Source organism: Fervidibacillus halotolerans (assembly GCF_026547205.1).
Taxonomy (GTDB): domain Bacteria; phylum Bacillota; class Bacilli; order Bacillales; family Caldibacillaceae; genus Fervidibacillus; species Fervidibacillus halotolerans.
In genome coordinates, this window is sequence record NZ_CP106877.1 from 1,142,056 (window position 1) to 1,372,741 (window position 230,686).

The 230,686-nt window shown below is 38.4% G+C and carries 225 protein-coding genes, 2 pseudogenes and 1 other annotated feature (2 of these 228 running past the window's edge); of the genes and pseudogenes, 13 read left to right on the forward strand and 214 right to left on the reverse strand.

Annotation, left to right across the window (positions count from 1 at the left end; all coding sequences use genetic code 11):
* The 4 genes and pseudogenes from OE105_RS05355 to OE105_RS05370 form a co-directional block, all read left to right on the forward strand.
* A pseudogene (locus tag OE105_RS05355) lies at positions 1-301 on the forward strand (thiamine pyrophosphate-dependent enzyme); its annotated part reaches 194 nt to the left of the window's first position; the annotation flags it as partial.
* A 359-nt stretch (positions 302-660) separates the two neighbouring features.
* The gene (locus OE105_RS05360) at positions 661-1,353 is read left to right on the forward strand and encodes a DUF1538 domain-containing protein (RefSeq protein ID WP_275421709.1); all 693 of its coding nucleotides are present in this window, start codon (positions 661-663) and stop codon (positions 1,351-1,353) included.
* Positions 1,350-2,117 (forward strand): DUF1538 domain-containing protein, encoded by a 768-nt coding sequence (locus tag OE105_RS05365; protein WP_275421710.1) that lies wholly within the window; start codon positions 1,350-1,352, stop codon positions 2,115-2,117. Before OE105_RS05360 ends, OE105_RS05365 begins: the two co-directional genes overlap by 4 nt.
* Positions 2,074-2,799: a P-II family nitrogen regulator gene (locus tag OE105_RS05370; protein WP_275421711.1), complete on the forward strand. Its 726-nt coding sequence runs from the start codon at positions 2,074-2,076 to the stop codon at positions 2,797-2,799. The genes OE105_RS05365 and OE105_RS05370 overlap by 44 nt, the downstream gene beginning before the upstream one ends.
* An 874-nt stretch (positions 2,800-3,673) precedes the next feature.
* Here OE105_RS05370 and OE105_RS05375 read toward each other — a convergent pair.
* The 121 genes from OE105_RS05375 to OE105_RS05975 all read right to left on the reverse strand — a co-directional run bounded on the left by OE105_RS05375 (position 3,674) and on the right by OE105_RS05975 (position 130,237).
* Positions 3,674-4,915, reverse strand: a complete 1,242-nt coding sequence (locus OE105_RS05375; RefSeq protein WP_275422102.1) for a competence/damage-inducible protein A — start codon at positions 4,913-4,915, stop codon at positions 3,674-3,676.
* Between the two features lie 39 nt (positions 4,916-4,954).
* The gene (gene pgsA, locus OE105_RS05380; protein WP_275421712.1) at positions 4,955-5,533 is read right to left on the reverse strand and encodes a CDP-diacylglycerol--glycerol-3-phosphate 3-phosphatidyltransferase; all 579 of its coding nucleotides are present in this window, start codon (positions 5,531-5,533) and stop codon (positions 4,955-4,957) included.
* Between the two features lie 113 nt (positions 5,534-5,646).
* Positions 5,647-6,576, reverse strand: a complete 930-nt coding sequence (locus OE105_RS05385) for a helix-turn-helix domain-containing protein (RefSeq protein WP_420842574.1) — start codon at positions 6,574-6,576, stop codon at positions 5,647-5,649.
* 11 nt (positions 6,577-6,587) lie between these two features.
* Positions 6,588-7,373: a DUF3388 domain-containing protein gene (locus OE105_RS05390; RefSeq protein ID WP_275421714.1), complete on the reverse strand. Its 786-nt coding sequence runs from the start codon at positions 7,371-7,373 to the stop codon at positions 6,588-6,590.
* A 240-nt stretch (positions 7,374-7,613) separates the two neighbouring features.
* Positions 7,614-7,871, reverse strand: coding sequence for a DUF3243 domain-containing protein (locus OE105_RS05395; RefSeq protein ID WP_275421716.1), 258 nt, complete (start codon positions 7,869-7,871; stop codon positions 7,614-7,616).
* Positions 7,872-7,955: 84 nt separating this feature from the next.
* Positions 7,956-8,684 carry an elongation factor P 5-aminopentanone reductase gene (gene ymfI, locus OE105_RS05400; RefSeq protein WP_275421717.1) on the reverse strand — a complete coding sequence of 243 codons (729 nt, stop codon included), beginning with the start codon at positions 8,682-8,684 and terminating at the stop codon, positions 7,956-7,958.
* A gap of 28 nt (positions 8,685-8,712) precedes the next feature.
* The gene (gene yfmH, locus OE105_RS05405) at positions 8,713-9,999 is read right to left on the reverse strand and encodes an EF-P 5-aminopentanol modification-associated protein YfmH (RefSeq protein WP_275421718.1); all 1,287 of its coding nucleotides are present in this window, start codon (positions 9,997-9,999) and stop codon (positions 8,713-8,715) included.
* 2 nt (positions 10,000-10,001) lie between these two features.
* A complete protein-coding gene (yfmF, locus tag OE105_RS05410; protein WP_275421719.1) occupies positions 10,002-11,264 on the reverse strand; it encodes an EF-P 5-aminopentanol modification-associated protein YfmF in 1,263 nt (420 codons plus the stop codon).
* Between the two features lie 180 nt (positions 11,265-11,444).
* Positions 11,445-12,407, reverse strand: a complete 963-nt coding sequence (locus OE105_RS05415) for an ABC transporter permease (protein ID WP_275421721.1) — start codon at positions 12,405-12,407, stop codon at positions 11,445-11,447.
* Position 12,408: 1 nt separating this feature from the next.
* The gene (locus tag OE105_RS05420; RefSeq protein WP_275421723.1) at positions 12,409-13,455 is read right to left on the reverse strand and encodes an ABC transporter permease; all 1,047 of its coding nucleotides are present in this window, start codon (positions 13,453-13,455) and stop codon (positions 12,409-12,411) included.
* 2 nt (positions 13,456-13,457) lie between these two features.
* Positions 13,458-15,017, reverse strand: coding sequence for an ABC transporter ATP-binding protein (locus OE105_RS05425; RefSeq protein ID WP_275421724.1), 1,560 nt, complete (start codon positions 15,015-15,017; stop codon positions 13,458-13,460).
* A 178-nt stretch (positions 15,018-15,195) separates the two neighbouring features.
* On the reverse strand, positions 15,196-16,299 hold the full coding sequence (locus tag OE105_RS05430; protein WP_275421725.1) for a BMP family lipoprotein: 1,104 nt from the start codon (positions 16,297-16,299) through the stop codon (positions 15,196-15,198).
* Between the two features lie 397 nt (positions 16,300-16,696).
* A complete protein-coding gene (locus tag OE105_RS05435) occupies positions 16,697-19,000 on the reverse strand; it encodes an FtsK/SpoIIIE family DNA translocase (protein ID WP_275421726.1) in 2,304 nt (767 codons plus the stop codon).
* Between the two features lie 159 nt (positions 19,001-19,159).
* A complete protein-coding gene (locus OE105_RS05440; protein WP_275421727.1) occupies positions 19,160-19,387 on the reverse strand; it encodes a YlzJ-like family protein in 228 nt (75 codons plus the stop codon).
* Positions 19,384-20,124, reverse strand: coding sequence for a ClpP family protease (locus OE105_RS05445; protein ID WP_275421728.1), 741 nt, complete (start codon positions 20,122-20,124; stop codon positions 19,384-19,386). The genes OE105_RS05440 and OE105_RS05445 overlap by 4 nt, the downstream gene beginning before the upstream one ends.
* A 215-nt stretch (positions 20,125-20,339) precedes the next feature.
* Complete coding sequence (locus tag OE105_RS05450) at positions 20,340-22,016, reverse strand: ribonuclease J (protein WP_275421729.1); 1,677 nt, start codon at positions 22,014-22,016, stop codon at positions 20,340-20,342.
* A 354-nt stretch (positions 22,017-22,370) separates the two neighbouring features.
* On the reverse strand, positions 22,371-23,252 hold the full coding sequence (dapA, locus tag OE105_RS05455) for a 4-hydroxy-tetrahydrodipicolinate synthase (RefSeq protein WP_275421730.1): 882 nt from the start codon (positions 23,250-23,252) through the stop codon (positions 22,371-22,373).
* 5 nt (positions 23,253-23,257) lie between these two features.
* Complete coding sequence (dapG, locus tag OE105_RS05460) at positions 23,258-24,532, reverse strand: aspartate kinase (protein ID WP_275422103.1); 1,275 nt, start codon at positions 24,530-24,532, stop codon at positions 23,258-23,260.
* 34 nt (positions 24,533-24,566) lie between these two features.
* Positions 24,567-25,613 carry an aspartate-semialdehyde dehydrogenase gene (gene asd, locus OE105_RS05465; RefSeq protein WP_275421732.1) on the reverse strand — a complete coding sequence of 349 codons (1,047 nt, stop codon included), beginning with the start codon at positions 25,611-25,613 and terminating at the stop codon, positions 24,567-24,569.
* 235 nt (positions 25,614-25,848) lie between these two features.
* A complete protein-coding gene (gene dpaB, locus OE105_RS05470; RefSeq protein ID WP_275421733.1) occupies positions 25,849-26,442 on the reverse strand; it encodes a dipicolinate synthase subunit B in 594 nt (197 codons plus the stop codon).
* Positions 26,442-27,341, reverse strand: coding sequence for a dipicolinic acid synthetase subunit A (dpaA, locus tag OE105_RS05475; RefSeq protein WP_275422104.1), 900 nt, complete (start codon positions 27,339-27,341; stop codon positions 26,442-26,444). The genes dpaB and dpaA overlap by 1 nt, the downstream gene beginning before the upstream one ends.
* Positions 27,342-27,844: 503 nt before the next feature.
* Complete coding sequence (locus OE105_RS05480; RefSeq protein WP_275422105.1) at positions 27,845-28,099, reverse strand: YlmC/YmxH family sporulation protein; 255 nt, start codon at positions 28,097-28,099, stop codon at positions 27,845-27,847.
* Positions 28,100-28,197: 98 nt separating this feature from the next.
* Positions 28,198-29,430 carry a M16 family metallopeptidase gene (locus OE105_RS05485; protein WP_275421734.1) on the reverse strand — a complete coding sequence of 411 codons (1,233 nt, stop codon included), beginning with the start codon at positions 29,428-29,430 and terminating at the stop codon, positions 28,198-28,200.
* A gap of 138 nt (positions 29,431-29,568) precedes the next feature.
* A complete protein-coding gene (locus OE105_RS05490) occupies positions 29,569-30,528 on the reverse strand; it encodes a polysaccharide deacetylase family protein (RefSeq protein ID WP_275421735.1) in 960 nt (319 codons plus the stop codon).
* 173 nt (positions 30,529-30,701) lie between these two features.
* Positions 30,702-32,813, reverse strand: coding sequence for a polyribonucleotide nucleotidyltransferase (pnp, locus tag OE105_RS05495; protein WP_275421736.1), 2,112 nt, complete (start codon positions 32,811-32,813; stop codon positions 30,702-30,704).
* A gap of 150 nt (positions 32,814-32,963) precedes the next feature.
* Positions 32,964-33,233 carry a 30S ribosomal protein S15 gene (gene rpsO, locus OE105_RS05500; protein ID WP_275421737.1) on the reverse strand — a complete coding sequence of 90 codons (270 nt, stop codon included), beginning with the start codon at positions 33,231-33,233 and terminating at the stop codon, positions 32,964-32,966.
* A 142-nt stretch (positions 33,234-33,375) separates the two neighbouring features.
* Positions 33,376-34,332, reverse strand: a complete 957-nt coding sequence (ribF, locus tag OE105_RS05505; RefSeq protein WP_275421738.1) for a riboflavin biosynthesis protein RibF — start codon at positions 34,330-34,332, stop codon at positions 33,376-33,378.
* A 17-nt stretch (positions 34,333-34,349) separates the two neighbouring features.
* Entirely contained in the window at positions 34,350-35,279 is a 930-nt protein-coding gene (gene truB, locus OE105_RS05510; protein WP_275421740.1) for a tRNA pseudouridine(55) synthase TruB, read from the reverse strand.
* Positions 35,280-35,331: 52 nt separating this feature from the next.
* Positions 35,332-35,655, reverse strand: a complete 324-nt coding sequence (gene rbfA / locus OE105_RS05515; protein WP_420842588.1) for a 30S ribosome-binding factor RbfA — start codon at positions 35,653-35,655, stop codon at positions 35,332-35,334.
* A 49-nt stretch (positions 35,656-35,704) separates the two neighbouring features.
* The gene (locus OE105_RS05520) at positions 35,705-35,983 is read right to left on the reverse strand and encodes a DUF503 domain-containing protein (protein ID WP_275421742.1); all 279 of its coding nucleotides are present in this window, start codon (positions 35,981-35,983) and stop codon (positions 35,705-35,707) included.
* Positions 35,980-38,271 (reverse strand): translation initiation factor IF-2, encoded by a 2,292-nt coding sequence (gene infB / locus OE105_RS05525; RefSeq protein ID WP_275421743.1) that lies wholly within the window; start codon positions 38,269-38,271, stop codon positions 35,980-35,982. The genes OE105_RS05520 and infB overlap by 4 nt, the downstream gene beginning before the upstream one ends.
* 18 nt (positions 38,272-38,289) lie before the next feature.
* Positions 38,290-38,592, reverse strand: coding sequence for a YlxQ family RNA-binding protein (locus tag OE105_RS05530; protein WP_275421745.1), 303 nt, complete (start codon positions 38,590-38,592; stop codon positions 38,290-38,292).
* Positions 38,593-38,595: 3 nt separating this feature from the next.
* Positions 38,596-38,874 carry an RNase P modulator RnpM gene (gene rnpM, locus OE105_RS05535; RefSeq protein WP_275421746.1) on the reverse strand — a complete coding sequence of 93 codons (279 nt, stop codon included), beginning with the start codon at positions 38,872-38,874 and terminating at the stop codon, positions 38,596-38,598.
* A gap of 14 nt (positions 38,875-38,888) precedes the next feature.
* Complete coding sequence (gene nusA / locus OE105_RS05540) at positions 38,889-40,046, reverse strand: transcription termination factor NusA (RefSeq protein ID WP_275421747.1); 1,158 nt, start codon at positions 40,044-40,046, stop codon at positions 38,889-38,891.
* A 49-nt stretch (positions 40,047-40,095) separates the two neighbouring features.
* Entirely contained in the window at positions 40,096-40,563 is a 468-nt protein-coding gene (gene rimP, locus OE105_RS05545) for a ribosome maturation factor RimP (protein ID WP_275421748.1), read from the reverse strand.
* A gap of 179 nt (positions 40,564-40,742) precedes the next feature.
* Positions 40,743-45,050, reverse strand: coding sequence for a PolC-type DNA polymerase III (locus OE105_RS05550; protein WP_275421749.1), 4,308 nt, complete (start codon positions 45,048-45,050; stop codon positions 40,743-40,745).
* Positions 45,051-45,195: 145 nt separating this feature from the next.
* Entirely contained in the window at positions 45,196-46,896 is a 1,701-nt protein-coding gene (locus tag OE105_RS05555; protein WP_275421750.1) for a proline--tRNA ligase, read from the reverse strand.
* Positions 46,897-46,970: 74 nt separating this feature from the next.
* Positions 46,971-48,224, reverse strand: coding sequence for an RIP metalloprotease RseP (gene rseP, locus OE105_RS05560; RefSeq protein WP_275421751.1), 1,254 nt, complete (start codon positions 48,222-48,224; stop codon positions 46,971-46,973).
* Positions 48,225-48,261: 37 nt separating this feature from the next.
* The gene (gene dxr, locus OE105_RS05565; RefSeq protein ID WP_420842575.1) at positions 48,262-49,431 is read right to left on the reverse strand and encodes a 1-deoxy-D-xylulose-5-phosphate reductoisomerase; all 1,170 of its coding nucleotides are present in this window, start codon (positions 49,429-49,431) and stop codon (positions 48,262-48,264) included.
* Positions 49,432-49,490: 59 nt separating this feature from the next.
* Entirely contained in the window at positions 49,491-50,288 is a 798-nt protein-coding gene (locus OE105_RS05570) for a phosphatidate cytidylyltransferase (protein WP_275421753.1), read from the reverse strand.
* A gap of 15 nt (positions 50,289-50,303) precedes the next feature.
* A complete protein-coding gene (locus tag OE105_RS05575) occupies positions 50,304-51,071 on the reverse strand; it encodes an undecaprenyl pyrophosphate synthase (RefSeq protein ID WP_275421754.1) in 768 nt (255 codons plus the stop codon).
* 214 nt (positions 51,072-51,285) lie between these two features.
* Positions 51,286-51,843 (reverse strand): ribosome recycling factor, encoded by a 558-nt coding sequence (gene frr / locus OE105_RS05580; protein ID WP_275421756.1) that lies wholly within the window; start codon positions 51,841-51,843, stop codon positions 51,286-51,288.
* Entirely contained in the window at positions 51,821-52,567 is a 747-nt protein-coding gene (pyrH, locus tag OE105_RS05585) for a UMP kinase (RefSeq protein WP_275421757.1), read from the reverse strand. The genes frr and pyrH overlap by 23 nt, the downstream gene beginning before the upstream one ends.
* A 141-nt stretch (positions 52,568-52,708) precedes the next feature.
* Positions 52,709-53,590 carry a translation elongation factor Ts gene (gene tsf / locus OE105_RS05590; RefSeq protein ID WP_275421758.1) on the reverse strand — a complete coding sequence of 294 codons (882 nt, stop codon included), beginning with the start codon at positions 53,588-53,590 and terminating at the stop codon, positions 52,709-52,711.
* A gap of 99 nt (positions 53,591-53,689) precedes the next feature.
* Positions 53,690-54,415, reverse strand: a complete 726-nt coding sequence (gene rpsB, locus OE105_RS05595) for a 30S ribosomal protein S2 (protein WP_275421759.1) — start codon at positions 54,413-54,415, stop codon at positions 53,690-53,692.
* 186 nt (positions 54,416-54,601) lie between these two features.
* On the reverse strand, positions 54,602-55,150 hold the full coding sequence (locus OE105_RS05600; RefSeq protein ID WP_275421760.1) for a hypothetical protein: 549 nt from the start codon (positions 55,148-55,150) through the stop codon (positions 54,602-54,604).
* 10 nt (positions 55,151-55,160) lie between these two features.
* Positions 55,161-55,469, reverse strand: a complete 309-nt coding sequence (locus tag OE105_RS05605) for a hypothetical protein (RefSeq protein WP_275421761.1) — start codon at positions 55,467-55,469, stop codon at positions 55,161-55,163.
* Between the two features lie 26 nt (positions 55,470-55,495).
* Complete coding sequence (locus OE105_RS05610; RefSeq protein ID WP_420842589.1) at positions 55,496-56,230, reverse strand: FliA/WhiG family RNA polymerase sigma factor; 735 nt, start codon at positions 56,228-56,230, stop codon at positions 55,496-55,498.
* 123 nt (positions 56,231-56,353) lie between these two features.
* Positions 56,354-56,851, reverse strand: coding sequence for a chemotaxis protein CheD (locus tag OE105_RS05615; protein ID WP_275421762.1), 498 nt, complete (start codon positions 56,849-56,851; stop codon positions 56,354-56,356).
* Positions 56,851-57,474 (reverse strand): chemotaxis protein CheC, encoded by a 624-nt coding sequence (locus OE105_RS05620; RefSeq protein ID WP_275422107.1) that lies wholly within the window; start codon positions 57,472-57,474, stop codon positions 56,851-56,853. The genes OE105_RS05615 and OE105_RS05620 overlap by 1 nt, the downstream gene beginning before the upstream one ends.
* A 34-nt stretch (positions 57,475-57,508) precedes the next feature.
* Positions 57,509-57,949 carry a chemotaxis protein CheW gene (locus tag OE105_RS05625; protein ID WP_275421764.1) on the reverse strand — a complete coding sequence of 147 codons (441 nt, stop codon included), beginning with the start codon at positions 57,947-57,949 and terminating at the stop codon, positions 57,509-57,511.
* 23 nt (positions 57,950-57,972) lie between these two features.
* Complete coding sequence (locus OE105_RS05630) at positions 57,973-60,009, reverse strand: chemotaxis protein CheA (protein WP_275421765.1); 2,037 nt, start codon at positions 60,007-60,009, stop codon at positions 57,973-57,975.
* 5 nt (positions 60,010-60,014) lie between these two features.
* Complete coding sequence (locus OE105_RS05635; RefSeq protein WP_275421766.1) at positions 60,015-61,079, reverse strand: protein-glutamate methylesterase/protein-glutamine glutaminase; 1,065 nt, start codon at positions 61,077-61,079, stop codon at positions 60,015-60,017.
* 7 nt (positions 61,080-61,086) lie between these two features.
* On the reverse strand, positions 61,087-61,947 hold the full coding sequence (locus OE105_RS05640) for a MinD/ParA family protein (RefSeq protein ID WP_275421767.1): 861 nt from the start codon (positions 61,945-61,947) through the stop codon (positions 61,087-61,089).
* A complete protein-coding gene (gene flhF / locus OE105_RS05645; RefSeq protein WP_275421768.1) occupies positions 61,944-63,068 on the reverse strand; it encodes a flagellar biosynthesis GTPase FlhF in 1,125 nt (374 codons plus the stop codon). Before flhF ends, OE105_RS05640 begins: the two co-directional genes overlap by 4 nt.
* Complete coding sequence (gene flhA / locus OE105_RS05650) at positions 63,065-65,101, reverse strand: flagellar biosynthesis protein FlhA (RefSeq protein ID WP_275421770.1); 2,037 nt, start codon at positions 65,099-65,101, stop codon at positions 63,065-63,067. Before flhA ends, flhF begins: the two co-directional genes overlap by 4 nt.
* Positions 65,102-65,152: 51 nt before the next feature.
* On the reverse strand, positions 65,153-66,229 hold the full coding sequence (flhB, locus tag OE105_RS05655) for a flagellar biosynthesis protein FlhB (protein WP_275421771.1): 1,077 nt from the start codon (positions 66,227-66,229) through the stop codon (positions 65,153-65,155).
* 12 nt (positions 66,230-66,241) lie between these two features.
* The gene (gene fliR / locus OE105_RS05660; protein WP_275421772.1) at positions 66,242-67,018 is read right to left on the reverse strand and encodes a flagellar biosynthetic protein FliR; all 777 of its coding nucleotides are present in this window, start codon (positions 67,016-67,018) and stop codon (positions 66,242-66,244) included.
* Positions 67,019-67,025: 7 nt separating this feature from the next.
* Positions 67,026-67,295, reverse strand: coding sequence for a flagellar biosynthesis protein FliQ (gene fliQ, locus OE105_RS05665; protein ID WP_275421773.1), 270 nt, complete (start codon positions 67,293-67,295; stop codon positions 67,026-67,028).
* A 13-nt stretch (positions 67,296-67,308) separates the two neighbouring features.
* The gene (gene fliP, locus OE105_RS05670) at positions 67,309-67,974 is read right to left on the reverse strand and encodes a flagellar type III secretion system pore protein FliP (RefSeq protein ID WP_275421774.1); all 666 of its coding nucleotides are present in this window, start codon (positions 67,972-67,974) and stop codon (positions 67,309-67,311) included.
* Positions 67,967-68,635, reverse strand: coding sequence for a flagellar biosynthetic protein FliO (locus OE105_RS05675; RefSeq protein ID WP_275421775.1), 669 nt, complete (start codon positions 68,633-68,635; stop codon positions 67,967-67,969). The genes fliP and OE105_RS05675 overlap by 8 nt, the downstream gene beginning before the upstream one ends.
* Before the next feature lie 90 nt (positions 68,636-68,725).
* Entirely contained in the window at positions 68,726-69,091 is a 366-nt protein-coding gene (locus tag OE105_RS05680; RefSeq protein WP_275421778.1) for a response regulator, read from the reverse strand.
* A gap of 16 nt (positions 69,092-69,107) precedes the next feature.
* Positions 69,108-70,256 carry a flagellar motor switch phosphatase FliY gene (gene fliY, locus OE105_RS05685; RefSeq protein WP_275421779.1) on the reverse strand — a complete coding sequence of 383 codons (1,149 nt, stop codon included), beginning with the start codon at positions 70,254-70,256 and terminating at the stop codon, positions 69,108-69,110.
* Positions 70,246-71,247: a flagellar motor switch protein FliM gene (gene fliM, locus OE105_RS05690; RefSeq protein WP_275421780.1), complete on the reverse strand. Its 1,002-nt coding sequence runs from the start codon at positions 71,245-71,247 to the stop codon at positions 70,246-70,248. Before fliM ends, fliY begins: the two co-directional genes overlap by 11 nt.
* 57 nt (positions 71,248-71,304) lie before the next feature.
* Positions 71,305-71,724, reverse strand: coding sequence for a flagellar basal body-associated protein FliL (fliL, locus tag OE105_RS05695; RefSeq protein ID WP_275421781.1), 420 nt, complete (start codon positions 71,722-71,724; stop codon positions 71,305-71,307).
* Entirely contained in the window at positions 71,717-71,935 is a 219-nt protein-coding gene (locus tag OE105_RS05700) for a flagellar FlbD family protein (RefSeq protein WP_275421782.1), read from the reverse strand. Before OE105_RS05700 ends, fliL begins: the two co-directional genes overlap by 8 nt.
* A 111-nt stretch (positions 71,936-72,046) precedes the next feature.
* The gene (locus tag OE105_RS05705) at positions 72,047-73,303 is read right to left on the reverse strand and encodes a flagellar hook protein FlgE (protein ID WP_275421783.1); all 1,257 of its coding nucleotides are present in this window, start codon (positions 73,301-73,303) and stop codon (positions 72,047-72,049) included.
* Between the two features lie 74 nt (positions 73,304-73,377).
* Positions 73,378-73,764: a TIGR02530 family flagellar biosynthesis protein gene (locus OE105_RS05710; protein WP_275421784.1), complete on the reverse strand. Its 387-nt coding sequence runs from the start codon at positions 73,762-73,764 to the stop codon at positions 73,378-73,380.
* A gap of 31 nt (positions 73,765-73,795) precedes the next feature.
* Positions 73,796-74,440: a flagellar hook assembly protein FlgD gene (gene flgD, locus OE105_RS05715; RefSeq protein ID WP_275421785.1), complete on the reverse strand. Its 645-nt coding sequence runs from the start codon at positions 74,438-74,440 to the stop codon at positions 73,796-73,798.
* A gap of 3 nt (positions 74,441-74,443) precedes the next feature.
* Positions 74,444-75,952 carry a flagellar hook-length control protein FliK gene (locus tag OE105_RS05720; RefSeq protein ID WP_275421786.1) on the reverse strand — a complete coding sequence of 503 codons (1,509 nt, stop codon included), beginning with the start codon at positions 75,950-75,952 and terminating at the stop codon, positions 74,444-74,446.
* A gap of 41 nt (positions 75,953-75,993) precedes the next feature.
* The gene (locus OE105_RS05725; RefSeq protein WP_275421787.1) at positions 75,994-76,584 is read right to left on the reverse strand and encodes a MotE family protein; all 591 of its coding nucleotides are present in this window, start codon (positions 76,582-76,584) and stop codon (positions 75,994-75,996) included.
* A gap of 2 nt (positions 76,585-76,586) precedes the next feature.
* Complete coding sequence (fliJ, locus tag OE105_RS05730; protein WP_275421788.1) at positions 76,587-77,033, reverse strand: flagellar export protein FliJ; 447 nt, start codon at positions 77,031-77,033, stop codon at positions 76,587-76,589.
* Between the two features lie 6 nt (positions 77,034-77,039).
* A complete protein-coding gene (fliI, locus tag OE105_RS05735; protein ID WP_275421789.1) occupies positions 77,040-78,356 on the reverse strand; it encodes a flagellar protein export ATPase FliI in 1,317 nt (438 codons plus the stop codon).
* The gene (gene fliH / locus OE105_RS05740) at positions 78,353-79,108 is read right to left on the reverse strand and encodes a flagellar assembly protein FliH (protein ID WP_275421790.1); all 756 of its coding nucleotides are present in this window, start codon (positions 79,106-79,108) and stop codon (positions 78,353-78,355) included. The genes fliI and fliH overlap by 4 nt, the downstream gene beginning before the upstream one ends.
* Entirely contained in the window at positions 79,101-80,111 is a 1,011-nt protein-coding gene (gene fliG, locus OE105_RS05745) for a flagellar motor switch protein FliG (protein ID WP_420842576.1), read from the reverse strand. The genes fliH and fliG overlap by 8 nt, the downstream gene beginning before the upstream one ends.
* Before the next feature lie 13 nt (positions 80,112-80,124).
* On the reverse strand, positions 80,125-81,723 hold the full coding sequence (gene fliF, locus OE105_RS05750) for a flagellar basal-body MS-ring/collar protein FliF (protein WP_275421791.1): 1,599 nt from the start codon (positions 81,721-81,723) through the stop codon (positions 80,125-80,127).
* Between the two features lie 42 nt (positions 81,724-81,765).
* Entirely contained in the window at positions 81,766-82,071 is a 306-nt protein-coding gene (gene fliE, locus OE105_RS05755; RefSeq protein WP_275421792.1) for a flagellar hook-basal body complex protein FliE, read from the reverse strand.
* A gap of 78 nt (positions 82,072-82,149) precedes the next feature.
* Positions 82,150-82,593: a flagellar basal body rod protein FlgC gene (gene flgC / locus OE105_RS05760; protein ID WP_275421793.1), complete on the reverse strand. Its 444-nt coding sequence runs from the start codon at positions 82,591-82,593 to the stop codon at positions 82,150-82,152.
* A complete protein-coding gene (gene flgB, locus OE105_RS05765) occupies positions 82,593-82,988 on the reverse strand; it encodes a flagellar basal body rod protein FlgB (RefSeq protein WP_275421794.1) in 396 nt (131 codons plus the stop codon). Before flgB ends, flgC begins: the two co-directional genes overlap by 1 nt.
* Before the next feature lie 1,051 nt (positions 82,989-84,039).
* The gene (gene codY, locus OE105_RS05770) at positions 84,040-84,816 is read right to left on the reverse strand and encodes a GTP-sensing pleiotropic transcriptional regulator CodY (RefSeq protein WP_275421795.1); all 777 of its coding nucleotides are present in this window, start codon (positions 84,814-84,816) and stop codon (positions 84,040-84,042) included.
* A 65-nt stretch (positions 84,817-84,881) separates the two neighbouring features.
* Positions 84,882-86,294: an ATP-dependent protease ATPase subunit HslU gene (gene hslU / locus OE105_RS05775; RefSeq protein ID WP_275421796.1), complete on the reverse strand. Its 1,413-nt coding sequence runs from the start codon at positions 86,292-86,294 to the stop codon at positions 84,882-84,884.
* 29 nt (positions 86,295-86,323) lie between these two features.
* Complete coding sequence (gene hslV, locus OE105_RS05780) at positions 86,324-86,863, reverse strand: ATP-dependent protease subunit HslV (protein ID WP_275421797.1); 540 nt, start codon at positions 86,861-86,863, stop codon at positions 86,324-86,326.
* A 13-nt stretch (positions 86,864-86,876) separates the two neighbouring features.
* Entirely contained in the window at positions 86,877-87,773 is an 897-nt protein-coding gene (gene xerC / locus OE105_RS05785) for a tyrosine recombinase XerC (protein ID WP_420842577.1), read from the reverse strand.
* A gap of 245 nt (positions 87,774-88,018) precedes the next feature.
* Positions 88,019-90,091 (reverse strand): type I DNA topoisomerase, encoded by a 2,073-nt coding sequence (topA, locus tag OE105_RS05790; protein WP_275421798.1) that lies wholly within the window; start codon positions 90,089-90,091, stop codon positions 88,019-88,021.
* A 168-nt stretch (positions 90,092-90,259) separates the two neighbouring features.
* Complete coding sequence (gene dprA / locus OE105_RS05795) at positions 90,260-91,144, reverse strand: DNA-processing protein DprA (RefSeq protein WP_275421799.1); 885 nt, start codon at positions 91,142-91,144, stop codon at positions 90,260-90,262.
* Between the two features lie 91 nt (positions 91,145-91,235).
* Positions 91,236-92,138: a succinate--CoA ligase subunit alpha gene (gene sucD, locus OE105_RS05800; protein ID WP_275421800.1), complete on the reverse strand. Its 903-nt coding sequence runs from the start codon at positions 92,136-92,138 to the stop codon at positions 91,236-91,238.
* Between the two features lie 89 nt (positions 92,139-92,227).
* A complete protein-coding gene (sucC, locus tag OE105_RS05805; protein WP_275421801.1) occupies positions 92,228-93,388 on the reverse strand; it encodes an ADP-forming succinate--CoA ligase subunit beta in 1,161 nt (386 codons plus the stop codon).
* 291 nt (positions 93,389-93,679) lie between these two features.
* Positions 93,680-93,955 carry an EscU/YscU/HrcU family type III secretion system export apparatus switch protein gene (locus OE105_RS05810; RefSeq protein WP_275421802.1) on the reverse strand — a complete coding sequence of 92 codons (276 nt, stop codon included), beginning with the start codon at positions 93,953-93,955 and terminating at the stop codon, positions 93,680-93,682.
* Positions 93,952-95,184, reverse strand: coding sequence for a hypothetical protein (locus tag OE105_RS05815; protein ID WP_275421803.1), 1,233 nt, complete (start codon positions 95,182-95,184; stop codon positions 93,952-93,954). The genes OE105_RS05810 and OE105_RS05815 overlap by 4 nt, the downstream gene beginning before the upstream one ends.
* 296 nt (positions 95,185-95,480) lie before the next feature.
* Positions 95,481-96,287, reverse strand: a complete 807-nt coding sequence (locus tag OE105_RS05820; protein WP_275421804.1) for a ribonuclease HII — start codon at positions 96,285-96,287, stop codon at positions 95,481-95,483.
* Entirely contained in the window at positions 96,277-97,140 is an 864-nt protein-coding gene (gene ylqF / locus OE105_RS05825) for a ribosome biogenesis GTPase YlqF (protein ID WP_275421805.1), read from the reverse strand. The genes OE105_RS05820 and ylqF overlap by 11 nt, the downstream gene beginning before the upstream one ends.
* A 37-nt stretch (positions 97,141-97,177) precedes the next feature.
* Entirely contained in the window at positions 97,178-97,708 is a 531-nt protein-coding gene (lepB, locus tag OE105_RS05830) for a signal peptidase I (RefSeq protein ID WP_275421806.1), read from the reverse strand.
* Between the two features lie 172 nt (positions 97,709-97,880).
* A complete protein-coding gene (rplS, locus tag OE105_RS05835; protein WP_275421807.1) occupies positions 97,881-98,225 on the reverse strand; it encodes a 50S ribosomal protein L19 in 345 nt (114 codons plus the stop codon).
* A 158-nt stretch (positions 98,226-98,383) separates the two neighbouring features.
* Entirely contained in the window at positions 98,384-99,124 is a 741-nt protein-coding gene (gene trmD, locus OE105_RS05840; RefSeq protein WP_275421808.1) for a tRNA (guanosine(37)-N1)-methyltransferase TrmD, read from the reverse strand.
* Entirely contained in the window at positions 99,124-99,642 is a 519-nt protein-coding gene (rimM, locus tag OE105_RS05845) for a ribosome maturation factor RimM (protein WP_275421809.1), read from the reverse strand. The genes trmD and rimM overlap by 1 nt, the downstream gene beginning before the upstream one ends.
* A gap of 13 nt (positions 99,643-99,655) precedes the next feature.
* Positions 99,656-100,042, reverse strand: a complete 387-nt coding sequence (locus OE105_RS05850) for a YlqD family protein (protein WP_275421810.1) — start codon at positions 100,040-100,042, stop codon at positions 99,656-99,658.
* 201 nt (positions 100,043-100,243) lie between these two features.
* Positions 100,244-100,477: a KH domain-containing protein gene (locus tag OE105_RS05855; RefSeq protein WP_275421811.1), complete on the reverse strand. Its 234-nt coding sequence runs from the start codon at positions 100,475-100,477 to the stop codon at positions 100,244-100,246.
* A gap of 5 nt (positions 100,478-100,482) precedes the next feature.
* Complete coding sequence (gene rpsP / locus OE105_RS05860) at positions 100,483-100,755, reverse strand: 30S ribosomal protein S16 (RefSeq protein ID WP_275421812.1); 273 nt, start codon at positions 100,753-100,755, stop codon at positions 100,483-100,485.
* A gap of 116 nt (positions 100,756-100,871) precedes the next feature.
* On the reverse strand, positions 100,872-102,218 hold the full coding sequence (gene ffh / locus OE105_RS05865) for a signal recognition particle protein (RefSeq protein WP_275421813.1): 1,347 nt from the start codon (positions 102,216-102,218) through the stop codon (positions 100,872-100,874).
* Positions 102,219-102,229: 11 nt separating this feature from the next.
* The gene (locus OE105_RS05870) at positions 102,230-102,571 is read right to left on the reverse strand and encodes a putative DNA-binding protein (RefSeq protein WP_275422110.1); all 342 of its coding nucleotides are present in this window, start codon (positions 102,569-102,571) and stop codon (positions 102,230-102,232) included.
* A 125-nt stretch (positions 102,572-102,696) separates the two neighbouring features.
* The gene (locus OE105_RS05875; RefSeq protein ID WP_275421814.1) at positions 102,697-105,477 is read right to left on the reverse strand and encodes a VWA domain-containing protein; all 2,781 of its coding nucleotides are present in this window, start codon (positions 105,475-105,477) and stop codon (positions 102,697-102,699) included.
* Entirely contained in the window at positions 105,470-107,239 is a 1,770-nt protein-coding gene (locus OE105_RS05880) for a vWA domain-containing protein (RefSeq protein ID WP_275421815.1), read from the reverse strand. The genes OE105_RS05875 and OE105_RS05880 overlap by 8 nt, the downstream gene beginning before the upstream one ends.
* Positions 107,240-107,248: 9 nt before the next feature.
* The gene (locus OE105_RS05885; protein ID WP_275421816.1) at positions 107,249-108,115 is read right to left on the reverse strand and encodes a DUF58 domain-containing protein; all 867 of its coding nucleotides are present in this window, start codon (positions 108,113-108,115) and stop codon (positions 107,249-107,251) included.
* Positions 108,116-108,119: 4 nt separating this feature from the next.
* Positions 108,120-109,118 carry an AAA family ATPase gene (locus OE105_RS05890; protein ID WP_275421817.1) on the reverse strand — a complete coding sequence of 333 codons (999 nt, stop codon included), beginning with the start codon at positions 109,116-109,118 and terminating at the stop codon, positions 108,120-108,122.
* A 13-nt stretch (positions 109,119-109,131) separates the two neighbouring features.
* Entirely contained in the window at positions 109,132-110,634 is a 1,503-nt protein-coding gene (locus OE105_RS05895) for a hypothetical protein (RefSeq protein ID WP_275421818.1), read from the reverse strand.
* 105 nt (positions 110,635-110,739) lie between these two features.
* A complete protein-coding gene (locus tag OE105_RS05900) occupies positions 110,740-111,576 on the reverse strand; it encodes an ABC transporter permease (RefSeq protein ID WP_275421819.1) in 837 nt (278 codons plus the stop codon).
* Complete coding sequence (locus OE105_RS05905) at positions 111,560-112,507, reverse strand: ABC transporter ATP-binding protein (protein ID WP_275421820.1); 948 nt, start codon at positions 112,505-112,507, stop codon at positions 111,560-111,562. Before OE105_RS05905 ends, OE105_RS05900 begins: the two co-directional genes overlap by 17 nt.
* Positions 112,500-114,866 carry a hypothetical protein gene (locus tag OE105_RS05910; RefSeq protein WP_275421821.1) on the reverse strand — a complete coding sequence of 789 codons (2,367 nt, stop codon included), beginning with the start codon at positions 114,864-114,866 and terminating at the stop codon, positions 112,500-112,502. The genes OE105_RS05905 and OE105_RS05910 overlap by 8 nt, the downstream gene beginning before the upstream one ends.
* A gap of 157 nt (positions 114,867-115,023) precedes the next feature.
* Positions 115,024-115,992 (reverse strand): signal recognition particle-docking protein FtsY, encoded by a 969-nt coding sequence (gene ftsY / locus OE105_RS05915; protein ID WP_275421822.1) that lies wholly within the window; start codon positions 115,990-115,992, stop codon positions 115,024-115,026.
* Between the two features lie 35 nt (positions 115,993-116,027).
* Entirely contained in the window at positions 116,028-119,585 is a 3,558-nt protein-coding gene (gene smc, locus OE105_RS05920; RefSeq protein WP_275421823.1) for a chromosome segregation protein SMC, read from the reverse strand.
* A 44-nt stretch (positions 119,586-119,629) separates the two neighbouring features.
* The gene (gene rnc / locus OE105_RS05925; protein ID WP_275421824.1) at positions 119,630-120,388 is read right to left on the reverse strand and encodes a ribonuclease III; all 759 of its coding nucleotides are present in this window, start codon (positions 120,386-120,388) and stop codon (positions 119,630-119,632) included.
* Positions 120,389-120,543: 155 nt separating this feature from the next.
* Positions 120,544-120,777, reverse strand: a complete 234-nt coding sequence (locus tag OE105_RS05930) for an acyl carrier protein (RefSeq protein ID WP_275421825.1) — start codon at positions 120,775-120,777, stop codon at positions 120,544-120,546.
* A gap of 92 nt (positions 120,778-120,869) precedes the next feature.
* Positions 120,870-121,613 carry a 3-oxoacyl-[acyl-carrier-protein] reductase gene (fabG, locus tag OE105_RS05935; RefSeq protein WP_275421826.1) on the reverse strand — a complete coding sequence of 248 codons (744 nt, stop codon included), beginning with the start codon at positions 121,611-121,613 and terminating at the stop codon, positions 120,870-120,872.
* Complete coding sequence (fabD, locus tag OE105_RS05940) at positions 121,613-122,557, reverse strand: ACP S-malonyltransferase (RefSeq protein ID WP_275421827.1); 945 nt, start codon at positions 122,555-122,557, stop codon at positions 121,613-121,615. Before fabD ends, fabG begins: the two co-directional genes overlap by 1 nt.
* 36 nt (positions 122,558-122,593) lie before the next feature.
* The gene (gene plsX / locus OE105_RS05945; RefSeq protein ID WP_275422111.1) at positions 122,594-123,577 is read right to left on the reverse strand and encodes a phosphate acyltransferase PlsX; all 984 of its coding nucleotides are present in this window, start codon (positions 123,575-123,577) and stop codon (positions 122,594-122,596) included.
* Positions 123,577-124,161 carry a transcription factor FapR gene (gene fapR / locus OE105_RS05950; protein WP_275421828.1) on the reverse strand — a complete coding sequence of 195 codons (585 nt, stop codon included), beginning with the start codon at positions 124,159-124,161 and terminating at the stop codon, positions 123,577-123,579. The genes plsX and fapR overlap by 1 nt, the downstream gene beginning before the upstream one ends.
* Positions 124,162-124,261: 100 nt before the next feature.
* Positions 124,262-126,316 (reverse strand): ATP-dependent DNA helicase RecG, encoded by a 2,055-nt coding sequence (gene recG, locus OE105_RS05955; protein WP_275421830.1) that lies wholly within the window; start codon positions 126,314-126,316, stop codon positions 124,262-124,264.
* Entirely contained in the window at positions 126,313-127,197 is an 885-nt protein-coding gene (sdaAA, locus tag OE105_RS05960; protein WP_275421831.1) for an L-serine ammonia-lyase, iron-sulfur-dependent, subunit alpha, read from the reverse strand. Before sdaAA ends, recG begins: the two co-directional genes overlap by 4 nt.
* A 36-nt stretch (positions 127,198-127,233) precedes the next feature.
* Positions 127,234-127,896 (reverse strand): L-serine ammonia-lyase, iron-sulfur-dependent subunit beta, encoded by a 663-nt coding sequence (gene sdaAB, locus OE105_RS05965; RefSeq protein ID WP_275421832.1) that lies wholly within the window; start codon positions 127,894-127,896, stop codon positions 127,234-127,236.
* Between the two features lie 286 nt (positions 127,897-128,182).
* Positions 128,183-129,859 carry a DAK2 domain-containing protein gene (locus OE105_RS05970; RefSeq protein WP_275421833.1) on the reverse strand — a complete coding sequence of 559 codons (1,677 nt, stop codon included), beginning with the start codon at positions 129,857-129,859 and terminating at the stop codon, positions 128,183-128,185.
* Positions 129,860-129,874: 15 nt separating this feature from the next.
* A complete protein-coding gene (locus OE105_RS05975) occupies positions 129,875-130,237 on the reverse strand; it encodes an Asp23/Gls24 family envelope stress response protein (RefSeq protein WP_275421834.1) in 363 nt (120 codons plus the stop codon).
* 266 nt (positions 130,238-130,503) lie between these two features.
* On the opposite strand from OE105_RS05975, the gene rpmB reads away from it, so the two are divergent.
* Positions 130,504-130,692, forward strand: a complete 189-nt coding sequence (gene rpmB / locus OE105_RS05980) for a 50S ribosomal protein L28 (RefSeq protein ID WP_275421835.1) — start codon at positions 130,504-130,506, stop codon at positions 130,690-130,692.
* A 114-nt stretch (positions 130,693-130,806) separates the two neighbouring features.
* Here the strand turns inward: rpmB and spoVM are convergent, their stop codons facing one another.
* The 15 genes from spoVM to OE105_RS06055 form a co-directional block, all read right to left on the reverse strand.
* The gene (spoVM, locus tag OE105_RS05985) at positions 130,807-130,887 is read right to left on the reverse strand and encodes a stage V sporulation protein SpoVM (protein WP_275419074.1); all 81 of its coding nucleotides are present in this window, start codon (positions 130,885-130,887) and stop codon (positions 130,807-130,809) included.
* Positions 130,888-130,997: 110 nt separating this feature from the next.
* Positions 130,998-131,657: a thiamine diphosphokinase gene (locus tag OE105_RS05990; protein WP_275422112.1), complete on the reverse strand. Its 660-nt coding sequence runs from the start codon at positions 131,655-131,657 to the stop codon at positions 130,998-131,000.
* 23 nt (positions 131,658-131,680) lie between these two features.
* Positions 131,681-132,325 (reverse strand): ribulose-phosphate 3-epimerase, encoded by a 645-nt coding sequence (gene rpe / locus OE105_RS05995; RefSeq protein WP_275421836.1) that lies wholly within the window; start codon positions 132,323-132,325, stop codon positions 131,681-131,683.
* On the reverse strand, positions 132,322-133,209 hold the full coding sequence (gene rsgA, locus OE105_RS06000) for a ribosome small subunit-dependent GTPase A (RefSeq protein WP_275421838.1): 888 nt from the start codon (positions 133,207-133,209) through the stop codon (positions 132,322-132,324). Before rsgA ends, rpe begins: the two co-directional genes overlap by 4 nt.
* Positions 133,210-133,321: 112 nt before the next feature.
* Complete coding sequence (pknB, locus tag OE105_RS06005; protein WP_275421839.1) at positions 133,322-135,271, reverse strand: Stk1 family PASTA domain-containing Ser/Thr kinase; 1,950 nt, start codon at positions 135,269-135,271, stop codon at positions 133,322-133,324.
* The gene (locus tag OE105_RS06010; protein ID WP_275421840.1) at positions 135,246-136,031 is read right to left on the reverse strand and encodes a Stp1/IreP family PP2C-type Ser/Thr phosphatase; all 786 of its coding nucleotides are present in this window, start codon (positions 136,029-136,031) and stop codon (positions 135,246-135,248) included. The genes pknB and OE105_RS06010 overlap by 26 nt, the downstream gene beginning before the upstream one ends.
* Before the next feature lie 100 nt (positions 136,032-136,131).
* Entirely contained in the window at positions 136,132-137,478 is a 1,347-nt protein-coding gene (gene rsmB, locus OE105_RS06015; protein WP_275421841.1) for a 16S rRNA (cytosine(967)-C(5))-methyltransferase RsmB, read from the reverse strand.
* Positions 137,453-138,424 (reverse strand): methionyl-tRNA formyltransferase, encoded by a 972-nt coding sequence (gene fmt, locus OE105_RS06020; RefSeq protein WP_275421842.1) that lies wholly within the window; start codon positions 138,422-138,424, stop codon positions 137,453-137,455. The genes rsmB and fmt overlap by 26 nt, the downstream gene beginning before the upstream one ends.
* A 35-nt stretch (positions 138,425-138,459) precedes the next feature.
* Positions 138,460-140,871 (reverse strand): primosomal protein N', encoded by a 2,412-nt coding sequence (gene priA, locus OE105_RS06025; RefSeq protein ID WP_275421843.1) that lies wholly within the window; start codon positions 140,869-140,871, stop codon positions 138,460-138,462.
* Complete coding sequence (coaBC, locus tag OE105_RS06030) at positions 140,858-142,081, reverse strand: bifunctional phosphopantothenoylcysteine decarboxylase/phosphopantothenate--cysteine ligase CoaBC (RefSeq protein ID WP_275421844.1); 1,224 nt, start codon at positions 142,079-142,081, stop codon at positions 140,858-140,860. Before coaBC ends, priA begins: the two co-directional genes overlap by 14 nt.
* 146 nt (positions 142,082-142,227) lie before the next feature.
* Positions 142,228-142,449, reverse strand: a complete 222-nt coding sequence (gene rpoZ / locus OE105_RS06035; RefSeq protein ID WP_275421845.1) for a DNA-directed RNA polymerase subunit omega — start codon at positions 142,447-142,449, stop codon at positions 142,228-142,230.
* A 1-nt stretch (position 142,450) separates the two neighbouring features.
* Positions 142,451-143,068, reverse strand: a complete 618-nt coding sequence (gene gmk / locus OE105_RS06040; protein WP_275421846.1) for a guanylate kinase — start codon at positions 143,066-143,068, stop codon at positions 142,451-142,453.
* Positions 143,069-143,076: 8 nt separating this feature from the next.
* Positions 143,077-143,334, reverse strand: a complete 258-nt coding sequence (remA, locus tag OE105_RS06045; protein WP_275421847.1) for an extracellular matrix/biofilm regulator RemA — start codon at positions 143,332-143,334, stop codon at positions 143,077-143,079.
* A 74-nt stretch (positions 143,335-143,408) separates the two neighbouring features.
* Positions 143,409-144,296 carry a YicC/YloC family endoribonuclease gene (locus OE105_RS06050; RefSeq protein ID WP_275421848.1) on the reverse strand — a complete coding sequence of 296 codons (888 nt, stop codon included), beginning with the start codon at positions 144,294-144,296 and terminating at the stop codon, positions 143,409-143,411.
* A gap of 125 nt (positions 144,297-144,421) precedes the next feature.
* Complete coding sequence (locus OE105_RS06055; protein ID WP_275421849.1) at positions 144,422-147,094, reverse strand: calcium-translocating P-type ATPase, SERCA-type; 2,673 nt, start codon at positions 147,092-147,094, stop codon at positions 144,422-144,424.
* A gap of 158 nt (positions 147,095-147,252) precedes the next feature.
* On the opposite strand from OE105_RS06055, the gene OE105_RS06060 reads away from it, so the two are divergent.
* The gene (locus OE105_RS06060; RefSeq protein WP_275421850.1) at positions 147,253-148,971 is read left to right on the forward strand and encodes an Rqc2 family fibronectin-binding protein; all 1,719 of its coding nucleotides are present in this window, start codon (positions 147,253-147,255) and stop codon (positions 148,969-148,971) included.
* Positions 148,972-149,060: 89 nt separating this feature from the next.
* Here OE105_RS06060 and pyrR read toward each other — a convergent pair whose 3' ends face one another.
* The 35 genes from pyrR to OE105_RS06235 all read right to left on the reverse strand — a co-directional run bounded on the left by pyrR (position 149,061) and on the right by OE105_RS06235 (position 185,165).
* Positions 149,061-149,603, reverse strand: coding sequence for a bifunctional pyr operon transcriptional regulator/uracil phosphoribosyltransferase PyrR (gene pyrR, locus OE105_RS06065; protein WP_275421852.1), 543 nt, complete (start codon positions 149,601-149,603; stop codon positions 149,061-149,063).
* A gap of 188 nt (positions 149,604-149,791) precedes the next feature.
* Positions 149,792-150,709: an RluA family pseudouridine synthase gene (locus OE105_RS06070; protein WP_275422113.1), complete on the reverse strand. Its 918-nt coding sequence runs from the start codon at positions 150,707-150,709 to the stop codon at positions 149,792-149,794.
* Positions 150,710-150,714: 5 nt separating this feature from the next.
* Entirely contained in the window at positions 150,715-151,176 is a 462-nt protein-coding gene (gene lspA / locus OE105_RS06075) for a signal peptidase II (RefSeq protein WP_275421853.1), read from the reverse strand.
* A gap of 231 nt (positions 151,177-151,407) precedes the next feature.
* The gene (gene ileS / locus OE105_RS06080) at positions 151,408-154,179 is read right to left on the reverse strand and encodes an isoleucine--tRNA ligase (RefSeq protein ID WP_275421854.1); all 2,772 of its coding nucleotides are present in this window, start codon (positions 154,177-154,179) and stop codon (positions 151,408-151,410) included.
* A gap of 81 nt (positions 154,180-154,260) precedes the next feature.
* Positions 154,261-154,478: a binding site (T-box leader), on the reverse strand.
* 63 nt (positions 154,479-154,541) lie between these two features.
* Positions 154,542-155,060, reverse strand: coding sequence for a DivIVA domain-containing protein (locus OE105_RS06085; RefSeq protein WP_275421855.1), 519 nt, complete (start codon positions 155,058-155,060; stop codon positions 154,542-154,544).
* Positions 155,061-155,153: 93 nt separating this feature from the next.
* The gene (locus tag OE105_RS06090; RefSeq protein ID WP_275421856.1) at positions 155,154-155,888 is read right to left on the reverse strand and encodes a YlmH family RNA-binding protein; all 735 of its coding nucleotides are present in this window, start codon (positions 155,886-155,888) and stop codon (positions 155,154-155,156) included.
* A gap of 64 nt (positions 155,889-155,952) precedes the next feature.
* On the reverse strand, positions 155,953-156,213 hold the full coding sequence (locus OE105_RS06095) for a YggT family protein (RefSeq protein ID WP_275421857.1): 261 nt from the start codon (positions 156,211-156,213) through the stop codon (positions 155,953-155,955).
* A gap of 5 nt (positions 156,214-156,218) precedes the next feature.
* Positions 156,219-156,644 (reverse strand): cell division protein SepF, encoded by a 426-nt coding sequence (locus OE105_RS06100; RefSeq protein WP_275421858.1) that lies wholly within the window; start codon positions 156,642-156,644, stop codon positions 156,219-156,221.
* A gap of 12 nt (positions 156,645-156,656) precedes the next feature.
* Positions 156,657-157,334, reverse strand: a complete 678-nt coding sequence (locus OE105_RS06105; protein ID WP_275421859.1) for a YggS family pyridoxal phosphate-dependent enzyme — start codon at positions 157,332-157,334, stop codon at positions 156,657-156,659.
* A gap of 5 nt (positions 157,335-157,339) precedes the next feature.
* On the reverse strand, positions 157,340-158,152 hold the full coding sequence (gene pgeF, locus OE105_RS06110; RefSeq protein WP_275421860.1) for a peptidoglycan editing factor PgeF: 813 nt from the start codon (positions 158,150-158,152) through the stop codon (positions 157,340-157,342).
* A 233-nt stretch (positions 158,153-158,385) separates the two neighbouring features.
* The gene (sigG, locus tag OE105_RS06115; protein ID WP_275421861.1) at positions 158,386-159,165 is read right to left on the reverse strand and encodes an RNA polymerase sporulation sigma factor SigG; all 780 of its coding nucleotides are present in this window, start codon (positions 159,163-159,165) and stop codon (positions 158,386-158,388) included.
* A gap of 127 nt (positions 159,166-159,292) precedes the next feature.
* Positions 159,293-160,012 (reverse strand): RNA polymerase sporulation sigma factor SigE, encoded by a 720-nt coding sequence (gene sigE, locus OE105_RS06120; protein WP_275421862.1) that lies wholly within the window; start codon positions 160,010-160,012, stop codon positions 159,293-159,295.
* 51 nt (positions 160,013-160,063) lie between these two features.
* Complete coding sequence (spoIIGA, locus tag OE105_RS06125; protein ID WP_275421863.1) at positions 160,064-160,984, reverse strand: sigma-E processing peptidase SpoIIGA; 921 nt, start codon at positions 160,982-160,984, stop codon at positions 160,064-160,066.
* Between the two features lie 350 nt (positions 160,985-161,334).
* Entirely contained in the window at positions 161,335-162,483 is a 1,149-nt protein-coding gene (ftsZ, locus tag OE105_RS06130; protein ID WP_275421864.1) for a cell division protein FtsZ, read from the reverse strand.
* A 39-nt stretch (positions 162,484-162,522) separates the two neighbouring features.
* Positions 162,523-163,803: a cell division protein FtsA gene (ftsA, locus tag OE105_RS06135; protein ID WP_275421865.1), complete on the reverse strand. Its 1,281-nt coding sequence runs from the start codon at positions 163,801-163,803 to the stop codon at positions 162,523-162,525.
* A gap of 171 nt (positions 163,804-163,974) precedes the next feature.
* The gene (locus OE105_RS06140) at positions 163,975-164,325 is read right to left on the reverse strand and encodes a small basic family protein (protein ID WP_275421866.1); all 351 of its coding nucleotides are present in this window, start codon (positions 164,323-164,325) and stop codon (positions 163,975-163,977) included.
* A gap of 1 nt (position 164,326) precedes the next feature.
* Complete coding sequence (locus OE105_RS06145; RefSeq protein WP_275421867.1) at positions 164,327-165,055, reverse strand: DUF881 domain-containing protein; 729 nt, start codon at positions 165,053-165,055, stop codon at positions 164,327-164,329.
* Positions 165,056-165,086: 31 nt separating this feature from the next.
* Positions 165,087-165,782 (reverse strand): DUF881 domain-containing protein, encoded by a 696-nt coding sequence (locus tag OE105_RS06150; RefSeq protein ID WP_275421868.1) that lies wholly within the window; start codon positions 165,780-165,782, stop codon positions 165,087-165,089.
* Positions 165,772-166,560, reverse strand: coding sequence for a cell division protein FtsQ/DivIB (locus OE105_RS06155; protein ID WP_275421869.1), 789 nt, complete (start codon positions 166,558-166,560; stop codon positions 165,772-165,774). Before OE105_RS06155 ends, OE105_RS06150 begins: the two co-directional genes overlap by 11 nt.
* A gap of 233 nt (positions 166,561-166,793) precedes the next feature.
* Positions 166,794-167,900: an undecaprenyldiphospho-muramoylpentapeptide beta-N-acetylglucosaminyltransferase gene (gene murG / locus OE105_RS06160; protein WP_275421871.1), complete on the reverse strand. Its 1,107-nt coding sequence runs from the start codon at positions 167,898-167,900 to the stop codon at positions 166,794-166,796.
* A 252-nt stretch (positions 167,901-168,152) separates the two neighbouring features.
* On the reverse strand, positions 168,153-169,253 hold the full coding sequence (gene spoVE / locus OE105_RS06165; RefSeq protein WP_275421872.1) for a stage V sporulation protein E: 1,101 nt from the start codon (positions 169,251-169,253) through the stop codon (positions 168,153-168,155).
* A gap of 72 nt (positions 169,254-169,325) precedes the next feature.
* The gene (gene murD / locus OE105_RS06170; RefSeq protein ID WP_275421873.1) at positions 169,326-170,681 is read right to left on the reverse strand and encodes a UDP-N-acetylmuramoyl-L-alanine--D-glutamate ligase; all 1,356 of its coding nucleotides are present in this window, start codon (positions 170,679-170,681) and stop codon (positions 169,326-169,328) included.
* Positions 170,682-171,656, reverse strand: coding sequence for a phospho-N-acetylmuramoyl-pentapeptide-transferase (mraY, locus tag OE105_RS06175; RefSeq protein ID WP_275421874.1), 975 nt, complete (start codon positions 171,654-171,656; stop codon positions 170,682-170,684).
* Position 171,657: 1 nt separating this feature from the next.
* Positions 171,658-172,080, reverse strand: coding sequence for a hypothetical protein (locus OE105_RS06180; RefSeq protein WP_275421875.1), 423 nt, complete (start codon positions 172,078-172,080; stop codon positions 171,658-171,660).
* A 33-nt stretch (positions 172,081-172,113) separates the two neighbouring features.
* Positions 172,114-173,577: a UDP-N-acetylmuramoyl-L-alanyl-D-glutamate--2,6-diaminopimelate ligase gene (locus OE105_RS06185; protein ID WP_275421876.1), complete on the reverse strand. Its 1,464-nt coding sequence runs from the start codon at positions 173,575-173,577 to the stop codon at positions 172,114-172,116.
* Positions 173,578-173,813: 236 nt separating this feature from the next.
* Positions 173,814-175,727, reverse strand: a complete 1,914-nt coding sequence (locus OE105_RS06190) for a stage V sporulation protein D (RefSeq protein ID WP_275421877.1) — start codon at positions 175,725-175,727, stop codon at positions 173,814-173,816.
* Between the two features lie 269 nt (positions 175,728-175,996).
* Entirely contained in the window at positions 175,997-178,210 is a 2,214-nt protein-coding gene (locus OE105_RS06195) for a penicillin-binding protein (protein WP_275421878.1), read from the reverse strand.
* On the reverse strand, positions 178,207-178,560 hold the full coding sequence (ftsL, locus tag OE105_RS06200; RefSeq protein ID WP_275421879.1) for a cell division protein FtsL: 354 nt from the start codon (positions 178,558-178,560) through the stop codon (positions 178,207-178,209). The genes OE105_RS06195 and ftsL overlap by 4 nt, the downstream gene beginning before the upstream one ends.
* A gap of 17 nt (positions 178,561-178,577) precedes the next feature.
* A complete protein-coding gene (gene rsmH / locus OE105_RS06205; protein WP_275421880.1) occupies positions 178,578-179,516 on the reverse strand; it encodes a 16S rRNA (cytosine(1402)-N(4))-methyltransferase RsmH in 939 nt (312 codons plus the stop codon).
* A 64-nt stretch (positions 179,517-179,580) separates the two neighbouring features.
* On the reverse strand, positions 179,581-180,012 hold the full coding sequence (gene mraZ / locus OE105_RS06210; RefSeq protein WP_275421881.1) for a division/cell wall cluster transcriptional repressor MraZ: 432 nt from the start codon (positions 180,010-180,012) through the stop codon (positions 179,581-179,583).
* A gap of 210 nt (positions 180,013-180,222) precedes the next feature.
* Complete coding sequence (gene bshC / locus OE105_RS06215) at positions 180,223-181,842, reverse strand: bacillithiol biosynthesis cysteine-adding enzyme BshC (RefSeq protein WP_275421882.1); 1,620 nt, start codon at positions 181,840-181,842, stop codon at positions 180,223-180,225.
* 73 nt (positions 181,843-181,915) lie between these two features.
* Entirely contained in the window at positions 181,916-182,302 is a 387-nt protein-coding gene (locus OE105_RS06220; RefSeq protein WP_275421883.1) for a DUF3397 family protein, read from the reverse strand.
* A 13-nt stretch (positions 182,303-182,315) separates the two neighbouring features.
* Complete coding sequence (locus tag OE105_RS06225) at positions 182,316-183,197, reverse strand: 2-dehydropantoate 2-reductase (RefSeq protein ID WP_275421884.1); 882 nt, start codon at positions 183,195-183,197, stop codon at positions 182,316-182,318.
* A 198-nt stretch (positions 183,198-183,395) separates the two neighbouring features.
* Positions 183,396-184,928, reverse strand: coding sequence for an acyl-CoA carboxylase subunit beta (locus tag OE105_RS06230; protein ID WP_275421885.1), 1,533 nt, complete (start codon positions 184,926-184,928; stop codon positions 183,396-183,398).
* Positions 184,929-184,952: 24 nt separating this feature from the next.
* A complete protein-coding gene (locus OE105_RS06235; protein ID WP_275421886.1) occupies positions 184,953-185,165 on the reverse strand; it encodes an acetyl-CoA carboxylase biotin carboxyl carrier protein subunit in 213 nt (70 codons plus the stop codon).
* Positions 185,166-185,345: 180 nt separating this feature from the next.
* On the opposite strand from OE105_RS06235, the gene OE105_RS06240 reads away from it, so the two are divergent.
* Entirely contained in the window at positions 185,346-185,816 is a 471-nt protein-coding gene (locus OE105_RS06240) for an N-acetyltransferase (RefSeq protein ID WP_275421887.1), read from the forward strand.
* Positions 185,817-185,936: 120 nt separating this feature from the next.
* Here the strand turns inward: OE105_RS06240 and OE105_RS06245 are convergent, their stop codons facing one another.
* The 3 genes from OE105_RS06245 to OE105_RS06255 all read right to left on the reverse strand — a co-directional run bounded on the left by OE105_RS06245 (position 185,937) and on the right by OE105_RS06255 (position 187,474).
* Positions 185,937-186,491 (reverse strand): RsfA family transcriptional regulator, encoded by a 555-nt coding sequence (locus OE105_RS06245; protein WP_275421888.1) that lies wholly within the window; start codon positions 186,489-186,491, stop codon positions 185,937-185,939.
* Between the two features lie 246 nt (positions 186,492-186,737).
* Positions 186,738-186,911: a 50S ribosomal protein L32 gene (gene rpmF / locus OE105_RS06250; protein WP_275421889.1), complete on the reverse strand. Its 174-nt coding sequence runs from the start codon at positions 186,909-186,911 to the stop codon at positions 186,738-186,740.
* 32 nt (positions 186,912-186,943) lie between these two features.
* Positions 186,944-187,474 carry a YceD family protein gene (locus OE105_RS06255; protein WP_420842590.1) on the reverse strand — a complete coding sequence of 177 codons (531 nt, stop codon included), beginning with the start codon at positions 187,472-187,474 and terminating at the stop codon, positions 186,944-186,946.
* Positions 187,475-187,672: 198 nt separating this feature from the next.
* On the opposite strand from OE105_RS06255, the gene OE105_RS06260 reads away from it, so the two are divergent.
* Positions 187,673-188,905: a nucleotidyltransferase gene (locus OE105_RS06260; RefSeq protein ID WP_275421891.1), complete on the forward strand. Its 1,233-nt coding sequence runs from the start codon at positions 187,673-187,675 to the stop codon at positions 188,903-188,905.
* Between the two features lie 243 nt (positions 188,906-189,148).
* Here the strand turns inward: OE105_RS06260 and OE105_RS06265 are convergent, their stop codons facing one another.
* Together OE105_RS06265 and OE105_RS06270 are read right to left on the reverse strand one after the other, a co-directional pair.
* On the reverse strand, positions 189,149-190,174 hold the full coding sequence (locus OE105_RS06265; RefSeq protein WP_275421892.1) for a SepM family pheromone-processing serine protease: 1,026 nt from the start codon (positions 190,172-190,174) through the stop codon (positions 189,149-189,151).
* Positions 190,171-190,959 carry a patatin-like phospholipase family protein gene (locus tag OE105_RS06270; RefSeq protein ID WP_275421893.1) on the reverse strand — a complete coding sequence of 263 codons (789 nt, stop codon included), beginning with the start codon at positions 190,957-190,959 and terminating at the stop codon, positions 190,171-190,173. The genes OE105_RS06265 and OE105_RS06270 overlap by 4 nt, the downstream gene beginning before the upstream one ends.
* A 184-nt stretch (positions 190,960-191,143) precedes the next feature.
* Here OE105_RS06270 and ylbJ point away from each other — a divergent pair, with 184 nt between their 5' ends.
* Positions 191,144-192,346, forward strand: coding sequence for a sporulation integral membrane protein YlbJ (gene ylbJ, locus OE105_RS06275; RefSeq protein ID WP_275421894.1), 1,203 nt, complete (start codon positions 191,144-191,146; stop codon positions 192,344-192,346).
* 38 nt (positions 192,347-192,384) lie between these two features.
* Here ylbJ and coaD read toward each other — a convergent pair whose 3' ends face one another.
* The 9 genes and pseudogenes from coaD to OE105_RS06325 form a co-directional block, all read right to left on the reverse strand.
* Positions 192,385-192,876 carry a pantetheine-phosphate adenylyltransferase gene (coaD, locus tag OE105_RS06280; protein ID WP_275421895.1) on the reverse strand — a complete coding sequence of 164 codons (492 nt, stop codon included), beginning with the start codon at positions 192,874-192,876 and terminating at the stop codon, positions 192,385-192,387.
* Positions 192,877-193,136: 260 nt separating this feature from the next.
* Positions 193,137-193,703 carry a 16S rRNA (guanine(966)-N(2))-methyltransferase RsmD gene (rsmD, locus tag OE105_RS06285; protein ID WP_275421896.1) on the reverse strand — a complete coding sequence of 189 codons (567 nt, stop codon included), beginning with the start codon at positions 193,701-193,703 and terminating at the stop codon, positions 193,137-193,139.
* Positions 193,704-194,040: 337 nt separating this feature from the next.
* On the reverse strand, positions 194,041-195,450 hold the full coding sequence (locus OE105_RS06290) for a hypothetical protein (RefSeq protein ID WP_275421898.1): 1,410 nt from the start codon (positions 195,448-195,450) through the stop codon (positions 194,041-194,043).
* A gap of 126 nt (positions 195,451-195,576) precedes the next feature.
* Complete coding sequence (locus tag OE105_RS06295; RefSeq protein ID WP_275421899.1) at positions 195,577-195,852, reverse strand: YlbG family protein; 276 nt, start codon at positions 195,850-195,852, stop codon at positions 195,577-195,579.
* A 49-nt stretch (positions 195,853-195,901) separates the two neighbouring features.
* Complete coding sequence (locus OE105_RS06300) at positions 195,902-196,345, reverse strand: YlbF/YmcA family competence regulator (RefSeq protein ID WP_275421900.1); 444 nt, start codon at positions 196,343-196,345, stop codon at positions 195,902-195,904.
* A 160-nt stretch (positions 196,346-196,505) separates the two neighbouring features.
* Complete coding sequence (locus tag OE105_RS06305; RefSeq protein ID WP_275421901.1) at positions 196,506-196,748, reverse strand: YlbE-like family protein; 243 nt, start codon at positions 196,746-196,748, stop codon at positions 196,506-196,508.
* A 13-nt stretch (positions 196,749-196,761) separates the two neighbouring features.
* Positions 196,762-197,175 carry a YlbD family protein gene (gene ylbD / locus OE105_RS06310; RefSeq protein WP_275422114.1) on the reverse strand — a complete coding sequence of 138 codons (414 nt, stop codon included), beginning with the start codon at positions 197,173-197,175 and terminating at the stop codon, positions 196,762-196,764.
* Between the two features lie 91 nt (positions 197,176-197,266).
* Positions 197,267-198,410, reverse strand: a pseudogene (locus OE105_RS06320) (CAP domain-containing protein).
* Between the two features lie 196 nt (positions 198,411-198,606).
* Entirely contained in the window at positions 198,607-199,044 is a 438-nt protein-coding gene (locus OE105_RS06325; protein ID WP_275421904.1) for a CBS domain-containing protein, read from the reverse strand.
* A gap of 189 nt (positions 199,045-199,233) precedes the next feature.
* Here OE105_RS06325 and OE105_RS06330 point away from each other — a divergent pair, with 189 nt between their 5' ends.
* The gene (locus OE105_RS06330; protein WP_275421905.1) at positions 199,234-199,614 is read left to right on the forward strand and encodes a YugN family protein; all 381 of its coding nucleotides are present in this window, start codon (positions 199,234-199,236) and stop codon (positions 199,612-199,614) included.
* A gap of 776 nt (positions 199,615-200,390) precedes the next feature.
* On the opposite strand, the gene OE105_RS06335 is transcribed toward OE105_RS06330, so the two are convergent.
* From OE105_RS06335 to cyoE, 7 genes are all read right to left on the reverse strand, one after another.
* Complete coding sequence (locus OE105_RS06335; protein WP_275421906.1) at positions 200,391-200,855, reverse strand: DUF420 domain-containing protein; 465 nt, start codon at positions 200,853-200,855, stop codon at positions 200,391-200,393.
* 75 nt (positions 200,856-200,930) lie between these two features.
* Positions 200,931-201,815, reverse strand: coding sequence for a cytochrome c oxidase assembly factor CtaG (gene ctaG / locus OE105_RS06340; RefSeq protein ID WP_275421907.1), 885 nt, complete (start codon positions 201,813-201,815; stop codon positions 200,931-200,933).
* Between the two features lie 66 nt (positions 201,816-201,881).
* Positions 201,882-202,208 carry a cytochrome c oxidase subunit IVB gene (gene ctaF, locus OE105_RS06345; protein WP_275421908.1) on the reverse strand — a complete coding sequence of 109 codons (327 nt, stop codon included), beginning with the start codon at positions 202,206-202,208 and terminating at the stop codon, positions 201,882-201,884.
* A 6-nt stretch (positions 202,209-202,214) separates the two neighbouring features.
* Positions 202,215-202,835: a cytochrome (ubi)quinol oxidase subunit III gene (locus tag OE105_RS06350; RefSeq protein ID WP_275421909.1), complete on the reverse strand. Its 621-nt coding sequence runs from the start codon at positions 202,833-202,835 to the stop codon at positions 202,215-202,217.
* The gene (locus OE105_RS06355; RefSeq protein WP_275421910.1) at positions 202,832-204,721 is read right to left on the reverse strand and encodes a cytochrome c oxidase subunit I; all 1,890 of its coding nucleotides are present in this window, start codon (positions 204,719-204,721) and stop codon (positions 202,832-202,834) included. Before OE105_RS06355 ends, OE105_RS06350 begins: the two co-directional genes overlap by 4 nt.
* 52 nt (positions 204,722-204,773) lie before the next feature.
* On the reverse strand, positions 204,774-205,850 hold the full coding sequence (gene coxB, locus OE105_RS06360; protein ID WP_275421911.1) for a cytochrome c oxidase subunit II: 1,077 nt from the start codon (positions 205,848-205,850) through the stop codon (positions 204,774-204,776).
* Between the two features lie 109 nt (positions 205,851-205,959).
* Complete coding sequence (cyoE, locus tag OE105_RS06365) at positions 205,960-206,868, reverse strand: heme o synthase (RefSeq protein ID WP_275422115.1); 909 nt, start codon at positions 206,866-206,868, stop codon at positions 205,960-205,962.
* Positions 206,869-207,330: 462 nt separating this feature from the next.
* On the opposite strand from cyoE, the gene OE105_RS06370 reads away from it, so the two are divergent.
* The gene (locus tag OE105_RS06370) at positions 207,331-208,242 is read left to right on the forward strand and encodes a COX15/CtaA family protein (protein WP_275421912.1); all 912 of its coding nucleotides are present in this window, start codon (positions 207,331-207,333) and stop codon (positions 208,240-208,242) included.
* A 201-nt stretch (positions 208,243-208,443) separates the two neighbouring features.
* Here OE105_RS06370 and OE105_RS06375 read toward each other — a convergent pair whose 3' ends face one another.
* The 7 genes from OE105_RS06375 to OE105_RS06405 form a co-directional block, all read right to left on the reverse strand.
* On the reverse strand, positions 208,444-208,674 hold the full coding sequence (locus OE105_RS06375) for a CotD family spore coat protein (protein ID WP_275421913.1): 231 nt from the start codon (positions 208,672-208,674) through the stop codon (positions 208,444-208,446).
* A gap of 151 nt (positions 208,675-208,825) precedes the next feature.
* Entirely contained in the window at positions 208,826-210,094 is a 1,269-nt protein-coding gene (locus OE105_RS06380) for a ribonuclease H-like domain-containing protein (RefSeq protein ID WP_275421914.1), read from the reverse strand.
* 15 nt (positions 210,095-210,109) lie between these two features.
* Complete coding sequence (locus tag OE105_RS06385) at positions 210,110-212,383, reverse strand: DEAD/DEAH box helicase (protein WP_275421915.1); 2,274 nt, start codon at positions 212,381-212,383, stop codon at positions 210,110-210,112.
* A gap of 161 nt (positions 212,384-212,544) precedes the next feature.
* The gene (locus tag OE105_RS06390; protein WP_275421917.1) at positions 212,545-212,925 is read right to left on the reverse strand and encodes a YppG family protein; all 381 of its coding nucleotides are present in this window, start codon (positions 212,923-212,925) and stop codon (positions 212,545-212,547) included.
* Positions 212,926-213,011: 86 nt separating this feature from the next.
* A complete protein-coding gene (locus OE105_RS06395) occupies positions 213,012-213,371 on the reverse strand; it encodes a YppE family protein (protein ID WP_275421918.1) in 360 nt (119 codons plus the stop codon).
* A gap of 95 nt (positions 213,372-213,466) precedes the next feature.
* Positions 213,467-213,676, reverse strand: coding sequence for a hypothetical protein (locus OE105_RS06400; protein WP_275421919.1), 210 nt, complete (start codon positions 213,674-213,676; stop codon positions 213,467-213,469).
* Between the two features lie 207 nt (positions 213,677-213,883).
* A complete protein-coding gene (locus OE105_RS06405; RefSeq protein ID WP_275421920.1) occupies positions 213,884-214,846 on the reverse strand; it encodes a DUF2515 family protein in 963 nt (320 codons plus the stop codon).
* A 45-nt stretch (positions 214,847-214,891) separates the two neighbouring features.
* Between OE105_RS06405 and recU the strand changes: the two genes are divergently transcribed.
* Together recU and OE105_RS06415 are read left to right on the forward strand one after the other, a co-directional pair.
* Positions 214,892-215,491 carry a Holliday junction resolvase RecU gene (gene recU, locus OE105_RS06410; protein WP_275421921.1) on the forward strand — a complete coding sequence of 200 codons (600 nt, stop codon included), beginning with the start codon at positions 214,892-214,894 and terminating at the stop codon, positions 215,489-215,491.
* A gap of 71 nt (positions 215,492-215,562) precedes the next feature.
* Entirely contained in the window at positions 215,563-218,025 is a 2,463-nt protein-coding gene (locus tag OE105_RS06415; protein WP_275421922.1) for a penicillin-binding protein 1A, read from the forward strand.
* Between the two features lie 290 nt (positions 218,026-218,315).
* Here the strand turns inward: OE105_RS06415 and OE105_RS06420 are convergent, their stop codons facing one another.
* The 15 genes from OE105_RS06420 to dapB form a co-directional block, all read right to left on the reverse strand.
* Positions 218,316-218,783 carry a YpoC family protein gene (locus OE105_RS06420; protein WP_275421923.1) on the reverse strand — a complete coding sequence of 156 codons (468 nt, stop codon included), beginning with the start codon at positions 218,781-218,783 and terminating at the stop codon, positions 218,316-218,318.
* Positions 218,780-219,436: an endonuclease III gene (nth, locus tag OE105_RS06425; protein ID WP_275421924.1), complete on the reverse strand. Its 657-nt coding sequence runs from the start codon at positions 219,434-219,436 to the stop codon at positions 218,780-218,782. Before nth ends, OE105_RS06420 begins: the two co-directional genes overlap by 4 nt.
* An 11-nt stretch (positions 219,437-219,447) precedes the next feature.
* Positions 219,448-220,152, reverse strand: a complete 705-nt coding sequence (locus OE105_RS06430) for a DnaD domain-containing protein (protein WP_275421925.1) — start codon at positions 220,150-220,152, stop codon at positions 219,448-219,450.
* A 128-nt stretch (positions 220,153-220,280) separates the two neighbouring features.
* Positions 220,281-221,573, reverse strand: a complete 1,293-nt coding sequence (asnS, locus tag OE105_RS06435; RefSeq protein ID WP_275421926.1) for an asparagine--tRNA ligase — start codon at positions 221,571-221,573, stop codon at positions 220,281-220,283.
* Positions 221,574-221,674: 101 nt separating this feature from the next.
* Positions 221,675-222,859 (reverse strand): pyridoxal phosphate-dependent aminotransferase, encoded by a 1,185-nt coding sequence (locus OE105_RS06440; RefSeq protein WP_275421927.1) that lies wholly within the window; start codon positions 222,857-222,859, stop codon positions 221,675-221,677.
* A gap of 15 nt (positions 222,860-222,874) precedes the next feature.
* Positions 222,875-223,381, reverse strand: a complete 507-nt coding sequence (locus OE105_RS06445) for a cell wall elongation regulator TseB-like domain-containing protein (protein WP_275421928.1) — start codon at positions 223,379-223,381, stop codon at positions 222,875-222,877.
* Positions 223,382-223,397: 16 nt separating this feature from the next.
* Positions 223,398-223,568, reverse strand: coding sequence for a YpmA family protein (locus tag OE105_RS06450; protein ID WP_275421929.1), 171 nt, complete (start codon positions 223,566-223,568; stop codon positions 223,398-223,400).
* A gap of 242 nt (positions 223,569-223,810) precedes the next feature.
* A complete protein-coding gene (panD, locus tag OE105_RS06455; protein ID WP_275421930.1) occupies positions 223,811-224,200 on the reverse strand; it encodes an aspartate 1-decarboxylase in 390 nt (129 codons plus the stop codon).
* A 64-nt stretch (positions 224,201-224,264) separates the two neighbouring features.
* A complete protein-coding gene (panC, locus tag OE105_RS06460) occupies positions 224,265-225,122 on the reverse strand; it encodes a pantoate--beta-alanine ligase (RefSeq protein WP_275421931.1) in 858 nt (285 codons plus the stop codon).
* Positions 225,100-225,954: a 3-methyl-2-oxobutanoate hydroxymethyltransferase gene (gene panB, locus OE105_RS06465; protein WP_275421932.1), complete on the reverse strand. Its 855-nt coding sequence runs from the start codon at positions 225,952-225,954 to the stop codon at positions 225,100-225,102. The genes panC and panB overlap by 23 nt, the downstream gene beginning before the upstream one ends.
* A gap of 261 nt (positions 225,955-226,215) precedes the next feature.
* Positions 226,216-227,169 carry a biotin--[acetyl-CoA-carboxylase] ligase gene (locus tag OE105_RS06470; protein WP_275421933.1) on the reverse strand — a complete coding sequence of 318 codons (954 nt, stop codon included), beginning with the start codon at positions 227,167-227,169 and terminating at the stop codon, positions 226,216-226,218.
* The gene (locus OE105_RS06475) at positions 227,166-228,353 is read right to left on the reverse strand and encodes a CCA tRNA nucleotidyltransferase (protein ID WP_275421934.1); all 1,188 of its coding nucleotides are present in this window, start codon (positions 228,351-228,353) and stop codon (positions 227,166-227,168) included. The genes OE105_RS06470 and OE105_RS06475 overlap by 4 nt, the downstream gene beginning before the upstream one ends.
* Positions 228,346-229,488 carry an N-acetyl-alpha-D-glucosaminyl L-malate synthase BshA gene (gene bshA / locus OE105_RS06480; RefSeq protein WP_275421935.1) on the reverse strand — a complete coding sequence of 381 codons (1,143 nt, stop codon included), beginning with the start codon at positions 229,486-229,488 and terminating at the stop codon, positions 228,346-228,348. Before bshA ends, OE105_RS06475 begins: the two co-directional genes overlap by 8 nt.
* Positions 229,489-229,575: 87 nt before the next feature.
* Positions 229,576-229,995 carry a methylglyoxal synthase gene (mgsA, locus tag OE105_RS06485; protein ID WP_275421937.1) on the reverse strand — a complete coding sequence of 140 codons (420 nt, stop codon included), beginning with the start codon at positions 229,993-229,995 and terminating at the stop codon, positions 229,576-229,578.
* 19 nt (positions 229,996-230,014) lie between these two features.
* On the reverse strand, positions 230,015-230,686 hold the 3' portion of the coding sequence (dapB, locus tag OE105_RS06490) for a 4-hydroxy-tetrahydrodipicolinate reductase (RefSeq protein ID WP_275421938.1). It continues 138 nt past the right edge of the window; only the last 672 of its 810 coding nucleotides appear in the window; its start codon lies beyond the right edge, outside the window — the gene reads right to left on this strand; it ends in the stop codon at positions 230,015-230,017.

Genomic DNA, 230,686 nt, shown 5'->3' on the forward strand with positions numbered 1-230,686 from the left:
ATTACTTATTACTTGCCCACTTAATTGGCGTTCCAATCCGGAAGACGGAACAGAGATTGTAAAGGCGGCTGTTGAAACTTGTTTCTTCCCCCTCTATGAAATCGAACGGGGAAAAACGACAATTACGTACAATCCAGAAGCGAAAAAGAAAAAAGTCCCCGTTTCCGAATGGCTGAAGTATATGGGTAAAGCCAAACATTTATTGAAAGAAGAAAATAAAGATTTACTCGATGAGTTCCAGCAAATTGTCGATTATAGATGGAGTCGACTGAAAGCGATGCATGAGCATCCGCTATTATAAAAAAATAAATAATTAAAGGAACGAACTTGTTCACATAAGGTCTAAAGATGGAATAGACGTTCATTCTTTAGACCTTTTTTCTCACATGCGTATCCCCTCTCTTATCAAATTTAATTTGATTTATAATTTTAACCATTGAATTAACTCCTTATTTGCAAATCATTTTTTGAGCTTAATTGAAATAAACATGATATAATGTTGCAAGAAAGCAAGTTTTTTCCATTTTTAATCAATTCAATCCCTATTCTATTATTCTACTAACCTCTTTTACCTACTCACCGAATATTCGTAAAGAAAAACCCCCTTTTACAGGAAATTTCACGTTTCCAAACTAAATGATTAGGCAAAGGTGTGGTTGAATGGAAAATATTAAGGAAACAATTTTAGAAGTGGTGAAATCAGTCTTGCCAATTACGATGATAATTTTTATTTTACAATTTACAATTATTTGGCTCCCGTTAGAAATGTTCCTACAGTTTCTGATCGGTGTAATGATGGTAAGCATCGGATTAATTTTATTTCTACTCGGTGTGAACATTGGATTAGAGAAAGTAGGAGAATTCATTGGTGCTGCATTACCAAAGACGAAAAAAATCTCCGTCGTCATCTTTTTCGGATTTCTTTTAGGGGTCATAGTAACAGTTGCAGAACCTGATGTTCGAGTATTAGCTACACAAGTCGATATCGTTTCTGGGGGTGACATACCAAAAAGTATTTTAATTTTATCGGTTGGTTTAGGCGTTGGTATTTTTACTGTTTTAGCATTACTTCGCATCGTTTTCAATTGGAATATGGCCCTATTACTAGCAATCGGATATGGATTCGTATTTTTATTAGCACCCTTTACACCAGCTTCCTTCGTCCCCATTTCCTTTGATTCCGGAGGTGTAACGACAGGACCATTAACCGTCCCTTTTATTCTCTCCCTTGGGATTGGAATTGTTAACGTCGTTAAAGGAAAATCTGCTTCCAGTGATGGATTCGGCCTCGTCGGTTTAGCTTCCATTGGTCCAATTTTAGCTGTTTTGCTTCTAGGAGTGATCTATCAATGATTCAGTCGATTTTTGAAAATTTTGATAAAGTTCTTTTCGAAGTTGCTACCGCGTTACTTCCCCTCTTCGTTGTATTTTTATTGTTTCAGATGGTTCTATTAAAACTACCGAAAAAGAAAGTGATCGATATTACAATCGGATTCATTTTATCTTTTTTCGGCTTGGCTTTCTTTTTACAAGGGGTTCATTTTGGATTTTTACCAATTGGTCAAACGATCGGGGAAAAACTTGGCTCTCTCCCCTATAAATGGATTATTATTCCCATCGGTTTTATTATTGGATTTTTTACCGTTTATGCAGAACCTGCCGTCAGCGTGTTAATCCACCAAGTAGAAAAAGTATCTGGAGGTTATATACCACAAAAATTTTTACTATATGCTCTATCGATCGGTGTTGGATTAGCCATTAGTTTATCAGCAATTCGCATACTATTCGGACTCTCCCTATGGTATTTTGTTATTCCAGGGTATATAATAGCATTTATAATGATTAAATATGTTCCGAAAACCTTCATTTCCATTGCGTTCGATTCTGGTGGAGTAGCGACTGGACCTATGACCGCTACCTTTATATTAGCTTTATTTGTCGGACTCGCAAGTGTAACGGATGGGAGAGATCCACTCCTTGATGGATTTGGGATGGTTGCTTTAGTCGCTTTGGCTCCCATTTTATCGGTATTGACGCTAGGTACCCTTTACGGAAGAAAGGAGAAGGAACTATATGGAAAAGATTGTGGGGCAGAAATTAATCGTCACGATCGTTAAAAAAGAAAAGGCGAAAAAAATTATTGAAGCGACAAAAAGGGCTGGAGCGAGAGGTGGAACAACCCTTTATGGGGAAGGATTCCGTCGAGGTGATAAGGATTATTTTTTCGGTATTCCAATTATAAGAGAACGGGAAATTATCTTTACGATTGTAGATGAAAAAATTTACGAACGGGTGCTCGATTGTATTATTCATACTGGATGTTTAAATCGACCGAAACAAGGGATATCTTTTGTCATTGATGTCGATCATGTAATCGGGATGCATCCGACCGAAAATGGTAACAGGGACCATTTTAAAGATAGTAGGGGGAAAGAGAGAATGGTGGACAATCGCTCAATCGAATACGATCTGATTATTACGATTGTTAACAAAGGGGACTCTGAAAAGGTGATTGAATCGTCAAAAAGGGCTGGAGCGGAAGGTGGAACGATTATTTCTGGTCGAGGAACGGGAATTCATGAAAAGGCAAAACTATTCAATATTTTAATCGAGCCTGAAAAGGAAGTCGTGCTAACGCTTATAAATAAAGAAAAAACGACAGAAGTTTTAAAAGCGATTGAAAAAGAAACCCAATTGCATAAACCGGGGAAAGGAATCGCCTTTGTTTTAAATGTGGAAAGGGCTGTCGGAATTAATCATCCGCTAAGGGCGACAATCAACGAACATTCGGAGAAATAAAAAGTTGAAAAGACATTTCTCATATGAATCGATTGAAAGTCCGCTAATCATTAAAAAGGGTCTTTGTCAAATCGTGTTGGAGAATAATTTCGTAATTTTTTTCAGTAAAATGTAATTGGATCAGGTTGTCCATTCATCCAAAATTGGTTTAAAGTTATTCGTTCCATTGGCGGACGCGCATCCAGTGGTACGGCTCAAACCTCCTCGTCACTTCTCTCCTGCGGAGTCTCGAGACCCGTGCTTTCCCCGCAGGAGTCGCCGCAAATGTTTTCTATTTTGGACTTAATGGACACCTTTTTTATGGTTACGAAATGATTGGTAAAAAGAATACGATGTATAAAATAATCAAAGCACTTATAACCAAAGGCAATGGGTTTCATCGTCTTCGTCTTTATTGATTCCTTCCAAAACCCCGTTGTTGTATTTTCATGTAAACGTATTTTCTACATGAGGTATGTATTTCATCATTGTGTTTGATGGCGGTTTTCAAATATTTGGAGACGTGTTTTGTTTCTTTGACAACACCTTCTTTAAGAGCTTAAAGTTCTTCGTTCTTAAACATAAAAGATATTTAACAAAATGCGTATACAATATAGATGAGACATGTGACATTACTCCTATAAATGTGGTTTGGTGATTACATTTTTCCAGGGGAATGTCACTTTTTTTGATTAAAAAAAGGTGCTGGTATTTAGTCACCAACACCAAAAATTATAGAGCCGTTAAAAATAGCGGATTTTTCCATCGGGTGTTTTTTTACTTGTCAATATGTCATCTCCCAAATCCCCTTTTTCAAAAGGGAAAGGAAGGTCGTTTTAGTTTACATAATATAATTATAATCAATAAATCGTTTCATTTTTACAGGTAAATGAATTCATTCGGCTTTTAGTTGCTTCAAGACTTCCCAAGCCCCAACTTTAACCGCTCTCCGACGAATCGTTTGCCGATTTCCAAAAAGATGGTATTCAAAGGCTTCGGGTGTTTTTCCGTCTATGGAAATTCCAATATAGACCGTTCCAGGATTTTTCCCTTCTAACGGCGACGGTCCAGCTACTCCGGTAAAACTGATTCCAATATGTGCTTTCATCTTTTTTCTTACATTTTCAGCCATTTCCATTGCACATTGTTTACTTACTGCTCCAAAGGTATCAATCGTTTCCTTCTGAACGCCAAGAAAGCCGATCTTTACTTCGTTTGTATAGGAAACAATACCACCTTGGAACCAATGACTAGCACCGGGAATGGAAGTCAGTTCCTCTTGAAATAATCCCCCAGTCAAACTTTCTGCCGCAGCGATCCTTTTACTCTTCACTTGGAGAAGCTTTGCCATTTCATCTATAATCGTCGTCTCATCGTAACCATAAAAATAAGGACCGACTCGAGATAAAATTTCCCCTTCCAATTGGTCAATTAACTCCTTGCGTTTCCTTTTATCAGAATGTTTCACCGTCAGTCGCAAGGTTACTTCACCATCCGATGCTAATGGAGCGATTGTCGGGTTGGACTGGCGATCGATTAAATCCTCGATTTCCTTTTCTAATGTGGATTCTCCGATACCGAAAAATCGTAATACCTTCGACTCGATTGTTTCGCATTTTCCTAAACGTTTCAATAATGATCGTTTCCCATATTTTTTAAACATAGGCTCCAATTCTGACGGTGGCCCTGGTAATAACATATACGTAATATCATCTTGTGTAAAAACCATCCCCGGTGCCATTCCCGTATCATTGGGCAAAACTTCACTTCCTGCTAAAACATATGCTTGCTTTTTATTATTTTCGGTCATTGTTCTATTCATTTTTTTAAAAAAGGCTTTAATCGATTGGAAGGATTCTTCATCCATTACTAAATCTCTTTGTACGATTTCTGCCAAAGTTTCCTTTGTTAAATCATCCTTCGTCGGACCGAGACCACCGGTAAATAAAATAAATTGGGATCGCTTTTTAGCGATTTCGACAGCATTTTTTAATCGATTTCGATTATCCCCCACCACGGTATGGAAATAAACATTGACACCGATAGTCGCTAACTCTTTCGACAAAAATTTTGCATTCGTATTTGCAATTTGTCCTAAAAGTAATTCCGAACCTACGGCGATAATTTCCGCATTCATTTTCATCCAACCACCTTTGGAGATGTTCTCTCCTTTACTTTATTTCGAATTGGCAAAAACATGCTTATTTTTCGCGAAATAATCCCAACCGGACCAGATCGTGAAGAATGTTGCAATATACAGGGCGAGATCAGCAAAAGGTATGCCTAAATATGAAAAAGGTATATTATTTAATAAAAGGGCCGTTACGGCGATAATTTGTGTCCACGTTTTTATTTTTCCAAGCATATTGGCTGCAACAACTTCACCTCCTCCAGCTAGTACGAGTCGAAGTCCTGTTACAGCAAATTCCCGACTGATGATAATAATCACAATCCATGACGGAGCCAGTTGCATTTCAACTAAAATGATTAAGGCAGATGATACGAGCAACTTATCTGCTAACGGGTCCAAAAACTTCCCTAAATTTGTAACTAGATTATATTTTCTCGCGTAATACCCATCTATCCAATCCGTTGTTGAGGCAATGATAAATAAAATTGTACCGATCAGTTGTGAAACGGGGAGTTCGGTATCTCCAAATGTCAATACCCCCCAAGACCAATCAATCACCATGATTATAACAAAAACAGGAATTAAAAAAACACGGGAAATCGTTATTTTATTTGGTAAATTCATCAGTAAACCTCCATGTATAGAATTAAGACTTTCAACTATTTTTTAAAGGAAGGGATTGGTTCATGCCTTTCAATCTGTTTCCGAAAAAGAAGGAAAATAGTCTTCTCCTTTGACTATTCTCCTTCTTTTACTACATAGCGAATAATAATATTTTGCGTTACATTTTCATTCGGATCATTCATAAAGGTTAACTTTTCATCATTTATATATATTTCCGTTTCATAGGCTCTTCCAATCCGAATGTTCACTGTGTCCTCTTCTGAAAAATCGCGAATAATTTCTGGGTTGTTATCGTTTAACGTAACACCATCTTGGAGTACATTGTTATTTTCATCGAAGATTTTGATCCAAGTAGCTCCATTTTTTGTCGCTTTAATTTTCAATTCAAAGCGTTCAGCATTTTTTAATTCATAAAGGGTATTTTCTCCATCCGATTCAACGGCTGTCAATTCTTGACTTTTCTCTTCTCCTTCTCCTTCATCCGTTTCCGTTTGGTCGTTTCCTACAGACGGATCGGAATTTTCACTTTCATCACTGTTGTCAACTTCTGTTTCTTTATTCTCAGGTGGTGTACCCGATTCACCGATTTCTACTAAATCGTCAGTGGTAGGATCTGTAGATTGATCACTCAACGTATTCGTTAAGATTTTTTGAGCGAAATACCATACTAAAATAGCTAAACCAATGATAAAAATGGTTAGCAATATTTTCGGGAAAATCTCAAATAACTTAGAATTTGTAGAAATTTCCCTTCTTGAATGGGTGCGGGAAAGCTGTTCAGGCAAATCATCCTCATAAACGGAAGGTATCTCAGTCTTGAATTCTTCAAAAAGACGCTCAGGCTCTAAACCTACAGCCTCCGCATATTGTTTAATAAAGGCTCGTACATAAAATTTTCCTGGAATGATATCGTATTTTCCTTCTTCAATTCCTGCTAAATAACGCTTTTGAATTTTCGTTATATTTTGCAGATCATCTAATGTTAATCCTTTTTCTTCACGTGCTTCTCGTAACCTTTTCCCTAATTCTGTCAATGAAAACACCTTCCATTTATTTATAAATCGATACCGCCTAAATTGTTTCCGGGCATGAAATAATTTAAGGAATCGTAACGGATCTCCTCTTCCGGATCGTTTCTTAATTCGATTATGTAATCAAAATCATCCATCGTATATTCAGAATATCGAATAAATAAATCCGGGTGTTCGACGACCTTTATAGCAGGAATCCTCATCAATTCCCTTATGAGCGACCAATGTTGTTCATTACCCCTTTTAATGGAAACTGCACCATCGATAATATAAATCGTATTTTCATTATATTCTTCTTCCATCAGACGACTACGTATCGTTTGCTTTAATAATGTGGAAGAAATAAATAGCCAACGTTTATTAGCAGAAACACTCGCAGCGACGATCGATTCCGTTTTTCCTACGCGAGGCATTCCACGGATCCCTATTAGTCGGTGCCCCTTTTTATTAAACAATTTGCTCATAAAATCAACGAGAATCCCAATTTCATCCCTCGTAAAACGAAAGGTTTTTTTATCATCTGCACCCTTTTGTATATATCGTCCGTGACGCACGGCTATTCGGTCCCTCAATTTTGGCTTGCGAAGTTTTAAAACTTTGATCGTTTCCATCGTTTGCAAAATAGGTTCCAATCGTTCGATGGCATATGGGTTTTTCGCCAAAATTAACAAACCCCTTCTTCCTTGATCCACTCCGTTAATCGTCACAATATTGATCGAAAGCATCCCTAATAAAGAAGAGATATCTCCTAGTAAGCCAGGACGATTAATTAAAATTTCGTACTCTAAATACCACTCCCTTTTTTCCACTATACAAACCCCACCTTATATCGAAGAGTCCTTATGTAAAGTCATCTTGATTCTATAATATATGATTTTTTCACGTTTAGAAAGATTTATCAGTGATTTTCATGATTTTATTCCGAATTTCTCTTATTTTTTTCCTATCATCATTCGATGAATATGAAAATAATGAAATAAAAAGCCTAAGTCTATTTTACCATATCATTCCATACGTATAAATGGAAAAAGAGGGAGATTAATCCCTCTTTAATTTGTTTCATTATTTTGTACTAATTTTACCATTAAATTCGCAATCGCATGTTGCTCCTGTTCGTTTGCGACTGACCAAAGATCCGCCAGTACCCGTTCTTGTTCATTTTTCGGCTCGACTTGTTTTGCTAAATAGTCCCCAATTTGGTAGGCTAAATCATTGATTACATTTTGACTTAAACCTTGTTCTTGAGCTTGGTTTAAACGATCTCCTAAGAAATCTTTCCACTGCTCCCAATTATCCAAAACGCTCACGAATATTCCTCCTTTTTACACATATTCAGTGATAGTTTGGATTATTGAACAAAAAATATTCATTTACACGAAGCCACTATACTTTTATACATACCACCCACCATTGACATTTAGAACGTGACCAGTTATATAGGAGGCTTGTTCAGATAACAAAAAGGTAACAGCTTGTGCTACATCCTTTGGAGTTCCGATCTTTCCAATCGGAATTTCATCGATTAATTCCTTCTTATCGTCTTCAGTTAAATTCGAAAGCATTTTTGTATCAATTGCCCCGGGAGCGACCACATTGACTCGAATACCGCTACTTGCCAGTTCTTTACTCAACGCCTTTGCAAAGGAAATTTGTCCCCCTTTTACTGCAGAATACACTGTTTCACAGGATGCCCCTGTCTGTCCCCATATGGAAGAAATAAACACGATATTTCCATTTCGATTTCGGATCATTTTCGGCAATAAAATTTTTGTAATTTGGATCGGAGCTGTTAAGTGAAGAGAGATGAGGCGATTGATTTCCTCTTCCTTCATGTCAATTAACATTTTAGAAATGGCAATACCACTATTATGAACAAGGCCATGTAACTGAAAGATTTCACTACATAGTTTTCCTATCCCATCTGTCGTCGTTAGATCAGCTTGAATAGGTATAAATTCTTGATTCGACTCCAACTTTTTAAATTTCACTAATAGATCCGTCATCCCCTGTTCATTTTTATTATAATGGAGGTATAAGGAATATCCCTGTTTTGCCAATTGTTGTGCAATCATTCCTCCGATTTCTCCACTGGCCCCCGTAATTAAAATGAATCGTTTCAAAATTTTTTCGCTCCTTCTTCCACGATGTTTATTTTGGAACAATTTGAAAACTAGTCATTCGGTTTTCATCGATGAATTGTTCACTAACGTTCATCAGGTCCTCAAAGGTAATCGTTTCTAAAACGGGTACGGCTTCGAACAAATTCATACCATTAAATGCATATCGGGTAAATTGATTCGCTATATACTCCGGCGAATTCAATAAACGTAAAAAGGTTCCGATTTTCTTTTTCTTCACCCGGTTTAATTGCTCCTCCGTTAATATTTCACCCTTTTTAACGAAATGAAAAGTTTTTTGGATAAATTCAGCTAGTCGGTCCGGATCTTTCGTATCACCACCAACGAGTGCAAAACCGAAATTTTCCTCCTGGGTATAATCAGCAGAAAAAGTATCGTCAATTAAACCTTCATTATAAAGTTTTTCATACTGACCAGAACTTTTGGAAAATAGCATATCTAACAACAATTGGACGGTCAATTCTGTTTTCATCATTTCTCGTCCCCTTTGGCGGATGAAATTCCCTTTTATTCCCACCATACATTTCGGAATTCTTACATTCATCGATATAAAACGGTTCTTCTTCAGCACATGATCTGGTTCTTCCTTTCGAATCCGTTGAATCTCCATGTCTTTAGAAAATGATTTTTTTCTTTGATTTTCTTGAACAAAATCTAAGATTTCCCTTGGGTCAACAGGTCCTACGATAAATAAAAGCATATTGCTTGGGTGGTAAAAGGTATGGTAACATTCATACAATAATTCTTTTGTAATATGAGAAATCGATTCAATCGTTCCTGCAATATTCGTTTTTACCGGATGATGATGATACATATTTTCAATCGTTCCGAAATAAAGACGCCAATCCGGATGATCTTCATACATTTGAATCTCTTGACCGATAATCCCTTTTTCCTTCTCAACCGTTTGATCTGTAAAATAAGGTTCTTGAACAAAATCGAGTAATGTTCTAAGATTTTCTTTTACATTGGACGTAGCGGAAAACAAATATGCCGTCCTCGTAAAGGAAGTGAAGGCGTTGGCAGAAGCTCCCTGTTTACTAAATGTGTGAAAAACATCCCCATCTTCCTTTTCAAACAATTTGTGCTCGAGAAAATGGGCGATTCCATCCGGAACGATTTTTTCCGTTTGGTTACCAATGGGAACAAAATGATCATCGATGGAGCCGTATTTCGTTGTAAATGTGGCGAACGTTTTATGAAATCCCTTTTTCGGTAAAATGTATACGTCTAAACCGTTTTTCAACTTTTCAAAATACAGTTGTTCATTCAATTGGGGAAAAGGTATTTTTTTCATTTTTATTCCTCCATTCCCGTTAAAAAATAAATGGTATCAAATTGAATTTTTTTCGCAACATCCAATACTTCTTCTTTCGTCACCTTCTCTATTCCCTCAAACCATTTTTCTTTGTCTATATTTTTCTTACTGATCACATTATGATAAAGAACTTCAATCGTCCCTTGAGGGGTATCTAACGTTTCTAACATTTGATTTTTAATGACCGCCTTCGTTTGAACAAGTTCTTCCTCAGAAAAATTTCCACTTTTCATCGCTTCCATTTGCTCTTTTATAATCGATAACGCCTGTTCATAATTTTTCGGTTCAATTCCAGTCATCACCATTAGTAGCCCTTTATGACTTTCCAAACGACTCACCGCATAATAGGCGAGACTTGCCTTCTCCCGAACATTTAAAAATAATTTTGAATGGGGAAAGCCACCAAATAGTCCATTAAACACTTGCAAAGCGAAATAATCGTAGTCACCGTATGATATATTCGTCCGATAACCGATATTTAGTTTCCCTTGTTGGATATCTTGCCGCTCGATAATCATTGGATCGTTCTTTTCCTTTTTCACTTTTCGTTCCATTCTTTTTCGTTCAGTACGAGCTGAAAAGGAAAAGAAACGTTCACATTGTTCCAAGATTTCCTCTTCGTTGAAATCACCTATGATATACAAATCCAATTGATCTTCAGATAGTGCCTTTTGATAATATTCGTATAATTCGTTCGGAGATATCCGATCCACATCTTCTAAAACTCCATACACATTAATTGCATACGGTTCATTTTTACACATTTCCTCAATTAAACGCATATTTGCATATCGAATTTTATCGTCATAGATTGCTTCGATTCGTTGTTTTAAAGTGCGTTTTTCCTTTTGTACAATTCCTTCGTCAAATGCTTCACCATTCGTTTTTGGATTTAAAAGAATTTCCCGAAGAAAATGTAAAGCTTTTTCCAATAAAGGTTCCTTTTCAAATAAAAATTTTTCGTTTGCTACTTCTAATGAAAAGGAAAGGATATGGTTTTCACCTTTCTTTTGAAGATTAACATTGAATGTTGCCCCGTATAATTGTTCCAAGTAGGATCTCAATTCCCGCGTAGTAGGATAAGTATTCGTCCCACTTTGCAAACAATAGGCAAGTAATGCCCGGGATGTAGCTTCTTCTCTTATTAAAGGTGCCAGCATTTTAAAAACAATCGTATTCGTTTTATATTTTTCCGTTCGGATGAAATGAAAGGTAATCCCATTCCGATTTACAATATTCTCCATTTTATTCCTCCTTTAATGATAACCTGATCCTACTTTTGGTTACGATGTTATTATTTCCTGAATTTACTATACATGTTATGAAAAAAGCATATCAAATTTTAGCAAAAAATGAAAAGAATGGATAGAAAAACACCCAACCAAATGGTCGGGTGTCTTGAAGTTCTTTTATATTTATATCACTTATCGATTTCCTTTTACGTAAGGAATATTCAACGCCTTCGGAGCTTCGGACTTGCCAATAAATCCAGCAATGGCCAAAATGGTTAAAACATACGGTAATATGAACAAATAGACAGACGGAATGTCTTCGATAATCGGTAAACTTGAACCGACTGTACTTAAACTTTGGGCAAATCCGAAAAATATGGCTGCACCCATCATACCTAACGGATTCCATTTTCCGAAAATCATTGCGGCAATGGCCATAAACCCTTGTCCACTAATTGTAGCGTGACTGTAATCTAAGGAAATGGATTGGGCATAAATCGCTCCACCAATACCAGCTAAAGCACCACTGATCATTACTCCGATATAGCGCATACGATTTACTTTAATCCCCATCGTATCTGCTGCCATCGGGTGTTCACCAACCGAACGGAGTCGTAATCCAAATGGGGTTTTATATAAAACGATCCAACCGATGATGGCAGCTAAAATAGCTAAATAAGATGTCAGATAAACATTTTCAAAAAAGATCGGTCCAATAATTGGAATTTCACTTAAATACGGAATATCAAAACGCAATATCCGTTCTTGAATCATCGGCGTTTGACCGTGACCATCAAATAATTTTTTAACGAGGAATAAAGTTAATCCAAGGGCTAAAAAGTTGATGGCAACTCCTGTTACGATTTGGTCAGCACGGAACGTAACAGATGCGACAGCCAATAATAGAGAAAATATCATCGAGACGACCATCGCAACTAATATGGCGACCCAAAGTGTCATGGAAGATAAAACATCTGCCATCGCTAAGTTAAATACGATTGCGGTAAAAGCACCGATTTGCATAAGACCTTCCGCACCGATATTTGTTACTCCAGAACGTTCTGTAAACACAGTACCTAAACCAGTGAAGATAAGAGGAGCTGCATAAAACAAAGCGTTAGGAACAATAAACGCAATGATTTCTAGAAAACTCATCTTACTTCACCTCCTTTTTTTTGGAAAACTTTTCAAGAAGCAATTTGAATATATATCCACTGGCTACAAAGAAGATAATAATCGCGATAATAACTGAAACGAGTTCTTCCGGAATTCCTGCTGCACTCGGCATATTTCCGGCACCGTATTTCAGTGAACCGAATAAAGTAGCACCGAATACGACTCCTAGTGGTGAGTTTGCACCTAGTACCGAAACAGCGATTCCATCAAATCCAATGCCTGTAAAGCCACTTTTTACAGCAACGTAACCGAACGTTCCTAAACCTTCCATCGCTCCAGCAAGACCAGCAAGTGCACCAGAAATAACCATTGACACAACGATATTTTTCTTGACGTTCATTCCAGCATATTCGCTCGCATGGCGGTTAAATCCGACCGCTTTTAATTCATAGCCTAATGTCGTTTTTTGTAAAATGAACCAAATGACAAACACGGCAAGAAGCGCGATAAAAATTCCATTATGCATTCTGGAAATATCCGTGATTTGTTCGAAAAACGAAGATTTTAATGATGCAGATTCGTGAATTCGTTCCGTTGAATCACTTCCATCGGACATGTTCTTAATTAGAGCGTTTGTTACGTGCAGGGCAACATAATTCATCATAATCGTAACGACAACTTCGTTTACCCCAAGATACGCTTTTAAAACACCAGGAACAAAAGCCCAAATTGCTCCAGCAATCGCTGCTGCAAGTAATGCTAAAGGTAGATGAACAATCATCGGTAAATCAAACACAACACCAATCCAAACGGCTGCAAACCAACCGACGATGAGTTGTCCTTCTACTCCAATGTTAAAAAGTCCAGTACGGAAAGCAAAAGCAACTGCCAATCCTGCTAATAAATATGGAGTGATCGTTCGGACAGATTCTCCAATGTTATATGAATCCCCGAGAATTCCTTCCCAAAGGGCTTGATAACCAACAACAGGATTATAGCCACTGATGGCCATGATGATCGCTCCGACGATTAAACCGAGAATTACCGCTAAAACAGGAACAACAATATTGGTCATCCTGTTAGACATATTTATTCACCTGCTTCCCCTGTCTGATCTATTAATGGCGTTTCCTCATTTTTTTCCAACTGTTGTCCAGCCATTAACAGTCCTAATTCATTTTCATCGGTCTTTTTCGGATCCAAGATGTCAATGATTTGTCCATCGAAAATAACTGCAATACGATCACTGACATCCATCACTTCATCCAGTTCCAATGAAATAAGTAAAACCGCTTTTCCATTATCCCGTTGTTCAATAAGTCGTTTATGAATAAACTCAATCGCTCCTACGTCAAGCCCCCGTGTCGGCTGTGCCGCAATAAGTAAATCCGGATCTCGTTCAATTTCTCTACCAATAATTCCCTTTTGTTGGTTTCCACCTGAAAGGGCTCGCGCAAGTTCGAATTCGCTTTGAGTTCGAACATCGTATTTATCAATGATATCACGTGCTTTTGCATATATATTTTTATAGTTGAGAATCCCAACTTTCGAATACGGTTCTTTATAATAGGTTTGTAAAACCATATTTAAACCGATTGAATAATTCAATATAAGTCCGTGTTTATGACGATCTTGTGGGATGTGCCCAACTCCTTTTTCAGTAATATATCGAGGGGGTCGATTCGTAATATCGATCCCATTTAAGGTAATTTTACCGCTTTCAACTTTTCGTAACCCTGTAATAGCTTCAATTAATTCCGTTTGACCATTGCCATCGATTCCTGCGATACCGAGAATTTCTCCCCGTTTCACTTCCAAATTTAACCGTTTTACTCTTTCGATTCCTCGATTATCTTTCACGACTAAATTCTCGATTATTAACGCTTCATCCGTCGGTTTAGCTTCTGTTTTATCAACTGAAAAAACAACATTACGCCCAACCATTAAACTAGCTAATTCTTCTGGATTCGTGTCTTCTACATTTAACGTCTTAATCCCTTTTCCACGACGAATAACGGTCACTCGATCAGCAACTTCCATTATTTCTTTTAATTTATGAGTAATTAAAATAATCGATTTACCTTCCTGAATTAACCTTTTCATAATTTGGATTAATTCAGTGATTTCTTGTGGAGTTAATGAAGCTGTTGGTTCATCGAAAATAAGAATGTCTGCACCCCTATAGAGCGTCTTAAGAATTTCCACACGTTGTTGCATACCAACGGAAATATCCGAAATTTTTGCATATGGATCGACTTGTAATCCGTAGTTTTCTGAAATTTTCTTAATTTCTTCGGCAGCCTCTTTCACATTAATTGTACCGTTTTTCGTCGGTTCGCTACCGAGAATAATGTTTTCTGTAACGGTAAATTTGTCAACGAGCATAAAATGTTGATGGACCATTCCGATACCTAGGTCATTTGCAACATTCGGATCCGTTATTTTCACCGATTTCCCTTTTACACGAATTTCACCACCGTCTGGTTGGTATAATCCGAAAAGAACATTCATTAAAGTAGATTTCCCAGCTCCATTTTCACCAAGAAGGGCATGGATTTCCCCTTTTTTTACTTGTAAAGTAATATTATCGTTCGCAACAAAAGTGCCAAACATTTTTCGTATGTTTAGCATTTCAATTACGTAGTCCATGAATAGACCTCCCTTTAGAACATTGAAAAAGCAATACATAAAAAGATAAAAAAAGTAATGTTGAATTTTTTTTATGTATCGTTTTTTCAACATTTCATCATGTTCGAAAATCAACAAATTTCCTCATAAATACAGTGGGGAGAAAACGCGTTCCCCACTGTATGTAAGTAGCCATTATTTATTCTGCACTAAATGCTTCCAACTCATCATAAGTTTGAGGCACAACCACTTCACCGTTAACGATCTTATCTGTCCATTCATCTACAGCGGCAAGAATATCTTCTGAAAGAACACCTCTTGAATCAGCGATTCCAACGCCACCTTCTTTTAGACCGTATTCAATCGTTTCTCCACCAGGGAAGTTACCATTCATCGTTCTTTCAGAAACGTCTTTTACACCTACGCTAACGAGTTTCAATGAAGATGTTAACGTAACGTTGTATTCCTTACCATCGACCGTTACGGCTCCTTCATCATATTGGTCACGGTCAACACCGATTACCCAAACATTTGCATCTGGATCTTTTTGCTTAATTTCTTTTGCTTCATTAAACACACCATTTCCGGTTGCACCAGCAGCATGGAAAATAATGTCTACTCCTGAAGAATACATTTGGTTGGCGGCAGCTTTTCCTAATTCAGCTTTATCGAAGGCACCTGTGTAGTTAATTTGCACTTCTGCATCTGGATTTACTGATTGAACGCCCGCACGGAATCCGCTTTCGAAACGTTCGATAACCGGGATTTCCATTCCACCGACAAAACCGATTTTATTCGTTTCAGTAAATAAGCCTGCTACAACGCCTGCTAAGAAGGCACCTTCATGGTCTTTAAACAAAATGCTTGCAACGTTCGGTTTGTCAACAACACCGTCAACGATAGCAAATTGTGAATCTGGACGTTGATCAGCAATTTCACCCATTGGTTTTTCAAACAAATATCCAATTCCAAAGATTAGATCAAAACCTCTTCGAATTAATTTGTTAATGTTTGTTGTATAGTCGGCGTCACTTTTCGATTGTAGATAATCGTATCCGCCATCTCCTTTTTCCAATCCGTTATCTTTACCGAATTCTTGTATTCCTTCCCAAGCAGATTGGTTAAAGGACTTATCATCTACACCGCCAACATCGGTAACCATTGCAACGGAAAATTTGTCTTCACTATCACCGTCACCGTTGTCACCACTTTTTGAACCTTCGTCATCTCCTCCACCACATGCTGCTAATACTAAGCCGAGTGAGAGAAGAAGGGTCATTAAAAACCATGTTCTTTTTTTCAAGAGAAATACCCCCTTAAAATTTTGTTAGCAGAAATGAAAAGAAGAAACATTGACCATTCTTATATTATATTATGTATGATCCTTTGTCGAATCATGAGTTTTTTTGGCCAATTTTTTTCTATCATTTCTACTGACTAAACATAATATACCATGAAATTGGAAAACAAGGAATAATATTAAACAGATTTTATTGAAAAACCGGTGAAAATTTTTGGAAACGGTTTAAATGTTTTTATATCAAAGGATTTGATTAAACCATAAACAAACATTTTTTCGTAAAGGTCGTCGAAATCCCATTCGATTTTTCCTTATCGATCGAATATTTCATCCTTTCTACCGGTTCGATTCAATCTTTTGAAATTATTTGATTAAACATATTTTTACATTTTTCAACTTTTTAAGATGATCGGATTTCTTCATCATCCGGTTTTGGAATTAAGACCGTTCGTGGTTTACTACCCTCATATGGGCCAACAACCCCTCTTTTTTCCATTTCATCTATTAATCTGGCCGCCCTTGTATAACCAATTCGAAACCGTCTTTGTAGAAGTGAAACGGATGCGGTTTGCATTTCCGAAATTAATCGGACGGCTTGCGGATATAAATCATCTTCCACATCAAATTCATCATCTGCTTCGCCATCTGGGATCATTTCTTCTTCATATTGGGCCTTTTGTTGAGAAATAACAAAGTCGACGACATGTTCCACTTCTTCATCGGAAAGGAATGCACCTTGAATACGAATCGGTTTGGAAGCACCTACCGGTAAGAAGAGCATATCACCTCTACCTAGTAGTTTTTCCGCTCCCCCTGTATCGAGTATCGTTCGAGAATCCGTTTGGGAAGAAACTGCGAAGGCAATTCTCGACGGGATATTCGCCTTAATTACACCGGTAATGACATCGACAGAGGGACGTTGGGTTGCGATAATTAAATGAATACCCGCCGCCCTTGCCATTTGCGCAAGCCGTGTAATCGCCTCTTCCACATCGCTTGAGGCAACCATCATTAAATCGGCCAATTCATCGACGATTACGACAATGTAGGGTAAAAGGGGTTGATTTTCATTATTTTCTTCATTTTTTCTTCGAATAAAATCATTATATCCTTCAATATTTCTTGTACCGGTTTCGGAAAATCGTTCATATCGTCGTTCCATTTCATTAACGATTTTCTTCAAAGCTTGGGACGCCTTTTTCGGATTCGTTACTACTGGTGCCAACAAATGGGGTACCCCATTATACACGTTCAATTCTACCATCTTTGGATCGATCATCATCATTTTAACTTCATGGGGCTTTGCCCGCATTAGAATACTTGTAATGATCCCGTTAATACATACACTTTTTCCTGATCCGGTAGCACCTGCAACGAGTAGATGGGGCATTCGATTTAATTCAGCGAAAACAGCTTCACCGGTAATATCCCTACCTAAACCGATTAAAAGTTTGGAATCCTCTTTATCAACCGCTTCTTCCAATACTTCCCGCAAAGAAACGACAGCAATTTCCGAATTCGGCACTTCAATTCCAATTGCTGATTTACCAGGGATAGGAGCTTCGATCCGAATATCCTTAGCAGCTAAAGCTAAAGCAATATCATCGGTTAAATTGACAATTTTACTAACCTTTACACCAACATCCGGATGCACTTCGTATTTCGTCACGGCTGGTCCAATATGAACTTGAGTCACCCGTGCTTTTACACCGAAACTTTGAAAGGTGCGTTCCAATTTTGCTGCATTGGCGTGAATCAAATCGTATTCACTACTTTGATCTGCTTGTTTCGGAGGATTTAATAAGGATAATGGCGGTAACTGATAATCCGCATTTTCAATCTCCTCAGGAAAATGAACGGTTACCGATTGTCGATCCTCTTCCTCTTCTTCCTCAAACTCGGTCGATTTTAATTCCGGCTTTTCTTCTTTATACACCTTTTCCGCAAAATTTGAAATAATCGGTTCACTCGACTCGTTTTCATTCAAATCTCCAGTTGGGAAAACGACCTTTCCTTCCTCTCCTTTTTCATTCGATTTTTTCTTCGTCTTATTTTTCTTCCCCTTGTTCCGCCATTTTTTTACATCTTTTTTTAACTGATCCGTCGTATTTTTGAAAAAGCTTGTAATCGAATGAAAGATTTGGCTTATCAAATCGGTGAAGGATTTACCTGTCAACAACATAATTCCAACAATTAAAATAACATAACCGAATAATTTGGCACCTTTTACAGCAAATAGTAAATGAAAGATAGCGAATAAAAGGGCTCCGATCATTCCTCCACCTAAGTCCACCCCTTCATTGGGTGTATGTACGTCCATCCAAAATAATTCCCACGTATTAATAATAACGCTCGGTTTTTCAAAGGGACCTTCTCTCGCTAAAAGCTCAAATAATGTAACATGGCTAAGAAGGAGAATGGATGTGAAAATCATATACATGCCGATCAATCTTTGAGTAAAAAAATTCGGCCATGACCGTTTCCAAATAAGGGTAATACTCAAAGCGATTAAAAAGATTGGGATTGCAAAAAACCATTCCCCGATTAAAAATCGATATAAATAAATTAAACCGCGACCGATGGCTCCCGAATCCCAAAAGGAAATAAGGGATAGGGCAAATAAAACGAGTCCGCCGATCTCAAATTGTACATTCCGTTTAATATTTTGTCGTTTTTTCGTTTTTCTTTTTTTTCGTTTTGCCATAATCTATCACCTTTATATCAATTATATCAATTTCTCCAGCCTCATTTTGAAAAACGAAATAAAAGCAGCCCATAGTTCTTGGCTGCCTTCCGTATGTTTCATTATACCATAATTTTTCCTAAACATTTGGTTTTCTTTCTAGTTTTAACGATTTGTTTTTCACAAAAGATTACTTGGAAACAGGGAAACGGTTCTACCTGGGATACAATGTGGATGTAAAAAATGATTCGGATTCGTACTTAGAACTTGTGAAATACGTAATTGATTATCTTCCGTGGGCTGGGCAATAATGGGAATTCCATGATAGAGGTACATTTGTTTTTCCTCATGTGATTGATCCAACTCTTGAAAAATTAGTTCACGTGGCAAAGTCGTATGTAAAATCATTGAATGAGTTCCTTTCCTCCTTTTCGTTTGATTTCAATGAGTTCATTTAGTTTTTTCATCGCCTCTCCAATCCCTCCCACTTCGTCAATAATTCCCATTTTTACCGCATCGGCACCGACGACATTTGTTCCGATATCCCTCGTTAAATTTCCTTTAGCAAACATTAAGTTTTTAAAGGTTTCTGTAGATATGTTGGAATGTTTCGTTACAAATTGAATGACCCGATCTTGCATTTTATCTAAATATTCAAAGGTTTGGGGAACACCGATGACAAGTCCTGTTAATCGAATCGGATGAATCGTCATCGTCGCTGTTTCTGCGATAAAGGAATAGTCCGTCCCAACGGCAATAGGCACGCCGATTGAGTGACCCCCACCGAGGACGATGGAAACGGATGGTTTGGACAAGGAGGCTAACATTTCCGCAATCGCTAATCCCGCCTCCACATCTCCACCGACCGTATTTAATACGACGAGCAATCCTTCAATGTTCGGATTTTGTTCGATCGCTACGAGTTGTGGAATCACATGCTCATATTTTGTCGTTTTATTTTGTGGGGGCAATTGGATATGACCTTCAATTTGACCGATAATTGTTAAACAGTGGATGTTTGAATCACGGGAAAATTGCGGTACATTCGTTTGTCCCAACTGTTGGATTTTTTCCACGAGCGTTTGTGCAGGTGGACTCGACTCTTCCTTATTTGGCTGTTGTTCTTCGTTTGTTTTCGTATCCATCGATTTCATAATCTCCTTTTTCTTAGTTACAAATAGTATGTTCTTCCTTCGTTTTTTCATTCTCGGCAATAAGTAAATTCATATAAAAAATTCATGGCTAAAAACATGTCGATCATTCGAATTAATAAAACTTGTACGTACGAATTCCTTTTGAAATAAAATTGAGGTCAGCTAGCCCATCAAAAAAAGCCCCAAAAGGAGCTTTTTCCTGAATCTTATACTTCCATGATGATTGGGATAATCATCGGTCTTCGTTTTGTTTGGTTAAATAAAAAGCCGTTTAATTGATCCCGAATTTCTTGTTTCACATTCGCCCATTCAAAGGTTTGATTTTTAATATTCTTTTCAACGATGTCACGGACAATTTTCGTCGCCTTCATCATCAACTCTTCCGATTCCCGAACATACACAAATCCCCTTGAAATAATTTCAGGACCGGAAACGATTCTTTTTTCGTTCCGATTAATCGTCACAACAGAAATAAAGATGCCGTCTTGAGAGAGCATTCTTCGATCCCGCAAAACGATATTGCCAACATCACCGACACCGCTTCCGTCGATCAGTACATTCCCCGCTTGTACCCGACCAGATAACTTGATTTGATCCCCTTTGATTTCAATAATATCTCCCTTTTCTGGGATAATCATATTTTTTCGATCCACACCCATATGGGAAGCGATTTTTCCATGGGCAACGAGCATTTTATATTCACCATGAATCGGAATAAAAAATTTCGGTTTCATTAAATTGAGCATCAGTTTCAGTTCTTCCTTCCGACCGTGCCCACTTACATGAATTTGATCCTGATTGAAAAAAACCGTCGCACCTGCTCGATATAACATATCGATCGTCTTTAATAAAAATAATTCGCCGCCTCGATGGGGAGAAGCAGCAATCAAAACCGTATCTCCTTTTTGAATGTGCAGTTGTCCATGTTGTTTCCGTACCATTTGTTGCAAAGCATCGAGTGGTTCCCCTTGGGTTCCAGTCATGAGTACGACGAGCTCTTCATCTTTGTACTGATCCATTTCGTCATATTGGATGATTCGATCCCGATCCACATGTAAATAGCCTAATCGATACGAAATATCGAACACGTCCTGTAACGTTTTTCCAATCATAACTACTTTACGATTCATTCTTTCGGCAATATGGAACATGCGCTGAATGGCGTTAATCGACGAGGCATAACAGGCATAAATAATTCGACCATCCGCCTTTTGAAATACATTTTCCAACTGCTTTTCAACAAACACTTCCGATGGTGTATATCCTGGCTTTTCCGCTTCCGTACTGTCGGAGAGAAGGCAGAGCACACCTCGGTCTCCAATTTTTGCCATTTTACTAATATTTGCTTGATATAGTTCATCTGCACTTTGATCAAATTTAAAATCGCCGGTATAAACGATCGAGCCTTCATCCGTCTCAATACAAATTCCAACCGAGTCAGGAATGCTATGATTAACATGGAAAAAGGTAATCTTCGCCGATGGAAAATTTAATACGATATCCTCATGAATGACTCGAAAATCTACTTTCCCTTTAAAATCTTGCTCGGTTAATTTCGCCTTTGTAAGGGCGACAGTTAGTTTAGTTCCGTAGACAGGAACTGGAATTTTATCCATTAGGTAAGCGAGTGCTCCCGTATGATCTTCATGACCATGGGATAAAAAGACCCCTTGAATTCGCTCTTTATTTTCTAATAAATACGTAATATCAGGAATAACGATATCGATTCCGTACATTTCATCCTCGGGAAATTTTAAACCGGCATCGATGACGAATAAATCATTTCCAACTTCAACGATATACATATTTTTTCCAAGTTCTCCCACACCTCCTAATGGAATGATTTTTTTCGTTTTTACTTTTTTTCTCGTCAAACTAAACATCCTCCCATTTTCGATACTTTATAATATATAATAAACGTTCATTTCCATAAACGTATCATCATCTTTTTACTGAAATACTTTTCATCAAACCCTCATTTCAAAATCATATCGTTTTCATTATGTAAACATATCCGTTTGGTCTATTATTAAACTATATATTATCCTTTTCTGACAGTTTTCGCAAATAGGACATTTAATGAATCATATAGCACACGTTTGTACATCTTTTTTTATTTTAACATATTTATTCGAGCCCTCGTCCCATTTTGTTCAAAAGTAAAAGGAAAGTTGAATCATTAAATGAGAAAGAGACATAAAAAAACACCCCTAAAAGAGGTGCACAATGGGTTTGGATTATTCGTTTTCAGCCAATTCGTTTAATAATTGGAGTAGGGTGGATCGCTCAGTTCCTGTAAGGGGGACGAGCGGCAAACGTACAGAACCAACGTTAATCCCCTTTAATTGAAGGGCAGTTTTTACTGGAACAGGATTCGGTGCAGCAAACAACCCTTTCATTAGAGGGAAAAGTTTTTGATTCAGTCGACTAGCAGATTGGATATCTCCTTGTAAAAAGGATTCAATCATCCGTTTCATTTCCAATCCGATGACATGGGATGCGACAGAAACAACTCCAAAACCACCGATGGAAAGAACAGGTAAAGTTAAACTATCGTCACCACTATAAAGACGGAAATCTTTTGGAGTTTTAGCGATAATCTCCGTCATTTGATTTAAATTACCACTTGCTTCCTTTACTGCGACAATATTCGGTATCTCGCTCAATCGAATGATCGTTTCAGATTGGATATTAATCCCGGTCCGTCCCGGAATGTTATAAATCATGATTGGTAGTTTTGTACTTTCCGCAATTGAACGGAAGTGTTGATACAATCCCTCTTGATTCGGTTTATTGTAATACGGAGCGACGATCATCACCGCATCAACACCGATTTCTTCTGCCCTTTTTGTCAATTCGATGGATGCTTTCGTATTATTTCCGCCCGTCCCGGCGATTACGGGAACACGATTTTTTACAACATTTACTACATGTTTGAAAAGGGCCAGCTTTTCCTCCACGGTCAAAGTAGGTGATTCACCTGTCGTTCCTGCTACGACAAGGGCGTCACTTCCGTTTTCAATCAAATACTCGATTAATTTCGTCGTTTTTCCAAAATCGATGTTTCCCTTATTATCAAAGGGCGTTACCATCGCAGTGACGATGCGACCAAAATCCATTTCCCTCACTCCTTCATATTTTGAACAAACGTACTAATTTCATCAATCGGATCGATTCCCTCGAGTTCCATATGTAACTCGAAAGCATCGTGCAAGGCGTTAACTGCTTCTTTTAAGTGCTTCTGTTTGACGAGTACCCAAATGGTCGTATAACTATCTGCAGATTGCAAAATATCGATTCCCCTTTCAGAAAGGGCGGTGACGATTTTCGCTGCCACACCTGGGACGCCAGTAATCCCTGCCCCAACGATGGATACTTTTGCACAATGGGGTTCTAAAACGGGTTGATAACCCATTTTTTCTAAAACTGCCTTCGCTTTTTCGGCAACATGATCATTAACCGTATAGACGACTCCGTTTGGAGAAATGTTAATAAAATCGACGGATATTTGTTCACCGGCCATCGCTTTAAAAACTTCCACTTGTATATTGTATTGATCTTTTTTCGCATATACTTTAATCTGGGTTAAATTCGGAACGTGAGCAATACCCGTTACAAGACGTTCCCGAATATCCGTTCCCCGTCCTTTTCGGAATAATTTCGTAACCAACGTTCCTGGAGATTTAGAAAATGGAGAACGAATGCGAAGGGGAATTTCTGCCTGCATCGCAATCTCCACCGCTCGAGGGTGAATGACTTTCGCTCCTTGATAGGCGAGATTACAAACTTCATTATACGTCACAACAGAAAGAGCCCTTGCCCGATCCGTTAATTTCGGATCTGCGGTCATCACACCTTCCACATCGGTAAAAATGTCGATCCATTCCGCTTTTAAAGCGGCACCTAAAGCGGCTGCAGATGTATCACTACCTCCCCTTCCAATCGTCGTAATATCTCCCTTTTCATTTACACCTTGGAATCCAGCCACGACGAGGGCATCGTGCTGTTCCAATTCTTCTAATAATCGGTCCGTTTTTACTTCCATTATTTTCGCATTCGTAAAATCGCTATTTGTCAAAAATCCGGCTTGGGCACCTGTTAACGCTTTCGCATGAATTCCTTCTTCCAGTAACATTTCCGCAAAAACAACCGCCGAGATCGTTTCCCCACAAGACATCAATAAATCTTGTTCTTGTTTTGAGATCAGCGCCTTTTCTCCCCCGATTAAAGATAGTAACGTATCGGTAGCATAAGGATCACCAAGTCTTCCCATTGCAGAAACGACGATAACGGGCTTATAGTTTTGTGCAATTGCGTCCTTTATATGGGTAAGGACAGCCCTTCGATTGCTTTCCGTTCGAACGGACGTGCCGCCGAATTTTTGAACGATTATTTTCATCATATACCACTTCCACCCATTCCATTAAAATAAATTAAATTAAATTCAACTTTTGCAAACTCTCTGCAATTTGAATGGAATTCCATGCTGCTCCCTTCAGTAAATTGTCGGAAACAACCCACATATGGAAACCGTATTCGTCATCCAAATCCTTCCGAATCCGACCGACGAAAACTTCCCGGCGGTTAACCGAATCCAAAGGTAGCGGGTATATTTGTTCAGATGGACGGTCCTGCAAGATTACCCCTGGAGCTTCAGCTAATACGGACCTAATTTGATTTGGGGTAACATTTGGTTTTTCTACTTCAAAATAAACGGACTCAGAATGGCCACGGACGACAGGAATCCGTACACAAGTGGCTCCCACTTTCAAGTCGGGCATATGCATAATTTTTCGAGTTTCATTGATCATTTTCATCTCTTCAAAGGTAAATCCATTATCTTGAAATACATCGATTTGAGGAATGGCATTGAATGCAATCGGATAATGTTTTGGATCGTTTTTTACCGGTAAAATGTTCGCTTCCGGTTTTTTCCCTTCCATAATCTCCTTCGACTGCATGTACAATTCATCCACCGCACGATTTCCAGCACCGCTTACCGCTTGGTACGTAGAAACTAGCACCCGTTTTAATCCGTATTTTTTCCGAATCGGTTCTAAACTAACGACCATTTGAATCGTAGAGCAATTTGGATTGGCTATAATTCCGTTATGGTTTTTCAAGTCTTCTTCATTTACCTCAGGAACGACTAACGGTACGTTCGGTTCCATACGGAAGGCACTCGTATTGTCAATGACGACTGTACCATGTTTCACCGCTTCTGGTGCAAGGGCTTTTGAAACACTTCCTCCTGCAGAAAAAAAAGCGATATCCACATTTTTGAAAAGTTCACCCTTCGCCTCAACGATCGGGATTTCTTCACCTTTAAACTGCATTTTTTTCCCACTAGATCGTTTTGAAGCCATGAATGTTAATCGGCGAATTGGAAAATCCCTTTCTTCCAAAGTACGAATCAAATGTTCACCGACAGCCCCCGTTGCACCGACGATAGCGACATGATAACCGTTATTTGACGACATATTCCATTCTCCTTCCAAATAAAAACATCCTCGATCCACATGAATCTTCCGAGTTTAAATCCCTTTTCAAACTTATCGTTCATTTTACCACAATTCTAAGTGGATGAATATTAATTTTCATTAAAAAATTCTGGCTGTTTTCCTATCGTTTTTATCTTTCCGCTCGATGAATTTGAATGAAAAAAATCCGATGCGAAAGGCGCGGGTTCCTACGCATCTTTTTTTATTATAATTCTTATTTTTGATAACGGTCAATAACAACCGGTTGTAACTGACGATGTTCTAAAGCGGCTTCTACCGTTTCAATAAGCTTTGTCATATCAGATACCATCGATTTCGGTTTTTTGAAAGGATCGTCTTGACCAAAGGGGATAAAATAAATATCTTTTGCAGACATTAGTCGCATGATGTTTACTCCGTTGAGTCCTAGGGCATCGTTCGTGGAAATGCCTAATACGATTGGTCGATGATTTCTCATAGTCGCTTTTGCAGCCATAAGTACCGGAGAATCGGTTAAGGCATTGGCTAATTTACTAACGGAATTTCCTGTTGCCGGAGCAATGACCATGCAATCGAGGGGATTTTTCGGTCCAAGAGGTTCGGCTTCGACAATGGAATCGATCACTTTTTTCCCGGTCACTTCTTCGATTTTTTTTACCCAGTCGTCACCAGAGCCGAATCGGGTCGTCGTAGTTTTTACTGTAAATGTAACGATTGGAATCACATCGGCCCCCTTTTCCACCAGTTTTTCAATTTCAGGAAAAACGGAGTCATACGTACAATGGGAACCGGTTAGCCCGAAGCCAATCCGTTTACCTTTCACATCCATCATTCATCTTCCTTTCTTTGTATTGAGTCTTCTCGCAATAATTCGACTAACACATTCGCCAAAATTTGCCCAGCTGTTTTCGGAGCGACAATCCCTGGTAAACTTGGGGCGAGCAATGCTTGAATTCCCCTTTTTTCAGCATATCGAAAATCCGTCCCTCCAGGCTTTGATGCTAAGTCAATGATTAACGTATGGGCCGGCATTTTTGAAATGACACTAGCGGTAACGACGAGATGTGGAATAGTATTAATGCAAATATCTACATCGCTTACCATTTTTTCTAAATCTTGTAAATGAAATGCTTCCATCCCCATTTCCTTAATTCTAGCTAATGAATCTCGCTTTCTTGCACCCACTTTCACCTTTGCGCCTAAGGTATGGAATACCCTTGCCACAGTCATTCCTACCCGACCAAAACCAAGGATTACCGTTTGTGAGCCGTGAATTGTAAAATCTGTATGTTGGATCGCCATCATTAACGTTCCTTCAACCGTCGGAATTGAATTATATATAGCAACATCGTTTCGTTCAAACAATAAAACTAATTTTCTGTTCGCAAGCTTTACGATTTGATCCAAATACGGTGTGGAAATACCTGAAAATATCGTACAATGGGGCGGTGTTTTCTTTAACTCCTCTTCAGTGATTACGATTTTTTCATTGGAAAAAATCGTGTCCACTTCCCCGTGATCATTCGTTCCTGCAACGGGTAAAATAATTGCATCCAAGTCTTTCCAATCCATATCTTGAATTTTTTCCTTCACTGCTCCTGTAAAAGAATGATCTAATTGTTCAAAACCTACGAGGAAAACTTTTGCATCCATTTCAATGAACTTACGAATGATTTCAATCTGTCTTGCATCCCCGCCGATGACAGCAACTTGCAATCCTGTTAACATCAAATCCTTCACCTTCTTTTTCATTCGACAAGCTTCAAACAACAATCGTTTATCAATATCCTATGAAGTGGATTAACTTCATGTGAAAAAAACAGCTCTATAATTTTTGATGTTGGTGACTAAACCTAGAACCTTTTTTGATCAAAAAAATAGAGACAAGTGACACTCCCCTGGTAAAATGTAATCGCCAAACCACATTTATAGGAGTAATGTCACATGTCTCATCATTATTGAAGTTCCATTGGCGACAACTCCTGCGGGGAAAGCACGAGCCTCGAGACCCAGCAGGAACGAAGTGACAAGGAGACTCGAGCCGTGCTACTGGATGCGCGTCCGCCAATGGAACGAATCACTTCAAACCGATTTTGGATGAATGGACAACCTGATCCGATTACATTTTACTGAAAAAAGTCACGAAATTATTCACCAACACGATTTGACAAAGAACCAAAAAAAAACCGGAAATACCGGTTGTTAACTGTTTCGAATATTTATGTTGTCGTTTACGATTGATTGAATTCATCTTCAGGAAAGTCAATAATAATCATATCTGTCCCAATTTTTTTTACATATTTCCAAGGTACGCGAATTTCTCCGCCCGTTTTACGAAATTGAAACCATTTTCCAGTCGGTATAATTAACGCGACGATCTGTCCTGTCTGTTCATTGATCTCCAAATCCGTTTGACCGAGTACCCCTAGTCGTTCCGCTTTTTTTATATCGACGATTTCTTTACCGCTCAATTCACTTAATCGCACCAATGTACTCACCCTTTCCTGTCCTTCTTGTATTAATGTATTCCGATATGGATTAATTTAGAAGAAGGAGTCAGGAAAAGTGTTCGACGATTCATCCATTATTCCTTTGGTAATCTTCCCGTCGGATTAATGACCGCAATGGAGAAATGGTTTGAAAAAATTTTCTGAATTAACGAATTCACTTCTTCCTTCGTCACACCATCGATCAATTGAATCGTTTCATCTAACGTTCGATGTTTTTTTAAATATAATTCATTTTTCCCGTTTCTACTCATCCGACTATTCGTACTCTCTAAACTTAACATGATGTTTCCCTTTAGTTGTTCCTTACTATTTTTTATTTCTCGATCGGTTATTCCCTTTTCCACAAATCGGTGAATTGAAGTCTGAATTGATTCAAATAGGGTATCCATTTGGTCTACACCTGTACCCCCATATATCGTTACCATTCCCGTGTCATAAAAGGAAGAGTGGTAGGAAAAAATCGAGTAAGCCAAACCTTTTTCTTCTCGAATTTCTTGGAATAAGCGACTGCTCATTCCCCCACCTAAAATATTATTTGCAATGATTAACGGATACATTTGATGGTGGGAAACAGGAATCCCTTCAAATCCTATGCAAAGATGGGCCTGTTCTGTATCCTTCCTTTTTACAATTTGATTTTGGTGAAACTTCGGTAATTCCTTTTCAATCCTTCGATTGTTCACTTGATAAGATCCAAATAGGTTTTCCACCTCTTGAATCAATGTTTCATCCACGTTCCCAGCAATGGATATGACGACATTTTCCGGTGTATACATTTGTTCCATATATGTTTTTAACGTCTGTCTGTTAAATGACGCCACCGTTTCCTCAGTACCTAAAATCGGATAACCTAAGGAATGATTTTCGTAAACAGCTTTGCTTAACAGATCGTGTACGATATCATCGGGTGTGTCCTCATACATTTTAATTTCTTCCATAACGACTTTTTTTTCTTTCGACAACTCTTCTTCATCGAAAGTCGAATTAAAAAACATATCCGCTAAAATATTTAAGGCGTAAGACGTGTGTCGATCTAAAACTTTCGCATAATAACAAGTATATTCTTTTGAAGTGAAAGCATTCACTTGTCCACCAATTCGGTCAAAAGACTCGGCAATATCCCGTGCACTTCTCGTTTTTGTACCTTTGAAAAACATGTGTTCTAAAAAATGGGAAATCCCGTTTAGTTCTTTTGGTTCATTTCGAGATCCTGTTTTAATCCAGATGCCTAAGGATACGGATCGGACGGTGGGTATTTTTTCCATAACAATCCGAACGCCATTTTTGCACGTATATTTATTTACCAAACAAAGTCCTCCTCCAAGTTGCTATGAAATCTTTTATAAGCATTATTATAGTATTTTACCGAAAATTTACAAATAAATCGCCTTTTCATATACCCATTTGTAATCTGAAATTTCCCTTCAAAGGTTAAATAGCGAAAGTCACTTGATTCTTTTTTCATCCAATAGTTCAGAAATCGTACTCGGAATATAACCACGATCTTTCAATTCGATCAAAATTTGTTCGAGGGCGTTTGAAGTCGATTCGGTCGGATGCATTAAAATAATGGCCCCGTTATGTACTTGTTTCCTTACCCGATTAAGGACCACTTCGGTAGGCGGATTTCTCCAATCGATCGTATCCACCGTCCACATAATCGTTTGCATATTCATTTCATCAGCGATTTGCACCGTTTCTTCACGAAAGCTACCACTAGGTGGAGCAAATAAAGAGGGTTTGACACCGATTGCTGCTTCGATGATTCGATTCGTTTCTTCCAATTCTTTTTTCGTCTCCGCTACCGTCAATCGAGCAAAGTCGGGATGGGAATAGGAGTGATTTCCAATTTCATGCCCTTCATTGAAAATCATTTTGACCAAATCCGTATTTTGTTTCGCCCATTTTCCTTCTAAAAAAAAAGTGGCATGTACTTGTTGTCTTTTTAATGTGGCAAGAATGGAAGAAATATATTCATTTCCCCATGCTACATTGATGGTTATAGCTACGGTCGGTTTTTCCGGATGGCCTCGATAAATAGGAGCAGGGGGAAGATCTTCCAAATGAATTTTTGGGGGAACTTGTTTGAAAACTAGTTTTTTCTCGTCAAACATTCCATCAATTTTCATTTTTTGATACGTTGATTCCACATCAACCCGTAATCCGTTGTAACCAGGTATTTTTTTCCAAACTTTATCTATTCTTGCATTCTCAGGTTCTTTTTCATACTCTTTTCGTCGCTGTTCGATCTCCATATATAAAGAATCCTTGATCGCTGTTGCGGTGATCGCTTCTGTTCGAAGTTTTTCTACATAAAGTTCAGATAATGGGTTTTGAACAATAAAATAGCCGAATATCATGATGGTTATAAGTATGATTGGACGCTTGAAAGATTGTTTCTTCATTCGCTCTACCCCTCCCATTTAAATCTATGATTTACATGGACAGGATAGAACGTGGATTTTTTTTCCAATTAAAAAGGGACCTACTCTTTAATGAGAAAGTCCTTTTGCCATGTAAGTCGATATGGAAAGGGAGAAGGAAAATCCCCATAAATAGGAAGATTCATTCCTTCATTTTAATTACCCTTGTGTTTATTTTTCTCCCGTAACGCTGCTTTTCGGGATAAATTTACACGTCCTTGTCGATCGATATCAATTACTTTTACAAGCACTTCATCACCGATGTGAACGACGTCTTCTACCCTTCCGACCCGTTCTTCAGCCAATTCCGAAATATGAACGAGACCATCTTTTCCATTGAATAGTTCGACGAAGGCACCGAATTTTTCAATTCTACGCACTTTACCGATATACATTTTTCCGACTTCAATTTCTTGAACAATCGATTCAATCATTTTTTGTGCTTTTTCATTCATATCTTGATCTGTAGAAGAGATATAAATTGTTCCATCTTGTTCAATATCAATTTTTACGCCAGTTTCGTCAATAATCCGTTTCACCACTTTACCACTCGGTCCGATCACATCTCCTATTTTGTCAGGATTAATATGCATCGACAAAATTTTCGGAGCATACGGTGATAATCTTTCTCGAGGTTTGGATATCGTTTGTAACATATGTTCTAAAATTTGCAACCGACCTTTTTTGGCTTGTTCTAAGGCTTCTTGTAAAATTTCTTTGGACAGTCCGTCGATTTTGATATCCATTTGCAAAGCGGTAACTCCTCGATCCGTCCCAGCAACTTTGAAATCCATATCTCCAAGATGGTCTTCCATTCCTTGAATATCCGTTAAAATCGTATAATGTTCACCGTTTTTTACAAGCCCCATAGCAATTCCGGCAACCGGTGCTTTTATTGGAACTCCTGCATCCATCAAAGCCAATGTACTACCACAAATACTCGCTTGTGATGTCGATCCGTTCGATTCCAACACTTCAGATACTAACCGAATCGTATACGGGAATTCTTCTTCAGAAGGAATTATCGGTTCTAAAGCCCGTTCACCTAACGCACCATGTCCAATTTCCCTTCTTCCTGGTCCTCGAATGGGGCCTGCCTCACCGACGGAAAATGGAGGGAAATTATAGTGATGCATAAAACGTTTTTCTTCTTCAATTCCAAGGCCATCTAATATTTGCACATCTCCAAGGGCTCCAAGGGTACAAACGGATAAAGCTTGTGTTTGACCGCGCGTAAATAATCCAGATCCGTGAGCACGGGGCAGAATGCTAACAGACGAAGACAGTGGTCGAATCTCGTCAATTCTTCTTCCATCTGGACGGATTTTTTCGACGGTAATCAATCTTCTTACTTCTTCTTTCACGAGCTTGTCCATCATGGACTGCACTTGTTTCAGTAATTCCTCATCCGCTTCCTCATTTTCATATTTCTCGATAATGTCTTGTTTAATCGACTCGATTGCCGTATCCCTTGCTTGTTTTTCTGGAATACGGATCGCTTCAAGCAATTGTTTTTCACAGAGGGAACGTACTTCTTTTTCCACTTCTGGGTCAATTTCAAATAATGGAACATCCATTTTATCTTTACCGACTTTTTGAGCAATTTCCTCTTGGAAAGCGATTAATTTTTTAATTTCCTCATGACCAAACATGATCGCTTCAAGCATCGTTTCTTCCGGTACTTCATCGGCTCCGGCTTCAACCATATTAATGGCATCCTTCGTACCTGCCACACTTAAATGCATTTTACTTCTTTCCGATTGTTCGACAGTCGGGTTAATCACAAATTTTCCATCAATCAAGCCGACGATCACACCTGCAATCGGACCGTTAAATGGAATATCCGAAATAGTCAATGCAAGGGACGAGCCAAACATTGCAGCCATTTCCGTTGAACAATCTTGGTCGACGCTCAAAACGGTACTTACGACTTGAACTTCATTCCGAAATCCTTCTGGGAATAATGGCCGAAGGGGGCGATCGATAAGGCGAGCCGCCAAAATGGCTTTTTCACTCGGTCGACCTTCCCTTTTAATAAACCCACCAGGTATTTTCCCGACAGCATATAATCGTTCTTCGTAATTAACCGTCAAGGGAAAAAAGTCGACGGATTTTGGTTCCTTCGAAGCGACCGCTGTACTTAAAACAACGCTATCTCCATAACGGACGAGCACTGCACCATTTGCTTGTTTGGCTAGTCGTCCTAATTCAACAGACAGCTTTCGTCCAGCCAAATCGATGGAAAAAACATGTATTTCATTTTCCATATACGGACTCCTCTCTTATTACAAATTTCGCAACAACGATTTCTTTTTATTATGTATTGTAAACAAAGGACAAGGGTTCATAAACGTCACTTTTTGGTATTCCAAGAAGTTAGCAAAGCTAACAAAAAAGCGGGATGACTCCCGCTTTTTTTATCGGCGTAAACCGAGCTTGTTAATTAATTCACGGTAACGTTGAACATCTTTATTACGCAAATATGCTAACAAGTTACGGCGTTTACCAACCATTTTGTATAGCCCGCGACGGGAATGGTGGTCTTTTTTATGAACTTTCAAATGTTCATTTAACAAATTAATTTGTTCTGTTAAAATCGCAATTTGAACTTCCGGTGATCCTGTGTCGTTTTCGTGAATTTTAAACTGTTCAATGATTTCATTTTTTCTTTCTTGCGACAATGCCATGTTGATTTCACCTCCTATATCTTTACATCCCCTATTACTGAGCAAGCGCCGGAGTCATCGACTTGCCAAGCAAAGGTTCATAGAATACGCTAATTAGAATACTACTTTTTTTCGAAAAATGCAAGTATGGTTTACCATTTTTTCACCGATGGTCGATGGATGAAATCGAGTTGAAAAAATCCATCGCTTGTTTTTTATCCCTTGTAATTTGTTTACTGAGTTCATCGACGGAGGTAAATTTTCGTTCTTCTCGAATCCTCTTATACCATTTGATATTGACGCTTTCGCCATATAGGTCATCTTGAAAATTTAGTAAATGAACTTCGATCATTCTTTGTCTTCGCTCATTATGAAATGTAGGTTTGAAACCGATATTACAAACCCCTGGAATCCATTGGCCATTTACAAAAACTTCAACCGCATAAACTCCGTCCTTCGGAAGTACGTAACGATGATCCACATCAATATTTGCTGTTGGGAATCCGATGGTTCTTCCCCGCTTCTCTCCGTGAACAACCGTACCAGAAATGGTATAATGCCTGCCTAACATCGCAGGAACTTGATCCACATTGCCCAGTTTGATTAAATTTCGAATTGAAGTTGAACTAATCTTTTCATTTTGAACCATCATTTTTTCAATAACGGTATAAGAAAATCGATTTTCACTTAATTGTTTAATCGTATTCATATTTCCTTTACCATATCTTCCATATGTATAATCAAATCCTGCAACGAGATGTTTTACATTCAACTGAACGATATATTGTTCGATAAACTGCTCTGGGGACAATTTTGAAAATTCCTTCGTAAAAGGGACGATAATGAAATAATCGATTCCTAACGCTTGAATTCGTTGCTTTTTTTCATGTAATAGTGTTAAATACTTAACTTTTTCCGGATTTCCTAAAACGGCTTTTGGCGAAGGATCAAAGGTCATCACTCCACTATGTAATCCCCTTTTTTCGGCCTCTTCCTTTGCTGTTCCAATCACTTTTTGATGGCCAATGTGAATCCCATCAAAATAGCCGATGGCGAGGGACAGGGGGGGCAACTCATCCACGGCGTTTTTATTCTCTTCCGTCAAATAAATGACTTTCACTGTTAAACGCACCTTTCTTATCGGTCTTTCATCTCGTTATCCAGATTTAACACACGGATCGGCTTTATAAACCCATTTTTGTTCGGGTGTAGCTGATACAAAGCGATCATTTTCTCGTGGTTCGTTATTGCTATGGGACCATTGGAGGAAAGCAAGAATTCCGGTGCCTGTATTACCGCTCCGTTTTTCACTCTCGTAGCTAATTTATCATGAATTTCATATTTCGGCAATCGATTCAGTACTTGTTCAATAGGTATAATGGCCTCTTCAATTTTTCTGCGAGCAACCAATTGTTCAATTTCTTCAAAGGTGAGACTATTTTTTGCCGTAATTCCCGCTGACTCAATCCGAACGAGCTTTGACATATGGGCTGGATAACCTAACATGTCTCCTATCATCACGGCAAGGGTGCGGATATACGTCCCTTTACTACACTTCACCCGAAAGTTAATGTGAACCGGATCCCCCTCAAATGTATCCAAATCATCTAGTAATTCTAGTTCAAAGATTTTTACTTTCCTTTTTGGCCGTTCAACCGTTTTTCCTTCCCTCGCATATTCGTATAAACGTTTCCCGTTCACCTTCACTGCAGAATACATAGGTGGAACTTGGATGATTTCACCGGTTAAACGGTGAAATACCTTTACGATGTCTCCTCTACGGAACGGTTTTGTAATCGACTTTTGTTCAACGATTTCTCCATCGGCATCTTCTGTCGTAGTGGAAATGCCAATCGTTACTGTGCCTTCATAACTTTTATTTTCATTTTGTATAAATTGAACAACCTTCGTTGCCTCGCCAATAGCGATGGGGAGCACTCCGGTTACACTAGGATCAAGCGTTCCTGTATGCCCGATTTTTTTAATACCTAACAATCTTCTTAACTTTACGACACAATCATGGGAAGAGTACCCGGAAGGTTTCCAAAGGGGTAAAATCCCATTCATACCATTCACCTTCTATTCAAAAGGGTCTGACGAAACCAGTCAGACCCTTTTTTTAATTTTCTTCCTTTTTTTCATGATTAATATTTTGTAGGAGTGTTTCAATTCGGTTTCCGTATTCGATTGATTCGTCGAATTCGAAATCGATTTCCGGGGTTTTTCTTAAACGAATCCGTCTACCGATTTCTGAACGGATAAACCCCTTTGCCTTTGTGAGGCCAATTAGCGTATTTTCCCTTTCCTCTTCTCCACCTAAAACAGAAATAAATACCTTTGCTTGCTGTAGATCTCCAGTCACTTCCACATCAGTTACAGTAACAAATCCAATTCTCGGATCTTTAATTTTCCGGCTGATGATATCGCTCAGTTCTTTTTTCATTTGTTCCCCAACTTGTTTTGCACGGATTTTCAAGTTGATCACCTCCGGGTTAAAGCCACTCAATTTCAGTTATTGTCAGTTCAATTTCAGGAAAGGAGTCGATGAGTTTTAAAACTTGTTGGTATTCCTTTTCAGCGACTTCTTTTACTGTCGATACGGTAACGAGTGCTATTTTAGACCGTTGCCACTGATTTTGAAAATCGATTTCTGCTACGGCAAAATTGAATTTCTGTCGAATTCGCGTTAAAATACGTTGTAAAATGGCCCGCTTGTCTTTCAACGATTGACAATGATAGAAATAACACTCAATTTCCGCAGAAAGAATCATGATCGTCTAATTTCCTCCATGATATACGCTTCGATTGTATCTCCTTCTTTAATATCATTAAAGTTTTTAATGGTCACACCACATTCATAACCTTGAGCCACTTCTTTTACATCATCCTTGTATCGTTTAAGGGAATCGATTTCTCCTTCGTATATAACGATGCCATCTCGGATTAGTCGAACCCCGCTATTCCTCGTTACCTTTCCTTCCATTACATAACATCCAGCAATTGTACCGACTTTGGAAACTTTAAAGGTGGTGCGAACTTCCAATTGCCCGATTACTTTTTCCTCATATTCTGGATCGAGCATTCCTTTCATTGCAGACTCAATTTCATCGATTGCTTTATAAATAATCCGATGTAAGCGGATATCAACTTTTTCCGATTCGGCCATTCGTTTTGCATTCGTCGTCGGGCGAACGTTGAAACCGATTATAATCGCGTTGGATGCAGTAGCTAACAGGATATCCGATTCGGTAATCGCACCGACACCTGTATGGATAATATTTACCTTCGCACCCTCCACATCGATTTTTTGTAAAGAAGAGCTAAGGGCTTCTACAGAACCTTGAACATCGGCTTTTACAATGATGTTCAATTCCTTAACGTCCCCTTGTTTCATTTGGTCAAATAATTTATCGAGACTGACTCGTGCGGTTTCATTTCGATTTTCTTGTAACGCCTTTTGGGCCCTTGCTTCCCCTACTTGACGGGCCGTCTTTTCATCATCGAATACGACAAATCGGTCACCGGCTTGCGGTACTTCGTTCAATCCAGTGATTTCAACTGGTGTGGAAGGTCCTGCCGATTTTACCCGCCGTCCTAAATCATTCACCATCGCTCGTACACGTCCAAATGTATTTCCGACAACGATCGGATCACCAATTTTCAGTGTACCGTTTTGAACAAGAAGGGTGGCAACGGAACCTCGACCTTTATCCAATTCCGCTTCAATAACCGTTCCATAGGCTTTTCGATTCGGATTTGCTTTTAATTCTTCCACCTCACTGACGAGGAGGACCATTTCTAATAGTTGATCCACACCTTCTCCTGTCAAAGCAGAAATCGGGACGAAAATTGTATCGCCTCCCCAACTTTCTGCAATCAAACCATATTCGCTCAATTCTTGCATTACCCGGTCTGGATTCGCTGTCGGTTTATCCACTTTATTCACCGCAACGATAATCGGTACATTAGCTGCTTTTGCGTGGTTAATGGCTTCAACAGTTTGCGGCATCACGCCGTCGTCAGCAGCTACAACTAAAATGGTAATATCCGTCACCTTTGCACCTCGTGCCCGCATCGTCGTAAAGGCGGCGTGACCAGGTGTATCTAAGAAGGTAATTTTCTTCCCATCAATTTCTACTTGGTATGCACCGATATGTTGGGTAATACCACCTGCTTCCAGCTGGGTTACTTTTGAATGGCGAATGTGATCTAGGAGGGTCGTTTTCCCATGGTCGACATGCCCCATAATTGTAACAACCGGAGGACGTTCGATTAAATTTTTTTCCGAATCATCCTTAGAAATATATGCTTCCAAATCGGTCATATCGACCTTTACTTTCTCTTCTACTTCTACGCCGTATTCACTTGCAATCAATTCGATGGTATCTGCATCCAACGACTGGTTAATCGTCGCCATGACACCGAGCATTAACAATTTTTTAATGATTTCTGAAGGCTCGAGATGGAGCTTTTTCGCTAATTCATGAACGGTCAACGATTCGGTAAATGTTATTTTTTTCGGGAGTTCTTTTTCCTTTTTCTGTTGTTGGGATTGGGCATTTTCTTGTTTTTGTTTTTGTGCACCTTTTCCTTTTTGTTTCTTTTTAAAGACTTTGTTTTCCTTTGGGCGATATTCTTGATCGGATTTTTTTTCTTCTTTCATTTTCGACTGCACACTGTTTCCTTTTCCTTTTTTTGACTTCACATCTATTTTTTCATCGTTCATTACTTTTGAGGTCGGTTCCATTTTCGGTGATTTTATTCCGTTTCCGTTCGCTTTCGATTGTCCGGATTTTGTACCTTTTTCTTTTTGATTCGTCTTATTCGATCCCTTATTTTGTTGGGAAGGGGTCCGTTTTTGTCTTTTCTGATGATCTCGTTTTATTTTTTGTGTTTGTTGATTTTTTCCAAACACTTGATCTAATTGGCGAATGACGTTTTCATCGATCGCCGTCATATGATTCGACACTTCGATATCCATTTCTTTTAATTTATTAATCACTTGTCTACTAGTGATGTGATTCCTCTTAGCGTATTCATATACGCGTAATTTCGTCATACTTTCACCCCCGTATAATTAATCGAGCAAGGTTAACAATTTTTTCGAGAATCCTTCGTCCGTTACCGCGACGACGACACGAGCATGTTTTCCGATCGCAGCGCCAATCATTTGTCTGTTCCCTTTCTGTTTTACCGGGATACCGTAATAGGAACATTTATCTTTAATCCTTTTCGATGTAAGATTGGATACGTCTTCGGTCAAAATAACTAATTTTGCCCGCTTTTTTTGTATTTCTTTTAGGACGAGTTCTTCTCCGGTAACGATTTTTCCAGCCCGATTAGCTAAACCTAACAACGACAACCATTTCTCTTGGACCATCTTTTAAGAAGTTGGCTCCTTTTCAATGTATTGAGTGATTTCTTCGTAAATCTTTTCGTCAACTTCTACTTTTAAATGTTTTTCTAAAATGTTTTTCTTTTTCGCTAATACGACCGCATCTTTATTTTTTGAAAGGTATGCACCACGCCCAGATTTTTTTCCCGTTGGATCGATGGAAACTTCCCCATCCTTTGAACGTACGATTCGAATCAATTCCTTTTTCGGTAGCATTTCACCTGTGGCAACGCATTTCCGCATAGGTATTTTTTTTTGCCTCGTCACGGTATCACCACCCCTTACTCTTTATCTTGTGGAAGTTCATCATCGACCAATAGATGTTCTTGTTCTTGATCTTGACTATTCGCTTCCATAATTACATCCTCCGAGAAGAAAGGTTCTTCCCTTGGATAAATCCCCATTTCTCTTGCGTCTGTTTCACTTTTTATATCAATTTTCCAACCGGTTAATTTCGCCGCTAATCGGGCATTTTGTCCACGTTTACCAATGGCGAGGGATAATTGATAATCTGGGACGACTACAACGGTCGATTTCTCCTCTTCGTTGACGAGGACATCTAATACTTTGGAAGGACTAAGGGCATTTGCAACAAATTCAACAGGATCTTTTGAATATTTTACGATGTCGATTTTTTCTCCACAGAGTTCATCCACAACTGCTTGAACCCGAGAACCCTTCGGTCCGACGCACGCTCCAACTGGATCGACATCTTTATTTGCTGAATAAACAGAGATTTTGGATCGATCCCCTGCTTCCCGGGCTACGGACATAATTTCTACTTCTCCTTCATATATTTCCGGCACTTCCAGTTCAAACAATCTTTTTAAAAGATTTGGATGGGTACGAGAAACGAAAATTTGCGGTCCCTTTGTCGTCATTTCTACTTTCGTGATGTATACCTTTATTCGATCGTTATGATTGTAAGTTTCATTGGGCATTTGTTCATGTACAGGCATAAGTGCTTCGGCTCGACCGAGACTGACATACACAAATCGATGATCTTTTCGTTGAACGATTCCCGTCATGATATCATCTTCCCGATCGGAAAATTCTTCGAAAATAATTCCCCTTTCAGCTTCACGCACCCTTTGTGTAACGACTTGTTTTGCTGTTTGGGCTGCAATTCGACCGAAATTTCTCGGCGTTACTTCAATTTCGACAATATCACCGATCTCATAGTTCGGATCTATTTTTCTCGCTTCTTCCAGAGAAATTTCCAATCGGGTGTCAAATACTTCATCGACGACTTCCTTTCGAGCAAAAACTTTCATCGATCCCGTTTCAAGATTAAAATCGGTACGAACATTTTGCGCCTGATTAAAATTTCGTTTATAGGCAGAAACTAATGCAGCTTCGATTGCTTCGACTAATAAATCTCGAGAAATTCCCTTTTCCTTTTCTAGTCTATCCAAGGCATCCAATAATTCGTTACTCATTTTTTGCGGTATCCCCCTTAATTTGATCTTTTTGATCTTTTCGAATACATTAAAAACTTACGGCCAAACGAGCAAGTGCAATTTTTTTCAACGGTATCATCACTTGCTTTTTTCTCGTTTTGATTAGGATTTCGACATATACATTTTCACCGTCAAAATTCGTTAATGTTCCTTCGAATATTTTTTCCTTTTCAATCGGTTCATATGTTTTTATGTAAACCCGTTTTCCAACGGATTTTTCAAAGTCTTCTTTCCTTTTAAGTGGACGCTCCGCACCGGGAGAGGATACTTCTAAATAATAATTGTGTGGAATTGGATCAACTTCATCCAATTTTTCACTTAAACGCTCGCTGACCATTTCGCAGTCTTCAATATCTATCCCGGTTTCTTTATCGATAAACACACGTAAAAAATAATTTTTTCCTTCTTTTACATACTCTATATCCACGATTTCCATATTGAGCTCACGGACAATCGGCAATGCTAAATCATGGACCGTTTGGGCTATTTTACTCATACAACCCCTCCTTACATAAAAAAGTCCTTTATAAATAAAGTCCTAGGATAGACCATGTTAAAAAGGATGCCATACAAATAGGAAAGAGTGGGAAATCCCACTCTTTGTTTCAAACCAAAGATTACACTTTCAATAAAGAATATACCATAACGAAAATGTTTATGCAAATAGGCATTCCTTTAAAAAAGCGATAATTGGTTTTGTTCCGGTAACGATTCGAGACAACCTTGTTTTTCTAAATATTCTAAGATCGTCTTCGAAACCTTACCGCGTTTTTGTAAATCTTCTTTCGATAAAAATTCTCCTTCTTCCCTAGCCTTAACAATATTCATCGCAACGGATGTTCCAAGGCCTGGGACCGCATTGAACGGTGGAATTAGTGAATCGCCATCAATAATAAATTCTGTTGCTGACGAACGATACAGATCGATATTTGTAAAGGAAAATCCTCTTTCACACATTTCTAGGGCAACTTCTAGCACCGTTAACAAGTTTTTTTCCTTTTGGGAAGCACCCATTCCTTTCTCCTCAATTTCCAGGATTCTTGCACGAATCGCATTTGAACCACGAATCATCGCCTCTAAATCAAAGTCCTCTGCGCGAACGGTAAAATAGGCTGCATAAAACAGTAAAGGATGGTGAACTTTAAAATAGGCAATTCGAACAGCCATCAATACGTAAGCAGTGGCATGGGCCTTCGGAAACATATATTTAATTTTTTTGCACGAGTCGATATACCAATCCGGTACGTTTTGCTTACGCATCGCCGACTCCATTTCTTCCGTTAAACCCTTCCCTTTTCGAACCGATTCCATAATTTTAAAGGCAAGGGATGGTTCAATTCCTTGATAGATCAAATAAACCATAATGTCATCTCGACAACCGATCACTTCTTTTAAAGAACATGTTCCGCTCTGAATTAATTCTTGAGCATTTCCTAACCATACATCGGTTCCGTGGGATAATCCGGAAATTTGTACAAGTTCGGAAAAGGTCGTCGGATTCGTTTCCTCCAACATCTGACGGACGAAACGTGTACCAAATTCTGGAATACCAAGGGTGCCCGTCTTGCACATAATTTGTTCTTCAGTGATGCCTAAAGGTTCGGTAGAACTGAATATTTTCATGACTTCCGGATCATCCGTCGGTATCGTTTTTGGATCAATACCACTTAAATCTTGTAACATCCGGATGACGGTCGGATCATCGTGACCGAGTATATCCAATTTCAATAAATTATCGTGGATCGAATGGAAGTCAAAATGGGTCGTTCGCCACTCAGAATCTTGGGCATCTGCAGGATATTGAATCGGAGTAAAATCATAAATATCCATATAATCTGGAACGACGATAATTCCACCAGGATGTTGACCTGTCGTTCGTTTAACACCCGTCATACCCTTCGACAACCGATCGATTTCCGCTTGTCGCAAAACTAACTGATGATCTTCTGCATATCCTTTAACGAACCCATAAGCGGTTTTGTCAGCCACTGTACCGATCGTTCCTGCCCGATATACGTAGTCTTCACCGAATAATACTTTAGTGTAATTATGTGCTGTCGGTTGATATTCTCCAGAAAAGTTTAAGTCAATATCTGGAACTTTATCCCCTTTAAAACCTAGAAACGTTTCAAAAGGAATATCATGGCCATCCTTTTTATACAATGTCCCGCATTTCGCACAATTTTGATCGGGCAAATCGAATCCACTACCGACCGAACCGTCATTGAAAAATTCAGAGTTTTGGCATGATGGACAAACATAATGGGGGGGTAACGGATTTACTTCTGTGATGCCCGTCATCGTTGCAACAAAGGAAGAACCAACCGATCCCCTAGATCCGACCAGATAGCCATCATCAAGGGATTTTTTTACTAGCTTATGGGCAATTAAATAAATGACGGCAAATCCATTTTCAATGATACTTTTTAATTCTTTTTCCAATCGCTTTTCAACGATTTCAGGTAGCGGATCACCGTATATTTTTCGAGCTTGTTCATAACTCATCGATCGAATCTCTTCTTCTGCCCCTTCGATTTTCGGAGTATACAATTCATCCTTGATCGGTTTAACATCTTCAATGAAGTCGGCAATTTTGTTCGAGTTTTTGATGACGATCTCTTCCGCCTTTTCTTCTCCTAAAAAACGAAAGGAAGTTAACATTTCATCCGTCGTACGGAAATGAACATCAGGCAAGTTTTGTCGATTCAGTCGATTCGCCCCACCTTGAGAGGCAATTAATATTTTTCGATAGATTTTATCTTCCGGATTCAAATAATGGACATTGCCCGTAGCGACGACTGGGATATCTAATTTTTCACCAAGGGAAACAATTTTTGCGATCGTATCTTCTACTTGTTTTTCCGATTCAAAAACTTCTCCGGTCTGATATACTTCTTTTGGATGAACTTCAAAAAAATCGTAAAATTTCCCGATTTCTTCTAATTCTTCGGTCGGTTTTTGCTGGGCTGCTTCAAATAATTCTCCCAGCCCGCATCCAGATCCAATAAGTAATCCTTCCCGATACGTTTGTAAAACAGAACGCGGTATGCGCGGAACACGATAAAAATATTGGATATGGGATAGGGAGATGAGTTTAAATAAATTTTTTAGTCCTTTTTGATTTTTGACGAGTATTGTGCAATGAAATGGACGTGTCCTTTGATAAGCCGTTTCATTTTTCCCTAATTCATTTAATTCATCGTGATAATAAATTCCTTTCGATTCTGCATCCTTGATCATTTTAATGAAAAGGTGTCCCGTAGCTTCCGCATCATAGATTGCCCGGTGATGTTTCGTCAATTCGACATTGAATTTTTTGGCCAATGTATTTAAACGGTGATTTTTCAACTCTGGATATAAAAATCGGGCTAATTCAAGGGTGTCGATCACTGGGTTTTTTACTTTTCCGAATCCAATTCGATCGTATCCCGCATTTAAAAAACTAATATCAAAGGATGCATTATGAGCTACTAACGTAGTATTTTTCGACCACTCATAAAAATCTTCCAATACTTTTTCAACATCTGGTGCATTTTTCACCATATCATCGGTAATGCCGGTCAGTTCAATCGTCGTAGCTGATAATGGTTGCTTCGGATTCGCAAAGGATTCGAAGCGATCGATGATTTCCCCATTTTGAATTTTAACCGCAGCAAGTTCGATAATCGTATGGTAAATGGCAGATAGCCCGGTCGTTTCCACGTCGAAAACAACGTACGTTTCCTCATCGAGTTTTCGATGGGTCGGATTGTAAGCGATAGGAATACCGTCATCTACAATATTTGCTTCCATACCGTAAATGATCTTAACCCCATGTTTTTTTCCAGAATAATACGCTTCCGGAAAGGATTGGGCTACTGAATGGTCGGTGATGGCAATGGCTCGATGCCCCCATTTTTTCGCCTGACCGACCAGTGCATCGACGGAAGAGACAGCATCCATTTGGCTCATCGGTGTGTGCAAATGTAATTCTACCCGTTTATCTTTGGCCGTATCCTGCCGTTCCTTTCCACTGATTTCATTAATATCGTTTGCAATTAATACGAGATCACGAACAAAGGTGTCGTTTTGAACGTTCCCACGAACACGAACCCACATTCCTTTTTTGATTTGTTTTAATTTTTCACCGTCTTCCTTCGTATCTTTGGAAAACATTTTCACTAAAATCGAATTCGTGTAGTCTGTAATCTTACATTCTAACAATGTTCGACCGCTTCTCAGTACCTTCGTTTCACTTTCAAAAATATATCCTTCAACGACGACTCGTCTTTCTTCATCGGTAATCTCTTCCAATTTACGAATCGGCTGATCAGTTTGTATCGGATAACCAATGATAACAGGTCCTTCCTTTTGTTTGGATTCGACCTGTACCTCTTTCTTTTTTATCTCCACGATTGCTTGTTTTGCCCGGATTTCATCTTCTTGTTTCCTTTTTTCTAGGAATTTTTCATATTCCCCATTATCTTCTTTATATTGATCTTCAATGGAAAATAGAAGAGGAGGGAAACCGAACTGTTGATATATTTGGGAGATAGTCTGGCCGTATTTCTTTTTTAATGTTAAGGCCTCCATCTCATTTCTTGCATATACAGATATCTTATTCCCCTGTATTTTCGGTATTTGTTCATTTAATAAAGATAATAAAGCCGGTGACATTCCATCCAATTGATTTATACAATAATTCCAATACTCAATGACGAAGGAAGGATCGAATTGTTTTTCTTTCGACTCTATTGTGAAATGAACATTGGCTATATGTTGAAAAGCCTTTTTCATATGAAATTCGAACTGGTGAAAAACGGAAAAAGGTAGGATCGACTCTAAGGAAAAATGAAAGTTCCATGTTTTCGCTTCCCTTTCAACGACTAATTTTTCTATTTTTCCATTTTGAAAATAAGGCATCCATTCATCTTTATTCAGTCCGATTTGGCTTAGCAATATTTGAAACCGTTGCCGTTTTTCCTGTTCTATTTGTTCACTCAATTTTTTCCCCCCTTAACAAGGAAAAAGAAATGTCTTCCCTTTCCTCAAAACTTCATCAACGTTCATTATAACATAAGCGGAAACGTTACAAACTGATGGCGTATTTCCTTAAACTCTAGCTGAAAAAAGCTTGACTCTAAAAGAATCAAGCCTGAACAATTCGATCGATCTCTAATATTAAGTTTTCTTTCTTTATATCTTTTGACTCGCCTGTGCTACGCTCTTTTAATTCGACAATCCCTTGGCTAGCATTTTTTCCAACGATAATCCGATATGGAATACCGATTAAATCCGCATCTGCGAATTTCACCCCAGCCCGCTCATGTCGATCATCGAAGAGAACTTCAATTCTTCTTTCCTTGAGCTGTTTGTAAATTTCCGTTGCTAAATCCATTTGGGTCTGATCTTTTGTATTGACGATGATCAAATGAACCATATAAGGGGCGATTGATTTTGGCCATACGAGACCTTTTTCATCTGCTAGTTGTTCACTAACGGCAGCGAGCAAACGGGATACACCAATTCCGTAACATCCCATAATCATCGGCTGACTTTTTCCCTTTTCATCTAAAAAGGTTGCATTCATTGCTTCACTGTAACGGGTACCTAACTTAAACACATGACCGACTTCAATTCCCTTAGCAAATTTAATCGTCCCTTTACCATCAGGTGACGGATCACCTTCTTGAATAAATCGAAGATCGGCATATTGGTCAATATGGAAATCCCGATCGGGGTTCACATTGATAAAATGTTTACCCACTTCATTTGCCCCGCAAACGCCGTTAACGACATACTTGATTGCATGATCGGCGATAATTTTTACATTTTTTGTCCCAATTGGCCCGACGAACCCGATCGGGCAGCCTATGATTTCTTCCGTTTGTTCCGGTGTTGCCATCTCTACAACCGAAGCATCGAGTATGTTTTTTAATTTCACATCATTTACTTCATGATCTCCCCTTACTAATGCGAGAACAAATTCGTCATCAACGACAAATAAGATAGATTTAATACAATCGGAAGGGGAAACGTGTAAAAATTGTGCCACATCTTGAATCGTTTTGTGGTCTTTTGTGTCGACTTTTTCCAACGGTTTTTCATTTTCCTGCTTTTTGTCGTATTTCGTGATTACTTCTGCCATTTCAATATTGGCTGCATAGTCCGATTCATCCGAATAGGCAATCGTATCTTCCCCAGTATCCGATAAAACCATAAATTCGTGGGTATCCTTCCCACCGATTGCTCCAGAATCGGCAATTACTGCACGATAATTTAAACTAAGACGTTTCAGAATATTCGAATATGCTTGAAACATCAAATCGTATGTTTCATCTAAACTTTCTTTATTCGTATGGAAGGAATACGCATCTTTCATAATAAATTCCCGACCACGTAATAGACCGAAACGGGGTCGCTTTTCATCGCGAAATTTCGTTTGGATTTGGTAGACGGTAAGCGGAAGCCGTTTATAACTTTTAATTTCATCCCGAATATGGCTTGTAATGACTTCTTCATGGGTGGGACCTAACACGAATGGACGTTCATGACGGTCTTCCATCCGCATTAATTCAGCACCGTAAGAGTACCAACGACCTGTTTCCTTCCATAATTCGGCAGGTTGAAGGGCAGGCATAAACATTTCAACTGCATCGATCGCATCCATTTCTTCACGAATAATATTTTCGATTTTTTGCAATACCCTTTTACCTAATGGGAGGAAAGTATAAATCCCACTTGCTACTTGCCGTATAAATCCTGCCCGAACTAAATATTGATGGCTTTTAATTTCTGCTTCAGAAGGAACTTCCCTTAATGTAGGTATAAATATTTTACTTTGCTTCATATTGCACCTCTAATTTTTACCAGTTTCAAATAATTATTTAATATTGTAAACATATTTTGAAAATTGTCAATCAGTTAAAGAAAAAACCGTTGAATATCGTTCCACGTTACGACTAGCATTAACAAAAAGAGTAATGCAAAACCGATAAAATGGACGAAGCCTTCCTTATTTTTATCAATCGGTTTCCCTCTAACAGCTTCGATGCCCAGAAACACTAACCTTCCCCCGTCAAGGGCTGGAATCGGTAAAAGATTCATTATGCCTAAATTGATGCTCAATAGGGCTCCCCATCTCATTAAACTAAAAATACCGGTTTGGGCGACGATCTCCGTCGATGCATAAATGCCGACAGGACCAGCCAGAGCATCGATGGTAAATCCACCAGTGATTAGATCTCCTAAAATAATAAAAATTTGTTTCGTCCAAAAGGCGGTTTGTTCAAATCCTAAAACAAAAGCTTTCAACGGGGATTTATCCATCGGTTGATACACTCCGATTTTACCTCCCCCGTCAACGTTTTGAGGAACGACTGGAATTTCCAAAAACTCCCCATTTCTTTCTATTTGGAACGTTAACGTTTTTTCTGGATTTGCCTGGATGACCTCAACGATGTCTAGCCAACTTGTTACTTCTGCCCCATCGATTGCATAAACGATATCCCCTTCCTGCAAACCTGCTTCAATGGCAGATCCATCCGGTGTAATTTTACCTAATCTCGGTTCATCCGACGGGTTTCCTTGGACGATTCCTAAGAAAATAAAGATTACTGCTGCCAAAATAAAGTTAAATAAGGGTCCTGCAAAAATGGTCAACGTCCTTGCAAGTAACGGTTTTGAATGAAATTGTCGATTCCAAGGAGCAATTTGTGTTTCAATACCATTTTCCACATAACAGGCTTTTTCATCGACGGGGTAACGATTAACCTGCTCTTCCCCTTCTTCATAACCGCGAATGACTAATTCCCTTTCCATATCTGCCTGTTCTACTTCGACAATCTTCGCCTCTGGATATTGTTCCTTTTTGTTCAAAACAATTTTTTGAACGATTCCTTCATTATTCAAAATCAGACCTACAATTAGACCGGGACGGAGTTCGATCGTTTCTGGATCTTCACCAGCCATCCTGACATATCCGCCAACGGGAAGAAGGCGAATGGTATACATCGTTTCATTTTTTTTCCAAGCAAATACCTTTGGACCGAAACCGATCGCAAATTCTCGACATAAAATACCGGCTCGTTTAGCAAAAATGAAATGCCCTAGTTCGTGAAAAAATACGAGGGCTCCAAATAAAATAATGAAAGCAATCACTGTGCTAAATGTGCTCATTTTAAAAAACCACCTTTATGGTAAAATATATCGTTGGTTACGTTCGCCATTTTTCTTTCGAACCCCATTTTTTCATTTCGTTTCTCGTTTCTTCATCGACTTTCAAAATCGTCTCCAGATCTGGATTTGGAATCGAATGGTGTTGATTCATCGCCCGTTCAATCCAATTTTCAATTTCCAAAAATCGAATTGTACCTTCTAAAAAGGCATTGACAGCCACTTCATTCGCAGCATTTAACACAACTGGCATCGTTCCACCGATTCGCCCTGCATCGTAGGCGAATTGCAAACAAGGGAATCGTTTCATATCCATCGGTTGAAAATGAAGGGTGCCTAATTTGGCTAAATCCAACGATTCCGATTCATTTGGAATCCGCTTCGGATACGTAAGGGCATACTGGATTGGAATGCGCATATCCGGTGTTCCTAATTGGGCGATCACACTTTTATCTTGGAACTCTACCATCGAATGAATCGTACTTTCCCGATGGAGGAGAACATCGATTTGATCATAAGGAACATCGAATAGCCAATGGGCTTCTATCACTTCTAAGCCTTTATTCATCATAGTTGCAGAATCGATTGTAATTTTCGCACCCATCAACCAATTTGGATGTTTTAGTGCATCTTCAACAGTAACGGATTTCAATTGTTCTCGGTTTAAGTCCCTGAAACTGCCACCTGATGCGGTCAAAATAATTTTTTTAATCTCTTTCTGATTTTCTCCCTTTAACGATTGAAAAATAGCGGAATGTTCACTATCCACTGGGATGATTTCAACGCCGAAGTCCCTCGCTTTCTTCATGACAAGATGTCCTGCTGTAACAAGGGTTTCTTTGTTCGCAATGGCAATACGTTTTCTTCCTTCGATCGCTTTCAAAGTGGGCAATAATCCGACGCTGCCTAAAATTGCGTTGACAAGAACATCGGTATCGTTATGAATCGCCACTTGAATTAATCCATCCATACCGTATACAAAATGGATATTCCCTACATATTCCGATTTTAAACGGCTCCAGTCTTCCCTATTTTTCACTGAAACAAGTTTCGGTTGAAATTCTTCAATGATTTTCCTCGCTAAAGGGATATTTTCCCCAACACTAAAAGCGACTAGTTCAAATTCATCCCGATGATTTCGTATCACATCCAACGTTTGTTTGCCGATTGAACCAGTAGCACCTAGAATGCTAATCCCTTTCCTACTCAACGATTTCATCTCCTATCAGGTAGGATGATCCTATTGATGTATCCTTCTCCACTTATATTTTACAAGTTAAATAAAAATTGAAAAAGGGGCATGACAAATAGCCAACTATCTGTCCGATCTAAAATCCCCCCATGTCCAGGTAAAATCCATCCCGAGTCTTTTACACCGTAATGGCGTTTCAATGCAGACTCCACTAGGTCACCAAGTTGACCGAAAACGGATAAAATGATGGAAAAAATAATAAAACGGGCAAAATCAATCCCATTAGAAATATCGGATAGATAATAAAATAAAAGCGCAACGATGAGGGCGAAAAAAATTCCACCGATTGAACCTTCCACCGTTTTATTCGGACTAATGGATGGAGCGAGTTTCCTCTTTCCAATCGCTCTTCCGATAAAGTATGCCCCAGAATCCGTTGCCCAAATAAGAAATAAAGAAAAAAAGATAAAGAGAATCCCCATAAATCTCGTTTCCATTAAATAATAAAAACCTGTACCGATATATAAAACGGATAAGATGGTAAACCCAATTTCATCAAAGGAATAGCGATTGTTCGTTATGACAGTAATCGTTAATAAAACTAACACGAGAAATAAAAAGACCTTTCCTTTTACTGCCATATCTATATGTACAAAAGTAAAGTCATATTCGACTGGAAAAAGGAAAACCCATAATAATAACAAAGAAACGATTCCTGCAAGTGAAAAAGTAGGGATTTGTTTCATACGCAACATTTCGAATAAGGCAACAGAAGCCATCAAATAAATCAGTATAATAAACGGGAATTTACCGATATATACAATCGGTAAAAATATCAATGCGGCAACAATGGCCGTCAAAATTCTTTCTTTCATGGAAAAACCTCACCCTTATATTCCCCCAAAACGGCGGGAACGTTTTTGATATTGTTCGATGGCATCTAAAAATAATTGTTCGTTGAAGTCGGGCCAAAGAACGTCTGTAAACCAAAGTTCGGTATAAGCAATTTGCCATAACATAAAATTACTTAAACGAATTTCTCCACTCGTGCGGATGAGCAAATCGGGATCGTGAAAATCTTTCGTCATTAAATACTGGGAAAACAGTTCATCGGTTAAATCATTTTCATTTATTATACCATTTTTTGCATCCTTTATGATGGATTTAATCGCATTAAGTATTTCTAATCTACTTCCATAATTTAGCGCAAAATTTAAAACCATTCCAGTATTTTCTTTCGTATCAGCAATCGCCTTTTCCACCGCCCGTAAAGTATGATTCGGTATTTGTTCCTTTATGCCAATCATTCGCACTTGTACATTATTTTCGACTAATTCTGGAAGATATACGTCCAAAAATTGTTCGGGGAGTTTCATTAAATAATTCACTTCATCTTTCGGCCTTTTCCAATTTTCCGTGGAAAAAGCATACAATGTAAGCGTATCAACATGAAGGTCGTTTGCCAACATCGTTATTTTTCTGACCACTTTCATTCCTTCGTGATGGCCTGCGATTCGGGGAAGGGATCTTTTTTTCGCCCATCGACCATTCCCGTCCATAATAATAGCTATATGTGAAGGGATGTCCATCGATTTTATTCGTTCAATCCGTTTATGTAGCAATTCCGCCTTCGGTATCTTTAACCATTTTTGGAACATTCGATTGATCCTCCAGTGATTTCATCCAAAATTTTCTCAACAATCATTTCACCATTTTACGATTACCCATTTTCTTTTCCTACTCCTTTTTATTATCCGATAAAGGGAAATAAAAAGTAAAGGATGAGAAAGAACGATTTGGGAATAAGTTCGTTATTAGAAAGAAAAAGCCCCTATGAAACAGGGGCGCATAAAGGATTTATGGGTCGATTAATTAGACTTCCAATATCTCCTTTTCTTTCTCCTTCATCAATTGATCGATTTTCCCAATATGATCGTTTGTAATCGTTTGAACTTCATCAGTAAACCTTCGCAAATCGTCTTCCGTTATTTCACCATTTTTTTCTAATTTTTTCAACTCTTCATTGGCATCTCGTCGAATATTTCGAACCGCCACTTTCGCCTCTTCAGATTCCTTTTTCACAATTTTAACTAATTCTTTTCGACGCTCTTCCGTTAGCGGCGGGATAACGATTCGAAGTAACGATCCGTCGTTTGTCGGATTCAAACCTAAATCCGATTTCAAAATCGCTTTTTCCACTTCACCGACAATCGATTTATCGTACGGTTGAATCACGAGCATGCGAGCTTCCGGGACAGATATGGAGGCCAACTGATTGATCGGCGTAGGCACCCCGTAATAATCGACCGTAATTTTATCTAACAAAGATGCATTTGCACGCCCTGCGCGAATGGTCGTCAATTCGCGGGAAAAAGCTTGAATGGCTTTTTGCATTTTATTTTTCGCATTATCGATTACTTGCTTTGTCATTGGTTTTCCCCCTCACAACAGTTCCGATATTTTCACCGAGCACAACTTTTTTAATATTTCCTTCTTCCATTATTGAGAATACAATAAGAGGTATATCATTGTCCATACATAATGATGAAGCTGTCGAATCCATTACTTGTAATCCATCTTTAATGACATCTAAAAAGGATAGTTCATCGAATTTTTTTGCCGATTTATCCTTTAGAGGATCTGCTGTATACACTCCATCCACATTGTTTTTCGCCATTAAAATGACTTCAGCTTCAATTTCCGCAGCTCGTAGCGCAGCAGTCGTATCTGTTGAGAAATATGGATTTCCAGTGCCTCCAGCAAAAATAACGACCCGTTTTTTCTCCAAATGGCGAATGGCCCTTCGGCGTATGTATGGTTCAGCTACTTGGCGCATTTCAATCGATGTTTGAACCCGCGTTCCAATACCGAGTTGTTCAAGACTGTCTTGCAATGCGAGGGAGTTCATTACGGTTGCTAACATCCCCATGTAATCAGCAGTCGCCCGATCCATTCCCATTTCACTACCGACTTTTCCACGCCAAATATTTCCTCCACCGACGACCACTGCTACTTCCACACCCATTTCGGCAACTTCCTTAATTTGACCAGCAATCGATTTAATAATTTTCGGATTGATTCCGTATCCTTGTTCTCCTGCTAAAGCCTCACCGCTTAACTTTAAAACGACTCGTTTGTATTTTGGTTTCGTCATAGGAACCCCCGTCACTCTATTTGTAAATGATATATGATGATCGGTTTTGCATCAATGCACGTTTATTAGTCCATCTTTTAAAAAAGGTTGACATTGATGTGGTTACCGAATCGATATCCACATGTCAACCTTTCTCAATCATTAATTTTTCACTTGGTTCATGACTTCTTCAGCGAAGTTGTCTTGTCGTTTTTCTAACCCTTCCCCTACTTCATAACGAATAAATGTTTTTAATGTAGCGTTATGGGATTTGACATATTGTTTTACTTTCATATCCGAATCTTTTACAAAATTTTGTTCTAGCAAGCAAATTTCTTCAAAAAATTTACCGAGGCGGCCTTCTACTATTTTTTCAACAATATTTTCTGGTTTTCCTTCATTTAAAGCTTGTTGTTTTAAAACTTCACGTTCATGGTTAATTTCTTCTTGAGGGACGTCATCCCTTGATACGTATTTCGGGTTTAAAGCAGCCGCATGCATGGCAACATCTTTTGCAACCGTTTCATCTGTCGTACCTTCCAAAACGGTTAATACAGAAATGCGACCACCCATATGCAAATAGGCTCCGAACACATCGTTATCCGTTTTCGTCACAATTTCAAAACGACGCAATGTGATTTTTTCACCGATTTTTGCAATAGCAGCATTGATAAATTCTGAAACGATAGATCCGTTATCCATCGTTTGTTTCAATGCTTCATCGACGCTTGATGGTTTCGCCTTTAAAAGATGGGAAGAAAGATCTTTTACGAGATTTATAAAAGAATCGTTTTTCGCAACAAAGTCTGTTTCTGAATTGACTTCTAAAATAACGGCATCATTGCCTTCTGTCAAAATAAAAGTGGTTCCTTCGGCTGCAATTCGATCCGCTTTCTTCGCAGCTTTAGCAATACCTTTTTCCCGTAAATAATCGATCGCTTTTTCCATATCACCGTTTGTTTCCGTTAACGCTTTTTTACAATCCATCAGACCAGCACCGGTTTTTTCACGTAATTCCTTTACCATTTGGGCTGTAATCGCCATAAATGTACTCCTCCTTAAAGTCACTTTTTAATCACACATCCGAATTCTTTCTGAAAAAAAGGTGATAAGGGCTTCCCGCTTATCACCTACTTTTATCCCTTACTCGGCTTCAACCATTTCTTCGACCGTTTCGTTTACTTCTTCACCTTGGTTCGCTTCCATAATCGCATCAGCCATTTTACCCGTTAAAAGTTTTACAGCACGGATGGCATCATCGTTTGCTGGAATCACATAATCGATTTCGTCAGGATCACAATTCGTGTCGACAATACCGACGATCGGAATATTTAATTTGCGGGCTTCTTGAACCGCAATCCGTTCTTTCCGTGGATCGATGACAAATAAACAATCCGGAAGTTGATTCATTTCTTTTATGCCGCCGAGGAATTTTTCAAGTTTTTCCTTTTCCTTTTTCAAACCGACGACTTCTTTTTTCGGCAATACGTCGAACGTACCATCTTCAGCCATTTTTTCAATTTCTTTCAAATGTTGAACACGTTTTTGTATCGTCGCAAAGTTCGTTAAAGTACCACCTAACCAACGATGGTTCACATAGTACATACCTACGCGTTCTGCTTCTGCTTTTACGGATTCTTGAGCTTGTTTTTTCGTACCCACGAATAAAACTTTGCCACCGTCAGCAGCTAATTGTTTCATAAAGTTGTACGCTTCTTCGACTTTTTTAACCGTTTTTTGTAAGTCGATAATGTAAATACCGTTTCGTTCCGTAAAAATGTATTTTTTCATTTTCGGATTCCAACGGCGCGTTTGGTGACCGAAATGGACACCGGCTTCCAATAATTGTTTCATGGATATAACAGACATTCAGTTTCCTCCTATACTTGGTTTTTCCTCCGCCCGTTTCCCCTTTAAACAGGACCGCTTGACGGCACCCCCGCTTAAATCCACAGGCGTGTGTATTCACACCACGAAATACTATAACATAAACAGGGGATACAAATCAAGAAGGACCGGTGAGGTTATAAAAAATTTTTTCCTTTTTTCTAAATTCTATGCTTCCCTTTTTTCTCGGGAAGCTGCTTCAGCAATTTTGAAAAGTGAAGGGGTAAACTTGATTAACAGTTCGATTTCTGTTTTTCCTTTTTTTAGTTGTTTTGCAATTTCTTCAACAGTATACCCGGATTCTAATAATTGTTTAACGTCATTAAGTAAGCGATCATGTTCTTTAATCGTTTGGACACTTTCATCGTGAACAGGAGGGCTAGCTTGTTTTGAAGACGATTTTTTTTCCTTACTTTCATTATCTTCTTCGAGTTCTTTACGTTCGTTTCCTATATGTTTTTCATATTTTCCTTCTTCTTTTCTACCATCGAAAGGTTGTTGTTGTTTTTTTAATTGTCGTAATTTCCCTAGAAATTGATCGTTTTCTTCTTTCATTTCTATAAGAAAGGAAGAAATCATCTCTTCCATTTCCCGATTTAATCGTTCAAACTTTTTTTCCAAATCGTGATAGCGATTTTGCCTTAAAAATAAAAGGATTATTAAAAAAAAAGCGAAAATAACAAGAATGAAGTTCACAACCATTAAAAAGTCCATCATCTTCCATTAATCATCCTTTGTAATCGATAAATTTACCTTTAAAGGGGTGCATTTCCTCTTCCTTAGCATTTTGTTGTTGTTCAATTTCCCTTTCGGAAAAAGAAGACTGATTGTTTCCTCGTCCATCTTTTTTTAGTTTCAAATTGTTCGTTTCATGATTTTTAGAAACGGTTTTTCGCTTTCGTTCTTCATTTTTTTCAACGGATATATGAGTTTGTGCATTCATAATAAGTGCTCGATTATTTTGGTCATGCTGAATTTTTCCTGCATCCACAGTTTTTGGAATAGCAATTTGCATTTCAACATTTTTCAAACTCATCGAAAATCCCGCCTTTTATATACGACTTAACGTAGTAAATGTTTCAATTTCGAGATCGCCTTTCGATGGATTTGTGAAATTCGAGATGTAGATAAATTGAGAATTTGTCCAATTTCTGTAAACGTTAATTCCTCTTGATATAATAAGCTTAACACGTATTGTTCCTTCTTGGAAAGTTTAGTAATCGCATTTGCCAATTCCTGAACGTTTTCTGAATAGATTAATTCTTCTTCCGGTGTTTTCATTTGTTCATCTCGAATCACATAGGATGGCATTTCCTCTTCGTGATCCTGGTTATGGTCATCGATGGATAACACGTTCGCAAAATAACTATCTTCCAATAGTTCGGACACTTCTTTTTCGGATAAACCTGCTTCTTTTGCTACTTCTTGAACCGTTACGTTTCGTAAAAATTTCTGTTCTAAACTCGCTACAATATGTTCAATTTTTTTCGTTTTCTCCCTCGTTTTTCTTGGCAGCCAATCCTCTTTACGTAATCCATCTAAAATGGAACCACGGATTCGAAAGGATGCATACGTTTCAAATTTTAATTGACGTTCAGGGTCGTATTTTTCAAGTGCCTCATATAAACCGAATAAACCGAGACTGAACAACTCATCTTTACTAACGGACTTCGGAAGTGTCCGCTGAATTTTATCTACGATAATATTCACTAAAGGAACATATTTTTTAACGAGGAGATTGGCGGAATACTCATCCCGTTTTTCTAGCCAATTTTTAAATAATCGTTGATCATCCATCGACTTGTTGCCTTCATTTTGATCAAAAGCCATCGATTGCTGATCGGAATGTATAGAAAAAGGCATATTTCCCCTCCTTTGCCAAGAAAAGGTGTAGCATTTTCAAGGGAAACGGAGTTCACATCAAATCTCCTTAATCCCTAGGTTAACGGTTCGAATCGTTAAAACACCATTTTCTGGATTAAACTCGATCGTCCGTCCGTTTGATCCTCCCGTATCTTCTGCAATAATTGGAATTCGGTATTTTTCCAATTGTTTTTTGACCGCTTCCACATTTCTCGGTCCAATTCGCATAATTTCGCTTTTCGAAGCGGTCTGAAACATCTGTGCACCACCTGCAATTTTCGCCCTTAAGGTTACTTTTCTTACGCCGACTTCTTCTAATTTCCGAATCAATGTTTCTACAGCAGTATCGGCGTATTTTGCCATATGGATCGTTTTCCCTCGAGCTAAAGTGGAGTCCGGAAGCATAATATGTGCCATTCCTGCTGTTTTCTTATGTAAGTCATAAAGAATAATACCGACACATGAACCCAATCCAGCCGTACGTAATTTATCTGGGGCCTTTGCAATTTTCATGTCTGCAATACCGACTTTAATCGTTTTTCCGTTCTCTATCATTATTGATTGACCCCTAATGAAGAAAAGATTTTTTGAAATGAATCCGGATCTGGAAGTAAAAGAAAATGACCTTTAATGAAGCCGTTTTTATCTTTGGAAAAGGGATCTTTTATTTCCGCATCGATCACGATTGCATGATCACTAACTTTAGAAATTTCAATCAAACCATACGTAATTATAGCCCCAAACATATCGATACTAACAGCAGGAACGGATGGAATGATAGATAAGCGTAAAAATTCCGACAAAGCTGTTAAATAAGAACTGGCCACAATGTTTCCTAATTCCTGAAAAGCGGAAATGGCCATTTCAGAATACGGTGGTAGAACGAATGAGCATTGATCCAATCCAGGTAATTGTTGGATAAATGTAGATGCCTTTTCCACCGACAAAACGAAAAACATATTTCCAGTTAAATCCCCAGAAAACTGTAAAAATATGGATGCGACTTTTTTATCTGCGCTACCGTATAGTTCCATCATCTCGTCAAAGGATAAAATACGAACCATCGGAACGTTCATTTCGATTTTTTTGTTTAACAGTTGGGAAAGGGCTGTAGAAGCATTTCCCGCACCTATATTTCCAATTTCTTTTAATATATCTAACTGCATTTGATTAAACATAAATGTACATGCCACCTTCATCCCTTTTGTTTTGTTACACATTCATGATTTGTTCGATGTTTAAAAGCATGAGGAGCCTGTCTTCAATTTTTATGATCCCATCGATATACTCCTTTTTTTCCGAACCGATAATATCCGGTTGTGCTTCTACATTTCCTTCACTTATTTGGATTACATCATGGGCTTCATCGACGATAAAACCAACTTGTTTATCTTTTATTTTAATGATAACGATTCGAGTATGCTCATCATAAGGTTTTTCCTCGATTTGAAATCGAGTTCGTAAATCGATGATCGGAATAATGATTCCCCGTAAATTAATAACCCCTTTTATGTAGGACGGGACATTTGGAACCCGTGTAATCGGCATGATTTTTTCAATCGAAACAACATACTGAACATCGACACCGTATTCCTTATCATTAATGGAAAAAGCGACAATTTTCGAAAGCGTGTCATTAGTATTGTCGATCATGGGAACTGACTCCTTTCAACCTTCTATTTAATTAAGGCATTACAATCGATAATCAATGCAACTTGTCCATTTCCGAGAATTGTTGCACCGGAGATGGCAAAAACGTTTGTTAAAAAGTTGCCTAGGGATTTCAATACGATTTCTTGTTGTCCTATAAAGGAATCAACAACAAGTGCAGCTAGTTTTTCTCCTTTACGGACAATGACGATCGATAAAAAGTCATCCTCCAGTTCTTCTCCTGGAACTTGGAAAACATCCTTTAAAAATATAAGTGGTACAACTTTCCCCCGAAAATCAATCACAGGTTGTTCATGGGCGTATTGAATTTCCGAGCGTTTGATAATAGCCGTTTCTATAATCGATGTAAGTGGTATAGCATATTTTTCCTGTTTAATTTCCACGAGCATAACAGAAATAATCGTTAACGTAAGCGGTAATTGAATGGTAAACCGGGTCCCTTTATCACGTTCTGATTGAACAGTGATTGAACCCCCCAAGGATTCGATCGTATTTTTCACAACATCCAAGCCAACGCCTCGACCGGATATATCTGTAATTTTTTCCGCCGTCGAAAAACCGGAAGAAAAGATTAAATCATAAACTTCCTTATCCGTCAATCGATCTGCTTTTTCTTCAGAAACAACTCCTTTCCGGATCGCTTTTTCCAAAACCTTTTCCCGATTAATTCCAGCACCATCATCTATAATTTCAATAAAAACATGATTTCCACTATGATATGCCTTAAGCTCGATGGACCCTTCTTCCGGTTTCCCTTTTTTCCTCCGTTCTTCCGGCATTTCGATACCGTGATCGATGGAATTTCGTAGTAAATGTACAATTGGATCACCAATTTGGTCGATTACAGTCCGATCCAATTCCGTTTCTTGACCGATAATTTGCAAGTTGATTTTCTTATGTAATTCCCTTGACAATTGGCGAACCATTTTTGGAAAACGATTGAACACAGACTCGACCGGAACCATTCGCATCGTTAAAATAATCGATTGCAAATTACTAGAAACTCTCGACATTTTTTCCACGGTATCCGTCAACTCAGGGTGATTAATATCTTTACTGATTTGTTCTAACCTGCCTCGATCGATCACTAATTCTTCAAATAAATTCATCAATTCATCAAGGCGATTAATATTAACTCGAATCGTTTTATGTAAATTTCCCCTTTTATTTTTTTGTTGTACTTGTTCTTTAGGTTCGGTATCCTTCTTTTGATTCGTATCTTCCTTTTTGGGATGAGTTTCTCCGGTAGACTTTTGTTTGTTTTGAAGGTCCTCCAACTGGATTGGCACGACATGAACGTTGTCAATCTCAGATACTTTCATAATTTTCTTTACGATATCTTCCTTTGATTCGTTGGTAATCACGGTCATTGTAAATTGGAGATCAAATTGCTCTTCTTCAAGTTGTTCAACCGGTGGGTTTGATTTAATTATGTCGCCTAATTTTTCTAAAACATTAAAAACCATATACACCCTTGCCGATTTTAATAAACAATCCGGGCGTAGTGATACCGTTAATTCATATGCAATGTAGCCTTGTTCAAAGGATTGTTCTAAAACGGTCATTTCATATGTATCATATGTTAATTTCAGAGAGGAACTCGTTTCATTTATGTCAGATGTGACCTTTTCTTTTTTTGAATCGCTCTGTGGAGGTAAGGATCCTTCCGTTCCAAAGAATTTTAGTTTTTCCACCGTCTCCTGCACATCTGCACTGCCGTCTCCTCCGGATGCAATGGACTCGACCATGGCTTCCAATTGGTCGATGGCGATAAAGATCAAATCGATTAAATCTGAAGATACATCGAATTTTCCATTTCGAATTCCGTCGAGAACATTTTCCATTTGATGGGTCAAGTTTGCCATATCTTCATAACCCATCGTAGCAGACATCCCTTTTAACGTATGGGCCGAACGAAATATTTCATTGACAATTGTTATATTTTCTGGATTCTTTTCCAACTGAAGTAATTGTTCATTACAGTTTTGTAAATGTTCCCTGCTTTCTTCGATGAAAACTTCTAAATACTGATTCATTTCCATCTTTTTCACCCCAAATTTACTTTATTTGTTATGAAACTAGCAATTTGATCAATCGGACCAATTTGATCGACGAGTCCCGTTTGAATCGCCGATTTCGGCATACCAAAAATAACCGCCGTTTCTTTTGATTCTGCAATGGCATATGTTTTCGTCTGCTGCTTTAATTTTTTTAATCCTTTTGTCCCATCAGAACCCATCCCTGTTAATATCACCGCGATAATGTCTACTTCCTTCAATTTCGCCGCAGAATAAAATAATTGATCGACGGATGGTCGATGGCCGTTTACCGGAGGAAGATCGGTTATTTCTGCCGTTAATGTTTTTCCAAGTTTTTTAATTTCCAAGTGAAAGCCACCTGGAGCCAAATAAGCTACTCCATTTCGTAAAATATCGCCGTTTTCCGCTTCTTTTACAGTAATCTCACTTATATGATCAAGTCGATTCGCTAACGATTTTGTAAATTTTGCCGGCATATGTTGGACGATTAGTATTGGGGCATGAATGTTTTTCGGAATTCGCATTAAAACTTCTTGTAATGCCCTCGGCCCTCCTGTAGACGTACCAATTAAAACGATTTTCTTTTTCCGGGATTTTTTAATGATTTGTCCCTTTTCCTTTTCTTTTACATCCGTTTGTTTCATCTCGTTGGGTAATTGATATAATTGTAAATTGATTGCTTTCGCTTTAATAATCTTAGCGATTAATTCTTCTTTTACTTTATGTATATCTAAAGAAATCGTACCGGATGGTTTCGGAACAAAATCGAACGCTCCCATTTGAATCGCTCGAATCGTATTTTCTGCCCCTTCCGTTGTTGTATTCGAAAGCATAATGACAGGTAAAGGGGTTTCTTTCATAATGATATCCAATGTTTCTAAACCGTTGAGTACCGGCATTTCCACATCGAGGGTAACGACATCCGGTTTGAATGTTTGGATTTTCTTTAATGCCTCTTTCCCATTGGATGCTGTTGCAATTACCTCGATTCGATCGTCCTCGTTCAATAAATTGGATATTAATTTCCTCATAAACAACGAATCATCTACAACTAAAACTTTAATTCGAGTCATTTGCATCCTACTTTCTTAGAAGAAACGATTTTAGTTTTTCCACAAATTGCTTCGGCTCATTTTTAATTTCCGTTTTCAAAAAGTAATTTGCTACCTTTTCGATCGATTTTGCAGCGGGGGATTTCGGTGCAAGGATTAGAATCGGTGTTTGTTTTTTTACTGCCGTCATGACGGTATGATCTTCCGGAATCGTACCGATAATCTCAACTCGTTTATGGAGAAAATGCTGGATAACCGTCGACAGTCGATCGACTGTTTCCTTTCGTTCCTTCGTTGAATGAATCCGATTTCCAAGGAGATAAATCGTCGCTTCCCTTTTTATACTTAATATATATTTAATGGATGAATATGCATCCATGATTGACGTCGGTTCAGGTGTAACAATCGTTATAATATGGTCGACTGACGTTAAAAAATGTACCGTATCTTTCGTCATGCCTGCACCTAAATCGAAAATAAAATAATCATATTCATATGTAATCCGCTGAATTTCCCTTAAAAAAGCAGCCAAACGTTGTTCATTTAACATGATTAACTGATTTAAACCGGTACCACCTGCGATATAAAAGATCCCTTCTGGTCCGCGTTCGATAATTTGTTCTAAAGATAAATTATCATTGAAAAAATGACTCAAATTCTTTTTCGCTGTCATACCCGTTAATAAATCGATATTCCCCATACCGATATCTAAATCAAATAATAATACTCTTTTTCCTGATTTGGCGAGGGAAATGGAAAAATTTAACGAAATATTCGATTTCCCAACCCCTCCCTTTCCACTAATGATTGCGATTGTTTGGGCATATTTTCCACTTATTTGTTTCCTCAAACGTTGTCTAAGTTTTTCCGCTTGGTCATGCATCTTCATTCACCAACAATCCGATTGACAATTGTCTGAATCGTCCCTTCCATAATATCATCGGGAACATCTTGTCCAGTTGTTATATAGGCAACTCCCTTTTTATATTTTAATGGGATGTTGATCAACGAACCATAATGATCCGTTTCATCTAATTTTGTAAAAATTAATTTATCGATCGCTACGTTAGAAAATTGCTCGTAAATCGCGGACATATCATCCTCTTTTGCCGTTAATGAAAACACTAAATAGGTTTCCATATCCCTTGTGGAATCGATGATGCGGTCTAATTCTTGAACATTTTTAGAGTAACGAAAATTTCTTCCGGCTGTATCGATGAAGGTCATATCATACGTCTGGAATCGATGAACTGCCCTTTGAAAATCTTTGGATGTATAACATACTTCCAAAGGAACATCGAGTATTTTGGCATAGGTTTTCAATTGTTCCACAGCGCCGATCCGATATGTATCCGTCGTAATAAATGCGATTGATTTTTGTAAATCCAATTTTGCATGGGCAGCTAATTTTGCCAATGTAGTCGTCTTTCCGACACCCGTTGGACCTAAACACATTACCATCTTTTTCTGAAAACTCATCCCTCCAAAGGAATAGGGTTGTAATTTTTTTGAAAAAAATTGTTTTGCATACTTTTTCCCTTCGACATCCGTTACATTTTTATTATGTTCATAATATTTTTCTAAAAGAAAATCCGATAATTCGTCCAATAACCTCTGATCGATTCTCTGCTGTGACAGCCTGCCCATCAACGGACGAAAAGGAGGTGGAACATTTCCGAAATCCTTGTTTTCATCGGCGATTGTTGCAACCATGTTTTTGATCGATGCAATCTCTTTTAAAAGGTTTTCTTCCTCCCTTTTCGTTTGGAAACCTGTTATTTGTTTCGAATGATTGTATGTAGACAGTTCTTGTTTATGGATATTCCGAGAAATTGGACGTTCCTTATCTATTGCTGCAATCACTTCAATTCTTTTTTTTCGAAAAAAACGTAACAACCCTCCTTTGTGAATTTCCCTCGAATTTAGGATGATGGCATCTCGGCCTAATTCGGACCGAATTTGTTTCATCGCCTCCTGCATATTCGGAGCAGTATATTTTTTTACCTTCAATCGATATTCACCACCCCAACACTTTGAACTTCAATACTAGGTTCCAATTCGTTATACGATAAAATTGGAACTTGCGGAAAATGCCTTTCTGTCAAATCCTTAACGTACATCCGGATTCCTGGTGAACATAAAACGATCGGTGTTTCATTTCGACTCATCATTTTTTCAATTTCTTTAGCCAATCTTTCAATAATCAACTGGGTTGTCGTTGGATCCAAAGATATGTAATTTCCATGTTCCGTTTGTTGAATGGAATCGGCGATCGTTTTTTCAACTTTTCCAGATAAGGTAATCACTTTTAACATTTGTTGATCTGAAACATATTGGTGAGTGATTTGACTCGATAAAGCTTGTCTAACATATTCGGTTAAAATATTCGGATCGGTCGTTACTTTACCAAAATCCGCCAACGTTTCAAAAATGACCGGCAAATTTCGTATCGACACCCGTTCTTTCAATAAATTCGCCAATACTTTTTGCACATCTCCTACTGAAAGGGGATTTGGGGTCACTTCTTCCACTAATATTGGATAAGATTCCTTTAAATGATCGATCAATTGTTTCGTTTCTTCCCTTCCGAGCAATTGATAAGCGAAAGCCTTCAACACTTCCGTTAAATGGGTGCTTACGACTGATGGAGGGTCAACGACGGTATATCCTGCTAGCTCCGCCTTCTCTTTCATTTCTTCATTGATCCATTTTGCTGGAATGCCAAAAGCAGGTTCGACCGTATCAATTCCGACAATATCAGGGCTATCTTCGCCAGAAACCATCGCTAAGTAATGATCCAATAGAACTTCTCCTCGACCAACTTCATTCCCCTTAATTTTTATCCGGTATTCATTAGGAGCCAGTTGAATATTGTCACGAATCCGAACAACCGGAATGATAAAACCAAGTTCAATCGCCAATTGTCGACGAATCATGACAACACGATCGAGCAAATCTCCGCCTTGATTCGTATCCGCTAAAGGAATCAACCCGTAACCAAATTCAAATTCAATCGGATCTATATTTAATAATTGGACGACATTTTCCTGTTTCCGCAATTCCTCGCCAGCGGCTTCTTCTTGAGCTTGGATCTCCTTTTCAATCGGAACCTGATCTTCCCTCGTCATTACATACCCACCAATAAATAACAAAGCAGATATTGGCACCGTTAAAATCGACTCGATTGGTGTAAACAAACCTAATAGAAAAATCGTTCCCCCAGCCACATATAACATTTTCGGAAAAGCGAAAAGTTGGTTCGTTACATCGTGACCGAGATTATCCTCTGAAGCTGCACGGGTGACGATAATGGCAGTTGCAGTGGAAATCAACAATGCAGGCAACTGGCTGACGATGCCATCGCCAACCGTTAACAAAGAATATTTATTCGCCGCTTCTGCAAAGGACAAACCTTCCTGCACCATGCCGATTATCATTCCAAATATAAGGTTAATTAAAACGATAACAATCCCTGCAATAGCATCCCCTTTTACAAATTTACTAGCTCCATCCATCGCTCCATAGAAGTCAGCTTCACGGCCAATTTTTTCTCTACGGATTTTCGCTTCTTGTTCCGAAATCATCCCTGCATTTAAATCCGCATCGATGCTCATTTGCTTTCCGGGCATCGCATCTAACGTAAATCGGGCAGCTACTTCTGCAACCCGCTCTGCTCCTTTCGTAATGACGACGAATTGAATAATAATTAATATTAAAAAGACGACTAAACCGACTAAAACATTTCCACCGACTACGAATGTTCCAAAGGTTTCTACAACACTTCCTGCCGTTCCTTCACTTAAAATCGATCGAGTTGTCGAAACATTCAATCCGAGGCGATATAATGTTAATAATAATAAGAGAGAAGGAAAAACAGAGAATTCCAACGCTTCATGCATATTCATCGCCGCTAACAAAACGAGCAATGCTAAAGCGATATTGGTGATGATCAATATGCTTAAAAGCCACGGTTCTAGTGGAATAATTAACATAATAATGATTAAAATAACGCCAAAAACTACGGATAAATCTCTCGGTGACATTCCTTTCTCCCCTAACCATTCGATCTAATCTTCTGGAAAAATCATAATATTTTATACTTTGTTACGTAAACGATAAACGTAAGCTAAAATTTCAGCCACTGCTTTAAAAAACTCCTCTGGGATCGCATCGCCGATTTCCACTTGCGCATAAAGGGCGCGAGCTAATGGACGATTTTCTACAGTGTAGACATCGTTTTCCTTTGCAATGTAAATAATTTTTTGTGCCACAAAATCGACACCTTTTGCAACAACAATGGGGGCATCCGCTAACGTTTCATCATATTTTATAGCAACGGCATAGTGGGTCGGGTTCGTAATGACCACATCTGCCTTTGGAACCTCCTGCATCATTCGACGCATCGCCATTTCCCGTTGCTTTTGTTTAATCTTTGATTTAATAAGTGGGTCCCCTTCGATATTTTTTAATTCGTCTTTAATATCCTGTTTTGACATTCGGATATTTTTTTCAAAATCATAGCGTTGATAAATATAGTCAAAAATAGCAAGAAAAAGTAAAGCAATTCCTGAAAATAAACCCATTTTTCCTGTAATCGTAGCGATGATTACTAAACTATTTCCCGTCGTTTGATGAATCAATCGCAAAATATCTGGCATATTCATCCACAAAAAAGCAAAAGCAATTACCCCTACAAACGATATTTTTAATATCGATTTCAATAACTCAACAATGGCGCGTAACGAAAAGATTCGTTTTGCCCCTTTGATTGGGTCCAAACGTTCCAACTTCATTTTCAACGGATCGGATGAAAATAAAAATCCGACTTGAATATAATTTGCAACTAAAGCCGCCACTATTGCAGCGAGCATTACAGGTGCAAGAACCTTCATGATTTCAATGATAATTTTATATGTAATAGTTCGGATGGTCAGTTCTGTTACTTCTTGAAACATAAAATTGTTAAATGTCTCTCGAAAAATATCGAGAAAATGTCCTAAAATGAATGAACCGAAAAGAAATAAGGAAAAAAACACTGCCAGTAAGACGAAAGCAGTATTAATTTCTTGGCTCTTAGCCGTCTGCCCCTTTTTCCTTACATCTTGACGTTTCTTCGGTGTCGCCTTTTCCGTCTTTTCGCCAGCAAAAAACTGTAAATCGATCGAAAGCAAAGCCCGTCTCTCCTAACCTTGCCCCAGAAGGAACATAAAATCTCTCATCGAATATAGCAAGAGTTCAAAAATATGTTTCATTGCCAAAATCATCGTCCCCATTACAAAAAACATTAAAAGAAAACTAACCAAGATTTTCACAGGAAGTCCAACGACAAACACATTCATTTGAGGAACCGTGCGAGCCACGATACCGAGGGCGACATCGACTAAAAATAAACTAGCCACAATTGGCAATGAAATTTGAAAGGCAATCATAAACATGGCAGCAAAGGTTTTCATGATTAAAATGATTGTATTTTCCTCGCCAAAGGCTAAAAAAGGCTCCTCCAAAGGAATAAAATCGTAGCTATGGAAAATACCATCGATCAATAAATGGTGACCATCGATCGAAAGTAAAAATAGCAATGCAAATATATATAAATATTGCCCGATAATCGGACTTTGGGCACCAGTTTGAGGGTCGATCACATTGGCGATGGCAAAACCCATTTGAAAATCGATGAATCCTCCAGCAACTTGAACAGCTGACATGACGATATAGCCGATTAATCCTAAAACCAATCCGACTAAAGCTTCCTTAATCGCTAGGAATAAAAATAGCCCGTCAATTTCGATCGGTTTTGCCTCCATGGATAAGGAAAGAATGAGCGCCAAAAATGCAGCTAGCCCGATTTTGAATCGAATCGGTACGGATCTGTAAGAAAATATCGGAATCATTATGAAAAAGGACACGATTCGGACAAGAACGAGCAAAAAGATTGGAAATATATTTAACATATTTTCCATTGTTCAATCAACCTATAAATCTCGTTAAATTTGAAAATATGTTCGATGCGTATTGAACCATCCGACTAATCATCCACGGGGCAAAAATAACGACTCCGATTAGCACGGCAATAATTTTCGGAATAAAAGCTAACGTTTGTTCTTGAATTTGTGTCGTCGCCTGAAAAATGCTTACTATTAAACCAACAACTAAAGCTAATAACAAAAGGGGACCTGCTACGAGTAATGTCGTATACACTCCCTGCTCTGCCATTTTAATGACCGTCTCCGTTGTCATACGTTACACCCTCTTAAAAACTTTGTAATAGCGATTGGACGACCAAATACCAACCATCAACTAATACGAACAATAATATTTTAAACGGCAATGAAATCATAACAGGTGGCAGCATCATCATACCCATTGACATAAGAACACTGGCGACAACCATATCGATCACTAAAAATGGAAGAAAAATCATAAATCCAATTTGAAAGGCTGTCTTCAATTCGCTTATTGCAAAGGCAGGAACAAGTGCCGATAGTGGTATGTCTTCCACTGAAGTAGGCGGTTCAGCATCCGCATAATCTAAAAATAGTGCCAAATCCTTTTGCCTCGTATACTTACTCATAAATTCCTTAAAGGGCACACTGGCTCGATGATAGGCTTCTTCCAAGTTAATTTCATCATTGAACAACGGCTGTAATGCTTCTTCATTTACTTCGTAAAAGACCGGAGACATGATAAAAAATGTCATGAATAGTGCAATCCCGATGATTACTTGATTTGGTGGCATCTGTTGAGTCGCCAAACTCGTACGGACAAAGGATAAGACGATTACGATTCGTGTAAAGGAAGTGAGTAAAATTAATATAGCAGGAGCGACGGATAGAACCGTCAATAAAATCAATAGTTTGATAGCGGTTGATACCGTCCCAGGATCACTGCTATTGAAAAATGACATAAATTCATTCATCGTTTATTCCTCTCTCCACTTTGCCCTTCATTGCTTCCTTTCGTTCTTTCAATATTCGATCAAATTGATTCTCCATTTCCTGCTTAAAGGAAGAGCTCGTATTTTGTTTCTGAAAGGTATGATTGAACCGATTCAGCAAATTTTTGAAAAGATCTTTATTTTTATATAAAGGGATTGCTTCATCGCTACTCATTTTTAATATCCCTTCGATTTCCGATCTTTCATCGATTTCCTTTAACAACTCAATGTTTTCTCCAACACCAATCATATAAAGCTTATCTCCAATTTTTACGATTTGAATTGAACGGTTTCCGCCCAAATTCATTCCCGCGATGGGTCGGATAATTTGGGATGGAGGAATTTGTCCATTTTTCCTCTGCAACCACCTTAAAACGATCACGAGAAGAAATAAAACAAAAACGAGGGCAAAAATCGATTTAATCACATCCCAAACACCGATCCCAACGCGATGATCATCCGAATCCGAATCGGAAGGCCTTTTCTCCACATCTCCATTTTCAACAGAATCACCTTGCTGTTGAATCCAATCGGAAACCGAAGTATTTGATTCCGATTGGGCAAACACTTCAATAGTTAAAAAGAATGATAGAAAGGATGATAAAAGAACGGGCATTAAGATAAACATTAATTTTTGTTTCACAACGGTATGTTGTCACCACCTTACTATGAAAAGGCCTGTCCGTTTATTTTTCCAAAACGATTAAAAATACCCATTTAATCCATCAACTTCTTATGAGCCGAGGGTCTTTTTAATCGCTTCAATCACGCGATCCGCTTGAAATGGTTTTACGATAAAATCTTTAGCACCTGCCTGAATCGCATCGATCACCATCGCTTGTTGACCCATTGCAGAACACATGATAATTTTCGCATTTGGATCGATTTCACGGATTTTTTTCAGAGCTTCAATGCCATCCATCTCTGGCATTGTAATATCCATCGTGACTAAATCTGGGTTTAATTCTTTGAATTTTTCTACAGCCTGTTTTCCGTCTTGGGCTTCTCCGACCACTTGGTATCCATTTTTAACTAAAATGTCTTTGATCATCATTCTCATAAATGCCGCATCATCAACAACTAAAATTTTGTGTGACATCTTAACTCCCCCAAATTCATTTCATTCTTTTCATTCTTTCAGATTTGCTTAATATTTCCGTTACTCGAACTCCAAAATTTTCTTCAATGACCACCACTTCTCCTTTGGCGATCAACCGATTGTTTACGAGAATATCCACCGGTTCTCCCGCAAGTTTATCCAGTTCAATTATGGAACCTGGTGATAAATCGAGTATATCCTTAACGACCTTTTTCGTTCTTCCTAATTCAACCGTAACTTGCAACGGAATATCAAATAACATTTGTAAGTTACGGGGTTCGCTCCCTTCTTCCTTAATAACTTCTTGGAAATCTTGAAATACAGCAGGTTGGATTTTCTTTTTTTCTTTTGGTTTTTCTTTTTTCGTTAATGAAGATGATGTTTTCATCGATTGGTTGGATTCCTCCAAATATTGTTCTTCGATCTCTAATCCATCGTGATCCATCGATTCAAATTGTCGATCACGATGTTCTTCTTTTGGTTCAGGTTTGTTTATTAAATGAGTAACCATGGATTTTGCAAATCGAATCGGTAATAATTGCATAATTGTAGAATTGATTAAATTACCGACCGTCAGTTTAAAGCCGATTTTCACAATCGGATCATCTTCAGGAATTTTATCAATTCCCTCCTTTTCTGGAATATTCAATATATCAATAATTGGTGGTGATATTTCCACCCGCTTATCAAAGATCGTCGACATACTCGTTGCAGCAGAACCCATCATTTGGTTCATCGCTTCTTGGATGGCACTCATTTGCAATTCATTAATCTCTTCACTAACATCTTCACCTGAACCACCGAGCATTAAATCGGCGATAATACTAGCATCCCGTTGATTAATGACGAGTAAATTTGATCCACCAAAACCGGCGGTATAATTAACGACAACAGCAACATATGGATGAGGAAATTCTCTTTCCAAATTTTCTTTCCGAATAATTGAAACACTTGGTGTCGTAATTTCCACTTTTTGATTTAACAATGTGGAAAGGGCGGTCGCTGAATTGCCAAAGGAAATATTCCCTATTTCACCAAGGGCATCCTGTTCCACTTCCGTCAATAATTTATCGGATGAATGAGACATTTTTTCATTCGATTCAGTTGTATCTCCATTCAGTAGTGCATCGATTTCTTCTTGGGAGAGTAAACCATCACTCTTCATCCTTTTCTCCCTCCTTAATGACATCTAGGATTTGCACAGCCAACCGTTTATTTCTTTTTCCGAGTTGACCGAAAAATTTCGGAATATGACCAACTTTTACAACGACCGGTTCATCAATCCTGTTATTCAATTCAATACTATCACCGACGGATAAATTTAAAAATTCCTCTACAGTGATTTCCGATTGACCGAGTTCACAAATAATCTCTAGTTCAGATTCTTTCACTTTTCCCTTTAAAGCAGAGATATTTTCAGGTTTTGTTTCCTTTTTTTCCGTTTGCATCCAATAGCTAACAGATAACTTTGGAATGATCGGTTCTAATAAAATATGAGGAATACATATGTTGATCATTCCGCTCGTTTCACCAATTGTCGTATTTAATGATATAACAACAACCGTTTCATTTGGTGAAACCATTTGTAAAAATTGTGGATTGACTTCAAAACCTTTTAAAACAGGATCGATTTGAGCGATTGTTTCCCATGCTTCACTTAACTGTTCAAAGGCTTTCTCAAATAAATTATTCATAATTTTCGTTTCTATATCTGTTAACTGATCAATCTTATTCACACTCGTACCAGTACCGCCCAGCACCCGATCGAGCATCGAATAGGCAATATTCGGATTGATTTCAATTAACATTCTACCATCTAAAGGAGGAACTTCATATAAATACAAAATGGTCATTTTCGGTATTGAACGGATAAATTCTTCGTACGGAATTTGGTCTGCACTAGCTACATTGATTTGTACATATGTACGCAACTTTGCAGAAAAGAAAGTCGTCAATAACCGGGCGAAATTTTCATGAATTCTCGTTAAACTTCGAATTTGTTCTTTGGAAAACCGTAGCGCCCGTTTAAAATCATATGTTTTTATTTTCCTCTGTTCTTCTTCCTTTTTAATCTCTTCAGCACTTACTTCCCCTGTTGAAATGGCAGAAAGAAGTGCATCAATTTCACTTTGCGACAAAATTTCACCCGAGGACAAATTGAGTCACCTCCACACTTCCATTTTTGATCACAGGAATGGAGAAACCTGTTTAAACTATTGAATAATGCAGGATGTTATGTATACTTGTTCCACTTTTCCATTTTGCAATATGGCATTAATTTTTTCTTTAATACTTTGTTCCAGTTGAATTTTTCCTTCGGTAGTAAGAATATCCTTCGCTTCCAATGAGGATAAATGTTTAATAATGATGTTGTTCACTTGAAATTCTCGTTTTTCCAATTCTTTTTTTGCATCTTTTCTATCGGTTTGAATTTTAAAAGCGATGTTTATGTAATGATCACTACTTAAATTGGTCGTGATTTCAGGTATATCGACGGAAAGTTCAAGAATTTCCTCTACTGTCGGCTCATCGTTTGCCTTCGGTTTCTCTGACAAGAAAAAAATATAAATGGCAGCAGCGACTAATAATATGGACATTGTAGAAAAAAGAAAGACTTGAAACGATTTATTCATGGAAAAGCGCCCCCTTTTCGTGACGACCAAGCACTTGAATATCTTTATAAAAATCTTTTGATAAATCAATTACTGTCTGTTCCTTTTCCTTCACGACAATTTTTTTCCCATTCGTTAACGTAATGGTCGTATCAGGAAAGGATTCTACCGTTTCGATGTAGAGAGCATTTAAATAAAATTTTTTTCCGTTTAATTTCGTTAATTGAATCATGTTTCGGGGGCAGATATTCCCCTTCCCCTCCTTAAAACGGAATATTTAGGATTGATTCAAAAAGGAGAAACCAAGGGGAGAGTGTCTCCCTCTGGTTCCTTTCATTATTCATTAACGTTTCAAATTCACCAATTCTTGTAAAATTTCATCGCTTGTCGTTATAATCCGCGTGTTCGCTTGAAATCCCCTTTGGGCGACGATCATTTCTGTAAATTCTTCTGATAAATCCACATTGGACATTTCGAGTCTTTCCGATAAGATTGAGCCGCGACCGTCACCAGCATAACCGATATTGGCAGCCCCAGAGTTAACGGATGATTGGAATAAATTTCCTCCCACACTTTGTAACCCGGAAGGATTACTAAATTTGGCAACGGCTAAATAGCCGAGGGTGGCAATAAGCCCGTTGGAATAAATGCCGTTTATTTCACCAGTTGGACCGATATTAAAGCTTAACAACTGACCTTCCGTATTTCCGTCGGGTAAAATGGTTGCATCATTTGAACCTTGTTGGAATGTTAATTGATCTAAATTTAATGAATAATTGACATTATTTCCATCAACAGTAATCGCTTGTGTAACAGAAACCGAATCTCCTGGATTAAATGTATTTGTAGAAGAAGTCAAAGTTCCTGAACCGTTATCAGTCATCGAAATCACTTGAGTGATATTCCCATTCCCATCATATTGGATGACCATGTGTGGATCTGTTGTTGAATCAAATGTATCTGGATTCGTAAAATAAACGGTCCACTCGTTCCCATTTGCTTTTTCAAAATAAATATCAATTCGATTCGTCTTCCCATTGGAATCCACTACTTCAAATTGTTGGGAATAGACAAATCCGTCAACAGCATTACTGGATAAATTCCCAGAAATCCCGATACTTTGGGTTGCTACAGCTGGCAACGTAGCGTTGACGTTCACGATAACATCGCCCAAATTCCCGTCCATATCAAAGGCTTGTACTTTGTAACCATCTGCGTTTACCATCGTTCCAAATTCATCTAAATATAAATTTCCTGCCCTTGAAAACAAATATTGATCTCCATCTTTAAAGACAAAATATCCGTCTCCGTTAATGGCCAAGTCTAAGGAACGACCGGTGGATTGCATACTCGCCTCCGTATGAATCGAGTCGATTGTGGCAATTTCCGTACCTAATCCAACTTGTTTCGGATTCATTCCTCCCCGGTTTCCTTGGGCGGCAACAGCACCGGAGATCGTTTGACTCATCGCATCTTTAAAAGTAACCCGACCCTTTTTAAACCCATATGTGTTCACATTGGCAATATTATTTCCGATTACATCAAGTTTCGTTTGAAAACTTTTTAGCCCACTTATGCCAGAATACATGGATCGTAACATATCCCATTTCTCCTTTCATCGTTTTATTTGCTGCTTCAGTCGGTCCACAGCAAGGCTTTCCTATCCGGTCCAGCCTACGATTCATCAATAATAATCGTACCATTTATATTTGTAAAGATTTGTTTCGTCGCTTCCTGACGGTTCATAGCAGTAATGACCGTTTCATTTTTCGCACTAACAATCAACGCCGCATCTTTTAACAACACGAGGGATTCATTTACACCCATTTCCTTAGCCTCTTTGACCTTTTCGGAAATTTTATTCCAATTGGCCTCAGAAATTTTTATATCCCGCTGTTGGATGCGCTCCTTTGCATGTTTACTAATGACTAAAGAGCGATCGTATTTTTCAACTGCTTCCTTTAAATGATGAGTAAAACTTGAAACATTTCGATGTTCTATAGCCGTTTTACTTGATTTTTGAAAACCTACTGGTGGAATAAAGGACTTTTGAATATGCATATGACCATTCCTTTATGTGAAATCTATCCTTTTACGGCTGATTTGTGACAGAAATAATGTCTTCTGGACTAAGTACAGTACGATCTTCATCGTCTAATTGGAAATAAATCGCTCCATCTTTTCGAATAACCGATTGGACAGTCCCCGATGCTTCTATTCCATCCTTTTTCCAACTGACTTGTTTTCCAATTAAATAACTAGCTTGAACGATTGTCTGTTCATAAGAGTCATTGTGCACTTCCGAGACATTACTTGGGGACAGTTCCGTGCCATCTTCCAGATAAAAGCGTGGTGTATCTTCAGCAAATGAAATGGTTGAAATAACCCCTTTTCCTTCTTCAATGATTGGTTCCTTTTCCTCGTTGTACGAAACTTTATGCCAAAGAACTTCCTTTCCTATAAGTTGTAAGTAGTTCACTTGTTGATCATTTTTTTCAGCTTGCAAAAGAGAATTGAGGGATTCTTTCATATCCATTAATTGTTCTACCGATGTAAAAGTTGCCATTTGTGCAATAAAATCTTTATCTTCTAAAGGATTTAACGGATCTTGATTTTGTAGTTGGGCCATCAATAATTTTAAAAATGTGTCCTTCCCGATCGTATTTGTGGGCGTCCGTTTATCTTGTTGTACGGAAGATAAGAAAAGATTCGTATCGATTATATTCGACATTTTCATCACCTATATTTCCATATTAAATAACGCTTCTTGAAAGGTCATTTCCTTTGAGTCTTCGTTTTTTTCCCCATCTTCGTTTCGATCGTTTGAGTATCCCCCAGATCCGTAGAAGGATTGTTCCTGATCTTCAAACCCATCAAATGCCCCTTCTGTTTGCATATCAATGCGAGTAACATTGATATTTTGTTGAACAAAAGCATGGCGTAATGAGGACAGTTGGGTTTCTAATAATTCTTTTGCTCGATCCGTAGAAGAAATAATTTTTGCAATGATTTCTCCTTGTTTTTGAACGAGCTCGATTTTCAATTCTCCGAGATGTTCTGGATGTAATTTCACCGTAAGGCGCTGGACATTTCCGTTTTTAATGAAATTACCACGGGAAAGGATCGATGCAAATTCCTTTTCAAATTGCTTATAGGAAACCGGTTGTTGATCACGATCGATTAATTTTAACGTTTCCGGATGGCCCGTTTGCTGAAGGGACTGAATTTTATTAACAACTGAAAAGGATCCTTCTGCTTTTTTATCGTTTAGAATCTTTTCCTCTCCTTCGAAAGTTGTCACAGAACTTGCCATTCGATTTAAAATTGGTTCATCGGTTTTCCCCTTCCCTGAACGACCTAATTGTTGACTGATTTGGAAAAAATCCGTATTTTTTTCATTTTTCTCATTCAAAAATTGGCTGTCGTCATTTTGTTGCGGAAGGGGTGGGGATGTATTGAGTTTAATTTGATCTTGTCCACCGGCTAATCCTTGTTTGGAAATCCCATCTTGATTTGAGTGATTCGCTACATAATTTTTTATTTGTGCCACTTGAAAGCGATCCTGCCCTAAAGGAAATGGGAAAACGATATTTCTTTCCTTCGTCCCGTCGCCCCCATTCCATCTAGAGTAAACAGATTGTAAATCCAAATCAAACCCATTCTTTTGGATAAACGTCTCAAGAACACGAAAGGATTCTGGATCCAACTGTTTCTGTTCCATCGTTTGATAACGAATCATTTGGCCAGCCATTTTCAAAAGAGGAACGACATTGGCTTTAAATTTTTCAGTCGATGGAAAGGAACTCATCAACTGATTTAAAACATTGAAAACTCCAATCAATGACCAATCTAAATTCTCTTCATTCATATCTTTGACGAATGATTGCAATTCAGTTAATTTCACCTGATCATCTTCATCCATTTCAGAAGAAAGAGCCGAAATGAGGTTTTTTAATACTGTTTTAATATCCTCAATAGAGATCGAGTTGAGATCCTCTTGATCCGTTAGTAAAGCATCTTCATCGGTGAGAAGGGGCCCTACTGAAGGAAGGAAGTCCTTAACAAAGGATGTAGTTTTCCATTTGGCTTCTTCCAAATCGCTCGTCTCAACTACATCTTGCCCGTTTCCACTTGTCAATCTTGTCAATACGTTGTGAAAATCACTGTTTCCTTTTTCATCTTTAATTTGTCCTTGAACAAGTTGTTCTTTACCAAAGTTCATGAAGCTTTCAATCGGTCCGATTTGCATGATTTCACCTCCTTTCAAAGGATCGAAATAAGATATTCGGTTTATTGACTTTTTTCTAACTCTGCCAACCGATTTGTAAACTGGGCAGCATCTTGTGGTGGCATCTTTTCCAAAATATCAGCCAATTGATCTTCCGATAAATCAGCAAGTATGTTTAAAGCGGTATTTTCATCCATTTCCACTAATATAAGGGCTGCTTCCTTCGGTTTCATTGTTTCGTATGTCTTGATTACAGAATCCCAGTTTTTACTTGTCGTTCCCTTCGAATTCATTAATTCATTTAAATCTCGTTCCAATCGCTTCTTCTCTTCTTCCAATTGGGCAATTTCTTTCTCTTTATCTTCCAGTTTTGATTGTAATTGGGATGATTTTGCTTCCTCATTTTTCAATTCCGCTTGTAACTTGCGAATTGTATTTTCCAAATCATCCACTGATGTTTCATCATTCTTTTCTTGCCCAAGAAAATTCCCTATTACTGGTATTTTTTCCGTCTCTTTGAAAACATTGATTCCTTGAATTGATAAAACGATGAGTAAAATTGAGAGCGCAATTAAAATAGGGAATATTCCGCCAAAAACAATCCATTGAAAAATACCAAACTTTTTCTTCTTCTTTTCCTTTTCTTTACGCATCGTTATACCGTTTTCTCCCTTGCCACAATTTGCATCGAAATTTCATCGGTCATTTTTCCATCCTCATCGTTAAGAAATTGTAAAAATCTTTCAAATTCCTTCTCCTTTAGAATTTCTAGTTTTTTTACTTCAATGTTTTTCTCAAGAAGTTGTTTTTCTTCCCTTTGCATATTCGTTCTTGCAATGATTACTTCTTTCTGGCACTGATCAATTTCCCGATTTAATTTTGATAAATAATATTGGTTCAATTGGATCGCTTGAATTGATATGCCCTCTTGAATTTTTTCCTGTTGATCGGCCTCGAATATTTCCTTCTGTTTCAATAGGTGATATAATTTTTCTGCCACTTTTGAAAATTGATCTACCGATTTTTGATAGGATACGATCGCTTCTTGTTTTTCCTTTTCACGGATTTCAAGAACTTTTTCAAATTTATATGTGAATTTCATCGGCTATCACCCTTTTATCAGTTCATTTAACGCATGAATCGTTTGTTCCATAGTGATCTTTTCGTCGATATTTTGTTTTAAAAAGGCAGATATTTTTGGATGATACCGGATGGCTTCATCGATTTCCTTCGATGTTCCTTTTTTATATGCACCGATATGAATTAAGTCTTCCGATTCGTGATATGTATGTAATAAATCTCGTATTCTTTCTGCTTGCAACCGATGTTCTTTCGAAACGATTTCATTCATTAAACGACTAACACTTTTCAATATATTGATAGCTGGATATTGACCCTTATTCGCTAATTTTCTGTCGAGAACAATATGTCCATCGAGTATGCCTCTTACTGTGTCAGAAATCGGTTCGTTGAAATCATCACCGTCAACTAAAACGGTATATATACCGGTAATCGTTCCGTATTCATCTGTCCCTGTTCGTTCTAATAATTTCGGTAACATCGAGAATACGGAAGGAGTATATCCTTTCGTTGCAGGTGGCTCACCGATGGCCAAACCGACTTCCCTTTGTGCAAGGGCAATTCGTGTAACGGAATCCATCATAAGCATGACATCTAAGCCCTTTTTACGGAAATATTCGGCAATTGCAGTTGCTGTATACGCCCCTTTGATCCGCATTAAAGCTGGTTGATCACTCGTTGCAGCGACGATAATCGATTTTCTTAACCCTTCTTCTCCAAGATCCCTTTCGATAAACTCCCTAACTTCCCTACCTCTTTCTCCAATCAGGGCGATCACATTTAAGTCAGCTTTCGTATTTCTTGCAATCATCCCAAGCAATGTGCTTTTACCAACACCACTTCCTGCAAAAATACCGATTCGTTGACCCTTTCCAATCGTTAATAATCCGTCGATGGCACGGATTCCTAACTCCAAAGATTCACGAATAGGCGGTCGTTTCAACGGATTCGGCGGCTCTTGTTCCGTTGAAAAAAGTGGCATATTCGGTAAATTCGAACCATCCAACGGTTGCCCAAGGGAGTTTAAAACTTTACCGATTAATGCATCTCCTACCTTTATTTTCAACGATTCTCCCGTATTTTCCACAAGCCAGCCGGGTGCGATTTCATTAACGGATGTATAGGGCATAATAATAATCGTCTCTTCTTTAAAGCCGACTACCTCACCGATAATTTTTTTCCCCTTTCGATTATGAAAGTCGCGGGAATAAATATAGCAAATGTCACCGATGGAACTGGTAGGCCCTTCTGCTTCAATCATGATACCGATCACTTGTTTCACTCGGCCAAACCGTTTATATGTATCAACTCGATCGATTTCCTCTAATACATCAATTGCTCTCATGAATTGGTCCCTGCCAGTCGTTCGTATAATTTTTCTGCCAATTGTTGAAATTGACTATCGATTCCCGCATCGATAAAGCCACCTTCCATTTCGATCAAACAGGCCGTCTCTGCCAACTCATCTTTCGGATGAAAAAAGATTTGGTAGTCGATTGGGATGTTCGAAAAAATTTCATCTTTTCGATCGAGTAATGTGGAATAATATTTTGGATGCACATATACCTGAATTTCTTTCGAATGCTTCGCTTCTTCTATCGCTTCCTTTACGATTGGAAGAAACATTTCTTTTTTATCCGCCAAACTTGTTTTGACAATTTTTTCGGCAGCTTTTAAAGCAATTGATAATATCATTTGTTCCGCCCGTTCGATGGCTTGATCATATTCGTTTTTCGCATCGATTGCTATTTGCTTCGCCAATTGTATGTGCTTTTCCATTTCTGAATAGCCAATTTCTTTCCCTTGAACAAACCCATCGTTATAACCTTTTTTCTTCGCTTGATCAAATATTTGGCGCCTTTTTTTTTCCATATTTTCTTTCAAAGTTTTCATTTCATTTTCGATTCGTAGTGCCTTTATTTTTGCCTCTTCAATAATGTTTTGGGCTGTTTTTTGAGCTTCTTCCAAATGTTGTGAAAAATTTTGTTCTTGTATTTCTTCCTTTTCCCTTTCGGCTGGAGTGGACGGGAAGAGACGAATGGTAATGACTTTTTCTTCGGCTTTTCCTGCGAAACCATTCTTAATTAATTTAGACAATGATATCGTCACCTCCACCCCGTGCGATGATGATTTCTCCAGCATCTTCTAATCTACGAATAACAGAGACGATTCGGGTTTGGGCTTCCTCCACATCACGCAATCTGACTGGTCCCATAATTTCCATTTCTTCCATAAATGTTTCCTTCATTCGTGTGGACATATTTCTGAAAACAACTTCTTTTACTTCATCACTCGCACCTTTTAATGCAAGTAGTAAATCATCATTTTCACAATCCCGAATGACAAGTTGTATAGCCCGATTATCTAGGGTTACGATATCTTCAAATACAAACATTCGCTTCTTAATTTCCTCAGTTAGTTCAGGGTCTTGTACAGCTAACGATTCTAAGATCGTTCTTTCCGTCGATCGGTCAACACCATTTAACACTTGGACAATCGCTTCGATTCCACCAGCCTTCGTGTAATCTTGTGTGAAGGTAGCGGATAATTTCTGCTCAAGTATTTGTTCAACTTCAAAAATAATTTCGGGCGATGTACTATCCATAAGTGCAATTCTTTTCGCCACATCCGCTTGCATTTCATCAGGCAAATTGGAGAGAATTTGGGCTGCCTGATTCGGTTCTAAATAAGACAAAATCAGTGCGATCGTTTGTGGATGCTCATTTTGAATAAAGTTTAAAATTTGGTTAGGATCCGCTTTTCTTGCAAAATCAAAGGGCCTTACTTGTAAAGATGATGTCAGACGATTGATGATCATCGAAGCCTGTTCTGGTCCTAACGCTTTTTCTAATATCGCCTTTGCATAACCAATTCCACCTTGGGATATATAATCTTGGGCAATCGCTAAATTGTAAAATTCCTCTATAATTTCCTCTTTTTTTTCCGAGTCTACTTTTTTTACCGATGAAATTTCCAACGTTAATTTCTCAATTTCTTCTTCCGTTAAATGTTTAAAAACATTGGCAGCGGCATCCTCTCCGAGAGTGATGAGGAGGATCGCTGCTTTTTGCAACCCGGAAAATTGTTTTTTCAAAGCCAATATCCACCACTCCTTAATCTTGGGACAGCCATGTACGAATTAGTTTTGCAAATTCTTCTGGGCGTTCTTTTGCCATTCTCTCAATCCGTTTTTTACGTACTGTGCTTTCCGTTTCATTCTCCTCATCTAAATCTGGAATTTCGATCGCCTCTTCATGGCTTGCCGCTTGCAAGTCTTCCTCTAGTATGTCGGATCGTCTCCGTCTTAACAAGAATAGGATGAGGAAAATCAAACCTAGGATAACCATTGCACCAATTATGTATGCCCAAAGTGGGACACCGGTTTTTTCACTCACACCACCTACCGTGTCCATCTTCCCTAAGAGTGGCTGGAATGAAACGGCGATTTTATTATTTAACTGTTCATCAGTTAATTCTGCCGTATCATCATCTTTATAAATGGTGGTCCGAATAATCGTACTTAAAATTTTTTGGATATCCTCTTCGATATTTGTATATGTAGCATTTTCGCCTTCAGGAGGTTCAACGACTACTTGAATCCCTAAATCTCGAATTTTATAAGGACTTTCCACGATTTGTTTTCGAATCCGATTTACTTCTTTGTTTACGGTTTCTTCTGTTCGTTCATACTCGCCAGAACCGTCTGTTCCTTCAATATAAGAACCACCCAAAGCATCATTATTATCTTCGGCTGCAGGAATCCCACCTGGTTCCACATTCGTTCCCGAATATGTTTCAGTTAACTTTTGGGCACTGATGGTAATACCCTCATTATTTTCTTCATCGACAGGCTCCACTAAATTTTCTTCCCGATTTTCTTGAGTGAAATCGATATCTGCACTAACGGAGACGATTACGTTATTTTGTCCCATTAACATACCTAAAAAACTTTGTACTTGACGTTGAATATCCCGTTCAATTTCCCTTTTAATCTTGTATTGGGTAGCAATTGTATCTCCGTTCTCAAAATTGTCACCATTTTTGTCATCAAAGTACTCAAAATTTTGATTCATAATGACGATATTATCCGTAGGAAGATTTGGGACGGATTTCGATACTAGTGTATACAATCCGTTGATTTGCTTATCAGTAAAATTGTAACCGGGTTTTGTCGTAATTACGATTGATGCGGATGCTTCCTGCCCTTGATCTTTTACGAATATTCCTTGTTCCGGCAAATTAATCATCACGTTTGCGTCCTGAATTCCTTCAATCGTTTTAATTAAATTTGCAAGTTCCGTTTGCATGGCATCGAGCTTCATAACGTTAAATTCATTATCCGTCATCCCAATACCAGCATTGGAACTAAAAAAGGAATAATCGATGTTTCCTGATTGGGGGATTCCTTCCGCAGCAAGTTCGACGAGTAATGATTCTACCTTTTCTTTCGGCACTTTAATCGTCGTTCCATTTTCAGTAATTTCCGATTGAATTCCTTTTTCATCTAAAGTTTCTTTTATTCTTCCCGTTTCCGCAGGTGTGAGATCACTGTATAGCGGAACCATCGTCGTTCTAGTAGAAAAATAGACGATAAAAGCGATAAGAACAAAAACAATAGCAAGGGAACCGACAAACCACATTTTTTGTTGTTTATTTTTTTCATTCCAATATGCTTTTATTTTTCGAACGATATTTTGCAACTGTTCTTTCATTACTCTCTCTCCGGAAGTTATTATCTATTTTAGATTTTAAAATTATACTTGCATTCGCATAATTTCTTGATATGCTTCAATTACTTTATTACGAATTTCCATCGTCGCATTTAACGTAATCGACGCTTTTTCAGCTGCGATCATGACTTGATGCAGTTCTACATTTTCTCCAAGAGCTAATTTTTCCGTTAAACGATCCGCTTGAATTTGCGCATCGTTCACTTCGTTAATTGCATTTTTTAACATGTTGGAAAAAGATTGTTGGGCTTGTGAAGGACTTATATTTGTTTTTGTTTGATCATTTTGAGTAGAAATAAAATTATTGTTAAAAATCGATTGGATATTCATTTGAAACACTCCTTTCATTTAAAAAGGATCCCATTAATCGGATATAAAGGATTCGTCATCTATCGAATCAACAAAAAACTATTTTCCGATTTCTAACGTTTTTAACAGCATCGCCTTTGAAGCATTTAACACCGTGACATTCGCTTCATACGTTCGGGTCGTACTTAACAAATCGACCATTTCCCGTAGCGGATCCACATTTGGCATTTGAACATACCCATCCTCGTTTGCATCCGGATGACTAGGATTATAGACGAGTTTAAAAGGGGTTGAATCCTCGACAATTTTTGATACTTTCACGCCCGATCCTGACGACTGTTCTTTCAATGTACTATTAAATATGGAGGAAAAAGATTGGCCTTGTTCTTGAAGGACGACAGATTTTCGACGATAAGGAATCCAATTTCCATCAACGAGTTCGCCCCTCGTCGTCTCTGCGTTCGCCATATTCGAGGAAATTACGTCCATCCGAAGTCTAGATGCTGTTAAAGCAGATGCTGAAATATTTAAACTTGAAAACATTATTGGCTCCCTCCTTTAATAACGGATTGCAACGTTTGGAATTTACCGTTCAATCGATCAACAATCGCGTTATAATAAATTTGATTTTGAGCCAATTTTACCATTTCCAAGTCCACATCTACACTGTTTCCATTATGATTGTATTGGACATTCGGCTCGGTAGTAACAATCGGATTCGAAGTGGTTGGGGAGATCGGAATATGTTTTTCGTTTGTCAAATTTGCTTTAAATGATCCATTCATTTTCTCATCTAAGATCGCCTTAAATTTGACATCCCTTGCTTTGTAATTTGGTGTATCAACATTAGCAATATTATGTGAAATAACCTTTTGTTTCACTGTTGAATAATCCAATGACGTTTCCAACAATGAAATGGTGTTTGAAAATAATTTCATCCTTTTCTCCTCCAAAAATCGTAATAAAATGATGAAATCCGACAATATTTTCATATATCTTTATATTAATCATTGTTTCAAATAATGTAAACAGCTTCATCATAGGTATAATTGCCTATTTTTTGGAAAAAAGTAGATTGGATAAATAGGACGTATAGAGATTGTTTCCGTAATCATTCGACATCTTTTAATACTATTCGACGAAATTCACTTAAATCCTTTATTTTTTTTACAACAATTGTATTTTCCACATTTAAATCCTAACAAAATTTGCTACTAGAATTACTATCGTTTTTAAACAAAAAACAGGCACTATAATTTTTGGTGTTGGTGACTAAACCTAACACCTTTTTTTGATCAAAAAAATAGAGACAAGTGACACTTCCCTAGTAAAATGTAATCGCCAAACCACATTTAAAGGAGTGATGTCACATGTCTCAACATGATTGGATATGCATTTTATTGAATATAAAAAGATAATAATATCTTTTTTGAGAACGAAGAACTTTAAGCTCTTAAAGAAGGTGTTGTCAAAAAAACAAAACACGTCTCCAAATATTTAAAAACCGCCATCAAACACAATGATGAAATACATACCTCATGTAGAAAATACGTTTACATGAAAATACAACAACGGGGTTTTGGAAGGAATCAATAAAGACGAAGACGATGAAACCCATTGCCTTTGGTTATAAGTGCTTTGATTATTTTATACATCGTATTCTTTTTACCAATCATTTCGTAACCATAAAAAAGGTGTCCATTAAGTCCAAAATAGAAAACATTTGCGGCGACTCCTGCGGGGAAAGCACGGGTCTCGAGACTCCGCAGGAGAGAAGTGACGAGGAGGTTTGAGCCGTACCACTGGATGCGCGTCCGCCAATGGAACGTATAACTTTAAACCAATTTTGGATGAATGGACAACGTGATCCGATTACATTTTACTAAAAAAAATTACGAAATTATTCTCCAACACGATTTGACAAAGAAACAAAAAACAAAGCGGAAAATTCATCCGCTCTGCTTTTCATTCGATTTCGAAAAAAACCGATTATGATTTTACTTTTTCAAGTTCTTCGAGAAATTTATCGTTCAATACTTTGATAAATGTTCCTTTCATTCCAAGGGAACGGGATTCAATGACCCCTGCACTTTCTAATTTTCTCAAAGCATTTACGATTACTGAACGAGTAATACCGACCCGATCAGCGATTTTGGAAGCTACTAATAATCCTTCTTTTCCGTTTAATTCTTCAAAAATATGTTCAATTGCTTCTAATTCACTGTAAGAAAGGGAGCTGATTGCCATTTGAACGACCGCTTTACTGCGGGCTTCTTCTTCAATTTCTTCAGATTTTTCCCGCAAAATTTCCATTCCTACAACGGTTGCACCATATTCAGCAAGAATTAAATCATCATCATTAAATTCTTGATTTAATCGGGATAGAATTAATGTACCGAGTCTTTCACCTGCACCGACAATCGGTACAATCGTCGTTAATCCGGTTTTGAATAGTTCTTTATTTTCCACTGGGAAAGCTGTATACTCACTATTCACATCAATATTAGCAGTCGTATCGGTTATATTGAAAAGATTTTTCGTATAGTCTTCTGGAAATTGACGATCCTCTAACATTTTTTTCATCCGCTCATTTTCAATTTGTTGGACGATGGAAAATCCGAGCAATTTCCCTCTTCTACTAACAATAAACACATTCGCATCAATAACATCCCGAAGAATTTCAGACATTTCTTTAAAATTAACAGGTTTCCCCCCTGCATTTTGCAACATCGCATTAATTTTTCTAGTTCTTGCTAATAATTCCATATCCATTACCTCCTATTTTTCATTTGTTATTCATCTTATCGTTTTCCATACATGTTCTTTTTCCATTACAAAATAAATTCACTTAAATCTTTGTCCTTCGAAATTGCTCCTAGTTTTTCATCTACATATTGGGGAGTAATCGTAATTTTCTCCAGCGTAATATCAGGCGCCTCAAAGGATAAATCTTCCAATAATTTTTCCATAATCGTATACAGTCTTCTCGCACCGATATTATCCGTATTTTGATTCACTTCATATGCAACTTCAGCAATTCTACGAATAGCTTCGTCTGAAAATTCTATTTTTATACCTTCTGTTTCCAATAATGCGATATATTGTTTAATGATCGCATTATCCGGTTCAATCAAAATTCGCACAAAGTCATCAATTTGAAGTTTATTCAATTCGACTCTGATCGGAAATCTTCCTTGTAATTCAGGAATTAAATCTGAGGGCTTCGCCATATGGAATGCACCGGCAGCAATAAATAAAATATGATCCGTTTTAACCGGTCCGTATTTCGTCACTACCGTCGAACCTTCCACAACAGGTAAGATATCCCGTTGAACACCTTCCCTAGAAACATCGACAGAGCTTCCATTTCCTTTGCTAGCGATTTTATCGATCTCATCGATGAAAATAATCCCTGTTTGTTCGGCCCTTTGAATCGCCTCTTGAACAACTTCATCCATGTCGATCAATTTGTTAATTTCTTCATTTACTAAAATTTTTCTTGCATCTTTTACAGGGAGTTTCCTTTTTTTTCTCTTTTTTGGAAGGAAACTACTTAAAGCATCTTGTAAATTAATGCCCATTTGTTCCATTCCAGAACCTTGCAACATATCGAACATGGATGGAGCTTGTTCTTCGATTTCAATAGTCACCATTTCATTTTCTAGTTCGCCCTTCTCTAATTTTTCTTTAATAATTTTTCTTTTCGTAGAGATCGATTCATCTTCCTGTTCCGTTTCTTGATGCTGATCGTCTTTTTGTTCTCCTCCGAATAGTAAATCGAATGGATTTTTTACATTCGCTTGCCTTTTCATCGAAGGTACAAGAAGATGAACCAGTCGGCGATTGGCATTTTGTTGGGCCTTTTCTTTTACAGTATCAGCTTTTACTTGTTTAACGAGACGAACGCTCGTTTCCACTAAATCCCGGACCATTGATTCAACGTCTCGACCGACGTAACCAACTTCCGTAAATTTTGTTGCTTCAACTTTCACAAAGGGGGCTTGAACAAGCTTAGCGATTCTTCGAGCAATTTCGGTTTTACCGACCCCCGTCGGCCCAATCATTAATATATTTTTCGGTATTACTTCATCTCGGATCTTTTCCGGTAATAAACCTCTTCGCCAGCGATTGCGAAGGGCGATAGCAACCGCTCGTTTCGCTTCCTTCTGACCGACAATAAATTGGTCTAATTTTTCAACGATTTCCCTCGGGGTTAAATGCGCCTCAATTTCCCTTTGATTCATTATGTCACTCCCTTATTTCCAACAACAAATTATAATTCTTCTACAATAATATTCCTATTCGTATATACACAAAGATTTGCTGCAATTTCTAAAGAAGCTTTAGCGATCTCAGTTGCAGACAGGTGACATGCATACGTTTTTAACGCCCTGCCTGCTGATAAAGCATAGTTCCCTCCAGAACCGATAGCCAAGATCCCATCATCGGGCTCTATAACTTCCCCCGTTCCTGAGATCAACAACATATGGGTCTTGTTCATCACAATTAACATCGCTTCCAGTTTACGTAATACTTTATCACTTCTCCACTGCTTCGCCAATTCAACAGATGCCCTCTGTAAATTCCCATTATATTCTTCCAATTTTCCTTCAAACATTTCAAATAATGTAAATGCATCGGCAACTGAACCTGCAAAACCAGCGAGAACTTTCCCGCTATATAATTTTCTTACCTTTTTTGCTGTATGTTTCATCACAACCGCATTTCCAAATGTCACCTGACCGTCTCCAGCCATTGCGCCTTTCCCATTATGATGAATGGCAAATATGGTCGTTGCATGAAATTGACTCACCAAGAACCCTCCTTTACGCACGGGGATGATGTTGAGAATATACTTTCTTCAATCGTTCTTTCGTTACATGTGTATATACTTGTGTAGAAGATAAGTGGGAATGACCTAACAATTCTTGAACGGTACGTAAATCTGCGCCATTGTTTAATAAATGAGTTGCAAAAGAATGCCGAATCATATGGGGGTGAACATGGTAATTTTCCCCTGCTTGGTCAATAATCCGTTGGAAAATATATTGGATACCTCTCACTGTCAACGGCGTTCCTCTTTGATTAACAAATAAAAACGGATGATTATGTTTTTTCATCAATTTTTGCCGTCCATTTTGTAAATAGTCCTGCAGAGCTTTTCTTGCCATCGATCCAAAGGGAATATATCTTTGTTTCTTTCCCTTTCCCGTGACGAGAAGTACCGATAATTGTTCATCCACATCCGAAAGGCGAATACCCGCACATTCAGCAACCCGAATACCTGTTGCATACATCAGTTCTAACAAGGCTAAATCCCGTTTCCCAACCGGATCGGACGTATCGATCGAATGAAATAAAAATTCCAGTTCTTGTTCATAAAAAAATTCTGGCAGGCGCTTTTCCAGTTTCGGCAAAGTGACCTGTGCGAAAGGATTGGATTTTACATATGATTCACGCATTAAAAATTTGTAAAAGGAACGGAGAACTGAAATTTTCCGTGTTACCGATTTTTTTGCATACCTCTGTCCATATAATTTCGTTAAGTATAATCGCGCATCCTGATAAGTGACAAGTTGCAGATTATGTATTTCTTGTTCATTCATGAACATAAAAAAATCTTGAACATCATGTTTGTAGGCGCCAATTGTATATTGTGAATAATTTTTTTCTATTTGTAAATATTCAATGAATTTCTGTAACAAAAAATTCATATTTTCCAACAGATTCACCTTCTAATTGGCTTTTAAATAATAACACAAATATTTGAATATTGCAACAGTTGGATTATGGCAATTCCTAACTTTCTGAATTGAAATAAAAATCATCTTGAAATGAACGTTTAGAAAAACATGATGATTTTCAAAGTTTATCCAATTATTATATTATATCATTTTTTTTTATTTATCCAAACAGTTTTATTTAATTCACATATCTTTCAAGAAAAAAAGAGTGAATGGACTCACTCTTATAGTTCCTCTTTATAATCACATTGACTACACTGTATTTGTACGCCTTTTTTTATTTTTTTCTCCACTAACATTCCACTACATTTTGGACAAGGACGATTGACCGGTTTATCCCAGGAAAGAAAATCACATTCAGGATAACGATTGCAACCGTAAAAAACCCGCTTGTTCTTACTTTTTCTTTCGATCACTTGACCCTTTTTACATTTTGGACATGTAACACCGATTTCTTTCACGATTGGCTTTGTGTTTCTACATTCGGGAAAATTGCTACAAGCCATAAATTTACCGAAACGACCCATCTTGATCACCATCGGGTGTCCGCATTTCTCACAATCTTGGCCTGCGTATTCATCTTCAATTTCTACCTTCTCCATTTCAATCTCTGCTTTTTCTAAGTTTTTCTTAAACCCGTTATAGAAATGGTCCAAAATATTAATCCAATTTTCCTTTCCTTCTTCAATCAAATCCAAATCCGATTCCATTTTTGCAGTGAATTCAACATCGATGATTTCGGGAAAAAATTCGGAAATTAATTCGATGACAATTCTTCCTAATTCTGTCGGAACAAACCGCTTTTTATCTAACGTTACGTAACCACGCCTTTGAATCGTATCGAGGATCGGTGCATATGTAGAAGGACGACCGATCCCCAATTCTTCTAATGTTTTAACGAGCCTTGCCTCCGTATATCTTGGAGGTGGTTGGGTGAAATGTTGGGTCGGTTTCATTTCTATGTTTTTTACTTCATCTGATTCTTTTAAATCGGGGAGAAAGTCGTTTTCCTGTTCATCTAAATCATCCGAACTTTCCACATATACTTTCATAAATCCTGGAAATTTTAGTTTTGAACCGTTCGCTCGAAATATAATCGAGTTGTTTTCTAAATCAACAGTCATCGTATCCATTATTGCCGAAGCCATTTGACTTGCCACAAACCGTTCCCAAATTAATTTATACAATCGGTATTGATCCCTCGATAAATATTGTTTAACGGAATTCGGTGTCCGAAACACACTTGTCGGTCGGATCGCTTCATGGGCATCTTGAACATTGTCCCCTGTTTTTTCCTTTCTCTCCTTTTCCTTCACATATTCTTTCCCGTATTCCGTTTCGATAAACTGGGTTGCCTCCCGTTTTGCTACATCCGAGACGCGTATGGAATCCGTTCGCATATAAGTGATCAGACCAACTGTCCCTTCTTTTCCCAAGTCGATACCTTCATAAAGTTGCTGGGCGACCATCATCGTTTTTTTCGCTCGGAAATTTAATTTTCGAGCGGCTTCTTGTTGCAACGAAGAAGTAATAAAAGGGGGAGAAGGTTGTCGTTTTCGTTCTTTTTTTACGACTTTTTTAACAGAGAAAAATTCCCCTTTTATTTTTTGGAGAATGTTTTGAACGTCCTGTTCCGATTTTAAGGATATCTTTTTCCCGTCTTTTCCATAAAAATGGGCTTCAAACGTTTCTCCATTTATTGCGAAATGACCAGTTATTTTCCAATATTCCTCTGGAACAAATTGATTAATTTCATTTTCTCGGTCGATGATTAATTTAACCGCTACCGATTGAACTCGCCCGGCACTTAATCCCTTTTTCACTTTTTTCCATAAAATGGGGCTGATCTTATAACCGACAAGTCGATCAAGTATTCGCCTCGCTTGCTGGGCATTTACTAAATCCATATTGATTGATCTTGGTTTTTTAAAGGATTCTTTAATCGCATCCTTCGTTATTTCATTAAAAACGACTCGACAATCGCTCATTGTATCTAGCTCTAGGGAATTGGCTAAATGCCAAGCAATCGCTTCCCCTTCTCGGTCCGGGTCGGCAGCTAAATAAACTTTTTTCGCTTTTTTTGCGGCATTTTTTAATTCTTTTATAACCGGACCCTTTCCTCGAATCGTAATATATTTCGGTTGGAAACCGTTATCCACATCCACTCCGATTTGACTTTTCGGTAAATCACGGACATGACCCATGGATGCCTTTACCTTATATTTTTTTCCTAAATATTTTTCAATTGTTTTCGCCTTTGCCGGCGATTCCACGATCACTAAATATTCTGCTGACATAAAATATCCTCCTTGGAGGTTGACTTGACATTTTCCTTTTGAACCATTTCGTTAAATGGATAAAAAGGCACTTAAAAAGATGAATCTCCCAATAATTATTAAAGGAAAAGGAATGATTTGTCAATAAGCAAATGATATTCTAATGAAAAAACTGAAATCTTATTTTCATTATTCCATGTTTTTTAATTCATTCGTGATATCTTCAACGGATAAAACGAGTTTCGCTCCTTGTTGGATAAGCAAATTCGTTCCTTTTGATGTGGCGGAAGTAATCGGACCAGGAACGGCAAACACTTCCCTTCCCTCTTGTAAAGCAATATTTGCCGTAATTAAAGATCCACTTCGTTCTTTGGCTTCAATCACTAATGTGCCTAAGCTGAGTCCAGCGATGATTCGATTCCTTTCCGGAAAATGGTATTTTTCAGGTCTTTTATTTGGCGGGTATTCGGAAAGAATTAAATGTTTTTTGGAAAGAATTTGGAAAAGGTTCCGGTGATCTTTCGGATAAATATGAAATAAACCGCTTCCTAAAACTGCGATCGTTTTTCCGTCGAATTGATCGGCTTTTAAGTGGGTGAGCCCGTCAATTCCTTTTGCAAAACCGCTAATAATTACATAATTTCTTTCAACTAAACCTTTGACGAGTTGTTCTGTTACCCGTTTCCCATATTCGCTAGGATTCCTTGTTCCTACTATGGAAATCATACGCTTTTCTTTCAATAAATGTCCATCCCCTAAATAATATAAAACAAAAGGGGGCTGGTAAATTTGTTTCAATAAAAAGGGATAGTTGTCATCGAAACGAGTAATTGTTTGAATATTTCTTTCTTTGTACCACTGCAGGAGATTTTTCCTTTGAACCGTTTGAAGATCGTAAACGATAGTTTCTGCTCTTTTTAGTGGAATTTGAAAATGAAGATATAAATCCTTTGGGGTATATGCGAAGATTTTTCTTAAAGTTGGATCGAGTTTTAACATTTTATCCAATGTTTTCCATCCGATACCCCGACAATGATGCAACTGAATCAGCCGTTTTCGAAAGGATTGTTCCATATTCCAAAACTCCCTTTTGAAATGAAAAATGATTTATAGAAATTCGAAAAATGAGCCGATAGCCCCATCTATTAGGACTATCGGCTTATTTTTAAAGGTTTTTACATTTTTCATACAATCCTTGTTCTTTTAATACGTTGATTAATGTTTCTCCAATAACAGCTGGCGTTTCAGCTACTTTAATTCCACATTCGTTCATGACACGAATTTTTTCATCAGCAGTTCCTTTTCCGCCAGAAATAATCGCTCCCGCATGTCCCATCCGTTTTCCGGGTGGAGCAGTTCTTCCGCCGATAAATCCAACGACTGGTTTTTTCATATTTTCTTTTACCCATAAAGCCGCTTCTTCTTCAGCGGTTCCACCAATTTCTCCAATCATAATAACCGCATATGTTTCAGGATCCTCATTGAACGCTTTTAAAACATCGATAAAGTTTGTTCCGTTGACCGGATCCCCACCGATTCCAACGGCCGTCGTTTGTCCAATTCCTGCTTTCGTTAATTGGTAAACAGCTTCATAAGTCAACGTACCAGAACGGGATACGACGCCGACGTGACCTTTTTTATGAATATATCCAGGCATGATACCAATTTTACATTCATCAGCTGAAATCACACCGGGACAGTTTGGACCGATTAGACGGGTCTTTTTCCCTTCCATATAACGTTTTACTTTAACCATATCCAATACTGGGATATGTTCAGTGATGCATATAACTAAATCGAGTTCTGCATCAACGGCTTCCATAATTGCATCTGCTGCAAATGGGGCGGGAACGTATATGACAGATGCAGTCGCACCTGTCGCTTCAACCGCTTCGGATACCGTATTGAAAACTGGTACACCTTCCACCTCCGTTCCACCTTTTCCTGGAGATGTACCGCCGACAATTTTCGTCCCATATTCGAGCATTTGTTTCGTATGGAAAAGGGCTGTTTTCCCTGTGATTCCTTGAACGATTACTTTCGTGTTTTTATCGATAAAAATACTCATACTATCCCCTCGCTTTCCGCTTCATTTCATAACCGAATCAATCTTCTGTAATTGAAATATGAAACAATCATATTCAAAATGCACTTCTCCTATCCTACTAAACTTACGATTTTTTCAGCACCTTCAGCCATGGAATTTGCAGCTATAATGTTCAATCCTGATTCTTGCAAGATTTGTTTTCCTAGTTCCACATTCGTTCCTTCTAGGCGTACGACAAGTGGTACAGAAAGTCCAACTTGTTTTGCTGCTTCGACAACGCCGGTGGCTATGATATCACACTTCATAATACCGCCGAATATATTCACGAAAATACCTTTTACTTTCGGATCAGATAAAATAATTTTAAAGGCTTCGGCTACTTTTTCTGCAGTGGCACCTCCACCGACATCTAAAAAGTTCGCAGGTTGACCACCATAATATTTGATGATATCCATCGTAGCCATTGCAAGACCTGCACCATTTACCATACAACCGATATTGCCATCGAGCGAAATATAACTTAAGTCATATTTAGAAGCTTCGATTTCTTTCGGATCTTCTTCATCCAAATCCCGATATTCTAAAAGCTCCGGATGTCGGAATAAAGCGTTTGAGTCAAAATTCAATTTCGCATCGAGGGCCATAACAGAACCATCGCCGGTGAGGACTAGGGGGTTAATTTCTGCTATGGAACAATCCTTTTCTACAAAGACTTTATAAAGTCCTAACATAAATTTGACCGCCTCGTTGACGGATTTCTTCGGAATATTCATTTTAAAAGCAATTCTTCTCGCTTGGAAAGGTGCAAGACCAACTACTGGATCGATATATTCCTTATAAATTTTTTCCGGGGTACGGGCAGCTACCTCTTCAATTTCCATACCCCCTTCACTGGATGCCATTAATACTACTTTCGATGTTGCCCGATCGACAACAAAGCCGATGTAATATTCCTTTTGAATATCGCATCCTTCTTCAATCAGTAAGCGCTTTACTTCTTTACCTTCAGGACCCGTTTGGTGTGTAACGAGTTTTTTTCCTAATAAATCCTCTGCGTATGTACGAACTTCATCTAAATTTTTCGCTACTTTTACTCCCCCTGCTTTCCCACGTCCACCAGCATGGATTTGGGCTTTCACAACAACTACATCTGAACCCAGTTTTTTCGCTGCTTCAACGGCTTCGGCTATCGAAAAAGCAACATGCCCCTTGGGAACGGAAACCCCGTATTGACGTAAGAGGTCCTTCCCTTGATACTCATGGATATTCATCTGCCATCCTCCCATCAGTATTTGTCTAAATTTTTGATTGCGTCTTTATTTTATTAAAATAAAGAAACAATGTCCAACAAAAAGCAAAACCCGATCAAAAGTAAACAAAATGTCAAGGATAGAAGCCTTTGTTTTTAATAATGAGTTTATCTTTTCCCGCCTTAATTCTTTTACAAAATAATTTTTCCGATTTTTCATTCTATTCATAAACGATATGATTAGGCCTTTTTGTGAAGTAAAGTCAAATTTTATATAAAAATAAAATATATTTAAAAAATATTTCAAAACGGTTTAGGTTTTCGACGCTTTTTGATCCACGTTATAAATGAAGGCGAATACTTCCGCCACCGCCATAAATAACTCCTCCGGGATCTTTTCCTCGATATTAACTTTATCTAAAAGTTCTACTAAAGAAGCATCTTCATAAATCGGTATGCGATGCTTTTTTGCTTCTTCGATGATCTTTTCTGCAACGAATCCTTTCCCCTTTGCCTTCACAACCGGAGCCGTGTCCTTTTTTTCATCATACGTAAGAGCGATAGCTTCTTTTTTTTCGTTTTTTTTCATATTTTCACATCAACCTTTCCACTATGAAAATAAGAAAGGGGAACCTCCCTACGAGATTGATTTTGTTCTAATCGTTCAAATTTAATGGTGCTAAGGGAATATCCAATCTTCTCGATATTTTCCTTTAACATTTGAACATATGATTGAATAGATGTTTTATTAATTATCTGTTCCGTTTTTACTTGTAAACTAATGATTCGATTTTGCACATTCATATGAATAAATGTTTTCCCAAGTCGAGGCATATTTAAATCAAAAAGAATGCGGGAGAAATGTTTGTCTAGCTCCCCATCTTTTCCCCTTTTTCCTTCCCATTGAAAAGTGGCGTCGATCATTTTTTCCTTCAATGGTACCGGAATAGAAAAAGTTAAAATCATATACGGATTTTGGTCTTTATTGGATAATTGTCCCCCGAGGATTCGGTAATATAATGCTTCAAAAGCTTTAAGAACTTGTTTTGGCAAATGTTCTCCCTTTTGTAATTGTTGACTGAGAAGATCTTTTAATGATGGTGGTACCACGTTCTCCTCAGATGGCGTAGACATCCGAGAATCAATTCCGATTTCTTTTAAAAGGAAACGTATAGCCCGATATACGTCATGACCTTTCCCCCAATTGGTTTCGACTAGAGGGGTTTCCCCGTGAATTTTCCTTCCAGAAAGGGTTTGAAGGTGATGTGAAATCTCTTCTTTTTTCTCTACTGAACTGTTAGATAATTCCTTCATCAAACGATCGAACAAAACCGAGAATGGTTCCCTTTTGATCGTTGCAAAAATCGTTTTAAACATATGGTCGGTAAAAGGGAGCTTTCCCTCAATCATCAAACGAATTGCTTCTAACGTTCTTTTCGCATCCCCTGTTTCTTTTAACCATTTTTCACCTATTGTAAATTTCGATTGATCAATGGGAACTTTCCAATCCTTTAAAGCAGAAAGGAATAATTTCGCTTCTTTAGAAGTAGATACGCCAAAAAAATCTCCTTCTTTCTCATGTGAAATCATTAAACGGATTCCTTCGTTTTGTCTTTTTACTCGAAACCAGTAATCCTTTGAAACATCTAACGGTGCATCAACCTTCGCAGTAATGAGTTGATTCCCAAATTGTACCTTTGCAAAACCGTTCCCATCAAGGTGAATCACCTTTCCGAAAAAAATTTGTCCGGAGCGAAAGGAAATTGAACTTTCGTAATACTTTGGAGCAGGTAGATTTCCAAATTGAACATGATCCATGGTGACCCTCCCTAAATCAGTAATGGATAAAACGAGCATACCTTTTTATTTATATCGTCAATCTTTCATTCAGTTTCACAACTTATTATTTTCATCGTTAAACTAATGAAAAAAAATCCCGACGAAAAAACGTTGGGATTCGAATGAAAAATATGTAGCTTCTTCGATGGAAAAGGTTCGTAAGGTAAATGTGTCCTTTTGTCCAAAGAAATTGAGAAAATCCTATTCGAGTCGAAGGTAGTGTTACCATCATACGTACACTAACAAGGAAAAATGGGAAAACTTTCGAATGTAAATTAAAAAAGCGAATTTGTATTTGCGGTTGAATCGAAAAATTGTTTAATTGGAGCAAAAGTTTTCCGATGAATCGGGGAAGGCCCGAACCGATTGATCGCTTCAAGATGCTCCTTTGTTCCATACCCCATATTTCTTTCAAAACCGTATTCAGGATACGTTTTTCCATATTGGATCATCATCCGGTCCCGACGAACCTTCGCAACGATGGAGGCACTCGCAATGGAAAGGGATCTGGCATCTCCTTTGACGATGCTCGTTTGAGAAATCGGACAATCGATGTTCATTCCATCGATTAATAAATAATCGGGAAGGGGGCTTAATTGTTTTATAGCCATATTCATCGCCTTTTTTGTTGCTTGATAAATATTGATTCGATCGATTTCTTCATGATCGACCATTCCGATACCTACGGAAATAGCTTGACGAAGGATTTGTTCATAAAGCTGCTCTCTCTTTTTCGGCGACAATTGTTTCGAATCATTGATACTTTGTAAACGAAAGTCATCAGGTAAAATCACTGCCGCTGCAACAACTGGACCTGCCAACGGACCACGACCTACTTCATCAATACCAGCAATGTAACGGAATCCTTGGAACTTTACCTGTTTTTCAAAAACAAGCATTTCCTCTAAACGTTTTTCTTCCTGTAATAAGCGTTCTTTCTTTCTTTTCCACTTTTCGATTAATTTTGCAACACTTTTCCTTTCGTCTTGTTCACATAGTGCGATTAACGGATCATCCAAGGAAGTGACCGATTTCAGTTTTTCCTCTATTTGAGCAAGTGTCAAATGAACTCTATTGTTCATCCCCGATTTCCTCCGGTGTTTCAAAGGTTAATTTACCGAGCTTTTCCGAACGAATATCACGGATGATTACTTCCGCGGTTTTATCATAATCGACGACTCCCCCACTTGCTAGGCAACCTCTTTTCTTTCCGATATGGACAAATAGATCGACGATTTCATCCGAAAAAGAGGAAAATCCGTATCGTTCTTTTAATGCTTCAGGATATTCTTCCTTTAAATATTGAAGTCCGTAGACGGCAACATCTTGCAAATTCAAAATCGTATCCTTTATGGCACCGGTTAAAGCCAATTTATAACCGACTTTTTCATCTTCAAATTTCGGCCATAATATACCTGGAGTGTCGAGAAGTTCGATGTCCTTTCCAACTTTTACCCATTGTTGCGCCTTCGTGACTCCTGGTACATTTCCCGTTTTTGCGATATTTCGATTCGCAAGTCGATTAATCAACGTTGATTTTCCAGAATTTGGAATTCCCACGACGAGTGCACGCATGGCACGGGGATTCATTCCTTTGGCACGCATTCGTTCCAATTTATCTTGCAATATTTCCTTCGTTTTTATTTTAATTTTATCGATTCCTTCCCCTGTTTGGGAATTGATAGGTATCGCATAAATGCCCTTTTCTGTAAAATAGGTTAACCATTTATCCGTTTTTTTCAAATCGGCTAAATCCGCTTTATTCATCAGCACGATTCGCGGTTTATTTTGGATGATTTGATCGATCATCGGATTTCTTGAAGAAAAGGGGACTCTTGCATCGACTAATTCATAAACGATATCGATTAGTTTTAGTTTTTCTGTAACTTCCCTTCTCGCCTTTGCCATATGGCCTGGAAACCATTGTATGGACATTTTTTCACCTACTTTTATCCAATCATAGATGTGTTCATTATTTTATAATTTTAATTTCATCTAACGGCCAATAAATAATATTTGCTTTTCCTAGAACATTTTCCATCGGAATCGGTCCGATATGTCGGCTATCTTTACTATAGCGTCGATTATCGCCCATGACGAATACATGACCTTCTGGAACTACTATGGAAAATGGCTCAGTTAATGTTCCTCCGACTAATTCCTTTTTATATTTATCCAAATATGGCTCGTCATATTTTTGCCCGTTAATATAGAGGGTATCATTTTTGTATTCAATATGGTCACCAGGTAACCCGATGATTCGTTTAATGTAATCCTTTTTTTCTGGTGCGTGGAATACGATAATATCAAACCGTTTGGGCTCACCAATTAAATAGGAAAGTTTGTTAACGATCATCCGGTCATTATCCTCTAAAGTGGGCATCATCGATTCGCCATCAACAACGATTGGGGTAAATAGAAAAAAACGAATAATAGCAGTAAGAATCGCTGCAATAATAAATATTTTTATCCATTCCCAAATTTCATTTTCTTTTTCAAACACGTATTAGCCCTCCAACATGTTTATTCATCGAGACCTAAAACTAAACATTTACGTTCAATGTAAAACAAGAAATATATCGTTATATTAACAGTATATCAAATTTTAGCCTATTTTTTCATTTTTTTATTAAACAGAAAAAGGGCCTGCACACAAGCCCCTTTTTCTCCACAGGTTATCGAATTTCTTTAATACGTGCAGCTTTTCCACGTAAGTTACGTAAATAATAAAGTTTCGCACGACGTACTTTTCCTCGACGCACAACTTCTAATTTAGCGATTTTTGGTGAATGAACAGGGAATGTCCGTTCCACACCAACACCGTAGGAAATTTTTCGCACAGTGAATGTTTCGCTAATGCCACCACCGCGACGTTTGATCACTACACCTTCGAACACTTGAACCCGTTCACGATTTCCTTCCACGACTTTCACATGTACGCGGACGGTATCGCCAGGACGGAATGAAGGAAGATCCGTGCGCAATTGTTCTTTTGTAATTTCATTAATAATATGATGCATTCGTTTCCACTCCTTCCAACAGATGCTCATACAAACATAATCGGTAAGGAATTTCTGTCATTCCTTCCCCACATTTGCAGCGGAACATCGTTATCAATCTTCCGTTTAACGGAAGCCATTGACTATATTATCATATTTCCCAAAGAAGATTCAATAGATCATTTCTTTTTTTTCTCTTTTTTTATTTCTTCAAACCATCTTTTCTCTTCTTCGGTAAATGGATAATGGTTTAACAGATCTGGTCGGCGTTCAAATGTACGCTTTATTGATTCTTTTTTTCTCCATTCTGCTATTTTTTTATGATCACCGGATAGGAGGACATCTGGAACAGTCATTCCCCGAAATTCCCGGGGACGAGTGTAGTGGGGGTGTTCCAATAAACCGCTGGAGAACGAATCGTTGATGGGAGAATCATTATTCCCTAGTACACCGGGTAGGAGTCGTACAATACTATCGACTAGCACCATCGCCCCCAATTCTCCTCCAGTTAAAACGAAATCACCAATAGATATTTCATCCGTAGCCAAATTTCGAATCCGTTCATCAAAACCTTCGTAATGTCCACATATCAATATCAAATGATCTTCTTGAGCTAATTGCTCAGCCTTTTTTTGTGTATACCGTTCACCTTGTGGAGTTAGCAAAATAATACGGGGGTGGCTTTTGTTTTGATCCAAAAGATTATCGACGGCACGGTAGATTGGTTCCGGCTTTAAAACCATTCCTGCACCACCGCCGTATGGATAATCATCGACGCTTTGATGCTTATTGTTCGCATATTTTCGAAAATCGATGACGTTTATACGTACAGTTCCTTTTTCCCGTGCCTTTTTTAAAATCGATTCGTTCAATACACCTGTAAACATATTCGGAAATAATGTTAAAATATCGATTTGCATCAGTTGAACAATCCTTCCATCGGTTCGATTCGAACGACTTGATCTTCCACATTGATTTCTTTAACGACTTCACCAATATATGGAATGTAATACTCTTTTCCATCCTCGCCTTTTACGACCCAAACATCATTTGCACCGGGAGTGAGAATATTTGTTATCACTCCCATGTGCTGGTTGTCTGTCGTCATTACTTTGCAACCGATAATCTCATGGAAATAGTATTCACCATCAGACAGGGGTGACAATTCCTTTTCTGAGACTTTTAAAATGCCCCCCTTTAAAGGTTCCACATCATTGATGGAATGGTAACCGGTAAAAGTAAGGAGATCGAAATTTTTATGTTTTCGCCAACTGTTTACTTCCAATTCAATCGGGGGTTTTTCAGGGGTTAAAAATAAATACAATTTCGATCCCTTTTTATACCGTTGCTCTGGAAAATCCGTTACCGAGATTACCCGCACTTCCCCCCGAATTCCATGGGTATTTACGATTTTCCCAACTTTGTAATATTTCTCCAATCTTCTCACCTCGCTATTGAATATCGATTACAATCCCATCTTTTACAATAATCGATCGCTCAAAACGAATTTTGTTCCAATCATCGCCCACCTTCACTTCAACGAGTCCTTGCAATTCATCTTCCTTTAATTCGGAACCAATTGGTAAAACGTCCAATTGCTCCATTTGAAAATCCAATAGTTTGATCTTTTCCAAACGGGTATCCATTTCCTTTTCAAATCGTTGACGTAGTGTAGGATCTGGATATTTTCTTGCTTTTTCCACCCTTTTCCACTCAAATTGGAGTTGTTCTAACTCCTTTTTTAATTGGGCCTTCCGATTGGAAAAGGAGATGAACAATTCCTTTTTGCTTGTTTCTGTTAAAACTTGTTTAACGGTTACTTTCGTTAAAATTTTCATCAACTTATCTCCCTTCATTCATCGGATTGAAGAATTAGGAGTGAGCGCGTAAAAAATTCAGTCCTATCACCGAATTTTACAATATAAATAAATTAGATCGAGTCAAGATCAATCAGCAAATGCCATCGTTATCGAAACGATTTTGATGAAGAAATCGACATTTTCAACAATATATGAGAAAAAGGAGGGTTATCCCCCTCCTTATTCGCTAATTTTTAAATACACTTTCTTTTGTTCCGTTGCTTGTGCATGGGCATAAACAACCGTTCGAATCGCCTTTGCCACTCGTCCTTGTTTACCGATTACTTTTCCCACATCATTTTTATGAACAGATAATTTATAAGTAATGTGGTTCCGTTCCTCAATCACATCGATTTGGACGTCCTCGGGATGTTCAACAAGGGGTTTGACGATCGTCTCAATTAACTGTTTCATGGCCTTTATTTACCATTTTTTTCGTTATGAAATTTTTCCAAAATGCCTTCTTTTGAGAAAAGATTGCGAACGGTATCAGAAGGTTTCGCCCCGTTTTTCAACCATTTTAATGCCAATTCTTCATCAATTTTCACACTAGCTGGTTGTGTTAACGGGTTATACGTTCCGATTGTTTCGATTTGACGTCCATCACGTGGAGAACGGGAATCTGCAACTACGATTCGATAAAATGGGGATTTTTTCGCTCCCATACGTTTTAAACGAATTTTTACTGCCATTTTTCGTACACCTCCAAATAGTTTCACACAAAACAGTATATTAGCAGACAAATTTTACTTTGTAAAGTATTTTTTCTTAACAGCTATAATTTTTTACCACTGAAATCATGTAGCTGTTACATAAAAGGGAATTTCAATGCGCCCCGCTTCTTCCCTTTTTTCTGCATATTCGTCATCTGCTTCATCATTTTTTTCATTTCCTCGAATTGCTTTAACAGGCGATTCACTTCTTGAATCGGTCGCCCACTACCCTTTGCAATTCTTCGCTTTCGACTCGCATTGATAATTTCTGGTTTTTGTTTTTCTTCCGTTGTCATCGATTGGATAATGGCTTCCACGTGACGAATTTGCTTTTCATCGATGTGAATATTATTTAAACCTTTCATCTTCCCAGCACCGGGAAGCATTTTCAACAATTCATCAAGGGGGCCCATGTTGCGGACTTGGGAAAGCTGTTCGAGAAAATCGTCTAATGTAAAAGACATCGTCCGCATTTTTTTCTCCAATTCCTTCGCCTTTTCCTCATCGACGGAGGCTTGGGCTTTTTCAATTAACGTTAATACATCACCCATACCTAAAATTCTCGAAGCCATTCGTTCGGGATGAAATGGTTCTAACTGATCGAGTTTTTCACCGAGACCGACAAATTTAATCGGTTTTTCGGTAACAGCACGGATGGATAATGCCGCTCCGCCTCGAGTATCCCCGTCCAACTTCGTTAAAATGACGCCGGTGATCCCAAGTTGCTCATTGAAACTTTTTGCCACATTGACTGCATCTTGTCCAGTCATCGCATCGACGACTAAAAAAATCTCATCGGGTTTTACCGCATCTTTTATGTTTTTTAGTTCATCCATCAATTCTCCGTCGATATGAAGGCGACCTGCCGTATCGATTAATACGTAATCATGATGATCTGTCCTCGCCTGCTCAACCGCCTTTTTCGCAATATCTACCGGGTTGACTTTGTCACCTAACGTGAAGACAGGCATGTTGATTTGTTTCCCTAATGTTTGCAATTGTTTGATAGCTGCTGGACGGTAAATATCAGCCGCTACAAGTAATGGGTTTCGATTGTGCTTTTTCCGTAAATGATTTGCCAATTTTCCAGTCGTCGTCGTTTTCCCTGCCCCTTGAAGACCGACCATCATTATGACGGTAGGCGGTTTCGGACTTACGGCAATTTTACTTTGTTCCCCACCCATTAATGCGGTTAATTCTTCTTTAACTACTTTAATCACTTGCTGTCCGGGAGTTAAACTTCTCATGACTTCTTGGCCTACAGCACGTTCGCTAACCTTTTTAATAAAATCTTTGACGACTTTCAAGTTTACATCCGCATACAATAAGGCGAGCCGAACTTCTCGCATCATCGCCTTAACATCCGCTTCTGTCACTTTCCCTTTGCCACGAATTTTTTGCATCGTACTTTGTAGTCGGTCGGCCAATCCTTCAAACGCCATGTAACGACCTCCTAATCTAATTCATTCAATTCTTTTACAATTTGCAAACTACGTTTTCGATCCTCTTCTGTCATTTTTCCTTCCAACAGTTCTGTTAAATCCTTCAACAACTGCCGCCGTTTTAAAAACTTTTCATATAGGTGAAGTTTTTTCTCATATTGTTCAAGAATTGCTTCCGTTCGTTTAATATTATCATAAACGGCTTGTCGACTAACAGAAAACTGTTCAGCTATTTCACCGAGGGAAAAATCATCCAAATAGTAAAAGGACATATAATCCCGCTGTTTACTTGTTAGCAGTTCCTGGTAAAAATCGTACAAATAATTCATTCGGGTCGTTTTTTCCAGCATGATTTTTCTCTCCAAAATAGGTGTTAAGTAAAAAAACTTTACAAAAACATGTTACACGGATTTGGCTTGATTGTCAATTGGGATTCGCTTACGAAATTGAACCAAGTTAAAATTGCTTCCATAAGGATTTAAAGCCGCTTTCTCTTTTTCGCTTCAATCAATCGGTTAATCTTCTCCTCTCTACTTTGTTGATCATTCGTATAGTTGTCCCCTCTACTTTTTAGAGATTCACCTTTTTCAATACTCTTATCTTGAATTTTTTCAACGTTTTTTCCCTTCGGAGTTTTACTGATGCTGGGTTCGGTCTGTTTCCTTTCTTTCGTTTTTTCCAAAATCGTTCCAATGCTTTTTCCGTGACTTCGATTTACATTGATTTCCTTATTCCTTCTTTCTTTTATTTTGTCGATCAAGAAAGAAAAACCAAATCGACGATAGAAAAATTCAAAAAATAGGAGAAAAAAAACAGTAAGTAAAATCGAATGGCTAAGTTCCGTACGATTTACTAACGGTTTTTTCAACGGACGAAAAACGTTTGTTTCCTCCGAAATTTGACTCCCCCCTGTTTCTTTAGCAATTTCCTGTAATAAATCTTCGTTCGTTCCTAAAAGAAGATACTCTTCAGAATAAGGGATGGAAAAGCCCGTTTGGTATGTTCGTACTTCCCCATCTTCAAACGTCTGCTTTACTTGTAAATAATACAGCCCCGATTCCTCTGGTAAATCCAATTCATATTCATTTGGTCCAATTAATTTTACGTTTTCATCCATCTTTTCTCCTTGATCGGAAACGATGGAAACTTCCATTTGGAACAGGCGACGATCGCCCGTTTTCAAGCGACCGAATTTTTCTCCACCTTCTTTTTCAATCGTAAAGGAAAAGGGTGTTGTTTCATACTGGGGCAGAGAACGGGAAACGATATAATTTAAAAATTTTGACCAATCTTTCCAACTAGCGAATTCTCCAGACCATTTCCCTGTTACATCGGATGTAAAGGCAACCGTTCGACCAAGTCCATATGTCCACTCACTAATAATCGGGTCATCTTTATCGCTAATGATCGGGATGGAAGCTAAATCCTTCGGTGTTGTGGCAATGTATGCATTCATTTTCGGAACGGTTTCTGTAAACAAACGATCCCATCCATCCATAGGAAATACCCTTGGAACAAAAGGGTCATCTACGATATACGTTCTCGTCATCATCGATGTTTCCCTCGATAAAATACTCGGAATGACCGATTCGTTTTGTACATCGTAAAACCTTCCTTCCCCTTCTTTAGCAAGTTTTTCTAACAGGAGACGATTCGCTTCAGTTCCGATAGCAACAGTTGATAACGTAATATGGCTTTTTTTTGCCCGGTCAATTAATGAAAAATAATCCCCATCGATACTCGCTTCTCCGTCAGTTAATAAGATGATATGCTTCCTTTGGAGATCAAGGGTTTCCAATTGTTCAACTGCAAGTTTCAATGAATCATAAAACTGCGTCCCACCACCGGAAGAAATGGAACGTATTTTTTCAATCGTTTTATCACGATTCTCAATGGGACTCGTTTCGATGATAACGTGAGGTTTATAATCGAAGACAATAAATCCAAAATAATCCTTTTCACGAAGTAATTCGACTGATCTAGCTGCAGCTTCTTTCGCAATCATGATCTTTTCTCCACGCATGCTTGAGGAACGATCGAGTACAATGACCAAACCGAGGGAAGGCAATTGCTTTTTCCCCGTAATTTCCATATTAACAGGCAATAATCGTTCGATCGGAGTTTGGAAATATCCGCCTAAACCGAAACTATTTTCTCCACCGAGCATAACGAATCCTTTCCCGAATTCTTTAACCGCCTGTTCAATGAAATTCATTCGATGTTCAGGGACATAGGTGGCAGATATATTGTTAAAAAGGATCGATTCATAGGATAAATAACCCCTTAATGTGTCTGGTAACATGCTAGGTAAAAGCGAATCCACATGTAGACCGGATTGTTGTAAGATTCCGCTTAATGGAGATGGTTGATCTTCTACAAGCAATATTTTTGGAATACCCTTCACATTGGTAACAGCAAAAAGGGTATTATTTTCGATAAATGTATCCTGATCAGTCATGAGTTCAGCTTTAAACACGTTCAGACCTGTTTCTTGAACGATGTCATGAAAGGAAAAACGGTTTTCCCCTCGCTTTACTTGAACAGGTTCATGGATGATTTTTTTACCGTTTTTAAAAATAGTTAAATACGCAAATCCATCCGTATTGCTTTGCACGTGAACAGTGATGACCGCCTGTTCCCCTTCGTATAAAGATTCGGATAGAGAAAACAAGGAGAGGGCCATCTCTTCTTTTTCATTTCCCTCCACTAGCATATAATCGACTTCGATTCCACGGTCTTTTAACAATTGACCCGCATTTATGGCGTTTCCTTTCGTTTCTAATCCGTCGGTAATTAAAACGATCCTACCGCCATTTTTCAGTAAAGAACTGGCTAAATACAGACCGTCTTCGATATTGGTATCCCCTTTTTCATCAAAGGAATAAAAGGTAAAGGGTTCTTTCCGTTGACGTAAAGGGGACTCCAACTGGGGGGAATTCCCAAAGGAAAGGACTGCGTACCGATCTTCCAGCCCTTTCTTTTCGATCATTTCATTGACGATGGATAGTGTTTCCTCCTCCGAACCGGTTACACTATTCGATCGATCGATCAGGAAAACGACATCCACATTTTTATCAGGTATTCTGATACCCGGTATAGTCAAAGCAAATACAAGAAGGATAAAGATTATACCGCGGAAAATAACGAGAACGAATTTTCCGCTTCTATTTGTTCCAATATGTTTTTTGTAAAAAAAATACATGCTAAAAAGGATGGGAATTAGGAGAATGAGCATAAATGGGTATTTCATTTCAAGCATTTCTACGGAACACCTCCCATTCCACGAACAAAATGAGTAGGGCGAAAAGGGCTAATGGAAACCAAAGGGAATTTGTACCTACCTGTTGTTTTTCCCCTGTCGTTCCATCCAATAGGGAATCGTTTAATGTAAAGGACTTTTCCGATGATACCTTTTTTTCTTGTTCATCGATTAGTACCGAAAAATAATATATTTGATGACCCGATATAGCTTGGTAGATTCCCGGTTCAAAGGGAGCTTGGAAAGCCTCTCGATTCGTTTGTACGGTATACAAATTTTTCCCATCGATTGAGAATACTTCGACCAACTCGGATTCGAAGTTGAGCCATTTTTTTTCTCCTGGTTGAAAATATTCCATCGGCTTCGATTGTTGGACGAGCCATTCGTAACTATTGTATAAGAAGATTGGAAAGTTCGGATGCATTGGCCAATCCGTTTGTTCGATAGGAAATAAAAACGCGACCGTTGGAATGCCATCGAGCATCCCCTTTTGAATTAGCGGTCGATCGCCGACAGAAACGATCGATTCCAATTCATTAAAGGGCGAACTCGAACGACTTTTTGAAATATGAACATTTCTCATATCTACATAGTTCAATAAAGGATCGTCTACTTGTTTAATAGAACCGAGCACCGGTTCCAAATTTTCCGTAGTACTCTCAAACAAAAAATAACCGATTCCATAGTCGTCTTCTATAGACGAAAGATCTGTCGCAACGATTCCCTTTTCATGAGGAGCCGTCTGTTGGTCATCGAGATGGTAAACGTCCACGCCGATACTTTCAAGTCCCCTTACAAAAAATGGAGAAATATTTCCGTGAACATATACTGGTTGTGTATTTTGATGGAATAGGGCAGTGGAAAAGTTATCGGGTACGTATTCATCTTCTACATCTACAATTCCGTAATAAAAACTTTGTTTCGGTAATGAATCGATCGGAATGAGCATTTCCGAATCGGGGGAAAGAACGACGGTTTTCTGAAAGAGGATTCCTTTTTCTCCTTTAACCGAGAAGGTAGCCTCTCTTTTAACGTCACTATCGTTTTTCAAAACCGCAATCCCCTTTACTTTATCAAACATGGATCCAACGACAAAGGAACGAAGGGAGACATTGATTACATCCTCTTGTGAATTATGAACAACGACATATCGGTCATTTATGATCTTCGTAACTTCCTCCCATTTCACCCCATCTGAAAATAGATGGATAGCCCCCTTTTCGTTAGCCAACATAGCCCTGGCCAGTCGTAAAGCTTGAGCTATATTTTCATGTTCGTATGTAACGGATAATCCCTCAATCGCATCCTTTATCTTTTTTCGATCCGATTCCTTCCATAATTGTATTTCCGGATTGGACCCGGCTGTAATGATTGTCACTTCCTGCTCGTGAAGTTGATCGAGGATCGATAACATTTCTTCCTTATGCCGGTCAAAAACGGTTTTGGACCCGTGATTTGCCAACATCGTTGCAGATGTATCCACAATAAAAATGAATTCTTCTCCCTTTTCCCTTTCGACGGTTAAATAAGGACGCATTAACGCAAACATTAAGAAGAGTAACGACAAAAGTTGCAACCAAAACAACAGGTGATTTTGCCATTTTTGGAAAAAACGAGATGCTTCCCGTTCTTTCATAACTTGGATCCATATCATATTGGATGGAATGACTTTTTTCTCGTATTGTTTTCGAAAAAAGTAAAACAACACAAAAAGTCCGATCAATGTGATCAATGCAAACATATACGGGTTTAAAAATCCCATCCTTTCACCTCATTCCAACCAACCGTGCTTTATACAAGTTTGTAAAAAAAACTTATGCAAATTTTCGCCCTCAACTACTTGTAAGTAATGGATTTTATATCGACGACATAAAACCTCCAGTCGTTTTATATGCTGATGTAATCGATTTTTGTACTTTTCAACCACAGTGTTTGACATCGACACATTTACCGTAGTATTTTGTTCACTATCTACCAATTGAACATCCCTTTCATAGGGTGGGGCAATTTCTTCTTTTCCTAATATGTGAAGAAAACGGACTTCTTTTACCCTAGGTGCAATCCGTTGAAAGAGCGTTGCAATTTGGTCAATCGGTTCCCAAGCATCGGTGATGATAATTGTTAAATCTCGCATCGGGATAAATCGCTTCTCCATATTTTTTGAGAAATCCGTCGAGTTTTCTTTTTCTTTTGGAAGTTCACAAATATGATCAACGATGTTTTTGCTAAAGGAGCTTCCTTTTCGTTCTAACGGAGGAGTATTCCAATGTTCACCAACGGGAAGAAATGTGAACCGATCTTCATTATTTAATGCAATAAACCCAAAAGCAGCAGCCAATAGCTTAGCAAACTCCCATTTTTTTTCATCCAATGTCATGGAAGTCGTACTATCTAAATACACAACAACAGATATTTCCTGTTCATCCAAAAATCGTTTAATATACAATTTTTCTGTTCTCGCATAAACATTCCAATCAATTCGTCGGGGATCATCCCCTAATTCATACTGACGATAATCGGAAAAATCGAAGGAATATCCGAATGCGCTGGAAACCCGCATTCCTTTATGAAATCCTTTTCTTTTCGTTTTTACGACTAATTTTCGTTTCGCCAAATGATGAAACCAATTGTAGGACATTTCCTCAACCCCCGCTTTCCGTTACCTTTTCCAGTATATTAGAAATAATCATTTCAGGGGTAATTCCTTCTGCTTCTCCTTCAAAATTCAAATAAATTCGATGACGTAACACCGGGAAAGATACCCGTTTCAAATCGCCGGTAGAAACAGCATAGCGACCGGAAAAAAGGGCACGAGTTTTCGCCATTTGAATGAGGCTTTGTAACCCCCTTGGTCCACTCCCGTATTGAACATATGATTTCACCATTTCCGGAGCGGATGGATCATCCGGATGGGTAGCCGAAATAATTAATACTGCTAAATGTAACATATCTTCAGAGATGAGGATTTTCTTTGCCAATTGTTGATAATGGAGAACATCTTCCACATCCATCACTCGATTTAAAACGATATTTTCCGTTCCTGTCGTTTTTAAAGCAATTTCCTTTAATTCTTCTTTCGATGGATAGGGCACGATAATTTTACTTAAAAAACGATCCTTTTGCGCCTCTGGTAGGGGATATGTCCCTTCCATATCGATTGGATTTTGCGTAGCTAACACGAAAAAGGGGGTTTTCATCGGCCTTGTTTCTCCCATGACGGTAACGGTCCGTTCTCCCATCGCCTCGAGCAATGCGCTCTGGGTTTTCGGAGTAGCCCGATTAATTTCATCAGCTAATATGATGTGATGGAAAATCGGGCCTTCGTGAAAGAAAAACCTTTGTTTTCCTGAATCATCCCTTTCCAAAATCATCGTTCCGGTAATATCCGATGGCATTAAATCTGGCGTAAATTGTATACGACGAAAAGATAAATGGAGACATTCGGACAAGGTGCGAACGAGCATCGTTTTTCCTAAGCCGGGTAAACCTTCTAAAAGGGCATGGCCACCGGAAAAAATCGTCCATAACAATTGGTCGATCGTCTCGGATTGACCGACGATGAAACGTTGAATTTCATCCTTTAATTGGAGCAATTTCGTTTTTGCTTCTAAAAATTGCGTTTCATCATTTTGAATCGACATAAAATCCCCCCATTTACGGTTTAATACTGGAAAAATAATTTTGGATAATTTTTTGTAATTCTTCAGGCAACCTTGTTCGATTCGTACTCTCGAAGTAGGCTTTTTCATATTCGGAAAAAACTTCTTCATATGGACGGAGATTTCCTTTCATAGCGAGACCCTCGCTTTCAAATTCTACACCTTGGCTACCTTCACCGATGATTCCAAAATCATTCTCTAAATTAATCGGCCCATCGATCTTCTCTGGAACGGTCAAAAACAAATTTTCTGTCGAATCGATTCCCGCTCCACGATCCCCTGATCGATTTTCAGAATTCGAGCCACCGCTTTCACCTCCTCCTGAACGCTGTCCGTTATTAGTGCCTAGATTCCTTTCAGACGTTCCGTTACGATCCGCCTTCTCTCCGTTATTTATTTCTTGAGATTGACCTGTATCATTCCCTCCCTTGTCATTTCCACCATCTCGACCGGATCCATTATTCAGCTCGTCACTACGATCTGTTTCATTTTTTAAATCGGAAGCAACATCAGGCGGTAGCAGGTTGGAGGATGCCAATTGCTGGGTAAAATGATTCCTTAAATTAGCTAAGTATTCTCCCTTCTTTTGGACCGATTCGGTTCTTTTTTCCAACTGTTTCCATTCCTCAATTTGTTTTTCTAATGATTCCGTCCAACTTTCATCGGACTTTTCAGAAATCGCACTTTTCAACGCATTTTTACTTTTTTCATCCAATTGATTGAATTGTTTTTCCAATTGGGCCAATTCCCTTTTAATCGCTTCCATATCCTTTGATTCAACCGTATCGGCAAAGGAAGATAATCCACTGTTTCGCAATTCCTCTAACCATTTTTCGTAATTTTTCGCATTTTCTTGTTCCTTCATTGCAGATAAATCGTTTTCTTTTAAAGATTTTTCCATATTTGCCAACAGTTCATTTGCATCTTTCGTATCTTCAATCATTTGCAACAATTCTTCCTGCAATGGTTTTAAATCCGGATCCGTTTCTTTCCTCCAATGGTCACGTATCCTTTCTTTCAATTCTTGGACAATCTCCCGCTCTTTTTCCTGTTTCTTTGCTTCCTTCATCACCTCATTCGGATACAAACTGGATAGAATGCCAAAGAAAAGAAATACAGAGGATAAAAGTAAAAATATTGGATAAATCTTTTTCGCCTTAAACTTCATCAATTGTTCCCGTGCATCTTCTAAATGTTTAACGGCGTCTTGTACTAATAACTTTTCCACTGGACCATTTTTTTCAATAAACCGATATGCGGACAAAACCCGATCTTCTCCAACAAATTGATTTGCAAATTTGACCGCCTCTTCTGTTCGAATCCTGCCTTTCCATAATCGAATGATTTGAAAGAAAAGAAGTAGAACGATTGTAATTCCGATGAACCGATCAACAAAATTAATGACAATCAATCGGGAAAGGATCATCCATAGAAAAAAAACGAAGCTAATCTCAAATAAAAATCGTTGGGATTCCTTTATTATTTTTGCCCGATTCAACTTACCTTTCACCGATTGTATTAGTGAAACAAACCGTTTTCTTTCATTCATCGGATGCGGGTTGGATAGTCCACCAAATGTGGACCTCCCTTCCTCCTTTCGTAATTAACGTCCGATATTTGGACGGATTTTTTTTACGCTGACGAAAATCGATATGAGGAAAATGAAAAGATAAAAACTAACATACGTAACCCAAGGGGGAAGATGAATATTGAATAACAATTGATTAATTTCATTGTAAAACTCCTGATTCAATATACTAAGCATAACGACGAAAGGATTTAAACTGGCGAAAATATAAGAAACGACATTTGTCGTATAAGGTGGACTTAGATTGGTGCCGATCATCATCGAAAGAACTAACAAAATTCCCGTTCCAGCTGAGAAAAAAACCATCAAAGCATAGGAAGTAACCATCGCTGGAATGGTTTTACGAATAATCGTAGAAAATAGGATACTAAAACTACCAATTGCAAAAATCGTGATCAAATACAGCATAAAAACCGTAACCAATTGACTAGGTGATATTCCGCCATATATAAAAACAAAACTGTAAATAGGTAAAGACGAAAAAAGTAATATAAGTAAGTAAGAGATGGAGGAAAGAAGTTTGCCAAGTACAATAGTCAACGAACTTTGGGGAGTCGTTAGTAAAATATTTAACGTTTGCTTTTCCCGTTCCCCACTAATAATCCCTGCAGTTAAACCCGGGGTCATAAACAAAATTAATCCCAATTGTAAAAACGAAAGATAGTAAAACATCCATTGGCTTTCCCGGGGATGAAAAAAACCAAACTGGGAGGAAAAAGATTGAGCGAAAATAAAGGTGATAACTAAAATCCCTAACGCTAGTAAATAAAATAATAATCCGATGTAGCTTTTACCTGATCGAAAGCGAAGTTTAAATTCTTTGGAAAGAACCGGGTTATTGAATCGCTTCATCTTTTTCCACCTCTTTCATAATGTCGATAAATACCCTCTCCAAATTTCTTTCCCTTTCATAGAAACTAGTAATCGGCAATCCTTTTAAAACCGCACTTCGTAATAATTGAATCTGTTGTTCATCGGTTCCTTTATAAGTGAATATAAACTGTTTGTTTCCTTCATTTTTAACAACGGAGGTGACGAATGGATCGTCTTCAAAAAAGCGAATTGCTTCTTCCAATTGCCCATTCATTTTTACCTCGATTACCTTTTCGCCAGACAATTGTTTGCGGATTTCGGAAACCGATCCTTTCATCACTAACTTTCCTTTTTCGATAATACCAATTTCATCGGACATTTCCGCTAATTCAGGTAAAATATGGGAGGAAATCAAAATTGTCTTTCCCATTAATTTTAACTCTCGAATGATATCTTTCACTTCACTCCTTGCCTTTGGGTCGAGTCCGGAAGCAGGCTCATCTAAAATTAACACTTCCGGATCATGTACGAGGGCCCGTGCTAAACAGAGTCGTTGTTTCATTCCTCGAGATAATAAATCAACATATGTGTTTTTTTTATCCGTTAAATTGACTAGCTCCAATAATTGGGGAATCAGTTTTTTCCTTTCATTTGGGAGAATGCCGAAACAGGAACCAAAGAAGTCTAAGTATTCTTCTACTTTTAAATGATCGTATACGCCGAAAAAATCGGGCATATAACCGATTTGTTTACGTACTTCCTTCGGTTGATGAACGACAGAATATCCGTTAATGAATGCATCTCCAGATGTGGGTGGTAATAATGTTGCCAAAATATTAAATGTCGTCGTTTTTCCAGCACCATTTTGCCCGACAAATCCAAATACCGTCCCCCGTTCCACATTAAAACTTACAGCATTCAAGGCAGTAAGATTCCCAAATTTTCTCGTTAACTGACGCACTTCAATCATTGGCTACACGACCTTTCACCGTAAGCTGTGGCATATATGTGTTCGGATTCATATTTGAAGTTTTCTCCAACTGAAGTGTAATCGTTCCATCATCCGAAATGTATTCATTTGCATCGTCTGTAAACTTTATTATATTCCCGAACTCATTCAATGGAAGGAAGGTATCATTTTTAACATTTAAAATGGAATATTGGTCTGATTCCATCATTTGTACTTCGATCGTCAACTCATCGATTACGGGCGTAATATCTTTTAAATTCTCTGGTAAATAAAAGATTAACTGAAAAATTCCTTCTTCTAAAATCACTTCTCTCCTCCAGTAAGGCATCTCCATCCATCTTTCCAGTTTTCCTTCCGTATTCGATATGCCCGATTCCTTAAAAATATCGAAGGTGATATCCCTTTCTGTAATCGTAAACGATTCAAATGCTTGCCTATTAAGGGAAAACGGTTGAATAACTATTGACAAACTGTTTTTCTTTTCGTTCTTTTTGGCCATTTCCACATCAATCACCGCATCCTCTGTAAAACCGGCAATGACCGATTGATTTTTGGAATAGGGAACTAAACCTGTTACATTATACATTAACCTTTTTTTCAGCGTATCGGTTAAATTATCCTCGTTCATATAAACGTAAGAATCACTTGCTGGTTTCGTTAGCCAAGGACTTTGTAATACGATATCTACCGATTTTTCCTCACCTTGTTTGACCGATCCTAAAGGGTATGTGTATACGCCAGACCAAATAAATACTTCTTCAAAATCAAATGGGTATAAATTCGTAATTTTTCCCTTCAAACGATTATTATTGATTGAAAGATCATAAACGAAGGAGTGATCTAATGATTTATTCGCCTTTCCGATCAATGAATTAATCGACCAGTACGGTACATCTGAATAGGTAAGGTTCATTTCTCCCTGATTCTCTGTAATGTAAGCGACGATCGATTGGAAATTCCGGAAGTATGATGAATGTCCGATCGGCATTGGACGAAATTCAGTTTTATTCGTTTTTAATTCATATTCACCACTTTTATTCGATTGAAAGGATACTAAATAATAACCGTTTAGTTGCTCGCCCTCAGAAATGAAAAATCCGAGTTCATTTTGTAACGGTTGTTTCATTCGATCCTTTCCCCCGTATAAAAATAAGGAAATGGAGATGACAAGGGATATGGTTGGAATGATCCACCACGCATATTCTCGCTTATCAATCCGTTTCAAGAAAAAATACAAACCCGGTACGAGTACCAATGTATATAAAAGTAAAATAACCAATAAATGGAAGGGTGATAAACTAGCTTTTCCAAATAATTCATTTAGCTCGCCTAATTCCCAATATATATTGTTCAACCTATTTTTCGTATTTAACGAGGAGGTAATGGCAGTTTTTAATAATTCCATAAAATACTCGGCAGATGCAACGGTAGACACATCCGGATGATCACCTAAGGAAAAGGAAGTTTGGATGATTTTTCCAGACCCACTTGTTTTTTCTAAAATTAAAGGATGATCGTTATGAGAACGAATAATTTTTCCATCTTCGACCGGTCCGGTAAATATGACCAGATCATCCAAATGTACATCAACATTTCCCTTTTTCAATTTAACATCTGTTACCATTTCCTCTGTTTCTAGTTTCATCGGCAGTTGCTCATAAATCGTTCCGTAAGCCTGTTTCGCATTTGATGTGGCTCCGATCAATAACACTCCACCGCGATTGATCCATTCATCCAATGCTTCAATTTGATCTCTTTCAAGGGTAGAGAGGGGATATTCATCAACGATCAGTACATCAAACATTTCTAAGCCGACGGAATCTCGCGGTAAATTTTCCCTTGATAAAGTTGACCAATGGAATTGATCAGATGTTATCCCCCACCAATTTTTTAAACGTTCTGAATTCTCGCTTAACACACCGACAAAGAGTCGATTATAATCGATAATGTTCACGGTCAGTTTTTTATCACCGGTAAAAGAAACCTTCGTCCCATCTGCCCAATCTCCTTCATATAATTCAATATCATCCCTCCCAGTACTTGCACGAAAAATTTGGTCCTTCACACGGGGTAAAGATGTATAATATCTTTTACTTTCCCCTGGTCCTACATAAACGGGAAGAACCTTGGCAGCTCGAGAGGAAGTTTCGATTTGAAAATAAACGATCAATTGTCCATCAAACGGATGATCCCCTTCATTTTTCACAGTAAACCAAATTGGAAAACCTTCCGATGATTGAATAAATCCGTTTGCACCGAGTTCATAAGAAACGGAAAGGGTTGCATCATCCGCTTTTACATTCGTTGAAAAACAAAGGAATATGATGAGAGGAACGATGAAAGCGGTGAATCTTTTCAATTTGTTTCCTCCTTCGTATGAATCATTTCATTAATTTAGACGATGAGAAAGAAAATGAAGTTACAAAATTTACAAATAATTCCCTGTGATCATGGAATGAGATTACGAAAAAAAGGGGAACCCTCCCCTTTTTTTTAAAAAAATATGATGTAACTAATTATTCTGCAAACAGCCCATATACATAAGCTTCCGCATCAAAGGGTTGAAGATCATCGATTTTTTCACCTAGACCGACAAATTTGACCGGTATGTTCAGCTCTTTTTTAATGGCGATCACAATTCCCCCTTTTGCTGTACCATCTAATTTCGTTAAAACAATCCCGGTCACACCTGTCGCCTCTTTAAATTGTTTTGCCTGAACCATTGCATTTTGTCCTGTCGTTGCATCCAAAACGAGGAGCACTTCATGGGGGGCTTCAGGAATTTCCCGTTGAATGACCCGTTTTACCTTTTCTAATTCTTTCATTAAATTTACTTTATTCTGTAGCCTTCCAGCTGTATCACATAACAACACATCCACTTTTCGACTTTTCGCCGCTTGAATCGCATCGTATATGACCGCTGCCGGGTCAGAACCTTCCTGATGTTTAATGACTTCTACACCGGTACGATCTCCCCAAACTTCCAATTGTTCGATGGCTCCTGCTCGAAACGTATCTCCTGCAGCGAGAAGCACCCGTTTACCTTCCGACTTTAATTTATAAGCCATTTTCCCAATCGTCGTCGTTTTTCCAACCCCATTGACACCGACGAATAAAATAACCGCAAGTCCAGTGTCTGGAAGATTCAATGTGGAAATATTTTCATCTTCCCCATAATAAATTTCCACTAATTTTTCTACAATCATCTCTTTCAAAAGTTCCGATTGTTGAATTTTTTTTCGTTTCGCTTCCATTTTTAATTCATCCACAAGTTCGATCACGGTATCAAAACCAATATCTGCTTGAATAAATATTTCTTCCAATTCCTCAAAAAATTCTTCGTCTACTTTTCGATAACGGGCAACCAAATCATTTACCTTTTCCGTTAAATTTTGACGGGTTTTCAATAATCCGTCTTTAAATTTTCCCGTTACCGCCTCCGTTTGACTTGTGAATTTTTCTTTGAATTTATCGAGAAATCCCATATGATCCCAATTCCTTTCTTCCAAAATATGAGTATTTATCCAACAACACTTACTTCATCCAATCGAACGGAAACAAGTTTGGATACCCCGGACTCTTGCATTGTTACCCCATAAAGAACATCTGCTTCTTCCATCGTACCCTTTCGATGGGTAATCACGATAAATTGAGATTGTTTACTAAATTGTTTTAAATATTGACTAAAACGATACACGTTCGCTTCATCTAAAGCTGCTTCCACCTCATCGAGTACACAAAAAGGGACAGGGCGAACCCGTAAAATGGAAAACAATAAAGCAATCGCCGTCAACGCACGCTCTCCACCGGAAAGAAGGGCTAAGTTTTGCAATTTTTTTCCAGGTGGTTGGGCGATAATTTCCACTCCAGTATTCAATAAATCTTCCGGATCCGTCAATGTTAAATCTGCCCTTCCACCACCAAACAATGAACAGAATACATCGTTGAATTCGTCACGAATAGCTGAAAATGTTTCTTGAAAACGGCGAACCATTTCCTCATCCATTTCAGCAATGATTTGATAGAGAGTATCCTTTGCATCTTGCAAGTCTTTCTTTTGTTCCATTAAAAATTCATAACGTTCTTTTACCCGTTCATATTCATCGATCGCTCCGAGATTAACCGTACCGAGTTCGTCGATCGCTCGTTTAATGAGCATAACCTTTTTCTTCGCTTCTTCATAAGGAATGGATAACGGGTATGACTGCTTTGCTCCTTCAAAACTAAGGAAATATTCCTCTCTCAATTTCACTAACCGATTATCCAAGTCCACATCGAGTCGATTTAATTTGACTTGTTCGTCGGTTAATAATTCGGTTAAATCTTTATGCTGTTTTTTCAGCCCTTTCGTTTCCCCTTCGAGATCTTCTAAAAGGTGTTGTAATTCTAACCTCGTTTTCCTTCTTTCCGAAATTAATTCGAGGGTTTTTTCCTTATCTATTAAGGTTTCTTTTGCCTTTTGTTCAATATGAATCTCCTCTTTATCGTTTGAAGCGATTACGTGAAGATATTCCTCTCGTTCCCGTTGATTTCTCTCCATCCGTTCCTTTAGTTCAATTTGGCGTTGTTGGAAAGTATTCAACTGTTCTTGTAAATGATTGAGTTTTTCTTCCTTCTTCGCCAAATCCACTTTCAATTGATGAATCATTTCCATTAAATCCGTTTTTTCGGATTCCTTCATATTTTGTCTTTCCGATAGGGTAGCAATCTCTTCCTCTGTTTGTTGGATGGTTAACTGAATGTTTTCCAATTGTTCCTGATTTTGATTCGCTCGTTTTTCCAATTCCTGTTTTTCTTCTGCTAAAGATTTTTCTTCCCGATCAAATATAACGAGTCGCTCATCGATATTTTTTTCTTGCCAATACAAATCCTTCCGTTGATCCTTTAAATTTTGCAACTGTTTTTGTAACGAATCTCGATGATCATCCATCTTTTGAAACTCGTTTTTCTGATTGTGAATCATTTCTTTTTTTCGTTTCATATCTCGTTCTAGTTTTGTCACGGTCGCATCCATTTCCGACAATTTTTTTCGCAATGTTTCCAATTCTGTCTTTCTTGCAAGAAATGATCCACCTTTTTGTTTCGTTGCCCCACCGGTCATCGAACCACCGGCATGTACCACATCCCCATCTAATGTAACGATTCGGTATCGATATTGTATCTGTTTTGCAATGTCGTTTGCACCTTTTAAGTCTTTACTAATAATTACATTTCCCAATAAATTTTTAATAATATGGTGATATTTCGGATCGATGGAAACGATATCCGATGCAACTCCTACAAAGGATGGATGATCGCGGACGATTTTTTCAATAGACTCCGGCAATGCCTTCCCTCTTATGACTGATAAGGGGAGAAAAGTTGCCCGACCGAAACCGTTTTTCTTTAAATAACTAATAGCCTTTCTCGCGTCTTCTTCCGTTTTCACAACGATATGTTGCATCGCGGAAGAAAGGGCAATTTCAATAGCTGTTTGGAACGGTTCATCTACACGAATTAATTCAGCGATTGCACCTTCGACACCAGATAGCTGGTTTCGGACCTTTAGCACTTCCTTGACTCCCCGGAAAAATCCGGAGAAATCTTCTTCCAATTCTTCAAGGAGTTCTTTTCGATTTTTCGCCTGTTGAACAAATTGTAATGTTTTGTAATAGTTTTGTTCAGCCCTTTTATATTCCTTTTCCAATCGTTCCAAGTTTCGTTCCCTTTCTAAACGGGCTGAAGCGAGTTGTTCGAGTACTTGTTGCACTTCTTTTATCTGTTCTTCCACCGAATGAATCCGATCTTTCACTTTTTTCCGTTCAACGAGGATTTGTTCATTTTCCTTAAGGAGACGGTCCCTCCGATTTGCCAACTGTTCCAACTGGTTGCGAATATGTTGATCTTCATTTTTTATTGTCGCTTGATCATTCAGTAAATCGATATATTCGCTTTTCAACGTTTCGATTTTCTTTTCGATATCACCTTGAAACAATTGTAACGCTTGACTTTTTTCGGACAATAATTTCCGATCTCGTTCGATCGTTTGTAAAAGATGGCTTCGTTGTTCTGCTATTTTCTCCGTTTCTCGTTGCAATTGGGAAAGTTTTTCCATATCTTCCGCAATTTGTTGATCGATTCCTTGCAATTGTTGTTTTGCATTCCGTTTTCGTTCCTTTATAACTCCCTTTTTCCCTTCTAACTTTTCCAACTCTTCACTCGTTGTCAAGAGCAATTTTTGGAGTTGTTCCACCGACTCATCGATCGCTGCGAGTTCATTACGGAACTGTTGAATTTCCGCCTCTTTTTTTTGGATAACTGCAGCTAAGCGACCTTCTTCATCCGTATGTTTTTCCACATTCTTTTTTTGCTTTTCCCATCGTGCATGCAATTGTTCAATTTCATAAACGATGATACTGATTTCATGATTATTAAGCTCTTCTTTTTTTTCCAAATAGTCTTTAGCGATGGATGCTTGAGCGGCTAAAGGTTCCAACTGGTTTTCCAGTTCATGTAAAATATCTTTCACCCGGTTCAAATTATCTTCCGTTTCTTCTAATTTCGACTCAGCTTTTCGTTTTCTCGTTTTATATTTTAATACCCCTGCTGCTTCTTCGAAGATCGATCGCCGCTCAACAGCTTTACTATTTAATATTTCTTCAACTTTTCCTTGACTTATGATAGAAAAGGCCTCTCTTCCAAGTCCTGAATCCATAAATAAATCGACGATATCTTTTAAGCGACAAGGTTGTTTGTTGATAAAAAATTCACTTTCACCAGAACGATCGATGCGTCTCGTAATACATATTTCTTGATAATCGAGGGGGAGGAAATGATCTTCATTATCGAGGGTTAAAGATACTTCAGCAAAGTTCAACGGTTTTCTCGTATCACTACCGGCAAATATAATATCTTCCATCTTTCCCCCTCGTAACGATTTTACCGATTGTTCTCCAAGCACCCAACGAATGGCATCGGTAATATTACTTTTTCCACTTCCATTTGGTCCGACGACCGCGGTCAAACCTTTATCAAAATCGATGGATATTTTTTCCGCAAAGGATTTAAATCCAACGATCTCCAATTTTTTTAAATACATGACCGCTCCCCCCTATCCCTAAACATACGTCCATTTTCATAATTCTAAATATCCTTTCTTTCACCATGAAATACATTTTTCAATTTACATAACGCTATGTGGGCTGCCTGTTGCTCAGCTCCTTTTTTCGACTTTCCTATACCCGTTCCATATGTTTTGCCGTTAATGATTACTTGGGAAACGAATTCCCGATTATGGGCCGGGCCCCTTTCCTCGACAATTTTATATTCTACCACACCTAATGCGTCCCTTTGAACAAGTTCCTGTAATTGGCTTTTATAATCCATCACATGGGAAAAAGCACCTTCCAAAACTTTCGGGAAAACGATTTTTTCTAGAAAACGTTGCACGACACCGATCCCCTTATCCAAATATAAGGCACCGATAAATGCTTCGAAAGCATCCGCTAATAAAGCTGGACGGTTCCTACCTCCGGTTAATTCTTCGCCTTTTCCTAACAACATTAAATTACCGAAATCGAGTTCCTTAGCAAAGGATACGAGGGACGACTCACATACGATTGCTGCTCGGAGCTTCGTCAATTCCCCTTCTTCCATCATCGGATACGTTTGATAAAGAAAATGGGATACGGTAAGTTCTAAGACGGCATCACCGAGAAATTCCAATCTTTCATTGTCTTCCCGATACTTTTTGCGATGCTCGTTCACATAAGATGAATGGGTAAAAGCTTGAGTAAGCAAACTTGGGTTGGAAAATTGTATTCCAATCTTCTCTTGAAATTGTTTAAATCGAATTTTCATGCGATCGTTTTTTACTTCTTTTCCTCGATGAAACTTAACCATTTTTATTCACACCTTTTATAGTATACACATCAAGTGTAGTAGAAAATTTCAATTAAGCAAAGTTTTTTTTTCGTTCTAACGGTTTTTATAGAAAGAAAACACCTCACTTAAATCAAGTGAAGTGTTTTCCTTTTCGTTCATTTGCTTAAAATTGATTACAGCTTACTTTCTATGTATTTTACCGCATCGCCTACGGTAACGATTTTTTCAGAATCCTCATCGGAAAATTGTAAGCCGAATTCATCTTCTAATTCCATAACAAGTTCTACAACATCGAGCGAATCGGCACCGAGGTCATCTTTAAAAGTTGCTTCCATCGTAACTTTTTCATCTTCTACCCCGAGACGTTCGACAATAATATTTTTTACTCGTTCAAATACATCGCTCATATTTTCACCTCCCCTCAAGTAGTATATACGAATCATTTATTTATATAAAGATGCACATTAGGCTGAATCATACATTGGTGGGTTACTACCCTTTACATATACATTCCACCGTTAACATGGATCGTTTGTCCGGTAATATAACTACTATTATCCGATGATAAAAAGGCAACGGTTTTTGCAATATCCTTTGGCTCACCGAGTCTACCTAAAGGAATTTGTTTTGCTAAATCATTTTTTACATCTTCCGTTAATTGACTCGTCATATCCGTTGTAATAAATCCTGGTGCAACCGCATTTACAGTAATATTCCTACTCGCCAGTTCCTTTGCTGTCGTTTTCGTAAGACCGATAATTCCAGATTTTGCAGCCACGTAATTGGCTTGTCCAGCATTTCCGCTCGCACCGACGATCGAAGAAATATTAATAATTCGACCTTGTTTTTGCTTCATCATTTGTCTCGTTACGGCCTTCGTAGTCAAAAATACACCTTTTAAATTAACATCAAGTACTTCGTCCCACTCCGATTCCTTCATCCTTACAATTAATTGATCTCGAGTAATTCCAGCATTGTTAACGAGGATGTGTAAACCACCTAAATAATCAATCGCTTCCTTTACCATCTGTTCCACTTCTTGACTGTCTGCAACGTTTGCTCGTATAGCCATACTTTTTTTTCCTAATTTTCGTATTTCCTCGACAACTTCTTGAGCTAATTGTTCGTTTCCGGCATAGTTGACAACGACATCAGCTCCACATCTTGCCAACTCTAATGCGATTTCCCGACCGATCCCCCGAGAAGCACCGGTAACTAGCGCCTTTTTTCCTTCTAAATTCATCACTTCTCCCCCTTTAATTCGCTAATGGCAATGTTTAAAGTCGACTCATCATAAATTGGCAAAACTTTCACCGTACGATCAATTTTTCGAATTAATCCCGTTAATACTTTTCCTGGTCCAATTTCCACAAAGGTCGTCACACCTAACTGAATCATCTTTCGGACGGAATCTTCCCATAAAACTGGAGAAGTAATTTGCTGGATTAACAGTTGTTTGATTTCGTGACCTAGTGTCGTCGGCTCAGCAGTAACGTTGGAAATTACAGGGATTTCCGTCTTTCTTATATCATAGTTTGCCAATACAGATTTCATTCGTTCCCTTGCCGGTTCCATCAAAACGGAATGGAATGGACCACTTACTTCAAGGGGGATTGTCCTTCTCGCTCCGTTTTCCTTCGCAATGGAACAAGCCTTGTCCACACCTGCTTTCGTTCCGGATATAACGATTTGCCCAGGGCAATTTAAATTTGCCAATTGCACCGAATCCCCCGAACCTGATACTTGTTCCGTAATTTCTTTTAATATTTCCCGATCCATTCCTAAGATGGCAGCCATCGTCCCTTGTCCGTGTGGTAACGCCGTCTCCATATATTCACCCCGTTTTCGAACGATCTGTACTGCATCTTCGAAATTCAAAGCGTTATTTGCGACTAATGCACTGTACTCACCAAGACTATGTCCTGCAACATAATCAGGGAAGATGGATTGTTCCGTTACCGCTTGTAAGATGGCAGTACTTACGGTCAGTAATGCGGGTTGGGCATTTGTCGTTAACGTTAGGTCATGTTGAGGACCGTCAAAGATCAGGTCGGATAATTTTTCACCTAATACTTCATCGGCCTTGTGGAAAATTTTTTCTACATTTGGATATATATCGGCCAATTCCTTTCCCATGCCAACCGTCTGGGAGCCTTGACCTGGAAAAATAAAGGCGATTTTTGTCATCATCGAACTCCTTTCAATTTTCTAGGGAGGTTCCACCTATTTTTTAGAAATAGCCGTTGCAATTTTATCAGAAACTTGATTTAATACTAATTCCCTCGCTTGCCTAATCGCATGAAAGATCGCCTGCTTATCGGAAGAACCGTGGGCTTTAACGATCGGTGCATTTAAGCCAAAAAGACAAGCGCCACCATATTCGGAGTAATCCATTTTATTTTTTAATTTTCCTAAGTCGGTTTTAATAAGTGAGGCAGCCAGTTTCGCCTTCATATTCGCCGTCAATGTTTCTTTCAACATTTTAAAAATGGATAAAGCAGAACCTTCGATGCTTTTTAAAACCATATTGCCAGTAAATCCATCGGTTACAACGACATCACTAACACCGTTTAGCAAATCCCTCGCTTCTACATTTCCGATGAAATTCAAGTCGCTTTTTTTCAATAGTTCGTAGGATTTGCGAGCTAGATCGTTTCCCTTTTTCGATTCCGTTCCGATATTCAATAATCCCACGGTCGGATTTTCAATACCCCTTACTTTTTCGGAATAAATGGAACCCATATAAGCATATTGTAATAAATGTTCAGGTTTTGCATCGGCATTAGCACCCACATCTAAAAATAAAAATCCCTTCCCATCAATGGTCGGTAATGTCGGTGCAAGGGCAGGACGGTCAATACCACGAATTCTCCCGACCACAAACAAACCGCTGGCCATTAACGCCCCGGTGTTTCCTGCAGAAATACAAGCATCTGCCTTGCCTTCCTTTACTTGTTGGGCCATTAACACCATAGACGAATCTTTTTTTCTCCGTACAGCTCGAACGGGTTCTTCATCGCCCATAATTTGAACATCCGTGTGAATAACAGATATTCGTGAGGAATCGTTTAAATAACGATTGATTTCCCTTTCATTCCCGATTAATGTAATTTCCAAATCAGTAAACTGTTCGACTGCTCGGACCGCTCCGCTAGCGACAATTTCTGGTCCGTAGTCTCCGCCCATTGCGTCGATTGCTAGTCTAATCATTGTTTGTCACCTGTTTCTGTAAAATTTGAACGGAACATGGAAAATTCACCGATAAATACGAGTTCCTTATGTACATAACTTTTTACTTTAACAATCGTTCGTCCTTTTGCATCCTCTTTATTGATGACTTTTGCCTTTGCAACTACCCGTTCTCCAAGCTTTACTTGCCGGATAAATCGAATATTCGCTTTCGCAGTTAAAGCTAATTCATCATTAATGACAGCTACCGCCAAGGAATTTGCTTGGGCGAATAAGTGATGACCCCTTGCAATATGCGTTCTACTAAAAACATGTTCCCTTTTAATATCCAAAATAGAAATCGCCTGTTGATCCAGTTCGATATCGATAATCTCTCCGATGACTTCTTCGATTGGAAGTGAACGAAGCTGGTCAGCAAAATTTTGTTGAGCGACATTTTTAATACGTTCCCGTAGTTCTGGAATGGATAGCTCAAGCCGATCCAACCGAATCGTCTGAACACTGACGGAAAATTTTTCTGCCAGTTCTTCGTCCGTGATAAACGGATTTTCCATAATCGTTTCTTTCAGTTGTTTCTGTCGTTCCTTTTTATTCCGTCTCATTTGTTTTTCCCCATTTATGTATTATGACTAGGTCCTAATAGTAGTATAAATAAGCTAGATACGGATTGCAAGAGAAATATGCATTCAAAATATTTGCACTTTAATCCAGTTTTTTCCCATCCAAAATACCGGACTGTTCAACCTGTCTTCTCAATCTAGAAAATTCATCCTTCGTCCAAAACTCATCGGATTGAATGAACATCTCGGCATCTTTTCTCGCCACTTCCAATGCCCGATAATCATGGACCATATCAGCGATTTTAAAATCCGGAAGTCCGCTCTGTTTTTTTCCAAAGAAGTCCCCTGGTCCACGTAATTTTAAATCCTTTTCGCTCAGTAAAAAACCATCGTAAGTCTCCGTCATAATTCGCATCCGTTCTTTACCCGTTTCTGATTTCGGATCGGCAAGTAATATACAGTAGGATTGGTGATTTCCCCTTCCAACCCTCCCACGTAATTGATGCAACTGGGCAAGGCCGAATCGTTCCGCATCGTAAATGACCATCATGCTGGCATTCGGTACATTTACACCAACTTCTACGACTGTCGTTGAGACGAGTACGTGAACGTTATTTTCTGAGAAGTCCCGCATGACAGCTTCCTTTTCTTCCGGTGAAAGTCGACCGTGCATCAGCCCAATTTTAAACCGATGGCGAAAAAATTGGACGAGACTCGCATGAACATCGATTGCATTTTGCACATCTAATTTTTCCGATTCTTCAATAAGAGGACAGATTACATAAGCTTGTCTTCCCTTTTTCAACTCCCTTTCCATCATCGACAAAACCTGCTCTAGCATTTCCGGCTTTGCCCAATAAGTTTTCACCCTTTTCCGTCCAGCCGGCATCTCATCGATCACGGATATATCCAATTCTCCAAAAGCAGTGATGGCAAGGGTTCTCGGAATTGGGGTTGCCGTCATAATTAACGTATTCGGATTGACCCCTTTTTCCCGTAAAATGCGTCGTTGTTCAACACCAAAGCGATGTTGTTCATCGGTAATGACAAGACCTAAATTGGAAAACTGAATATCCTCTTGAATTAATGCATGGGTTCCGATGATAATTTGAATACGACCATCTTCAAGACCGGCTTGAATTTCCTTCCGTCGTTTCCCTTTTACAGAACCGGTCAGTAACGCGATTTCTACGGAAAAGGGGGACAATAATTTTTCAATTGATTCCGCATGCTGTTCGGCTAAAATTTCAGTCGGTACCATTAATGCACCTTGATAACCGGAAAGGGCCGTGGCAAATAAGGCGATGGCGGCGACAACGGTTTTCCCTGAGCCAACATCCCCTTGTAACAATCGATTCATCCGATAAGGGGAGCGGAGATCGTATAATATTTCCTTCAGCACCCGTTTTTGGGCAGTCGTTAACGGGAAAGGTAACGATTGAATCATCATTTTTAATGGTTCATTTTTAAATGATAGGGCTGCACCCGCTGATTTTTCCCGTTCAATTTTTCGTAATGCTTGGATTTTTAGTTGAAACTGCAAAAATTCTTCATAAACAAGGCGCCTTCTTGCCTGTTTAATTTCTTCAGCATTTTTAGGAAAATGAATGGCACGGATCGCTTCTTTCCTCGGTAAAAGTCGATACTTTTCCAATAAAAAGGTTGGAATCGTCTCTTCGATCGCGTGAAAATATTGGGTCAAGGCTAAGCGAATAAAGCGATGTATCCCTTTCGATGTTAAATCCCCTTTAACCGAATAGAACGGTTGAAATTCTGTCATATGAACATGGTTCGCTTTACCAAATTTTACTTCGTTAACGATGATTTGCTGACGATGTCGATTCCATTTCCCACTTAACGTAACGATCGTGTTTAACTGCAATTTTTTCTTTAAATACGGGCGATTAAAAAAAACAGCTGTAACGAGGTAAGATCCAACCATCACTCGGACAGCTAAACGGGATTTATTTCGTCCATAAAAAGTTAAGGAAGGGGCACTCATAACGGATCCTTCCACCGTCACTTTTTCATCGTGATCGACTTCTGCTAAATCCTTTAACCGCTGATCCTCAAATCGAAAGGGATAATACGTTAGTAAGTCTTCTACAGTATGAATGCCCATGGTTGCTAACATCGAAGCCGTCTCTTCCCCGATTCCTCGAATGGATGTAACATTTTTTTCTAATTCTTCTGTCACTTCTTTTGCGGTTTGCCAAAAATTTCCCTTTCTAATTTTTTCCCTGTTGGCGTGACCGCTAACCCCCCTTGTGCGGTTTCTTTTAACGCCGAAGGCATCATTTGTCCAACCCTAAACATTGCCTCAATCACTTCATCGCACGGAATCCGACTTTTTATACCAGCAAGGGCCATATCCGCAGCGACCATCGCATTTGCTGCACCCATGGCATTTCTTTTCACGCAAGGTACTTCTACAAGACCGGCAACCGGGTCACAAACGAGACCGAGCATATTTTTTAACGTAATGGCCATCGCTTCTGCGGACTGACTCGGTGTTCCTCCTGCCATTTCCACAATCGCTGCCGCTGCCATTCCACTGGCTGAGCCAATTTCTGCTTGGCAACCTCCACTGGCACCGGAAATGGAAGCGTTATTTGCGACTACAAAGCCAAAGGCACCAGCTGTAAAAAGAAATTCAATCATCTGTTCTCGAGTAGGATTCAACTTCTCCTTTACGGCAAAAAGTGTTCCGGGAACAACCCCTGCACTTCCAGCGGTCGGTGTTGCACAAATCATCCCCATAGCCGCATTTACTTCATTCGTCGCCATCGCCTTACTAACCGCATCGAGGATAAAGCCTCCCGACAAATGTTTTCCTTTTTTCAAATATTCTTGTAAAAGAACCGCATCTCCACCGGTGAGTCCAGAACGGGAGGTAACTCCTTTTAAACCTTTCTCCACCGAACTTTCCATCACTTGAAAATTTTTTTCCATCCGTTCAATGATTTCTTGGCGGCTCATTTTTGTCACTTTCATCTCTTGTTCAATCATAATATGGCTGATTTTTTTTCCTTCCTTTTCCGCTAATATAACGAGTTCTCGAACAGTTCGAAATAACATAACCATCCCCCTTACATTCCAAATAACTTGGAAAGATTATTCAACGATCCTCGCAACTTGTAAAATATTCGGAAGAGAACTGATTTCTTCCAATATTGATTCTTCCACATTTTCGTCCGTTTCCAAAACCATAAGGGCCAATTTCCCTTTTTCCTTTCGAGATACTTGCATATGACCGATGTTAATATGATTTTTCGCTAACGTACTTGCAACTCCTGCAATGCATCCGAAACGGTCATTATTCAAAACGATAATTGCCGGATGTTCCCCGGTTAATTTCAATTTAAAACCGTTAATTTCATCAATTTCTATTTTTCCTCCACCTATGGAAACACCGACTACCTCCAACTCTCCCCTTTGATCACCGATACGTATTTTCACTGTATTCGGATGATCCATCACCGTATCTTCTTCAAAAAATTCCACTTCGAGACCCATTTGTTCCGCCAGTTCGAGGGACTGAACGAGCCTTTCGTCATATGTGTCAAAATCCAATAAACCACCTACGATGGCCACATCTGTACCGTGTCCTCGATAGGTTTCTGCAAAGGAACCGTATAAATGGATTTTGGCCCAATTCGGTTTTCTTCCAAAAATCGTTCGTGCCACTCGACCAATACGCGCTGCTCCAGCCGTATGGGAACTAGATGGTCCAATCATTACTGGGCCAATAATATCAAAAACACTACGAAATTTCATATTTTCCCATCCCCTTTTTGTATCCTCCACACAAGATTTCAATCGGTTGAATTTCAAATGATTATTGATTACTATTTAACGATTATTACGCCTTCACTTTAAACCTTCTTTCCATATTATATTATGATTGGAACATAATTGAAACCTATTCATCCCAGTACCTTGAATTTTATATGAATAGAAAATAGATTATATCTTAGGACATGTATAAATGAAAAAATGCACCACCAACTGCCGATCGGCCCTAAGCAATTGGGGTGCTTTAGTGATCATTATTAAATAGGTCTTATTCTACCGCAAAAATAAAATGATACAACGGCTGTTTTCCATCGTGGACTTCCACTTCAACCTCTGGATACTGTTGTTCAACAAATTGAACAAGTTCATCCACCAAATCGTCGGTCGCATCTTCACCTGTTAAGATCGTTAAAATTTCACTATCTTCATCAATCATTGTTTTCAACAATTCCTTCGAAGCTACAGCAATATTTTTATCTGCAACGACGATTTCGCCATCCTTTATTCCCATAATATCATCTTTTTCAATCGTTAATCCGTCGATTTTCGTGTCCCGTACCGCGTAAGTGATTTGGCCGGATTTAACTTGTTCCATCGCTTGAATCATCGACGTCTTATTTTGTTCAACATCCGCATTCGGGTTGAAGGCGAGCATGGCAGCCACACCTTGCGGAACATTTTTTGTCGGGATGACGATGACTTCCCGATCGCTCACATCTCTCGCTTGTTCTGCAGCTAAAATAATATTTTTATTGTTCGGGAAAACAAATACTTTTTTGGCAGGACTTTGTTCAATCGCTTTTACGATATCTTCCGTACTCGGATTCATCGTTTGTCCGCCTTCAATTACAACTTTTGCGCCGATTGACTGGAATAAATCCCGAATTCCACTTCCCATAGCGACGGTAACTAATCCATACTCTTCTTCCTTACGATTAGAAACATGTTCTACAGGTACGGACTTGTCCTTTTCCACAATCGATGTATGCTGCTGACGCATATTTTCGATTTTCATGTTGATTAATTCACCGTATTTTTGACCAAACGTCAATACTTCACCAGGTTTTTCAGAATGGATATGCACTTTTACGACTTCATCATCGCTAATGACAAGTAAAGAATCACCAAATCGACTAATATCATTACGGAACGTATTTTCATCGAAAGGATTCGTTTTCAATTTTTCCGGCTGCAATTTAATCATAAATTCGGTACAATAGCCGAATTCAATATCTTCCGTATTCATAAATCCTTGGACGCTTTTATGGTGTTCTTGTTTCACCAATTGTTCCATAGATATTTCCGGTGATTCCATTCCTTCTAGTTGAACCCCATTTAATTGAGCTAAAAATCCTTCGTACACAAAGACAAGTCCTTGTCCTCCACTATCAACAACACCGACTTCTTTTAAAACTGGGAGAAGATCTGGGGTTCGTTCCAATGAAGCCTTCGCCTCTTTGACGACCTCCTCCATTAGAACGGTCAAATCATTCGTACGATTAGCCACTTCTTCCGCTTTGTTTGCCGCATCTTTTGCAACGGTTAAAATCGTTCCTTCTACAGGGCGCATAACCGCTTTATAAGCTGTTTCGACACCATATTTTAAAGCTTGGGCAAAATCTAAAGCATCGATCGTTTCTTTGTCTTCGATCAATTTGGAAAAGCCACGGAATAATTGGGATAAAATGACGCCCGAGTTCCCTCTAGCTCCCATAAGTAGTCCTTTTGCCAAAGAGGCTCCGACTTTTCCTACATGGGAATCGATATTATTTCTAACTTCCCTTGCACCTGATTGAATCGATAAATTCATATTCGTTCCCGTATCCCCGTCCGGAACGGGAAAGACATTTAATGAATCCACATATTGAGCGTTTTTTGACAGATGGCTTGCTCCATAAAAGATCATTTCTGCAAACCGTTTTCCGTCTATTACTGTAATTGACACGCTTTTTCCTCCTTCTTATGGGGTCGTAACACGAACACCTTGTACAAAAATATTAATCGAATCTGGTTTTAAACCGATAATTTGTTCCAAATCGTATTGCACTTTGTGTTGAACATTATGGGCCACTTCAGAAATTTTCGTTCCGTAACCGACGATGATATACAAATCGATATGTATTTGATCTTCTTCTTTACGGACGATCACACCACGAGAATAGTTTTCCTTCCGTAAAATTTCCGAGATTCCGTCCTTAATTTGATTTTTAGATGCCATACCTACGACGCCGTAACTATCAACTGTCGCATTGCCACATATTTGAGCGATCGTATCGTTTGAAATTTCAATTTGCCCGTATTTCGTTTTTAATTCAATGGACATCCTTTTTCCTCCTTTACGGATAAACGGTTAAATAAAACAAACTATATTTTATTTTACTATATTCCTAACGAGATTAAAAGACCTACCACCTGTCTATATTATAAAGCGAAAAATACAGGAATATGTCAAGTTTTTTCTCTTGAAAATCTACATCACCCTAGTTATACCGTGAATCCTATTGCATTCATGAGGAAACTATGATACATTATTTTAGTATCTTTAAGGAAATTTGAACCTTTGATTTTTTGGAGTAAGGAGGGAAAATCATGGCACGTAAATGTTATGTTACAGGGAAAAAAACGTCATTCGGAAATTCCCGTTCTCACGCGATGAATGCGAATAAACGTTCTTGGGGAGCAAACTTACAAAAAGTACGTATTCTAGTAAACGGAAAACCGAAACGTGTATATGTTTCTGCACGGGCTTTAAAATCCGGCAAGGTTGAACGTGTATAACCGTTTCATGCCTTATAAGACGAATAATCCTTTTATATTTTGGAAAAAGTAAAAACCCTTTGTCTCCTTCATTCGGGACAAAGGGTTATTTTCTCGGTCGTGGGCGATCTTCTTTTATTTTTTTTTGAACACACCTAACAATGCACGGACAAACCCACCAAGAAATCTCGGAAGTTTAATCGTATAAAATTTCATTCATCGATCCCTCCTTGGCTCAAACAAGCATAAACATGCACAATTTCTAACTGAACTTATTCATAGCAAATAGATAATGAAGCGAATCTGGCTGGAGAAATTACGCACAATTATCCGTCACTACTTTCTATTACCAATAATATGCCTTTTTCAAATGAATAAGTACCATATTCTTGAATAAGTTCGTTACTTATACATAAAGTTGAGCCAAAGGGAATCTGGCGATCTTCTAACGGATATTTAAATCCTTTTAATGTCAATCCCGCAATTTTATTTGTTAAAGGAATAAAAGAAATATATGGTTTATCCAATTTCCTTTTCAACACATATTGACCGGGCCCTTTTACTTGAATGAGGTTTTGACGATCGATTAATTCAATTAATGGACCATTTATTTGTAAAGGTTTGATAAGTAGGGAAATATTTGCCATTAAATGGTCGATCCTACCGCCTGTAGCTCCGAAGATTCGAATGATCTTCGGTTTTTTTTCCAAAGCGAAACTCAAGGCAATATCCAAATCCGTCTCGTCCTTTTCTTTTTCATATATTTTGAATAAAGGAACGGTTTGTTCATAAATTTCCCGTTCCTTTTCCGATATGGAATCGAAATCACCAACCGCCATATTGGGCACGATACCCTCATCCATTAAATATTTTACACCCTTATCGACAGCAATCCAAAAAATACCTTCACGATGGGATGGGGACAGATCCGGTATCAATTCCTTTGGCCCACCCGCCACGATATGTATCGTCGTCCAATCGTCCATCAACGAATCACTTCCTAAACTTTTTAGCCTCGAATTTTATTAATGGCTTGTCGCCGATTTTTCGATCGATATACTGCGGAACCTGCAACTAAAACATCCGCACCGGCCTCAACGCAAAATTTAGCTGTTTCTTCATTTATTCCTCCGTCTACTTCGATTTCAAAATTCCATCCGTTTTCCTTCCTCAACTCGTGAACATGACGAATTTTCTTTAGCACGTTGGGGATGAACTTTTGACCACCGAATCCCGGATTTACCGTCATTAACAAAACTAAATCCACATCAGGCAAAATTTCGATAATCCACTCAACAGGTGTGGCAGGATTCAATACGACACCTGCTTTCAATCCCCGGGTTTTGATTCGATGGATCGTACGATGTAAATGAATACAAGCTTCGGCATGAACGGATATAATATCCGCACCCGCATTAATAAAATCATCTATGTAACGGTCGGGATTTTCGATCATCAAATGGACATCAAAGGGCAGGGAAGTTACCGGACGAATCGCTTCAACAACAATCGGTCCCATTGTGATATTTGGTACAAAATGGCCATCCATAACATCGATATGGATGTAATCGGCTCCTCCTTGCTCCACATCCTTTACTTCTTGCGCTAATTTGGAAAAATCTGCGGATAATATCGATGGTGCTATTTTTGTCATTTTTCATACCTCTGCTTTCTTTCTTGAATTTCTTTTAAAAACATCAAATAATGTTGATAACGGAAAGCTTGAATTTGTTCGGTTTCCACTGCTTCCTTAACTGCACATTTTGGTTCAGACACATGCAAACAATTTCGAAATTTACAACCCGACATTTGATCTCTTATTTCAGGGAAATAAAAACTTAGTTCGGTCGGTTCCATACCAAAAAAATCGATTGCACTAAATCCAGGAGTATCCGCTACGAGCCCTTTACTAATTTCCAAAAGTTCCACATGACGAGTCGTATGTTTTCCCCTTCCTAAATGTTTTGAAATCGTGCTCGTTTTTAACTGCAAATCCGGTCTTAAAGCGTTAATAAGCGTCGATTTTCCCACACCTGATTGTCCAGCAAAAACAGAAACCTTCCCGTCGAAAATGGATTTGATTTGCTCAAGACCCATTCCTGTTTTCGATGACAAAGGAATCGTCTTGTAGCCGATTGATCGATAAACGGAAATATATTCATCGATCATCTCCTTTTCCTTCGGCGTTAATAAATCCATTTTTGTAACAACGAGAATCGGTTTAATTTTTTTGGATTCAATGACGACAAGAAACCGATCTAACAAAGTCGTATGCAAATCCGGATCTTTAGCTGAAAAAACGAGAATCGCTTGATCAACATTCGCAATCGGTGGTCGAATAAGTTCATTTTTTCGCTCACTAATTGCTGTAATATAACCTTCTGAATCCTTTTCAGCACTATATTCTACATAATCCCCTACTAGCGGAGATATGTTTTGCTTTCGAAATACTCCCCTTCCTCGGCATCGAACAATTCCTGCTTCTGACTTCACATAATAAAATCCACTTAATGCTTTTATGATTGTTCCGCTCGGCATTGCAACACTCCTTTCGTTACGACAATTCCTATATACTTATTGTACAAAATCGTTCTAAAATATCTCATTCAAAATGTTTCCTTTTCTTTTCAAAGGGTTAAAGAATCAAACCTTATAAATCTGAGTAGTCAACTTCTTCATCAATGATCACAAAACCATCTACGACAACTTGATAACGGGCCTTTGAATCCGGTGGAACGACGATTGTAAAGCTATGTCTTTTCGTTTCGGTGATATTAAATGATTCGATCGGGTTGGTGAAATCATGTTCTAAATCGTCTACGAAAATCTGAACGCTTTGAGGTGTTTGATTTTCTTCATCCCCCGTGTACGGAATGGTTATTTGAATCGTCGCCGTTTTTGGAGGAAACGGTTCTTTCCCCTTAGACATGACAACATTAACCGTATCTCCCTTTTTTATTTCCGTACCAGCTTCTATATCTTGGCTAATTACATAACCGGCCGGAATCGTATCGTGATAATCTTCTTCAGTCATATTAATCGTAATACCGTTACTATCCGCATACTCTTTTAGAGCATTTACACTGTAATTCGTTAAATCGGCTAAAATAAATGTTTCTTCTCCTTTACTTACAGTAAAAATCAGTTCGGTTTCTTCCGGTATAATTTCCTCTCCAGATTCAGGCTGTTGATCGAGAATCGTTCCAGGTTCACTACTGTCAAATACTTCAACTTTTTTAATATCTTTAAAATTTCTCGGTTTTAATAAATTTAACACTTCATCATACATTCTTCCTGTATAGTCGCTTAACACGATTTTTTCCTTACCGCTACTGATAAATAAGTGAATTTCCGCACCTTCTTTAACGGATCGACCCGCCTTCGGATCCGTACGAATCACATGATTTTCGGGAATTTCATCACTAGGTAGTTTCGTCGTTGAACCGATTTCTAATCCTAAACTTTCCAATTCCTCTATTGCATCCTCTGCCACCTTACCGGTTAGGTCGGGAATTTCCACATCATCAGGGCCAAACATTTTCGGAAAAACGGTAACAGCTAATATGGAAAATGCGACGATTAGAATGGAAAGGGAGGCAATAACAATCGGCCATTTTTTTCGTTTTTTTTCTGTTTTTTGTTCTTCCTTATTGTCATTAACGATATCCAACTGTTTCGATTCGGTTTGGACGTCCTTCGTTTTTTCATCTCGAATAATCGGTATCGCTTTAGTCGGTTCCGTATCTTCAGGTATCTGAAAAGGAGGTTCATTTAACCGATCCGGTTCTAAACATGTGAGTAAATCTTGTTCCAGCTCCAATACGTCATCATATCGATAAAATGGATCCTTTGCGGTCGCTTTTAAAATAATATTTTCTACACTTTGTGGGATATGTGGGTTCCATTGTTTCGGTGAAGGGGGCTCACTTTGCAAATGTTTTAGTGCAATACTAACCGCAGATTCTCCTTGGAAAGGGACCCTTCCTGTCAACATTTCAAACATGACAATCCCTAGAGAATAGATGTCCGATTTTTTCGTCGTCATCCCACCCCTAGCCTGCTCAGGGGATATGTAATGAACGGATCCGAGCAAAGAGTTCGTATTTGTAATCGTCGTTGATGTTAACGCTTGTGCAATTCCAAAATCAGTAATTTTTACATTTCCCTTTTTATCAATTAAAATATTTTGCGGTTTAATATCCCGATGAATAATATTATTTTGATGAGCATGGGAAATGGCAGATACCAATTGCTTCATAATATCGATCGTTTTTTCAATCGGAAGTGGTGAGTTGCTTTGGATATATTGTTTCAATGTCTCCCCTTCGACATATTCCATCACGATAAAATAAATATCGGCCTCTTCCCCCACATCGTAAATATTGACGATATTCGGATGAACGAGACTTGTGGCGGATTCGGCTTCACGGCGAAAACGACGAATAAATTTTTCATCGTTTGCAAAATCTAAGCGGAGGATTTTTACAGCCACATATCGTTCCAAAATAACATCCCTTGCTAAATATACGTTCGCCATTCCCCCTCCACCGATCATTTCGATGATTTTATATCGCTCATTGATCCGTTTTCCTATTAACATGAAGTTCACCTACTTCCTCTTTTTCCTCTTTATGATGATAAACGATGATCAAAGAAATGTTGTCCACACCCCCGTTGTCGTTGGCCCGTTGGATGAGGTAATCCGCTTTTTCCCCAAGTTTTCTTTCAGATAACAAAACGTCTTCAATCTCCCGATCCGTTAACATGTTCGTTAATCCGTCGGAACAGAGTAATAAATAATTTCCTTTTTCAAAGCCGATTGTTTTCAAGTCGACTTCCACATCCTTTTCCGTTCCCAATGCACGGAGAAGAATGTTTTTTCTAGGATGATGCTCAGCATCTTCCTTTGAAATTTGTCCACTTTTAACAAGTTCGTTTACAAGGGAATGGTCATCGGTTAGTTGTTTCATACCGCTATGATTGATTAAATAACATCGACTATCCCCAATATTTGCAACGGTAACGAATTTTTCTGTACAAATGGAAGCGACTAATGTCGTCCCCATTCCTTGATAATCTTTGTTTTCTCTTGCGAGTTTGAAAATTTCGTAATTAATTTGCTTAATCTTTTCTTTGAAAAATCGCTCAGCCTGTTCTGGTGTTTCAATTTTCCCTTCTTTATTCCAAAGCTGTTCCATTCGTTCCGTTGCCATTTTACTTGCAACATCTCCGGCCAAATGACCTCCCATACCATCGGCGACAACAGCCAATAAATCCCCATGATCCTTTTTAAAAACTCCGACATAATCCTCATTCAAATTCCTTACTTTTCCGCGGTCGGTCCGATCAATAGCCTCCATTTTGTCACCTCGTCTCCACATTTACGAACAAATGAATCACTTGTCCTATCTATTTTTCCCATCAATATGCTAGATGTAAGGAAAATATTCTACTACAAAATTACACTTTCTTTTTAAAGCTTGCAATAAAAAATCCGTCACTTTGTAAATTTTGTGGAAAAAGTTGTAATCGATTTCCTTGTATAAACGGTTGAACCGACTGGGGAAGTCGGTCAGCAAATGTTGTGTCCCTTTCAAAATCCGGATGCGTTTTTAAAAAGTGTTCTGCCACTTCCTCATTTTCCTCTTTTACGACCGTACAAGTACTATAAACGAGTAATCCGCCCTTTTTTACCAGTTTAGCTGCATCATGAAGAATCTCCTTTTGAATTTTGACCAAATTTTGGATATCCTCTTCACTTTTTGTATATTTAATCTCTGGTTTTCTTCGAATCACTCCAAGTCCCGAACATGGGGCATCAACCAAGATTCGATCGAAACTTTCCGGTGGGAAAATTGCACTTGCCTTTCTTGCATCACATTTGATCGTTTCAATATTCGTTAGCCCGAGTCTACGTTTGTTCTCTTCAATTAATTTCAATTTATGTGAATGTAGATCACATGCAATAATCGTACCGGTATTATTCATCCTTTCTGCCATATCTGTAGCCTTTCCACCCGGTGCAGAACAAGTGTCTAAAATTCGTTCCCCTTCCTTTGGATCGATGGCGAATCCAACGAGCATAGAGCTTTCATCTTGGATAGAAATCCACCCCTTTTGGAAGGCAAACGTGGAGGCTAAATGACCTTGGGAAATTTGAATGGCGTTCGGTAAATGCTCACTAAGTTTCACATCGATTCCTTCCTGTTTCAAACGATCGATCACATTTTGGGGAGAAGTTTTCCACCGATTTATTCGTGCCGTTTGTTTCGGAGGGGTGTTATTTTCGTAACACATTTGAGTCGTTTGATCCATTCCAAATTGATCCACCCATTTTTGGACCAACCATTTCGGATGGCTCGTTTCGATAGCCAATCGATCGATCGGATCAGTAAACGATTCAATGGATGGAAGCCCTTTCCGTTGAATCGATCGAAGTACACCATTTATAAAGCTAGCGATGCCTTTATGTCCCCGTTTTTTTCCAATTTCGACCGCTTCATGAATAATCGCATGGTCAGGTATTTTTGATAAATAAGCGAATTGATAAACGGAAAGGCGAAGAAGAATCATTACCCAAGGTTCAATTTTTTTTGTTTTTTTTATAAAGGGTTGAAGATAATAATCGATGGTTAATTTTCTTTGCAATGTTCCATAGATCATTTCCGTTAATAAATTCGCATCCTTTTTTGAAACATTGTACTTTTCAATCGCATGTTTCAAAAGCAAATTGCTATACGAACTTTTTTTTTCAATCGATTCTAAAATGTCCAGTGCAACTTCACGAATGCCTTTTCTGTTCGTCATCGTTTCCTCCTAAAATTAGGCCAATGTAGTCCGTATCATTCCGCCCTCTTAAAAAGTCGGCCGTCTTCATCCGCCTCTTTCCCTCCGGTTGTAATTCCGTAATTTTGATCCCCGTTCGGTTACCTGTTGCTACGATGATTCCCTCCTGATCGATGGTAACAATTTCACCTGGTTGTTTTTGTACGTTTAATGATACCTTTTCTCCCCACCAAATTTTCAAAATTTCACCTTTTATTGTTGTGTAAGCCACAGGCCAAGGATGAAAAGCGCGAATATGGTTATAAATATTTTCCCCCGTATCTGCCCAGTTAATTTTTTCTTGCTCCCTTTTAATATTGTAGGCGAAAGTCGCTTTTTCATGGTCTTGGGGAATCGGTTTAACTTTTCCACTTAACAGTTTCGGTAACGTTTCACTTAACAATTCAGCTCCAAGGATGCTTAATTTATCGTGGAGTGTCCCAACAGTATCTTTTTCATCAATCGTAAGGGACGCTTGGGACAAAATATCTCCAGCATCTAGTTTTTCTTCCATATACATAATCGTAATACCCGTTTTCCTTTTCCCTTGCAGGATGGCATAATGAATCGGCGCTCCTCCCCTTAGCTCTGGAAGAAGGGAAGCGTGGACATTGATGCATCCATATTTCGGATAATCGAGTAATTTCTTCGGTAAAATTTGCCCAAAGGCTGCCGTAATGATTAAATCAGGCTGCAAGGCTAATATTTCTCGTAAAGCCTTTTCCTCCCTTACTTTTTCCGGTTGTAATACATTAATCCCATGTTTTAACGCTTCTCTTTTCACAGGGGGAGGGGTGATTTTTTTCTTTCTTCCAACGGGTCTGTCTGGTTGGGTAACTACACCGACCACGTTATATCCATCATCGATAATTCTTTTTAATATGGGAACTGCAAAATCAGGGGTCCCCATGAACACAATCTTCGTCATTAAAACCAACCTTTCTTTCTATTTCAAGTTTGTATTCACATTAATGTATACGGATTTAAATCGATCGAAATCGATACGTTCTTTGACCGTTGATCCTGTTGAAACATTTCTTGAACCTTTTGTAATATGTCGATTAAATCCGGTTCCTTTTTATATTTAATTAAACATTGATACCGATATTTATTTTTAATTTTTCCAATCGGTGATGCGGATGGTCCTAAAATCAACACTTCTTTTGACAATTTGGAGCGTAAAAATAGGACGATTTTTTCCATTATAGATACGACAAGTTGTAAATTTTCATGACTGACTTGAATTTGGACAAGATAATAAAACGGAGGATATTGACCATTTTTACGCATGATCATTTCCCGCTGATAAAACTGACGGAAGTCTTGCTTTTGAGCGAGTTGAATGCTGTAATGTTCCGGCGTATAAGTTTGAATCACAACTTCTCCTGGAAGCTCGTGACGCCCCGCTCGACCACTAACTTGGGTCAATAGCTGAAACGTTTTTTCCGATGCACGGAAATCGGAAATATGGAGCATCGTATCTGCCGTCAATACGCCAACAAGGGTAATGTTTGGAAAATCGAGCCCTTTGGCAATCATTTGCGTTCCAAGTAAAATATCCGCCTTTTTTTCTTCGAATGCTTTTAATAATTTTTCATGGGCTCCCTTTTTTCTCGTCGTGTCCACATCCATTCGAATCGTTCGAACATTCGGAAGGAGTTTTCCCAATTCCTCCTCTACCTTTTGCGTCCCGCTACCGAAAAACCGAATATGTTCACTTCCACAGTCAGGACATACATTCGGCGTACGGGCTTCATATCCACAGTAATGGCATTTCACTTCATTCGTCACTTTATGATACGTAAGGGAAATTTCACAGTTTGGACATTGGAGTACGTTTCCACAATCCCGACACATGACGAAGGATGAATATCCCCTTCGATTTAAAAGTAATACGATCTGTTCCTTTCTTGATAACCGTTCTTTTATTTTTTCTAGTAATAATCGGGAAAACATCGATCGATTTCCAGTGCGTAATTCTTCTCGCATATCGACAATTTGAACATCGGGTAAACCCTTTTCATTCATTCGTTTTTCCAATGTTAATAGACGGTAAACCCCTTTTTGAGCCCTTGCAAAGGATTCTAAAGAGGGGGTTGCACTTCCTAATACGACCGGACAACGATGCATTTTCCCCCTTAAAATGGCTATATCTCGGGCATGATAGCGGGGGACTTCCTCTTGTTTATAACTCGTTTCATGCTCTTCATCGATAATGATGACCCCTAAGTTTTCAAAGGGAGCGAAAATAGCAGAACGGGCTCCGACAACAACTTGTACTTCCTTTCGTTGAACCTTTCGCCATTCGTCATATTTTTCTCCCACACTTAACCCACTATGTAAAACGGCTACTTTATCCCCAAATCGACCTTTGAACCGTTCCACCATTTGGGGTGTTAAGGAAATTTCGGGAACGAGGACGATCGCTTCCTTCCCCCTTCGAATCACCTCTTGAATGGATTGTAAATAAATTTCCGTTTTTCCGCTTCCTGTAATGCCATATAGAAGAAACACTTGGTGGAGTTCTTTTTCAATTGTTTGAACGATCGGTCCGATCGCTCTTTTTTGATCCTCCGTAAGTAGCAAAGGTTTCGTTTTTGTAAAGGTGCGATTCTTATAAGGATCTCGATATTGTTCGAAAGACTCACTTTTTAACAATTCCATTCTTTCTAGTGATTGCAAACTTCCCCGTACATTCCCAAATTGCTTTGAAAGTTCAGTTGTTGAATGGGGGCGAAAATCAGATAAATAATAGTCAATAATCTTCTTTTGAACTTTACCAAGTCTAGATGTGGCGAATACTTTTTGTTTAAATGTGGAAAGATCATCCACTGGACGAAAGTATTCGATCAACTTTTTATTTCCTTTATCTTTCACTTCATAATAAACATCGATCCAGCCCTTTTTTACCGCCCGATATAAAAAAGAACTGCCTACTTTCTTTTCCCCTTCCGTCCACGAAACTCTCCCCTTTTCTTGAAAAAATTGTTCAAGGGAGTGAGGGAGTTTTCCTAAACCGTCCTTTTTCAAAGTAATATATTTTTCATATTTTGCCTTTAAAGCCGGGGGTAACATGACTTGGTATGCGGTTAATTTGAGACAGAAAGCTTGTCTGGCTAATTGATTTCCTAAATAAAGAAGTTCATCGTTCAAAACGGGAATCGCATCGAGCGGTTCAACGATTTCCTTCAACTCTTCGATAGCTGAAACGTCCTTCAGTTCAACGACAAAACCTTGAACCTTTCTACTACCGAAAGGAACAATGACCCGCATACCCTTTTGAATCACTTCTTCAAATTTCTCCGGGATCAAGTAATCAAACGGCTTGTTCGTTTGAAATGTCGGAACATCCACAATCACACTAGCAATTTTCATTCTCTTCGCCCTTTAATTCCTTTTCAATTTCTTTTAAGATTCGGTAGCTAAGTTCTTCCTTCGTCATTTTCGGTAGTGGGATTCGATCGCCGGAGCGTTTAAAAATGGTCACGATATTCGTATCCGTACCAAATCCTGCACCCGCTTCTAAAACATTGTTTCCAACAATCATATCAACGTTTTTCTTATATAATTTTTTCTTTGCATTTTCTTCCAATTGATCCGTTTCCGCAGCAAACCCGACAACGAACTGGTGTTTTTTTCTTTTTCCCAGTTCATATAATATGTCCTTCGTTTTTTCCAGTTGAATCGTCATCAGGTCATCATGTTTTTTCAATTTTTTTGACGCCACATTTACCGGGCGATAGTCAGCCACCGCAGCTGTCATAATGGCGATATCCGTACGATCAAAATATTGTACAGAGGCATCAAACATTTCTTCAGCACTTTCCACTTTTACTATTTGAACATCGTCTGGTTCAGGTAAAGAAACGGGACCTGAAATTAAAGTTACGTCTGCACCGAGACTTGCAGCCACCTTCGCAAGGGAATATCCCATTTTTCCCGTTGAAAAATTTGAAATATATCGCACAGGGTCTAATTTTTCTCTAGTTGGTCCTGCCGTAATCAAAACCTTTTTTCCAAATAGAAAATGATCATAACGATCTTGTTCTTTGAAAACATCGATAACGATTTCCGTAATTCGTTCCGGTTCTTCCAACCGCCCTTTTCCAATATATCCGCACGCCAAATATCCTTCATTCGGTTCAATAAACCGATAACCATAACGTTTCAATGTTTCCATATTTTTTTGAACCGCCGGATGTTCATACATATGGACGTTCATACTAGGGGCGATCATGATCGGTTTCGTTGCCGCTAGAAGGGAAGTGGAAATTAGGTCGTCGGCAATTCCGTTAGCAAGTTTCCCAATAATATTCGCAGTCGCCGGTGCAATAAGAATTAAATCTGGCCAGTCAACTAAATCGATATGGGCAATTTTTGCTGGATCTTTTTCATCAAATGTATCGATATACACTTCATTTCTCGAAATTGCTTGGAAGGAAAGGGGGGTGACAAATTTCGTTGCGTTTTCACTCATCATCACTTTCACTTGAAAACCGTTTTGCGTTAATTTACTCGCTAAAGCGACCGATTTATAAACAGCAATTCCACCTGTAACACAAAGAAGAATTTTTTTCCTTTCCATTTTAAACCCTCTTTTCCATATTCCTGTTCTTTTCGATTCCATTAAAATATAACATAAAACATCTGTTTGGTGATAATAACCAAAACAAAATAAAAGAAAAGGATGACGATTCGCCACCCTGTAGTGATCATTCCCATTGAAGTTTTTTATTCTTCATCCGTTTCATTAGCTTCATTTTCATCCGCTACGGTTAATACACCTTCAGAAATTTCTTCTAACGATTTACCGACATTTTTCGCAGAAACATACTTATCCAATACGTACTCTTTCGTATTTTGCATCTGTCTTGCCCGTTTAGCGGAAATCGTTACTAACAAATATTTCGAAGGAACTTTTTCCAACAATTTATCTAAAGATGGATATAGCATTTTATTCAACCCCTAGTATTTTTTTAAATCGTTTTTCGACCCTTGATCTTCGACAATGTTCAGCGGTAACGATCGCTTTAATTTTCTTGACCGCATTTTCCACCTGGTCGTTTTCAACGACGTAATCATATAATCCCATCATTTTCAGTTCATCCTTCGCTACGGATAAGCGATTTTCGATCAAATGAGGGGATTCGGTACCTCTTAGTTTAATCCTTGATTCTAATTCCTTTAAACTTGGGGGGATTAAAAAGATAAACAATCCTTCCGGAAATTTTTCCCGAACTTGTTTTGCCCCGTCCACCTCAATTTCTAAAAAAACGTCTTTTCCTTGTGCTAACGTTTTTTGGACATAATCGACCGGTGTACCGTAGTAATTGCCGACATATTCCGTATATTCGAGCAATTCATTTTGGGCAATCATTTGTTCAAACTCTTCCCTCGTTTTAAAAAAGTAATCCACTCCATCTACTTCACCCGGTCGTTTAGGGCGAGAAGTAGCTGAAATCGAATACGCAAATTGAACATCTGGATCGGAAAAAATCGCTTTTCTAACAGTACCTTTTCCGACTCCTGATGGACCAGATAATACGATGAGTAAACCTTTTTCTTCCTCCACTTTTTCACCTAACTTTCTTGTTGTCCTTCATCTTTATTAATAAACCGTTGTGCAACAGTCTCTGGTTGTACGGCAGATAAAATGATGTGATCGCTATCCATGATCACAACTGCCCTCGTACGTCTTCCGTATGTAGCATCAATCAATGTTCCTCGATCCCGGGCTTCTTGAATCAGTCGCTTAATTGGCGCTGATTCCGGACTGACGATCGATATAATTCGATCTGCAGAAACGATATTTCCGAAACCGATATTTATAAATTTCAAAATTCGCCCCTCCTCACCCCTTCTTTATTTTTACCGGAATGAAACAGATATAAACAGTGGAACAATGCTACCAACTATTCAATATTTTGAACTTGTTCCCTCATTTTTTCCAGAACCGTTTTCATGTTTACGACAAGTTTACTAATTTGTAACACATTCGTTTTTGAGCCGATCGTATTCGTTTCCCGATTCATCTCTTGGATGAGAAAATCCAATTTTCGTCCAACCGGTTCACTTTTTTTAACCGTATCATGAAACTCTTTCAAATGGCTGGAAAGTCGGGTGATTTCTTCAGTAATATCCGTTCGTTCAACGAACATGGCGATTTCCGTCAATATTCGTGATTCATCAAATTCACCGTTTGTTACATCCATTAACTTTTTATATAGTTTTTCTTCGAATTCTTTTTTCACAAATGGTATCAAATCCTCCATTTGTTTTACCATGTTTTCTAATTCGAGCATTAATTCCATGAATCCTTTTTCCAACCGTTTCCCCTCGGAAATCCTCATCGCCTTTAGATTTAAAATTGCTTCTTCAAAGGTGTTTAATAAAAGATTTTGCCATTCATCCCTTTCCAAATCCCCTTCAATAACAGATACGAAAGATTCGTTTCGGATTAAATGGTTTATAGTTATATTCCCTTCTAGATGGTATCGATTTTTTAATTCTTTTATGTATTGATAATACTCGTCTAGTAAATTCCAGTCAATATGTAATCGTCGATCGACCACATTTTCCCCGCTAATGGATATAAAACAATCGATCCTCCCCCTTGATAAATGTTTTTGGACAATCTTTTTCAACTTGTCCTCGAATTTTAGCAAAAACTGGGGCATTCGAAAATAGCAATCCAAAAAACGGTGATTAACCGATCGAATCTCTACTGTAATGGAGAAAGATTCTGTCTCCAATTTACTTCTTCCAAAGCCGGTCATACTTACAGCCATTTTATCACCCAAAAATATATTTTTCTCCTCGAACGGCTTTATCCCACTCGGATCGATCCGTACGATGATCCGTCTTGTTAAGAAAAAAGAAAGGTCCGTCTTTTTTCAGACTTACCTTCCTTATTATACCATAAAATTTATGTTTTTCTTATATAAAATGAACCCGCTAATAAAAATGTTGGAATACAGGCCATTCCTAAAATGAGCAGCCAATCTTTCAACAGGATCGGAACAGTATGAAAAATCGGTTGAAAAGTAGGAATATAAATGACAACCAACATTAGAATGATACTGGAAAGAACGGCTCCCACTAAATATAAATTTTCAAAGGGATTTCTCGAAAAGATCGATTGTTCGCTCCGACAATCAAAGACGTGAATCAATTGGGCCAAAACGAGGGTTGCAAAGGCAACTGTTTGTGCATAGGGTAAATTGTTTGGATATTGTTTATACACGAATATGAAAGCTAGTAAAGTCACAAGGCCAATAAGAAATCCCCGGGAAATAATTTTCCAACCGAGTCCCCTTGCAAATACACCCTCCTTTGGATGCCTCGGTTTTCTTAACATCACGTTTTCTTCTGGTTTATCCAATCCTAAGGCGATCGCCGGGAGCCCATCAGTCACTAGGTTCACCCATAATATTTGAACGGGTACGAGGGGAAGGGGCAAAGCTAGTAAAATTGCAAAGAGCATAACTAATATTTCGCCCACATTGGAAGCAAGTAAATAACGGATGAATTTTCGAATATTTTCATATATATTTCGGCCTTCTTCGATCGCATCCTTAATCGTTTTAAAATTATCATCCAATAAAACGAGGGCTGATGCCTCTTTAGCCACTTCTGTCCCTGTGATTCCCATCGATATTCCGATATCCGCTGCCTTTATGGCAGGAGCATCATTTACCCCATCTCCTGTCATTGCTACAATATGCCCTTTATTTTGCAAAGCTTGAACAATTTTTAATTTGTGTTCAGGGGAAACACGAGCAAAAATTGACACACGTTCAACGACTTCTTCCAATTCTTCCACGGTCATTTTTTCCAATTGTCCACCATCGATCGTCTGACTTTGCTTTCCGTATATTCCTAATTGGGTTCCAATTGCTCTCGCTGTAGTCATATGATCACCAGTAATCATCACCGTCTTAATTCCAGCCCGTTTACATTTCTCGATCGCTTCTTTTACTTCTTTTCTCGGGGGATCGATCATTCCATAGAAACCGAGGAAAATCAAATCTTTTTCCACTGCAGATTGGTCGAAGGGGCCATAACCATTTATCCGTTTATAGGCAATCGCAATGGTGCGTAAAGCTTCCTCTGCCATTTTTTCAACTTCCAATTTTAATTTTTTTTCCGTACGTGACGTCATACGTTCCCGCCTTCCATTTAATAAAACCGTGGTACTTAACTTCATTAAAACATCCGGTGCACCTTTTGTGATGGCCCAGCGCTCTTTCCTGTCATTTTCGATAATCATCGTCATCATTTTACGTCTCGAATCGAACGGGAACTCTTGAATAACCCGATAATCCTTTAATAACCGTTCTTTACTCAAACCCGCTTTCATTGCCGCAACAATTAAAGCCCCTTCCGTCGGATCCCCATCTAAGATAAACTTTCCCTTTTTCCTTACGATTTGCGCATGGTTACAAAGCATTCCAATTTGTAACATTTTCTTTATATGTTCATCGTTTATCGGGTCAATTTTCCGATTGTTGAAAAAAAATGAACCGATCGGATTATAGCCTTCACCTGTTACGGTGAACATTTTTTCATTCGTATATAGTTTAGTTACGGTCATTTTATTTTGCGTCATCGTCCCTGTTTTATCGGAACAGATTACTGTAGCACAACCGAGAGTTTCCACTGCCGGCAATTTTTTTACGATGGCATTTTTTTTAATCATCCGTTGAACTCCGAGGGATAAAGCGATAGTAACGATCGCAGGCAAGCCCTCAGGAATCGCTGCAACCGCGAGAGAAACCCCCGATAAAAACATCGTATACATGTCCCTTCCTTGAATAATGCCTGCAAAAACGACGACAAAGGTTAATAGAAGGGCTGCGGTAATTAAGATTTTTCCTAATTGTTCAAGTCGCCTTTGAAGGGGGGTCATGACCATCGGAGTGGTTTGGAGTAAATCGGCAATTTTCCCAACTGCCGTTTTCATACCGGTACCGACGACAATTCCCTTTCCACTTCCCCTTGTTACCAATGATCCCATAAAGGCCATATTCGACAAATCTCCCAATCCAGCGTTTGAATCATAGACCGGGTTGACGTCTTTAGATGAGGGAAGGGACTCACCGGTTAAAGCGGATTCTTCAATTTCCAAACTATTTGCCTCTATTAAACGAACATCTGCCCCAATCCGATCACCGGCTGAAAATTTCATGATATCTCCTGGAACAATTTCCTTCGCAGGGATTTTCATCCAGTTTGAGTTTCGTAAAACGGAAACAACTGGAGCTGTATAACTCTTTAATGCATCCAATGATTTTTCCGCCTTATATTCCTGAAAAAAACCAAGAATACCATTTATAAAAACAATGGCTATAATTGCAATCCCATCGATCCACTCTCCAAGTAAACCTGAAATTAACGTTGCTATGAGAAGTACAATGACCATAAAATCTTTAAATTGACTAAAAAATAATAGGACGTGAGAAGGTTTTTCCCTTTCCTGTAATTCATTGTAACCGAATTGTTTTAAACGACGTTTCGCTTCCTTTTCATCCAACCCCTTTTCCATATCCGTTTGGAGAGATTGTACAATTTGTTCCGGATGCATCGCAAAATATTTCATATCCCCCGTTCACTCCTTCTTTACCGATGGAAGTTTGTCCACTCTTTTATTAACCATATTCCTCCTTCCATAAAAACATGCTATACTTGTTTGGAATGAAATCACTTTTCATTTATTAACCAAATAAATGGGAATTTTATTGAAAAAGGGTGTTGAAAATGTCCTTCGATGGATTATTTACATACGTGATGACAAAGGAGTTACAAGTTTTAATTAGTGGGAGGATAACGAAAATTCACCAACCGTATCCTAATGAATTAATTTTAGTAATACGAAAAGATGGGGAAAATCGAAAATTACTCATATCCGCCCACCCTTCCTTTGCACGTATTCAGTTAACGGAAACCTCATTACCCAACCCTAAGGAACCCCCGATGTTTTGTAGGTTATTAAGGAAACATTTGGAAGGGTTTTTGATTGAACAAATTGAACAGATGGAATTGGATCGGATTGTTATTTTTCGAATTAAAGGAAGGGACGAATTGGGGGATCTATCCTATAAACAATTAATCGTCGAAATGATGGGGAAACATAGTAATATCGTATTGATGGATGAAAAAAAACAGACGATTATCGATTGTATAAAACATGTTCCCCATTCAGTTAATCGATATCGGACTTTACTACCTGGACAGCCTTACGTATGGCCTCCTAAACAAGATAAAATCAATCCGTTTACTTGTTCAACGGAAAATATTTTAGCTGAAATCGATTTTAATCGTGGTAGACTCGACAAACAAATCGTCAACCGGTTTTTCGGCATTTCCCCACTTTTGGCTAAGGAAATCGTTTATCTAAGTGGAATTGCCAATCGATTAACATTGCCGGAAGCCTTTCTAAATGTGATGAAGGAAATACAATCGGGTAAGATTACTCCGTCGTTAATCAAAACGAAAGAAAAGGATTATTTCTATCTTTTCCCTTTGAAACATTTAAAGGGGGAAATATCCGAATTTTCCTCCTTGAGTGCCCTTTTAGATCGATATTATTTTGAAAAGGCAAAAAGGGATCGGGTCAAACAAATTGGTGGAGAAATTGAGCGATTTATCCGAAATGAAATTGAAAAAAATATAGAAAAGATGAAAAAGCTGAAGGAAACGTTGAAAGAGGCGGAAAATTGTTCAAATTACCAACTATATGGAGAACTATTAACCGCCCATTTATATCAAGTGAAAAAAGGAATGACGGAAATTTCGCTTACCAATTACTACGATGAAAAAGGGGGAATTGTCACGATCAAACTCGATCCGAATAAAACCCCTTCTGAAAATGCCCAGTATTATTTCAATAAATACCAGAAAGGGAAAAAAACCATATCCGCTGTGAAGGAACAATTGAAAATTACAGAAGAAGAACTAAAATATTTTGAAAGTCTTCTTCAACAATTGGAGTCCGCCTCACCGGAGGATCTGGATGAAATGAAAGAGGAACTGATTGAACAAGGGTATATCCGAAAAGGAAAAACAAAGAGGAAAAAGAAACAAACAGAATTACCGAAAGTAGAACAATATCGTTCTCAAGATGGAACGATTATTTTCGTCGGTAAAAATAACAAACAAAACGATTATTTAACGATGAAATTGGCGAAAAGAGAAGAAATATGGTTGCATGCAAAGGACATGCCCGGATCCCATGTCGTGATTCGTTCGACCAATCCGAGTGAGCAAACGATTCAAGAGGCTGCTTTACTTGCCGCATACTTTAGCAAAGGACGAAATTCTAGTAACGTTCCGGTGGATTATACGAAAGTGAAATATGTACGGAAACCTTCCGGAGCAAAACCGGGTTTTGTTATTTATGATCATCAACAAACTGTTTTTGTTACACCTTCTGAAGAAAAAATTTACGACTTCAAAAATCGGAGTGAAACAAACTGAAACGAAAAAACAAGGGGAATGATCGACTTTCCCCTTGTTTTTCATTTTACCTTCATTTTTTCAAAAAACTGCCTTCATTTCGTCCTTTCTTATGTTAAAGAGTGGATGCTCACTTGATCCACTGGATCTACTTCAGTCAACTCCACAACGATTTTTTCCTGTTTGGAAGTAGGAATATTTTTCCCGACATAATCAGCCCGAATGGGAAATTCCCGATGACCACGATCGATGAATACGGCTAATTGTATTTGGGAAGGTCGTCCGTGATCAATAAGGGCATCCATCGCTGCTCGAACGGTTCTTCCTGTATATAATACATCATCCACAAGAACGACCTTTTGATCATGTATATCGACAGGTAAATTCGATCCTTTAACGAGAGGATCCCGTTGTTTTGTCCGTTCCGTCAAATCGTCTCGGTAAAGGGTAATATCCAATTCACCGACAGGAATTTTTTTTCCCTCAATTTGTTCGATTTTTTCAGCTAAACGTCTCGCTAAAAAAATTCCCCTCGTCCGAATACCAACTAATACGACTTGATCGATTCCTTTATTCCGTTCAATAATTTCGTGCGCGATCCTTGTCAACGTCCTCCTCATTGCTTGTTCATCTAAAATAACCGCTTTTTTCATTGTACTCCCCCTTCTTCCTCTCAATTCCCAAGAAAAAACCCTCACCCTGTAATGTAAGGGATGTCTTCATTCAGTTTCCTTTTAATCATTTCTACTATTACAAAACTAATGAAAAAATAACCGTTTTTCCCCTAATGATACGATGGACAATCGTACAAGTCAACGTTTCAACGATTGATTTGTCTTTATTAACCGATTTCTTCCCTTTTCAACATTGTTAAAAGATTGACAAGATCGGCAGGTAATGGACTTTCGAATTGTAAATCCTCACCTGTACGGGGATGTTTGAACCCTAAAATTTTCGCATGGAGTGCCTGACCTACGATCGGCAATGTCTTTTTCGGACCATACTTCGGATCACCTGCTAAAGGATGTCCGATATATTTCATATGCACACGTATTTGATGGGTCCGTCCCGTCTCTAATTGGAATTCAACAAAGGTATAAGCTTGAAAGCGTTCTAGCACTTGAAAATGGGTAATAGCTTGTTTACCGTCATCCACAACGGCCATTTTTTGTCGATCCTTTTTGTCTCTTCCTATAGGTGCATCAATCGTTCCATAACTTTCTTCGATGGTTCCGTGAACGATTCCGACATATTTCCGAGTAATCGTCTTGTTTGCCAATTGGCGTGCCAACTGTTCGTGGGCATAGTCATTTTTCGCAACCATTAGTAGGCCGGACGTATCCTTATCGATCCGGTGAACAATTCCCGGTCGAAGCACACCATTGATCCCGGATAAATCATCACAATGGTATAATAATCCATTGACTAACGTCCCTTTCGTATGACCAGGAGCTGGATGGACGACCATTCCCCTCGGCTTGTTGATTATAATGACGTCTTTATCTTCATAGAAAATATCCAAATCCATTTTTTCTGGCACTACATCTAATTCAACTGGTTCAGGGACACAGATGGTAATTCGGTCTCCTTCCTCACATTTATAATTCGCTTTTACTTGCTTCCCGTTGACAGAAATCAGACCTTTTTTAATCCAATTTTGAATTTGTGTTCTGGACCAATCATTTTGTAGTTGAGCCACCCATTTATCAATTCGTACTCCCTGATTTTCCGGTTGAACGATTTTTTCGATTATTTCCACCGTATTCACCTTTTCCTCTGTTTTTCTTCCATGATCATTTGAATAATTAAAAGACCTACCCCTATTACGAGAGCAGAATCCGCCACGTTAAAGATCGGATAATCATATGAAAAAATATATACATCGATAAAATCGACAACTTCTTTACGAAATATACGATCGATAAAATTACCAATAGCCCCTCCGAGAATCAGTGCTAAGGAAAAGCTAAAAAAACGTTTTTCTTTTCCATGTTTTTGAATGTAGTACACGAGAAAAACAATAACAAATACTGTAATCAAATAGAAAAACCACATTTGACCTTCTAAAATACCCCACGCAGCTCCCTTATTTCGATGGGATGTGATATATAAAAATCCATCGATGACGGAAAAACTTTCATATAGCTCTAGTTTGCTTACAATCAACCATTTTGTAAATTGGTCCAATAAAATGACAATAAGAGAAACAACATAGTAAATGAACATATTTTTCCCCCAATCTCAAGACACTTTCTATCAAATTTTAGCATAAAAGAATGAAAATAGGGATAAAAAATTCATAAACGATTTAGCCTATTAACATGATCTTCATTTTTCCAACTGATTTCTTTTTACCAATTTTATGAAATACCACGTTTAGAAAAATCGGTATAAAATCGATTATTTCCATGAAAAAGGGAAGCCCTGAATTTCGGACCCCCCTTTTATTCAAAGGATTTATTCTAAATGGCCGTAATGCGCCGTAACAATTGTTGCACAGCGGGGACAAAGTGTCGGATGATCTTCGTCTTTTCCTACATCTGGCGTGACTACCCAACAACGTTCGCACGTCTTTCCTTCCGCTTTCGTAACTAATACGGCTGCCTTTTCAAGTTTCAATGCCCCTTCAGGAGCTTCATCATATCGTCCTGCCACTTCACAGTCGGATACGATAAAAATTTGTCCAATATTTTCTTCAATGGAATCTAAAAGTTGTTTCATTTCGTCTGAAACATATAATGACACCTTTGCCATAAGCGATTTTCCAATCACTTTTTCATTTCGCGCTTCTTCCAATGCTTTCAAAACATCATCCCGAAGCTTCAAAAATTCGTTCCATTTTTCCTCGATTTTTTCCGCTTCCGGAATAACGACCACTTCCGGCATATTGGTTAATTGAACACTTTCTTCTTCCACTCCAGGGATATATCCCCAAATTTCTTCCGCCGTATGTGGTAAAATCGGTGCGAGCAATTTCGTTAATGAAACGAGAGATTCGTAAATGACCGTTTGCATCGAACGTCGCATAGGATGATCGACGGATTCGATATATAAAATATCTTTTGCAAAATCTAAATAAAATGCACTTAAATCGATGGTGAAGAAATTATTTACTTCGTGATAAATTTCTGCAAAATTATATGTTTCATAAGCATGTCGAACTTTTCGAATCAATTTATTTAATTTCACAAGCATATATTGGTCGACTTCCCGTAGTTGTTCAAAAGGAACACGGTCTTTTTCCGGTTGGAAATCATTCAAATTCCCTAGCATAAATCGAATGGTGTTTCGAATTTTACGGTATACTTCAGACACCTGTTTAAAATTGTCCATAAATACCCGCACGTCTTGCGTATAATCGACGGAAGAAACCCAAAGGCGTAAAATGTCCGCTCCAAATTGCTTTGTTATTTGGTCTGGGACAATGACATTCCCAACGGATTTGGACATTTTTTTCCCTTCCGCATCTACGGTAAAGCCATTGGAAACGACCCCTTTGTATGGAGCAACTCCATTGACCGCCACACTAATAATGAGACTGGAATTGAACCAACCTCGATATTGATCGGAACCTTCTAAGTAGATATCTGCTGGGAATTGTAAATCTTCCCTCGTCCGAAGTACCCCGTGATGGGAGGAACCGGAATCGAACCAAACATCCATAATATCCTTTTCCTTCGTAAACTGGCCATTCGGACTACCAGGATGAGTAAATCCTTCAGGTAATAAATCTTTCGCTTCCCGTTCAAACCAAATATTCGAACCATATTGTTCAAATAATTTGGCAACATGTTCAATCGTTTCTTCCGTAATAATCGCATCACCATTTTCAGCATAGAACACCGGAATCGGAACACCCCAAACCCGTTGACGGGAAATACACCAGTCCCCCCGGTCACGAATCATATTATATAATCTCGTTTCACCCCATTGATTATACCACTTTACATTTTGAATCTCATTTAATAATTGGTCACGGATCGGATCGATCGACGCAAACCATTGGGGCGTTGCTCGGAAAATGACCGGTTTTTTCGTTCGCCAATCATGGGGATAAGAGTGGGTAATAAAAGATAAATTCAATAACGCGCCTACTTCATCTAATTTTTTCGTAATGGCTTTATTTACCTCATCGTAAAATAATCCTTCAAATCCAGGCGCTTCATCGGTCATATATCCTTTATCATCAACCGGACTTAAAACACCTAAATCGTATTTCTGTCCAATATAAAAGTCATCTTCCCCATGACCTGGAGCCGTATGAACGCAACCGGTACCAGAGTCCGTCGTTACATGTTCGCCGAGAACGACAACTGAATCTCGATCATATAACGGATGTTTTGCAACGATATATTCTAAATCGGATCCTTTCACCGTCTTGACGACCGTGAACTCTTCCCATTCCAACTGTGTTGCAACGGATGATAATAAAGGTTCTGCAACTACGTATTTTTTATTTTCAGTTTTTACGACGACATACATTAAATCCGGATGAACACTGATTCCTAAATTCGCCGGGATCGTCCAAGGAGTCGTCGTCCAAATGATGATCTCCGTATCCGTATCTAAAACACCTTTCCCGTCCTTTACAGGGAAAGCGACGTAAATGGATGGAGAACGTTTATCCTTATATTCAATTTCCGCTTCAGCTAATGCTGATTCAGAGGAAGGTGACCAATAAACCGGTTTTAACCCCTTATAAATGAGTCCCTTTTTCGCCATTTCACCGAAAACACGAATTTGTTGAGCTTCGTATTCATGGTGCAAAGTTAAATAAGGATGTTCCCAATCCCCTCGGACACCGAGCTTTTTAAAGCCTGTACGTTGAATGTCAATTTGCTCATAAGCATATTGTTCGCAAAGCTTTCGGAATTGTAAAACACCCATTTCCTTCCGATTAACACCTTTTTTCGTCAGTTCCTGTTCAATCGGTAATCCATGGGTATCCCAACCCGGAACATAAGGTGCATCGTATCCCATCATCGATTTCGAACGAACGATCATATCTTTTAACACTTTATTTAACGCATGCCCCATATGAAGGGAACCATTTGCATAAGGAGGACCATCATGCAAGATAAATTTCGGGCGTCCTTTCGTTTTTTCCTGTACTTTTTGATAAATCTTCATTTCATCCCATCGTTTTTGAATTTCTGGCTCCCTTTTCGGCAAATTCCCACGCATCGGGAATTCCGTTTTCGGCATTAATAACGTATCTTTATAATCCATTGTCAATCTCCTTTCAAATACTACTATGATTATTGACGAAATTGTAAAAATTAGACAGATAAAAAAATAAGCTTCCATCCCAATTGGGACGAGAAGCTAAATCCCGCGGTACCACCCAAATAGACAATCAAACCATTGTCCGCTCAAAATGATAACGTGATAACACGCCTTCGCCTACTATTTGTTCAACGAAGGAACTCCGGGGTGATCTTCCAATTTTCGATTTTAATCGGGCTTCCACCGTCCCCGATTCGCTGGGTAAAATATGAAAATTGTACTGTCCCCTTCACCGTTGATTCCCGTATAAAATTGTTCAGAATATCAAAATTATATGCATAAGATTAGATTCCGTCAACCTTTTTTTATTTATTTAATATACGATCATCCTCGGAAGATTTTAATTCGGTCGAATCGACTTCATATTCTAATAACTCATTCCAATCATCGGAATTAATCATCTCCAATTGGGCTTCAATTAACATTTTAAACCGATTACGAAACACTTTCGATTGTTTTTTCAAATCTTCAATTTCAATCGCAATTCTCCTCGCCTTCGAAAGGGCTTCATTGACGATTCGATCCGCATTTTTTTCCGCTTCTCGAATAATTAACTTCGCTTCCTTTTGGGCGTTTCTCTTCACCTCTTCTGCCGCTTCCTGAGCAACGACGATCGACTTATTCAACGTATCTTCAATATTATTGAAATGTCCTAATCGCTCTTGTAGATCTTTCAATCGATCTTCCAAATTCCTTTTTTCACGAATGACCATTTCATAGTCTTTAATCACTTGGTCTAAAAATTCATTGACTTCATCTTCATCGTAGCCACGGAAGCTTTTGGAAAATTCCTTATTATGTATATCCAACGGCGTTAACGGCATAAATCCACCTCCAAATTGAGTTCAAATCCCTTTACTTTTCATTATATACCATATTTCGACAGAAACGGGCAATTTCCTTCTAAAACAATTCACTTATTTCAATTTTCCAACGGTTACTCGCCATTTATCCCGTTTGGTTTTCCCTTCTACAGAAATGATTTTCAATCGTCCGATTCCTCGAACGGAGATCAAATCATCTTCCCGTACGGAAAACGCCGGATCATCGATTAACGTCCAGTTGACTTTCACCAAGCCTTGGCTAATCCACCTCTGGACTTGCTGTCTCGATTGTTTACTTGCCTTTGCTATGATCCCATCTAAACGTAGAGAAGAGGCTGTTACAAACATTTCTAACCATTCCTGTTGAACGGGACTCGCCTCTTTTAAAGGTAGTTCTTTTATGGAGATCTGGGTTTTCCCGACAGAATGAAAATTCAAACGAATATATTCCCCTACTTCTTTAGCAGCGAAAAATCGGGCAAGGCCTTTGGAAATAAAAATGTCGCCAAATTTTTCCCTTTTTAAACCGAGCCCTGTTAAACTACCGAGTATTTGACGATGGGTAAGTTGAACGAATTTTTCAGGATAGGAAATATCAAAAAAGGATATTTGGAAATCATCCGATTCAGGGGAAAAATAATCGGGGTAAATGAGAGCCCGCTTATTTTCACATCCTTCCGTACCTCCGAAAAAAGATACATGGTATCCTCGATTTGATCCGACAACCGCCTTTGTAATGAATTGTTGTCTCGGATTCAAAAAATCCGTCAATTTCGGTGCATAATAAGTTTCCACATAATTGCACCAATTAAAAACCGTATCGATCATTTCTTTCTCCTCAGGTCGAAAATGCTCATAGATCGTCATGCTGTACACCTTTTTTCAAATTAAGTTAAAACCATGTACCGATCACGTGCAATCCTTGTGAAGCTAATTGTAACACAAAAAGGGCAACAATCGGTGAAAAGTCAATCATGCCGATTGGAGGAATAAATCTCCGAAACGGTTCTAAATAAGGTTCGCATATTCTCGATAATATATAGCCGATTTGAGATTCGCGGGCATTCGGTACCCATGACATGAAAATATAAATAATCGTTGCAAAGAAATACAAATTTAATAAACTTGATAAAATGGAAATTATAAAATCCATCACTTCTACCACCTTTTAACATGATTTTCATCAGTAACAAACCCTTCCGATATACTACCTGCAACTTCCACATTATCTGGGACACATAGAAAGGTTTGTGTGCCGACTTTTTGAATATCCCCGTTGATCGCATATACCGTCCCACTTAAAAAATCGACAATTCGTCTTGCATGTTCCGTCTCCATCCTTTGTAAATTCACGACAACAGCTCTTCGATTTTTTAAATGATCAGCGATCGTTTGTGCATCATTAAAAACCCTAGGCTCCATTAAGATTACCTTTGATGACTGCTGAATACTTTTTAAACTAACGATCGTTTGTTTTGATTTATCTTGTTCCTGTACCATGTTGGAGGAAAAATCTTCTTCATACATATCATTATAATCGTTATTTAAATCAAACCAATCTTTCAATTTCGATTTTATTCCCATAAGGTTTCCCCCCTATTCCTTTTCACCAATTAAAGCTGTACCGATTCGAATCATCGTCGCTCCCTCTTCAATGGCAATTTCAAAATCGTTCGACATCCCCATCGATAGTTCAGTACATGGTGCAAAGGGAAGTTGTAATGCTTGAACCTGTTGTTGCAAAGCTTTTAAACGTCGGAAACAATCCCGTATAATTTGATCATCACGTGTATTCGGTGCCATGGTCATTAAACCCATTACTTGAATTTTATCGAAGGATTGTAAATTTTGGATGAAAGGTAGAACGTCCTCCACCTTCAAACCGTGTTTCGTTTCTTCGCCAGATACATTTACTTGCACAAATACAGGAATCGTTCTTTTTGCCCGTTTTTGAATTTCCTCTGCTAATGAGAGGCGATCGAGGGAGTGGATATAGTCGACATAATCGATAATATTTTTTACTTTTCTTCTCTGTAACGTCCCGATGAAATGCCAAGTGGCTTTTTGACCAATAACACTATATTTTCTTAAAAATTCCTGATCCCGATTTTCACCGAGATGAAAAATACCCGCATCTAAAACTTCCTTCGTTTTTTCCAATGTTGCATATTTCGTTACAGCGATTAATGTAATGTCTTTCGGGTTCCGATTCCCTTTAATACACGCTTTGTTGATTCTTTCATTTATTCGTTCAAGATTTGCTTTAACTGTCAATGCCTTTAATCCTCCCTAAATCCTATAAAACCTATCATTCTCCCAGTTTTCCCCCCATCCCTCCGATGGGAGAAAAAGAGATCGGAATGGCAACTCGTACAATAATCTGTAATAAGAATATTTTCAATAGGAATTCCAAACTTTCGAAGTAAAATCATATTTATCTTTTTTAGATCGAGAGAAAACTGGTCACGTTCTTTTTCTTCGTAAACCTTTTCGTCTAATTGAAGGGAATCAACGATCTTTATAACTTTATTATCTACAATATAACAATGATTGCAAATAGAAGGACCGATGGTGGCGTAAACATTTTTGGGTGAAATTCCCTCCTGTGTCCACTTTTCCAATAATTGAATTGCCACCTTTTTCACCGTTCCTCGCCAACCGGCATGAACGATCCCAATCTTCCGTTCAATTGGTGCATAAAAATAAATCGGTACACAATCGGCAAAAAGTAATGCGAGTAAAATCCCCTTTTCATCCGTATATAATCCATCGGTATCCGTTATAGACGTATCATATATGAAAGATCCCCTTCCCCGTTCCTTTTTCCCCACGTATTGAACTTGATTCCCATGGATTTGTTGGGCAAAAACCCAATAATTGAGTTGAATTTGTAATTTTTTTGCCATCCCTTGTCGGTTTTGGTTTACCGTTTCTGGATCATCTCCGACGTGCAAACCAAAATTATTGCTTCGATAATGGCCTTGACTAAACCCATCCAATTTCGTCGTAAATCCAGCTAAAAGTTGGGAATCAAATTTTTTCCATTGTATAATCTCAAAATAGGATGGATCGATCGATTGAAACGGCTCCATTATTTAAATCCCCCAAATGTATATTCCCAATCTATTTCCATTAGTTTATCATATTTATCTTCTTTTTTCATATGACTTTAATCGATTTTTTCCCTTTGAAAACAAACCGTTTTCGTTATTTTCATTATTAAAACAAAAAAACAAGTGAAGAAAGACGGATGTCCATTCGATTCTTCACTTGCCTAAATAATGTACGAAATACATTGTATCATTTCATTTATCAACTGAACATCTTAGGATGATTCGATGTTTTTCGACATTTGTTTGATCGCTGCTTTTTCTAAACGGGAAACTTGTGCTTGGGAAATGCCGATTTCTTCTGCAACTTCCATTTGCGTCTTTCCTTGAAAAAATCGTTTTTTAAGGATCAATTTTTCCCGTTCATTTAATCGTCGAATCCCTTCTTTCAAAGCAATTTCATCAATCCAATGAACATCTAAGTTTTTTTCATCACTCAATTGATCCATGACATAAATCGGATCTCCCCCGTCATTATAAATCGGTTCAAATAATGAAACCGGATCCTGAATGGCTTCTAATGCAAATACGATTTCTTCTGGCTCAACACCGAGCTCTTTTGCAATTTCTTCTGCAGTCGGTTCTTTCGAAGTTTCTGCGACAATCTTTTCACGAACTTGTAAAGATTTATAGGCGATATCTCTCAATGATCTCGATACACGTATCGGATTATTATCCCGTAAATATCGTCGGATTTCTCCGATAATCATCGGCACTGCATAGGTGGAGAAGCGAACATTTTGACTTAAATCAAAGTTGTCTATCGATTTCATTAAACCAATACAGCCGACTTGAAATAAATCGTCCACGTATTCCCCACGATTATTAAAGCGTTGAATGACACTTAAAACAAGGCGCAAATTACCATTCACTAACTTTTCCCGTGCCGACACATCCCCCTCATGCATTTTTTTAAATAATTCCCGCATTTCATCATTATTTAATACGGGAAGTTTCGATGTATCGACACCACAAATCTCCACTTTGTTCCTCATTCTCATTTTCCCTCCTCATAGGAGTGCTTTACAAAGTACAGTATCTCCTCTAGAGAGAAAAATATGCACGTCCGATTCGGAGGGAAAATTCCATCCATTCACAAAGAAATGCTTTAATGTCGGAGGTTTAAACCATTTTCTCAAATTCTTTTCGAAGTCGTTTAAAAATCCGTTTTTCTAATCGGGAAATATAGGACTGGGAAATGCCGAGTAAATCTGCCACATCCTTCTGTGTTTTTTCCTCACCGTCTCGAAGACCAAAACGGAGTTCCATGATTTGTTTTTCTCGATCGGATAAAGTATGGAGCGCCTTCATCAACAGTTTTTTATCCACATTCGCCTCCAAATCCTTTGTAATAATATCCTCCTCCGTTCCTAAAACATCTGATAACAACAACTCATTCCCATCCCAATCGATATTTAACGGTTCATCGAAGGATACTTCTGAACGAACTTTATTATTTCTTCGTAAATACATTAATATTTCATTTTCAATACAACGGGAGGCATAGGTTGCTAATTTAATCTTTTTTTCCGGATTAAACGTGTTTACAGCTTTAATTAACCCGATTGTTCCGATACTAATCAAATCTTCAATGTGGATACCGGTATTTTCAAATTTTCGCGCTATGTAAACCACAAGTCTTAAATTCCGTTCAATTAATAAAGAACGAGCAGTTTCATCCCCCTTTGGTAATTTCTTTAATAGCACCTCCTCTTCCTCTTTTGTTAAAGGTGGTGGTAAAGCTTCACTTCCACCGATATAATAAATTTCATCCGGTTTGAAACGAAGCTTTCGAATCAACTTTGTCCAATAAAATCGTACGTAAAAGCGAATTTTTTTCATATCCCATCTCCCTTTCCTCATTTTTTCCCTTTGTTTTCTAAATGTATTCATTTAAGAAACTCGCTTGTTTTTTTCTGCGAGTAATTTTGGGTGGACGATACAGTCGAACAGATCTTCAGAAGATAAACGTTGTTTAACGAAGGCGAGATATAAGCGATCGGTTTCAATCGTTTTTCCATCCTTTTGTATCCTCACCTTATTTGGTTTTACCGCCACAATAAGGCGATCTTTTCCACCGACGGCTTGGAAAGGTATAACTGTTAATTTTTGCATCCATTCGTCCAAGGACCCTTTCTGCTTTGCTAAAAAATTTGCATCATCGAATACAGGTAATAAATCGGGCGGAAAAAGATGATCGGTTTTTTCCAACGATACAATCATAACGGGTTTTTTCGATATTGGATCGTACAAAAGGTTCCCTGTGTCCACCAATCCGATTAAGTCTACCGTTTTCCCATTAATATCAATACGAACATCCACCAGTTGATCCGTTTTTATTTTCAACGTTTCAAATCGATTAAAGACCCCTTTAGAAAAGTAGAGTGCTAACGGAAACCCGATGATAATGAAAAGCCAACTGATTGGATCTCCAAACCCATAAATTGCCGTTAAAAAACGTTCGTCTCCAATATCAAAATGAAAATTTAATAAATAATGGGTGCCGATTAATGTTCCTCCGGCTGTAAAGGTACATAAATAAAACATCATCAAATTTTCGAAAAAGAACGGAAACCGTTTGAAACCGAAGGCAATCCATACCATAACTGTCGAAATCCCAATTTTAAACCATGGTGTTAAAAAAAAAGAAGGTAAGGGTAAAAATGGTGCAAATACGAGCAATGAACCGATAAAACCGGAAAAAAATATGAGTTTCTTCCGAATTTTCCTTTTTAAAAGGATACCGGTGATTAAAAGAAGGAGACTGTTAAATAAAAAGTTTAAAAGCCAAATTAAATCCAAGTAAACTGGCAAAAATCCGCCTCCTTTCCTTACCAACCATCATTTTAAACATAGAGGACCTGTCTCTTTATAAAAAGTATAGCGACCTTCCTGAAAAAAGTGTGTCATTATATGTCTTGGAAACAAGGAAATTTATTTAAAATTCATTCTAATTTTGTCAATATCAATCGAAAAATATTTTAAAAAAAAAGAGACTGTTCCATCAGTCTCAGAAAAGATGACGGGCTGTTCTTAAAAAGAGGAGCTTGCTTATCGAGGAGGCGGAGGTCGAGTGTGCGGAGAGCGCCACCGAAATGAAATCAATCGAATTTTATTTACGAAAAAAGGGACTGTACTTGTTTTGAACAGCCCCTAGAAAATCATTATTTATTTAATTTTTTATTTCGATTTCGTAAAAAGGTCGGAATATCCAACGTATCTTCTTGATATTGAACACTATGCCGACTGTTGTCGTGCACATATTCTTCCCTCTGTGAATCTTCCCGATTTCCCTTGTTTTTAGAATGATTGTTTTTAATCGTATTTAATGCTGGACGTTTTTGCCGAAGTTGGGGATTTTCCGTTTTAAATCCTGTTGCAATCACGGTAACGACAATTTCATCTTTTAGATTTTCATTAATAACCGATCCGAAAATCATATTCACATCTTGATCGGATGCAGAAGCTACGATATCGGCAGCTTCTTGAACTTCATATAAGCTTAAATTACTTCCGCCGGTAATATTCATCAATACTCCTTGAGCACCATCGATGGACGTTTCCAAAAGTGGACTAGATATCGCCTTTTTCGCCGCTTCCTGTGCACGATTTTCACCGGAGGCAACCCCGATGCCCATGAGTGCCGATCCTTTATTTGACATAATCGTCTTAACGTCTGCAAAGTCCAGATTAATCAAGCCAGGGACTGCAATTAAATCAGAGATCCCTTGAACACCTTGACGTAACACATTGTCCGCCTCTTTAAAAGCTTCCAGCATCGGTGTACTTTTATCGACGATCTCCAAAAGGCGATCATTAGGGATTACGATTAACGTATCAACGGCGTCTTTCATCGCACCGATTCCACTTGCCGCTTGTGTCGCCCGTTTCCTACCTTCAAAGGTGAAGGGGCGGGTCACTACTCCAACGGTCAGAGCACCTAGATCCTTGGCAATTTGTGCGATAATCGGTGCAGCTCCGGTACCGGTTCCACCACCCATTCCAGCGGTGACGAATACCATATCAGCGCCTTTAATCACTTCTTCAATCTGTTCTTTACTTTCCTCTGCAGCTTTTTTTCCAACTTCTGGATTCGCGCCTGCACCGAGTCCCCTTGTTAGTTTCGCACCAATTTGAAGTTTAATTTCTGCTTTAGATAAATTTAAAGCTTGCGCATCGGTATTTACAGCAATAAATTCCACTCCTTGAAGACCGTGGTCGATCATTCGATTTACCGCATTGTTCCCACCACCACCGACGCCAATTACCTTTATTGTTGCCAATTGGTCTACCATCGTTTCAAAATCTAGCATGCAAAATCCTCCTAATTCCTTATTCATATCATAAGCGTTTTATTCAAAGAAAGAACCAAGGAATTTCTTCATTTTTGTAGTAAATTTTTCATCATGATGTTGTACCCTTTTCGTTTTCGCCACTTGTTTCGATACTTTTACATCATTTTTCTCAACTGGAACAACAGCGGTTTCAGTCGATCTCCCTTGTAATCGTGCTTGTTTATAAGAATATTTTATCATGCCAACTGCGGTAGTATATTGGGGTTCCCTCACACCAATATAATCTGGTATTGCGATACGAACCCGATTTTGGAAGATGATTTGGGCAAGTTCTAAAATACCTTGCATGTTTGCGGACCCACCCGTTAAAACAACACCACCTGGTAATTCGCTCGCTCCTAATCGTCGTAATTCGTTTTGTGCAAGTTCAAAAATTTCAACAAGCCTTGCTTCAATAATCTCCGCAATCTCTAATTGATTAAATTTCTGTTTTTGATTGCTTCCTATAACAGGTAATGTAAAAAATTCATCTCCGTTTGCCAAATCATAAAATGCATGCCCATGCTTTCGCTTTACGGTCTCTGCATCCTCTGTTGGTGTTTTTAAAACGATGGAAATATCCTTAGTGACATGTTCTCCGCCAAGGGGTAAAACAGCAGTGCCTTTAATATACCCGTCTTGAAAATACGAAACGGTCGTAGAACCTCCCCCGATATCAATCAGAGCTGCGCCGAGATTTTTTTCATCTTTCGAAAGGGCGATTTCACCAGCAGCTAACGGTTGTAGAACAATGTCGGTAATTTCCAGTCCAGCTTTTTCAACACAACGAAGGATATTTAATAAAATCGTTCTCGATCCCGTTGCAAGCAATCCTTCCATTTCCAAACGTACACCAATCATTCCCCGTGGATCATTAATCTCGTCTTGGGAATCAACGATGAACTGTTTCGTCACAATATTGATGATTTCTCTTTCAGGCGGGATCGATACGACTTGTGCGGCATCGATAACCCTTACCACATCTTCATTCGTAATTTCCCGATTATCACCGGATACGGCAACGACTCCATGACATTCCTGTAAAGCAACTTGATGAGCAGGGATCCCAACGATGACCTGCTTAATTTGCATTCCGATCATTCGTTCAGCTTGATCGATCGCTCTTTTAATCGATTGTACTGTATGATCTATATCAACGATAGACCCTTTTTTCAACCCTTCCGATGGAACATTCCCCACTCCTATGATGTTTAATGTGTCGTTTGTCATCTCTCCGATAATCACTTTTACGGTGGATGTACCGATGTCCAAACTGACATATGTATCATTGCTGTTCAACTTTGGCACCTCCTTTAACACTTATACTCCATGAACAACAACCGTATTTCTTTTTAAATAGAAATATAGAATATCCAATCATTTTTATTTGAAAATGATTTATGTAAAAAGATGATTTTATTATAAAATATTCGCCATTTTTCGTGGTTTTCCTCTTATTTTCGCCATTTTTTATTCTTTTTTTGATAAAGACCACTTTGTTAACAGTATTCTCCTAATAATTGCTATATTTTGAAACAGACGGACACCAAAGGCAAACACTGCTGCTAAATACAAGTCTACACCAAGATGAACGCCTAGAAAAGCTAAACTTGCCGCCAAAACTATATTAAAAAAGAAACCCGAAACGAATATTTTTTCATCATATACATTTTGTAAATGAGCACGAATCCCACCGACCAATGTATCGAGGGCGGCCAAAACGGCAATTGACAGATAGTTCGAATATTCATCGGGAATTTGAATATCTGTTAACAATCCCATTGCAACACCAATGATTAATCCTAATATTGGAAGCCACATATCATTGTTCCCCCTCATCCTTAACGGTTTCCATCACATCCACTTTAATTGAATGGTTGTATGCTGGAATGGTAATAGATTTTTTCACTTCAGAAATGGAAACCGATAAATTGTCAATAAAAAAATCATCGGGAATAGTCGATATTTGCACGCCGTTATATAATTTATTGGCCGTTTTTTCATCTTCTGCAATGACTTTAATTTCAATAGGGAATGTTCTTAAAGGAAATCCATCAATTTTTGTCTCCCCTTGAACATCCCGAATTGAAGTCGTATTGATAATTCTTTGGTTTGCAACGGAAATGGCTTTAGCCCCATACATATTTAATTCATTAATTAATTTTCGAATGAGATCAGGTGATACGTATCCCGTTGGAGCGGAATCAATGGGAAAAAAGGAAGTTTCCGGTTGTATGGTGATTATAATGCCTGGTCCGCTTAATTCTGTTAAACCTGCTTCAGTTTGTAATTCTTCTAACGTTTGTTTTAAAACCGTTCCTTTACTATGTTCAACTACTTTTTTATACTCGGCTATTTTTTCATCAATCGTGCGAATTTCCTGTATGAGTTTCGCCTCGTAATCCTTCGCTTCAATATATCGTTCACGTAATTCCCACATATCCTTCGTATCGAGATTTTCATTTTCATTCGTTGATTGGTATTGAATAGCCAACATGAGCCCTAATAATAAAGTCACGAAAAAAAAACTAATCTTATTTTTCTGTTTCATCTAACCCACTTCTTTCCATACATAGCCTCGTTTACTGAGCGGAGGCGAGAACCGGATTCATAACAATTTCATTTTCCTTTTCGATCCGAACGACGATATTATCAGCAACCAGTTGATCTTTCACGCCTCCAGGAAAATTCAATGCCTTTTCCAACGTATCTTTATCGCCGATTGCACGGATGACAAATGGGGCGGGAAATTGCTGACCATCGACAGTAATCACTGGACCCGTACAAACGATATACGATTGGGATGTGAGCCTTTTTCCGTTAATTGAAATGGCCTCAGCCCCAGATATATATAATTCATTTACAACCTTTAAAACATGATGCTCATGAACGATAAATTGGTTAATATCCCCTTCCATCGGGTCAAATTGATCGTCATCCAACGTGACGACCACTCCTTCCCCCTTTACCTTCACTTTACCTAAGATCATACGTAAATCTTCCGCTTGTTTCGCTAAATCGGATAGCACTTGTTCCTCATCAGCCAAACTTTCTTCAATTTCTAACATTTTATTTTGTTGTTTGAATAGGGTATTTTGCAAATCCAAATTTCTCTGTTCCAATGTCGCCAATCGTTCACTTAATTCCAAATTCCGTTCCCACTCCCGATCGGTCATTCGTTCTGGCTCAGGCGTATTATGTGTGATTTGATATGAATAGGCAATGAGAAAACCGAAAACGAGAAAACCGAGGGAAAGGATGATTCGATTATTCTTCATTCCCATCACCACTTTGATTGATTTCGTCTTGTAGAATCGATTGATACGATTTAAAAAACATACCGACTTCTAAATCGATAATTCCCTTTTGCTTTGGATCCAATTGTTTGATGACCGACGGGTAATATTTTATTTTATCCGCTAATGTTCGAAGGGTGGCATGTACTTCAAACCCATCATTCATATATAACACTACCCGATACTGATCCGTTTTTGACGGGGAGTAGACGATTTCGGAGATCGCATTACGGATTTCAAAGGGGATTTGAACGAGTTGGTCCGTTGCCATTTGGATGAGCTCATGTCCAGAAAACTCCCGTAAAAGTGGTCCCCCTCCCTTTCCAACTGACAACTTATTTGAGGCCCTTTCTCCACTTTCTAACAATGGATAAATATCTCCATTTTCCTCAATTAAGCCGATACGTTCAAATTCCTCCACAGAAATTAACACTTTGTTTGGAAATTGAACATGGATATGGGTCGATTTTATTTCTGGTAACTCAGTCAATGACGCTTGCGCCTCTCCTTTGTCGATGTTCAAAACGATCGTTTTTTCCGTTATTCCACTTTTTTCAATAATCACTTCATTAGTTACACTTGTATTTCCTTTAACCGTAATAGAACCGACTTTACTTAAAGGAGATTGAAAATATGCAATGATAATAATAATGAAAAAAAATAGCAATAGAATTAGAATCAATCGCCTATTTTCTTTTCTTTTCCTTCTCTCCTTTAATTTCGGAATGCGGTCTTCGATCGATACTACCTTCCGTGTCAAAAAATTCACCCCAAAAGATGTGAAAATAATCTAAATCAAAAAATGAATCCTTTCAAGCAGGTGATTATTTTTCACTATTATACCATAGCTAGAATACATAGAAAGAGATAATTTACCCGACTTTTGACCTATTATTTCAATAGAATATTACAATACCCTTGAAAAATCGTTCAATTATGTCATATTCTTATAAATTCAGCCATTTTCATATGATAGGACCTTTTAACTAATCGTTATTTTTTCGCATTTTCCTTTACGAGCGATTTGCACACATCGTATAAACGATATGCAGCATCTTGTACGCCCAAGGATTTTGCAGCTTTTTTCATTTGTTCCAACCTGCCCTTTTCATCGACGATCCGATCAATTTCTTCCAATAGCCGTTTCCCTGATAAATCTTTTTCTAAAATAACAACTGCTGCATTTGCCTTTTGTAAAAGTTCCGCATTTTTTTCCTGATGATTATTTGTTACATAAGGGCTTGGAATCAATATGCTCGGCAAACCAATCGATGTAAATTCACTAATGGAAGTTGCACCTGCCCTCGATACAACGAGATCCGTTCCTGCCAATATTTCCGGCATATTGTGGATAAAGGGAACGATTTTCACGTTTTCAGCGTTTCCTGCCAAAGCCGCTTCTCTTTTTACTGCTTCGTAATGAATTTCCCCAGTGATGTAGAGCACTTGATATGTCCGCGTACCAAAGTCAGATAATATTTTTAGTACGGCTTCATTGATCGGTCTTGCTCCCCGACTGCCACCAAAAATCAATACTGTTGTTTTCTCCAAATCCAAACCGATCGACTGCTTTCCTCTTTTTCCATCACGACCTAACACTTCCGTAGCCCGTGGATTCCCGGTTACCACAACTTTGTCTGCAGGAAAATATCTAGCAGAATCTTCAAAGGAAATCGCGATTTTATCGACGAATCGACTTAATAATTTGTTCGTTAATCCAGGGATACTATTTTGTTCGTGAATAAGGGACGGGACATTTAAACGACTGGCAGCATAGACGACAGGTGCGCTTACGTATCCTCCCATACCGACTACAAGATCTGGTTTAAACTCTTTAATGATTCTTTTACTCTCTTTCACACCTTTCAAAAATTTGATCACCGTCTTCACATTATCGATGGAAAGCTTTCTTTTCAGGCCGGTAATATCAATCGTTTGAAAAGGGATACCCGATTCGGGGACGATTTTGCTCTCCAATCCCCTTTCCGTTCCAATATATAAAATTTCCGCTTGCCGATCGAGTTTTTGAACTGTTTTGGAAAAGGCAAGCGCCGGATAAATATGTCCTCCTGTACCGCCTCCGCTAACGATTATTCTCATTCTTTTTTCACCTCAAATTATCCGAATAAAAAAGTAAATCATCGTTCATATTACCATATTAAACCTTTAGGTAACAAAAATGTACAACTATTTTCAACAGACCGATTCTTTTCGTAAAAAAAGTTGAAAAACTATCTTTTCCCAGCAAAAACGAAGGAAACAGTAAATTCACTGCTCCTTCGTTTGATCCATAAATTCTTTCAATTTTCACCTGTTGCCATACAATTTGAAAAAATTCCAATCACCATACGGTCAAATTCGACAATAACGACTAATATTTAATAGGATTCCAACTGCTGCGAGCATAATTGTTAAAGATGAACCACCGTAACTGAAAAATGGTAGTGTAATCCCAGTGACGGGAATCAAGCCGGTGACAACCCCGATATTGATCATTACTTGAATTGCAATCATCGAAATAATACCGACGGCAAGTAGGGAACCGTACAAATCCGGCGCATGCAATGCGATACGAATGCCCCGCCATAACAAAAGGGCAAATAATAATAGGACGAGGGAACCTCCGATAAAACCGAGTTCCTCTGCCAAGATTGCAAATATGAAATCCGTCTGGGGTTCTGGTAAATAAAAAAATTTTTGTCTACTTTGTCCAAGACCAAGTCCAAACAAACCACCGGGACCGATGGCATATAATGACTGAATGATTTGAAACCCATCACCGGTTGGATCCTGCCACGGGTCTAAAAAGGCAGTGATCCGTCTGAGTCGATAAGGTGCAGATACGATTAAACCGATAAATCCAACCAGTCCGAGCATCCCTAAAGAAATAAAATGGGATATCTTCGCACCTGTGACAAAAATCATGACGATACAAGTCCCGAGCATAACCGTTGCTGTTCCGAGATCCGGTTGGAACATAATGAGGGCGAAAGCAAGGAAAACAATGGAAAGACTCGGCAACAATCCCCTTTTAAACGATGTAATTTTTTTCTGGTTCATCGATAAATATTTCGCTAAAAATATTATCATCGCAAGTTTCATAAATTCGGACGGCTGTATGGAGAATGCTCCGACTCCGATCCAACTACGGGACCCGTTTCGTACATTGCCAACCCCCGGAATCAATACAGCAATTAAAAGAAAAAAACAAAAGATAATGATCAACTTTGCCCATGTCCGCCATGTCCAATAATCGATATTCATAATGAAAAACATGGCAAAAATCCCTAAAGTTGCAAACAATAATTGCCGTTTAAAGAAATAGAAGGAGTCATCGAAAGTATAATCCGCCCAAACGGCACTTGCACTATACACCATAATCAGTCCTAAGGATAATAAGGAAAAAATTACGATTAAAAGTAAATAATCGGGAGCCGCCTTTTTTAAAGGCAAGATCACTCACTCCTAAATAAAATTTGGACTTGTCCCGTTTTTACGTATATGTTCAAACAAAAAATACAAGCCCTATTTTAACTTATGCACCGCTTGGATAAAAATGTCCCCTCTCTCCTCAAAATTTTTATACTGATCCCAACTAGCACAGGCAGGAGAAAGAAGTATGACATCCCCTTCCTTCGACAAAGGATAGGCTCTCATAACGGCTTCTTCAACATTTTCGACGGAAATGATCGATTTTATTCCCGCCTTTTGTGCTGCCTTATTTAATTTTTCCTTCGTCTGTCCAAAAGTAATCATTGCTTTAACGTTTTTTAAATGGGGAATAAGGTCATCAAATTCATATCCCCGATCTAATCCACCTGCTAATAAGATGACAGGACGGGAAAAGGACGATAACGCCATTTTCGTCGCTAAAATATTTGTCGCTTTCGAATCATTATAAAAAAAGCGTCCGTTAACCTCCTGAACAAATTGAAGGCGATGGTTGACGCCTCGGAAGGTTGTTAACGCGTCCCTGATTGCATCATTTGTAGCACCGGCCAATTTTGCTGCCGCTACACTAGCCAAAATATTCTCCAAGTTATGTTTCCCAGGCAGTAATATGGATTGTAAATCGATTAATTTCTCCCCTTGAAAATAGACGAATCCGTCCTTTATGCATGCACCGTTATCTAAATCCATTCTCGTAGAAAAAGGTACGACTGTCGCTTCTGTTTCCTTTGCAATCGAGCGACACTCATCTTGATCAAAATTCGTGATGAAAAAATCTCCGCTTCCTTGATTTTTCATAATGTTTTTTTTCGCTTGAACATATGCTTCCCTTGTTCCGTGATAATCTAAATGGGCATCGTAAATATTCGTGAGCACACTGATTTTCGGTTTGAAATGATCGATTCCCATCAATTGGAAGGAGGAAAGTTCGATAACAATTTGATTCTCTTTCCCAGCTTTTTTAGCCACGTCTGATGCGACGGTACCGATATTACCAGCAATTAATGGAGAAAGATTGGCCCGATTTAACATTTCGTAAATTAATGTCGTTGTTGTCGTTTTTCCATTCGTTCCTGTTACAGCGATAAATTCCGCCTCAGAAATTTGGTAAGCAAGTTCCACTTCTGTAATAACGGAAATTCCTCTACGCATCGCATCTTGAATGACTGGATTTGAATACGGAATTCCTGGATTTTTTACGACGATGGAAAACCCTTCCTCCAAAATCTTATCTGGATGGTATCCACAAACAACTTGAATACCTTTCTTTTGTAGCTTTTCGACCGCATCTTTATTTTCTTCATAGGATTTTCGATCATTCACCGTAACTTTTGCTCCTAATTCGTGCAAAAGAAGAGCAGCACTATAGCCACTCTTCGCCAAACCTAATACGAGTACTTTTTTATTTTGAAATGCCAACGAATGTTTCAATTAGATCCACACCTCGATATATATTCCTAAAATGGCAAATAACAATCCGACCATCCAAAAGGTCACCACAACTCTCCATTCAGACCAACCCTTCAATTCATAATGGTGGTGTAAAGGACTCATTCGAAAAATCCGCTTTCCAGTTAATTTAAAGGATATGACTTGAAGGATTACAGATAACGTTTCAATGACAAATACACCGCCGATAATCAGTAATAATAATTCCAATCCAGTCATCATAGATATGGCAGCAATAGCACCGCCTAAAGCTAAAGATCCGGTATCGCCCATAAACACCTTTGCCGGATGAGCATTAAAAACGAGGAAACCTAACACTGCACCGACTGTCGCAGATGAGAATAAAGCGATGTCGTATTGCCCTTGATTCCAGCTAAGGATCGCATAAGCTCCGAAGGCGATGGCTGCTGTTCCCGATAACAATCCGTCCAACCCATCGGTTAAATTTACAGCATTTGAAAAGCCGACCAACCAAAATATAGCAAACAACATATAAACCCATCCTACCGATAAAGAATAATCCGTCATCGGTATTTGAATTTCCGTAAGAAAGCCGTATTGCCGATAGATCCAATAAAAAATAAGGGCGATGACCACTTGACCGAAAAGCTTTTGTTTCGATGTCAATCCGAGATTCCGTTTCAAAACGACCTTTATGAAATCATCAAGAAACCCTAAAAGACCATAACCGAGAGTTACAAATAATAAAAGATAAATTTCCGCCGTCAATTCGTACATACTCTTAACGACAATCAAAGAGGTAATGACGATCGACAAAATAACCATTATACCGCCCATTGTCGGTGTTCCTTGCTTTTTTTGATGGGATTTTGGCCCTTCTTCCCGTATACTTTGCCCAAATTTCAATCTTCTCAGAAATGGGATGAAGACGGGTGAAAAAAGGACGGTGATGAAAAAAGCGATGACAATTGAAATCATAATGGACTGACTAGCCATCTTACACCCTCCCCTTCCACTCGTCTAAAAGCATAATAAAATGTTTTTGGCTAATCGCTGACGGAGTAAGGATTTTTTCACCCGTTTTTTGACGATTCATCAAAATAATTTTCGTATGATGGTTTAGATGATTTACACCGAATTCTTCCACGATTCGAATCGCAGCTTCAAGTACATCGTAAACATAGAAAACAGCGAATTCGTTCGGAATCGTTAAAGGAAGCGGTTCATTTTCGTTCCACAGGGTTGCGATTGCACCGTTATTATAAGCCTCTTCGATATCCTTCTGAAAAAGGGGAACAAATAGACCGTTTGGTTGTTTCGCTTTTGTGGAAAAAGAAATGGTTTCAAAACGTAATAGCTGATCGTTCATTCCCTTTATATCAGGAAATAAACGAGAAATATGATTGTGTGTAATATACATAACTACATCTCCTTTAATTAACAAAGCCCATCCTTATTTATTTCGAATCGCTTCCCTTGCGACTAATCGATCATCAAAATCGATTTTTTGATCCCCAATGATTTGATAAGTTTCGTGGCCTTTTCCCGCAATCAGCACGATATCATCCTTTGAAGCTGAACGAATGGCCCATTGGATCGCCTCTTTTCGATCCGGAATTACTTTATAATATAAACCTTTGACCCCTTCTTCCATTTCTTTTAATATAGCCATCGGATCTTCGCTGCGGGGATTATCGGACGTAAAAATCGGGTCTGTCGCATATTTGCATGCGATTTTTGCCATGATTGGACGTTTTAGTCGATCCCGGTCGCCACCACAACCAACGACGACAAATAACCTTCCTTTTCCAATTGAACGGACCGTTTTCAATACATTTTCTAAACTGTCCGGAGTATGGGCATAATCGACGATGACGCCAAATGATTGGCCCCCATCGACTAATTCAAGTCGACCGGGTACACCCGGAAATTTGGTAAAGGATTGAATGATTCTATCCATTGGAATATCGTAAACAAAGCCAACACTTATGGCAGCGAGGCTATTATACACATTGAATTTTCCAATTAACGGAATCGTTACTTGCCACTTGCCTTCTGGTGTTTGTAATGTGAAGGATGTACCTTTATTAAAAAAACGGATATTTGTCGCTCGAATATTTGCTTGCCGTTCAATTCCATAAGTTAAAATATGTACACCTGTAACTGTTTCAAAATAGCGGGATGCCTCATCGTCTGCATTCAATATGGCAAATTTTTTCCTTTCAGGTGAATACGTGTTACCTAATTGGGAAAACAGTAACCCTTTTGCAAAACGATATTCATCCATTGTTTTATGATAATCGAGATGATCTTGAGTCAAATTCGTAAAAACCGCAACGTCAAAATCGGTTCCCCAGACCCTCCCTTGAACAAGGGCGTGGGATGAAACTTCCATACTAACAAACTCCACATTTTTTGCAATCATGTTAGAAAATAATTTTTGTAAAGTAATGCTGTCAGGTGTTGTATTTTTCGTATCGAATGTTTCGTTATTGTATTTCGTATACAATGTTCCAATTAAACCGGTCGACTTTCCGTTTGTTTGAAAAATATGTTCAATCATATGACTGACAGATGTTTTTCCATTCGTACCGGTGACACCAATAATATTAAGTTTTTCAGACGGATACTGATAAAAGGCAGAAGCTAATATCGCCATCGCTCGTTTCGTATCTTGAACATAAACGACGGGAACATTCACATCGACAGGTTTCTTAGCAACAATAGCTACAGCCCCTCTTTTTTCTGCCTCTCTCGCAAATTGATGGCCGTCATAAACCGTTCCTTCGATGCATATGAACAAAGTTCCTTCCGCTACTTTTCGAGTATCCTGTTCAATACGTTTAATTTCAGGATTTATAGATTGATCGGTCACTTGTGTAAATGATAAAGCATTCAATAACGTTTGGAGTTTCAATTTAAACATCTCCTTCTTGTGAAAAGGCAGGAAAATTTACCAACATCCATTTTACATGAAACATTCCTTTTTGGCTATAATCCATTTTCATAAATTCCCTTTCCACCCGTCTATTAAAAATCATAATCATCTCTTTTTCCCATATTCATATGGATGAAAAGAAATTACGTCGATCTAACCTATCGGTGCACACTGAATCGAAAAGGAGAAGCCAATGGTCGGCCACTCCTTTCTTTTTAATTTAAAATAATTCGAATCGTAGAACCTTCCTCCACTTTCGTACCCGGTTCTGGAGCCTGGTCGATGATCGTATTTCCCGTTCCTTCCACTTCAATATGCAAGCGGAAATATTGATGGGGAATATCTTCCTTTTTCAATCCAACTAAATTCGGTACTTCCACAATCGGTTTGTCTAACCATGTAGGTTCTTTTTCAATTTGATTTTCCCTAGGTTCAATATCGAGAATATGGACACTGTCCTCAATAATATTACCGACGATCGGGGCGGCCACCGTTCCACCAAATTGGACGGTTCCTTTTGGATTATCGACGGCAACATAAACAACGATTTTCGGATCATCACTCGGTGCGAAACCGATAAAAGAAACGATGTAATTATTAGCTAAATAATGACCATCCTTTGCTTTTTGGGCCGTTCCTGTTTTCCCGCCGACACGATATCCGTCAACAAAGGCATTTTTCCCTGTTCCCTTGGCGACAACCGTTTCCAAAGCATAAGTAAGCTTTTTTGATGTTTCTTCGGAAATGACCGTTCTCTTTGCCTTTGGCGTATTTCGCATAACGACTTCACCTGTATTTGGATCAATCAGTTCTTTTGCAATATATGGCTGATAAAGGATTCCACCGTTAACCGCTGCAGATACGGCGGCCACCTGTTGAATCGGTGTTACGGAAACCCCTTGTCCGAAAGAAGTCGTAGCCAATTCCACAGGACCGATTCGATCGGGAGAAAACAAAATCCCTGTACCTTCCCCTTGTAAATCGATTCCGGTTTTTTTTCCAAAACCAAAATCTTTAATATATTTGAACAATGTTTCTTTACCTAATCTGTTTCCCAATTCGACAAACCCTGGATTGCAAGAATTTTGAACGACTTCTAAAAACGATTGGGAACCGTGTCCACCTTTTTTCCAACAGTGAAGATGTGTCCCTGCCACCTCAACATATCCAGAATCATAAAAATGCTCATTTTCTAAATCAACCTGATTCTCTTCTATGGCTGCAGCTAATGTAATAATTTTAAAAGTTGATCCAGGTTCATAAGTGCTCCAAATCGGTAAGTTTCGATTGTAAATTTCCGGAGAAACATGTTGAAATTCAGCCGGATTAAAATTGGGACGGGATGCCATAGCCAAAATTTCGCCTGTGTTCGGATTCATGGCGATGGCAATTAAACCGTCGGGATTGTATTTTGCCTCCGCTAAATCCAATTCTCGCTCGACGATGGATTGAATTTCCGAATCGATCGTTAGTTTTAAATTCAACCCATCGACAGGAGGACGGTACTCATCGGCCATATTTTCCATCCGCTGACCCTTTGCGGTTGAATAAAATTGAACAGACCCTTTTTTTCCTGCCAATTCCTTATCGTACGCTAATTCTAGACCGGTCAACCCTTGATTATCGATACCGGTAAATCCGAGGACGTGGGATAAATAGGCACCGAAGGGATAATGGCGAAGGAAATCTTCCGAAATATAGACCCCGTCTAAATTTAATAAGCGGACTTCCGTCGCCTTCTCATTGGATATTTTTTTTCCTTCAGGGATCGTTACTATGCTTTCATTTTTCGTCACATATTGATATAGTTTTTCTTCTGATATTTCTAGCACTTTCGCCAATTGCTTTGCAGTTTCAACAGGATTTTTGATTTGTCTAGGTACGATATGGACGGTCGGGGCACTTTTGTTTGTAGCTAAAGGAACACCGTTACGATCGACAATTTCTCCCCGTTTCGGTTCAAAGGGGATCTCCCGGTTCCATGAATTTTCCGCCTTCTCCGTTAACATCTTTCCCAAAACGAGTTGAACGTAGCCGAGACGTAAAACGATAATGGAAAATAATAATAATCCTGAAATTAATGTAAAGACAAGCCGTTTGCGAACCGTTACTTGGGAAACCCGGTTCATATGCGTACCCCCTTTTTTTATTCCATTCCAATATATGCTTGTCTTTTTAAAAAAAATACATGTTATAAACGGAGGATTTGGAAAATTTGTCTATTCCTAAGTTCATCCAATTTCTTTCCGTGAAGATTGTCACTTGTTTAGGGTTTTGACAAATGGGATTGGATCGAAAGATGAATCTATAATCAATTGTAAGGTTCATCGTTAAAATTCGTTAAAGCGGCATCTCGCCGCAAAAAAAATAGAGGGGGGAAAGAAAACCTCTTCGTTCCTTATTCCCCCTCTCCTCCCTTTTGAAGGGAGTTGCTTTCTTCTTGATCATTTGTTTTCATCATATTTAACGGATCTTCAAGTTCAACGGTTAATCGACTTTTTGAGGAAATAACCGTACCCTTTTCCAAGCTTTGATTGATTACATAACCGGTGCCACTATAGGACATTTGGATATTCGTTAAAGATGCGAATTTTAAAACATCCCGTAATGACCAACCGGTTAAATCCGGCATCATCCACGTTCCATCTGATCCAATCAACACCTTTTCTCCTTCCAATAAATGGGTTCCTTCTTCTGGATAAAAGGATGTAACATGGGAACCATTTCCAATTATGATCGGTTCTAATTTTAAATCTTTTAATATATTCAGTGCTTGTTGCACGGATGACCCGGTTAAATCCGGTATTTCACTGACATCGGCAGGGGTAATTCCGTCGTCCGGTTCTATATTCAAATATTGCAAGCTTTTTTTCATGACCGGATTAAAAATCATCGATACTGGTACGGAACCTGCTTCATATTTTTCTTCATCCAAATCCGGTTGTTGCACCATCACATAAACGATCAGTTGTGGATCATCGACAGGTGCAAAGCCGATAAACGAGAAAATATAATTTTCCCAACCGGTTAAATAACCTACACCAGGTTCATAGATTTGGGCCGTTCCCGTCTTCCCTCCCACATCATAACCGTCGATTTGGAACCGGTTGCCTGTTGCACCTACCTCTGTAACCGTCGTCTCTAAAATTTCTCGAACTTGTTTTGCCGTTTTTTCAGATATCGGTGTTCCCACTTCCTTCATATCACTACCCTTGATCATCTTTCCTTCTTCATCGACAATTTTTTCGACCACATACGGGTACATCATCTTCCCATTGTTCGTAATTGCCGTCATTCCTTGAATAAGTTGTAAAGCGGTGACGGAAGAACCTTGTCCATAACTCGTAGCGTATTTATCCCTTTCCCATTGGAATTGAATCGTTCCACTCGCTTCATTTGCTAATCCGATATTCGTTGGTTGACCAAAATGAAAAAGATCCAAATAATGTCTAAACACATCCGTACCCATCTTTTCGACTAAGTAGGAAACACCTACATTCGATGATTTTTGAATTCCTTCCAGAAAAGTAATTTCTCCCCAACCGGTATAGTTATGATCCCGAATAGGTTTTGATCCTTTTACAGTAAAGGATCCTGACATAAAGGTTTCATTCGGATGGAACACCCCTTCTTCAATCGCTGCAGCTAAAGTAAATACTTTCATTGTCGAACCGGGTTCAAAGGCCGTTTCAACGACGATGTTTTGCCAATTTTCATCGATTCCTTCCCGCGTATTTGGGTCAAAGGTCGGACGCTGAGCCATAGCTAATATGGCACCTGTTTTCGCATCGGCTACGATTCCCATCATCTTTACTGGAGAATAAACTTCATCGACTTCACTCATCGCATTTTCTAAAAAGGTTTGAATCTTTTTGTCAATCGTTACATATACTGTATCCCCATTTTCAGGTGGGATGATTTTTGCATCTGTATAGGGTAAAATCAATCCCCATCGATCACTTTTATATTCAATTTTTCCATTTTTGCCTTCTAAATAATTATTCAAAGTTTTTTCTAACCCTATTTGACCGACTAATTTTTCTTCTCCTGATTCATTTGATGGAAGGGCAAAGCCTAATAAATGGGAAGCGAATATACCGTTCGGATAAGCCCGTTTTGATTCCCGTATAAATAATATACCCGGTAAATTCAGACTCTCAATTTTTTCCTTCGTTTCATAAGACAGATTTCTCCCCGCTTCCCCAAACTCTACTTGAAAATAGCCTTCTTTGACCAATTGCAACCGATTGAGAATGTCTTTTTCATCCATAGGAATATATTTTGCCAATTCTTTAGCGGTGTTTTCTGGATCAACGACATGATTCGGTGTTTTTGCATTTTCAGGTGTAACCGAGGGATCCAAGACCGCCACTAATTTATATGCCATCGTATTGATCGCCAGTGGCTCCCCGTTCCGAGTGAGAATCGAACCCCTCTTTCCTTCTAAAATTCTCATCTTTCCGTATTTTTTCTCCGCATATTTTGCAAGAACTTCTCCATCTGCTTGACCTGTTAGCTGAATTGCAAAGAAGCGGTATGCTAATGTAAAAAAGAGCACGCTAAAAAGGAAAAATAGTAGCAATGCTCTTCGATTCATGCTCGGTCGTTTCATGGCGTATGTACACTCTTAATATTATTTTCATCCATTTTTAAACCTAATTTTTCCGCTTCTTTGGCAAGGCGACGATAATCTTTCAATTCGTTAACTTGGGATTGTAAGTCTTGCAATACTTTTTCCTGCTCATCCATTTGCGCTTGGGTCAATTGAATATTCTTATTCACCTGGTATAGGCTTGCTTGGGTAGCGATGATTTTTACAGATAAAAAGCAAAGAACAACAACCATTAAACCGTAAAGAAACTTTTCTCCTTTTGTAATTTTCTTTCGTTTTTTCACTACCCTTTTGTCAATTTGCGGTGAATAAACATCCTGACGTTGCAACTTTCTCGCCAAATTGCTCATTTCAATCCCCCTCCCATTCATTCTTTGATTTTTTCAGCAATCCGGAGCTTTGCAGATCGGGCACGATGATTATTTTCCACTTCTTCTTTTGAAGGCAAAATAGGTTTTTTCGTAATCAGTTTTAACAACGGCTCATACTGTTCTGGAATCACGGGCAAACCGTGGGGTAGTTCCGGTAATTTGCTGTATTTATTGAACACGGATTTTGCGAGGCGATCTTCCAAAGAATGAAAGGTAATGACCGCCAAACGTCCACCCTTATTTAATTTATGAACAGCTTGTTCTAAAGAGGTTTCAAATACATGTAGTTCATCATTGACGGCAATTCTTAATGCTTGAAAAATCCGTTTTGCAGGATGCCCTCCCTTTCTCCTCGCTGGGGCAGGAATCGCTTCTTTAATAATCTCCGCCAATTGACCGGTACTTTCAATCGGTGCATCTTTCCTCTTCGTTTCAATTAAACGGGCAATTTGTTTTGAAAATTTTTCTTCACCGTAACGGAAAAAAATTTTTACTAATTGGTCATACGACCATTCATTGACGATAATCTTTGCTGTTAACGTCTTTCTTTCATCCATCCGCATATCTAACGGTGCATCTTGATGGTAACTAAAGCCTCGTTCGGCAACGTCTAACTGGGGAGATGAAACCCCTAAATCGTATAAGATGCCATCGACTCCCTGAATATTTCTTTCGTCCAACTCTTCTTTCAAATAAACAAAGTTTTTATGAACAAATTCGACTTTGTTTATGTGATTAGCTAATTTTTCTTTCGCGTGGTTGATTGCATGTATATCTTGATCGAAAGCAAATAGTTTGCCTTCGTTGGATAGTCTTTTTACAATTTCAAAACTATGACCAGCCCCACCTAGCGTACAATCGACATAAATACCGTCGGGCTTAATTTTCAAACCTTCGACTGCTTCCTGTAAAAGTACCGTTGTATGTTCAAACATGCTGTTCCTGCCTTTCTATTCCACTCATATTCATCAATGGGTCTAGTCCCATATAATCGATTCGTCATAAATCAAATTCGATCATATTTTCAGCAATTTCTGCAAAGGATTCCTCAGATTTTGCAAAATATTCTTCCCAAATCGTTTTATTCCATATTTCAATACGGTTTGAAACACCAACGATCACACATTCCTTATCAATCTTTCCGTAAGAAATGAGTGGTGTCGGGATATTGATCCGACCTTGTTTATCGATTTCACATTCCGTTGCACCGGAAAAGAAAAACCGTGCAAAGGCTCGTGCATCTTTTTTTGTTAATGGGAGAGATTTTATTTTTTCCTCAATCACTTTCCATTCGTTCATAGGATACCCGAATAAACATTGATCAAGTCCTCGGGTGAGAACAAAAACTTCACCAAGTTGTTCTCGGAATTTAGCGGGAATAATGATTCGTCCTTTCGCATCGACATTATGACGATACTCTCCCATGAACATAGCCGATCCCTCCACTCTATATCACAAATTTACCACAATTCCCCACTTTCTACCACCCTATTTTTCTCCTTTTCCAAAAAATTTTTTGAACAATAAAATTATTTCCATATTTTATAGGTATTTTGGCCTATTTTTCTATGGTAAAGATTCCTCACTGTTAATCAAAAGGCGCAAAAAAAACTGTCCACTAGTGACAGTTCAACTTTTTTCTTATAATTTAACGATATAATGGTATCCATTGATTTCAAAGGGAAGTTCCATTAATCGATCGATTAGATCCATTCCATATTTATTGAAAAAATAGGAAATGTTCCAACATCGCTCTTGAAAACGGCCAAATGGAAATAAATGATTTTCAATTCGATCGTATTTCGTCAAAAGAACCGAATGTTTCCGTTCCATTATTTCCTCAACTTTCTTTTCTAAAAAGAGGAACTGTTGTAAGATCAACTGTTCATTTTTTTTGACGATTCCTTCCAGCCCTTTGTCAAATTCAATAATTCGACGAATGGTTTGTTGGTACGTCCACTCTACTTCCTTCTTCCCCTTTTCGAAATACGAAAGGAGATTTTGGTCCTTTAACATTTCTAACGCTTTCTTTTTTTCCTCTTTTGTTCCTTCCATTAACACCCGGTCAACCTGTAATCCTAATTCTTTGAGTTCCCTTTCCAAATTCCGTTCAAGAAGAGTGATCGTTAATCGGGGGACGATCGGAGGTATACGGAGATTCAATCGTTCAAATACTTCCTTTAATTCCGCCCAATATTGCATTTCGCCCGGTCCAGCCACAAAAGCGATCGTCGGAAATAATAATTCTTGCATCAAGGGGCGAGTAACGACATTATTACTGAAATATTCCGGATTCGATCTAGCCAATTCGATGAGTTCATCTTTTGAAAAAATTTTTCCATTTGCGGAATATACGTTCCCTTCCTTCGTCGTATAAAGCAAATGTCGAATTCCATCCATTTCGTAAAATAAGTGGAAACAGTTTTCGTCCGTATGAATCACTTTTTCCCAACCTTGTTCTAACATTTTTTGCTGACGATTTTTTAAAGCCTCACCGATTTCCTCTCCTTTTTCAATCATACTTATAAAATATGGTGACTCTATTTTTCTTAATTCAAGTTGGGACGAATCGACAAACAATAAGCCGTAGTTTTGAAATAGTTCATTGGAAATCGCAACAAAAAAATCCGTGTACGTTTCAGCCTTTGTAAGCTGCCTATTGTAAAAGGACAATAAATGCTTGGAATATTCCGTTTCTCCAAATATTTGAATTAACTCTTCATACCATTTACGAAGACGTGCATGATCAAGTTGTCTTTTTGAAACGATATGTTTTACATGATAGGAATCATCATTATATTGTTTTTTCTTTAAAATATGCTCCTCTTCTACATATACATGGTTTATTTCTAGAAAATCATGATCTTCCCCAGCAACCCAAAAAATAGGAACGACAGGAATCCGAAGTCTCGCTTCCTTTTCCTTTGCCAATAGGACAATCGTCATCATTTTGTAAATTGTATATAAAGGTCCTGTCAATAAGCCCGCTTGCTGTCCACCGATTACAACGACGCTATCTTTCCTTTCAAGTTTTATCAATGACTTTTCAACATTTTTTGATATGGAAAATCGCTTCATATATTGTCGAATATGCCGAGTTACTTCTTTCCTTGGAAATTTTCGACTTTCCAATTCCCGAATTCGTTCCTCATCTCCGATTGGATTTTTAAGCGGATAATGATAATAGGGATGGCTACCATTTTTTACATATTCGTTCAAAACAACGTTTTTATAAGGTAAAAAAAAGCGGGACAATTCCATCGGACGTATCTCCCTTTCTCATTTTTCTAATGTTTAAGTATAACAAAGGTTTCCTGGGGATAAAAGAATTTCGCTATAAATAACGAAAGGCGTATGAAAGAAGCCCGTATACCATGAAAACAACGTAAAGGAGACCAAAAAGTAGAAAGAGCATTCTCCAAAACTTATGAAAAACAAGTTTCATATCGAATCGGTTCGTTTTTTTCCAATAAATGAAGGCAAACAAGCAAAAAAGGAGAATTAACAAAAGGAGAAAGAGCAAAAAAAAGGATTTTTCCCAGATTACTTCCATTAAAAAATAAACGGACAATAATAAAAAAGGAACGGAACCATCCGCTGCTAATTTGAATGATCGGTTGTCATCCTTTAAGCGTAAATTTAAAATGAATAATAGTAATAAAAAGAAAAATAGCGGTGAAAAAATAAAGAAAGTGATAATACTCGTAAATAGTTGTGCCATCCCTACCTCTCCTTCATTCCATTCCCTTCACTGCGTTGTATAAAAATTTTAAAAGGGAAAGGGGATAAGATTTTCCTTCAGCTTTTTTCAACAGAAATCCTAAAATCCCGTCAATTTCTGTTTGTCGCCCTTCCATCACATCTTTACACATGGAGGAATAATTTTCCCCGGTCTTTTCACAAATCGATACGATACGGCGAAATTCATCGTCCTGATCCGTTAATTCCAATACGTTTGCCACCTCATAAAAAACCGATTTCATCAATTGAAAATAATACGGATTCGTAACCAATTGACCGTTTTTCACCTGAAGAAGGGCTGTAAGGGGATTGATTACGGCATTGACTATCAATTTGTCCATCAACATTTTTTCATAATTTTCCGTCGCCTCAAAGGGAAATCCTTGTTTAGACAATTGTTTGGCAAAGGTAAAAGATAACTCCGATTTTCCGCGATACATTGCCAAAATTGTTCGTCCACATCCAGTAAAATGGACAACATGATCCGACAGTCGATATGCACCGTGTTCGACCGTACCGAGTACGATCGAAGTGTACGGAAGTGTCTTCAAATCGTCCAAATGCCCCATCCCGTTTTGCAAAAAAAGAAGGGGAATGTTCATCGGTACGTTTTTCAACTGATCCACTACCGCACGGATCCCATACTGCTTCACTGCCACAATCACTAGCTGTTCTTTCACTAAAGATTTAAGTGAACAAGTTGCAGAAACTTTTTTTACAGAGCGAATATCTTTATTGATCAGTTTGATGCCCTTTTCATTAATCGCATCCGCCTGTTCTTTCCTACGACAATAAAGGGTCACATCATGATGATCGTTTAAAAAATGAGCGAACAATAGTCCGATTGAACCTGCTCCAATGATTCCGATTTTCAAAAAAATCATCCACCATTCTTCATTCTCTACTTAACATATTAGCAAAAATTGGTTTTCTAATGAACGGTATTTTTCTTTTTTTTATCCCAATTTCAACAATTTTTTTAATCGAATATGAATACGATTCCAATTATACGTAAAAAATGACCTTTTGTCCGACAGGAAAATGAGAAAAAGAGCCGAATCGTCGGCCCTTCGTTATACCGGATATACAGGATGTTTCCGTTCACTAAAAGTAAGGTCTTTCGTTTCATAGAAGGCAAACCGTTCTATAAGGACGTTTCGTAATTCATTCGGATCCACGATTTCGTCGACAATTAACTCCGATGCTAATTTGTAAATATCGATATGTTCCCTATATTCCCTTTCCTTTTCATCGATGAACGCTTGTCGTTCCACTTTATCTTCAATTTCTTGAATTTTATTCGAATAAACAGCATTTACGGCCGCCTCTGGACCCATGACCGCTATTTGCGCCGTAGGTAAAGCGATACATACATCCGGTTCAAAGGCTGGGCCCGCCATCGCATAAAGCCCTGCTCCATAAGCTTTACGTACAATGACTGATATTTTTGGAACCGTTGCGGAACTCATCGCTGCGATCATTTTTGCACCGTGCCGGATAATTCCCGCCCGTTCCACTTTCGTCCCGATCATAAAACCGGGCACGTCCGCCAGAAATAAGAGGGGGATGTTGAAAGCATCGCAAAGGGTGATAAACCTTGCCGCCTTATCCGCAGAATCGACAAACAATACCCCTCCCTTGATCCTCGGTTGATTCGCAACAATTCCAACTACCCGTCCACCAATTCTCGCCAAACCGGTGATGATTTCCGGAGCGAATAATTTTTTTATTTCAAAAAAACTTCCCTCATCAATTAATGCTTCGATACAGTCGTACATATTAAACGGAATATTTTGATTCGTAGGAATCACTTCATTCAAATCCCCTATGAAAGAGGGTTCCTTTGACTTTTCCTTTTTCGGCAAGGTGGAATAGTTTTGTGGAAAATAGTCGATATATTTTTTCGCTACTTCTAACGCTTCTTCCTCGGTATCGGCTAAATAATCTCCGCAACCGCTTACAGTGCAGTGCATCCTCGCCCCACCCATTTCTTCTAAAGTGACCTTTTCTCCGATAACCTTTTCTGCCATTCGGGGGGAACCGAGATACATGGAAGAATTTTTGTCTACCATGATGACGATGTCACAAAATGCAGGAATATAAGCCCCTCCTGCAGCAGATGGTCCAAATAATATACAAATTTGCGGAACCATCCCACTCATTTTCACTTGATTGTAAAAGATTCTTCCTGCACCTCTGCGGTTTGGAAACATTTCCAACTGATCGGTAATCCGGGCACCGGCGGAATCGACTAAATAAAACATCGGCACTTTTAATTTCATGGCTACTTCTTGCATTCGGATAATTTTTTCTACCGTTCTTGCACCCCAAGAACCTGCTTTCACCGTTGAATCGTTGGCCATGACACAAACGGTTCTTCCCTTTACCTTCCCAATTGCTGTAACGACCCCATCAGCCGGTAAATCCCCCTGTTGACAATTGGCAAAAAGACCGTCCTCTTCATAACGACCGTCGTCGAATAATTTTTTGAGACGAACCCGGACGAATAATTTGTTTTGTTTTTTTAATTTTTTATGATATTTTTCATCTCCACCGCGATAAATGTTTTCCCGTATTCCTTTCAAGTTTGTAACCCTTTGATCCATTTTCTCCCAACCCCATTCCATCGCTTATTCTAAAGAAATAAGTACATCGCCTTCGTTAACAAAATCCCCTTCCTGTACTCGAACTTCCTTTACCGTTCCGGCTGTTTCACATTCAATCGGGATTTCCATTTTCATCGATTCTAAAATGATAACCGGTTGACCAATTTCTACTTTTTCTCCAGGAGATACGTTGATTCGATAAATAGTCCCAGCCATTTTTGCTTCGATAAATGCCATATTCATTCCTCCTATCGATCTTTCATTTTTCCGCGATTTCAATGTTGTTTATAGTAATATTCGACGATATCCGTTTTTTTCCTTCATTTTTTGTAAACGTTTAAATGTTTCATTCTCGAAAATTTAAAATAATTTATATATAATATTAAAAAAGCGTTCATTTCTTAAGGAGGAAAGACTATGACGGTTCGAGTAGAAAGATTGAAAATTAATTACAAAACGTTGGAAGAATTTAAGAAATTTAAAGAATATGGTTTGCAAGAGCTTTCCATGTTAGAGGACTTGGAAGCGAATATCATTGAAAATGATAGTGATTCCCCCTTTTATGGCATTTACTACGGTGAAAGATTAGTCGCGAGGATGAGTTTGTATCGAGTGAGTCGAGAGTACAACAAATATTTTGAACCGGCTACCGATTATTTGGAACTTTGGAAATTAGAAGTGCTACCTGATTTTCAAAATCAAGGGTTCGGGACCGCCCTCGTCGATTTTGCGAAAGGTTTCGGATTACCAATTAAAACAAATGCGAGAATGCAATCGAAAGAATTTTGGTTAAAACAAGGGTTCGTCCCTGCCCATTACGATATGGAACGGGATTTAGGGGAAAATCCGCTAATTTGGATGCCTGTCGGTTTTTCTGAAAAAAAATAAAACTTTCGGGCGGTTTCTTCCTTTCCAATTGGATCCTTCGCCCGACTATTCTTAAACATTCAATTTCAAACATTCCTATATCCGTATCGATCCTTTGGTTCCATCCCTTTTCTTTCGGGCTCATTCCTTCTCCATTTCTTCCTTTTCCGTTTTAGTCAACGTTCTCGCTTTTTCCAAAATGGTTAATAAAGACACATATTCATCTTTTAATTCTTTATTTTCCTTTACTAATTTCTCATTCTCCTTTTCCAACTCCTTCAGACGATTTTCCATGAAAAGGAGTTTTTCTTGATAATTATTTTCTGTATTTTCTAAATTTGCTTCGAAAAGATGTTCCCTTTCCTTCATATTCTGTAAAAATTCAATAACATCTTCTAAACGAATCGATGTTTTTTTCCCCTGTTCCGATACAGCTTCCAATTCTCCAGTGTTTTGACGAATTCCTCGTTTTCCTTCCTTCCGTTGCTTTTTCGCTAATTCTATCGCCGATTGATATTGTTTGCGAACGGTAGAGTTCCAACGGAAGCCACAGGCAGCTGCAGTCCGATTTAATTTTTTTCCTACTTCATCGAAAGCTTTCAATTGGGTGCTACCTTCCCGAATATGTCTTAAAACCACTTCCGCAAGAAGCAGATCTTCATCCTTCGTCCAAGCATCTTGTCGCACCGAAGTCATCAAATCCCCTCCCTTATCGAATTTCCATTCGTCATTCAAATATATGCAAGTAGTAGAAACGATAGACTGGGATTTGAGAAAGTTTCCTAAAAATTCAGAGAGGATATTTTAAAATAAAATGAAGTTTACGAAAAATGTAGAGGATTATGTTGTTGGACGGTTTGAAACGAGGGAGGAGGATGAAAACCGAGGAATATTTTTATAAAAATAAAAAGAAGCCATTTTATGTAGGCTTCTTTATTTCACTTATTTATTAATAACTTCTTCACCTTTATAAGTTCCACAGTTTTTGCACACCCGATGGGCCAATTTCATTTCACCACAATTCGGACATTCTACCATACCGGGAACTTGTAATTTAAAATGCGTACGACGCAAACGTTTTTTCATTTTGGAAGTTCTTCTAAAAGGTACAGCCATAGTTTACACCTCCTTACAAGGAATCTACCATCCTATTCATCCTTTTCTTGATGAAAAAAATTAGCTAAATCCGCTAAGCGAGGATCGACTCTTTTTTCATTCAGACGATCAGGATCTTGGATGAACTCCCAATCCACACCCTTTTTTTGTTCAGTTGGAATTTGGTCATCCTTTTCATTGTACACTTGAATAGGAATTTCAATCAAGATTAATTCTTCAATAATCGGTGTAAGGTCGATCATCTCTCCTTGAATGGGATGAATATTTTCCTGTTCTTCCCAATCTTCACCGGTCGAATCTTGTACGAAAATTTCCGTCGTTCGGATGTCAATTGGGAAATGAACATCTCGTAACGTTCTCGAACTTGGTAACACCATCTCACCGGTTATATGTAAGTGAAAGGTGACTTTTTTCGAGTCCAAATCGACATTTCCAACGATACGAATCGGAGAAATGGAGCGAATTTGATGATCCCTTTCTTTTAAATGGTCAAATGGAACCGTTTTGTCAAACTGAATTCCATTTTTCTTAAACTTTTGTAGCTGAACGATGGACCATTTCATCATAAATTCACCTCAAGACAACAAAAGTAATTATATCTTTCATTTTCTTATTTGTCAATACAATTTTCTTTACAGACCGTAAGAGCCACATACGATGTTTAATTAGTATTTGAAATTTTAGCTTCTTTCATACGGATCAACAGGATAGAAATTTTCATCCAAACGTGATAATGTATTGATAAAAAAAGGAGTAGGCGAATGAAATGTGCAGGAATTGTTGTAGAGTATAATCCATTCCATAACGGTCATTTATACCATTTACAAAAAACAGTGGAAAAAACCGGCGCAGATTGTATCATCGCCGTGATGAGTGGGAATTTTTTGCAACGGGGAGAACCTGCCCTCGTATCGAAGTTTTCCCGTACGAAGATGGCATTAGCTGCGGGGGTCGATTTAGTCGTTGAACTACCTTATGCCTTTGCCACTCAAAAGGCAGAAACTTTCGCAACTGGAGCGGTCCAAATTTTGGCCGATTTAGGATGCCAGTACTTATGTTTCGGCAGTGAGTCGGGGAAGATCGATGATTTTTATCGGACGATGAATTTTATTGAACAAAATAAAGAATTGTTTAACCGTTCCGTTCAAACATATATGAAAACGGGCATCAGTTATCCGAAAGCTTGTTCCATGGCCTTTCGTTCGTTAAATCCTACTGGAATGATGGTCGATTTAAGTAAGCCAAATAATATTTTAGGCTATCACTACATGAAAGCGATCAAGAAGCAACATCGTTCGATTACCCCAATAACGATCAAACGAATCCATTCCGATTACCATGAAAACAACCTATCTCCAAAGGGCATTTCTAGTGCAACGAGCATCCGACAAGCACTATTTTCTCAAACATCTTTTCCGATCGAAGCACATGTACCGAAAACTACTTGGAATGAGCTAATACGGTTTAAAAAGGAGTATGGAACCTTCGCCCATTGGGAACGATATTGGTCATTTTTACAGTACCGACTGTTACATATTAGACCGAAGGATTTAAAAAACATATACGAAGTTGAAGAAGGGATCGAACATCGATTAATTGGGATGGCTAAAGAGGCAAGCCATTTCCAAGCATTTATGGAAAAATTGAAAACAAAAAGATATACTTGGACCCGCTTGCAACGAATTATAACCCATATTTTAACAAATACGACAAAAGAAGAAATGGAAAGACGGAGTGAAAAGGTGGATTATATTCGCATCCTCGGATTAAATGAAAGGGGGAGAAAGTATTTACGAAAATACAAAGACTCCTTTCCAACCCCGATTATTTCGAAAATTTCTTCATTAACTGAGGAGAAAATCTATCTCGATGTAAGAGCTGGCCGGACATATGCCTTCGGATTTGATCCCCCTTTTCGTCAACAAATGATTCAACTGGAATATGCTCGGCCACCGATTATTTTGGAATCCGATGGTCGACCATCCATTTCATAAGAGAAAGGTTAAGCGTCGGATATGTACAGCCTACAACTTCCTTCCATCAACATTTTCCTTTAAAAAAATACAATCGATCTTTATAACAACTAGTGTGTTATCCTCCCCTTCCTATTCTTTAGAAGGGGAGGTTTCCTTTCCATTTCAAAAATTTAAGGAGAAATTGTAAAAGTTGTTGTTAAAACCTCGGCTTCCATACGATGATTTCTAGCGTTTTCTTTAACTTGACGTTTTATTTCCCTTCTAGGAATCCTTTTTTGGTTTTAAATGTTTTAAATATGTTAACGCCTCTTCAAAGGTATCCACGGGGACTATTTTCATATTCGTATCGATATCTTTAGCCGTCTCTTTTGCTACCTCATAATTAGATCCCTTCTTTCCCCCTTCCCTCGGTGCAAAGAAGATTTCCGCCCCTGCTTTATGTGCAGCAACAACCTTTTGATCAATCCCACCAATCGGACCGACCTCGCCTTTTTCATTGATCGTTCCAGTTCCCGCAATTAAATATCCCTTCGTTAAATCATCCTCTGTTAACTGATTATACAATTCTAAGGAGAACATTAATCCTGCAGAGGGGCCACCAATTTGATCGGTGTCAATGGTCACTTTTGGATCTGTAATCACTGTCTTATCATCCACCAGGGTGATCCCGATCCCTGGTTTTTGAATGGTTGGTATCAATTGAATGGTCAATTCCTTTGTCAACTTTTCCCCTTCTCGAATAAACGTAATCACACACACATCTCCAACGTCCTTTTGCTGAACGTATGTTGTAAATTCCTCCGTCGATTGAAAGGAGTGACCGTCAATAGCCACAATCCGATCGCCTGGACGTAAAATGCTCGCTGCAGGAGTTCCTTCCAATGTCCGTAAAACGTAAATTCCATTATATGTCACTTCAACCGATTTACCCGCTTTTTCAAAGGCCACTTGTAAAGCATTCTCCTTTGAGCTTTCCATTAAATATAATTGACGAACGTGATACTCCTCATCCGTTTCATCTTCATAACGAATCGCCTCTTTCGGTTCCACTTCATAATAATCTTTTAACTTTGCAAAAAGAAAGGAAAAAATCGTCGCCTTTCCAATGCTTACCGTTGTTAACATAAAGTCGCCCGTTTCTGTATAACCGTTTTCCACTTTAATGACATCATCTAATTCTTTCGCCATTCCTGGACTTGTTACGTAATAAGGTAATGGAAAGAAATTAATTATAATAAAGCTCAACGTAATGAACAATGTAATCAAAAGGGTTCTTTTTTTGTTCAATTTTTGGACTCCTTCCATTTCTTAATTACAGAATGAATATCCTTCATCCTTTTTTTCGCTTCCTTTTCTCCTAATTGAATGATTTCTTCCACATTCGTAAATGAATAGGAGCTAAACATTTGAACAGGTGGTTGGATGATTACATCGGATTTGTATCCCCGATTTCGTACAATCTCCATTTGCATAATATCAATACTTTGTAAAATAATATCATAGATTGATTGGATTTGGGCATTTTTTTTAAACCCTGCAACGTCGACACCGATAACGATATCCGCCCCCATTTCCTTTACGACGGAGACCGGTACTCGATCGACAACTCCCCCATCCACAAGCATTCTCCCGTCAATTTTCTCTGGAGTAAATATACCCGGTATAGCAATACTCGCCCTTACCGCATCGGCAACGGGTCCCTTTCGAAAAACGACCTTTTCCCCCGTTTCGATATCTGTTGCGACAATGGCGACAGGAATGTGTAAGTCTTCAATGTTTTTATTATACGAAAATATACGAATAAAATCTTTTAATCGATTTCCTGCAATAAACCCTAATTTAGGTACGGTAAAATCGAGGAAATATTTTCGTTTAAATGCGATTGAAAATTTCTCTAATTGTTCAATTTTTTGTCCTGCTGCATAAAAGGAACCGACAATCGCTCCGATGCTACTACCGGCTATATAGGAAATCGGAATCTTTTCCTGTTCGAACACCTTTAAAACCCCGAGATGGGCCAATCCCCTTGCTCCACCTGCTCCTAGTGCCAATCCAATTTTCGGTTCAGCCACTCCAATCTCCCCTTTCTTTCGGTAATCCATATGTACGAAACAGAAAGTTATGCAATTTTTTAACGGCATGTCTTTTTTTAAGAATACGCTCATACATTGAAAAAGGAGAGACGGCATCTCACAATTTCAATTTTGGAATCATTGGTTATCGAAAGCCTTCGCTTTAAAGAGGGAGGAAAAACCTTTGCTCCGTTCAAATTGGATCACCCTTCTGTATAATATTCCTATTAGCATTATCGCCTTTGCCCTCGTTTTGTTTCCGAAAGAAGCCCTAGATGCTTCAGTAAAAGGATTGGAAACTTGGTGGAAAATCGTTTTCCCTTCTTTACTTCCCTTTTTTATCGTGTCAGAGTTATTAATTGCCTTCGGAGTAGTAAAGTTCATTGGTATTCTTTTGGAACCGATTATGCGACCTTTCTTCCGCACCCCTGGAATCGGTGGATTCGTTTGGGCGATGGGGATGGTCGCTGGAAATCCCGCCGGTGCAAAATTAACGGTAAGACTACGGAATGAAAACATGCTTTCGCAGCAGGAAGCGGAAAAGATCGTCGCTTTTACGAGTTCCGCCAATCCGCTTTTCATCTTCGGTGCAGTTTCCGCTGGCTTTTTTCAAAATGAAAAAATCGGAACGGTGTTCGCCCTATCCCATTATGTAAGCAATATATTCGTCGGATTTTTGATGCGATTTTACGGAAAAATGGAGCGAAAAAGGGAAAGAAGAAAATTTTTGTTAAAGGAAGCCTTCGTTCATATGCATAAAACGAGAATAGAAAATCGTCGTCCTTTTGGAAAAATCCTTGGGGATGCAGTCATTTCCTCCATTCAAACGTTGTTAATGATCGGTGGGTTTATTATCTTCTTTTCTGTTTTAAACCGACTCTTTACCATCATTCATATAACGGAACTATTCGCCCTAATGATTCAACCGATTTTTTCCATCCTTCATTTACCGAATGAACTGAGCCTTCCCTTTTTATCCGGATTGTTCGAGATGACAATCGGAAGCAAGATGGTCAGTGATGTGGAAAATGTACGATTATTGGAAAAGGCGATCGTGGTCAGCTTCCTTCTTGCCTTCGGTGGCTTTAGTATACAAGCTCAAGTAGGCAGTATTTTAGCCGAATCGGATATTCGTTTTCAACCGTTTTTTCTCGGGCGGTGTTTGCAAGGGGTTTTCGCCAGTATTTTGACCATTCTATTATGGAAACCCGTTTATGAAGCAGGGATGGAGAAGAGTTCGGATGTAACGACCGTTTTCTTGTTTTTTGAACAAGCCTATTACACCCAACTGTTTCAACGATTTATTGAAATCGGTCCAATCATAACCATTGTTTCAATCATTGTATATATATTCTTATATATTCGAAAACACTTTTTAAAAAGATGAATAAGTCGAAGGGGGACAGATCATCCATCCGTCCCCCTTCATTTCTTCATTTTCGCAAATTTTTCTCTTAATGCTTTCTCGACGACGGGTGGCACGAGATCGGAAATATTTCCGTTATATTTTGCCACTTCCTTTACGATACTCGAACTTAAAAATGAATATTGATTATTCGTCATCATGAAAAACGTTTCAATCTGTTCATCGAGCTTTCGATTCATCGATGTAATCCGTAATTCGTATTCAAAATCAGAAACAGCTCGTAACCCTCTCAAAATGACTTGAGCATTGACCTTTTTCGCGTAGTCAACTAATAACCCGTCAAAGGAATCGACGATCACATTTGGAAAATCCTTCGTCGCTTCTTCAATTAATCGAATTCGTTCTTCCTTTGTAAACAGAGATTTTTTGCCAGAATTGTTTAAAATACATACATAAACTTTGTCGAAGATTTGTGCGCCCCTTGAAATAATATCCATATGTCCGTTTGTAATCGGATCGAAACTCCCAGGGCAAACCGCTACCCGTTGCATTTTTTTCCTCCCTTAATGAACGACTTATTATCAAATTAGGCAAAATGGTTAAAAATCATCCGTCGTCAATCCCATTTAAAGGAAAACCAATCGAATCGTTTGAAAGAAAATGGTTGAGGAAAACGAGATGATTCAACCGAAATGAAAATTATCCATTTCCCGATTCATTTAAAAAATACTTGCACCCTTTTCCAATGATGTAATCAAGTTCCAAAAAAATTGAATGGAAAAGGGGGGCCGAGTCATAAAGAATTTCGGAATCAAGGGGATGTGGATCCCATTTTGTAAATGGATAATGCGATTGATCCGTAACGGGTCGTTTTCATTTTGTTAAGGAGACCATATGTATCGGGCAATGACATGTCCGAACTATGTTCACAAACGAGGGACCCGCCATTTTCAAGTAGTCGATAGTCGTTTACCATCTGTAATATTTCGTGATAATGTTTGATTTTTTTATATGGTGGGTCGAGCCAAATCACCTGAAAGACAATCTTTCGATGAATGATGATTTTCAATGCCCGCCTCCAATCATTTTTATACACTTCCGCAAAATCCATAAGTTGACAAGTAGCCAGGTTAGACCGAATCGTTTCAATCGCTTTCGGATGGTGGTCGACAAACAATACCTTTTCAAGACCCCTACTTAATCCTTCAATTCCTAATCCACCACTTCCAGCGAATAAATCTAAACCCCATCCGCCATCAAAATACGGCCCGATTATATTAAACATACTTTCTTTTACTTTATCGGTCGTCGGTCGGGTATTTTGTCCAGGTACCGCTTTTAACAATCGGCCTTTTTTTGAACCGGAAATAACTCTCACAATATCACCTTGTTTAACGGTTATATTTTCTTTACTATGCTAACATAAATCGACAAAAAAAAATAGATGATTTTTCATCGTACACGTTGATTAACCGAACATTTTTCGACAAAAACTGATGTTTTTTTTACCTAATCCATGTATATATTTCATCCCATTGGTCATACTGATAATAGCAACATCCATCACGATGGTGTTGTTGCCAACCGCGGAGAAGACTTACGTTTCCCCATAAGTTCTTCCTCCGGTTTCTCCTCTCCCTTTGCCTTCGCTCAATTGAAGAGTTCGAAGGGACCCTGTAGAGGAAATCTACAGGGTTATTTTTTCGCCCGTTTTTTTAAAAGACGGCGATTTTCGACTCATATTCGATGACTTGTACAGAAAAAAGTCGAATGAGCAAGTCTTCTTGTATATACCATTCCCCATGAATTTTTGTTAAGGGTTCTTCTAAGTGATCTCCGTAAAGTCCATATTGCTCTTCGTTTAATATAAAGATATTTTTTCCATCGTAAAAACGAAAAACATCTTTTTTATTGGAGACGAGTATTTCATGATCGGATAATGGTTCATAGGTGTACCCGAGGGATTGAACAATTTCTTTCACCGGATAGTAGTGGGTGGATCGAACGACGTAAACCTTTTTATCAATAAGTTGCTCCTCCCCTACGAAAATCGGTTTTTCCATATAGAAATATAATGGTTCTAGGGGATTCGATTGATTTTTATTTAATGTAAAAAAGTCTGTCTTCCATTGCTTCACTTCACTTAAACGCTCATCCAATCCTTTTACACCACTCGTTTCTACCGTGTTAATTTTTTCGAAAAATCGATTGATCTCTTCTTCATTCAAATTGGCAACCAACTGTTCATACATTTCCTCAGCTTTTCCATTGATTGGAATCTGGAAAAAAAGCCCAGTTAAAACTTCTGCTAACCATTCATTTTCCTTCTCCGATTGAAAAATTCCCTCTGAAAAATATTCGTTAATCCACAATCGTTGCAATTTATTTTCGTCGATCGTTTCCGGTACTACGAGTAAATCCTTTGACGAATATATCGCATCAATATCTGTAAAAACGATATTTGGAATTATTCGATTTTGATTGTCATTGAAAAATTTTTGAACTAAATTTTTTCCCCATTGAAAATCCCGGTTGCCATAGACGGTATATCCGTCCTGCTGTGTTTTCGTTAAAGGGTCACGTTGCCAATATAGGGAAAACCCTTCCCCTTCCTTTTCAAATAAATAATAATGAACGAATTCCATTTTCTGATCGGTTTTCATATCTGCTCCAGCAATCCAAATACTGTCTAAATCCATCATCTCACTCATATGAACTTCCGTATGGTCGACGGATACATTTTCTAGTTTCACAAATCCATCGTCCAACATAAAAAAATGATAATCTGGATTCATGTGTATTTCATATGTAAATTGAATCTCATTTTCTTCCACCATCATTTCTTTGGAGCAATCGATTCTTTTCCCACCGGATTCACAAATAAAATTTTCCCCGTCTGGATAGCGAAGGTGATAATTTCCCATTTCTAGATTTTCGATCCTTTGGACAATTGTTAATTTCCCTTTTGAATGGGTTATCTCGATTTGTTGGGTAGCAGAAGCAATGGGCTCAGTTCCATTTCCTTTTTTAGCTTTCATTTGATAGTCATTCCATTGCCAAATTAATAAAACGGTTGTTAATAATAAAGCGATAATGAAAATGGAAAAAAGGTTTCGTTTAGCCATTTTTTCTCCCCTCGAAGATTTCTTATCTATACAATATCAAAATCCGACGAATTTTGACAGAAATATGTAAATTATCCAAGTTAAGGGATGGAAATTCACGCAAAAAAAAACCGGTTTGGTCACCGGCTACAATCCGAGTTTATAGTCGAATTCCTTTTCTTCGTCCTTCTTCTTCCCATCAAATTCCAAATCTAAGTATGGACGGTAGGAAAGTTCTACCTTTTTTACAAAGGAAAGGGACTGTAATTTTTCCATTATTCGTTCACTATCACTTAAATTACAATATAAAACAACATATTTTAATCGCTTCGAAACATAGTGGATATTTCCATATTTTTTTAAATGTCGAACGTGCTTTAGCGAATACAACCAAACGATAATTCCTTGTCTTTGTACAAACATATGATAACCCCTACCTAATTCTAATTTTCACTTTTTCGGAGTTGAATATTTAAGATACACTGCAACTACAACTTCCTCCAACGGAACATCCACCTTGATGAGATGTTTCAAAAAACGGATTGCCCGTTGCCACTTTTACGTTTGGTGAAACCGAATGACCGATTAGCATGCTAATTTCATCTAGTAAATTTTGCAAATCCCTTTCGGCCCGTTTAAAATTGGCCACATGTTCGTCCAAATCCATTTCCCGTTTTGCCCTTCGGATGTTCATCATGACCGTTTTGTAATCAGGATGATATCTTCCGAACCGTTCGACTTCCTCATAACGTTCTTTCAGTTCCACAAATCGCCGAATTTTCCGTTGGGTTTCCTTATTTGATCTCATCATATATAAAGAATGGCGATACGTTTCCACAATATCACTTTCGATAACCATCCTCGCCAGTTTTTCTGCATGATCGATAATTTGTGCCCTTTCTAGGGTAACTAGCATCCAACACCCACCTCCATTTATAATTAATCCGCCTTCCATGGGCGGGGACGCTTTTTTCTAAGTATATCAAAATTCCAAAGGATTGACAAAAAACGAAAGAGGAAATCATTTTATCCTGACGGAATGTTTTAAACCTTGTCCAAAGGTTTTGCAAAAAAAATTACTCGTCCCCCTTTTCAACAGCTTGTAACATATTCAGCATAAATGAAGCCATTTGGGCCCCTTCGGTAATTTTTTGAACCCGATTGGCAAAGGTCTTTTTATAATATTGTCTCGCAGCTTTTTGAAATTGTGTAATCGATTGGGGATCCCTTGACAATGTACGATACCATTGGGGCTGTTCTCGTATAAATCGATGCAAATCTCGATTCGACTGGATCAGTGCTAAAATATCCTTTCTCATAGTTCACCTTCCATTAATCTCTGCGGAAGGAAAATGGGTTTTGTTTCTGTCTTTCAATTGTTGAATTCCCCTTTCCTTCCTTTTGAGCACGTTGTAATTCGGAGAGAATACCTTGAATCGTTTGAATCGTTTCGTTCAAATTTTGAATATATCCTTGTAACTTTTCCATATCGGTATTTTTTAAAGTTTTTACTAATTGCTGAAAAAACGCAGATGTTTCATCACCATTTCCACGGCTATGTTTTTCTAACGGATTAGTGGATGTATAGGCTTTCCATTTCGGATCATCTTCACCTAATAAATACCATTCCTCATATAATTCCTGCCACGTATAGTTGCCTTTTCTGACTTCTTTAATCATTAACGGATGTTCTCGGATGAATTCTTTAAATTTTTGGACGTTTGGATGTAGTTTCTTTTCTCCCATGCTCTTCACCTCAGCTACTTCCTTATTTCTATAATATGAATTTAGGGAAAAAATGAAACTAATATATAAGAAAAAAGACTAGGTATATCGCCTAGTCTGAACCCCAAGGTATTTTTAAAAAGTTTTGTGTATAATATTTTCTGTATACACCGACACCTAAGTGGGTAAATTGGTCATTTAGCAAAGTTTCCCGATGACCTTTACTATTTAACCATCCAGCAACGACTGAAACACTATCGGTATATTGATAGGCAATATTTTCTCCCGCCATTTCATAAAAAATGCCCCCCCGACCGCAATCGGTCGGATAAATCACCGGTCCTTTTCGAAACATGGGAAAAGGTTTCCGTTTCATACATGTCTTTACTATGCTCATAGGCGACGACTCGAACGTCTTCATCCCAATGTACAGTTGAAATAGAATATCGTTTCCGGATTAAGTTCGTCAATTCGAAAATTTGTTTTTCACTCGCCCGATCAGCTAAATCCCATTGCTCTTCCGTTAATAGATCGCTTTCCACCAATGTCCCCCGATAGGTCAAATCATAAGGACGATGTAATAAGACCGATTCTTTGTCCAAAAAACGGACGAATAACAACTCACCGGTAAAATTATCAAAATATAGCTGAGCAAAAATATCCCCCAATTGTAAGAGCGGACGAATATTCAAATCGCTTTCAAACAATTCAAAGCGATACACTCCATCTCCATAAGTAAATTCAATTTCGGGTCTCATCGTATATTTTTTGTAAACCGATTCTAAATTTTCCCCTATGTGAAACGGAAATATATTTATTTCTGTACCAGCTACGGAAATTGAGGATACAGTCCCATCCTTTTCTCCTACAATCATATAGGTGTTTTCACTATTGTAAACTAACGAAGTGTATCCATAATAAGACAATTCCGTACGATCAGGGTTCCCGTAATAATCGAAAAACTGTTGAACAGATTTACCAATATACGTGGAAATCCCTTCCTCAGGTCTTTCCGGTTTTTCGATCTCTTCTTGAATATCTAACTGTAAATCTTCTTCCGCAGACGGTTTTTTCGAGTTCTCTGTCAAAACTGAATCCTCGGAGTTAAATAAGTTCAATGATACCCCTAAAACTAAAAAAATCGTTAGCAATACAAGTATTCGTATCAGGCTTCGCAGGGGACATTCCTCCTCCTCAAATACTTTGCGCTCATCAAACGTCTTAAAATAATCGATGAAAGTTATAAATAATACCAAATTTTAAAAATAAATATAATTTTACTACTATTACTATTTTCGTTTGGCTTTATTATACCATTTTTTTTCTGGCATATGAAACAATGATACTTTTTACCCAGGTCTAAAGATATATTTTATCTACCAGTGTTTGCACAAACTAAAAAACAGAAATACTTCTGACCTGTTGCCTTTCTGCATGTAAATCATGAAACATTCAATTAAAGAACTGTTCCCCTTCCGTTCTTTCCTCTGAAATTTCCGACAAAGCGATTTTCGCCTTTTCATCCGTCTGATTATCAACGGCTAAATCACCTAAAGAAACAATACCAATCAATGTTTCTCCTTCGACAACAGGGACTCGTCGAATCTGTTCCTCCGCCATTAATTCGGCAACTTCTTCTACACCTTGATTCTTTAAAACGGTTTTTACATCCGTTGTCATTAATTGTTCCACTTTTGTAGATAGAGGCAATTGTTCTGCCATCCCGCGAATGACTAGATCCCTGTCCGTTATGATTCCAATTAATCGATTGCCATCAACGACCGGTAAGGACCCAATATCAAATTTTTTCATTTTCTTTGCAGCATCGAATATACTGTCAAAATATGAGCAAACTTTTACATCTCTCGACATAATGTCTGCCACTTTCATATTTATTCCCTCCTCCTTTCCTTATTCTCCCTTAGTTTATCCATTTGTTCCTTTGAAATACGATTCATACTGTCTTGAAAAACGCACCTTTTTCCTTATTTTCACAATTTTTACTGTTGAATCTTTCTTTACAATCATCTATTATTTATTTAGCAGTGTTTAGCGAATAAAAACAGGGGGGAGAAATGGATGCGGTTAGAAAATACGGGGATTGAAAAACTACGTGTAGACTTGAATATTTTAGATGACCTGTTGCCCCAATTTGGTTTAATTCGTGCAGGACAATGGGACTACGAAAGGGTTACGTATGATAGGAAAATCGTCATAAAAGATCATGTATATTATTTACGGGTTCAAGGTTATGCTTTAGAAGGGGATGTGGGAGCCCACGATGCTTATATCCAATTGAAAGTTCCAATTCTTGGGAAGTATTATTATCCCCATGGGGTAGAATACGGAGAAGATGAAAATTTTCCAAAGGCATTAGTAACCCGTTGTCAGGAAATTTTAAAAGAAGTTTACGAACAATTAGAACCGTTAGCGGATCAAGTTCCAGCAGAAACGGTGTGAAACATGAAAATACACATCGTTCATCAAGTTATTTCACGTAAAAAATTTGGCTATAATTTTTGGTGCTGGTGACTAAACCTAGCACCTTTTTTTTGATCAAAAAAATAGAGACAAGTGAAATTCCCAAGTAAAATGTAATCGCCAAACTCCATTTAAAGAGTAATGTCACATGTCTCATCATGATTGGATACGCATTTTGTTAAATATCTTTTATGTTTAAGAACGAAGAACTTTAAGCTCTTAAAGAAGGTGTTGTCAAGAAACAAAAACACGTCTCAACATATATGAGAATCCCCATCAACACAATGATGAAATGCATATCTGATGTAGAACACGTTTACATGAAAATCCAACAACGGGATTTTGAAAGAATCTATCATCAGATGGAGACGATAAAACGCATTGCATTTGGTTATAAGTGCTTTGATCCTTTTAAAAATCGTATTCTTATTACCAATCATTTAGTAACCATAAAAAAAGGTGACCCCTAAGTCCAAAATAGAAAATGATTGAAATTCCATTGGCGGCGACTCCTGCGGGGAAAGAACAAGACTCGAGACCCCGCGGAAACGTTGTGACGAGGAGGCGGGGACGTGCCACTGGATGAGCGTCCGCCAATGGAACGAATCACTTCAAATCGATTTTGAATGAATGGACAACGTGATTCGATTACATTTTACTGAATAAAGTCACGAAATTTTTCTCCAACACGATTTGACAAAGAACCAAAAATTTAGGGAAACTTCGCCAATTGGCAAGTTTCCCTTTTTCAATCATTAAAAGCCAAAAATCGCTTTAATCAAGGAAGTCGTCTCTCCCCCTTTATAAAATACATAAAGGAAAAAGTAAACGACGACACCTGTTCCTGCAGTAAAAAACCATACGATGCTAGTAATCGGTCCAAGTTTTCGATGTTTATCTAACACATTTTTTAAACCGAACCAAATTGTCCGAACACCAAGGATTGCTCCTATCGTTGCTAAAACGATATGGAAGAGCAAAAAGATCGTGTAATAGATTTTTAAATGTTCCGGACCACCGAAAGACGTATTTCCGATAAAAATGGTCCTACTTAAATAAATGACAAAAAAAAGAACGGCAAAGACGGCTGCAGAAATCATCAATTTTTTATGGATTTCTATTTTCCTTTTATAAATAAAATACCACCCGAAAGCAACGAGTATCCCGCTAATGACGATAAAAAGGGTACTAATCGTTGGTAAAAGCGGCACATTTCCCATTTTGTTAACCCCTTTCTATAATCTTTATCTATCATCTATTATCGAGGTTTTTTTTGAAAATGTAAACTAATTACATCATCCGTAGATAGGTGCAGAGTCATCATCTTCTGCCTCTTTTTTAAACCAATCGATAATTACTTTAAATAAAACCGTCCCATAAATTATTTCCTGTAAAATTTTCATCACTACGCCGCCTAATTGTTGATCGACATTTAACGGTAATAAATTAAAGGCTTCAGGACCCGGTAAGTCTAAAGTGGAAAGGGTATCTGTCGGAACACATAATTCCAAAGACTTGATCCATAACTCTGTATTCGTATATGTCTCATACATCGGTGTCGGATTAAATATAATTAATGCACAGGCAGGGGTAATCAGCGCACTATCTGCAAATATATAACCCATTTTTTTCAACCCGCTTAATTGTCGCGATTCTTCCACCCGATTTAATAAAGGCCACCACATGAAAAAGGCAAAGATAAAGAGCAAAGATGTATACCCACCATGAATCCATATATTCATTTTAATGAAGTCTAAAATGGCAGGTACATGATATAACGAAAATACCCCGTTGAAACCGATTAAAGCAACTAACGGTTTTGTAAAAAAGGAAAACAAGGGGCGAACCACAGGTAATGTGATAATTCTTTTCCACATCCATACAGGAACACCAATGATTAAGATCGGAGGAACTAACAGATTTAAAATTGCCATTTGCACCATATGAAAGGTAAACATTAAATGACTAAGCAAATCAATGGGAGAACCTTTCATAATATAGATCATAAACATTGCAGTCGGAAATAGTATTTTATGACGCAGTTCTAATGGACCGGCGCCTTGAAACCAATGTTGTTTACGATTGGCTATATAAAAGAACAGTGCGGTGACAAAGGCAATAAAGAGCAAAAAGTACGGACTCCAAAGGGCGACAAAACCGAATTGATCTAAACGTAACATTTCCATTCACCCCTTTTTAAATTACATGGATAGAGAAAACCCGGTATACAAAAACCGGGTTTCTTTTTACCACCAAACGATCGTTAAAAAAGCTAGTATCGTCAAAAAAGCTGCAAATACCCCTGAATACATAAAAAACATCGGCATCTCATGGCCTTTATGGCTCGCATGCATGAAATAGTACAATTGAAAAATAACTTGAATACCTGCTAAAAGCAAAATAAATGGGGCGACAAAATTCGAAGGAAATAAGTCATTGTATGCCACAGAAACAAAAGAAATAACAGTGAAAAAAATCATTAATATAAAGGTAAGAAATTGATTACGCATTTCCTTTGCGCTTTTTTTTCTACGGTATTCAACCGATGTACGATGGACTGAATTGTTTTCCATAATCAATCATCCCACCTTCCCTAATAAATATACGACGGTAAAAATAAATACCCAGACGACATCGATAAAGTGCCAATAGAGGCTCGCCACATAATATTTCGGTGCATTGTAAAGGGACAATCCCCTTTTTGCATTTCGAATAATCAACGCTGTAATCCATCCGAGTCCAAATAGAACGTGAGCACCATGGGTTCCGACTAACGTATAATAAGCCCCACTAAAAGCGCTGCTCGTAAAACCAAAATCGAATTCATGGACATAATGATAAAACTCATAAATTTCTAAAGCTAAAAAGGTGGCTCCTAAAAGAACGGTAATGAAAAACCAAAACTGCATTTTTTTGAAATGAAAGTTTTTCATATGGTATATGGCATACACACTCGTTAACGAACTCGTTAACAAAAGCATGGTCATAACAAATACTAACGGAAGACTAAATAGTTCATTCGTCGTAACATGTGTACCTTTGTTTTTTAAAGCCAAGTAGGTGGCGAATAGGGAAGCGAATAACACTGTTTCGCCACCTAAAAACAACCAAAATCCGATAAATTTATTTCTACCCTCAAGGGTTTGTTTTTCCGGATCGGCAGGCCACGTTTGGGGCGTATATTTTTCCTCAGCCATCATGATGCAATCCCTCCCTTATGTTTATCATTCATTAATTCTTCTTTCGGAATATGATAACCGTGATCGTCTTTAATCGATCGAATGAGCATCGTTCCAAAAGTGATACATAAGCCGATAATCAACACAGGTATCGCCCAAGGTTTCCCATCACCAACTTGGTTCATTGGGTTATACATCATTCCGAAGGCAGCGATAAACAGTCCGAGTGAAATGATCACTGGCATGATCGTATTATTTGGCATATGAATATCATCCAACGGTTCAGCTGGCGTCAACCCTTTATTTCCTTCCATCTTTTCAATCCAATACGTATCGATTCCTCGTACAAAAGGCGTTTGTTTAAAATTGTAATAAACCGGTGGGGACTCTAATGCCCATTCCATCGTCCGTCCATCTTCCCAAGGGTCATTACCAACCTTTTGATTTTTCACAGTCGTAATAACAATATTGACGAGCATAATGACAATGGCAATACCCATCATGAAAGCACCGATCGAACTAATGAAATTCCCCATATCGAGCCCTTGACCTGATAAGAAGGTTGCCACCCGTCTTGGCATTCCCCACAAGCCGAGGAAATGTTGAATGAAAAAGGTTAAATGAAAACCGATGAAAAATAATACAAAGGTAATATATCCTAATCTTTCACTTAACATCGTCCCAAACATCTTTGGCCAATAAAAGTGCGCACCAGCCAAAAGGGCAAATACAACCCCACCGACGATTACATAGTGAAAATGTGCGACGATAAAATACGTGTCGTGCAATTGATAATCGAGGGGGGCAATTCCTTGCATAACCCCAGTAACTCCCCCGATAACAAAGGAAGGGATAAATCCTAAAGCATAAAGCATTGGGACGGTAATTTTAATACTTCCACCCCACATCGTTAACAACCAGTTGAATATTTTGATTCCAGTCGGAACGGCGATGGCCATCGTCGCAACGGCGAATATTGCGTTAGCGACATTTCCTAAACCTGTCGTAAACATATGGTGCGCCCAGACCATAAATCCTAAAAATCCAATTAAGATCGTTGCAAAAACCATTGATGAATAACCAAAAAGCCGTTTCCTAGAAAAAGTAGAAATAATTTCTGAAAAAATACCGAAAGAAGGTAAAATTAAAATGTACACTTCCGGGTGGCCGAAAATCCAGAAGAAATGCTCCCAGATAATCGTATTTCCTCCTGCTGTAACATCAAAGAAATTTGTAGTGAATAATCGGTCAAACATTAGGAAAAAGATACTTGCCGTAAGGGGTGGAAAAGCAAATAAGATTAAAGATGATGCGATAAAAGTCGTCCACGTTAACATCGGCATCCTCATAAACGTCATTCCAGGAGCACGCATATTAATAATCGTTACGAGAAAATTGATCCCGGAAATCAACGTTCCAAAACCGGAAATTTGCAACCCTAACGTGTAATAATCGATACCATGACCCTCTGAAAATAGGGATAACGATGCATATGAAGTCCACCCGGCATCCGGTGCATCACCAAAAATCCAAGCTAAGTTTAAAAATACACCGCCGAAGAAAAACAGCCAAAAACCGAGGGAATTTAAAAATGGAAACGCCACATCCCTCGCACCGATTTGAAGCGGTACGACCGCATTCATTAAAGCAAACAAAAGCGGCATCGCTGCAAGGAAAATCATCGTCGTTCCGTGCATCGTAAACATTTCATTAAATGTTTCTTCTGACATAAACCCGAACTGCGGTTTTAACAATTGAATACGAATGAGTAAAGCCTCTATTCCCCCAAGAAGGAAGAAAAATCCTCCACCAAATAAATATAAGTGGGCAATTTTTTTATGGTCGACAGTCGTTAAATATTCCCATAAAACTGCGCCAACACTTCTTTTTTCTGCGATGCTACTCACCTTTCATCCTCCCCTTTTAAACCCCTTTATTCTCATACATATAAAACCCAAATTATTCTTGCACTTTTAAACTCATTAAATACTCAGCCAAAGCCTCAAGTTCTTCATCCGTAAAGTCAGCTTTTTCGTACATGAGATTTCCAGGTTTATATTCTTCAGGATGTTGAATCCAATTTTTAATATTTTCCTTCGTAAATTCTAAATAGCCTGCCACTCTCGTTCGATTTCCAAAATCGGCTAAATTCGGTCCGAGTCTTGTGGCTTCCGGTCGGTCATCTCTCGCGGTTGTTGCATGACAAGAAATACATGAAAACTGATCATTTTCCTCGAACAATTGCTTTCCTTTAACAGCCAATTCCGACGCCAACTCTGGTTCTTCATTCTTTTGCATCGCAAGAACCCACCTGTCGAATTCATCCCGAGAAATTGCCTTCACTTTAAAATCCATGTATGCATGGGATGGTCCGCATAATTCTGCACATTTCCCGTAAAAGATGTTCCCAGCTTCGTCGGACTTTTCTGGATCAAATTCTAAGTAAAATGTATTTAAGTTGTCCGTATTCGTGTCCATTTTTCCTCCGATGCTCGGCACCCAGAAGGAATGTTTCACGTCACTTGCTTTCAAATTGAAATAAATTCTTTCACCGGTTGGAACAACTAAATCTTGGGATGTGATAATTCCTAAATCCGGATATTCAAATTCCCACCAATAAAGATTCGCACGCACATTTACGACGAGATGTTTCGGATCTCCCTGTTCATCTACCCGTTCCATCCCTTTTACATCTCCAAAATAGAAAGTTAAGTATACCGTTGGAATGGATAAACCGATAATGATTAAAATCGGTATAGCAGTCCATATGACTTCCAATTTATGACTGCCTGCAACTTGTTTAGGAATTTTATTTTCATCCCCTTTTTTCCTTCGAAAACGGACCAATACGATTACATAAATCGTCACAACGACTAATATGACAATCGCCATAACGGAAAAACTTAGTAAAAATAGATTGTATTGTTTTTCTGCAACTTCCCCTGCCGGTTGAAGTGTGGATAGAAACGGTTTGCCACAACCGGTTGTTATCAGTGCTGAAAAGAAAATGAAAATAAACAGAATCCACTTTTTCATCCGTATGAACCCCCTTTTTCGTAAAACAGTCAAATTCCAACATTCATCTTCACAAGCAAACATATTCCATTTTTATTGTTGGTTAAATTTAAAAACATTGAACCTTATATCAAAAAATTTGCATGAGTGAAAAAAAGATAATGGAAAGAAATAACAAGGTTAAGTAATTTAAAGAAAAAATAAACATTCGGTTTGCCCATTTTCCATCTTTCCCGTTGAATTTATACAGTCCTGCAACCAACCAGGTGATATTTAAAACCGTGGCAATACCGATAAACACTGGACCTAATGCACTTAATAAAAACGGAAGAGGAAAAAGGGAAATAACCCATAAAAGAATTTGTCGTTTTGTCATCGGAAAACCATAAACGACTGGTAACATTGGTATACCTACCCGTCGATACTCCTCCACCTTTTTCATCGCAAGGGCGAGAAAATGGGGGGGTTGCCAAATAAACATAATGAAAAATAACACCCATGCGAAAAAATGAAGATCTGGATCAATGGCAGCCCAACCGATCAGAGGTGGAGCAGCTCCGGAAAAACTTCCGACGACCGTATTTAACGTATATTTTCTTTTCGTCCAAAGGGAATATAACACGACGTATACGAAAGAACCCATTACCCCAATGATCCCAGCAGAAAAAGATGTCTGAAAGAGTAAAAGGGATCCGATTGCAAGAAAAACGAAACCGATCGTCAAAATCAATGTTGGCGAAAAACTCCCTGTAACGGTCGGACGGTTCTTCGTTCGTTCCATATGTTCATCGATATCTCGATCTATATAATTATTTAAAGTTGTGGAACCGGCAATAACGAGCCAAACCCCCATCAACGCGAGAAGAATTTCCAATAAATAATCTTGAATAGAAAGTCCGTTATAAAATAGGGCTAATACGATTCCTGTAAAGGCAGTTAACATATTCGAATGGATGATTCCAATTTTAATCAAGGAAAGGAAATCCTTAAAAACGGACACCTTCTTCTCACTATGATCGATGCTCGTTAAATCCGACATTGATGTTTCGTGTAAAGGGTTGCCCATTTCAATATAACCTCCTTTCTTTAAAAACATCATCAAATATACAAACACCATTCGGATTTTCGTTCAAAGAAAAACGACTAATACTCATATTACTACGATTTAAATAGGGTTAACTACCTTTGGAAACGGTTTATATTTTCTCTAACATATATTAAATCACAAATAAAAAAAATTTGTGAATCTTTTTTGGATAATTTTTGTCATTTTTGTGTCAAAATTGGTAAGTTTTTTCGTTTCAATTTAAAAATAGAGATTTATATTTTAAAATTTTCAATAAATAACGGTTGTTTTATGCTTCATATTTCCATTTAACCGATGATTTTTCATAAATTTCCTATTTTTATCGTGAAAATAACACTTTTCTCTTGTCACAAATTGATGGATTCGGTACGATTTACGTTGAGGAAATTTAAAAAATTTAAGTAGGTGAAGCGATTGCATCAGCGATTAAAATGGATTTCAGTACTATCCACATTCGGAATGCTCGGGTTACTAATCGGCGGAGCCCTCGTCACAAAAACAGATTCTGGAGACGGGTGCGGTACTTCTTGGCCCCTGTGTCACGGAAAATTGTTTCCCGATCAAATTACTCCGGAATTGTTGATTGAATTTTCCCATCGAATTTCAACGGGAATTGTTTTTCTGCTAGTTCTTCTTTTGTCTTATTGGAGTATAAAACAGTTTGGGCGTTTTCTCGAAACGAAAATATTGGTAACCCTTTCTTTAAGCTTTATCATCATCCAAAGCTTAATTGGAGCTGCAACCGTTATATGGGGTCAGTCCCCCTTCTTCCTAGCTTTACATTTTGGCATTTCCTTAATCTCTTTTGCAGCGGTATTATTGTTGACGATATTTATCTTTGAAATTGAAAAAATTCCTTCCCCAAAGCTGTATACGATCGACCGAAAGATGATTTTTCACACGTATGCTGTCACGATCTATAGCTATATCGTTATCTACACCGGGGCCCTTGTTCGCCATATGGATGCGAGTATGATTTGTCCAGACTGGCCATTTTGCAATAATGAACAGATCACATTGCCGAGGAATATGTATGAATGGGTGCAAATGGGACATCGACTTGCTGCAGGCATCATCTTTATTTGGATTCTTTATTTGATGATAAAAGCAATTCGTAATTATAAACATATATCTGTTATTTATTACGGATGGATCGCCGCGTTTATCCTCGTATTATTACAGGTGATCTCAGGGGCTTTCGTTATTTTTACCCAATTAAACTTGATCGTGACTTTATTGCATGCATTATTTATTTCCTGTTTATTCGGTTTATTAAGTTATTTCGTATTTATCTCGATCCGAAGTAGTAAAAATAATCGAATATAAAATTGAATCATCCGAATCTTTTCAATTAAACATTGAATAATTGATGATCATGCTCACACGTTTAGCCGCTAGCTAGGTTCATTCCTAAAGGGATTTATCATATTTTTCATAAAATGACGTAAGGAAGGGGGCTACCCTTCCCTTTTTATGCTCTTTTTCGGTCCAATCCACCTAAAAAAACAAGGGCGCATAAGTCCCTTGTTAGCAAAATGGTCCAGGTCTTCCACAGCAATTAAAATGCTGATGACAAACTTGATCTACAACCGATTGGGTATGTGGACAGAAATGTTCGTGCTTAAACATATGTTGATTGACCGTTGTCGTATGGGATGGATGAATGTGTGGAACAATATGCGTAAATTGGTTCGTGTTCACAAATTGGTTCGTCGGATAAATAACCGGTGGCATCATATTCGGTGGAAATACAGGCATAACGAATCCCCTTTCTTCATAGTTTTCATTTACATTATTAACCTATGAAAAAAGCGGATTACCTGTAATAAGGAAATAACCTATTTTATTTGCCATATTCCTTTTAGAAAGGTCGACGGGTACTTTTCATAATTCCGTACTTACCTTACAATCAAATGAAATTCTCCCCATGTCGCGCTATTTTTTTCTCCAGTCGTTCGATTCGTTTGACCATTTCCTCCCGTTCCTTTTGCCTAAAGGATGTTTCCTTCGTTTCCGACCATTCTCGGTAAGCCATATTTGCTAACTCAAGAGCCCCTTTATAATCTTTATATTGATGTTCTAAAATTTTTGCCCCTTCAATACTAGCGGAAATCCGTATTTTTCCCTCGGATGATTCGGCGATTTGTTTATACAAAACCAACGCTTTTCGATAGTTTTTAATCTTTTTATATTGGTGTGCTAATTGAATCATTCCTCGCCATTTCTCTGTTCCTTCCCATTTTGTCATCCCCTTTTCTAACAACGGAATGGCGACTTTCGTTTCCTTTAATTGGGAATACCACGTGCCGAGGGATAACAATTCCCCTTCCGTTTGATGATGATCCAGTCCGAGAAGTTTGAAAGATAGATGGGTATATAAAATGATTAATGTTAATACGTCCTGTTCATTATGTTCCATTACTTGAAGAATGCCTTCAGGATTTTTCGTTTTTAAAAAATCAAAATAGGCCATCGGGGCCAAATAGCCGGGTAAATCCGATTTCCGATCAATATTTAAAATCTCCCTTTCCACATTTGATAGACTGACGGAATCTAATCGATGTTTCCACATTCTCCTTGCACCATGAAGAAGATCAAAATGGCCAAAGGGGGGCAAATTTGGGACATGTTCGCGAATTAATGTATGCCTCGTTTTTACTTGTGGCCAGTCGAAGGCCTTTCCATTATACGTAACGAGCGTCGTATAATCGATATTTCTTAAAAAACTATCGTATAAAGGAATCTCGTGACCCGGTTCAGGTAAAAGATGCTGTTTAACGACTACTTCATCACCGTCGATATATGCGTATCCAAGAAGAAAAATCGTATTTCCCACTCCGCCCCCAAGGCCCGTCGTTTCAGTGTCGAAAAAGAATAAATCTTCTCCTTTATATCCTTTAGCCGACAAAGGGTGGGAAATGCTTGTTTTTTGCCAGGCATCCATCGCAACTAAAAAATCTGCATATGAATAATTCCCTCTTTTTTCAGATAATGGATAACGCCTTTCTTTAATTAAACAATATTGATGATCCAATTGATACGGAACGATTCCGTGTTTTCTCCATTCCTTTTCGAAAGGAAGATGAAATGGTTCATCTTTCTTATTGGAACCTTTGTCTAGATTGTTTTCTTCCGCTAAATAAGAATCGTATAAATCGAGTTTCCTTTTTAAAGACATCCCTTTACCCTCCACTTATTTTGACAACATCATCCGATCTAAAATGGAAATGGCATCGGTTTTACACGTCTTTGTAGAAGTAAAAGTACCGACACAGGAAGGACACCCATATTCACACGGACAATGTTGAATCGTTCTTTTAGCTTCAGACAGAACGGATTCAAGATGATCATATAATTCATCACTTAAGCCGACACCGCCTGGATATCGGTCATAAAAAAAGATGGTCGGTTTTTCCGTATGGCTCGACTTCACTTGAGGTACAACATGGATGTCTTCCGGGGCGCTCATCACAAACATTGGAACAATCGTTTTTAAAACATTTGCTGCACCTAACAATCCTTCTTCTAACCGTTGTTCCCCAAATTCAGAAAAATCCTTAGATAAAGAGATCCAAACCGCATTTGTATGTAAAGTTTGTTCTGGCAAATGAATGGGGCCAGATCCGATATTTTCATGGGTTTCAAATTTGATTTTTTTAAAGATCGTCGCCATGGCCGTAACAGCCACATCGCCATATTGAATGATGGAATCTCCCTTTTTCCTTTCCCGTTCGACTTCCAACACCTTTAATTGGACAGCTAATTGGGCATCCGTATAATAATCGACCTTTACTTCACGGACGTAAGCTTTCTTTTCTTCCCAATCTAATTTTTCCACTTGGTATTGAAGACCTTGATGTAAATAAATCGCTTCTTCATGAAGAAGGGTAAGGGCACTGAACGTATCCATTTCTCCGATTACTTTCACCTTTCCCCGATTCGTTTGATCAATAATCACGACATTTTCCCTCGCAGCCGAACGTAAACTAATCTCGTGGGCAGGAAAGGATTCATTCATCCAATGGTATTTTCCATTACTGAAATGGAGAATGTTTTTTTCCACGAAAAACTCGAGAATATCTTCCACATCCATATCGCCAAATCGTTCCCCTTTCCGAAAGGGTAATTCGTAAGCTGCACATTTTAAATGATCGACAAGTATAATAATATTGTCCGGATTTATTCTTGCAATTTCTGGGGATTGGTGAAAAAAGTATTCGGGATGTTGGATGACATATTGATCTAAAGGTGAATTGTCAGCAACAAAGATTACGAGGGATTCCCCCTGTCTCCTTCCTGCTCGTCCCGCCTGTTGCCAAGCACTTGCGATCGTACCTGGATAACCGGTCATAAAACAAACTTGCAATTGGCCGATGTCCACACCAAGTTCCAAAGCATTTGTACTGACGACACCATAAATCTTCCCTTCCCGTAATCCCTTTTCTATTTCCCTTCTTTCTTTCGGGAGATAACCACCCCGATATCCGCAGATTTTTTTCTCACCGATGGTCTTTTTTACCAATTCCTGCAAATAAGTTAATATAATTTCCACCCGCATCCGACTTTTAGCAAAAATAATCGATTGTATATGATGTTTTAAAAATTCCCCAGCGAGCTTACGAACTTCTAAAGTTGCACTCCTTCGTATATTTAAAGGTTGATTAACAATAGGAGGATTATAAAAGATGAAATGTTTTTTGCCGCTCGGTGCACCATTTTGATCAATTAATTTCATCAATTTACCGGTTAATTGTTCGGCTAGTTCTAATGGATTAGCAATCGTGGCCGATGTGCAAATAAACACCGGATCGCTTCCGTAAAATTGACAAATGCGCTTTAATCTTCGGATCACATTTGCCATATGGCTGCCAAAAATACCTCGATACGTATGCAGTTCATCGATAATGACGAACGATAAATTTTCAAACAAAGAAACCCATTTCGTATGATGGGGCAAAATTCCAGAATGGAGCATATCGGGATTCGTAATAACGATATGACCTGCCTTTCGTATTTTTTGACGAACAGATACAGGCGTATCCCCGTCATACGTATAGCTATTTACAGAAATCCCTGCCCCTTCTATCAGTTCATTTAATTCATTTTTTTGATCATAACTTAGTGCTTTCGTCGGAAAAATATACAAAGCACGAGCCTCCGGTTGATGGATGATCGTTTGCAATACAGGTAGGTTGTAACAGAGGGTTTTTCCCGAAGCCGTGGGAGTAATTGCTGTGAAATCTTGACCAGCCATACCGAAATCATAGGCTTCCCTTTGATGTGAATATAATTGGTCAATTCCCTTTTTTTCTAATGCCTCTTTTATAGAAGGATGTAAGCTTTTGGGAAAGGGAACGAAATTCGCCCGCTTTGCTTCGATCGTTTCCCAATGGGTAATATTTTTAAAGATTCCGTCTTGCTCCTTCATCCATTGAATAAAATCCGATAGCCCCTTCTTTTTAAACATACGATTCACCTGCTCACAATGAAGATTTCTGTTTTTATTATAGTCGAACGAATGAATGTTTGCATCTAACGACCGATCTTTTTCGCAAAAATCCCGATAATTTAACCAAAAATAGATGTATTGCCCCCTTCTAGATGAACCTCTAGTTCTGTTGGTTAGGATTAACCTTTAAAGATTTGACTAATTCCTTTTATTAATGAACTCGTTTGTTGGAGGGTCCCTAAAATTTGGTTCGCTGTATTGATCATTTTTTGAAAATCGAGCGACCCGTTTTCCGTTTTAAAAGCTTGAATAATCGGGTGTTCGTTAAAGGAATTTCCAACAACTGGAACGTATGGTTGAAATTGGGGTGGATCTGTATAGATCGGATGAAGGGGGTTTTCCATCATTGATTGAATATCCATATTCATTTTGTCATAAAAAGGGAAATGGACAGGTCCGTACATATTTGGAGGAAGGGAAGGAGCTATTGGCAAATAGCCCATTGGATAGGGAAAAATGGCATCGCCCCATTGGTTCGGGTTATAACCGCTTATTTCCATGTCCAAAACCTCCTCGATCAATAGAATGATTCATATAAATGAAACAAATCTTCTATATTATATGGGTTTTCATCTCCAATGGTGCTTTATGCCAATGCTGAGAGAAGTTTTTCCAATGTATAATGAATGGAGTTCACATAATGTTTAAACCGTTTGTAACTCGTCTCTGGATAAAAGGCCCAAACGGAAATTTCCAATAATTGATCTTTTACTGCTTCCAGTTGAAAAGAGTACAAATCCTTCGGTCGATTCAATTCCACCCATCCTTTTGCCCTTTCAAACCAACGATTGACCCTTTCCTCTACTTCTTCAAAGAACGGTTTAACCTCATCGTAAAAATTGGGGCTTTTTTGTTCTTGTTTCGTATGTTCGAAAATCGTATCAATGCGTTTTAAATATTGTTTGATTTGCTCTGTTTCTGCCATCAGTAGTTTCGGATCCAACATATATCACATCCATCAAAGAAATTTAGTAATATTATAACACGATGAAATGAGATGTTATCATTCATAAAAAAAGCATCTCCAATGATGGAAACGCCTTACACGACAGATTTCCTTTGAAACGAATACCCCTTTTCCCTTTCATGATCCTCCTTCTTCAATTTTCGTTCAACTTTCTCGATTTGTTTCTGATGGTTATGAATACAATCTTGGATGTTCGCTTGAATTTGAATGGATAGCACCGATTCTAATCGATTCAACTCTTTTTCCAACTGGTCCAATTGTTGTAAACAATCTTGGAAATTCATCTAGATTTCATCACCTCACCCAAAACTTATTATTATGACATTTCGCGAACATTTCGGAACTTCCTGCAACCTTGACAAAACTAGAAGAGATTCGCTAAAGAAAGGGATCCTTTGACAAATTTCCCATTTGCATTTTGAAAAGATGATCCAATGATTTTACATGTTCCGTCTATAGTTAAAACATTTTTCAACTATTTTTCCAAATGCTCAATCCATTTTTCTATGTAATTGAAACCATTCCTTTATTGAAGCGACAATTTCGATTTCCTTTCTTTTTCTTTTATACCAATTCGTAATTTGAATCGGCTGTTTCATTTGAGGAGGGTCAAACCATTTCGATTGAACTTTTCCTTTTTCATCCCACGATTGTTCGACAGGTTTTTGATGACGAATGACTGGAAAGGCGATTCGTAAAAATGGGGTTGTCCGACATTTTCTACCGAGTAAAAACTTTTCAAAGTCAAACCGACTCCCCGTATGAGTGGTTTTTCGGACAAAGGTAAGAAACTGTGGAAAAAGTGCTGGTTTGAAAAGAATTTCAGCAATTGTTTTTCCTAATTCAATCCGCTCATCAACCTTTACAAATTTTTTCACACTTGCTCCAAACAGTTCTCCTTGTAAAGTCGGAAGGATTACTATACTATAATGTAGAAAATCCTGCCCTTTAAACGGAAGGGATTGGAATATTTTTTTTCGAAAAAGTGGGTGATCGATCACCGGTTTTTGAATTACGTTTTGTTCATTAATAATTAATGCCTTTAGCAATCGATCTTCATTCCGAGTGATCCAAAATCGCATCCATTCATGATACATAAACGAAGAAACTTGGAATTTTTTCAAAAGGTGAAACATTGGGCGTCGATAAATCGTCGAATAATGATAGACTAGTAATTGGGGGAAAGCGTCTTGAAATATAAGCCAGTTCGCCCTTTCATACGTCAAAAAGAGAAGTTCTGCATAAGAACTAGATAGAATTTTTGAATAGACGTCCCCATTTAAGTCACACATATTCCAGCCAGCATTTCGAGAAACAAAGGCAGCGAGAAGTGCCCATTTAATTTCCGGATGTTGAAAATAAAAGGTTTCATAAAAATTGGTACGGGAAATATTATCCACATTTCCATTTCTCGTCTTCAAAGCGATCTGTTTTATTAACATTTGTTCATCCATGAATATGTGCTCCCTTCCACATCGTTGCAGATTGAGGTGAAAAGTATGGACATTCGCTATCCAGGGGGTAAAAAATACCAAGTACCTAAATTGGAAACGAGCGGACAAAAGGATTACGGGAATAGGGGTATGACCTTTGAAGAAGATATAAACGAGTCTAATAAATATTATTTGGCAAATGGGATTGCAGTTATTCATAAAAAACCGACGCCGATCCAAATTGTGGAAGTTGACTATCCGAAAAGAAGTGCTGCAAAAATTAAAGAAGCTTATTTTAAAACACCTTCCACAACAGACTACAACGGAGTATACAAAGGGAGGTATATCGATTTTGAAGCGAAGGAAACGAAAAATAAAACATCGTTTCCGCTGAAAAATTTCCATGAACATCAAGTGATACATATGAAAAATATTATCCGTTGTGGGGGAATATCCTTCGTTCTCATTCGTTTTTCAACAACGGATGAAGTGTACTTTTTAGACGGAAACATGTTATTAAAATTTTGGGAGCGAATGAAAGCCGGACGGAGAAAATCGATCAAAAAAGAGGAAATCGTTCAATTTGGATATTCGATTCCCATCGGTTTTCGGCCGAGAATTGATTATATTCGTGTGATCGATTCGATCTATAAAGAATTCTTTTAAATCAATAGGAAAAACGCTTTTCTATATTCCATTTGAAACTTTTATCAAATGGAGGAAAGGAAGGAGACAATATGTCAGAAAACTATCGATCAAGAACAGAAAAAAGGAAAGCTTCTCGAAAAAGAAAACAACCGAAAAAATCAGTCAAACAAATGATGAAACGGATTTTTCTCACCCTTTTAGTACTTGGGTTTGTTATGCTCGTAGCGGGAATTACTACCTTTGCGGTTATGATTCAGGACGCACCAGAGTTTGACCCGGAAAAACTAAAAGATCCGGTATCTTCCAAAATTTATGATAAGGACAATCAATTGATCACTGAACTAGGTACCGAAAAGCGGGACTTAGTAACGTTTGATGAAATTCCAAAATCATTGAAAAATGCGATTTTAGCAACAGAAGACGCCCGCTTTTTTGAACATAGTGGAATCGATCTCATTCGATTAGGCGGAGCAGTAATTCGTAATATTACCGATGGATTCGGATCCCAAGGGGCTAGTACATTAACCCAACAAGTGGTCAAACTTTCTTTCTTATCCAATGAAAAAACGATCAAACGGAAAGCGCAAGAAGCGTGGCTTTCATTCAAAATGGAGCAGGAATTTACAAAGGAACAAATTTTCGAAATGTATGTAAATAAAGTGCCGATGGGAGGAAACATTTACGGCATTAAGGCGGCGGCAAAAACATATTTCGACAAGGAACTCGATGAACTGACCTTGCCGGAAATTTCACTAATCGCCGGGCTTCCACAACGTCCGAACGCATACAATCCCTTTGTCAATCCGGATTTAGCAAATGAACGAAAAAACACAGTCCTCTATTTAATGAACAGACATGGATTTATTTCGAATGAGGAGATGGAGGAAGCACAAAATACGGATATTGAAACGTTCCTAGTTCAACACGAGGACCAAAATAACGATGATTCTCCATACGAATCCTTTATCGATCAAATCGTCGATGAAGTTGAGCAAATGGGATACAATGTGTATACGGATGGACTCGAAATTTATACGACGCTCGATGTAAATGCACAAAAAAAAGTACATGAATTATTAAATTCCGATCAATATTTCCCGAACGATGAAATTCAAGCCGGGATCATTTTACTCGATACGAAAACAGGTGAAATCCGTGCAATCGGTGGAGGACGTTTCCAAAAGGTCAAGCGGGGATATAATTATGCCATCGATATTCAACGTCAACCAGGATCGACGATTAAACCAATATTAGACTATGGACCAGCCATTGAATATTTAAAATGGTCAACGTATCATATTTTGGTCGATGAACCGTATTCTTATTCCAATGGAACACCTGTAAATAACTGGGACGGAAAATATGATGGTGCCCAAACGATGCGCTATCATTTGATGAAATCTCGAAACGTCCCGGCAATTAAGGCATTGAAGGAAGTTGGATTAAACAAAGCTCAAACCTTTGCGGAAAATCTCGGGATTCCCTTTGAGGGATCAATCAATGAAGCATACGGACTTGGCGGGTTTCAAACAGGAATTGCGCCGATTCATTTAGCAGGAGCCTATAGCGCCTTTGGAAATAACGGGATATACAACAAACCCCACGCCATTCGGAAAATCCTTTTATCCGATGGAATTACAGAAATTGATATGAAACCTGAGTCGAATAGTGTCATGAGTGACTATACTGCATTTATGATTACTGACATGTTAAAATCCGTATTACAAAGCGGTACTGGAATAAGCGCTAGAGTACCTCGTATACCGATTGCTGGAAAAACAGGTACGACGAATTTTAAAGATAAGGAAGGTTCACCGGATAGCTGGTTTGCAGGTTATTCAACGGAATATACTGCTTCCATCTGGGTTGGCTACGGCGATGATCGAAAGCGAGCGGTGGACGATACGAGAATTCCGTTATATTTATTTAAAGAATTAATGACCTATGTTCATCAAGGGGTAGAAGTTCAAGATTTCAAGCAACCATCAAGCGTTGTAAAATTAGCCATTCAAAAGGGGACGAATCCACCTAAATTAGCTAGCGAGTTTACTCCGGAAGATGAAATCGTCTACGAATATTTCGTCAAAGGTTATGAACCGACGGAAGTATCCGATGATTATGAAGTTCCCCCCGTTTCCAACTTAAAGGCGGAATACGATGAAACGACTGAACAAGTCACATTAAAATGGGAATATAACGATATTCAAGACATTCGTTTCGATGTATATGCGGCACTCGATCAGTCTGAACAAGAATTCATTGGAACCATTGATAAAAAGGAATTGAAAATTACCGATGTGGCACCTGGATTGAAATATACCTTTACGGTCCAAGCCGTTTATAAAGATCAAAAAAGTGAACCGGTAAGTATTGAACTGGACCTATCAACCTTCCTTACCGAACCGGATCCAAACGAACCTCCTGAACAAAATGAAGAGGAACCAGGAGACCAGGAAGAAAATGGAGAAGAGGAAAACGGAGATCATGGAACGAGTGATCATGGAAACACTAACGAACCTCCAGGGGAAACGAACGAAGAAGGTAACGGATGAATGGGACATCGGAATAATTTGAGGGTCTCAATCCACATATCCCTTATTCGGACCGGTCATATATATTTCATATGTAATTGAATAAAGGGGATGACTAAACCGTCAGATTCACTGACATTTTGTCACCCCACACTTTTTAAAACATACACAAAAAATCGTCCGTTTCTGTAAGGTACTAATACAACATTACAGAACGGACGTTTTTTATAATCAAATAATAACTTCTAAAAACGATCACACACAAATGACAATTTTTCTTTTACGATGTCCATTTCGTATCGAATGACAGATTATAAACGTTTTTTGATCGTTAAATATTTATAATAAGCTTTTTCTTGCTCAACGAATAATTCCTTTAATTGGATGTATGAATGGTGAAGCATCGGACGATTCATAATAAAACCGAGCCTTTCCATTGCATTGATCGGTTTTACTTTCAATTGGTTAACTTGATCTTTTAATACATTTAAATTAACCGGTTGTTCATTTGACCAAAAAAGATATTGTAAAAAAAGAGCGATGGATGCGATCATCACCTTTTTCACTTCTTCCGTTTCCCGCCGCTTGAAAAGGGGTTCAAGCACCCTTTTGTTTTCCTCCCATTGCTTTAAGATCTCCTTCAATGCTTTCTCCCCTTCCAGCCAAGGTTGTTGGGAAGAATGAAAAACGTAATAATCGTAATCCGGTAAAAAAAAATCCTTCGGTAAAAACTTTTCAACATAAAATAAAGGATCGTCCAATTCTGGTACCTTTTTCAATTTTCCTTCAATCCTTTCGTCCGTTTTTTTCCTTCCCGACAAATGGATAAAAGGGGACAATTTAAGCAATCCGGATTCTGAGCTTTACAATGGTAACGACCGAAAAAAATCATTCGATGATGCGCAATCGACCATTCCTCTTTCGGCACCTTTTTCATCAACGTCATTTCCACTTCTAAAACGGAATCCTTCCACCGACAAATACCGAGCCGTTTACTGACCCGTTCCACATGGGTATCTACAGCAAAGGCAGGGATACCAAATGCGACTGAGCGGACGACATTGGCGGTTTTACGTCCAACACCAGGTAGTTCCATTAATTGTTCCAAGCTTTTCGGCACTTGACCGTTATATTGTTCAAGCAAAATTTTACATAGTTTTTGAATATTTTTCGCCTTTGTTCGATATAGTCCAATCGAACGAATATCCTGCTGGAGTTCCTCTAACGGCACTACGATATAGTCTTGAGGTGATTTGTATTTTTGAAATAATGTTTTTGTCACTTTATTTACAGAAGCATCGGTCGTCTGAGCAGATAAGACGACAGCAATTAATAATTCGAAAGGATTTCGATGGATCAATTCACAATGGGCATTCGGAAACATTTTACCCATCTCATCTAAACAGAAACGGATTTCTTTTTTCGTTAACATAATCTCTCTCCTTAACTTTCTAACCAGTTATAAAAGGGAGCATTTGACGAATCCTTTTTCTTATTGACATCTGGTTTCGTTTTATGTTGGTGCATACGAAATTTTTTCCCATGTTCCAATGCTTGTTCTACCGTTTGGATTCCGTTTTTTTTCCATTCGAATAAAATTCGATCGATATAGCGAAAATTTCGTTTTCCCGACAGCACAGCTTCCTTTAAGGCGGTTTTAATTATGGTAGTGCTATGTCCATCCTCGTCGAGCCACATGGCGATGGTTTCGCATTCAATAGGCGATAAGGGTCGACCAAATTCCTGTTCAAAAATCGTATAAATGGACTGTTCTTCTTCCTCTTTTCGTTCCCTTTCCATTTCCTTTTCTTGTAAAAGCAAATAGTCTGCCAATTTATTCCACAGGGGATCAAGGGAGTATTTTTCATAATATATCCCGGTATCCGAACGCCCCTTTTCAATCGCCAAATATCCCCTTTGAATTAACGAAGCAAGGGTTTGGGAACATTGATCTGTATCGAGTAGCATTCTACTAGATAATTGTTCGTGTGTCGGAAATTCATTCCCCTCTTCCAAAAAAATTTGCAGATGCAAAATTAACATACATTCGATATCCGATAAACCGATTCGTTTATAATATTGAAATAAAAATGAAGGAATCGTTACAACCCCATCCTTCATCAACGAAACAATCAAATTTTTATTCATCTGTACGCACCTCAAAACTAGTATATCATGAATTAAAAAAGGATGATAAATATATAGTTTTAAATCGGATTTCGTTCAACATTGATTCGAATGAAAAAGGCAACCGAACGAATCGGTTACCTTATCAATTATGGGTATAAACGATTTAATAATCTTGGAAATGGAATCGTCTCTCGAACATGTTCCGTTCCAGTAATCCAAGCAACAGTTCGTTCCAAACCTAGTCCAAATCCGGAATGGGGTACAGATCCGTATTTGCGCAAATCCAAATACCATTGATACGTATCGAGGGGTAAATGATATTCATCCAAACGATGTTTCAATAATTCATAATCGTGAATCCGTTCCGAACCTCCGATAATTTCACCATATCCTTCTGGAGCGATTAAATCCGCGCATAAAACGACGTCCTCCCGATCCGGGTCTGGTTCCATATAAAAGGGTTTAATCGCCTTTGGAAAATGGGTGATGAAAACCGGTCGATCGAAGGAATTGGCTATCGCTGTTTCGTGGGGTGCACCGAAATCATCACCCCATTTTATATCATCAAATCCTTTTTCATGTAAAAATTTGATCGCATCATCATAATGTATACGCGGGAAAGGTGCTTGAATATTTTCGAGTTTAGATAGATCCCTTCCTAATGTGTTTAATTCCAGCTTGCAATTTTTTAATACGGACTGGACGAGGTACGATACGTATTCTTCTTGAAGTTTCAAATTATCTTCGAATGTGTAAAAGGCCATCTCCGGTTCAATCATCCAAAATTCAATTAAATGACGTCTCGTTTTCGATTTTTCCGCACGAAAGGTTGGACCGAAGGAAAATACTTTTCCCAAGGCCATCGCTGCTGCTTCCATATACAATTGACCGCTTTGGGAAAGATAAGCGTCTTCATCGAAATATTTCGTATGGAATAGTTCCGTCGTTCCTTCCGGAGCACTACCGGTTAATATCGGAGGATCAACTTTAATAAAACCCCGATCGTTAAAAAATTCATACGTTGCCCGAATAATTTCATTCCGAACAACCATAATGGCATGTTGCCGTTTCGACCGTAACCAAAGGTGACGATGATCCATTAAAAATTCCGTACCATGCGCCTTTGGTGTGATCGGATAATCATGGGATTCGGAAATTAACTCGATATCCTTTACCAATAATTCATATCCGAAGGGAGACCGTTCATCAATTCGAACCATACCTGTTATGTAAAGGGAGGATTCTTGCGTAACGGTTTTGGCTAATTGAAATACGTCATCGGGCACTTCGTTTTTAACGACAACCCCTTGGATAAATCCAGTTCCATCACGCAATTGCAAAAATGCAATTTTCCCACTTGATCGTTTATTGGCAAGCCAACAACCGATCGTTACTTCTTGATCGACATATTTGTTGATTTCGCGTATTGTAACTTTCACTTTTTTCCCTCCAAAACATTTGCTTCAACTTGTAACTTACATATGTTTCATTATACAACCGAAAAAAATGGCAGGCAATGTTCCTTTCTGTTCCAAATACATTACTTCCAATGATCGTGTACAAATTTTCCAATTCGTTCGATCGCCTCTTCGATTAATTCTGGACTTGTCGCATAAGATAGGCGGATATGATCCGGTGAACCGAATCCTGAACCAGGAATAACAGCCACTTGTGCTTTGTCTAATAAGCTTTTTGCAAAGTCGTCCACCGATTCGAATCCGCAACGCTCGGCTGCTTCCTTTACATTCGGGAATAGATAAAAGGCCCCATGGGGTTTAATAATCGAAAAGCCAGGAATTTCAATTAATTTTTCCATTGCAAGATTTAATCGTTTTTCAAATTCCAAACGCATCTCTTCCACTGGTTGCTGGCTCCCTTTATAAGCAGCGATCGCAGCATATTGGGAAGGTGTCGTCGGATTGGAAGTGCTATGACTAGCTAATGCGGTCATCTGTTTAATGATTTGTTGATTACCGGCAGCATATCCAATTCGCCAACCGGTCATGGAATGGGATTTGGACACCCCATTGATGATTATCGTTTGCTTTTGAAATGCTTCCCCTAAGGAAGCGATGGAAATATGTTGTTCATCGCCATAAACTAATTTTTCATATATTTCGTCAGATACAATGATTAAATCGTGTTCGATACAAATTTTGCCGATTTCTTCTAATTCTTCCTTTCGATAAATAACCCCCGTCGGATTATTTGGCGAATTTAATACGATTGCTTTAGTTTTAGGCGTAATTTTTTTCAACAATTGTTCCGGAGTAATTTTAAATTCGTCTTTTTCCGTCGTTTCAATATATACGGGAACACCGCCCGCCAATTTTACTTGTTCCGGGTAACTGACCCAATACGGGATCGGAATAATGACTTCGTCTCCTTCATTCAACAAAACTTGGAAAAGGGTATAAAGGGCATGTTTCGCACCGCTTGTGACGATGATTTCTGATAAATCATAGGATAGATTTTGATCCTTTTTAAATTTATCGATAATCGCTTCCTTCAATTCTACTAAACCACCGGATGGCGTATATTTCGTTTTACCAGATAACATCGCTTCGTACGCTGCATCGATAATATGTTTTGGCGTATTAAAATCCGGCTCCCCCGCACCTAAACCGATAACTTGGATCCCTTTTGCCTTTAATTCATTCGCTTTCGCTGTAATGGCTAACGTAGAAGATGGTGTTAGTGATTGTAAACGTTTCGCTAGTTTCATATAAACCCCTCCCATTTATAGATGATAAACCCGGTACCATTCACCTTTGTAAAAGTCGATATAAATAAAACTATAGCGGTCTTTCTGATCGATATAAGTAATTTCATATGCGGGAAAATCATCGACGATTCCAAGCTTCACTCGTATAATTTCTTTCGGATAATCATCGGTAGAAAAATGATCTAAACCATTGTATAAAAGTTCGATTACTTCTTTTTCGGAAAGACCTTCATCTGCCATTTTTACGAAGAAATTTTTGAAATCTTCTTTAGGAATCCAGACGATTATGTCCTGATCTTCCTTCGTTTTTCCAAATACAACATAGTATGCTTCTTTATAGTGAAACCATTCAACATGGTCGACCGTAACCATTTCCGTTTCCCGTAACGCAAATTCCCTCGCTTTTTCTTTATCCGATTTGATTCCATCGACAGCTGTTTGATAAAGGATAATCGAACCGAACAAAAGGCTTAGTACTATCATCAAAAGGAGAAACAAAAAAACCCGCCGCTTTTTTTTCAACTGCTTCTCACCCGCCTTATGCTCGATAAATGGTAAATATCGCTTTATTACCATCTTCCTGATCCAACGCTAGCCCGAAAATAAATCCTTCCTTTTTCAATGTTCGATTCAACAAATCAACCATTTTATACAATTGATCCGAATAATCAATTTTGATGGAAGACAATATTTCCATTTTATTTTCCATCTACCATTTCTCCTTCCGAAAATCGATTCAACCCTTTTCTAATGTTGATATCCATATGTATGCGTTCTAAAGCTTTAAAGTATATTTTCAGTTTTCATAAGAAGTGAAAAAACGGTTTTTTACGAAAAAATTGTGATCCATTTTTTTATTATACCTTTAATACTCCATTTTGCAAAATTCACAGAAGAAAAGAAAGCTGTCCATTTTTTGAACAGCTGATTAAAAATTTTCCTTTCATATTTTTATTCTTCGATTTCGGTCTGCTCCCGTTCTCCATCGATCATTTCGACAATTTCATTTCTTTTATTTAAAATTGCAACCTTTGGACGATGGTGTTTAACTTCATCGTCTCGTAAAAGACAATAGGAAATAATAATCACCACATCACCCGGTTGAACGAGTCTTGCTGCAGCACCATTTAAGCAAATGGTACCACTTTTCCTTTTCCCAGGAATAATGTATGTTTCGAAACGAGCACCGTTATTATTATTAACAATTTGTACCTTTTCGTTCGGTGCCATTCCGACCGCATCTAACAAATCTTCATCGATCGTTATACTTCCCACATAATTCAAATTTGCTTCTGTTACAGTCGCTCGGTGTAACTTTGCTTTCATAAACATTCTGTACATATGTTTCCCCCCGTTAAACTCACCTTTTTGTATTGATATCCCAATTTTTTCGATACACAAGAATTTAAGCACCGTCAGGGATATCCAAAATGACGTTATCGATTAATCGGGCTTTTGAAAACTGGACAGCTAAAGCGATGATTACTTTCTTTTTCAAAACGTTGATCGGTTTTAATTGTGGAAATGAATACAATTCAATATAGTCAATTTCTCCTTCAATCCGATCGGACAAATAGAATTTTATTTTTTCGATAATTACGGAGGGATTCCGTTCCCCCTTTTCAATCAAATCCTTCCCAAATAAAAGGGATTGATATAAATATTTCGCTTGTCGTCGTTCCTTTTCTGTCAAATATACATTGCGAGAGCTTTTAGCGAGACCGTCATCTTCCCTTACCGTTTCAACCGTCCGTAACTGAATCGGAAAGTTGTAATCCCGTATTAGTCCTTCAATGACGGCGACTTGTTGAGCGTCTTTCAACCCGAAATATGACCGGTCTGGTTGGACAATATGGAATAATTTTGTAATGACCATCGCCACACCATCGAAATGACCAATCCGTTTTCGTCCGCATAAAACGTCAACTCGTTCCTTCACTTTAATCGTCGTCGTCATCGGTTGCGGGTACATTTCTTGAATGGATGGAAAAAACAAAAAATCGACTCCATTTTCTTTCGCAAGTTCCGAATCCCGTCTTTCATCCCTTGGATAGGAATGAAAGTCTTCCTCGGGCCCAAATTGGAGGGGATTGACAAAAATACTTAAAACGAGGATGTCATTTTCTTCCCTCGCTTTTTTGATTAAAGCGAGATGCCCTTCATGCAAATATCCCATCGTTGGGACAAAACCGATACTCTTTCCACTTTCCCGCAAGTTTTTACTGATCCTTTGCATCTCTTTAATCGAACGAATTATTTTCATTTGTTCCCCTCCCATAAAGACGGTCGACGATTTCATCTTTCATCGTATACGTGTGGCGTTCTTCAGGGAAACGGGTGGATTTTACATCTTTTATATACTGTTCAATCGCTGAGATGATTTCCACTTGAACGTTCCCATACGGTTTAACAAATTTTGCTAGTCGGTCGACACCGTAACCAATTAAATCATGATAGACGAGGACTTGACCATCCGCATCAACTCCGGCACCGATTCCAATTACCGGAATGGATAACTCTTTTGCAATTTTTTTCGTCAATTGTCTCGGTACACATTCTAAAACGAGGGCAAAGGCACCGTTTTCCTCACATTTTTTCGCATCTTCAATTAATTTTTGTGCCTCTTCCCATTCTTTTCCTTGAACTTTATACGTGCCGAGAATACCAATTTGTTGGGGAGTTAAACCGAGATGGGCGACGACAGGAATGCCTGTTTTAGTAAATAATTGGATTTTATCCATCACATCAGGTCCTTCCACCTTCACCCCATGGGCGCCCGCTTCCTGATAAAGCCGCAATGCATTTTTTAAAGCCGTTTCGTCCGATGTATGGTATGTTGCAAAGGGCATATCAGCGACGATAAAGGTGTTTTTTGCTCCCCTTTTTACAGCCTTCGTATGAACGACCATATCATCCATCGTTACAAAAACGGTCGATTCGTAACCAAGTTGAACCATCCCTAATGAATCACCGACTAAAATTAGATCTACACCTGCTTTTTCACTTAATTTAGCAGAAGGATAATCGTATGCGGTGATCATCGTTATTTTTTCACCGTTTTCTTTCATTTGTAAAAAATCCTTTGTCGTTTTCATCCAAATCCTCCTCTCATATTTCAAGAGGAAATGAAACAAAAAATCCTTCTTTTCGCAGAAGGATTTTACATAGTCTTCCATATCCTTCCGTCCCGGTCCTAACAAGGCTACAGGCAGAAAAATTGTCCACAATTTTCGTTTGAAAACCGATTAAAGACGTAGGATACCGCCCGAATGGTGCAGTTCCATTTCCTCTTTCATTGATTATACCAAATTTTTACGATAAAGTGGCAACGATATAACGGAATTTCTCCGACTCCTTTAGGATCCATCGATATCAGCAGAGAATATTCGTAAGACGCTCCCATCTTTTTCTTTTAGTAATAAAGCACCTTCATCGGAAATACCGAAGGCTTCCCCCTTTACCGTTCCTTTAAAGGTCGTTGCCGTTACTTCCTTTCCAATCGTTTCACAAGATTGTTCCCACATATTTTTAATTTGCTGAAATCCGTGTTGAAGAAATAATTTGTATAACTGTTCAAACTGGAAGCAAAAACCTTTTAGAAGGGAAATTGGATCTACGATCATCCCCGTTTCCAAAGAAATACTCGTAGCCTTCTTTCTTATATCTTCCGGAAATGCTTCCTTTTGCTGGTTTACATTTAAACCGACACCGATAATGACAGCTTCAATATTTCCATCGGTCGCTTGTAATTCCGTCAATATTCCACATACTTTTTTTCCATGGAGTAAAATATCATTTGGCCACTTTATTTTCGGATGAAGGGGGAGAAGATCTTCGATAGTTCGAACGACAGCAACCGCCGTCAACAACGTTAATTGGGGAGCAGTGGCAATTGGAATCTCTGGTTTTACGATGAAACTGAACCAAAGCCCCCCTTTTTGTGAATGCCATTTTCTCGCCATTCTTCCCCTACCGTCCGTTTGTTCTTCTGCAATAATCATCGTTCCTTCTTCTACTTGATTCATTGTCAATTTCTTCGCAATTCTTTGGGTTGATGAAACCGTGTCAAAAAAATAAACCTGTTTCCCGATGAATTCCGTTTGGACAGTTTCCGTAAATCGCTGTTGGGTAAAAAGCAATTGTTCTTTTATTAATCGATAACCGTAATCACCCATTTGCTCCAACCGATAATTGGATCCAAATTGATCAAGGGACGAGATACAACCTTTTTCCTTCAGTTCTTCCATCGATAACATATTTCCATCTGCTTTCAAAAAGGAATCGACGACAAGTTGCAATTGGTTATTCACGAATACAACCACTCCTTAATGGCTTGCTTTTCATTTTTCACTTCACCGTAAATGACCGCCCGTTCAATCCTTTCTAACGTTTCTTTAATCCAAGAACCACCTTTTTTCGATTCCCAAGCCATTAAATCGTTACCTGTTACAGCCAATTCGGTTCGACTTTTAATTGGAAGGGATTGATACAGCTCCTTTATTTTTTCCCCTTCTTGAAATGATTTTCCTCCGCGAACCGTGCAAAAAATGTGTTCCGCCCGAATACAGATCTCCGGTCCAAATTGGAAAATCAATTCTTTCGTCCATTCCCTTTTCTTTTTTCTCTCTTTATATGCTTCATAAACGGTACGAATGGTTTTAATTTCTTTATTTGATAATTTCCATTGTTTTAATAAAGGTTCCAGCTGATTTAATCGGGCCGTAATTCCGAATAAAATCCAAAAATCATCACCTTTTAATTGGGATGAATTGAAGTAAGTAGAAATTTTTAAGATGTGTTTGGCGTAATTGTTCAAACCGGGTAAATACCGATGCAGCTGCAAATGAACGAGATGACGAAGGGCTTCTGTTCTATTTGTACCATTTAACAATTTTTTAAATTCGATCAGCTTTCTCTCCACGGCAATATGTTCTAATAGATGACCGTGTTCTTCCACCGCTTTTGCCGTATTTTCTTCTAAAGAAAAGGATAATTGACTGACGAATCGAATGGCTCGCATCATCCGAAGCGCATCCTCTTGAAACCGTTCCTTCGGATTTCCAACGGTTCGGATCAATTGCTTTTTCAAATCCTCTTGACCAAAAAAAGGATCGATCAATTCCCCTTCCTTTGTCATAGCGATAGCATTGATTGTAAAATCCCTTCTTTTCAAATCTTCCATTAACGAACGAATAAAGGTAACATTTTTCGGTCGGCGGAAGTCTTCATAATTTCCTTCCGACCGAAAAGTCGTAATTTCATAACTTTCTCCACCATATAAAACGAGTACCGTCCCATGTTCAATACCGACATCGACGGTTTTTGGAAAAATCGATTTGATTTCTGTAGGTAGTGCGCTCGTTGCAATATCCACATCTTCAATCGGCCGATTCAATAAATAGTCTCGAACCGATCCACCTACAAAATATGCTTCGAATCCAGCTTGTTCAATTTGATTTAATAAAGGTCTAGCTTTTTGAAATGGTTCAATCATTTTCCTTCCCATCCATCTGTAATGTTTGATAATAAAGGTATTCGTATTGGTTCACAATTTTCTCAGAAGAAAAAACGGTAGCAACTTTTTTCAATCCATGATTTATAAATTGGGCTCGAAGTACGTCATCGAGTAATATTTTTATCCCATAAGCCTTCACACAATCAATATCCCCCACTTCACATAAATAACCGTTCGCTCCATGATCGATGACTTCCGGAATTCCACCGATATTCGTTCCAATACATGGAACTCCACAGGCCATCGCTTCCAATAAAACGAGGCCGAAACTTTCCTTTTCTGAAAGTAGAAGCATTAAGTCGCTAATTCCGTATAATTCTTCCACATTTTGTTGTTTTCCTAAAAAAAGAACATCTTGTTCCAATCCTAGATTTTCTGTTAATTGAATGGCCGTATGCATTTCTGGACCGTCACCAACGAGGAGTAATTTTGAAGGAATGGCACTACGAATCTTTGAGAAAGCACGGATTACATCAGAAATCCGTTTAACCGCACGGAAATTAGACACATGAATAATCACTTTTTCATCTTGAATTCCGTATTCCGCTTTTAAATGTTGACAATCCATTTCCCGATAAACCCGTTCATCGACGAAATTGTACACGGGGGTAATCGGTTTATTCGGCTGAATTAATGAATGCGTTTCTTCGACCAATGCTTTGCTAACCGCAGTGACAGCATCGGAGTTTTCAATGGCAAAGCGAATGGCGACTGCCAATGTCGGATCTTGACCGAGTACCGTAATATCCGTTCCGTGCAACGTCGTTACGATTTTATAATCCACATTCGCCATTTGTCTAGCAATGATGGCACAAAAGGCGTGGGGGATTGCGTAGTGGGCATGGATTACATCTAAATGTTCCCTCTGTGCCACTTCTGCGATTTTACTTGCCAGTTGAATATCATACGGTGGATCATGAAATACCGGATATTTATTGATCGCTACTTGATGAAAAAAGATGTTATGATATATTTTTCTCAATCGAAAGGGCATGTCCGAAGAAATAAAATGGATTTCATGCCCTCTTTCTGCAAGCAGTTGACCTAATTCGGTTGCGATGATTCCTGATCCTCCAACCGTTGGATAACAAACGATTCCCATTTTTATCCCCATTATCTCTCCCCTTACATAGTCATTTTTTCCCCGTTTATTCGTACGTTAACAGCCGTGATTAAAGGGTCAGTATTTACCCATGTTCAATTATTTTTCAAATTTTGGTCGCTTTCCCTTTAAAAATGACCGCCAATCGATATCTCCCTTTTCCAAACCGCGAATCAAAACTTCCGCTGTTCCCATATTTGTCGCCAATGGGATGTGATATACATCGCACAGACGAATTAATGCGGACACATCTGGTTCATGGGGCTGTGCTGTTAATGGATCGCGGAAAAAAATAATTAAATCCATTTCGTTTTTTGCAATCAACGCACCGATTTCCTGATCTCCCCCTAATGGTCCCGATTGGAAACGATGGATAGCAAGTCCCGTCGCTTCTTGAATTCTTAGACCTGTCGTTCCAGTGGCAAATAACGTATGTTTTTCAAAAATCGGTTGATATGCAGTGACAAAACGAACGAGGTCATCCTTTTTCTTGTCATGGGCTATGAGTGCAATATTCATGAGCGTCCCCCTATCCGATTTACTCTAAAATATTTTCCAAACCATATATATAGGAATCGACATGCATCACCGTTTCCACAGCCTTTTTCACGCCGGTCATAAAAGACGTCCGATTGTAAGAATCGTGGCGAATCGTTAACGTTTCTCCAACAGAACCAAATAACACTTGTTGATGGGCTACAAGACCAGGTAGGCGAATACTATGGATTTTCATCCCATCAAAATCCCCGCCCCTTACACCGGACAGTTTCTCTATTTCCTTCGGGTGACCTTGCTGTTTTTCTTGCCTTTGTCTTTGAATCATTTCTGCAGTTTTTAAGGCGGTTCCACTCGGCGCATCGACTTTTTCGTCATGGTGCATCTCGATAATTTCCACATCTGGAAAATGTTTTGCAGCCATCTCAGCAAACTTCATCATCAGTACGGCACCAATGGCGAAATTTGGGGCGACAATACATCCGATTTTGTTTTCATTTGCCTCCCTTTCAATATCCGCCAACTGTTCCTGACTTAGCCCGGTTGTACCAATGACGGGACGTACGCCGAATTGAATCGCAGCCAAAGCGTGTTCATATGCCGCATCTGCCACCGATAATTCCAATAAACAATCGGGTTTCGTTTCCCTCAAACATTGATTGACATCGGTAAAAACGGAACAATCTTGACCTTGGTCTTCCATCGACACAATTTC

Excerpts from the sequence above, each read along its gene's own strand:
- OE105_RS05360 (WP_275421709.1), top strand. The coding sequence starts at position 661 with ATGGAAAATATTAAGGAAACAATTTTAGAAGTGGTGAAATCAGTCTTG.
- OE105_RS05365 (WP_275421710.1), top strand. The coding sequence starts at position 1,350 with ATGATTCAGTCGATTTTTGAAAATTTTGATAAAGTTCTTTTCGAAGTT.
- OE105_RS05370 (WP_275421711.1), top strand. The coding sequence starts at position 2,074 with ATGGAAAAGATTGTGGGGCAGAAATTAATCGTCACGATCGTTAAAAAA.
- OE105_RS05375 (WP_275422102.1), bottom strand. The coding sequence starts at position 4,915 with ATGAATGCGGAAATTATCGCCGTAGGTTCGGAATTACTTTTAGGACAA.
- pgsA (WP_275421712.1), bottom strand. The coding sequence starts at position 5,533 with ATGAATTTACCAAATAAAATAACGATTTCCCGTGTTTTTTTAATTCCT.
- yfmH (WP_275421718.1), bottom strand. The coding sequence starts at position 9,999 with ATGAAAAAAATACCTTTTCCCCAATTGAATGAACAACTGTATTTTGAA.
- yfmF (WP_275421719.1), bottom strand. The coding sequence starts at position 11,264 with ATGGAGAATATTGTAAATCGGAATGGGATTACCTTTCATTTCATCCGA.
- OE105_RS05415 (WP_275421721.1), bottom strand. The coding sequence starts at position 12,407 with ATGAGTTTTCTAGAAATCATTGCGTTTATTGTTCCTAACGCTTTGTTT.
- OE105_RS05420 (WP_275421723.1), bottom strand. The coding sequence starts at position 13,455 with ATGTCTAACAGGATGACCAATATTGTTGTTCCTGTTTTAGCGGTAATT.
- OE105_RS05425 (WP_275421724.1), bottom strand. The coding sequence starts at position 15,017 with ATGGACTACGTAATTGAAATGCTAAACATACGAAAAATGTTTGGCACT.
- OE105_RS05435 (WP_275421726.1), bottom strand. The coding sequence starts at position 19,000 with ATGGCAAAACGAAAAAAAAGAAAAACGAAAAAACGACAAAATATTAAA.
- OE105_RS05440 (WP_275421727.1), bottom strand. The coding sequence starts at position 19,387 with ATGATTTTACATACGACTTTGCCACGTGAACTAATTTTTCAAGAGTTG.
- OE105_RS05445 (WP_275421728.1), bottom strand. The coding sequence starts at position 20,124 with ATGGATACGAAAACAAACGAAGAACAACAGCCAAATAAGGAAGAGTCG.
- OE105_RS05450 (WP_275421729.1), bottom strand. The coding sequence starts at position 22,016 with ATGTTTAGTTTGACGAGAAAAAAAGTAAAAACGAAAAAAATCATTCCA.
- dapA (WP_275421730.1), bottom strand. The coding sequence starts at position 23,252 with ATGGATTTTGGTCGCATCGTCACTGCGATGGTAACGCCCTTTGATAAT.
- dapG (WP_275422103.1), bottom strand. The coding sequence starts at position 24,532 with ATGAAAATAATCGTTCAAAAATTCGGCGGCACGTCCGTTCGAACGGAA.
- asd (WP_275421732.1), bottom strand. The coding sequence starts at position 25,613 with ATGTCGTCAAATAACGGTTATCATGTCGCTATCGTCGGTGCAACGGGG.
- dpaB (WP_275421733.1), bottom strand. The coding sequence starts at position 26,442 with ATGGATGTGAAAGGTAAACGGATTGGCTTCGGGCTAACCGGTTCCCAT.
- dpaA (WP_275422104.1), bottom strand. The coding sequence starts at position 27,341 with ATGTTAACAGGATTGCAAGTTGCTGTCATCGGCGGGGATGCAAGACAG.
- OE105_RS05490 (WP_275421735.1), bottom strand. The coding sequence starts at position 30,528 with ATGAAGAAACAATCTTTCAAGCGTCCAATCATACTTATAACCATCATG.
- pnp (WP_275421736.1), bottom strand. The coding sequence starts at position 32,813 with ATGGAAAATGAAATACATGTTTTTTCCATCGATTTGGCTGGACGAAAG.
- rpsO (WP_275421737.1), bottom strand. The coding sequence starts at position 33,233 with ATGGCATTGTCGCAAGAAAGAAAAAATGAAATCATTGAACAGTTTAAA.
- truB (WP_275421740.1), bottom strand. The coding sequence starts at position 35,279 with ATGAATGGGATTTTACCCCTTTGGAAACCTTCCGGGTACTCTTCCCAT.
- rbfA (WP_420842588.1), bottom strand. The coding sequence starts at position 35,655 with ATGAAAAAAGAACTGAGCGATATCATCAGCCGGAAAATTAAAGATCCG.
- OE105_RS05520 (WP_275421742.1), bottom strand. The coding sequence starts at position 35,983 with ATGATTCTTTCTGCGGAAATTGAGTGTTATTTCTATCATTGTCAATCG.
- infB (WP_275421743.1), bottom strand. The coding sequence starts at position 38,271 with ATGACGAAATTACGCGTATATGAATACGCTAAGAGGAATCACATCACT.
- OE105_RS05530 (WP_275421745.1), bottom strand. The coding sequence starts at position 38,592 with ATGGTCCAAGAGAAATGGTTGTCGTTGTTAGGTTTAGCTAATCGGGCT.
- nusA (WP_275421747.1), bottom strand. The coding sequence starts at position 40,046 with ATGAGTAACGAATTATTGGATGCCTTGGATAGACTAGAAAAGGAAAAG.
- rimP (WP_275421748.1), bottom strand. The coding sequence starts at position 40,563 with ATGAGTAAAATAGCCCAAACGGTCCATGATTTAGCATTGCCGATTGTC.
- OE105_RS05555 (WP_275421750.1), bottom strand. The coding sequence starts at position 46,896 with ATGAAGCAAAGTAAAATATTTATACCTACATTAAGGGAAGTTCCTTCT.
- rseP (WP_275421751.1), bottom strand. The coding sequence starts at position 48,224 with ATGAGCACATTTAGCACAGTGATTGCTTTCATTATTTTATTTGGAGCC.
- OE105_RS05570 (WP_275421753.1), bottom strand. The coding sequence starts at position 50,288 with ATGAAAGAAAGAATTTTGACGGCCATTGTTGCCGCATTGATATTTTTA.
- OE105_RS05575 (WP_275421754.1), bottom strand. The coding sequence starts at position 51,071 with ATGTTCCAAAAATGGTTAAAGATACCGAAGGCGGAATTGCTACATAAA.
- frr (WP_275421756.1), bottom strand. The coding sequence starts at position 51,843 with ATGACAAAGCAAGTAATCGATAATGCGAAAAATAAAATGCAAAAAGCC.
- pyrH (WP_275421757.1), bottom strand. The coding sequence starts at position 52,567 with ATGACGAAACCAAAATACAAACGAGTCGTTTTAAAGTTAAGCGGTGAG.
- tsf (WP_275421758.1), bottom strand. The coding sequence starts at position 53,590 with ATGGCGATTACAGCCCAAATGGTAAAGGAATTACGTGAAAAAACCGGT.
- rpsB (WP_275421759.1), bottom strand. The coding sequence starts at position 54,415 with ATGTCTGTTATATCCATGAAACAATTATTGGAAGCCGGTGTCCATTTC.
- OE105_RS05600 (WP_275421760.1), bottom strand. The coding sequence starts at position 55,150 with ATGATGGACTTTTTAATGGTTGTGAACTTCATTCTTGTTATTTTCGCT.
- OE105_RS05605 (WP_275421761.1), bottom strand. The coding sequence starts at position 55,469 with ATGAGTTTGAAAAATGTTGAAATGCAAATTGCTATTCCAAAAACTGTG.
- OE105_RS05610 (WP_420842589.1), bottom strand. The coding sequence starts at position 56,230 with ATGGATGATCAACGATTATTTAAAAATTGGCTAGAAAAACGGGATGAG.
- OE105_RS05615 (WP_275421762.1), bottom strand. The coding sequence starts at position 56,851 with ATGATAGAGAACGGAAAAACGATTAAAGTCGGTATTGCAGACATGAAA.
- OE105_RS05620 (WP_275422107.1), bottom strand. The coding sequence starts at position 57,474 with ATGTTTAATCAAATGCAGTTAGATATATTAAAAGAAATTGGAAATATA.
- OE105_RS05625 (WP_275421764.1), bottom strand. The coding sequence starts at position 57,949 with ATGATCGACAATACTAATGACACGCTTTCGAAAATTGTCGCTTTTTCC.
- OE105_RS05630 (WP_275421765.1), bottom strand. The coding sequence starts at position 60,009 with ATGGAAATGAATCAGTATTTAGAAGTTTTCATCGAAGAAAGCAGGGAA.
- OE105_RS05635 (WP_275421766.1), bottom strand. The coding sequence starts at position 61,079 with ATGACTCGAATTAAAGTTTTAGTTGTAGATGATTCGTTGTTTATGAGG.
- OE105_RS05640 (WP_275421767.1), bottom strand. The coding sequence starts at position 61,947 with ATGAAGATGCATGACCAAGCGGAAAAACTTAGACAACGTTTGAGGAAA.
- flhA (WP_275421770.1), bottom strand. The coding sequence starts at position 65,101 with ATGTCACCGAGAGATTTATCCGTAGTTTTTGGCGTTATTTTAATCATT.
- fliR (WP_275421772.1), bottom strand. The coding sequence starts at position 67,018 with ATGGAAAATATGTTAAATATATTTCCAATCTTTTTGCTCGTTCTTGTC.
- fliQ (WP_275421773.1), bottom strand. The coding sequence starts at position 67,295 with ATGACAACGGAGACGGTCATTAAAATGGCAGAGCAGGGAGTGTATACG.
- fliP (WP_275421774.1), bottom strand. The coding sequence starts at position 67,974 with ATGAATGAATTTATGTCATTTTTCAATAGCAGTGATCCTGGGACGGTA.
- OE105_RS05680 (WP_275421778.1), bottom strand. The coding sequence starts at position 69,091 with ATGTCACACAAAATTTTAGTTGTTGATGATGCGGCATTTATGAGAATG.
- fliY (WP_275421779.1), bottom strand. The coding sequence starts at position 70,256 with ATGAAGAGTGATGGTTTACTCTCCCAAGAAGAAATCGATGCACTACTG.
- fliL (WP_275421781.1), bottom strand. The coding sequence starts at position 71,724 with ATGAATAAATCGTTTCAAGTCTTTCTTTTTTCTACAATGTCCATATTA.
- OE105_RS05700 (WP_275421782.1), bottom strand. The coding sequence starts at position 71,935 with ATGATTCAATTAACGAAATTAAACGGAAAAAAATTTTATTTAAATGCT.
- OE105_RS05705 (WP_275421783.1), bottom strand. The coding sequence starts at position 73,303 with ATGTTACGATCCATGTATTCTGGCATAAGTGGGCTAAAAAGTTTTCAA.
- OE105_RS05710 (WP_275421784.1), bottom strand. The coding sequence starts at position 73,764 with ATGCATATTCAAAAGTCCTTTATTCCACCAGTAGGTTTTCAAAAATCA.
- flgD (WP_275421785.1), bottom strand. The coding sequence starts at position 74,440 with ATGAAAATGTCGAATATAATCGATACGAATCTTTTCTTATCTTCCGTA.
- OE105_RS05720 (WP_275421786.1), bottom strand. The coding sequence starts at position 75,952 with ATGCAAATCGGACCGATTGAAAGCTTCATGAACTTTGGTAAAGAACAA.
- OE105_RS05725 (WP_275421787.1), bottom strand. The coding sequence starts at position 76,584 with ATGCGTAAAGAAAAGGAAAAGAAGAAGAAAAAGTTTGGTATTTTTCAA.
- fliJ (WP_275421788.1), bottom strand. The coding sequence starts at position 77,033 with ATGAAATTCACATATAAATTTGAAAAAGTTCTTGAAATCCGTGAAAAG.
- fliI (WP_275421789.1), bottom strand. The coding sequence starts at position 78,356 with ATGAGAGCAATTGATGTATTAGAGGAAATCGATCGAGTTGATACATAT.
- fliF (WP_275421791.1), bottom strand. The coding sequence starts at position 81,723 with ATGAAAGAACAGTTGCAAAATATCGTTCGAAAAATAAAAGCATATTGG.
- fliE (WP_275421792.1), bottom strand. The coding sequence starts at position 82,071 with ATGAATATCCAATCGATTTTTAACAATAATTTTATTTCTACTCAAAAT.
- flgC (WP_275421793.1), bottom strand. The coding sequence starts at position 82,593 with ATGTTTTCAAGTTTAAATATTTCAGCATCTGCTTTAACAGCATCTAGA.
- flgB (WP_275421794.1), bottom strand. The coding sequence starts at position 82,988 with ATGAAATTATTTTCAAACACCATTTCATTGTTGGAAACGTCATTGGAT.
- codY (WP_275421795.1), bottom strand. The coding sequence starts at position 84,816 with ATGGAATTATTAGCAAGAACTAGAAAAATTAATGCGATGTTGCAAAAT.
- hslU (WP_275421796.1), bottom strand. The coding sequence starts at position 86,294 with ATGAATCAAAGGGAAATTGAGGCGCATTTAACCCCGAGGGAAATCGTT.
- topA (WP_275421798.1), bottom strand. The coding sequence starts at position 90,091 with ATGTCAGCAGAATATTTAGTGATCGTGGAATCGCCGGCAAAGGCGAAA.
- dprA (WP_275421799.1), bottom strand. The coding sequence starts at position 91,144 with ATGGAACAATCCTTTCGAAAACGGCTGATTCAGTTGCATCATTGTCGG.
- sucD (WP_275421800.1), bottom strand. The coding sequence starts at position 92,138 with ATGAGTATTTTTATCGATAAAAACACGAAAGTAATCGTTCAAGGAATC.
- sucC (WP_275421801.1), bottom strand. The coding sequence starts at position 93,388 with ATGAATATCCATGAGTATCAAGGGAAGGACCTCTTACGTCAATACGGG.
- OE105_RS05810 (WP_275421802.1), bottom strand. The coding sequence starts at position 93,955 with ATGAAAAAAAACGAAAAAAAAGAAGCTATCGCTCTTACGTATGATGAA.
- OE105_RS05815 (WP_275421803.1), bottom strand. The coding sequence starts at position 95,184 with ATGGATCATGTTCAATTTGGAAATCTACCTGCTCCAAAGTATTACGAA.
- OE105_RS05820 (WP_275421804.1), bottom strand. The coding sequence starts at position 96,287 with ATGAACAATAGAGTTCATTTGACACTTGCTCAAATAGAGGAAAAACTG.
- ylqF (WP_275421805.1), bottom strand. The coding sequence starts at position 97,140 with ATGTCCATACAATGGTTTCCAGGCCATATGGCAAAGGCGAGAAGGGAA.
- rplS (WP_275421807.1), bottom strand. The coding sequence starts at position 98,225 with ATGCATCATATTATTAATGAAATTACAAAAGAACAATTGCGCACGGAT.
- trmD (WP_275421808.1), bottom strand. The coding sequence starts at position 99,124 with ATGCAAATCGATATTTTAACATTATTTCCGAATATGTTTACAGGTGTA.
- OE105_RS05850 (WP_275421810.1), bottom strand. The coding sequence starts at position 100,042 with ATGAAAATTTTAACGAAAGTAACCGTTAAACAAGTTTTAACAGAAACA.
- OE105_RS05855 (WP_275421811.1), bottom strand. The coding sequence starts at position 100,477 with ATGAAACAGTTAATTGAGACGATCGTCAAACCCCTTGTTGAACATCCC.
- rpsP (WP_275421812.1), bottom strand. The coding sequence starts at position 100,755 with ATGGCAGTAAAAATTCGTTTAAAACGTATGGGAGCGAAAAAATCCCCA.
- ffh (WP_275421813.1), bottom strand. The coding sequence starts at position 102,218 with ATGGCGTTTGAAGGATTGGCCGACCGACTACAAAGTACGATGCAAAAA.
- OE105_RS05875 (WP_275421814.1), bottom strand. The coding sequence starts at position 105,477 with ATGCTTGAAATGAAATACCCATTTATGCTCATTCTCCTAATTCCCATC.
- OE105_RS05880 (WP_275421815.1), bottom strand. The coding sequence starts at position 107,239 with ATGGGATTTTTAAACCCGTATATGTTTGCATTGATCACATTGATCGGA.
- OE105_RS05885 (WP_275421816.1), bottom strand. The coding sequence starts at position 108,115 with ATGTCCTACAATTGGTTTCATCATTTGGCGAAACGAAAATTAGTCGTA.
- OE105_RS05890 (WP_275421817.1), bottom strand. The coding sequence starts at position 109,118 with ATGTCGATTCAAAATGATGAAACGCAATTTTTAGAAGCAAAAACGAAA.
- OE105_RS05900 (WP_275421819.1), bottom strand. The coding sequence starts at position 111,576 with ATGAAGCGATTCAATAACCCGGTTCTTTCCAAAGAATTTAAACTTCGC.
- OE105_RS05905 (WP_275421820.1), bottom strand. The coding sequence starts at position 112,507 with ATGATTGAAGTGCGTCAGTTAACGAGAAAATTTGGGAATCTTACTGCC.
- ftsY (WP_275421822.1), bottom strand. The coding sequence starts at position 115,992 with ATGGGATTTCTCGATAAATTCAAAGAAAAATTCACAAGTCAAACGGAG.
- smc (WP_275421823.1), bottom strand. The coding sequence starts at position 119,585 with ATGTATTTAAAAAAATTGGAGATCGTTGGATTTAAATCCTTTGCGGAA.
- rnc (WP_275421824.1), bottom strand. The coding sequence starts at position 120,388 with ATGGTTAAGTTTCATCGAGGAAAAGAAGTAAAAAACGATCGCATGAAA.
- OE105_RS05930 (WP_275421825.1), bottom strand. The coding sequence starts at position 120,777 with ATGAGCGATGTATTTGAACGAGTAAAAAATATTATTGTCGAACGTCTC.
- fabG (WP_275421826.1), bottom strand. The coding sequence starts at position 121,613 with ATGAATTTAGAAGGAAAAAAGGCGCTAGTTACCGGTGCTTCTCGGGGG.
- fabD (WP_275421827.1), bottom strand. The coding sequence starts at position 122,557 with ATGACAAAAATCGCCTTTATTTTTCCAGGTCAAGGCTCCCAGACGGTT.
- fapR (WP_275421828.1), bottom strand. The coding sequence starts at position 124,161 with ATGAGACGGAATAAAAAGGAACGACAGAAACAACTGAAAGAAACGATT.
- sdaAA (WP_275421831.1), bottom strand. The coding sequence starts at position 127,197 with ATGTTATTTCGAACTGTTCGAGAACTCGTTATATTAGCGGAAAAGGAA.
- sdaAB (WP_275421832.1), bottom strand. The coding sequence starts at position 127,896 with ATGAAATTTCGTAGTGTTTTTGATATTATTGGCCCAGTAATGATTGGA.
- OE105_RS05975 (WP_275421834.1), bottom strand. The coding sequence starts at position 130,237 with ATGTCCATTGAATTAAAAACGAAATACGGGCAAATTGAAATTTCAAAC.
- rpmB (WP_275421835.1), top strand. The coding sequence starts at position 130,504 with ATGGCACGTAAATGTTATGTTACAGGGAAAAAAACGTCATTCGGAAAT.
- spoVM (WP_275419074.1), bottom strand. The coding sequence starts at position 130,887 with ATGAAATTTTATACGATTAAACTTCCGAGATTTCTTGGTGGGTTTGTC.
- OE105_RS05990 (WP_275422112.1), bottom strand. The coding sequence starts at position 131,657 with ATGGACGATTGGACGACGATACATATCGTGGCGGGTGGGCCAAAGGAA.
- rpe (WP_275421836.1), bottom strand. The coding sequence starts at position 132,325 with ATGACAAAAATAGCACCATCGATATTATCCGCAGATTTTTCCAAATTA.
- rsgA (WP_275421838.1), bottom strand. The coding sequence starts at position 133,209 with ATGCCGAGCGGAACAATCATAAAAGCATTAAGTGGATTTTATTATGTG.
- pknB (WP_275421839.1), bottom strand. The coding sequence starts at position 135,271 with ATGTTAATAGGAAAACGGATCAATGAGCGATATAAAATCATCGAAATG.
- OE105_RS06010 (WP_275421840.1), bottom strand. The coding sequence starts at position 136,031 with ATGGAGGCTATTGATCGGACCGACCGCGGAAAAGTAAGGAATTTGAAT.
- rsmB (WP_275421841.1), bottom strand. The coding sequence starts at position 137,478 with ATGACGAACAGAAAAGGCATTCGTGAAGTTGCACTGGACATTTTAGAA.
- fmt (WP_275421842.1), bottom strand. The coding sequence starts at position 138,424 with ATGACGAAGATTGTGTTCATGGGGACCCCTGATTTTGCAGTTCCCATA.
- priA (WP_275421843.1), bottom strand. The coding sequence starts at position 140,871 with ATGAAAATTGCTAGTGTGATTGTGGATGTTCCGACATTTCAAACGAAC.
- coaBC (WP_275421844.1), bottom strand. The coding sequence starts at position 142,081 with ATGGAAAGGAAAAAAATTCTTCTTTGTGTTACAGGTGGAATTGCTGTT.
- rpoZ (WP_275421845.1), bottom strand. The coding sequence starts at position 142,449 with ATGCTATATCCATCTTTAGATAAATTGTTGGAAAAAGTTCCTTCGAAA.
- OE105_RS06055 (WP_275421849.1), bottom strand. The coding sequence starts at position 147,094 with ATGAAATATTTTGCGATGCATCCGGAACAAATTGTACAATCTCTCCAA.
- OE105_RS06060 (WP_275421850.1), top strand. The coding sequence starts at position 147,253 with ATGTCCTTCGATGGATTATTTACATACGTGATGACAAAGGAGTTACAA.
- pyrR (WP_275421852.1), bottom strand. The coding sequence starts at position 149,603 with ATGAAAAAAGCGGTTATTTTAGATGAACAAGCAATGAGGAGGACGTTG.
- lspA (WP_275421853.1), bottom strand. The coding sequence starts at position 151,176 with ATGTTCATTTACTATGTTGTTTCTCTTATTGTCATTTTATTGGACCAA.
- ileS (WP_275421854.1), bottom strand. The coding sequence starts at position 154,179 with ATGGATTATAAAGATACGTTATTAATGCCGAAAACGGAATTCCCGATG.
- OE105_RS06085 (WP_275421855.1), bottom strand. The coding sequence starts at position 155,060 with ATGCCGTTAACGCCGTTGGATATACATAATAAGGAATTTTCCAAAAGC.
- OE105_RS06090 (WP_275421856.1), bottom strand. The coding sequence starts at position 155,888 with ATGATCGATACGGTTTTTAATTGGTGCAATTATGTGGAAACTTATTAT.
- OE105_RS06095 (WP_275421857.1), bottom strand. The coding sequence starts at position 156,213 with ATGGATTTTATAATTTCCATTTTATCAAGTTTATTAAATTTGTATTTC.
- OE105_RS06100 (WP_275421858.1), bottom strand. The coding sequence starts at position 156,644 with ATGGGAATAAAATCGAAATTGAAAGATTGGTTTGATTTAAATAACGAT.
- pgeF (WP_275421860.1), bottom strand. The coding sequence starts at position 158,152 with ATGGAGCCGTTTCAATCGATCGATCCATCCTATTTTGAGATTATACAA.
- sigG (WP_275421861.1), bottom strand. The coding sequence starts at position 159,165 with ATGAGGAACAAAGTGGAGATTTGTGGTGTCGATACATCGAAACTTCCC.
- sigE (WP_275421862.1), bottom strand. The coding sequence starts at position 160,012 with ATGAAAAAAATTCGCTTTTACGTACGATTTTATTGGACAAAGTTGATT.
- ftsZ (WP_275421864.1), bottom strand. The coding sequence starts at position 162,483 with ATGCTAGATTTTGAAACGATGGTAGACCAATTGGCAACAATAAAGGTA.
- OE105_RS06140 (WP_275421866.1), bottom strand. The coding sequence starts at position 164,325 with ATGTGGCTTCCAATATTAGGATTAATCATTGGTGTTGCAATGGGATTG.
- OE105_RS06145 (WP_275421867.1), bottom strand. The coding sequence starts at position 165,055 with ATGAAACAGAAAAATAAGATTAGTTTTTTTTTCGTGACTTTATTATTA.
- OE105_RS06150 (WP_275421868.1), bottom strand. The coding sequence starts at position 165,782 with ATGAAGAATAATCGAATCATCCTTTCCCTCGGTTTTCTCGTTTTCGGT.
- murG (WP_275421871.1), bottom strand. The coding sequence starts at position 167,900 with ATGAGAATAATCGTTAGCGGAGGCGGTACAGGAGGACATATTTATCCG.
- mraY (WP_275421874.1), bottom strand. The coding sequence starts at position 171,656 with ATGGCTAGTCAGTCCATTATGATTTCAATTGTCATCGCTTTTTTCATC.
- OE105_RS06180 (WP_275421875.1), bottom strand. The coding sequence starts at position 172,080 with ATGTATATTACACACAATCATATTTCTCGTTTATTTCCTGATATAAAG.
- OE105_RS06190 (WP_275421877.1), bottom strand. The coding sequence starts at position 175,727 with ATGAACCGGGTTTCCCAAGTAACGGTTCGCAAACGGCTTGTCTTTACA.
- OE105_RS06195 (WP_275421878.1), bottom strand. The coding sequence starts at position 178,210 with ATGAAACGACCGAGCATGAATCGAAGAGCATTGCTACTATTTTTCCTT.
- ftsL (WP_275421879.1), bottom strand. The coding sequence starts at position 178,560 with ATGAGCAATTTGGCGAGAAAGTTGCAACGTCAGGATGTTTATTCACCG.
- rsmH (WP_275421880.1), bottom strand. The coding sequence starts at position 179,516 with ATGTTTGAACATACAACGGTACTTTTACAGGAAGCAGTCGAAGGTTTG.
- mraZ (WP_275421881.1), bottom strand. The coding sequence starts at position 180,012 with ATGTTCATGGGAGAGTATCGTCATAATGTCGATGCGAAAGGACGAATC.
- bshC (WP_275421882.1), bottom strand. The coding sequence starts at position 181,842 with ATGGAATTGTCCCGCTTTTTTTTACCTTATAAAAACGTTGTTTTGAAC.
- OE105_RS06220 (WP_275421883.1), bottom strand. The coding sequence starts at position 182,302 with ATGGCACAACTATTTACGAGTATTATCACTTTCTTTATTTTTTCACCG.
- OE105_RS06230 (WP_275421885.1), bottom strand. The coding sequence starts at position 184,928 with ATGGATCAAAGGGTTACAAACTTGAAAGGAATACGGGAAAACATTTAT.
- OE105_RS06235 (WP_275421886.1), bottom strand. The coding sequence starts at position 185,165 with ATGGCATTTATCGAAGCAAAAATGGCTGGGACTATTTATCGAATCAAC.
- OE105_RS06240 (WP_275421887.1), top strand. The coding sequence starts at position 185,346 with ATGACGGTTCGAGTAGAAAGATTGAAAATTAATTACAAAACGTTGGAA.
- OE105_RS06245 (WP_275421888.1), bottom strand. The coding sequence starts at position 186,491 with ATGACTTCGGTGCGACAAGATGCTTGGACGAAGGATGAAGATCTGCTT.
- rpmF (WP_275421889.1), bottom strand. The coding sequence starts at position 186,911 with ATGGCTGTACCTTTTAGAAGAACTTCCAAAATGAAAAAACGTTTGCGT.
- OE105_RS06255 (WP_420842590.1), bottom strand. The coding sequence starts at position 187,474 with ATGAAATGGTCCATCGTTCAGCTACAAAAGTTTAAGAAAAATGGAATT.
- OE105_RS06260 (WP_275421891.1), top strand. The coding sequence starts at position 187,673 with ATGAAATGTGCAGGAATTGTTGTAGAGTATAATCCATTCCATAACGGT.
- coaD (WP_275421895.1), bottom strand. The coding sequence starts at position 192,876 with ATGCAACGGGTAGCGGTTTGCCCTGGGAGTTTCGATCCGATTACAAAC.
- OE105_RS06290 (WP_275421898.1), bottom strand. The coding sequence starts at position 195,450 with ATGGCTAAACGAAACCTTTTTTCCATTTTCATTATCGCTTTATTATTA.
- OE105_RS06295 (WP_275421899.1), bottom strand. The coding sequence starts at position 195,852 with ATGTTTGTACAAAGACAAGGAATTATCGTTTGGTTGTATTCGCTAAAG.
- OE105_RS06300 (WP_275421900.1), bottom strand. The coding sequence starts at position 196,345 with ATGCTAGTTACCCTAGAAAGGGCACAAATTATCGATCATGCAGAAAAA.
- OE105_RS06305 (WP_275421901.1), bottom strand. The coding sequence starts at position 196,748 with ATGAGAAAGGATATTTTAGCACTGATCCAGTCGAATCGAGATTTGCAT.
- ylbD (WP_275422114.1), bottom strand. The coding sequence starts at position 197,175 with ATGGGAGAAAAGAAACTACATCCAAACGTCCAAAAATTTAAAGAATTC.
- OE105_RS06325 (WP_275421904.1), bottom strand. The coding sequence starts at position 199,044 with ATGAAAGTGGCAGACATTATGTCGAGAGATGTAAAAGTTTGCTCATAT.
- OE105_RS06330 (WP_275421905.1), top strand. The coding sequence starts at position 199,234 with ATGCGGTTAGAAAATACGGGGATTGAAAAACTACGTGTAGACTTGAAT.
- OE105_RS06335 (WP_275421906.1), bottom strand. The coding sequence starts at position 200,855 with ATGGGAAATGTGCCGCTTTTACCAACGATTAGTACCCTTTTTATCGTC.
- ctaG (WP_275421907.1), bottom strand. The coding sequence starts at position 201,815 with ATGTTACGTTTAGATCAATTCGGTTTTGTCGCCCTTTGGAGTCCGTAC.
- ctaF (WP_275421908.1), bottom strand. The coding sequence starts at position 202,208 with ATGGAAAACAATTCAGTCCATCGTACATCGGTTGAATACCGTAGAAAA.
- OE105_RS06350 (WP_275421909.1), bottom strand. The coding sequence starts at position 202,835 with ATGATGGCTGAGGAAAAATATACGCCCCAAACGTGGCCTGCCGATCCG.
- coxB (WP_275421911.1), bottom strand. The coding sequence starts at position 205,850 with ATGAAAAAGTGGATTCTGTTTATTTTCATTTTCTTTTCAGCACTGATA.
- cyoE (WP_275422115.1), bottom strand. The coding sequence starts at position 206,868 with ATGTCGGATTTAACGAGCATCGATCATAGTGAGAAGAAGGTGTCCGTT.
- OE105_RS06375 (WP_275421913.1), bottom strand. The coding sequence starts at position 208,674 with ATGCCTGTATTTCCACCGAATATGATGCCACCGGTTATTTATCCGACG.
- OE105_RS06380 (WP_275421914.1), bottom strand. The coding sequence starts at position 210,094 with ATGTCTTTAAAAAGGAAACTCGATTTATACGATTCTTATTTAGCGGAA.
- OE105_RS06385 (WP_275421915.1), bottom strand. The coding sequence starts at position 212,383 with ATGTTTAAAAAGAAGGGGCTATCGGATTTTATTCAATGGATGAAGGAG.
- OE105_RS06390 (WP_275421917.1), bottom strand. The coding sequence starts at position 212,925 with ATGGAAATAAGCGGTTATAACCCGAACCAATGGGGCGATGCCATTTTT.
- OE105_RS06395 (WP_275421918.1), bottom strand. The coding sequence starts at position 213,371 with ATGTTGGATCCGAAACTACTGATGGCAGAAACAGAGCAAATCAAACAA.
- OE105_RS06400 (WP_275421919.1), bottom strand. The coding sequence starts at position 213,676 with ATGAATTTCCAAGATTGTTTACAACAATTGGACCAGTTGGAAAAAGAG.
- OE105_RS06405 (WP_275421920.1), bottom strand. The coding sequence starts at position 214,846 with ATGGATGAACAAATGTTAATAAAACAGATCGCTTTGAAGACGAGAAAT.
- recU (WP_275421921.1), top strand. The coding sequence starts at position 214,892 with ATGGACATTCGCTATCCAGGGGGTAAAAAATACCAAGTACCTAAATTG.
- OE105_RS06415 (WP_275421922.1), top strand. The coding sequence starts at position 215,563 with ATGTCAGAAAACTATCGATCAAGAACAGAAAAAAGGAAAGCTTCTCGA.
- nth (WP_275421924.1), bottom strand. The coding sequence starts at position 219,436 with ATGTTAACGAAAAAAGAAATCCGTTTCTGTTTAGATGAGATGGGTAAA.
- OE105_RS06430 (WP_275421925.1), bottom strand. The coding sequence starts at position 220,152 with ATGAATAAAAATTTGATTGTTTCGTTGATGAAGGATGGGGTTGTAACG.
- OE105_RS06440 (WP_275421927.1), bottom strand. The coding sequence starts at position 222,859 with ATGAAACTAGCGAAACGTTTACAATCACTAACACCATCTTCTACGTTA.
- OE105_RS06450 (WP_275421929.1), bottom strand. The coding sequence starts at position 223,568 with ATGGAAAATAAAATGGAAATATTGTCTTCCATCAAAATTGATTATTCG.
- panD (WP_275421930.1), bottom strand. The coding sequence starts at position 224,200 with ATGTACAGAATGTTTATGAAAGCAAAGTTACACCGAGCGACTGTAACA.
- panC (WP_275421931.1), bottom strand. The coding sequence starts at position 225,122 with ATGAAAATAATTCGTTCGATTAAAGAGATGCAAAGGATCAGTAAAAAC.
- panB (WP_275421932.1), bottom strand. The coding sequence starts at position 225,954 with ATGAAAACGACAAAGGATTTTTTACAAATGAAAGAAAACGGTGAAAAA.
- OE105_RS06475 (WP_275421934.1), bottom strand. The coding sequence starts at position 228,353 with ATGATTGAACCATTTCAAAAAGCTAGACCTTTATTAAATCAAATTGAA.
- bshA (WP_275421935.1), bottom strand. The coding sequence starts at position 229,488 with ATGGGGATAAAAATGGGAATCGTTTGTTATCCAACGGTTGGAGGATCA.
- mgsA (WP_275421937.1), bottom strand. The coding sequence starts at position 229,995 with ATGAATATTGCACTCATAGCCCATGACAAGAAAAAGGATGACCTCGTT.